190 protein-coding genes, 2 tRNA genes, 3 rRNA genes, 4 pseudogenes and 1 riboswitch (2 of these 200 only partly in view) are annotated in these 230,686 nt (G+C 67.2%); of the genes and pseudogenes, 86 read left to right on the forward strand and 113 right to left on the reverse strand.

The genetic code is table 11. The features are described from left to right. From ACQCSY_RS03245 to ACQCSY_RS03260, 4 genes and pseudogenes are all read left to right on the forward strand, one after another. Positions 1–138, forward strand: partial view of an MFS transporter gene (locus ACQCSY_RS03245; protein ID WP_427133141.1) — the final stretch only. Its footprint begins 1,263 nt before the window's first position; the window shows 138 of its 1,401 coding nt (coding positions 1,264–1,401); its start codon lies off the left edge, out of view; it ends in the stop codon at positions 136–138. 1 nt (position 139) lies between these two features. Next, positions 140–2,378, forward strand: a pseudogene (locus tag ACQCSY_RS03250) (molybdopterin oxidoreductase family protein). Beyond that, on the forward strand, positions 2,375–3,934 hold the full coding sequence (locus ACQCSY_RS03255; protein WP_427133143.1) for an FAD-dependent oxidoreductase: 1,560 nt from the start codon (positions 2,375–2,377) through the stop codon (positions 3,932–3,934). The pseudogene ACQCSY_RS03250 and the gene ACQCSY_RS03255 overlap by 4 nt, the downstream one beginning before the upstream one ends. Positions 3,935–4,130: 196 nt before the next feature. Then, the gene (locus tag ACQCSY_RS03260) at positions 4,131–4,820 is read left to right on the forward strand and encodes a hypothetical protein (protein WP_427133144.1); all 690 of its coding nucleotides are present in this window, start codon (positions 4,131–4,133) and stop codon (positions 4,818–4,820) included. Between the two features lie 193 nt (positions 4,821–5,013). Here the strand turns inward: ACQCSY_RS03260 and ACQCSY_RS03265 are convergent, their stop codons facing one another. Further along, a complete protein-coding gene (locus ACQCSY_RS03265; protein WP_427133146.1) occupies positions 5,014–5,487 on the reverse strand; it encodes a DUF805 domain-containing protein in 474 nt (157 codons plus the stop codon). A 145-nt stretch (positions 5,488–5,632) separates the two neighbouring features. After that, a complete protein-coding gene (locus tag ACQCSY_RS03270; RefSeq protein WP_427135643.1) occupies positions 5,633–7,087 on the reverse strand; it encodes an NAD(P)H-quinone dehydrogenase in 1,455 nt (484 codons plus the stop codon). 78 nt (positions 7,088–7,165) lie between these two features. On the opposite strand from ACQCSY_RS03270, the gene ACQCSY_RS03275 reads away from it, so the two are divergent. Beyond that, on the forward strand, positions 7,166–7,984 hold the full coding sequence (locus ACQCSY_RS03275; RefSeq protein ID WP_427133147.1) for a purine-nucleoside phosphorylase: 819 nt from the start codon (positions 7,166–7,168) through the stop codon (positions 7,982–7,984). A gap of 47 nt (positions 7,985–8,031) precedes the next feature. On the opposite strand, the gene ACQCSY_RS03280 is transcribed toward ACQCSY_RS03275, so the two are convergent. Further along, positions 8,032–8,511 (reverse strand): RrF2 family transcriptional regulator, encoded by a 480-nt coding sequence (locus tag ACQCSY_RS03280; protein ID WP_427133149.1) that lies wholly within the window; start codon positions 8,509–8,511, stop codon positions 8,032–8,034. Between the two features lie 184 nt (positions 8,512–8,695). On the opposite strand from ACQCSY_RS03280, the gene ACQCSY_RS03285 reads away from it, so the two are divergent. After that, on the forward strand, positions 8,696–10,435 hold the full coding sequence (locus ACQCSY_RS03285) for a phospho-sugar mutase (protein ID WP_427133151.1): 1,740 nt from the start codon (positions 8,696–8,698) through the stop codon (positions 10,433–10,435). Between the two features lie 37 nt (positions 10,436–10,472). Here ACQCSY_RS03285 and nirD read toward each other — a convergent pair whose 3' ends face one another. Beyond that, positions 10,473–10,838 (reverse strand): nitrite reductase small subunit NirD, encoded by a 366-nt coding sequence (nirD, locus tag ACQCSY_RS03290; protein WP_427133153.1) that lies wholly within the window; start codon positions 10,836–10,838, stop codon positions 10,473–10,475. 267 nt (positions 10,839–11,105) lie between these two features. Between nirD and nirB the strand changes: the two genes are divergently transcribed. From nirB to ACQCSY_RS03320, 6 genes are all read left to right on the forward strand, one after another. Continuing rightward, positions 11,106–13,820, forward strand: coding sequence for a nitrite reductase large subunit NirB (gene nirB / locus ACQCSY_RS03295; protein ID WP_427133155.1), 2,715 nt, complete (start codon positions 11,106–11,108; stop codon positions 13,818–13,820). A 2-nt stretch (positions 13,821–13,822) separates the two neighbouring features. Next, positions 13,823–14,857, forward strand: a complete 1,035-nt coding sequence (cobA, locus tag ACQCSY_RS03300; RefSeq protein WP_427133156.1) for a uroporphyrinogen-III C-methyltransferase — start codon at positions 13,823–13,825, stop codon at positions 14,855–14,857. Between the two features lie 8 nt (positions 14,858–14,865). Next, the gene (locus tag ACQCSY_RS03305; RefSeq protein WP_427133158.1) at positions 14,866–16,050 is read left to right on the forward strand and encodes a uroporphyrinogen-III synthase; all 1,185 of its coding nucleotides are present in this window, start codon (positions 14,866–14,868) and stop codon (positions 16,048–16,050) included. A 151-nt stretch (positions 16,051–16,201) separates the two neighbouring features. After that, complete coding sequence (locus ACQCSY_RS03310; RefSeq protein ID WP_427133160.1) at positions 16,202–17,089, forward strand: FAD-dependent oxidoreductase; 888 nt, start codon at positions 16,202–16,204, stop codon at positions 17,087–17,089. A gap of 151 nt (positions 17,090–17,240) precedes the next feature. Continuing rightward, positions 17,241–17,981: a deoxyribose-phosphate aldolase gene (gene deoC, locus ACQCSY_RS03315; RefSeq protein ID WP_427133162.1), complete on the forward strand. Its 741-nt coding sequence runs from the start codon at positions 17,241–17,243 to the stop codon at positions 17,979–17,981. A gap of 53 nt (positions 17,982–18,034) precedes the next feature. After that, positions 18,035–18,259 (forward strand): hypothetical protein, encoded by a 225-nt coding sequence (locus tag ACQCSY_RS03320; protein ID WP_427133163.1) that lies wholly within the window; start codon positions 18,035–18,037, stop codon positions 18,257–18,259. Between the two features lie 109 nt (positions 18,260–18,368). On the opposite strand, the gene ACQCSY_RS03325 is transcribed toward ACQCSY_RS03320, so the two are convergent. Continuing rightward, positions 18,369–19,196, reverse strand: coding sequence for a metal-dependent hydrolase (locus tag ACQCSY_RS03325; protein WP_427133165.1), 828 nt, complete (start codon positions 19,194–19,196; stop codon positions 18,369–18,371). Then, a complete protein-coding gene (gene mfd / locus ACQCSY_RS03330; RefSeq protein WP_427133166.1) occupies positions 19,196–22,828 on the reverse strand; it encodes a transcription-repair coupling factor in 3,633 nt (1,210 codons plus the stop codon). The genes ACQCSY_RS03325 and mfd overlap by 1 nt, the downstream gene beginning before the upstream one ends. Positions 22,829–23,060: 232 nt before the next feature. Between mfd and ACQCSY_RS03335 the strand changes: the two genes are divergently transcribed. The 5 genes from ACQCSY_RS03335 (at position 23,061) to ACQCSY_RS03355 (ending at position 27,280) form a co-directional block, all read left to right on the forward strand. Then, positions 23,061–24,572 carry an SDR family oxidoreductase gene (locus tag ACQCSY_RS03335; protein ID WP_427133168.1) on the forward strand — a complete coding sequence of 504 codons (1,512 nt, stop codon included), beginning with the start codon at positions 23,061–23,063 and terminating at the stop codon, positions 24,570–24,572. 48 nt (positions 24,573–24,620) lie between these two features. After that, the gene (locus ACQCSY_RS03340; protein ID WP_427133170.1) at positions 24,621–25,118 is read left to right on the forward strand and encodes a DUF2505 domain-containing protein; all 498 of its coding nucleotides are present in this window, start codon (positions 24,621–24,623) and stop codon (positions 25,116–25,118) included. A 4-nt stretch (positions 25,119–25,122) separates the two neighbouring features. Continuing rightward, positions 25,123–25,344, forward strand: coding sequence for an SCO4848 family membrane protein (locus ACQCSY_RS03345; RefSeq protein ID WP_427133172.1), 222 nt, complete (start codon positions 25,123–25,125; stop codon positions 25,342–25,344). A gap of 149 nt (positions 25,345–25,493) precedes the next feature. Further along, a complete protein-coding gene (locus ACQCSY_RS03350; RefSeq protein WP_427133174.1) occupies positions 25,494–25,937 on the forward strand; it encodes a VanZ family protein in 444 nt (147 codons plus the stop codon). A gap of 29 nt (positions 25,938–25,966) precedes the next feature. Continuing rightward, on the forward strand, positions 25,967–27,280 hold the full coding sequence (locus ACQCSY_RS03355) for a UDP-glucose dehydrogenase family protein (RefSeq protein ID WP_427133176.1): 1,314 nt from the start codon (positions 25,967–25,969) through the stop codon (positions 27,278–27,280). A gap of 44 nt (positions 27,281–27,324) precedes the next feature. Here the strand turns inward: ACQCSY_RS03355 and sufU are convergent, their stop codons facing one another. From sufU to ACQCSY_RS03430, 15 genes and pseudogenes are all read right to left on the reverse strand, one after another. Then, complete coding sequence (gene sufU / locus ACQCSY_RS03360) at positions 27,325–27,780, reverse strand: Fe-S cluster assembly sulfur transfer protein SufU (protein ID WP_427133178.1); 456 nt, start codon at positions 27,778–27,780, stop codon at positions 27,325–27,327. Between the two features lie 12 nt (positions 27,781–27,792). Further along, on the reverse strand, positions 27,793–29,100 hold the full coding sequence (locus tag ACQCSY_RS03365) for a SufS family cysteine desulfurase (protein WP_427133180.1): 1,308 nt from the start codon (positions 29,098–29,100) through the stop codon (positions 27,793–27,795). 94 nt (positions 29,101–29,194) lie between these two features. Further along, the gene (locus ACQCSY_RS03370) at positions 29,195–29,398 is read right to left on the reverse strand and encodes a hypothetical protein (protein ID WP_427133182.1); all 204 of its coding nucleotides are present in this window, start codon (positions 29,396–29,398) and stop codon (positions 29,195–29,197) included. Positions 29,399–29,489: 91 nt separating this feature from the next. Continuing rightward, positions 29,490–29,582, reverse strand: a pseudogene (locus tag ACQCSY_RS03375) (DUF1972 domain-containing protein); the annotation flags it as partial. Then, the gene (locus ACQCSY_RS03380; protein ID WP_427133184.1) at positions 29,579–30,040 is read right to left on the reverse strand and encodes an adenylyltransferase/cytidyltransferase family protein; all 462 of its coding nucleotides are present in this window, start codon (positions 30,038–30,040) and stop codon (positions 29,579–29,581) included. The gene ACQCSY_RS03380 and the pseudogene ACQCSY_RS03375, both read right to left, overlap by 4 nt. A gap of 52 nt (positions 30,041–30,092) precedes the next feature. Further along, the gene (locus tag ACQCSY_RS03385) at positions 30,093–31,661 is read right to left on the reverse strand and encodes a sugar transferase (RefSeq protein ID WP_427133186.1); all 1,569 of its coding nucleotides are present in this window, start codon (positions 31,659–31,661) and stop codon (positions 30,093–30,095) included. Positions 31,662–32,155: 494 nt separating this feature from the next. Further along, positions 32,156–34,795 carry a LuxR C-terminal-related transcriptional regulator gene (locus ACQCSY_RS03390; protein WP_427133188.1) on the reverse strand — a complete coding sequence of 880 codons (2,640 nt, stop codon included), beginning with the start codon at positions 34,793–34,795 and terminating at the stop codon, positions 32,156–32,158. 59 nt (positions 34,796–34,854) lie between these two features. Further along, positions 34,855–37,593 carry a LuxR C-terminal-related transcriptional regulator gene (locus ACQCSY_RS03395; protein WP_427133190.1) on the reverse strand — a complete coding sequence of 913 codons (2,739 nt, stop codon included), beginning with the start codon at positions 37,591–37,593 and terminating at the stop codon, positions 34,855–34,857. A gap of 397 nt (positions 37,594–37,990) precedes the next feature. Then, entirely contained in the window at positions 37,991–40,699 is a 2,709-nt protein-coding gene (locus tag ACQCSY_RS03400) for a LuxR C-terminal-related transcriptional regulator (protein WP_427133192.1), read from the reverse strand. After that, on the reverse strand, positions 40,686–43,430 hold the full coding sequence (locus ACQCSY_RS03405) for a LuxR C-terminal-related transcriptional regulator (protein ID WP_427133194.1): 2,745 nt from the start codon (positions 43,428–43,430) through the stop codon (positions 40,686–40,688). Before ACQCSY_RS03405 ends, ACQCSY_RS03400 begins: the two co-directional genes overlap by 14 nt. A gap of 163 nt (positions 43,431–43,593) precedes the next feature. After that, on the reverse strand, positions 43,594–44,181 hold the full coding sequence (gene pth, locus ACQCSY_RS03410) for an aminoacyl-tRNA hydrolase (protein WP_427133196.1): 588 nt from the start codon (positions 44,179–44,181) through the stop codon (positions 43,594–43,596). Between the two features lie 132 nt (positions 44,182–44,313). Next, positions 44,314–44,901: a 50S ribosomal protein L25/general stress protein Ctc gene (locus ACQCSY_RS03415; RefSeq protein ID WP_427133198.1), complete on the reverse strand. Its 588-nt coding sequence runs from the start codon at positions 44,899–44,901 to the stop codon at positions 44,314–44,316. 267 nt (positions 44,902–45,168) lie between these two features. Beyond that, a complete protein-coding gene (locus tag ACQCSY_RS03420; RefSeq protein WP_427133200.1) occupies positions 45,169–46,149 on the reverse strand; it encodes a ribose-phosphate diphosphokinase in 981 nt (326 codons plus the stop codon). A 5-nt stretch (positions 46,150–46,154) separates the two neighbouring features. After that, entirely contained in the window at positions 46,155–47,654 is a 1,500-nt protein-coding gene (glmU, locus tag ACQCSY_RS03425; RefSeq protein ID WP_427133202.1) for a bifunctional UDP-N-acetylglucosamine diphosphorylase/glucosamine-1-phosphate N-acetyltransferase GlmU, read from the reverse strand. Between the two features lie 220 nt (positions 47,655–47,874). Next, positions 47,875–47,946 (reverse strand) — tRNA-Gln (locus tag ACQCSY_RS03430). 202 nt (positions 47,947–48,148) lie between these two features. Between ACQCSY_RS03430 and ACQCSY_RS03435 the strand changes: the two genes are divergently transcribed. After that, positions 48,149–48,748, forward strand: a complete 600-nt coding sequence (locus ACQCSY_RS03435) for a TetR/AcrR family transcriptional regulator (protein ID WP_427135645.1) — start codon at positions 48,149–48,151, stop codon at positions 48,746–48,748. A 360-nt stretch (positions 48,749–49,108) separates the two neighbouring features. Here ACQCSY_RS03435 and ACQCSY_RS03440 read toward each other — a convergent pair whose 3' ends face one another. The 6 genes from ACQCSY_RS03440 to ACQCSY_RS03465 form a co-directional block, all read right to left on the reverse strand. After that, complete coding sequence (locus ACQCSY_RS03440; protein WP_427133204.1) at positions 49,109–50,938, reverse strand: ABC-F family ATP-binding cassette domain-containing protein; 1,830 nt, start codon at positions 50,936–50,938, stop codon at positions 49,109–49,111. Between the two features lie 68 nt (positions 50,939–51,006). Continuing rightward, positions 51,007–51,969: a 4-(cytidine 5'-diphospho)-2-C-methyl-D-erythritol kinase gene (locus tag ACQCSY_RS03445; RefSeq protein ID WP_427133206.1), complete on the reverse strand. Its 963-nt coding sequence runs from the start codon at positions 51,967–51,969 to the stop codon at positions 51,007–51,009. Positions 51,970–52,048: 79 nt separating this feature from the next. After that, positions 52,049–52,972 (reverse strand): 16S rRNA (adenine(1518)-N(6)/adenine(1519)-N(6))-dimethyltransferase RsmA, encoded by a 924-nt coding sequence (gene rsmA, locus ACQCSY_RS03450; RefSeq protein WP_427133208.1) that lies wholly within the window; start codon positions 52,970–52,972, stop codon positions 52,049–52,051. 58 nt (positions 52,973–53,030) lie between these two features. Then, entirely contained in the window at positions 53,031–54,203 is a 1,173-nt protein-coding gene (locus tag ACQCSY_RS03455; RefSeq protein WP_427133210.1) for a ubiquitin-like domain-containing protein, read from the reverse strand. A gap of 280 nt (positions 54,204–54,483) precedes the next feature. Next, positions 54,484–55,371 (reverse strand): TatD family hydrolase, encoded by an 888-nt coding sequence (locus ACQCSY_RS03460; RefSeq protein ID WP_427133212.1) that lies wholly within the window; start codon positions 55,369–55,371, stop codon positions 54,484–54,486. A gap of 86 nt (positions 55,372–55,457) precedes the next feature. Continuing rightward, positions 55,458–56,301, reverse strand: a protein-coding gene (locus ACQCSY_RS03465) for an IS5 family transposase (RefSeq protein ID WP_427135584.1) whose coding sequence is annotated in 2 segments (ribosomal slippage) — positions 55,458–55,994 and positions 55,996–56,301 — 843 coding nt in all. Because the reading frame shifts where the segments join, the coding sequence is not laid out codon by codon here. Between the two features lie 266 nt (positions 56,302–56,567). Here ACQCSY_RS03465 and ACQCSY_RS03470 point away from each other — a divergent pair. The 3 genes from ACQCSY_RS03470 to ACQCSY_RS03480 are packed head-to-tail and all read left to right on the forward strand — an operon-like array spanning position 56,568 to position 61,686. Next, complete coding sequence (locus tag ACQCSY_RS03470) at positions 56,568–57,656, forward strand: AAA family ATPase (protein ID WP_427135647.1); 1,089 nt, start codon at positions 56,568–56,570, stop codon at positions 57,654–57,656. 14 nt (positions 57,657–57,670) lie between these two features. After that, positions 57,671–59,116 (forward strand): DUF58 domain-containing protein, encoded by a 1,446-nt coding sequence (locus ACQCSY_RS03475; RefSeq protein WP_427133214.1) that lies wholly within the window; start codon positions 57,671–57,673, stop codon positions 59,114–59,116. Further along, entirely contained in the window at positions 59,113–61,686 is a 2,574-nt protein-coding gene (locus ACQCSY_RS03480; RefSeq protein ID WP_427133216.1) for a transglutaminaseTgpA domain-containing protein, read from the forward strand. The genes ACQCSY_RS03475 and ACQCSY_RS03480 overlap by 4 nt, the downstream gene beginning before the upstream one ends. A 9-nt stretch (positions 61,687–61,695) precedes the next feature. Here ACQCSY_RS03480 and ACQCSY_RS03485 read toward each other — a convergent pair whose 3' ends face one another. Together ACQCSY_RS03485 and rsmI are read right to left on the reverse strand one after the other, a co-directional pair. Next, positions 61,696–63,195 carry an NAD-dependent succinate-semialdehyde dehydrogenase gene (locus tag ACQCSY_RS03485; RefSeq protein ID WP_427133218.1) on the reverse strand — a complete coding sequence of 500 codons (1,500 nt, stop codon included), beginning with the start codon at positions 63,193–63,195 and terminating at the stop codon, positions 61,696–61,698. Positions 63,196–63,390: 195 nt separating this feature from the next. Next, complete coding sequence (gene rsmI / locus ACQCSY_RS03490; RefSeq protein ID WP_427135649.1) at positions 63,391–64,248, reverse strand: 16S rRNA (cytidine(1402)-2'-O)-methyltransferase; 858 nt, start codon at positions 64,246–64,248, stop codon at positions 63,391–63,393. A 183-nt stretch (positions 64,249–64,431) separates the two neighbouring features. On the opposite strand from rsmI, the gene ACQCSY_RS03495 reads away from it, so the two are divergent. Then, positions 64,432–66,162, forward strand: a complete 1,731-nt coding sequence (locus tag ACQCSY_RS03495; RefSeq protein ID WP_427133220.1) for a dolichyl-phosphate-mannose--protein mannosyltransferase — start codon at positions 64,432–64,434, stop codon at positions 66,160–66,162. A 57-nt stretch (positions 66,163–66,219) separates the two neighbouring features. Continuing rightward, positions 66,220–68,049 (forward strand): AMP-dependent synthetase/ligase, encoded by a 1,830-nt coding sequence (locus ACQCSY_RS03500; RefSeq protein WP_427133222.1) that lies wholly within the window; start codon positions 66,220–66,222, stop codon positions 68,047–68,049. A 31-nt stretch (positions 68,050–68,080) separates the two neighbouring features. On the opposite strand, the gene ACQCSY_RS03505 is transcribed toward ACQCSY_RS03500, so the two are convergent. The 5 genes from ACQCSY_RS03505 to ACQCSY_RS03525 form a co-directional block, all read right to left on the reverse strand. Then, a complete protein-coding gene (locus ACQCSY_RS03505; RefSeq protein ID WP_427133224.1) occupies positions 68,081–69,385 on the reverse strand; it encodes a TIGR01906 family membrane protein in 1,305 nt (434 codons plus the stop codon). A 111-nt stretch (positions 69,386–69,496) separates the two neighbouring features. Continuing rightward, positions 69,497–70,723: a L,D-transpeptidase gene (locus ACQCSY_RS03510; protein WP_427135651.1), complete on the reverse strand. Its 1,227-nt coding sequence runs from the start codon at positions 70,721–70,723 to the stop codon at positions 69,497–69,499. Positions 70,724–70,893: 170 nt separating this feature from the next. After that, a complete protein-coding gene (gene ahcY, locus ACQCSY_RS03515) occupies positions 70,894–72,381 on the reverse strand; it encodes an adenosylhomocysteinase (protein WP_427133226.1) in 1,488 nt (495 codons plus the stop codon). A gap of 81 nt (positions 72,382–72,462) precedes the next feature. Continuing rightward, the gene (locus tag ACQCSY_RS03520) at positions 72,463–72,696 is read right to left on the reverse strand and encodes a Trm112 family protein (protein ID WP_427133228.1); all 234 of its coding nucleotides are present in this window, start codon (positions 72,694–72,696) and stop codon (positions 72,463–72,465) included. 83 nt (positions 72,697–72,779) lie between these two features. Continuing rightward, on the reverse strand, positions 72,780–73,169 hold the full coding sequence (locus ACQCSY_RS03525; RefSeq protein WP_427133230.1) for a DUF3499 domain-containing protein: 390 nt from the start codon (positions 73,167–73,169) through the stop codon (positions 72,780–72,782). Positions 73,170–73,317: 148 nt separating this feature from the next. Here ACQCSY_RS03525 and ACQCSY_RS03530 point away from each other — a divergent pair, with 148 nt between their 5' ends. Beyond that, positions 73,318–73,869 carry a metallopeptidase family protein gene (locus tag ACQCSY_RS03530; RefSeq protein ID WP_427133232.1) on the forward strand — a complete coding sequence of 184 codons (552 nt, stop codon included), beginning with the start codon at positions 73,318–73,320 and terminating at the stop codon, positions 73,867–73,869. 43 nt (positions 73,870–73,912) lie between these two features. Here the strand turns inward: ACQCSY_RS03530 and ACQCSY_RS03535 are convergent, their stop codons facing one another. The 3 genes from ACQCSY_RS03535 to ACQCSY_RS03545 are packed head-to-tail and all read right to left on the reverse strand — an operon-like array spanning position 73,913 to position 79,564. Continuing rightward, entirely contained in the window at positions 73,913–75,574 is a 1,662-nt protein-coding gene (locus ACQCSY_RS03535; protein WP_427133234.1) for a DUF5719 family protein, read from the reverse strand. After that, the gene (locus tag ACQCSY_RS03540) at positions 75,567–78,995 is read right to left on the reverse strand and encodes a glycosyltransferase family 2 protein (protein ID WP_427133236.1); all 3,429 of its coding nucleotides are present in this window, start codon (positions 78,993–78,995) and stop codon (positions 75,567–75,569) included. Before ACQCSY_RS03540 ends, ACQCSY_RS03535 begins: the two co-directional genes overlap by 8 nt. 29 nt (positions 78,996–79,024) lie before the next feature. Then, a complete protein-coding gene (locus tag ACQCSY_RS03545; protein WP_427133238.1) occupies positions 79,025–79,564 on the reverse strand; it encodes a WhiB family transcriptional regulator in 540 nt (179 codons plus the stop codon). 364 nt (positions 79,565–79,928) lie between these two features. Here ACQCSY_RS03545 and ACQCSY_RS03550 point away from each other — a divergent pair, with 364 nt between their 5' ends. Next, positions 79,929–80,633 carry a TIGR03089 family protein gene (locus ACQCSY_RS03550; protein WP_427133240.1) on the forward strand — a complete coding sequence of 235 codons (705 nt, stop codon included), beginning with the start codon at positions 79,929–79,931 and terminating at the stop codon, positions 80,631–80,633. A 44-nt stretch (positions 80,634–80,677) separates the two neighbouring features. Here the strand turns inward: ACQCSY_RS03550 and ACQCSY_RS03555 are convergent, their stop codons facing one another. Next, entirely contained in the window at positions 80,678–81,241 is a 564-nt protein-coding gene (locus ACQCSY_RS03555; protein WP_427133242.1) for a GtrA family protein, read from the reverse strand. 195 nt (positions 81,242–81,436) lie between these two features. Here ACQCSY_RS03555 and ACQCSY_RS03560 point away from each other — a divergent pair, with 195 nt between their 5' ends. The 5 genes from ACQCSY_RS03560 (at position 81,437) to ACQCSY_RS03580 (ending at position 87,251) form a co-directional block, all read left to right on the forward strand. Continuing rightward, entirely contained in the window at positions 81,437–82,633 is a 1,197-nt protein-coding gene (locus ACQCSY_RS03560) for a 5-(carboxyamino)imidazole ribonucleotide synthase (RefSeq protein WP_427133244.1), read from the forward strand. An 86-nt stretch (positions 82,634–82,719) separates the two neighbouring features. Beyond that, a complete protein-coding gene (gene purE, locus ACQCSY_RS03565; RefSeq protein WP_427135653.1) occupies positions 82,720–83,244 on the forward strand; it encodes a 5-(carboxyamino)imidazole ribonucleotide mutase in 525 nt (174 codons plus the stop codon). Between the two features lie 10 nt (positions 83,245–83,254). Then, positions 83,255–84,907, forward strand: a complete 1,653-nt coding sequence (locus tag ACQCSY_RS03570; protein WP_427133246.1) for an LCP family protein — start codon at positions 83,255–83,257, stop codon at positions 84,905–84,907. A gap of 63 nt (positions 84,908–84,970) precedes the next feature. After that, on the forward strand, positions 84,971–86,278 hold the full coding sequence (manA, locus tag ACQCSY_RS03575; protein WP_427133248.1) for a mannose-6-phosphate isomerase, class I: 1,308 nt from the start codon (positions 84,971–84,973) through the stop codon (positions 86,276–86,278). Positions 86,279–86,282: 4 nt separating this feature from the next. After that, the gene (locus ACQCSY_RS03580; RefSeq protein ID WP_427133250.1) at positions 86,283–87,251 is read left to right on the forward strand and encodes a lipid II:glycine glycyltransferase FemX; all 969 of its coding nucleotides are present in this window, start codon (positions 86,283–86,285) and stop codon (positions 87,249–87,251) included. Between the two features lie 8 nt (positions 87,252–87,259). Here the strand turns inward: ACQCSY_RS03580 and galE are convergent, their stop codons facing one another. Both galE and glpX read right to left on the reverse strand, forming a co-directional pair. Then, positions 87,260–88,234 carry a UDP-glucose 4-epimerase GalE gene (gene galE, locus ACQCSY_RS03585; RefSeq protein WP_427133252.1) on the reverse strand — a complete coding sequence of 325 codons (975 nt, stop codon included), beginning with the start codon at positions 88,232–88,234 and terminating at the stop codon, positions 87,260–87,262. Positions 88,235–88,360: 126 nt separating this feature from the next. Beyond that, positions 88,361–89,383: a class II fructose-bisphosphatase gene (glpX, locus tag ACQCSY_RS03590; RefSeq protein WP_427135655.1), complete on the reverse strand. Its 1,023-nt coding sequence runs from the start codon at positions 89,381–89,383 to the stop codon at positions 88,361–88,363. Positions 89,384–89,615: 232 nt separating this feature from the next. Between glpX and ACQCSY_RS03595 the strand changes: the two genes are divergently transcribed. The 3 genes from ACQCSY_RS03595 to ACQCSY_RS03605 all read left to right on the forward strand — a co-directional run bounded on the left by ACQCSY_RS03595 (position 89,616) and on the right by ACQCSY_RS03605 (position 92,495). Then, entirely contained in the window at positions 89,616–90,308 is a 693-nt protein-coding gene (locus ACQCSY_RS03595) for a DUF4245 domain-containing protein (RefSeq protein WP_427135657.1), read from the forward strand. Positions 90,309–90,317: 9 nt separating this feature from the next. Further along, positions 90,318–90,932: a carbonic anhydrase gene (locus ACQCSY_RS03600; protein ID WP_427133254.1), complete on the forward strand. Its 615-nt coding sequence runs from the start codon at positions 90,318–90,320 to the stop codon at positions 90,930–90,932. A gap of 126 nt (positions 90,933–91,058) precedes the next feature. Next, positions 91,059–92,495: a class II fumarate hydratase gene (locus ACQCSY_RS03605; RefSeq protein WP_427133256.1), complete on the forward strand. Its 1,437-nt coding sequence runs from the start codon at positions 91,059–91,061 to the stop codon at positions 92,493–92,495. Between the two features lie 101 nt (positions 92,496–92,596). Here ACQCSY_RS03605 and ACQCSY_RS03610 read toward each other — a convergent pair whose 3' ends face one another. Further along, positions 92,597–93,265, reverse strand: coding sequence for a VWA domain-containing protein (locus tag ACQCSY_RS03610; RefSeq protein ID WP_427133258.1), 669 nt, complete (start codon positions 93,263–93,265; stop codon positions 92,597–92,599). A 155-nt stretch (positions 93,266–93,420) separates the two neighbouring features. Between ACQCSY_RS03610 and ACQCSY_RS03615 the strand changes: the two genes are divergently transcribed. Together ACQCSY_RS03615 and ACQCSY_RS03620 are read left to right on the forward strand one after the other, a co-directional pair. Beyond that, positions 93,421–94,092, forward strand: a complete 672-nt coding sequence (locus ACQCSY_RS03615; RefSeq protein ID WP_427133260.1) for a TetR/AcrR family transcriptional regulator — start codon at positions 93,421–93,423, stop codon at positions 94,090–94,092. 56 nt (positions 94,093–94,148) lie between these two features. Next, a pseudogene (locus ACQCSY_RS03620) lies at positions 94,149–94,322 on the forward strand (MFS transporter); the annotation flags it as partial. Here ACQCSY_RS03620 and ACQCSY_RS03625 read toward each other — a convergent pair. From ACQCSY_RS03625 to ACQCSY_RS03635, 3 genes and pseudogenes are all read right to left on the reverse strand, one after another. After that, a pseudogene (locus ACQCSY_RS03625) lies at positions 94,317–94,394 on the reverse strand (NUDIX hydrolase); the annotation flags it as partial. The pseudogenes ACQCSY_RS03620 and ACQCSY_RS03625 sit on opposite strands and share 6 nt — an antisense overlap. 17 nt (positions 94,395–94,411) lie before the next feature. Next, a complete protein-coding gene (locus ACQCSY_RS03630; RefSeq protein WP_427133262.1) occupies positions 94,412–94,801 on the reverse strand; it encodes an META domain-containing protein in 390 nt (129 codons plus the stop codon). Between the two features lie 355 nt (positions 94,802–95,156). Then, a complete protein-coding gene (locus tag ACQCSY_RS03635; protein ID WP_427133264.1) occupies positions 95,157–95,711 on the reverse strand; it encodes a prepilin peptidase in 555 nt (184 codons plus the stop codon). A gap of 58 nt (positions 95,712–95,769) precedes the next feature. Between ACQCSY_RS03635 and ACQCSY_RS03640 the strand changes: the two genes are divergently transcribed. Continuing rightward, on the forward strand, positions 95,770–96,588 hold the full coding sequence (locus tag ACQCSY_RS03640) for a hypothetical protein (RefSeq protein ID WP_427133266.1): 819 nt from the start codon (positions 95,770–95,772) through the stop codon (positions 96,586–96,588). Positions 96,589–96,650: 62 nt separating this feature from the next. After that, positions 96,651–97,295, forward strand: coding sequence for a GNAT family N-acetyltransferase (locus ACQCSY_RS03645; RefSeq protein ID WP_427133268.1), 645 nt, complete (start codon positions 96,651–96,653; stop codon positions 97,293–97,295). A gap of 142 nt (positions 97,296–97,437) precedes the next feature. On the opposite strand, the gene ACQCSY_RS03650 is transcribed toward ACQCSY_RS03645, so the two are convergent. After that, positions 97,438–98,880 (reverse strand): PhoH family protein, encoded by a 1,443-nt coding sequence (locus ACQCSY_RS03650; RefSeq protein ID WP_427133270.1) that lies wholly within the window; start codon positions 98,878–98,880, stop codon positions 97,438–97,440. 233 nt (positions 98,881–99,113) lie between these two features. Then, the gene (locus ACQCSY_RS03655) at positions 99,114–99,875 is read right to left on the reverse strand and encodes an isoprenyl transferase (protein WP_427135659.1); all 762 of its coding nucleotides are present in this window, start codon (positions 99,873–99,875) and stop codon (positions 99,114–99,116) included. A gap of 153 nt (positions 99,876–100,028) precedes the next feature. On the opposite strand from ACQCSY_RS03655, the gene trhA reads away from it, so the two are divergent. Then, positions 100,029–100,751 carry a PAQR family membrane homeostasis protein TrhA gene (gene trhA, locus ACQCSY_RS03660; RefSeq protein ID WP_427133272.1) on the forward strand — a complete coding sequence of 241 codons (723 nt, stop codon included), beginning with the start codon at positions 100,029–100,031 and terminating at the stop codon, positions 100,749–100,751. 104 nt (positions 100,752–100,855) lie between these two features. Here the strand turns inward: trhA and ACQCSY_RS03665 are convergent, their stop codons facing one another. The 4 genes from ACQCSY_RS03665 to mca all read right to left on the reverse strand — a co-directional run bounded on the left by ACQCSY_RS03665 (position 100,856) and on the right by mca (position 104,746). Further along, positions 100,856–101,227: an HAD-IA family hydrolase gene (locus tag ACQCSY_RS03665; protein WP_427133274.1), complete on the reverse strand. Its 372-nt coding sequence runs from the start codon at positions 101,225–101,227 to the stop codon at positions 100,856–100,858. Beyond that, positions 101,224–103,434: a thioredoxin domain-containing protein gene (locus ACQCSY_RS03670; protein ID WP_427133276.1), complete on the reverse strand. Its 2,211-nt coding sequence runs from the start codon at positions 103,432–103,434 to the stop codon at positions 101,224–101,226. Before ACQCSY_RS03670 ends, ACQCSY_RS03665 begins: the two co-directional genes overlap by 4 nt. Then, the gene (locus tag ACQCSY_RS03675) at positions 103,412–103,741 is read right to left on the reverse strand and encodes a hypothetical protein (protein ID WP_427133277.1); all 330 of its coding nucleotides are present in this window, start codon (positions 103,739–103,741) and stop codon (positions 103,412–103,414) included. The genes ACQCSY_RS03670 and ACQCSY_RS03675 overlap by 23 nt, the downstream gene beginning before the upstream one ends. Before the next feature lie 99 nt (positions 103,742–103,840). Continuing rightward, a complete protein-coding gene (gene mca, locus ACQCSY_RS03680; RefSeq protein ID WP_427133279.1) occupies positions 103,841–104,746 on the reverse strand; it encodes a mycothiol conjugate amidase Mca in 906 nt (301 codons plus the stop codon). Between the two features lie 105 nt (positions 104,747–104,851). Here mca and ACQCSY_RS03685 point away from each other — a divergent pair, with 105 nt between their 5' ends. Further along, on the forward strand, positions 104,852–105,304 hold the full coding sequence (locus ACQCSY_RS03685; protein ID WP_427133281.1) for a DUF4307 domain-containing protein: 453 nt from the start codon (positions 104,852–104,854) through the stop codon (positions 105,302–105,304). A gap of 201 nt (positions 105,305–105,505) precedes the next feature. Further along, on the forward strand, positions 105,506–106,000 hold the full coding sequence (gene greA, locus ACQCSY_RS03690) for a transcription elongation factor GreA (protein ID WP_427133283.1): 495 nt from the start codon (positions 105,506–105,508) through the stop codon (positions 105,998–106,000). A 99-nt stretch (positions 106,001–106,099) separates the two neighbouring features. Here the strand turns inward: greA and ACQCSY_RS03695 are convergent, their stop codons facing one another. The 4 genes from ACQCSY_RS03695 to ACQCSY_RS03710 all read right to left on the reverse strand — a co-directional run bounded on the left by ACQCSY_RS03695 (position 106,100) and on the right by ACQCSY_RS03710 (position 110,347). Continuing rightward, a complete protein-coding gene (locus ACQCSY_RS03695) occupies positions 106,100–106,726 on the reverse strand; it encodes a rhomboid family intramembrane serine protease (protein WP_427133285.1) in 627 nt (208 codons plus the stop codon). Positions 106,727–106,731: 5 nt separating this feature from the next. Beyond that, the gene (gene ilvA, locus ACQCSY_RS03700) at positions 106,732–107,970 is read right to left on the reverse strand and encodes a threonine ammonia-lyase (protein ID WP_427133287.1); all 1,239 of its coding nucleotides are present in this window, start codon (positions 107,968–107,970) and stop codon (positions 106,732–106,734) included. A 20-nt stretch (positions 107,971–107,990) separates the two neighbouring features. After that, entirely contained in the window at positions 107,991–109,298 is a 1,308-nt protein-coding gene (locus tag ACQCSY_RS03705; protein ID WP_427133289.1) for an AI-2E family transporter, read from the reverse strand. 62 nt (positions 109,299–109,360) lie between these two features. Then, positions 109,361–110,347, reverse strand: a complete 987-nt coding sequence (locus tag ACQCSY_RS03710) for an aldose 1-epimerase family protein (protein ID WP_427133291.1) — start codon at positions 110,345–110,347, stop codon at positions 109,361–109,363. Between the two features lie 76 nt (positions 110,348–110,423). Here ACQCSY_RS03710 and galK point away from each other — a divergent pair, with 76 nt between their 5' ends. Further along, the gene (gene galK, locus ACQCSY_RS03715) at positions 110,424–111,584 is read left to right on the forward strand and encodes a galactokinase (RefSeq protein WP_427133293.1); all 1,161 of its coding nucleotides are present in this window, start codon (positions 110,424–110,426) and stop codon (positions 111,582–111,584) included. Positions 111,585–111,604: 20 nt separating this feature from the next. Continuing rightward, positions 111,605–112,843, forward strand: coding sequence for an acetyl-CoA C-acetyltransferase (locus ACQCSY_RS03720; RefSeq protein ID WP_427133295.1), 1,239 nt, complete (start codon positions 111,605–111,607; stop codon positions 112,841–112,843). 41 nt (positions 112,844–112,884) lie between these two features. Here the strand turns inward: ACQCSY_RS03720 and ACQCSY_RS03725 are convergent, their stop codons facing one another. Both ACQCSY_RS03725 and ACQCSY_RS03730 read right to left on the reverse strand, forming a co-directional pair. After that, positions 112,885–113,826, reverse strand: coding sequence for a Bax inhibitor-1/YccA family membrane protein (locus ACQCSY_RS03725; protein WP_427133297.1), 942 nt, complete (start codon positions 113,824–113,826; stop codon positions 112,885–112,887). Positions 113,827–113,959: 133 nt separating this feature from the next. Further along, on the reverse strand, positions 113,960–114,526 hold the full coding sequence (locus ACQCSY_RS03730; protein ID WP_427133299.1) for a hypothetical protein: 567 nt from the start codon (positions 114,524–114,526) through the stop codon (positions 113,960–113,962). Positions 114,527–115,375: 849 nt separating this feature from the next. Between ACQCSY_RS03730 and ACQCSY_RS03735 the strand changes: the two genes are divergently transcribed. The 4 genes from ACQCSY_RS03735 to ACQCSY_RS03750 are packed head-to-tail and all read left to right on the forward strand — an operon-like array spanning position 115,376 to position 119,504. Beyond that, positions 115,376–116,659, forward strand: coding sequence for a branched-chain amino acid ABC transporter permease (locus ACQCSY_RS03735; protein WP_427133301.1), 1,284 nt, complete (start codon positions 115,376–115,378; stop codon positions 116,657–116,659). Positions 116,660–116,668: 9 nt separating this feature from the next. Next, positions 116,669–117,637 (forward strand): branched-chain amino acid ABC transporter permease, encoded by a 969-nt coding sequence (locus tag ACQCSY_RS03740; RefSeq protein WP_427133303.1) that lies wholly within the window; start codon positions 116,669–116,671, stop codon positions 117,635–117,637. Then, positions 117,634–118,734, forward strand: coding sequence for an ABC transporter ATP-binding protein (locus ACQCSY_RS03745; RefSeq protein WP_427133305.1), 1,101 nt, complete (start codon positions 117,634–117,636; stop codon positions 118,732–118,734). The genes ACQCSY_RS03740 and ACQCSY_RS03745 overlap by 4 nt, the downstream gene beginning before the upstream one ends. After that, entirely contained in the window at positions 118,731–119,504 is a 774-nt protein-coding gene (locus ACQCSY_RS03750) for an ABC transporter ATP-binding protein (protein ID WP_427133307.1), read from the forward strand. Before ACQCSY_RS03745 ends, ACQCSY_RS03750 begins: the two co-directional genes overlap by 4 nt. 355 nt (positions 119,505–119,859) lie before the next feature. Here ACQCSY_RS03750 and ACQCSY_RS03755 read toward each other — a convergent pair whose 3' ends face one another. After that, on the reverse strand, positions 119,860–121,209 hold the full coding sequence (locus ACQCSY_RS03755; protein ID WP_427133309.1) for an ABC transporter substrate-binding protein: 1,350 nt from the start codon (positions 121,207–121,209) through the stop codon (positions 119,860–119,862). A gap of 324 nt (positions 121,210–121,533) precedes the next feature. Between ACQCSY_RS03755 and ACQCSY_RS03760 the strand changes: the two genes are divergently transcribed. Beyond that, complete coding sequence (locus ACQCSY_RS03760; RefSeq protein WP_427133311.1) at positions 121,534–122,142, forward strand: hypothetical protein; 609 nt, start codon at positions 121,534–121,536, stop codon at positions 122,140–122,142. A 150-nt stretch (positions 122,143–122,292) separates the two neighbouring features. After that, positions 122,293–123,030, forward strand: a complete 738-nt coding sequence (locus tag ACQCSY_RS03765; protein WP_427133312.1) for a YcnI family protein — start codon at positions 122,293–122,295, stop codon at positions 123,028–123,030. 220 nt (positions 123,031–123,250) lie between these two features. Here ACQCSY_RS03765 and ACQCSY_RS03770 read toward each other — a convergent pair. The 23 genes from ACQCSY_RS03770 to ACQCSY_RS03880 form a co-directional block, all read right to left on the reverse strand. Continuing rightward, a tRNA-Leu gene (locus tag ACQCSY_RS03770) sits at positions 123,251–123,324 on the reverse strand. A 34-nt stretch (positions 123,325–123,358) separates the two neighbouring features. Continuing rightward, positions 123,359–124,309 (reverse strand): N-acetyltransferase, encoded by a 951-nt coding sequence (locus ACQCSY_RS03775; protein ID WP_427133314.1) that lies wholly within the window; start codon positions 124,307–124,309, stop codon positions 123,359–123,361. Positions 124,310–124,420: 111 nt separating this feature from the next. Next, positions 124,421–125,911, reverse strand: coding sequence for an NAD(P)/FAD-dependent oxidoreductase (locus ACQCSY_RS03780; RefSeq protein WP_427133316.1), 1,491 nt, complete (start codon positions 125,909–125,911; stop codon positions 124,421–124,423). A 38-nt stretch (positions 125,912–125,949) separates the two neighbouring features. Next, entirely contained in the window at positions 125,950–127,350 is a 1,401-nt protein-coding gene (locus ACQCSY_RS03785; protein ID WP_427133318.1) for a S8 family serine peptidase, read from the reverse strand. A 100-nt stretch (positions 127,351–127,450) separates the two neighbouring features. Next, positions 127,451–128,413, reverse strand: coding sequence for an exopolyphosphatase (locus ACQCSY_RS03790; protein WP_427133320.1), 963 nt, complete (start codon positions 128,411–128,413; stop codon positions 127,451–127,453). Continuing rightward, entirely contained in the window at positions 128,410–129,141 is a 732-nt protein-coding gene (locus ACQCSY_RS03795) for a DUF501 domain-containing protein (protein WP_427135661.1), read from the reverse strand. Before ACQCSY_RS03795 ends, ACQCSY_RS03790 begins: the two co-directional genes overlap by 4 nt. 125 nt (positions 129,142–129,266) lie before the next feature. After that, entirely contained in the window at positions 129,267–130,016 is a 750-nt protein-coding gene (locus tag ACQCSY_RS03800; protein ID WP_427133322.1) for an FtsB family cell division protein, read from the reverse strand. A gap of 83 nt (positions 130,017–130,099) precedes the next feature. Continuing rightward, positions 130,100–131,380 carry a phosphopyruvate hydratase gene (eno, locus tag ACQCSY_RS03805; protein ID WP_264356515.1) on the reverse strand — a complete coding sequence of 427 codons (1,281 nt, stop codon included), beginning with the start codon at positions 131,378–131,380 and terminating at the stop codon, positions 130,100–130,102. Positions 131,381–131,550: 170 nt separating this feature from the next. Next, positions 131,551–132,135: a MazG nucleotide pyrophosphohydrolase domain-containing protein gene (locus ACQCSY_RS03810; RefSeq protein WP_427135663.1), complete on the reverse strand. Its 585-nt coding sequence runs from the start codon at positions 132,133–132,135 to the stop codon at positions 131,551–131,553. Positions 132,136–132,298: 163 nt separating this feature from the next. Continuing rightward, positions 132,299–133,498, reverse strand: coding sequence for an adenosine deaminase (locus ACQCSY_RS03815; protein WP_427133324.1), 1,200 nt, complete (start codon positions 133,496–133,498; stop codon positions 132,299–132,301). A 32-nt stretch (positions 133,499–133,530) separates the two neighbouring features. Further along, positions 133,531–134,283: a DedA family protein gene (locus ACQCSY_RS03820; RefSeq protein WP_427133326.1), complete on the reverse strand. Its 753-nt coding sequence runs from the start codon at positions 134,281–134,283 to the stop codon at positions 133,531–133,533. Between the two features lie 143 nt (positions 134,284–134,426). Beyond that, positions 134,427–135,038: a DedA family protein gene (locus tag ACQCSY_RS03825; RefSeq protein ID WP_427133328.1), complete on the reverse strand. Its 612-nt coding sequence runs from the start codon at positions 135,036–135,038 to the stop codon at positions 134,427–134,429. 152 nt (positions 135,039–135,190) lie between these two features. After that, positions 135,191–136,513, reverse strand: a complete 1,323-nt coding sequence (locus ACQCSY_RS03830) for a thymidine phosphorylase (protein ID WP_427133330.1) — start codon at positions 136,511–136,513, stop codon at positions 135,191–135,193. After that, the gene (locus tag ACQCSY_RS03835) at positions 136,494–136,925 is read right to left on the reverse strand and encodes a cytidine deaminase (protein WP_427133332.1); all 432 of its coding nucleotides are present in this window, start codon (positions 136,923–136,925) and stop codon (positions 136,494–136,496) included. Before ACQCSY_RS03835 ends, ACQCSY_RS03830 begins: the two co-directional genes overlap by 20 nt. Positions 136,926–136,942: 17 nt before the next feature. Then, entirely contained in the window at positions 136,943–138,451 is a 1,509-nt protein-coding gene (locus ACQCSY_RS03840; RefSeq protein WP_427133333.1) for an ABC transporter permease, read from the reverse strand. Then, the gene (locus tag ACQCSY_RS03845) at positions 138,448–139,800 is read right to left on the reverse strand and encodes an ABC transporter permease (protein WP_427133335.1); all 1,353 of its coding nucleotides are present in this window, start codon (positions 139,798–139,800) and stop codon (positions 138,448–138,450) included. Before ACQCSY_RS03845 ends, ACQCSY_RS03840 begins: the two co-directional genes overlap by 4 nt. Then, on the reverse strand, positions 139,793–141,388 hold the full coding sequence (locus ACQCSY_RS03850) for an ABC transporter ATP-binding protein (RefSeq protein WP_427133337.1): 1,596 nt from the start codon (positions 141,386–141,388) through the stop codon (positions 139,793–139,795). Before ACQCSY_RS03850 ends, ACQCSY_RS03845 begins: the two co-directional genes overlap by 8 nt. Before the next feature lie 183 nt (positions 141,389–141,571). After that, positions 141,572–142,684: a BMP family lipoprotein gene (locus ACQCSY_RS03855; protein ID WP_427133339.1), complete on the reverse strand. Its 1,113-nt coding sequence runs from the start codon at positions 142,682–142,684 to the stop codon at positions 141,572–141,574. A 301-nt stretch (positions 142,685–142,985) separates the two neighbouring features. Then, complete coding sequence (locus tag ACQCSY_RS03860; RefSeq protein WP_427133341.1) at positions 142,986–144,017, reverse strand: NADP-dependent oxidoreductase; 1,032 nt, start codon at positions 144,015–144,017, stop codon at positions 142,986–142,988. After that, entirely contained in the window at positions 144,014–144,445 is a 432-nt protein-coding gene (locus tag ACQCSY_RS03865; RefSeq protein WP_427133342.1) for an organic hydroperoxide resistance protein, read from the reverse strand. Before ACQCSY_RS03865 ends, ACQCSY_RS03860 begins: the two co-directional genes overlap by 4 nt. A gap of 78 nt (positions 144,446–144,523) precedes the next feature. Continuing rightward, entirely contained in the window at positions 144,524–145,003 is a 480-nt protein-coding gene (locus ACQCSY_RS03870; protein ID WP_427133344.1) for a MarR family winged helix-turn-helix transcriptional regulator, read from the reverse strand. A gap of 163 nt (positions 145,004–145,166) precedes the next feature. After that, on the reverse strand, positions 145,167–146,366 hold the full coding sequence (locus ACQCSY_RS03875) for an amidohydrolase (protein WP_427133346.1): 1,200 nt from the start codon (positions 146,364–146,366) through the stop codon (positions 145,167–145,169). Positions 146,367–146,487: 121 nt separating this feature from the next. Continuing rightward, the gene (locus ACQCSY_RS03880) at positions 146,488–147,621 is read right to left on the reverse strand and encodes a mannose-1-phosphate guanylyltransferase (RefSeq protein WP_427133348.1); all 1,134 of its coding nucleotides are present in this window, start codon (positions 147,619–147,621) and stop codon (positions 146,488–146,490) included. Between the two features lie 255 nt (positions 147,622–147,876). Here ACQCSY_RS03880 and sdhC point away from each other — a divergent pair, with 255 nt between their 5' ends. From sdhC to ACQCSY_RS03905, 5 genes are all read left to right on the forward strand, one after another. Continuing rightward, on the forward strand, positions 147,877–148,257 hold the full coding sequence (gene sdhC / locus ACQCSY_RS03885; protein ID WP_427133350.1) for a succinate dehydrogenase, cytochrome b556 subunit: 381 nt from the start codon (positions 147,877–147,879) through the stop codon (positions 148,255–148,257). Between the two features lie 3 nt (positions 148,258–148,260). Beyond that, positions 148,261–148,755: a succinate dehydrogenase hydrophobic membrane anchor subunit gene (locus ACQCSY_RS03890; protein ID WP_427133352.1), complete on the forward strand. Its 495-nt coding sequence runs from the start codon at positions 148,261–148,263 to the stop codon at positions 148,753–148,755. A 164-nt stretch (positions 148,756–148,919) separates the two neighbouring features. After that, positions 148,920–150,719, forward strand: coding sequence for a succinate dehydrogenase flavoprotein subunit (gene sdhA, locus ACQCSY_RS03895; RefSeq protein ID WP_427133353.1), 1,800 nt, complete (start codon positions 148,920–148,922; stop codon positions 150,717–150,719). A 1-nt stretch (position 150,720) separates the two neighbouring features. Next, entirely contained in the window at positions 150,721–151,503 is a 783-nt protein-coding gene (locus tag ACQCSY_RS03900) for a succinate dehydrogenase iron-sulfur subunit (RefSeq protein ID WP_427133355.1), read from the forward strand. Between the two features lie 82 nt (positions 151,504–151,585). Continuing rightward, positions 151,586–152,350: an alpha/beta hydrolase family protein gene (locus ACQCSY_RS03905; protein WP_427133357.1), complete on the forward strand. Its 765-nt coding sequence runs from the start codon at positions 151,586–151,588 to the stop codon at positions 152,348–152,350. Here ACQCSY_RS03905 and ACQCSY_RS03910 read toward each other — a convergent pair. From ACQCSY_RS03910 to glyA, 13 genes are all read right to left on the reverse strand, one after another. Continuing rightward, positions 152,313–153,317: a YihY/virulence factor BrkB family protein gene (locus ACQCSY_RS03910; RefSeq protein ID WP_427135664.1), complete on the reverse strand. Its 1,005-nt coding sequence runs from the start codon at positions 153,315–153,317 to the stop codon at positions 152,313–152,315. The genes ACQCSY_RS03905 and ACQCSY_RS03910 overlap by 38 nt on opposite strands. A 106-nt stretch (positions 153,318–153,423) precedes the next feature. Continuing rightward, a complete protein-coding gene (locus ACQCSY_RS03915; protein ID WP_427133358.1) occupies positions 153,424–153,969 on the reverse strand; it encodes a 2'-5' RNA ligase family protein in 546 nt (181 codons plus the stop codon). 139 nt (positions 153,970–154,108) lie between these two features. After that, positions 154,109–155,152 (reverse strand): tryptophan--tRNA ligase, encoded by a 1,044-nt coding sequence (trpS, locus tag ACQCSY_RS03920; RefSeq protein WP_427133359.1) that lies wholly within the window; start codon positions 155,150–155,152, stop codon positions 154,109–154,111. A gap of 20 nt (positions 155,153–155,172) precedes the next feature. After that, positions 155,173–156,006 (reverse strand): exodeoxyribonuclease III, encoded by an 834-nt coding sequence (locus ACQCSY_RS03925; RefSeq protein WP_427133360.1) that lies wholly within the window; start codon positions 156,004–156,006, stop codon positions 155,173–155,175. Between the two features lie 10 nt (positions 156,007–156,016). Next, on the reverse strand, positions 156,017–156,580 hold the full coding sequence (locus ACQCSY_RS03930) for a hypothetical protein (protein ID WP_427133362.1): 564 nt from the start codon (positions 156,578–156,580) through the stop codon (positions 156,017–156,019). Positions 156,581–156,675: 95 nt separating this feature from the next. Next, positions 156,676–157,491, reverse strand: coding sequence for an ABC transporter permease (locus ACQCSY_RS03935; protein WP_427133363.1), 816 nt, complete (start codon positions 157,489–157,491; stop codon positions 156,676–156,678). Continuing rightward, the gene (locus tag ACQCSY_RS03940; protein WP_427133365.1) at positions 157,488–158,360 is read right to left on the reverse strand and encodes an ABC transporter permease; all 873 of its coding nucleotides are present in this window, start codon (positions 158,358–158,360) and stop codon (positions 157,488–157,490) included. The genes ACQCSY_RS03935 and ACQCSY_RS03940 overlap by 4 nt, the downstream gene beginning before the upstream one ends. After that, entirely contained in the window at positions 158,353–159,321 is a 969-nt protein-coding gene (locus tag ACQCSY_RS03945; RefSeq protein WP_427135666.1) for an ABC transporter ATP-binding protein, read from the reverse strand. Before ACQCSY_RS03945 ends, ACQCSY_RS03940 begins: the two co-directional genes overlap by 8 nt. A gap of 186 nt (positions 159,322–159,507) precedes the next feature. Next, positions 159,508–159,771, reverse strand: a complete 264-nt coding sequence (locus ACQCSY_RS03950; RefSeq protein WP_427133367.1) for an SHOCT domain-containing protein — start codon at positions 159,769–159,771, stop codon at positions 159,508–159,510. Between the two features lie 140 nt (positions 159,772–159,911). Further along, positions 159,912–160,577, reverse strand: coding sequence for a response regulator (locus ACQCSY_RS03955; protein ID WP_427133369.1), 666 nt, complete (start codon positions 160,575–160,577; stop codon positions 159,912–159,914). Beyond that, a complete protein-coding gene (locus tag ACQCSY_RS03960) occupies positions 160,574–161,746 on the reverse strand; it encodes a sensor histidine kinase (RefSeq protein ID WP_427133370.1) in 1,173 nt (390 codons plus the stop codon). Before ACQCSY_RS03960 ends, ACQCSY_RS03955 begins: the two co-directional genes overlap by 4 nt. A 116-nt stretch (positions 161,747–161,862) precedes the next feature. Further along, positions 161,863–162,765 carry a bifunctional methylenetetrahydrofolate dehydrogenase/methenyltetrahydrofolate cyclohydrolase gene (locus ACQCSY_RS03965; RefSeq protein WP_427133372.1) on the reverse strand — a complete coding sequence of 301 codons (903 nt, stop codon included), beginning with the start codon at positions 162,763–162,765 and terminating at the stop codon, positions 161,863–161,865. Between the two features lie 4 nt (positions 162,766–162,769). Then, a complete protein-coding gene (gene glyA, locus ACQCSY_RS03970) occupies positions 162,770–164,068 on the reverse strand; it encodes a serine hydroxymethyltransferase (RefSeq protein WP_427133374.1) in 1,299 nt (432 codons plus the stop codon). 158 nt (positions 164,069–164,226) lie between these two features. After that, a riboswitch (ZMP/ZTP riboswitch) is annotated at positions 164,227–164,312 on the reverse strand. 42 nt (positions 164,313–164,354) lie between these two features. Between glyA and purU the strand changes: the two genes are divergently transcribed. The 3 genes from purU (at position 164,355) to ACQCSY_RS03985 (ending at position 166,296) form a co-directional block, all read left to right on the forward strand. Continuing rightward, a complete protein-coding gene (purU, locus tag ACQCSY_RS03975; RefSeq protein WP_427133376.1) occupies positions 164,355–165,215 on the forward strand; it encodes a formyltetrahydrofolate deformylase in 861 nt (286 codons plus the stop codon). Positions 165,216–165,253: 38 nt separating this feature from the next. Further along, entirely contained in the window at positions 165,254–165,664 is a 411-nt protein-coding gene (locus tag ACQCSY_RS03980; protein ID WP_427133378.1) for a class I SAM-dependent methyltransferase, read from the forward strand. A 110-nt stretch (positions 165,665–165,774) separates the two neighbouring features. Continuing rightward, positions 165,775–166,296, forward strand: coding sequence for a gamma carbonic anhydrase family protein (locus tag ACQCSY_RS03985; protein WP_427133379.1), 522 nt, complete (start codon positions 165,775–165,777; stop codon positions 166,294–166,296). Between the two features lie 78 nt (positions 166,297–166,374). Here the strand turns inward: ACQCSY_RS03985 and ACQCSY_RS03990 are convergent, their stop codons facing one another. Both ACQCSY_RS03990 and ACQCSY_RS03995 read right to left on the reverse strand, forming a co-directional pair. Then, a complete protein-coding gene (locus ACQCSY_RS03990; RefSeq protein WP_427133381.1) occupies positions 166,375–168,126 on the reverse strand; it encodes an FAD-dependent oxidoreductase in 1,752 nt (583 codons plus the stop codon). Continuing rightward, a complete protein-coding gene (locus ACQCSY_RS03995) occupies positions 168,123–169,664 on the reverse strand; it encodes an amino acid permease (protein WP_427133383.1) in 1,542 nt (513 codons plus the stop codon). The genes ACQCSY_RS03990 and ACQCSY_RS03995 overlap by 4 nt, the downstream gene beginning before the upstream one ends. 111 nt (positions 169,665–169,775) lie before the next feature. Between ACQCSY_RS03995 and ACQCSY_RS04000 the strand changes: the two genes are divergently transcribed. After that, on the forward strand, positions 169,776–171,575 hold the full coding sequence (locus tag ACQCSY_RS04000) for a PucR family transcriptional regulator ligand-binding domain-containing protein (protein ID WP_427133385.1): 1,800 nt from the start codon (positions 169,776–169,778) through the stop codon (positions 171,573–171,575). Here the strand turns inward: ACQCSY_RS04000 and ACQCSY_RS04005 are convergent. Then, complete coding sequence (locus tag ACQCSY_RS04005) at positions 171,554–172,375, reverse strand: nitrilase-related carbon-nitrogen hydrolase (RefSeq protein ID WP_427135668.1); 822 nt, start codon at positions 172,373–172,375, stop codon at positions 171,554–171,556. The two genes, ACQCSY_RS04000 and ACQCSY_RS04005, sit on opposite strands and share 22 nt — an antisense overlap. A gap of 259 nt (positions 172,376–172,634) precedes the next feature. Between ACQCSY_RS04005 and ACQCSY_RS04010 the strand changes: the two genes are divergently transcribed. From ACQCSY_RS04010 to ACQCSY_RS04040, 7 genes are all read left to right on the forward strand, one after another. Next, positions 172,635–173,825 (forward strand): ROK family transcriptional regulator, encoded by a 1,191-nt coding sequence (locus tag ACQCSY_RS04010; protein WP_427133387.1) that lies wholly within the window; start codon positions 172,635–172,637, stop codon positions 173,823–173,825. Between the two features lie 132 nt (positions 173,826–173,957). Beyond that, a complete protein-coding gene (gene mmsA / locus ACQCSY_RS04015) occupies positions 173,958–175,514 on the forward strand; it encodes a multiple monosaccharide ABC transporter ATP-binding protein (protein ID WP_427133389.1) in 1,557 nt (518 codons plus the stop codon). A gap of 45 nt (positions 175,515–175,559) precedes the next feature. Then, positions 175,560–176,828 (forward strand): multiple monosaccharide ABC transporter permease, encoded by a 1,269-nt coding sequence (mmsB, locus tag ACQCSY_RS04020; RefSeq protein WP_427133391.1) that lies wholly within the window; start codon positions 175,560–175,562, stop codon positions 176,826–176,828. A 57-nt stretch (positions 176,829–176,885) separates the two neighbouring features. Further along, entirely contained in the window at positions 176,886–177,986 is a 1,101-nt protein-coding gene (locus tag ACQCSY_RS04025) for a substrate-binding domain-containing protein (RefSeq protein WP_427133393.1), read from the forward strand. A gap of 201 nt (positions 177,987–178,187) precedes the next feature. Then, complete coding sequence (locus ACQCSY_RS04030; protein ID WP_427133395.1) at positions 178,188–179,681, forward strand: ABC transporter permease; 1,494 nt, start codon at positions 178,188–178,190, stop codon at positions 179,679–179,681. A gap of 2 nt (positions 179,682–179,683) precedes the next feature. Continuing rightward, positions 179,684–180,391 carry an ABC transporter ATP-binding protein gene (locus ACQCSY_RS04035; protein ID WP_427133397.1) on the forward strand — a complete coding sequence of 236 codons (708 nt, stop codon included), beginning with the start codon at positions 179,684–179,686 and terminating at the stop codon, positions 180,389–180,391. A 152-nt stretch (positions 180,392–180,543) separates the two neighbouring features. Then, on the forward strand, positions 180,544–181,614 hold the full coding sequence (locus ACQCSY_RS04040) for a Gfo/Idh/MocA family protein (protein ID WP_427133399.1): 1,071 nt from the start codon (positions 180,544–180,546) through the stop codon (positions 181,612–181,614). 59 nt (positions 181,615–181,673) lie between these two features. Here the strand turns inward: ACQCSY_RS04040 and ACQCSY_RS04045 are convergent, their stop codons facing one another. Both ACQCSY_RS04045 and ACQCSY_RS04050 read right to left on the reverse strand, forming a co-directional pair. After that, on the reverse strand, positions 181,674–182,378 hold the full coding sequence (locus tag ACQCSY_RS04045; protein WP_427133401.1) for an integrase catalytic domain-containing protein: 705 nt from the start codon (positions 182,376–182,378) through the stop codon (positions 181,674–181,676). Positions 182,379–182,415: 37 nt separating this feature from the next. Next, positions 182,416–182,925, reverse strand: a complete 510-nt coding sequence (locus ACQCSY_RS04050) for a hypothetical protein (RefSeq protein WP_427133402.1) — start codon at positions 182,923–182,925, stop codon at positions 182,416–182,418. Positions 182,926–183,103: 178 nt separating this feature from the next. On the opposite strand from ACQCSY_RS04050, the gene ACQCSY_RS04055 reads away from it, so the two are divergent. The 3 genes from ACQCSY_RS04055 (at position 183,104) to ACQCSY_RS04065 (ending at position 186,442) form a co-directional block, all read left to right on the forward strand. Continuing rightward, positions 183,104–184,285, forward strand: coding sequence for a hypothetical protein (locus ACQCSY_RS04055; protein WP_427133404.1), 1,182 nt, complete (start codon positions 183,104–183,106; stop codon positions 184,283–184,285). 475 nt (positions 184,286–184,760) lie between these two features. Continuing rightward, entirely contained in the window at positions 184,761–185,978 is a 1,218-nt protein-coding gene (locus ACQCSY_RS04060; RefSeq protein WP_427135670.1) for a serine/threonine-protein kinase, read from the forward strand. Continuing rightward, positions 185,975–186,442 carry a mucin-associated surface protein gene (locus tag ACQCSY_RS04065; protein ID WP_427133406.1) on the forward strand — a complete coding sequence of 156 codons (468 nt, stop codon included), beginning with the start codon at positions 185,975–185,977 and terminating at the stop codon, positions 186,440–186,442. The genes ACQCSY_RS04060 and ACQCSY_RS04065 overlap by 4 nt, the downstream gene beginning before the upstream one ends. Positions 186,443–186,525: 83 nt before the next feature. Here ACQCSY_RS04065 and ACQCSY_RS04070 read toward each other — a convergent pair whose 3' ends face one another. After that, positions 186,526–188,745: an NADP-dependent isocitrate dehydrogenase gene (locus ACQCSY_RS04070; RefSeq protein ID WP_427133407.1), complete on the reverse strand. Its 2,220-nt coding sequence runs from the start codon at positions 188,743–188,745 to the stop codon at positions 186,526–186,528. Between the two features lie 526 nt (positions 188,746–189,271). Beyond that, complete coding sequence (gene purH / locus ACQCSY_RS04075; RefSeq protein ID WP_427133409.1) at positions 189,272–190,915, reverse strand: bifunctional phosphoribosylaminoimidazolecarboxamide formyltransferase/IMP cyclohydrolase; 1,644 nt, start codon at positions 190,913–190,915, stop codon at positions 189,272–189,274. 151 nt (positions 190,916–191,066) lie between these two features. Here purH and ACQCSY_RS04080 point away from each other — a divergent pair, with 151 nt between their 5' ends. Then, positions 191,067–192,419 (forward strand): MFS transporter, encoded by a 1,353-nt coding sequence (locus tag ACQCSY_RS04080; protein WP_427133410.1) that lies wholly within the window; start codon positions 191,067–191,069, stop codon positions 192,417–192,419. A gap of 90 nt (positions 192,420–192,509) precedes the next feature. Here the strand turns inward: ACQCSY_RS04080 and purN are convergent, their stop codons facing one another. After that, positions 192,510–193,088: a phosphoribosylglycinamide formyltransferase gene (gene purN / locus ACQCSY_RS04085; protein WP_427133412.1), complete on the reverse strand. Its 579-nt coding sequence runs from the start codon at positions 193,086–193,088 to the stop codon at positions 192,510–192,512. A gap of 39 nt (positions 193,089–193,127) precedes the next feature. Here purN and ACQCSY_RS04090 point away from each other — a divergent pair, with 39 nt between their 5' ends. Continuing rightward, positions 193,128–193,559 (forward strand): hypothetical protein, encoded by a 432-nt coding sequence (locus ACQCSY_RS04090; RefSeq protein ID WP_427133413.1) that lies wholly within the window; start codon positions 193,128–193,130, stop codon positions 193,557–193,559. A 42-nt stretch (positions 193,560–193,601) separates the two neighbouring features. On the opposite strand, the gene ACQCSY_RS04095 is transcribed toward ACQCSY_RS04090, so the two are convergent. Then, positions 193,602–194,921 carry a DUF6350 family protein gene (locus tag ACQCSY_RS04095; protein ID WP_427133414.1) on the reverse strand — a complete coding sequence of 440 codons (1,320 nt, stop codon included), beginning with the start codon at positions 194,919–194,921 and terminating at the stop codon, positions 193,602–193,604. Between the two features lie 261 nt (positions 194,922–195,182). Between ACQCSY_RS04095 and ACQCSY_RS04100 the strand changes: the two genes are divergently transcribed. Next, positions 195,183–195,587, forward strand: coding sequence for a DUF4383 domain-containing protein (locus ACQCSY_RS04100; RefSeq protein WP_427133416.1), 405 nt, complete (start codon positions 195,183–195,185; stop codon positions 195,585–195,587). A 222-nt stretch (positions 195,588–195,809) separates the two neighbouring features. Continuing rightward, on the forward strand, positions 195,810–197,666 hold the full coding sequence (locus tag ACQCSY_RS04105; protein WP_427133418.1) for a plasmid pRiA4b ORF-3 family protein: 1,857 nt from the start codon (positions 195,810–195,812) through the stop codon (positions 197,664–197,666). A 40-nt stretch (positions 197,667–197,706) separates the two neighbouring features. Here ACQCSY_RS04105 and ACQCSY_RS04110 read toward each other — a convergent pair whose 3' ends face one another. Then, positions 197,707–197,886 (reverse strand): hypothetical protein, encoded by a 180-nt coding sequence (locus ACQCSY_RS04110; protein WP_427133420.1) that lies wholly within the window; start codon positions 197,884–197,886, stop codon positions 197,707–197,709. 113 nt (positions 197,887–197,999) lie between these two features. On the opposite strand from ACQCSY_RS04110, the gene ACQCSY_RS04115 reads away from it, so the two are divergent. Beyond that, positions 198,000–198,887: an HNH endonuclease gene (locus tag ACQCSY_RS04115; RefSeq protein WP_427133421.1), complete on the forward strand. Its 888-nt coding sequence runs from the start codon at positions 198,000–198,002 to the stop codon at positions 198,885–198,887. Positions 198,888–199,018: 131 nt separating this feature from the next. After that, positions 199,019–199,862, forward strand: a protein-coding gene (locus ACQCSY_RS04120) for an IS5 family transposase (protein WP_427135584.1) whose coding sequence is annotated in 2 segments (ribosomal slippage) — positions 199,019–199,324 and positions 199,326–199,862 — 843 coding nt in all. Because the reading frame shifts where the segments join, the coding sequence is not laid out codon by codon here. A gap of 64 nt (positions 199,863–199,926) precedes the next feature. Here ACQCSY_RS04120 and ACQCSY_RS04125 read toward each other — a convergent pair. Beyond that, the gene (locus ACQCSY_RS04125; RefSeq protein WP_427133423.1) at positions 199,927–201,306 is read right to left on the reverse strand and encodes a phenylacetate--CoA ligase family protein; all 1,380 of its coding nucleotides are present in this window, start codon (positions 201,304–201,306) and stop codon (positions 199,927–199,929) included. A 303-nt stretch (positions 201,307–201,609) separates the two neighbouring features. On the opposite strand from ACQCSY_RS04125, the gene ACQCSY_RS04130 reads away from it, so the two are divergent. From ACQCSY_RS04130 to ACQCSY_RS04165, 8 genes are all read left to right on the forward strand, one after another. Further along, a complete protein-coding gene (locus ACQCSY_RS04130; RefSeq protein ID WP_427133424.1) occupies positions 201,610–203,046 on the forward strand; it encodes a flotillin family protein in 1,437 nt (478 codons plus the stop codon). A 23-nt stretch (positions 203,047–203,069) separates the two neighbouring features. Next, a complete protein-coding gene (locus tag ACQCSY_RS04135; protein WP_427135672.1) occupies positions 203,070–203,330 on the forward strand; it encodes a hypothetical protein in 261 nt (86 codons plus the stop codon). 180 nt (positions 203,331–203,510) lie between these two features. After that, on the forward strand, positions 203,511–204,665 hold the full coding sequence (locus ACQCSY_RS04140) for a glycosyltransferase family 4 protein (RefSeq protein WP_427133426.1): 1,155 nt from the start codon (positions 203,511–203,513) through the stop codon (positions 204,663–204,665). 208 nt (positions 204,666–204,873) lie between these two features. Further along, complete coding sequence (locus ACQCSY_RS04145; protein ID WP_427133428.1) at positions 204,874–207,036, forward strand: putative bifunctional diguanylate cyclase/phosphodiesterase; 2,163 nt, start codon at positions 204,874–204,876, stop codon at positions 207,034–207,036. A 192-nt stretch (positions 207,037–207,228) separates the two neighbouring features. After that, positions 207,229–207,684: a PAS domain S-box protein gene (locus tag ACQCSY_RS04150; RefSeq protein ID WP_427133430.1), complete on the forward strand. Its 456-nt coding sequence runs from the start codon at positions 207,229–207,231 to the stop codon at positions 207,682–207,684. Further along, entirely contained in the window at positions 207,669–209,279 is a 1,611-nt protein-coding gene (locus ACQCSY_RS04155; RefSeq protein ID WP_427133432.1) for a putative bifunctional diguanylate cyclase/phosphodiesterase, read from the forward strand. Before ACQCSY_RS04150 ends, ACQCSY_RS04155 begins: the two co-directional genes overlap by 16 nt. 143 nt (positions 209,280–209,422) lie before the next feature. Then, on the forward strand, positions 209,423–209,827 hold the full coding sequence (locus ACQCSY_RS04160) for a YybH family protein (protein WP_427133434.1): 405 nt from the start codon (positions 209,423–209,425) through the stop codon (positions 209,825–209,827). A 158-nt stretch (positions 209,828–209,985) separates the two neighbouring features. Then, on the forward strand, positions 209,986–211,767 hold the full coding sequence (locus tag ACQCSY_RS04165; RefSeq protein WP_427133435.1) for a sensor domain-containing protein: 1,782 nt from the start codon (positions 209,986–209,988) through the stop codon (positions 211,765–211,767). Between the two features lie 42 nt (positions 211,768–211,809). Here ACQCSY_RS04165 and ACQCSY_RS04170 read toward each other — a convergent pair whose 3' ends face one another. The 8 genes from ACQCSY_RS04170 to ACQCSY_RS04205 all read right to left on the reverse strand — a co-directional run bounded on the left by ACQCSY_RS04170 (position 211,810) and on the right by ACQCSY_RS04205 (position 223,067). After that, positions 211,810–212,652, reverse strand: a complete 843-nt coding sequence (locus tag ACQCSY_RS04170; protein ID WP_427133437.1) for an SDR family NAD(P)-dependent oxidoreductase — start codon at positions 212,650–212,652, stop codon at positions 211,810–211,812. 110 nt (positions 212,653–212,762) lie between these two features. Beyond that, on the reverse strand, positions 212,763–214,262 hold the full coding sequence (locus ACQCSY_RS04175; RefSeq protein ID WP_427133439.1) for a DUF7594 domain-containing protein: 1,500 nt from the start codon (positions 214,260–214,262) through the stop codon (positions 212,763–212,765). A 187-nt stretch (positions 214,263–214,449) separates the two neighbouring features. After that, positions 214,450–214,566 (reverse strand): 5S ribosomal RNA (gene rrf / locus ACQCSY_RS04180). A gap of 250 nt (positions 214,567–214,816) precedes the next feature. Then, positions 214,817–217,964, reverse strand: a 23S ribosomal RNA gene (locus ACQCSY_RS04185). Positions 217,965–218,505: 541 nt separating this feature from the next. Continuing rightward, positions 218,506–220,031, reverse strand: a 16S ribosomal RNA gene (locus ACQCSY_RS04190). The 16S, 23S and 5S rRNA genes sit together here, the layout of an rRNA operon. A gap of 585 nt (positions 220,032–220,616) precedes the next feature. Then, positions 220,617–221,894: a plasmid pRiA4b ORF-3 family protein gene (locus ACQCSY_RS04195; protein WP_427133441.1), complete on the reverse strand. Its 1,278-nt coding sequence runs from the start codon at positions 221,892–221,894 to the stop codon at positions 220,617–220,619. A 201-nt stretch (positions 221,895–222,095) separates the two neighbouring features. Continuing rightward, positions 222,096–222,563 (reverse strand): hypothetical protein, encoded by a 468-nt coding sequence (locus tag ACQCSY_RS04200; RefSeq protein WP_427133443.1) that lies wholly within the window; start codon positions 222,561–222,563, stop codon positions 222,096–222,098. A 327-nt stretch (positions 222,564–222,890) separates the two neighbouring features. Further along, positions 222,891–223,067: a hypothetical protein gene (locus tag ACQCSY_RS04205; protein WP_427133444.1), complete on the reverse strand. Its 177-nt coding sequence runs from the start codon at positions 223,065–223,067 to the stop codon at positions 222,891–222,893. 202 nt (positions 223,068–223,269) lie between these two features. Here ACQCSY_RS04205 and ACQCSY_RS04210 point away from each other — a divergent pair, with 202 nt between their 5' ends. Beyond that, positions 223,270–225,081, forward strand: coding sequence for a BTAD domain-containing putative transcriptional regulator (locus tag ACQCSY_RS04210; RefSeq protein ID WP_427133446.1), 1,812 nt, complete (start codon positions 223,270–223,272; stop codon positions 225,079–225,081). Positions 225,082–225,267: 186 nt separating this feature from the next. On the opposite strand, the gene ACQCSY_RS04215 is transcribed toward ACQCSY_RS04210, so the two are convergent. Then, complete coding sequence (locus tag ACQCSY_RS04215) at positions 225,268–225,471, reverse strand: cold-shock protein (RefSeq protein WP_024365339.1); 204 nt, start codon at positions 225,469–225,471, stop codon at positions 225,268–225,270. A 329-nt stretch (positions 225,472–225,800) separates the two neighbouring features. Between ACQCSY_RS04215 and ACQCSY_RS04220 the strand changes: the two genes are divergently transcribed. The 4 genes from ACQCSY_RS04220 to ACQCSY_RS04235 all read left to right on the forward strand — a co-directional run. After that, complete coding sequence (locus ACQCSY_RS04220; protein ID WP_427133448.1) at positions 225,801–226,295, forward strand: universal stress protein; 495 nt, start codon at positions 225,801–225,803, stop codon at positions 226,293–226,295. A 236-nt stretch (positions 226,296–226,531) separates the two neighbouring features. Continuing rightward, positions 226,532–227,974, forward strand: a complete 1,443-nt coding sequence (locus ACQCSY_RS04225) for a DUF3375 domain-containing protein (protein WP_427133450.1) — start codon at positions 226,532–226,534, stop codon at positions 227,972–227,974. Further along, positions 227,971–228,627, forward strand: a complete 657-nt coding sequence (locus ACQCSY_RS04230; protein WP_427133452.1) for a DUF4194 domain-containing protein — start codon at positions 227,971–227,973, stop codon at positions 228,625–228,627. Before ACQCSY_RS04225 ends, ACQCSY_RS04230 begins: the two co-directional genes overlap by 4 nt. Further along, positions 228,624–230,686, forward strand: the 5' portion of a protein-coding gene (locus ACQCSY_RS04235; RefSeq protein WP_427133454.1) for an ATP-binding protein. Its footprint extends 1,363 nt past the window's final position; the window shows 2,063 of its 3,426 coding nt (coding positions 1–2,063); it begins with the start codon at positions 228,624–228,626; its stop codon lies off the right edge, out of view. The genes ACQCSY_RS04230 and ACQCSY_RS04235 overlap by 4 nt, the downstream gene beginning before the upstream one ends.

Raw genomic sequence — 230,686 nt, forward strand, 5'->3', positions numbered from 1 at the left:
CTGAACGCCTCCAACAGCGCCAGCGGCTCGTACACCCCCGCCTTCTACGGATTCGTCGGGGCCTATGTCCTGATGCTGGCCGTGTGCTGGTTCTGCTACATCCGCAACGCCAACCGCAACGCGATGGGACACGTCTAACATGACCAACAGCGCCGACACGCACTGCCCCTACTGCGCCCTGCAGTGCGCCATGACGCTGACCACCCCAGCGGCTCTGACCCCGGCTGTCCAGCCGGGGTCAGACCCCGTGCCGGCGGCGCCGGCCGGAGGCTGCGGCGCCGCCCGCTCCGGGTGCCCCGGTCCTGGACGCGCCACTCGTAAACGTGAGCGGACGCGACTTCCCCACTAACCGCGGCGGCCTGTGCCGCAAGGGCTGGACCTCGGCCTCGCTGCTCAACCACCCCGGCCGCGTCACGGAGCCCCTGCTCAAAGGCTCGGACGGCGTCCACCGCCCGGTCAGCTGGGATGAGGCCCTGGGGCTCATCACCTCCGCCGTGAAGGAAACTCGCGCCCGGTACGGGGCGGACGCCGTCGGCGTCTTCGGCGGGGGCGGGCTCACCAATGAGAAGGCCTACCAGCTCGGCAAGTTCGCCCGGCTGGCCCTGGGCACCTCCCGGATCGACTACAACGGACGGTTCTGCATGTCCTCGGCCGCCGCGGCCGGCATGCGCGCCTTCGGCCTGGACCGGGGACTGCCCTTCCCGCTGGAGGACCTCGACGCCGCCAGCACCATCCTCATGCTCGGCTCCAACGTCGCCGAGACCATGCCGCCGTTCGTGCAGCACCTGGTGGGCGCGCGCGACGCCGGCGGGCTGATCGTGGTGGACCCCCGGCGGTCCGCCACAGCGGCCTTCACCTCCGGCGGCGGCGGCCTGCACCTGCAGCCGCTGCCCGGCACCGACCTCGCCCTGCTCCTGGGCCTGGCCCACGTTGTGATCCACGAAGGCCTCGCCGACTCCGCGTACATCGCGGCCCGCACCACCGGCTACGACGCCCTGGTCCGCAGCGTGAATGCCTTCTGGCCGGAACGCGTGCAGTCCATCACCGGCGTGCCCGCGGCGCTGATCCGTGACACCGCCCGGCGGCTGGCCGACGGCGCCGCGAAGGACGGCAGCTACATCCTGACCGGCCGCGGCGTGGAACAGCACGTGGACGGCACGGACACCGCCACCGCCGCCATCAACCTCGCACTCCTGCTGGGCCTGCCGGGCTCCGCGCGCAGCGGTTATGGCACGCTGACCGGCCAGGGCAACGGCCAGGGCGGCCGCGAACACGGCCAGAAGGCTGACCAGCTGCCCGGCTACCGCAAGATCACCGATCCCGCGGCCCGAGCCCACATGGCCAAAGTCTGGGGCGTCCCGGAAACGCTGATCCCCGGCCCCGGCGTCCCCGCCGTCGAACTGCTGAAGTCGATGGGAAAGCCCGACGGCGTCCGTTGCCTCTTCGTGCACGGCGCCAATGTGGCGGTTTCCGCCCCGGATGCAAACTCCGTGATCGAGGGCCTGCGCAGCCTGGACTTCCTGGTGGTCTGCGACTTCTTCCTGTCCGAGACCGCGGCCGAAGCCGATCTGATCCTGCCGGTCACCCAGTGGGCCGAGGAGGAGGGCACGCTGACCAACCTCGAGGGCCGCGTACTCCGCCGCCGCCGCGCCCTGGCTCCCCCGCCCGGCGTCCGGAGCGAGCTGTGGATCATGACCCGGCTGGCCGAAGCGCTGCACGCGCCCTCCACCTTCAGCGAGGACCCGGAGACCGTCTTTGAGGAACTCCGGCTGGCATCCTCGGGCGGCCTGGCCGACTACTCCGGAATCGACTACGCCATGCTAGACCGCGGCGAGGCAGCCTACTGGCCCTACCCCGCGGGGAGCACGGGCACGCCCCGGCTCTTCCTGGACACCTTCGCCCACGCTGACGGCCGCGCCGTGTTCACCGCGGTCTCGCCGCGGCGCCGCTCTGCCGGTGTTGTGCGGGCTTCCGACGCCGGCACGCCGATGACCCTGATCACGGGCCGCCTCATGGAGCACTACCAGTCCGGTGCACAGACCCGCCGGGTGGCCGCGCTTGCCGCCGCCCAGCCCGAGGCCCGCCTGCAGCTCCACCCCGCGGCGGCCGCCGCCCAGGGCATTGCCGACGGCGACTACGTGTCCGTTTCCAACGAACGCGGCGAGGTCAGCTGCCGTGCCGAGCTGAGCACGGACATCCGCCCCGAGACGGTGTTCCTGCCGTTCCACTTCCCGGAGCTGGAGAGCGCCAACCGCCTCACCGAGGCCGTCACGGACCCCATCTCGGGGATGCCGGAGTTCAAGACCAGCCAGGTGTGGATCCGGCCGGCCGCAGATGTGTTGCTGGCTGCTGATTTCCAGAAAGAGGGTGCCTCATGACTGAGCGGATTGTGGTGGTGGGTTTCGGGCCCGTTGCCGCGAGGCTGATCGACGAACTGCTGCCGGCCGTGCGCAGCGGAGTGACCCATCTGACGGTGATCGGCGAGGAGTCCGAGGCCGCGTACAACCGCGTTCTCGTGGCTGATCTGGGCGTCGGCCGGACCACGGCGGCGGCCCTGGCCCTGTCCGACGCGGCGGCGCTCATTGCCGACGGCGTCGACGTCCGTCTGGGCGTCCGGGTCCGCCGGGTGGACCGTGCCCGCCAGCGGGTGGTCCTCACCGATGGCACCTCCCCCGGCTATGACCGGTTGGTCTTCGCCACCGGGTCCCGCCCGGTGATCCCTAACCTCACGGGGCTGAACCCGGATCCTGCCGCGCCCGTGCTGCCTGCCGGCGTGACTGCCCTCCGGGACCTGCGCGACGCCTCGGTGCTGCAGTCGGCGGTGGCCGGCGGTAAGCGCGTGGTGGTCCTGGGCGGCGGCGTGCTCGGCCTGGAGACCGCCCTGGCCGCGGCCGAGGAAGGCGCCACTGTCACCGTGGTGCACAACGGCCCGCATCCCCTGGGCCGCAACATCGACCGCGGCGGCGGCGCCGTGCTCGCGGCGAGCCTGCGGGACTGCGGTGTGCGGGTGGCCGGCAACGCGCGCTCCGTCGGGGTGGAACACAACGCGCCCGACGGCCGCTTCTCGGCCCTGCTGCTCGATGACGGTTCCGCGATCGACGGGGACCTGCTGGTGCTTTCCTGCGGCGTCCGCCCGCGGACCGAACTGGCGGAAGGCTGTGGGCTCTCGACCGCCGCCGGGATCCTGGTGGACCACAATCTCCGGGCCCACCACGAACCCCACATTTTCGCGATCGGCGACTGCGCCGAGGTCCGCTGCCCCGAGCCGGAGTGCGTCGAGTGCCGGACCGCGCGGGGTCCGTCCGGGCTCGTGGGCCCGGGCTGGCGGCAGGCCGAATGGCTGGCCGAGTACTTGGTGCTGCTGGCGTCCGGGTCTTCTGCGGAGGCGGAGTCGCTGCCGCCGCTTGAGGCCGAAAAGCCGGGCGTGATCGTTCTCAAGGCCCGCGGGATGAACATGGTCGTAGCCGGGGACAACGCCGCCGAACCGTGGGACGAGGAAGCCCTGACGGCCGGCGCCGTGAACGGCCGGCCGCGGCTGCAGATCGCCCAGTGGGCCGATCCCGAGCACGGCCGCTACGTCAAGATGACCACCCGCGCCGGGGTACTCGAAGGTCTGGTGTCCGTGGGCATGCCCCGGACGTCGGCCGAGCTCGTCCAGCTGTTCGAACGCGGCGCGGAACTGCCCGCGGACCGGTCGCTGCTGCTGCGCCTGGACGGGCCGGACCAGCTCGCTGCACCCGGCGCCGCCGACCCCGAGCGCACCGTGTGCCGCTGCGCCGGCGTGAGCGGGACCAAGATCGCCGCCTCGGTGGCCGATGGATGCGGCACGGTGGCCGACGTTTCAGCGGCCACCCGCGCCGGCACCGGCTGCGGAGGGTGCCACGACGACATCAAGGGGATTATCGAGGCGCACTTTCAGGGGGCGGTCGCGTAGCGGCTGCGCTGTTCTCAAACCGGGCAGGCCCAAGTTCAGCGCGATCAGCCTGTGCCCTCTCAGCGTCTCCGACTGTTGGTGGGGTATTTCTCCCGCCGGGTCCCAACGGAGTCCGGGCAGCGGCGCCCAGAATCGGCCCTACACCTCCGCGTAACAGGAATCGGGCGAGGAACAACCGACCGGTAGCATCGGGGCCATGAGCGCCGACGACGACGACATCACCGAAGAACTCCTGGCTGACGCCGAGAAGCTGACCGGGCTGAGCCTGGAGCTCCTGGGTCTCGACCCGCATCCCGATGATATGACCGCCGAGCAGCGGCTCCAGTTTGATCCCGGAGACCTGGACGAAATGACCGCCGTCGCCCCGCGCCAGCGGGAGAAAGCCCAGCGCCAGACCCGCCTGCTGGCCGGTCTCCTGTGGAACTCGTCGAGCATCCTCATCGACCAGCTTTTCCGTGATCTTGGAACCCTGAGCCAACTGGGTGAAGTCACCCCGGCCGACATCGCCGGGACCTCGGTCCTGTCCTCGCTGCCGCCACAGTTCGCCGCCGGCTACGACGCGAAGTTCACCCAGAAGTTCATCGTCGTCGCGGCGGACGTCACGGCATCGTTGGTCCGGGGCTGGACCGCCCCCGGCTGCGTCGCCGCGGAACTCGCCGTCCGCTGCCTGCTCGATCAGGCGGAAATCACCGAGGACATCTACGAACTGGATCTCCGGGAGGACTGGCGGGCCGACGTTGAGGAAGTTCTGCTGGAGGACGCTGACAGCGAAGCGCTGTACTCCGACGACGGCCCGGACGACGCCGACGACGCGACGCTGGGCTTCGAGCGCTGGTTCAAACCCTTCGCCTCAGGCGACACGGTTCCGCCATATTCCCACTCCTGACCCGACGGGCTACGTCCCGCCAGACGGAGGCAGATCAGGGCGTATCCGGAATCTGGATCCGCCCTGATCTGCCCGCATCCGGGAGCCCAGCGGCACCTCGGCCGCTGGAAGCGAAGAACCCCTGCCCGGATTCCCGGGCAGGGGTTCTTCGCCGGCCACTGGCACGCCCAGACGGCGTGCGGGTGAGGTTCCGCTAGTAGCCGGAGGGCTGGTCGAACCGCTGGCCGGCCGGGTTGGACGGCAGGATCGTCATCACCAAGAGCGCCAAGCCGCCGAGGAACGGCACCAGGACCACCAGGATCAGCAAGGCACTCAGGTTCACGTCATGCAGGCGCCGGGCCAGGAGGGCCAGGGACGGAACGATCGTCGCCAGCCCCCAGATGACAGCAAGGATGATCCCGACGACGGCACCGGGTCCCAGCGCGGCGGCTCCTGACGCGGTAGTCGTCATGCCTGCGCTCATGATGATGTTGATAACTATGCCGACTGCGAAGGACACCAGAGCCCACCACCAGTACTCACTGCGGCTGGCCCGGCCGGAGAAGGTGGCGTACTTCTTGAAGAACCGCTGGACGGCCTGCTGGAAGGTGGCCCCGTAGAACGGCGCCCAAAGCGGCGGCTCGCCGGTCGCGGCCGAGAACGCGGGTTGCTGCTGCGGATAGCTCATGTAGTCCCCTTGAATGAGTGCGAATGACGAAACTCATCCTAGGGCCGCCGGCGGCCAAAAATGCCCGTCGGCGGCCAGAATTTACACCGCGTTTATGCGTGCCCGTGGCCGTGCACCGGGCCCTTCGTGTTCGGTCGAAGGAAAGCTACATGTGGACGTGCAGGCGCCTGGCCGCTTCCGAGATGGAACCGCTCAGTGACGGGTACACCGTGAACGTGCTGGCGACGTCGTCGACGTGCAGTTTCTGGGTCACCGCGATCGAGATCGCGAAGATCAGCTCGGACGCGTTCGGGCCCACCACGACGCCGCCGATCACGGTACCGGAGCCCTTGCGGGCGAAGATCTTGACGAAGCCGTCCCGGTGGTTGCGCATCTTGGCGCGGGCGTTGCTGCGCAGCGACAGCTTCACCACGTCGGCCTGGTACTTGCCGGAGTCGATCTCGGCCTCGGACACGCCCACGGAGGCGATCTCGGGCGACGTGAAGATGTTGGACGCGACCTGGTGGAGCTTGATCGGCATGACGGCGTCGCCGAGGAAGTGCGCCACGGCGATCCGGCCCTGCATCGCGGCCACGGAGGCCAGGGCGAGGACGCCGGTGCAGTCGCCGGCGGCGTAGATGTTGGACACCGTGGTGCGCGAGACGCCGTCGACCTTGATGTGGCCGCTCTCGGTGACCGCAACGCCGGCTTCCGCAAGTCCGATCCCGTCCGTGTTGGGGATGGAGCCGACGCAGACCAGGCAGTGGCTGCCGGTGACCTTGGAGCCGTCGCCGAGCGTGACCACCACACCGTCCTCGGTGCGCTCCACGGTCTCGGCGCGTGCGCGGGACAGGACCTTCAGACCGCGGCGTTCGAAAACGCCCTCGAGGACCTCGGCGGCGTCGGTGTCCGAGCCCGGCAGGACGCGGTCACGGCTGGAAATCAGGGTCACCTTGGAGCCCAGGCCGTTGTAGGCCGAGGCGAATTCGGCCCCGGTGACGCCGGAACCCACCACGATGAGTTCCTCGGGGAGCTCGTCCATGTTGTAGATCTGCGCCCAGTTCAGGATGCGGTCGCCGTCCGGCCGCGCGCTGGGCAGCTCCCGTGGATGGGCGCCGACCGCCAGCAGGATCGCGTCGGCTTCGACCGTCTCGGTGCCCTCGGCGGTGAGGACCTCGATGGTGTGGTTGTCCAGCAGCTTGCCGGAACCGATCAGGATCCGGACGTTCTGGTGCTCCAGCCCGGCCCGGATGTCCTCGGACTGCTTCCGCGCCAGGCCGAGCAGACGGTCGTTGATGTGCTTGAGGTCCGCACGCATCACGGGGGTGAAGTCGCCGCCGTCGACGTCGAACTTGACGCCCAGCTCGCCCGCCTCGGCCATGCGGGTCATCAGATCCGCCGTCGCGATCAGGGTTTTGGACGGCACGACGTCGGTCAGCACCGCAGATCCGCCGAGCCCCGCCCGCTCGACGATGGTGACCTGGGCCCCCAACGAGGCGGCGACCATGGCGGCCTCGTAGCCGCCGGGCCCTCCGCCGAGGATTGCGATGCGGGGCGAGCTGAAATCGGGATGCGTAGTCACAATCGTCCATTGTCCCCTATAGTCCGCGGCACTACCAATGAACCGGCACCACTAATAGACCAGCACCACCCGTCCCGGGTGCTGGGCAGCGCGCGCAGGGCACGATAACTTGTACCAGTGAGTACTCCAGAATTCCTGAACACGGACCCCTTCGACGCCGCGCGCGCCGCCGCCGACTACATCGCCGCAGAGACGGGCGTTGATGCCCACGACGTGGCGCTGGTCCTCGGCTCGGGCTGGGGCGACGCCGCTGAACTGATCGGCGAGACCACCGCCACCCTGTCCGCCGCGGAGGTCCCGGGCTTCTCCTCCCCGTCGGTGGTGGGCCACGTCGGCACCATCCGCTCCGTGCTGACCAAGGAAGGCAAGCGGGCCCTGGTCCTGGGCGCGCGCACCCATTACTACGAGGGCAAGGGAGTCCGCGCCGTGGTCCACGGGGTCCGCACCGCGGCTGCTGCCGGCTGCAAGACCCTGGTCCTGACCAACGGCTGCGGCGGCCTGAACGAAAACTGGACGCCCGGCACCCCCGTGCTCATCAGCGACCACATCAACCTCACCGCCACCTCCCCGCTCGAAGGCGCCACCTTCGTGGACCTCACGGACCTGTATTCCTCCCGGATCCGTGGGCTGGCCCGCGAGGTGGACCCCTCGCTGGACGAGGGCATCTACGCGCAGTTCACGGGGCCGCACTACGAGACCCCCGCCGAGGTGCAGTACGCCAAGCGGATCGGCGCCAGCCTGGTCGGCATGTCCACTGCCCTCGAAGCCATCGCGGGCCGCCATGCAGGCATGGAGGTGTTCGGCATCTCGCTTGTGACCAACCTTGCCGCCGGCATCAGCCCGGTGCCGCTCAGCCACGAGGAAGTCCTCGAAGCCGGCCAGTCCGCCGGACCGCGCATCTCCAAGTTGCTCGCGGAGATCATCGCCAAACTCTGAGCGGCTTACTCCACCGGCTACAACACGGCGGGCTACTCGACCGCGGCCTACTCCACGGCCAGGTAGGTGAGGGCCTTCAGCTTGTCCGCCGGGAACCGCCGCTCCATCGAGTCGGCGATCCCGGCGATGGTCTGGCGCGCCAGCGCCTGCCGCCAGGCGAGCTCGGCCTGGCGCATGGTCTGGGAGACGAGGCACGTCCGGGCGAAATTCTCCTGCAGATCCGGCTCCGGGACGTTTCCCAGAATGGCTCCGCACCGGAATGCCGGCTCGGGGCCCTCCAGCGCCAGGACAATGTCCAGGACCGTGATGTTTTCCGGCCGGCGGGCCAGATGGAACCCGCCGCGTGGACCCGAGACGGAGGCCAGCACCCCGGCCCGGACCAGGAACTGGAGCTGCTTGTTGAGGTACGCGGCGGGGAGCTTGTAGTACTCCGCGAGCCGGGCGCTGTTCACAGCCTCGCCGGCCGGCGTCCACGCCATGTTGACGCAACTGTGCACGGCCCACTCCACCCCGCGGCCCATTTTCATATTCCAGACGTTACGTGTCCGGAAAAATGGGTGTCAAGGATCACTTGGCACTCCGGGACCCTCGTGGAGCGCTCGGGGCGCAGCACGGGGGCCGCAGCATAGGGGCCCGGTGTGATGGCACTGGAACATCAACTCTCGCTTGTCGGGGGCGGAATCGCCGGCGATTGGCGATAGTTTGGTTCCTATGACGTCTTCTGATGCCGAACTCGCCCGACTCTTGAGCGATGCCCGTGCCTGGGCTGCCCAGGACCCGGACCCCGCCACCTCCGCCGCCTTGACCGAGCTGATCCAGCTCGCCGACGACGGCGTCGCGGGGGCCCGGCAGGAGCTGGCCGACAGCTTCAGCGGCACCCTTCAGTTCGGCACCGCAGGACTGCGGGCAGCACTCGGCCCCGGCCCGAACCGGATGAACCGCGTGGTCGTGCGCCGCGCCGCCGCCGGCTTCACCGCCTTCCTCACGGACGCCGTCGGGCAGGCCGCCCCGGGTACCCGGCCGCGCGCCGTCGTCGGCTACGACGCCCGGCACAACTCCGACATTTTCGCCGAGGAAACCGCGGCCATCCTCGCCGCGGCCGGCATCGAGACCTTCCTGATGCCGGCCGCGCTCCCCACCCCGCTGCTCGCCTATGCGGTGCGGGCGCTGGAGTGCGACGGCGGCGTGATGGTCACGGCCAGCCACAACCCGCCGCAGGACAACGGCTACAAGGTGTACCTGGGCCGGCACGCCGTCGAGGAGAGCGGACGCGGCGCGCAGATCGTGGCACCGTACGACGCCCGGATCGCTGCGAAGATCGAAGCCGTCGGCAGCCTGGACTCCGTCGCCCTGGCCGCCGACGGCTGGACCGTGCTGGACCGCTCCATCACCGCCGACTATGAGGCCGCCGTCGCCGCACTGGCGGTTGCGGCGCACTTCCCGGCCCGTGGGCTCAGGATCGTCCTGACCCCCATGCACGGCGTGGGCGGCGAAACGGCCGTAGCGGTGCTGAACGCCGCGGGCTTTGCCGACGTCACCCTTGTCACGGAGCAGGCCGAACCGGACCCGGATTTCCCCACCGTGAACTTCCCGAACCCGGAAGAGCCCGGCGCCCTGGACCTGGCCCTGGAGACGGCCGCCCGCGTGGACGCGGACATCGTGATCGCGAACGACCCCGACGCCGACCGCGCCGCGGTGGCCGCGAAGGACCCGGACACCGGGGCCTGGCGCATGCTGCGCGGCGACGAGGTCGGAGCCCTGCTGGGCGCCCACGTCGTGGCGCGGCTGGCCGCCGGTGACGAGGCGCCGGCGGGTGTCTTCGCCAATTCGATCGTGTCCTCACGGCTGCTGTCGCGGATCGCGGCGGCAGCGGGCTACGCCCACGAGGAAACGCTGACCGGCTTCAAATGGATCGCCCGCGTGCCCGGACTGCTCTACGGCTACGAGGAGGCGCTGGGTTACTGCGTCGCGCCCTCACTGGTCCGGGACAAGGACGGGATTTCCGCCGCGGTCCTGATCGCCGAACTCGCGGCAACGGCGAAGGCCGGGGGAAAGACCATCTTCGACACCCTCGATGAGCTGTACCTCGTGCACGGGTTACACGCGAGCGACCAGCTCAGCATCCGGGTGGCGGACCTCGGCCTGCTGGACGCCATGATGAACCGGCTGCGCGTCAGCCCGCCGGAATCGTTCGGCGGCTCCGCTGTCGAGACGGTCACCGACCTGGCCGAGGGCAGCGAGCACCTCCCGCCCACCGACGGCCTGCTGTACCTGACCAAGGACTACAGCCGCGTGATCATCCGCCCCAGCGGGACGGAACCGAAGCTCAAGTGCTACCTGGAGGTCATCCGCAGCGTCGGATCGGCCGCCGAACTGCCCGAGGCACGGCACGAGGCCCGCGCGGCCCTGGACAGCGTCTTGGCCGACGTCCGCGAGGCCCTCGGCCTCTGAGGCGCGGGGTTGAGGCACGGGGTTGAGGCACCCGCTCCTAGAGCTCCACCTCGATGTAGCCGTCCACAATCCGGGTGCCGAACGTGGCGAGCCGGAGTTCCGGGGTGCCCAGGCACTCTCCCGTCCCGAGGTCGTAGACCTCCTTGTGCAGCGGCGAGGCGAGCGTCTGGCGCGCCCCGCGGGAGCCGATGATGCCGCGGGCCATGACATGGGCTCCCGTGGCGGGGTCCTCCTGGGCGACGGCGAAAACCTCACCGGTCGCGGTGCGGAACATGGCCACCTGGCGCCCGGAAATCAGTGCGGCCTCGCCCCAGCCGGGCTCCAGGTCCTCCACGGCGCACACGCGGTGCCAGCCCTCCGCGATTCCGGTGCTCTGTTCCCCAAGTTCAAGTACTGCAGTCATTTCGGCCCCTCTCACATTGCCTGCTTCAATCTAGGCAGAACCGCTGATGCGGCCACATACCCAAGGTAGGGCGGCGGTGTAACAACTGGGTGCAGTCAATGTGTCCGGCGCGTAAAAGAGAACTCACGCGGCCGGAAATGCGTTCGTGATGCAGAAGTTAAGATCACGAAACATAAGGGAAACTGAAGCGAAACTGCGGCTGCTTAGTCTGGATGGACACCGAGAAGGTCGCAGAGCACCGACTGCGGCCCATGCGAAAGGCCCACCGTGACCGAACAGACTTCAGCCCCAGAGACAGAGGGCACAGCGACACCGCGCCCCCAGACCCCGCGGCGGATCGTGGTGGCCGGCGGCGGCCCGGCAGCCCACCGCTTTGCCGATGCCATGCACGCCCGCGGACTCGACGGCTGGCACGTGACTGTTCTCACCGAGGAAGCCCACCTCCCCTACGACCGCGTCGCGTTGAGCAAGGCCCTCACGGACAGCGCCGTCGACCTCACCCTGGGCAGCGCCTCCATGTGGGATCACGAGGCCCTCAGCCTCAGGACCGGCGAGCGCGTCATCCGCATCGACACCGCCGGCAAGAGAGTTGAGACCGCGGCCGGAACCGTCTACCCGTACGACGAGCTCGTCGTCGCCACGGGCTCGGACGCGGCCCGCCTTCCCATCCCGGGCGCCGAACTCACCCATGTCTACCGCACCCTTGAGGACGTCTGGTCCATCAACAAGGCAATCGCGGAGCTGAAGGAGAAGCTTGGCCGCCAGGTCAACGCCGTCACCATCGGCGGCGGCCTCCTTGGCCTCGAATCCGCCGCCGGCACCGAGCAGCTCGGCGCCACCCCGATCGTCATCAACGGCTCGCCGTGGCTCATGAACACGCAGCTGGACGAGGGCGCCGGACAGGCCCTGGGCCGACTGATCGAGGCGAAGGGCTTCACCGTCCACGGCGGCGTGTTCCCCTCCGAGGTCCTCTCCGACGACGACGGCCAGGTCACCGGTGTCCTGATGGCGGACGGCCGCATCGTCGGCGCCGACATCGTGATTGTCGCCATCGGCGTCAAGCCGCGCGATGAACTGTTCCGGGCTGCCAACGCCCCCGCAGACGGCGGCGAGCCGTTGTTCGAACTCGGCCCCCGCGGCGGCGTCGTCATTTCCGACGGCTGTTCCACGCAGGTTCCCGGCATCTGGGCGATCGGCGAGGTCGCCAACTTCGGCGGCATGTGCCTTGGCCTCGTGGCCCCGGCCAACACCATGGCGGAAATCGTGGCGGACCGGCTGCACGGCGGCGACGCGACCTTCCCGGGGTTCGACACCGCCACGAAGCTCAAGCTCTCCGGGGTGGACGTCGCCAGCTTCGGTGACGCCTTCGCCAGGACGGAGCACTCCCTCGAAATCGTCTACGCGGACCCTGCCCGCGGCGTTTACCAGAAGATCGTCACCACCGACGACGCCAAGACCCTGCTGGGCGGCATCTTCGTCGGCGACGCGACCCCCTACACGAGCCTGCGCCCCATGCTGGGCCGCGAACTGGCCGCCGAACCCGGTGCCTACCTCACCGCCGCCGGCGGCGGGGACGCCCCGGAAACGGAACTCCCGGACGACGCCATCCTGTGTTCCTGCAACAACGTGGCCGCCGGCAGCATCCGCGACGCCATCAACGGTTGCGGCTCCTGCGACGGCAACGCCCCTGTCCAAGAACTCGGCGAGCTCAAGGGCTGCACCCGGGCCGGCACCCAGTGCGGCTCCTGCGTCCCGATGCTCAAGAAGCTGCTCGAAGGCGAACTGACCAAGTCCGGCGTCGCCGTCTCCAAGGCACTCTGCGAGCACTTCGAGCTCTCCCGGCAGGAACTCTTCGACGCCATCCGGGTTCTGGAACTGACCTCCTTCGAGGAGATCCTGGCCAGGTACGGCACCGGCGCGGGCTGCGACATCTGCAAGCCGACGGTGGCATCCATCCTGGCCAGCCAGAACAGCGCCTACGTGCTCGACGCCGGCCGCGGCACCCTGCAGGACACCAACGACCGCGCCCTGGCGAACATGCAGAAGGACGGCACCTACTCGGTGGTCCCCCGGATCGCGGGAGGCGAGATCACGCCCAAGAAGCTCGGCGTGATCGCCGCCGTCGCCGAAAAGTACGGCCTCTACACCAAGATCACCGGCGGCCAGCGGATCGACATGTTCGGTGCCCGGCTGGAACAGCTGCCGGAGATCTGGAAGGAACTCGTGGACGCCGGCTTCGAATCCGGCCAGGCGTACGGCAAGAGCCTGCGCACCGTGAAGTCCTGCGTCGGCTCGACCTGGTGCCGCTTCGGCGTCCAGGACGCGGTGGCCATGGCCATCAATCTGGAGCTGCGTTACCGCGGACTCCGCAGCCCGCACAAGCTCAAGATGGGCGTCTCCGGCTGCGCCCGCGAATGCGCCGAGGCCCGCGGCAAGGACGTCGGCGTGATCGCCACTGACAAGGGCTGGAACCTCTATGTGGGCGGCAACGGCGGCTTCCAGCCGGCCCACGCCCAGCTCCTCGCCCAGGACCTCGACGACGAAACCCTGCTCAAGTACATCGACCGCTACCTGATGTACTACATCCGCACCGCGGACCGCCTGCAGCGCACCGCACGCTGGCAGGAAGACCTCGACGGCGGACTGAAGCACGTCGAGGACGTCGTGGTGCATGATTCGCTCGGCATCGCCGAGGACCTGGAGGCGGCCATGGCCAAGCACGTGGACACCTACCAGGACGAATGGGCCGAGACCCTGAAGGACCCGGAGCGCCTCCGCCGGTTCCGTTCCTTCGTCAACGCGCCGGACCAGAAAGACGACTCCATCGCCTTCGTCCCGGAGCGCGGCCAGATCCGTCCGGCCACCGCCGAGGAGAAGGCGCCAGCCGTTCAGCAACCAGTGCTGATCGCCTCCACCATCCCCGTCCGGCCCTCCGACGACAGTGTCACGGCCACGGCCGCCGCCACCGAAAGCAAGGTCTAACCATGCAGCTCAGCATCGATCTCAGCGGCCGCGAAGTCCTCGTCACCGGCTCCGACACCGCCGCCCGCCAGGCCGTCCGCCGCTACGAGGCCGCCGGCGCCGTCGTCTCCCGGCTCAGCACCCCGGCCGGTTCCGGGCACGACGGTCCCCTGCCGGAACGGCCGTTCCTCGTGGCCGCCGTCGACGACGGCCAGCCCGGCTGGGACGCCCTGCTGGAGCGCTGCCGCATCGCTGGCATCCCCGTCTCGGCGGAGCCCGCCGCGGGACCCGCCGGCCACGTCACCCTGGTGGGCGGCGGTCCGGGAACCACCGAGCTGCTGACCGTCGCCGCCGTGGCGGCGCTGCGGGATGCCGACGTCGTCTTCTATGACCGGCTGGCCCCCTACCAGGAGCTGCCATCGCTGACGTCGGCCGAGCTGGTGGATGTGGGCAAGCGCCCCGGCCACCACCCGGTCAGCCAGTCCGGCATCGAGGAGCTCATGGTGCAGGCGGCCCTGACCGGGCGGAACGTGGTGCGGCTCAAGGGCGGCGACCCGTACGTGTTCGGCCGCGGAGGCGAGGAAGTGGCCGCCTGCGTGAAGGCCGGCGTGCCCGTCCGGGTGGTTTCCGGCGTCACGAGCGCTATCTCCGTCCCGGCCGCAGCCGGGATCCCGGTGACGCACCGCGAGGTCAGCCACATGTTCACCGTGGTCTCCGGCCACGCCCCGCTGACGGACAAGGAGCACACGCATCTGGCCGGCCTGGGCGGGACGATCGTGGTCCTGATGGGCATCGGCACCCTGCACCAGCTGGCGGCCGGCCTGCGCCGGGCCGGCATGCGGGCGGACATGCCGATGGCCGTCGTCGAGCGCGGCTACCGCCCCGGCCAGCGCACCACCATCGCCGAGCTGGGCACCATCGTGACCGCCGCCGCAGGCTGCACCAACCCGGCGGTGCTGGTGATCGGCGACGTCGTCCGCGTGGCCGAGGCGAACCGCGGGCACGCCGAGGCCGCCGCGGACCTGGACCGCCTGGCCGCATCCCTGATGGAGGCGTGAAAACGATCATGAGCGCACTGAACGCCATCGCCGCCGCCTCCCCGGAGTCGCCCCAGGGGACGGCTCAGCCGGGGGAGGCCGCGGACGGTCCCGAGAAAGCGGACCTGCCGCTGGAAGGGTTCCGGATCGGCGTCACCTCGCACCGGCGTTCCCAGGACCTGATCGAGGCCCTGGAGCGCCGCGGCGCCGAGGTGCTGCACGCTCCGGCGCTGAAGATCGCCCCGGTCCAGGAGGACATGCGGCTGATCGAGGACACCCGGGCGATCATCGCCGCCCGGCCCGAGCTGTGCCTCGCCACAACCGCCTACGGCATGCGCCGCTGGTGCGAAGCCGCGGACACCTTCGGCATCGGCGATGACCTCTTGGAGACCCTCGCCGCCTGCCGCATGTTCGTCCGCGGCCCCAAGGCCCGCGGCGCGGTCCGCGCGGCCGGGCTGGCCGACGTCGGGATCAGCAGCGACGAAACCACCGCCACGCTGGTGGACATGCTCCTGGCCGAAGGCGTGCGGGGGAAGACCGTGGCCGTCCAGCTGCACGGCTACACCGACGTCCGCCAGCTCGAGCGCCTGCGGATGTCCGGCGCCACCGTCCTGACTGTGACGCCGTACCGCTGGGTCAAGCCTGACGGCGCCGACCGGCTTCCCCGGCTGATCGAGGCCGCCTGCAGCGGCAACCTGGACGTCCTGACCTTCACCAGCGCCCCCGCCGTGGACGCAATGTGGAGCACGGCGCACGAGATGGGCGTCTACAAGCAGCTCGTGGAGAGCCTGAAGACCACCGTGGCCACCGCCGTCGTGGGACCCGTCACCGCCCAGCCGCTGATCGACGCCGGCCTGCGGCCGCTGATCCCGGAACGCTTCCGGATGGGCGCCCTGATCCGGCTGGTCTGCGAGCACCTGGCCCTGAACCACGTCCGCCGCCTGGACACCGTTTCCGGCAGCGTGGAGCTCCGCGGCCGCTCGCTCAGGATCGACGGCGAGGCCGTGGAAATGGCGCCCGCGCCCTTGCTGCTACTGCGCGCACTGCTGGGCGCCGGCGGGGCCGTGCTGTCTCGTGAGGCGCTGTCCGAGCTCCTCGAACTCCGCGGTTCCGTCCACGCCTTGGACATGACCGTCAGCCGGCTGCGGTCCTCCCTGCCGGACGGCAGCCTGGTGGAAACCGTCGTGAAGCGCGGCTACCGGATCCGGGTGTGACGCAGGCCATTACCGGCGGGTAAAAACTGGCGAACAAGCGGCGCTTCGCCGGCAACACCGGGGAAACACGCCCGAAAAATCGGACGCCTACGCTGGGGTCCATCAAGCATTGAGGCCACACCACCGGCCACCCCAGCGAAAGGGCCCGCACATGTCCGCTCAGGCACTGTCCCCCACCTCCGGCGCTTCCCCCGCGACCCCCTCCGCCCCGCCGTCCCGGCCGCGGATCGTCATCGCCGGTGCCGGTCCGGCCGCCCAGGCGCTGGTCCGCCAACTCACCCGGACCCCGTTCGCCGGCGCGATCACGGTCCTCAGCAACCGGGACGAGGCCCCCGCCGAACTCCTGGAGCTCGCCGCCCTCCCACAGGTTTCGGTGCGCTTCGGCCAGCCGGCCAGCTTCATCGATCCCGCCAGCCGCCGCGTGACCACCGCCGACGGCCTCGAATTCAGCTACGACGAGCTCGTCATCGCCACCGGCTCCGCCCCCGCGGAGACCCCGGTCGAGGGCGCCGGCCGCTGCCTCAGCTACTCCACGATCGACGACGCCGGCCGGCTGGGCGACGCCGTGAGGGACGTCACCCGCGTCCTCGGCCGGCGGCCGCTGGGCATCCTGGTCGGCACGGGCTCTGCCGCGGGGCAGGCCGAGGCGGTGCTGCGCGCCCGCGGGGTGCGGCCTGTCCGCACCACCGTCCGGCCCGTCGCCGTCGTTCCCACGCTCGCCGGTTCGGCACTGCCGGCCGCCGGCATCGTGTTCGAGGACGGCTCCAGCATGAGCGGCGACCTCGTGGTCCTGGCCGAGGAGCGCGTTGCCCGTGACGGCCTGGCCGCCAGCGCCGGGCTGAAGACGGCGCCCAGGGGCGGCATCGTGATCGGCCAGGACTTCCGGACCTCCGTGCCGGGCATCTGGGCGATCGGGGACGCCGCGGCGTACGACGGCGTCCGGCTGGGGCTGCTGGTAGCCTCCGGTTCCGCGGCGTCGGTCTGCGCGTCCCAGCTGCTGCAGGCCACCATGGCGGAACCCATGGCAGAGGCCGCCTAGCTCGATCGTCCATGCCCGCCGGGGGGATGCCCTCTTGTGGCAAGATGGTCACCTGGCAGCCGCGAGCCATGCGGCGCCGACAGGCCCACAAGGCCCCCAAAGGGACCCCAGGGGGACGTCAAGCCCCAGGCCCGCAAGGAAAGGGACCACCATGAGCAACGAAGCCACCACTGAAGGCACGGCTGCCGGAAGCGCCAACAGCGTTGGTAATTCCGGCAACGCCGGAAATATTGCCTCCTACATTGACCACACCCTGCTCAAGCCGGAGGCAAGCGAGGCCGAGATCCTTAAGGTCTGCGCCGAGGCGGCCGAGTACCGTTTCAAGTCGGTCTGCGTCAACCCGATCTGGGTCAAGACCGTCAAGACCGCGCTCAAAGGCTCGGGCGTCCTGACCTGTTCCGTGGTCGGCTTCCCGCTGGGCGCCACCCCGAGCGACGTCAAGGCGTTTGAGGCCCGCGGCGCCGTCCTGGACGGCGCGGAAGAGGTCGACATGGTCATCAACATCGCAGCGGCCCGGGCCAACGACAAGGGTGCCCTGGTCGATGACATCGCCGCCGTCGCCGAGGCCGTCCACGACGGCGGGGCCATCCTGAAAGTCATCATCGAAACCGCACTGCTGACCGACGACCAGAAGGTCCTGGCCTGCGAGGCGGCCGTGGAATCCGGGGCGGACTTCGTGAAAACCTCCACGGGCTTCAACGGCGGCGGGGCCACGGCCGAAGACGTCGCCCTGATGCGCCGCACGGTGGGCCCGGACCTGGGTGTCAAGGCCTCCGGCGGCGTGCGTTCCCTCGCCGACGCACAGGCTATGATTGCTGCAGGTGCAACACGTATTGGCGCCAGCTCCGGCATCGCAATCGTCAAGGGTGAACAGGGTTCGTCCGCGTACTGACCCGCGCCGGCAGCGGCCACAGTTTTGAGCCCCCAGGGGCCGAGGAGGAACGAATGTCCAAGATCATCAGCAAGACCCCGCAGAGCGAGAACAGCCTCGCGTCCACCATTGTCATCTTCGTTCTGATGATGGTCCTGTTCGGCGGCGCCCTGTACTCGCTGTCGTTCCTGGCCCTGGGCAACCCGTGGCCGATGGCCGTCTGCCTGGGCCTCTTCGCCGCATCGTTCTGGATCCCGCAGACCCTCCTGGGCCGCTCGGATTCGGCCGGCGAGAACTAAGGTTCCCCCTTCCTTCGATAGTCCTTAAACACCTGAGGCTCCGGATTTCCGGAGCCTCAGGTGTTTAAGTGGTTGCTTCACGTGCAGGGGTTAAAGCCCCGGCACGTGCTCAGCCCGGGAACAGCCCGAACAGGCTGTTGACCAGCGATGTCCCCAGCGCCACGGCGGCCGGAAAGTGCGCCCTGGCCAGGGCCAGGGCCGCGCCGAACATCCCGATCATGGCGTAGGCGCTGACCGGGATCAGGACGAACCATTCCCGCCGCGAACCGGCACGGCCCAGCAGCGGGATGGAGAACGCGCCGTTGGCCTTCCAGACGTCCTTGACCAGCGGCAGCTTCCGCAGGAACTTCGGCGGCTTGATCACGAGCGGCCAGAGCAGCGGCACGCCGCCGGTGGTCACCATATCCCCCACGATGTGCACCAGCACGCCGGTGAGCATCGAGACCGGAAGCCAGGTCCATTGGTGCGGCGCGAACCGGGTCACGAGCCCTGCCATGAGCAGGGCGAAGATCCAGTTGCTGATCCAGCCGTACTTCGGGAACAGCTTGAGGGCCTTCGCCGCGATGTTGATCATGAACATGCACAGCAGCCCGGCGCCCACGGAGAGCAGCCCCCAGTCCGTTTGCAGCTGGAGCTGCCCGGCCATCGTGGCGAGCAGCACGAAGAACGCCGCGCCGAGCACCGAATGGGTGCCCTGCCGGTGGCCGCCGCTGGCGTTTTCGATCCCGACGGCGATCAGGTTGGACAGCGGCGGCAGCGAGTGCGCCACCGTGCTGGAGCGGTGGTCCCAGTCGCAGACCAGCGCCGTCCCCGCCGTCGCCATGGCACCGATCACAATCCCGGTGGCGTCCAGCGGGTACCAGCCCAGTGCGTAGGGCCCGGTCGAGGCAATAGCCACCCACGCCGCGGCTCCCGACGCGGCGTGGTGTCCTCCCATCACGCCTTAGCCGTCAGTTCGACAGCAGCGGCGTCGGAGAAAATGTTACGGATGACGCCGTTGGCCCACTCGAGGATCTCGGCGTCCTGCAGGTCCCGGCCGCCGATCCGCGCCGTCTTGGGCTTGGGAATGAGCACTGCGTCCAGGGCCGGCTTCGCCTGCGCGCCCGGATACATCCGGGTCAGCCGCATGAGCTTCGACTCCGGCAGCTGCGCCGGGGAGAACTTGATGAAGTTGCCCTGCAGGGCGACGTCGGACAGCCCGGCCTCGCGGGCCCCCACCCGGAAACGGGCGACGTCGAGCAGGTTCTTGGCAGGCAGCGGCAGCTCCCCGTAGCGGTCCACGAGTTCGGCCAGGACCTCGCCTATGGCCTCGTTCGTGATGGCTCCGGCCAGCTTCCGGTACGCCTCGAGGCGCAGCCGCTCGCCGGGCACGTAATCGTGCGGCAGGTGCGCGTTGACCGGGAGTTCGATCTTCATTTCCGCGGCCTTCTCCTCGGCCTCGCCCCGGTACTCGGCCACGGCTTCGCCCACGAGCCGGATGTAGAGGTCGAAGCCCACGCCCTGGATGTGGCCGGACTGCTCGCCGCCGAGCAGGTTGCCGGCGCCGCGGATTTCGAGGTCCTTCATGGCCAGCTGCATGCCGGCGCCGAGTTCGTTGTGCGTGGCGACGGCCTTCAGCCGTTCCAGCGCCACCTCGCCCAGCGGCTTTTCCGAGGGGTACAGGAAGTAGGCGTAGGCGCGTTCGCGGCCGCGGCCCACACGCCCGCGCAGCTGGTGCAGCTGGGAGAGGCCGTACTTGTCCGCCCCGTCCACGATCAGGGTGTTGGCGTTGGAGATGTCCAGGCCGGTCTCGATGATGGTGGTGCAGACCAGCACGTCGAACCGCTTTTCCCAGAAGTCCACGATCATCTGCTCCAGCCGGCTCTCGGACATCTTGCCGTGCGCCACTTCTACGCGGGCCTCCGGGACAAGCTCGCGGATCTTCGCGGCGGTCCGGTCAATCGACGAGACCCGGTTGTGGACGAAGAACACCTGCCCTTCGCGCATCAGTTCACGGCGGATCGCCGCGGAGGTCTGCTTGTCCGTGTAGGGGCCCACATAGGTGAGCACAGGGTGGCGTTCCTCGGGCGGGGTTGCCAGGGTGGAGGTCTCCCGGATGCCGGTCAGCGACATCTCGAGGGTCCGCGGAATCGGGGTGGCGCTCATGGCCAGGACGTCCACGTTGGTGCGCATCTTTTTCAGCGCTTCCTTGTGTTCGACGCCGAAGCGCTGCTCCTCGTCCACCACCACGAGGCCGAGGTCCTTGAAGGCGAAGTCCTTGGACAGCAGCCGGTGCGTGCCGATCACCACATCCACGGAGCCGTTCTTGACCCCTTCGGCCGTCTCCTTGGACTCCTTGGCGCCCTGGAAGCGGGACAGCGGCTTGACCAGGAGCGGGAAGCCGGAGAAGCGCTCGGTGAAGGTCTCGTAGTGCTGTTGGGCGAGCAGCGTGGTGGGCACCAGCACGGCGACCTGTTTGCCGTCCTGGACCGCCTTGAAGGCCGCCCGGACGGCGATCTCGGTCTTGCCGTAGCCCACGTCGCCGGAGATGAGGCGGTCCATGGGGATCTCGCGTTCCATGTCGGCCTTGACCTCGTTGATGGTGGTCAGCTGGTCCGGGGTCTCCACGTACGGGAAGGCTTCCTCCAGCTCGCGCTGCCACGGGGTGTCCGGGCCGAACGCGTAGCCACGGGAGGCCATCCGGGCCGAGTACAGGCGGATGAGTTCGCCGGCGATCTCCTTGACGGCCTTGCGAGCCTTGGACTTGGTGCTGGCCCAGTCTGAGCCGCCCATCTTGCTCAGCACCGGCACGTCCCCGCCGACGTAGCGGGTGACCTGGTCAAGCTGGTCGGTCGGCACAAAGAGCCTGTCCCCAGGGGCGCCGCGCTTGGACGGCGCGTACTCCAGGACGAGGTATTCGCGCACCCCGTCTCCCCCGCCCGCCACCTTGCGCTGGATGAGCTCCACGAAGCGGCCGATCCCGTGCTGTTCGTGCACGACGGAGTCCCCGGCGACCAGCTGTAGAGGGTCCACGGCGTTCCGCCGTTTGGACGGCATCCGGCGCATGTCCTTCGTGGAGCCCGCGGACGTCCGCCCCAGCAGGTCCGCTTCGGTCAGCAGGGCCACCTTGAGGGATTCCAGCACAAAGCCGCGGCCGACGGCGGCGGTGGTCACCTCGATGAGGCCGGCCTGGGGCTCGTCGTCGAGCGAGTCCACCCGGGCGCACGGGATATCGGCGTCGTGGAAGAGTTCCGCCAGACGCTGCGCCGGGCCGGGCCCCTCGGTGACCACCACGATCCGCCACTGCTCCCGCACGTGGGAGCCGATGAAGTCCATCATTTCGGCCACGTCGCCCTGGTAACCGCGGGGTTCGCGGGCGTGCAGGTTCAGCACGTCGATGTCCGGCATGAGCTCTTCATCGGTGGCCAGGGAGGTGATGGACCACCAGGAGACACCGTGCGCGAGGGCTGCGGAGCGGGTCTCGGTCAGGGACCGGAAGCTGGCCGAATGCAGTGCCGCCGACGCCTGGGAGCCCAAATCAAGAGGTGCTGTGCCGCCGTCGGAGGCCGTGGACCATGCCGCCTCGAGGAATTCCTCGTTCGTGGCGGCGAGGTCGTGGGCGCGGGCCCGGACCTTTTCCGGCTCGATCACCACGGAGATGGAACCGGGCGGGAGCTGGTCCAGGAACGGGACCATGGCATCCACCAGCACGGGGGCCAGCGATTCCATGCCCTCGACGGCGATGCCGCCGGCGATCTTCTCCAGCATGTCCGCCGCGGCCGGCAGCTGGGACTTCAGGGTTGCGGCGCGGGACATGACGGAGGGCGTGATCAGGATTTCGCGGCACGGCGGGGCGTGGAGTTCGGTGGGGTGGTGCACGCCGGGCGCTGACAGCGAGCGCTGGTCGGCGACGGCGAACCAGCGCATCTGCTCGACTTCATCGCCGAAGAACTCGACCCGGATCGGGTGGTCCTCGGTGGGCGGGAAGACGTCCAGCATGCCGCCGCGCACGGCGAATTCGCCGCGGCGGGTCACCATGTCCACCCGGGCGTAGGCGGCGTCGGCGAGGCTCTTCACTACGTCGCTGAATGGGACTTCCTGGCCGACCTTCAAGGTGACGGGCACCAGTTCGCCGAGGCCCGCCACGATCGGCTGGACGACGGCGCGGACCGGTGCAACGACGACGCGCAGGGCGCCGGCGGCGGATTCGGGGTGGGCGAGCCTCCTGAGCACGGAGAGTCGACGGCCGACCGTGTCCGAGCGCGGGGAGAGCCGTTCGTGCGGGAGGGTCTCCCAGCTGGGGAATTCGGCGATCGTCTCGGCCGGCAGGAACGCGCGCAGGGCCTCGGTCAGGTCCTCGGCCTCGCGGCCGGTGGCGGTGACGGCCAGGACCACCGCTTCAGGGGATGAGGCGAGGCCGTCGGCCATTTCCGCGAGCAGGGTTGCCCGCATGCCGGCCGGGGCACTGATCTGGTAGTCCTCGCTGCGGGCTTCGAAGCCGCGGGAGGCCTCGGCCCGGACGCGGGCGTAGTTCCGGTCCTCGGCTAGGGCACGGCGCAGACCGGTAAGAGAGGGGCCGTTGAGGCTCATAGCTGTTGCTCCTGATGGGATCACGGAAATGCAGGCAACACGAATAGCCGGAATTCGCGAGAATCCCGGGTCTTCCAAGCCTACCGCGGAGGTGGGGACGGTCAGGGCTGCGGGGCTAAGCTGGCAGCACGGACCGGTCCGCTGCGGCGGACGCTCCGAATAGCTTCTATGGGCGATGACAATGAACACCGGCAAATGGTACTGACACATGAGCACTGACAAGGGGCCAACCATGAACGGCACTCCCACGGCAGAGAATCCGAAGACAGTCCTGGTCACGGGCGCCACCGGCTATATCGGCGGCCGGCTGGTCCCCCGGCTGCTCGAGGCCGGCCACACGGTGAAGGTCCTGGTCCGCACGCCGGCCAAGATCGCCGGCGTCCCGTGGCTGGATGACGTGGAGGTGATCCAGAGCAGCCTCGACGACGGCGAGGCGCTGCGCGGGGCGCTGGACGGCGTCGATGTCCTGTACTACCTGGTCCATTCCATGGCCGCGGGCCCGGGCTTCGAGGCCAAAGAAAACGCGATGGCCCGGATCGCCGCCACTGCGGCCGCGGACGCGGGAGTCGGCAGGATCGTCTATCTGGGCGGCCTGCACCCGGCAGATGCCGAGCTCTCGACGCACATGCGGTCCCGGGAGGCGGTCGGCAAGGTCTTCCTCGACAGCCCGGTCGACGCCGTCGTGTTCCAGGCGGGCGTTGTCATCGGCTCCGGCTCGGCATCTTTCGAGATGATCCGGCACCTCACGGAGACGCTTCCAGTGATGCCCGCCCCGAGCTGGGTGAAGAACCGGATCGAGGCCATCGCCGTGCGCGATGTCCTGTATTACCTCGTGGCCGCGGCATCCCTAGGGGGCACGATCAACCGCACCTTCGACATCGGCTGCCGCGAGGTCCTGACCTACGCGGGAATGATGAACGAATACGCCGCCGAGGCCGGCCTGCCGCACCGTCTCGTGCTGGCTCTGCCCGTGCCGGCGCCGAAGCTCGCCGGGATGTGGGTCGCTTTGACGACGCCGATCCCGCTGTCCATGTCCTTGCCCCTCGTGGAATCGCTTCAGCATGACGCCGTTTCCCACGAACACGACATCGATTCCCTCATCCCGGTGCCGGAGGGCGGCCTGACCCCGTACGGCCGCGCGGTGGGCCTCGCCCTGGGCAAGGAACGCGACGGCCAGGTCGAAACGACGTGGGCCAGCGCCGGCGCCGACGCAGATCCCCTCCCCAGCGACCCCGACTGGGCCGGCCACCGGGTCTACCTCGACGAACGGAGCTTTTCCAGCCCCGTGGACCCCAAGTACGTCTGGACAATCATCGAAGGGATCGGCGGCCAAAACGGGTGGTACTCGCTTCCACTGGCCTGGCGCGTACGGGGCTGGCTGGACAAGCTCACGGGCGGAGCGGGACTGCTGCGCGGCCGCCGCCACCCGCACCTGCTGGCGGAGGGCGAGGTGGTGGACTGGTGGCGTGCCGAGCGGATCGACCGCGGCCGGCTGCTGCGGCTGCGGACCGAGATGCGGGCCCCGGGCCGCGCCTGGCTGGAGCTTTCCGTGGAGCCCCAGGGTACCGGCAGCCTGTACCGGCAACGGGCAATCTTCTTCCCCAAGGGCCTGAGCGGACGCCTCTACTGGCTGGCCGTCCTGCCGTTCCACAGCGTCATTTTCCCGGCCATGTCGCGCAACATAACGGCCGCAGCACGGGACCTGCAGGACCTCGAATCGGAACCGGCCGGGCACACCGCGTAGGATGTTGGAGCCCGAAACGTCCGCTTCCACATACCACGGAGGACCCCCATGGCCCTGAGTGCATCCACCACCGTTCCGCACAGCGTTGACCGCGTCACCGCGGTTTTCGTCAATGAAGACTTCCTGCGCCACACCAGCGAACTCGTCGGCGGCACCCTCGAATCGTTCGCCGTCGACGGCGATCCCGCCGGCGCCTTCAGCACCACCACCGTACGGACCGTCCCGACCACCCGGATGCCGGACGTCGCCCGGAAGTTCGTCGGCGCAAGCCTCACGGTGACGCAGCTGGAGACCTGGGACGCCCCCGCCGACGACGGTTCGCGGCAGAGCAACATCTCCCTGAAGATCGCGGGCGCACCCCTGGACGTGAGCGCCGTCCAGCGCCTCGTATCCGACGGCGGCAGCACCCGGATCGAGCTTGAGGGCACTGTGACGTCCTCGGTGCCCTTCCTCGGCGGCAAGATCGCCGAGGCTGCCGAACCGATGGTCGGCAAGGCCCTGAACATCCAGTCCACCCAGGCCCAGGCCTGGCTCGAGAGCCACTAACATCATGGAGCTGCCCGCATTCCTGGCTGTCGTCCTGATCCTCGCGGGCGTCTGGTCCCTCGCTGTCTGGCCGCAGTTCCTGCGCCGGGTGATGAAGGACCCCAGGTCCCGCGACGCCGGCGGCAAAGCCACCCGCTTCCTGACGGTCCATGTCGTCCTCGTCAGCATTTCCATGGTGCTGGGGGCCGCGACGGCGGCAATCGGGATTGCCGGGCTGCTCGGCTAACATCCGGCCGGGCCAAGCGACCCGATCCGCCCGCGGCGGCTGCTGCAGACCGCAGCGGCCGCCGTCGTCGTCTGCAGCCCGGCCTGCCGCATCCCCGGCCCGGGGCTAGAATCGGGGAAACGCCGGTGGACCGCTGAAAGGGGATGCCATTGCAACCCCGTCGCGCCGCCACGTGGGGACTCACCGCCTACGGGCTCATCCTGGGCGTCGTCGCCCTCTGGCCCTCTCCCGTGGACCGGCCCGTGGCCGGGCTCCTGCGGAAGGCGCTGCGGAAACTGCACCTCTGGGGGATCCCCGACTGGGTTGACTACGGCCGCGTAGAGGTGGCCTCGAATGTGCTCCTGTTCGTTCCTTTGGGCGCCCTGGTGGCCTGGATCCTGGGCATGCGCTACTGGTGGGTCGGAACTGCCGCCGGCATCGTGCTCTCGGGCCTGATCGAACTGGCACAGCTGCTTTTCCTGCCGGCCCGCTTTCCTTCCCTCGCCGATGTCGCCGCCAATTCACTCGGCGCCATGCTCGGCGGCCTGCTGGCACTGCTGCTCATGGCGCGCCGCAAAGCTGGGCGAAGGCGGCAACGAGCACGTACGCTGTGAACAAGCCACGGCGGGAGGACATCGGAACTATGCGGATCTCGGTTATCGGTTGCGGTTATCTGGGCGCGGTCCATGCGGCGTGCATGGCGAAACTGGGTCACGATGTGGTCGGCATCGATGTCGACGACATCAAGGTGGCGCAGCTGTCAGCGGGTCATGCCCCTTTTTACGAACCCGTGCTGGACGATCTCCTCTCCGAGCTTGAAGAATCGGGACGGTTGCGGTTCACCACCGACATGTCCGCAGCCCGCGGTTCCGAGGTCCACTTCATCTGCGTGGGCACCCCGCAGAAGCGCGGCGAAAATGGCGCCGATCTCCGTTTCGTCGATGCGGCTGTCGCATCCCTGGCCGCCTACGTGTCCCCGGGCGACGTCATCGCCGGAAAGTCCACGGTGCCGGTGGGCACCGCGGCGCGGCTTGCCGAGGTGGTCGCGGACAGCGAGCCGGGCGCTACCCTGGTGTGGAACCCGGAGTTCCTGCGCGAAGGCCATGCGGTGACGGACACCCTGAATCCGGACAGGTTCGTGTACGGCATGCCGGACGGGAGCGAGGAGAATCCCGCGGTGGCTGTCCTGGACCGGGTGTACGCGACGCCACTAGCGAGCGGGACGCCGCGGCTCGTGACGGACTACCCCACCGCGGAACTGGTGAAGGCGGCCGCCAACTCGTTCCTCGCCACCAAGATTTCGTTCATCAATGCCATGGCCGAGGTCTGCGAGGCCACGGGAGCCGATGTCACCCGGCTGGCCGACGCGATCGGGCTCGATGACAGGATCGGCAGGAAATTCCTCAACGCCGGCATCGGATTCGGCGGCGGCTGCCTGCCCAAGGACATCCGGGCTTTCATGGCCCGCGCCGGCGAGCTGGGAGCGGACCAGGCCCTGACGTTCCTGCGGGAGGTGGACGCCATCAACATGCGGCGCCGGACCCGGGTCGTGGAGCTGACACGCGAACTCTGCGGCGGCTCCCTCATGGGGCAGCGGATCGCCGTGCTGGGTGCCGCCTTCAAACCCGAAAGCGACGATGTGCGGGATTCGCCGGCCCTGAGCGCGGCGGCGCAGCTCCAGCTTCAGGGGGCCGTGGTGACGGTCACCGATCCCCAGGCGCTGGCCAACGCGGCCAAGCGCTTCCCCGAGCTGCCGCTGGAAGCGGATCTGGAGACCACCCTGCACAAGGCCGACGCCGTGCTGCTGCTGACCGAGTGGAACGTGTACCGCGAACTGGATCCGCACGTCACCAAGGCGCTCGTGTCAGCGCCGCGCATCCTTGACGGCCGCAACGTCCTGGACCCCGCCAAGTGGCGCGCCGCCGGCTGGACCTACAAGGGCCTCGGCCGGCCCTGAGCGCCGGCCCGGCGCGGCCAGGCGCCGCGCCCGGTCCGGCGCCGTCAGGCCGCGAGGGCCTGGCCGAGGGCGTCCTCGGCCGCCACCCAGGAGAGCATGGCGCACTTGACCCGGGCAGCGTAGCGGGAAACACCTTCAAACGCGGCAGCGTCCCCCAGGATCTCCGGATCCGCGGCCACCTTGCCGCGGGAGCGCAGCACTTCGCGGAAACTGTCGATCACCGTCCGCAATTCCTCGGCGGTCATGCCCTCCGCGAGGTCTGTCAGCACGGACGCCGACGCCATGGAGATCGAACAGCCGTCTCCGTCCCAGCGCAGCTCGCTGACTTTTCCGCCGGACACGCAGACGCGGACCGTGATCTCGTCGCCGCAGACCGGATTGAGCTGGTGGGACTGGCCGCTGCTTGCACCGTCCGGCGCGGCGGCTCCGCCCAGCCCGCTGCCGTGGCGGGCCTTGGAGTGCTCCAGGATGATCTGCTGGTAAAGCTGGTCGAGACTCATGAATTGCCGTCCTCAGGCTTGGAAGTAGGCTCGGACATCGGCGACCGCGTTGAGGAACGCGTCCACATCATCCGTGGTGTTGTACAGGTAGATGCTGGCGCGCGTGGTCGCCGTCAGCCCGAGCCTGCGGTGCAGGGGCTGGGCGCAGTGGTGACCCACCCGGACGGCGATGCCCCGGCTGTCAAGGAACTGGCCGACGTCGTGGGCGTGCACTCCCGCGACGTCGAACGCCGCCAGGCCGATCCGCTCCTGGCCGGCCTCCGGGCCGAGCACGCGGATCCCGGGGATGGAAACCAGCCCTTCCACCAAGCGCTGCCCGAGTTCCGATTCCCAGGCGTGGATGCGGGAGAGCCCGGTTTCGCTGAGGTAGTTCGCCGCGGCGGCCAGGGCCACGGCCTGCGAGATCCGTTGGGTTCCGGCCTCAAAGCGCTGCGGGCTGGGCAGGAATCCTGCCCGCTCCATCGTGACGGTGGTGATCATGGAGCCGCCGGTCAGGAAGGGGGGCATCGCGTTGAGCAGCTCCGAGCGGCCGTACAGTCCGCCGATTCCGGTCGGGGCCAGCATCTTGTGGCCGGAGAACACGGCGAAGTCCACGTCCAGGGCCTTGACGTCCAGGGGAAGGTGCGGCGCGGACTGGCAGGCGTCGAGCACCACGAGGGCCCCCACGGCCCGGGCCAGGGCCACCAGGGAGGCAACGGGGTTGATGGTTCCCAGCACGTTTGAGGCATGGGTGAAGGCCAGGACGCGGGTCCGGCTGCCGATCATGCGGGCGGCGGCGTCCAGGTCCAGGGCTCCGTTGTCGTCGATGGGGATGAACTTCAGGACGGCCCCGGTCCGTTCGGCCAGTTGCTGCCACGGAATCAGGTTGGCGTGGTGTTCCATCTCGGTGACCACCAGTTCGTCACCCGGAGCCAGCGCAAACCTAGCGGATTCCGGTGCGGCGCCGGGGATGGAGGCGTTGAGGAACGAGTAGCTGAGCAGGTTCAGGCCCTCGGTGGCGTTGGAGGTCCAGATGAGTTCGTCCCGCTCGGCCCCGATGAATGCCGCCACCGTTTCCCTGGCGTCTTCGAAGGCTTCGGTGGCCTCCACGGCGAGGTGGTGGGCCCCGCGGTGGACCGCCGAGTTGCGCTGCTCGTAGAACTCCCGCTCGGCCTCCAGCACGCTAAGGGGGTTCTGCGAGGTGGCACCGGAATCCAGGTAGATGAGCGGCCTGCCGTTGACGTGCCGGTGCAGGATGGGGAAGTCGTTGCGGATCCTCAAGACTTCTTCGTTTCCGAGCGCTGCGGCAGAGCGGCGGAGGTGGGCTGGTGTGGCAACCATGGCGGAGACTCCTGGATCGGCGTTCGCTGCGGCGCACCGTCCGGCCGGCCGTGCGGCCAGGCGGAACCAAATACGTCACACAGATTAAACCTAATTATCCCACGTTCCCGCAGCTGTTCTTTGCCGCCACCGCCCGGACCGGCACTCCGCGGAACTCGAAAGAAGGGCTGGCGTCGTAATTCTTCAGCAGGGACACCCACGCCCCGCCGCAGCGGGTGTCCTCCGACGTGACGGTCCAGACCGACAATTCGCCGCCCAGGCGGCGGACCTCGATGCTCCACGGGCTCACCGAAACCACAACCCTCATCCACTCACCGGTTGCCTGCGCCGGGCTGCCTGCAGCCCTCCGGCCCTGGCTGGAAATTCCAACGGCCCCGGCCACCAACGCGGCGCTGACCGACTTCCTCGATAGCGGTTTCGAAGCCACCGTAGCGGGCCGGAACACCCTGCGTTCCCACCATGGCGATATGGAGCCCGCTCATCTCCGGGCCCCGTGCATGCGGTGAGCCCGCTCCGGCGACTGATTGATCAGTTCCAGGGCTGTGCGCAAGGCCGAACTGGAGGTATGGGCGGTGTACGGAAAGTAGATGACCTCAACGCCAACGGCGCTGAAGGCGCTTGCCAGCCGGTCGCCCTGCGGGGTCCCTTTCCAGTCGTCACCTTTGAAGAAAACGTTGAATCCGAGTTCCTCCCAGACCTGGAGCTTATCCGGGACAAGCTCAGCGAAGACCTTGTCCACGTAGCCGATGCTGCCGACGATCTCCATCCGCTCGGCCAGAGGGACCAGGGGCAGCCTGCCCTTGACCTGCTCCAGAATTTCGTCGGATACGACCCCCGCAATCAGATAGTCGCATTGGCTCTTGGCGTGCTTGAGGATATTGAGATGCCCGATGTGGAATAGATCAAAAGCCCCCGGGGCATATCCAATTTTGAGACCCATTATTTATTACCTTCCCCATTAGGCACCTTAGGCACCGGCCCAGTACCGGCGTTTAGTAAGCCCCCACCGGATGCAGGATGACTCTGAAGGTGCGCCACAGAATCCTGATGTCTCCGGTCAACGACCAGTTCTCCACGTAGTAGAGGTCCCAGCGGACGCTCTCGTCCCAGCCAAGGTTTGATCGTCCGTTGATTTGCCACAGACCCGTGATGCCCGGCTTGATCAGCAGCCGCCGGCTCACGTCGCCTTCATACCCCTCGACTTCAGCCGGCAGTTGAGGGCGTGGCCCCACCAGGCTCATGTCGCCCCGCAGGACATTCCAAAACTGCGGCAGCTCATCCAGCGAGTACTTCCTGAGCCAGCGTCCGCACCTGGAGATCCGCGGATCGTTCTTGAGCTTGAACAGCAGGCCTGCGCCTTCGTTCAGGTCCTTGAGGGCCGCCAGGTCCTTTTCCGCTGACGCGACCATGGAACGGAACTTGACCATCTTGAACCGTTCGCCGTTCCGTCCGACCCGCTCCTGGAAGAAGAAGACCGGCCCCTTGCTGTCCCGGACAATCACCCAGGCCAATGCGCAGAGCAGCGGCGAAAGAATCAGCAGTGCGGCGGCGGATGCCACGATGTCTACGAGGCGTTTAAGCGTGTGCTTGCCGCCGGTGAACTGAGGCAGCTCCACGTGCATCAGGGGCAGGCCCTCCACCGGCCGCCAGTGGATCCTGGGACCTGCGACGTCGGTCAGGCTCGATGCGAGGACGAGGCCAGCATGGGTGCCTTCCAGCGCCCACCCCAGCTCCCGGATGGACCGGGTGCCGCCCTCGAGCCGCCCGGCCACCACGACTGCGTTCGCGCCTGTCTCGGCCACTTTCCCGGCCACTGAATCTACGTCGCACAGCACGGGAACCCTGGTCGCGGAAATCTGGAGATGGCTCTCCGTGTGGCCTGCCGGAAGAGCGGCCCCCACGACTTCGTAGGCAGCGCCGGAGACCTTGCCGAACTGGCGGATCACGTATTCGACGTCCCCGGCTTCGCCCACGACGATCACTTTGGAAAGGTAGTGCCCGAAGTGCCGCTGGCGGTTCAGCCAGGCCCGCCACTGCCAGCGGTTGATCAGGAGCAGCAGGGCGCCGGCCGGCAGCGCCAGGGCAAAGTGGCTGCGGATCACATCGAGGCCCAGGAGAAGAACTAGGATGGCGATGCCGCCGAAGACGCCCAGGGTGGCGTCCAAGACGCGTTTGTATTCCTCGGAGCCGATTCCCAAGACGGTCTCTTCGCGAGTGCGGTGCACTTCGAGCGCAAGGACCCAGACGAGGAAGATGCCCGCACTGACGGCCAGGTATGAGCCGCCTGCCGCCGCCCGGGCCAGGATCGGCTCGCCGTCTTCGAAGTGAAAGGCATAGGCGGCTGTCACCGCGATCGTCACGATGGCGATGTCCGTGACCCGGAGCCAGCGGCGGTAGCGCTTGGCCCAGGATTTCCCCGAGTCCACCCGTGCTGCGGGAAAATCCTGTTCCATGCCCCAAGGCTGGACGAGCGCCCCGGCTGACGATGCCAGGGCCGGGCGGCCCATCCAGCGGCTGCCCCGTGAGCGATATCCCCGGCGGTGCTCATCTACGGCGCTCATGCCGCGTCCACATCTTTCAGTGGTGCAGACCGTTTAAGGGAGCCGGCGGCGGCTGGGGGGAGAGCCTCGGTCTCAGAAGGCTCTGACGCCGCCGGCTCCGACCTTGGCGCACAGCTGCCGGTTTCGGCACCGTGCGATTCCAATGAAGGAGTTCGATCTATGGAGTTTTCGGCACGACCACCTTTAATGGTGGCAGTGGCTGTGTCAGCAAGCAAGCTGTGGTTAGTGGCCACACTTTCCTGCTGGTCATGCCCGCGGTCGATCACCGCCCTGAAGTTACTCATTTTGAGACCTTTGTGAGTTGTTCCTGGGACTGTCTTAAGTGAATCCCGCCAGCCGTATCAGCACACGAGTAGCGTTTACCCGACTTCTTTTGGGGTACCCGGCGTGCCACTACTTAGGGGTACTCCCGCAGCCACTCCCGGCCACCCGTGCTGTACGCAGGACGCCCTGCCGGCGGCGCATGGAACCCGCGGCGGGCCCCGTTACTCGGCCTAGGATCGTGGCGTGGCCCGCTCAAGGAGTTCCACGCGCCGGCTGACTCCGAGCTTGGAAAAAATCCGGGAAAGGTGACCTTCCACGGTCCGCAGAGACACGCAGAGCCCTGTGGCGATTTCGGCGTTCGACGCCCCACCGGATACCAGTTCCAGGATCTCGGTTTCCCGTGCCGTCAGCTCAATGCCATGATCGCTGTGGACAATCTCCATCTGCGGGGACATCCCGGACTCCACCAAGCGGTGGTGCACCCTGCGCTGAACCGCAGAAAGACGCCATCGCTCCGGGTTGTGTTCCAGGAACCGCTCAGCCTGCTGGGCAGCTTCGAGGGCCAGGAGCAGGTGTCCGGCACCCAGCGCATCGTCGCTGATGCCGATGAGGTCGGTTGCATCGGACGCCGCCACGGCACGTGCGTACGACTCCAGCAGGCGCGCCTCCGGGCCTTCGACGGCGCTGCTGCTGGATGCGAGCGCCTCCGCGCTCCCGGTGACCCCGCTTCGGAGCGCGAGCCGTCTGATGTCGGTTTCCACGCTCCTGAGTCCTTGGCGCTGCGCCTCGTCCGCCAGTTGTTCCAGGCCGCCGCCGCCTCGATCGGGCGTTGCCGCGAGGTCGGCCGCGCGGCAATAGGCGTCGGCCAGCAGCCGAAGAGTCTTCGGTTCCCGGTATACGGACAGGCGATAGGCCAGCGAGTGTTCCTGGGCGTCGTGCTGACAGCCGACGGCGGCAGCCGCGTACGCTGCGACGGCGTGCGCGAACGGCAGCAGGTTCAGCGGGTCGGCAATCGTGAGTTCTTCCACACCCAGCAGCAGTTCGGAAACGCTTTCACGCATCCTGCCCTGCCGCAGCCGCGAGAATCCGCGCATGAGGTGGAGCATGCCGCCGCTGTAGAGCAGACGCCCGGGCTGGCCTGCCGCGTAATCATCCAGGACCGCTCCGAGCCCGTCCCAGTCCCCGGCCCGGATCAGGTTCAGGCAGTGGCGCGTGACCAGGTCCTCGTAGACCAGGGGTAGCGCCAGGCTCGCGCTACGGGCGCCATTCCAGGCTTCCCTGTCCAGGCGCAGTCCGGTCAGGAGCCGGCCTTGGGCGGTCAGCAGTTCGGCAAGGAGGGAGACTGCCGGGATGCGGATTTCAGGATTCGTCCCGGCGGCGTCGACGAGTTCCTGCAGCCCGGCCTCGACGGCAAAGAACCGCCCGTCCCAGCTGAGATTCATGATCTCTGCCGCCATGCCTGCGGCGCACGACTGAGTCCACAGCTGCTCGTCGGGGGCAGGCCCCGGGTTGTCGTCGGAGGCCTCCCCGGTTGCGCTGCGCGGCTCCCGGGCCGCCGTCGTCGTTCCAAGTCTTGCGGCCAGGAGAGTTGCCAGATAGGAGAGGCGTCCGTAGCGCAGCGGCTGCGCGGACTGGAGGTAGCCCGCAGCGGCCTCCGGCCTGCCCAGAATGAAGTGTGAATAGGCAAGCTGGATCCGGGCCTCTGGGAGGAACCGCTTGTCCCGGACAGCGCCGGCAGCCCGGGACGCCGTCGCCGCGTCCAGAGCAGCGTTCGCCGAACCAGCGGCCTGCAGCAGCTGTCCGGGCGGGATGTCCACTCCGCAGTCCAGGGACCAGCGAAGCCGGTTCAAGGATGCGCCCGGCAGCGCGGCGCCCGCCGAGGGCAGCGCCAGGACACTGGCCCGCAATTCTGAGCTTCGGGCCGCCGGGACGCGGTGGCGGATGATCTCGCCAACGATCGAGCTTGCGGGCCGCACGATCCGGTCATGCCCGGGAGAGACGCTGATGATTCCGGCCATGTCCAGTGCATCCACGGCTTTGGGGCCGCTGATCCTCAGGACCTGGCCCAAGGAGAGGGGCCCTCCCAGGGCGATGATGGTGGCCGCGGTTTTCTCCTCCGGCGTCATCGAGCCCAACTGCTGGTCAACAACATCGGCGGCCGGCACCTCGGCCATGTCGGGGTTGGACAGGAGGAACCAGACTCCGTGGCGGCGCCCCAAGGCGCCGCTGCTGCGGGAGTGCTGGATCAGGGACATGAGCATCAGTGGGTTGCCCCCAGCCACATCGTGGAACAGCGCACTGACCCATGGCGACACGTCCCCCCGCAGGACCTGTTCGCAGAGTTGGTGCGTCCCGGTCCGGCTGAGCGGAGCAAGGTCAGATTTTGAGATGATCCCGTCGCCCCACAGAGCCAGGAATTCTTCCGGGATCATCGGTCCGGGCCGGCTGGCGGCCAGGATGCCTGCGGCCCCGGTGGCCACGGCCCGCGCGAGGAGCTCAATCGTCCCGTGATCGAGGCATTGGGCGTCGTCGACCACGAAAAGCGGCCGGTTCGGCTCGGACCGCAGGCTTCCCGTCATTGCTTCCAGGACGGCGGCATAGGAGTCGAGTTCATGGGCGGGAAGCCCGGACAGGTAGGGCGCCAAGGGTCCGAAGGGTACGGCGGCCAAGGCACGCGTGGCCGCCAGCCGAATCACCCGGCCGCGTGGCCGCAGCTCGCGGATGACTGCCTTTGCGGCGGCGGTCTTTCCAGTTCCTGCGCTTCCGATGATGAGTGCGCCGGATCTGGTGTCGTCGCGCAGGCAACGCACCAGGTCCTTGACCAGGGCTGACCGTTCGATCAGCGGGGCGGTCTCAGCAAGGCTTTCCATCCCCGGTTCCTCCCGCCGGCCTCGGCTGGTCCCGAGAAGTCCTCGGGGGTCGGCCGGGGTCAGCCGAGTCGCGCGCTGTCCGCCGGCGTGGAGATGACATCTTTGAGTTCCGATCTGCTGGCCACATGCAGCTTCGAATACACCTGGTAGAGGTGGCCCTCCACCGTGCGGACCGAAACATGCATCTGCTCGGCGATCTTGCGGTTGGACGTTCCGGCCGCGGCCCGGACGGCCACTTCGCATTCCCTGGCTGTCAGCGTCGACGTCGTGAGCGAATGCAGGCCGTTCTTGGGGCTACCGAACCTGTCGTCGAGTGACTGCTGCGCGCGCTGGGCGATCCGCAGCGCGATCCGGTTGCCGGCGTCGTTGGCGCAAGTGACGGCTTTGCGGGCCGCGTCCCTTGCGAAGACAGCGTTGCCGGCCGCGTCAGCGTCCTTGGAGGCGCCCAGCAATTGCTCGCTGTCGGATTCCCTCATGCCCTCGGCCAGCCGCGAGCACAGGCCGGAGAACTGTCCGGTCACCCGGCCGGCAAGGCTGCCGAGCTTCTGGCCCACCTGCCGGTCCCCGAGCCTGGCAGCCGCGGACAGGAACAGGAGCCCCGAAGCCAGGGCTGAGGCTTCAGTGTCGCTGTCTGACTCCGCGACGAGGGCACGGATTGACGTCGCCCTCTGGCCGAGCTCGGCGAGTCCCGACAGCTCGAAATACCGTGTCATGCGTTCCACCAGCCAGGCCGCACGGGTCCGCAGTTGTGCCAGCTCGGCCAGCAGGAGGCTGGCCGTTTCCTCGTCGCCCTGAAGGGCAGCCGCATAGGCGCAAGCCGCCGTCGCCAGGCCGGCCAACGCGTCGTAATCCTGCGACCGGAGCTGCCACATGCCCGCCTGAAGCCGTGAAAGGGCATCGTCCAGGTGCCCGGCGTGCAGGTCCATCACCCCCTGCACGATCTCGAACATCCCTCCCAGCCGTGGCTGCGGGTCCCCGCTTGCGTAGGTTTCATCAAGAACGACTGATGCCTCGCGGAACTTCGCCGAGAGGAGCAGGAGGAGCAGGAAGCGGCCCCGGATCTCGCGGATCGCCCGGTCGGTGAGCCGGACGTTTCCTGTCGCGGAGAGTATCTGCTTGCCGAGGGCCAATGCCCGGATGACGTTGCCGGTGACTGCCAGTGCCTCGCAGCGCAGACTCGCGGTCACGATCCTTGATTCACTGCCGAGGTCGCCTGTGTCCACGCCGTCGGTCATGGCCAGGACGTCCGCGTAGCGCCCTTGGAAAACGGCGAGTCCGGCCTCGGCTAGACGCAACTGCTCCCGGGCTGATTCCACCGCGGGCCTGTACTCCGGGGGCTCGGCCGCGAGCCGCTCTGCGATCTCGCGCAGCCTGGCCCTGGCATCGGCCCCCGGGGCGACGCTGCGCCTGTCCAGCTCGGCGCGGAGGAGCTGCAGCGCCGTCCATTCGGCCAGCGGCAGTTCCTTGCAGACGGAGTCGTCCATTGAATTCAGGATCCGGCGCGCGGACTCGTCGTTGTTCACCGAGATGTGGGCGTGGGCCGATTCGACGGCGACTCCGGCGGTCGCTTCGCTTCCTTCAATCTCGTGGATGAACCTCAGTGCCGCCGCGGGGTCCGACGAGTTGTTCGCCGTGCGGGCCGCGGCCAGGGCAACCTCCGGACTTACCTGCTCCCCGCAGTCCAGGGCCCACGCGACGCCGATCGAACCGCCGGCGTCCTCGTGGTCCGAATCCTGGAGCACCGCCGTGAGCCGGCGCCGGAGTTCCGCGCTACGGCCGGGCGGGACAACGGTGGCCACGATTCCGGCCGTCACGGGGTTGGCAATGCTCACCATTGGCGGATGATCGTGGCTGACACGGATCAGGGCCCGTTCCTGCAGGGCATCCATGTCCTGCGGGTTGGCTATGCGCATGAGGGTCTGCAACGGGACTGCGCCGGCCAGTGCCAGCAGTTCAAAGACATCACGCTGGCCTGCGCCAAGCCGGTTCAGGCGCGCCTTCACGACGTCCCTGATCTCGCCGGTCAGCGCGATGGGACCGTTGCCCAGGAACCACACACCGTCCTGGCGGACCACCGTGCCAAGCTTGATCTGTTCCCTGGCCAGGGAATGGAGGAAAAGTGCGTTGCCCCCGCTGGCGCTCCAGAGTGCCCGGGCGGCCGTGAGGGAGAACCGGCCGCCGTATTCGTGGTTGAGCGTGGAAGCGGTCTCCGAGAAATCGAACGGTCCGAGGTCCACCCGCCTGAGCAGGTCGTCCTTCCAGAGGCCCATGATGTCCCCGCCAACATGGGGAAGGTCCACGCACACGGCCAGCAGCGTGACATGGGCCCCGGCGCTGAGCTGGGCGACCATCATGCTGGAGAGTTCGTCGAGGTCGTGGGCGTTGTCCACGAAGAGGACGATGCTTCGGCCCTCGGACTTGTTGTGCAGCAGCTGGGTCAGTCCCCGGAGCACCATCAGCGGGTGCTCCAGGTGGGACGCGTCGAGGTCGTTCAGAAGGACGCTCAGGGCGCCGTAGGGAAGTTTTGAGGAAATGGAGCTGCCCCGGACCTGGACCACCAGGTAGTCCTCGCCGAGCTGCTCCAGTGCCCGCTGGGCGATAAAGGATTTTCCGGCCCCGTGGTCGCCCACGAGGACTATGCCGCAGCCCGAATCCGATGTCAGTGTTTCCACGACCTCGGCGACGATCTGCTGGCGGGTGAAGGGTCTGTCGTACCGGCCGTGGACGTGCCGCTGCGCTGCTGAAATCGCATCTGTCTGGCCGCTGCCCGCGGGCAAGCCGGCATCTTGCTGAAACATAGTGAGACCTTCGCAATCAAAGTGTGACCAGTGATAACTCCAAGGTATGGACTACGGGCAATTTCTGGATGCGTAAGTAGTACTCGATTACTTGGCGAGTATTCGGCCCGCTCTACGTGGCTGTACTCAGATGGCCCCGCGCCGCCGGGGAGCCCAAACCAAGTAGTCGGCAGTCGGCTTCAGGTGTCCCATGCCCGTAGCCTGTCTTGGCGTGGCACCGGTACCGCCCGCCAGCGGGCCCCGGCTACCTCCCGGCGATCGCTACCTCCCGGCGATCGCTACCTCCCGGCGATCGCTACCTCCCGACGATCGCTACCTCCCGACGATCGCTACCTCCCGACGATCGCTACCTCCCGACGATCGCTACCTCCCGACGATCGCTACCTCCCGGCGATCGCTACCTCCCGGCGATGCCGGGGAGTTGCTCGCGACCCTTGACGTTGAGCTTGGCGTAGCTTCGATACAAGTGGCCTTCGACGGTCCGGACAGATACCTGGAGTTCGGCGGCGATCTGCCGGTCGCTGAGGCCTCGGACCGCGAGGGCCACAATGTCGCGTTCGCGGCGGGTCAGGATCCCTAGGAAGTCGTCGGGCTTCGCCGTCTCCTCGCCGGGCATGTCGTCGGCCCGGTCCAGGCACCGTTTCCGCTGGGAATTCGCCATGCGTTCCCTCAAGGTGTCTCCGGCGGCCCGGAAGGCGTGGGCGGCAGCGTCGTAGGCAAGGGCGGCGAATCCCCAGAGTTCCGCGGATTCACAGCTCTTCGCGGCCTCCAGGTGGTCCGCGGCCAGGTCGGTGCTGATGGCTCCGGCATAGGCGCAGATCGCGGCCGCCCTGCGGCCTTCGAGCTCCGGCTGGAGTTCCAGCAGTCTCGACGCCGAGTCCACGTCCCCCAGTGCCAGGCAGAACGCGAGCGCATCGAGTTCAAGGCCCGCGGTGTTCGCGTCGGCATCGGGCCGTCCCAGCTTCTTGAGTTCCGCTATTGCGCCAGGATAGTTGCCGAGGCGGGCTTTGCCGTAGATGACCGCCATCCCGGACAGTGTGCGCATGTACCGGGAGACAGCCGCGGGGCCGGATTCGTAGTCTGCAAGAAAAAGCGCGGCCTTCTCCTTGGCGCCGACTTCGGCAGCGGCGGCGAAGGCCATTGCGGCCGTCAGGCCGAAGAGCTGCTGGGGATCAGTCAAGCGCAGCGCTTCCAGCGCGGCGCTCAGGGTATTCAGGGCCTGGCCGGCCTTCCCCTGGTACAGCAGCGTGATGCCGTGGGCCGCGTGGACTCCCCCGCCGAAGGAGATCAGGCTGGGTCCGGACGCCGCCACAAATCCCGCCAGGAGGGTTTCCGCAGCCTGCCAGTCACCTCCATGGATCGCAGCGGCGGCCGAACGGACCACGAGAAAATCGGTAAGGAAGTAGAGTTCGTCGTGTTCGGCGCCCGCCGCCTCCAAGGCCTCGGACATGACAGTGAAAGCGCTCATCGGTTTGCCCTGGACGAGCAGCCGTTCCGCTTCCAGGGATAGCCGGAACGCCGCCTCAAGGTTGTTGGCAGGCGGGCGCGGGGCGTCAGTCTGCCCGTCCGCAGCCGGGCCGGCCTCCTGGTATTCGCCGGCCAACGCAAGAACCATGCTGTACATGGTGTCCCAGCGCTCCCTCGTGGCCGCCAGAATGCCCTCAGCATCCTCGGGATGGTTCTTCGCCAGCCGCTCGCCCGCACGCAGCAGCACGCCGGCGCGGTCCATGATGTCCGTCGGCGTGTGGCCCAGCGCAGACAGTACAGCTGCCCACAGCAGCGTCCCCGCAAACAGGCTGGCGACGCTGTTGCCCCGGCCGAGATCGGCCTCAAGGATATCCCGGGCCGCTGAATAGTCGGAAGTGTTGTAGTGGGTCCGCGCAATAACCGCCCGGGCCGCCATCTGCAGTTCCGGATCCTTGACCAGCGCCGCGGCCTTGCGGGCCAGCTCGTCTTCAAAGAGCCGGCTGGCCAGGACGGCGGCCCTCAGTAGCTGGCGGTCCTCGATCTCCGCTCCGCATTCCATCGACCAGCTCACGTTCCGCAGCAGTCCTTCGGCCGACGTCGGCTCGCTGTCCATGAGGCGCAGGAGGCTCTGCCGGAGCTGGAGACTCCTCGCGGGGGAGATCAGGTTCCGCAGTGTGTCCCCATAGATGGCATGCCACAGTCGCAGTTCGGGAATGGCGGAGTCCGATACGCGGATCAGCTCGCTGTCGATCAGCGCCCCTACCGCGTCTTCACCCACTACAGCCTCGATCAGTTCCCTGGACACCGGCTCGGCCAGCGCAACGAGGTTCAGGGCTTGCCGCTCTTCCGGCGATCGCCGGAGCAGCTGCCTGCGCACCACATCTGTCAGCCGGTCCCCGTGACTGTTCAGCTGCCGGGTGAACAGCCACACGCCGTTGCGCCGGAGCAGCGTGCCGTCGTTCCGGGCGTCATCAAGGAGGCCGTTGAGCAGCAGCGGGTTGCCGCCGGAGGCATCCCAGAGGATCTCGGCGACATTTGGCAGAACCTGGGACCCGAGTTCGCGCTCCAGCATTTCCGTCGTCTGCAGCAGCGTCAGCGGCCGCAGGTCATGGCGTTCGGCGATGCCTTCAAACCACAGCTGAAGGAGCGGTTCCGGTAGTCCAGGACGGGCGGCTGCGCCCACGAGCAGTTTCACCCAACCCGCCGCAGCGAGTTCCGCCAGGATTCCCGCCGTCGCTTCGTCAAGGTCGTGGGCGTCGTCGACAATCAGCAGCAGGGGCTTCTGGGTTGACCGTTTCTCTTCTTCCAGATGGGACCACAGGGTCCTCAGGACCGCCAGCTGCGAGGTGGCCTCCTGCACCGGCAGGCCGACAATGAAGGGACCGAGCACCCCGTACGGCACGTTCGTCAGCGAGGGACTGCCGTGGATCCGCACAGGCGTCACCTCGGAACCGAGTTCAGCCACGACCGCTTCGATGAGGGTGGATTTTCCGATGCCGCTGTCTCCGAGCAGGAAGACGGCCACGTGGCTGCCTCCCTGGAGGGCCTCCACCGCCGATTTCAGGTCATCCGACCGCCCGGTCAAGGCGCGGGACGCCTCGGTGCCGGGGTCGCCCGCGGGGGCCCTAAATGAGTCCAAGCAGATCACTTCGCGATGAAACGCCGAGCTTCGTGAACACCTGATACAAGTGGCCCTCGACTGTTCTGACGGAAATGCCCACTTCCAGGGCAATGTCCTTGTTTGAGACACCGCTCCCGGCAAGGGTCGCTATTTGCCGCTCCCGTTCCGTCAGGAGCGGACCCTTGTTCCGCGGAATGATCGGCAGCGCCGGAACAGACTCCGAAAGGCTCTCCAGCATGCTGTATGCGACGTTCGCGCTCGCGGTCAGGCCTGCCGTCTTGGCGAAGTCGAATGCCAGCGCGGCGCATCTCGCCTGGACGGCATCGAGTTCGAGTGCGACGGCCTGTTCGGCGGCCTCGAGCATGATTGAGGCGTCCTTCTTCCTGCTGCCGACCGCGATCGTCCGGGAAAGCTCCGCGAGCGGGCCCTGCCGCAGCCCGGCGATTTCCTCCATGAAGTGGAAGTCCTTGGTGGTCCCGTTGACGGTGGCACCGAGCATGCAGATGCCGGCCAGGGTGTAGCGGCCTTGCCTGAAATGCACTTCAGCGGACCGCACCAGCCTTTTTTTCGCCTCGGGGTCGCCCAGCCACCGCGATGCCATGTCCATGCAGAATTCCGTAGAACTGCTGATTGCGAAGCGGGCCGGCCCGTCGGCCGACCGGGCCCGGTCCAGGTAGATCGTTGCCTGCATCGAATTGCCGGTCTGCGCGTAAGCGAAGGCGGTCGCGGCATAGGCCTGCCGCAGCGACTGCAGGCTCGACCGGACCTCGAGCTGGGCGATAGCGGCAAGCAGCGGATCAAGCGCCATGTAGCCACGGCCGGCATAGACGTAGGCGAGTCCGACTGCCAGGTCCGTCGCGGCGCTGCCGGAATGCAGCCCGTGGCCGGCCCGGCCGCTGGCGTCCTTCAGCATATCTATGCTCTGGCGCCAGAGTCCGGACAGGAGCAGGACGTTGAAGGACCGCCATGCGAAGTTCTCGCGGATCCGCGGAACGTTGGACCACTCGCCCAGCTGCCCGCCGATTTCCCGCATGAGCGTGCGAGCCTCGAGCTCCTTGCCCGTCATGCACAGCGCTTCCATCAGGATGATCGACGTCCTGAGCCGGTGCACGGGATCGGCGCCCTGGACGTCGGCCGTGGCCGCAGCAATGAGCCTGTCCATCATGGGCTCGTAATGACCGATGAAGGACAGATAGTTGAACTCGCAGAGATCCAGGCACAGTGCCGCCCGTGAGAGCTCATCAGGGGCGGCGGGAGGTTCGCTCAGGCTGAGTTCTTGGAGCCGGACCCTGGCCTGCCGGACCAATTCGGGGACCTTCTCGGACCGGTCCTCCAACCAGGCCATGCAGTCGGCTTTCGCCGCAACGAATTCAGCAAAGCTTCCGGCGCTGAGGGCGTCGATCTGCCGCTCCGAGACGTCGTCTAACGCCGACATAGCCTGCAGCGGCAGGCCCAGCTGCAGGTACGCCGCCGATTTCTGCAGCTGCCCCTCGCCCCACTCGTCGTCCCCCGGGCTCAGGCTGCTGGCACATTTGAGGGCGAATTTCGGGTCAAAAAGTTTGACGGCGGCGCTGGCCGCCGCCAGCGCATGCGCCGGCGCGAGCTGGGCCTGGCAGTCATGGGTCCACGCCGCGTAGGCTAGCAGGTCTTCCACGGTCAGCTCGCCAAGCTCATGCTGCTGGTGTCCCGGGACCTTGTCCCTCAGCTCGAGTCGACGCTCCACGCTGAGCCAGTTGCGGACGATGTCGCCGAGGTAGCGGTCACCCAGTGTGACGAGGTGCCGCTCAGTGCGGTCGACGACGATCTGGCCCGCATCTTCCATATCGGCTATGACGCCCGGGCTGTACATCCTCGCGAGCCGGGACAGGGGCAGGGTCCGGGCACAGGACAGGACGTCGATGACCTCACGTGCCACGGGCGACTCCCGGGCATACCGGGCCCTGACAATGTCCTCCAGCGCCGTTCGACCGTCGAGCACGACCTCATCGAGCAGGGTCCACACCGATCCGGACAACACAAGGTTTCCCCGTTCAATCTGCTCCGAGACTACGGCCTGCAGCAGGGTGGGACTGCCGCCGACCAGCTGGTGCATCTGGCTCGCCAGGGCACTCGACACCCGGTGGCCCAGCGCGGACTGCAGCACCTCCAGGGTTTCAATCTCGGTCAGGTTCGCGAGCCGGACCTCGGCGAGCTGTCCGGACGTGATGAGCCAGTAGAAGTCGGGAGGGAGGTCCGTGGTGCGCTGGGCCGTGGCAATGAGCCGTGCCGTCTGGGTCTGGAGCAGGTTCAACAGGACACCGGTACTCAGTTCGTCCAGGGCGCCGGCGTTGTCCAGCAGGATGACGCACTTGCGTCCGGCGGCGTCGTCGCGGATCAGCGATGTGATGCCGTGCAGAATGGCGGTCGGTGATCCGAGCGAGCTTTGTGGGAGCCGCGCGAGGGTGAATGCAAGGCAGCCGTACGGTGTGGCGGAACCGGGCCCCGTGCTCCGGAGCTGGAGGGTGTAGACATCCGGGCCGAATCCCGCGAGGGCCGTCCGCCCGACGAGGGTCTTCCCTACGCCGCGGTCACCGGTGATGACGACGCCCATCCGATCCGGCGCGAGCAGTTCGTTCCGGACCCGGTCGGCGTCGGCGTTGCGCGCCAGACCGGACCATCCGTGCCTGTTGACCGGACCGGCAGCATGTTCTTCTTCGGCGGGTGCCAATGTAGTGGAAACATTCCCCCAGCCCAGCGAATCCCTCGACATGTAGTTTCCTTCGTACTGCTTTGCGGACAGTAACCCCAGACTGTCCACTTAGAAGTAGCGTATCCCTATCCCCCGACATGAGAGTAGACAGATCATAGCTGGAATGCCGGATGCTTGGAAAGAAACCCGGCCGTGCGGGTCCGCCCGGGTCTGGCGGGCGCGGCTACGGGGCCTTCGCCGGATGGAACTTTTGTTGGGCAGCGAGCAGGCCTTCCCTGACCAGCGCTTCCACGGCCTCTGCCGCGGAGTCGATGAGGAAGGGCAGTTCCTTCTTCTCCGGGGCGGAAAAATCCCTCAGGACAAAATCCGCGGTGTCCATCCGCCCGGGCGGCCGCCCAATGCCCACCCGCACCCGCAGGTAGTCCTTGGTGGCCAGGGCTTTGGAGATGTCCCGCAGGCCGTTGTGGCCGCCTTCGCCGCCGCCGATTTTGAGTTTCACGCTGTTGAAGGGGATGTCGATCTCATCGTGCACGGCGACGACATGGCCGGGATCGACGTCGTAGAACTTGGCCAAGGCTGAAACCGGGCCGCCGGAGACGTTCATGTAGCACAGGGGCTTGGCGAGCACGATCCGGGGCCCGCCGATGCCGAGGCGTCCTTCGAGGACCTGGGCCCGCGACTTGTGAGACTTGAAGCCGCCGCCGACGCGGGAGGCGAGTTCGTCCAGGACCATCTGTCCGACGTTGTGCCGGTTGTGGCTGTAGTCGGGTCCCGGGTTGCCAAGCCCTACGATCAGCCAGGTGTCGGTCATGGATCAATCCTTCTATGAGCAAGGTCAGGTGGGCCGGGTCAGCCGCTGGCTGCGACGGCGGCGGCGTACGGGCAGCGGAGACGACGGCGGCCGGGCCCCAGAGGGACCCGGCCGCCGGTGAACTCGCCGGAATTACTCGGCTGCAGCCGGGGTGGCGCCTTCTGAGGCCTCTTCCTCGGTGACCTCGGTGGCCTCGGAGATGTTGACAACAAGCGACTCAGCGTCAGCCAGCAGGACTGCGCCCTTCGGCAGAACCAGGTCCGAAGCGTAGATGTGCTCGCCGGCGGAGCGGCCTTCGATGCTGACCTCGACGGCGGTCGGCAGGTGGGTTGCCTCAGCCTCGAGGGAGATGACGGTCATTTCCTGGTTGAACACGTTGCCGGGGGCCAGTTCGCCGGTGAGGTGAACGGGGATGTCAACGGTGACCTTCTCGCCCGTGCGGACGGTCAGGAGGTCGAGGTGTTCGATGATCTGCTTGATCGGATCGCGCTGGATGTCCTTGACCAGGGCCAGGTGCTCTTCACCGTTGATGTCCAGGGACAGCAGGGCGTTGGCAACGCGGACAGCCAGGGTGGTGGACTTGGCCGGGAGCGTGATGTGGATCGGCTCTGCGCCGTGACCGTAGATGACGGCGGGGATCAGGCCGGCCATGCGGGCGCGGCGTGCAAAGCCCTTGCCGAATTCAGTGCGGACTTCTGCTGCGAGCTTCTGCTCAGACATGTGTATCTCCTCGTGGACTAAACGGTGCTCAGCAAGGGCGGAGGTCTGTTTGCGACCTTCAACGCCGGGTGGCCGTACGGCCGCCCTTCCGAAGGGAGATTCAGACCCAGTCGATAACGGAGACCAGCAGTCCGGTTTCCCGGAGGTGCTCTCCCTCGCCAAGGTTTCGGTACAAGGCTACCAGCGGGTGCATGGATTCACGAAAACGGGGCGGACCCGGCGGAGGTATCCGCCGGGTCCGCCCCTTCCTGCTTACGGACGAAGGGCTCAGGCCTGGCCGTCGAACAGGCTGGTCACCGAGCCGTCGTCGAACACTTCGCGGATGGCGCGGGCGATCAGCGGTGCGATGGACAGCACGGTGAGCTGCGGGAAGTACTTGTCCGCGGTGATCGGCAGCGTGTTGGTGACAACAACTTCGCGCGCGCCGGACTCGGACAGCCGCCGGGCCGCCGGATCCGAGAACACGGCGTGGGTCGCGGCGATGATGACATCCTTGGCACCCGCGTTCTTGAGCACCTGGACCGCGCCGGAGATGGTTCCGCCGGTGTCGATCATGTCATCGATCAGGACGCAGGTGCGGCCCTCGATCTGTCCCACCACGGTCTTGGAGACAGCCTGGTTGGGAACGGTGAGGTCGCGGCTCTTGTGCACGAACGCCAGCGGCGCACCGCCGAGCCGCTCGGCCCACTGCTCGGCGACCCGGACCCGGCCGGTGTCCGGGGAGACCACGGTGATCTTGTCGGATCCGACCCGGGTGCGGATGTAGTCCGCCAGGAGCGGGATGGCCATGAGATGGTCCACCGGGCCGTCGAAGAAGCCCTGGATCTGCGAGGTGTGCAGATCAACGCTCATGATGCGGTCCGCGCCGGCGGTCTTGTACAGATCGGCGACGAGGCGTGCCGAGATCGGCTCGCGGCCGCGGCCCTTCTTGTCCTGCCGGGCGTAGGGGTAGAACGGGGATACCACGGTGATGCGCTTGGCGGAGGCCCGCTTGAGCGAATCGATCATGATCAGCTGTTCCATGAGCCAGTTGTTGAGCGGGGCCGGGTGTGCCTGGATGACGAAGGCATCGGTGCCGCGGACGCTCTCGCCGGCCCGGACGTAGATCTCCCCGTTGGCGAAGTCATAGGCGTCCAGTGGCAGCAGCTCGGTTCCCAGCTCCTTGGCGATCTCCTTCGCCAGCTCGGGATGTGCGCGCCCCGCGGCAAGCACCAGCTTCTTCTCGCCGCGTGCCGTAATTTCGCTCATGATTGCTAGCCCTCTTCTGTCGATGCCGGAGTAGTGGAGGATGATGGGTCGGCGTCTGCTGCGCCTGCGACCCGGGCGAGGGCGGCGGAGAGCGTGCCCGGGCGGTTCGCGACGACCCAGCCTTCCGTGTTCCGCTGGCTGGCCAGGGACAGGGCCAGGGCGCCTGCCGGGACGTCGTGGCGAATCACTGCGCCGGCGCCGCTGTAGGCGCCGTCGCCCACCTGGACGGGGGCCACGAAAACGGTGTTGGAGCCGGTGCGCACGCCGGAGCCGATGACCGTCCGGTGCTTCTTCTCGCCGTCGTAGTTGGCAGTGATGTTGCCGCAGCCGATGTTCGTGTCTTCGCCGATCTCCGCGTCGCCGGCGTAGCCGAGATGGGAGAGCTTGGAGCCGCGGCCGATCGTGACGTTCTTGGTCTCGTAAAAGGCGCCGATCTTGCCGGTCTCCCCCAGGACGGTGCCGGGGCGCAAATACGTGAACGGACCGACGCTCGAGTGCGCGCCGATCGTGGAGCCCGAACCGTGGGTGCGGATCACCTTGGCGCCCTCGCCCACCTGGACGTCGGTCAGCGTGGTGTCCGGGCCGACGACGGCGTCCCGCGCCACCGTGGTGGTGCCGTGCAGCTGGGTGTTGGGCAGCAGGCGGACGTCCTCGTCGAGCGTGACGGTGGAGTCGATCCAAGTGGTGGCGGGATCCACGACAGTGACGCCGGCCCGCATCCACGCCTCGACGGTGCGCCGGTTGTGTTCGGCGCCGAGGGCCGCAAGCTGGACGCGGTCGTTGGCGCCTTCCACCTGCCAGCGGTCTTCCGTGACGACGGCGGCGACGCGGCCGCCGGCGGCACGCGCCAGGCCCAGGACGTCAGTGAGGTACTTCTCGCCCTGGGCGTTGTCGGTGGTGACGTGGACCAGCGAGGCGCGCAGCACGGCGGCGTCGAAGGCGTAGATGCCCGAGTTGATCTCCCGGATCCCGCGTTCGGCTTCCGTGGCGTCCTTGTGCTCGCGGATGCCCGTGACTGTGCCGTCCGCGGCCCGGAGGATCCGGCCGTAGCCGGTGGCGTCCGCCAGGACGGCGGTGAGGACTGTGACGGCGTTGCCGTCCGCCTCGTGCGTGGCGACCAGTTCGGCCAGCAACTGGCCGGTGAGCAGTGGGACGTCGCCATAGGTGACGACGACGGTTCCGCTGAGCGAACCATGGGGGTCGAGCGCGTCGAGCGCCTCGAGGGCGGCTTCCACGGCACGGCCCGTGCCGGGGACCTCGTCCTGGTCGACGATCAGGGCGTCCGGATCGTGGGCGGCGATGTGGGAGGCCACGAGGTCGCGTTCGTGCCGGACAACAAGCGCCAGTTCGCGCGGATGGATGGTGCGGGCGGCCTGGAGCGCGTGGCCGACGAGGGACCGGCCGCCGATCTCATGGAGAATCTTGGGGGTACGGGATTTCATCCGGGTACCGGCACCTGCAGCTAGGACAATCACGGCGGCTGGGCCGGTGTTCTCGGGGCTCACGTACGGGCTCTCCTTGCTCAGTGGCCTGCTCTGTGCCGCTGCTGGGTGGATCTGGGTGGCCCGCGGCTGAGGCCCGTGGTGCACCTCGGTTGCCGGATCCGCGCGGCCACCTCCGGACCGGAATCCGGTCACGGAATCAGCTTCATCCTACTTGACTCCGGCCAGGCGCGGGCGGGGCCGCCCCTGCCAGGATCGCAACTGAGGCTTGGACCCGCGACAGTTCCGCCCATAGGACTCGAACCTATACTCCACGGCTCCAAAGGCCGGGGTGCTGCCATTACACCAGGGCGGACCATACCCAGGCGTTGAGCCTGTGGCACGAGAACCAATTCTGCCACGAAGGTTGATAGTCGTGCGACTCAGGGCCCGAGAGCCGCTGCGGAACGGCAGTAAGGCATGATGGACCTGTGAGCAAGAGTGCAGCCGCATCCGGCGGGGTGGACGACCGGAACGGCAGGCCGGCGCGGGCCCCCGGCTACATCCCCAGGGCCCGCATGACAGGCCCGCAGCGCCGCACCCAATTGATCGGAATCGGCCGGGGGCTTTTCGCCCTGCGTGGCCTCGACGGCACCACCATCGAGGAAATCGCCGCGTCCGCGGGCGTCTCCAAGCCGGTGATCTACGAGCACTTCGGATCCAAGGAGGGCCTGTACACGCAGGTGGTCGAGCACGAATTCCGGATCCTGCTCAGCTCCATCAATGACGCCCTGGCCGAGGACGCCAAACCCCGCGTCCTGGTGGAGCGGGCCGCCCTTGCCCTGCTGAGCTACATCGAGGACCGCACCGACGGCTTCCGGATCCTCATGCGAGACGCACCGCCGTCGCAGCCTGAAGGGGCTTTCTCCACCTTGCTCTCGCATGTGACCGCACGCGTGGAGCACATCCTGGAGGATGAACTCGCCCGCCGGGGCTTCAGCACCGCCGACGGCGCGATGTACGCCCAGATGCTGGTCGGGATGGTCGCGATGACGGGCCAGTGGTGGCAGGACAGCCGCCAGCCGGACAAGCGCGAGGTGGCCGCGCACCTGGTGAACCTGGCGTGGAACGGCCTCACCGGGCTGCAAAAGGATCCGGAGCTCAAGAGCGAGGACTGAGCGGACGATGTCCGATGCGTGCTTGCCAGTCCCGGAGGACATGCCCATCCTGGCTTCCAGCGATGGACATAGCACCAATATGTCCATCCCTGGCCCGCACCGAGGGACATCCCGGACAGGTTTCGAGGTGCCAAGGGACATGTCCGGCCATGGCTCCGGGCGCTGGGTATGTCCCGCGCTTACCGTAGGCGACCATCCAGCGGACATGCCCATCCCTGGCTTCCAGCGATGGACATAGCACCAATATGTCCATCCCTGGCCCGCACCGAGGGACATGCCCTGAGGTTCTTCGACGCTCCGAGGAACATGCCCATCCATGCCACGGAAAATTGGACATGTCCCTCGGTCATCGGCAGCAGGTTACTCCCCCAGGACTTCCAGGGCTTCCAGCCATTCGAGTTCGAGGGCTTCGCGTTCTCCGGCGAGGTCCTTGAGCTTCTTGTTGAGGTCTGCCAACTGGCCCGCGGCTGAGGGGTCGGCGGCCGCCGCCGTCATCTGGGAGTGGATTTTGTCTTCCTGCTGCCTTAACTTGCCCAGCTGGCGGTCGATCCGGTTCTTGGCCTTGCGGGCGTCCCGCTTCTCCGCTTCCGAGGGGCCGGACGTTGCCGCTGCCGTCCCTGAGCTTGAGGCTGTGACCGGGTTGCCGCCACCGGTGATGGTGGAGCCGGCCAGCGCCGATTCCCGCAGTTCGAGGTACTGGTCAACGCCGCCCGGCAGTCCGCGGATCTTGCCATCGCCCAGGAGTGCCATCTGGTGGTCCGTGACGCGTTCGAGCAGGTAGCGGTCGTGGCTGACCACCACGAGGGTGCCGGGCCAGCCGTCCAGCACGTCTTCCACGGCAGCGAGGGTGTCGGTGTCGAGGTCGTTGGTCGGTTCGTCAAGCATCAGCACGTTGGGCTCCCCCACCAGCAGGCGCAGGAGCTGGAGGCGGCGGCGTTCGCCACCGGAGAGGTCCTTGACCATGGTCCACTGCTTCTGGTTGGTGAAGCCAAGCTGCTCCACGAGCTGGCCGGCGGTGAATTCCTTGCCGCCCACGTTGAAGGAGCGCTTTTCGCGCTCGATCACTTCGATGACGCGGAGGTCCGCGACGTCGTCGAGCTCCTTGACCTCCTGGGTCAGCACGGCGGTGACGACGGTCTTGCCGCGCTTGACCTTCCCCGCGCTGGGCTGGATCTCGCCATTGAGCAGCTTCAGCAGCGTGGTCTTGCCGGCGCCGTTGACGCCCACGAGCCCCAGCCGCTCGCCCGGCGCGAGGCGCAGCGTGATGTTGTCGAAGAGCTTCTGCCCGGCTTCGCCACCCAGGAAGTCCAGCGAGACGTTCTCCAGGTCCAGCACGTCCTTGCCCAGCCGGGCCGTGGCCATCTTGCTCAGCGCCATCGAGTCGCGGGGCTCGGGGACATCGGCGATCAGCGCGTTCGCCGCCTCGATGCGGAACTTCGGCTTGGCGGTGCGGGCCGGGGCGCCGCGGCGCAGCCAGGCAAGCTCCTTCTTCACGAGCTGCTGGCGCTTGCTTTCCACCACGGATGCCGAGCGGTCGCGCTCGGCGCGGGCCAGCACATAGGCCGCGTAGCCGCCGTCGAAGGGGTCCACGATCCCGTCGTGGACTTCCCAGGTCTGGTTACAGACTTCATCAAGGAACCAGCGGTCGTGGGTGACCACGAGGAAAGCGCCCTGGTTGGCGCGCCAGCGGGTCTTCAGGTGCCGGGACAGCCACGCGACGCCTTCGACATCGAGGTGGTTGGTGGGCTCGTCAAGCATGATGACGTCGTGGTCCTCGATCAGCAGCTTGGCCAGGGCCACGCGCCGCTTCTGCCCGCCGGAGAGGGCGTGGACGTTGGCGTGCCAGTCGACGTCGGACACGAGGCCGCCCATGACTTCGCGGATCTGCGGGTTGCGGGCCCATTCATGGTCCGCTTGGTCGCCGACGATTGCGGCGCCGACGGTGAGGTCGCCGTCGAGCACGTCGCTTTGGTCCAGGTACCCGGTGTTGACGTCGCCGCGTTTGGTCACGCGGCCGGAGTCGGGGGTGGCCCGCATCGACAGGAGGCGCATCAGGGTCGACTTGCCGTCGCCGTTGCGGCCCACCATGCCGATCCGGTCGCCCTCTTCAAGGCCGAGGGTAACGCCGTCGAGGACGGTGCGGGTTGCATACGAGACTGTGAGGTTCTCGCCGCCGAGCAGGTGTGCCACTGGGAACTGCTTTCTTCGGAATCAGGTATCTCGGTGTCGGGTGTTTCGGTTCATATCGTCAAAAGCTATTAAAGGAGCGTATCGGAGATGATGCGCGCCCCGTGCACCGGGCCGTGGACGGCCATGGCATCAAGTCCGTGATGGCGGAGGTCCTCGGCCAGGCCCGCGGCCGCCGCCGGGCTGTGCGCGAGGAACGCGAGGGTGGGTCCGGAGCCGGAGACGATGCCCGCGATGGCGCCGCAGGACTCGCCGAGTCCCAGGGTGTCCCGCAGGCCGGGGGCCAGCTCGATGGAGGCGCGTTGAAGGTCATTGACCAGGACACGGCTCAGCGCGTCTGCGTCCCCGCCGCGCAATGCCTTGAGGATTCCGGGGTCCACGGCCGTGGGTTCCTCGATCGCCACGCCCTCGGCCGCGCGCAGCCGGTCCAGGGTGCGGTAGACCTCCGGGGTGGGCAGGCCGAAGTCGGCCGTGACGAGGACCCAGTCCGTCTGGGCCTTCACGAGGGCCGGCGAGAGGTCATCACCCACGCCGAGTCCGACGGCGGTGCCGCCGAGGAGGGAGAACGGGACGTCGGCGCCGAGTTCGCCAGCCAGATGGGCGAGCTCATCGCGGGAGAGCCCGCTGTTCCACAGCGCGTCGCAGGCCAGCAGGGTGGCGGCGGCGTCGGCGGAGCCGCCGCCCATGCCGCCGGCCACGGGCACCCGCTTGGTGATTTCGAGGTGGACCCCCGTGGAGTGCTCCGAGACGTCGGCCATGATGGCCGCAGCCTTGTACGCCAGGTTGCGTTCATCGAGGGGGATGTCCACGCCGTCCAGGTCCAGCGTGCTCGCCGGGCTCATGCTGACGGTTATTTTGCCGGTGTCCGTGCTGGTGGCGGCGACCTCTTCGTAGAGGGACACGGCCAGATAGACGCTGGCCACTGAATGGTAGCCGTCGGCACGCAACGGTCCGACGTCCAGTGAGACGTTGACCTTGCCTGGAGCCTTGACCCGGACAGTCCTCGCGGCAAAGCGCCCTCTCACTGCGTTCATGGCTCCACGCTATGGCATGGCGTGCTCCGCCTCCAAGCGTGGGACGCAAGCTCCGCGCGCGATGACCGTCCGGACGCGCTCAGGACTCCGGCTGCCTCTGGGCTTCGGCGATCCTGGCAAATGCCGCGATGTCGATCACTTCGCCGCGGGCCGTGGGGTCGATGCCGGCGGCCCGCAGGCAGCGTTCCGCCTCGGCGGCGCTTCCGGCCCAGCCGGCCAGCGCCGCCCGCAGCGTCTTGCGGCGCTGCGCGAAAGCCGCATCGATGACGGCGAAGACCTGTTCCCGGGTGGCGGTGGTGACGGGCGGTTCCCGGCGGGTGAAGGCGACAAGGCCGGAGTGGATCTTGGGAGCGGGCCAGAAGACGTTCATGCCGATCACGCCGGCCTTGCGCATGCTGCTGTACCAGGCAGCCTTGACCGACGGAACGCCGTAGGTCTTCGAGCCTGGTCCGGCCGCGAGCCGGTCGGCGACCTCGTCCTGGACCATGACGAGGCCGTGGCGGAGGCCGGGGAAATGCTGCAGGAGGTGCAGGACCACCGGCACGGCAACGTTGTAGGGAAGATTCGCCACGAGCGCGGTCGGTTCCACCGGAAGCTGCGTCACCTTCATGGCGTCGGCCAGGACCAGGTGGAAGTTCGCGACGGCGTCGGGGCGCCACTCGCTGACCGTGGCCGGGAGCCGGTCCGCGAGGACCGGATCGATTTCGACGGCGACGACGGACCGGGCGGCGTCCAGCAGGCCCAGGGTGAGGGATCCCAGCCCGGGCCCGACCTCGAGCACCGTCTCCTCGGCCTGGATGTCCGCGGCGGCAACGATCCGCCGGATGGTGTTGCCGTCAATGACGAAGTTCTGGCCCAGCGTCTTGGTGGGACGGACTCCGATTTCCTCGGCCAGGCGGCGGATGTCGGAGGCGCCCATGAGCGGTGCGGGCGCGTTTCCGGGGGCTCTGTCTGGCGCGGTGCCGCGCGCGGTGCCGGGCGCGGAGGGGGTCGGTTCAGTCACCTAGGTATCCTATCCCGTCCGCCTGGCACCGCGGCCGCGGCCAGCCGCTGCGGCCTGGCTAGCTGGAGGCGGCCCAGCCGCAGCCCCAGGGACCCAGGCCGGCTTTGGCGTAGTACGCGTTGGCAACTGCGATCTGCTGGGCCTTTGAGGCCTGGCTGGCGTTCGGGGCATAGGCTCCGCCGCCGTTGGCCAGCCATGAGGAAACATCGAACTGCAGGCCGCCGTAGTAGCCGTTGCCGCTGTTGATGGACCAGTTGCCGCCGGACTCACACCGGGCGATCTTGTCCCACATGCCTTCGTTCATCATTGCCGGGGCTGCAGCGCCGGTGTTGCCCGCGGCGGCCTTGGGCTTGTCCTTGGTGCCGACGGTGACCCTTTCGGTGACCGGCTGGGCGCTGACGGACTCTGATACCAGCGTCCGGGACGCTTCGCGGCCGTCGACGAGGACCAGCTTGAAGCTCTTGTTGGTGGTGCCGGCAACGCCTGCCTCGGTGACAGTCTTCTCACCCTTGAACATGTCGGCACTTTCGGTGGTAAGGGTCTCAAACGGGACGGGCTCGGTGGTGTCGGCCGTCTTGCTGGCGTCCACGCGGGAGACCTTGATGACCATGTCATTGACCACCGGGGCGTTCCCCGGCTGGGAGATGCGGTCGCTGGCGCCCAGCGAGAGGCCGGCATGATCGAGCACCTGGGAGACGGTGGCCGCCGTCGTGGTGGCCTTGGTGGCGTTGCCGTCCGCGACGATGCTCACGGTCTTCGGCGTCGAGATGGCCACGAAGGAACCGGAGACGGACAGCTGGGCGTCCTTCGGGACGGACACCTGCGAGGCGCTGGCCACGCCGAGTTCCGTCACGAGTCCTTCGACGGTGGGCGAGGTGGTGTTAATGGTCCGCTCCGCGCCGTCCAGGCTGACCTTGACGGCCTTGGCGAGGTTGACGTTGATGACCGATCCGTCCTGCACATGGGAGTCCACCGAAGGCGACACCCTGTCGGATGGCTGCAGTTCAACCTTGGCACCCTTGACCACCTGGCCGACGGTTCCGCCAAAGGTCTGGACGGAGCTCACTTTCCCGTCAACATTGAGGGTGATCGTCTTGTTGTTGCCGACAAAGGCCACCAGGCCGAGCACGAGTGCCACAAGCACCACGAGCTGCGCGCCGACCTTGACGAAGCTGATCTTGCCGTCCGATGTGAAGAACTTGACCACGATTGCCCGTATCTCTTGGACCATCCGGGCACGGGGAATAGCGCACGGGATCACCCTCCGCGAACACCCCAGGGCAGCTCCGGACGGGGTCCGGCTGTTCGCGGCAGATGCGTGCACTGCCACACTCACAAACGAGAGCGCACATGTGGTTTGTTGGCCACGATGCACGCCCTGCTGAAGTGAAATTATCCGTAGGCCTTCCCCGACCCCGGCTAATAGTTGTCCACTGTAACCGTAGCGTTATAAAGCAGCCAAGATTTTGTGCATACCCGGTATTCCCGGACGGAGTCCGAAAACTACTAATTTAATCCCAGGATCCGTACGCCTCCCCGGTATTTCCGGCGATTTGCGCACACAGTCCGGAGAGCTCCCATCCAGTCAATTCCGCCATGGCCCGCACGGTGTACGGGACCATGTAGCTTGCATTCGGGCGCCCGCGGTGCGGGTGCGGCGTGAGGAAGGGCGCGTCGGTCTCGACAAGGATCCTGCCCGGCTCCGCGATGGCCAGGGCTTCGCGGAGATTCGATGCGTTCTTGAACGTCAGGGTCCCGGCGAAGGACATGTACCAGCCCTCCGTGTTGCAGATCCGGGCCAGCTCCTCGCCGCCCGAGAAACAGTGGAAGACCACACGTTCGGGGGCCCCTTCCTCCCGCAGCACCTGCACGACGTCGTCATGGGCATCCCGGTCGTGGATCTGCAGGGTCAGTCTGAGCCGCTTGGCAATATCGATGTGGCGGCGGAACGAATACCGCTGGTGGGCCAGCCCATTCCCCTCGGTCCGGAAGAAGTCGAGGCCGGTCTCGCCGATGGCCCGGATCCGCGGGTGGGCGGCCAGCGCCTCTATCTCGGCCAGGGCGTCCTCCAGCTCACCGCGGCGGGCGTAGTCCGGGGCGTCATTGGGGTGGATCGCGACGGCACCGAGCAGCCGGGAGTCCAGCTCGACGGCCTCGACCGTGAACCTGGACGATTCGAGGTCGCACCCCACCTGCACGGCACCCTGGACGCCCACCGCCTCGGCGGCGTCGAGGGCGGCCTTGACGCTCACCGTCAACTCAGCGTCGGGAAAGTCCAGATGGGCGTGGTTGTCCATGACCGGAACGGGCAGGGGTTCCGGCGCCGGCGGATACCCGCTGCGTCCGGTGCCGTCGCTGCCGGGCACGCGGAACGGGACGGGGGTGAGGGGATTGAACATCCTTCTACCTTAATCGGCCACGCCGGAGATTACGGGCCGGGCAGCCGAGATTTACCCGGAAGTCTCTGTCAGCTCCGGCAGTTGTGTTAGGGCGTGTCTCCTAATCGTGTGCTCCAGATGACGACGGCGTGCAGAACGGCCGCTGAGCGGTAGGTGAGGGCCAATTTGTCGTAGCGAGTGGCCAGGGAGCGCCATTGCTTGAGGGTGTTGAAACTGCGTTCGACGACATTGCGCCGCTTGTACGCGTCCTTGTCGTAGGTGACGGGCCGTCCTCCGGAGGAGCCCCTGCGTTTCCGGTTGGCTTTCTGGTCGTCCTTTTCGGGGATGACGCATTCAATGCCACGCCCGCGCAGGTAGCTCCTGATCGCTTTGGATGAGTAGGCTTTGTCAGCCATGGCCCGGTCCGGGCGGCTGCGGGGCCGGCCGGGACCTTCCCGTTCGACCTTCAGGGCATCCATGAGGTTTTCAAACATGGGCGAGTCCCCGCCCTGCCCGGGCCCCAGGAGCAGGACCAAGGGGCGCATGTTGCCGTCAACCAGGGCATGGATCTTCGTGGTCAGGCCGCCGCGGGAGCGTCCGACGGCATGATCATCCGGCTCATCAAGCAGATTCCTGTAATTCGAGAGGTCCCCCTGTGTGGCGGGGAAGGTTCGTGCCGTGCTGGTGGGCACGGTTGACCGTGGAGTCCACCGACACCTCCCAGTTGATCAGCCCTTGTGCGTCGGCACGGGTCAACAGCGCAGCCAGCACCCTGTCCCAGGTCCCGCTGGCGCTGTTGCGGCGGTGGTGCTTCCACACGGTCTTCCACGACCCGAAATGGGAAGGGAGATCCCGCCACGGGATACCTGCCCGGTAGCGGTAGATGATGCCCTCTGTCATCAACCGGTGGTCATTGAACGGCCGCCCCGGTTTCCCCGACGAATCAGGCATCAACGGGGCAATGAACTCCCACTGGGCATCGGACAACAAGGCATAACGCGAACTCACCACTCAATTTTGCCAAAAAGCCACCCCCAGCATTAGGAGACACGCCCTAGTACCCTGATAGGAATAGGCGAACACCCAATGAGGGGCCCGGCAGCCATTGCCGATCCGCTCCGGGACGCACCAGGGCTGAAAGGCTGCCGATGGATTATCACCGCACTTCCGTTGACGAAGTCCTCCCCGAAGGACAGCGCCTCCGGGACGGCCCTGCCATGGAGGGAAACGCAGCGGAACGCCGGTCCGCGCCGCACGCCCCGGCGGCCATGGACGCCCAGGCCTTCCACTCGGCCAGCACCCGGATCCTCACGGCCATCAACACCGTGATCGATGGCAAGGCCGAAGCGGCCAAGCTGGCTCTCACCGTGCTCCTGGCCCAGGGCCATCTTCTGCTCGAAGACGTCCCGGGCGTGGGCAAGACGCTGCTCGCCAAGACCTTGGCCCGCAGCATCGACTGTTCCGTGAGCCGGATCCAGTTCACGCCGGACCTGCTGCCCTCCGATGTCACGGGCGTGTCGATCTACAACCAGTCGTCCCGGACCTTCGAGTTCCGGCCCGGCGCGGTCTTCGCCAACATCGTCATCGGCGACGAAATCAACCGTGCCTCGGCCAAGACACAGTCGGCCCTGCTGGAGTGCATGGAGGAGCACCAGGTCACGGTGGACGGCAAGTCCTACAAACTGGATGAGCCGTTCATGGTGGTGGCGACGCAGAATCCGATCGAGATGGAGGGCACCTACCCGCTTCCGGAGGCGCAGCGCGACCGTTTCATGGCGCGGATTTCCATGGGGTATCCGGACAAGGACTCCGAGATGGAGATGCTGGAAACCCACCAGGCGACGTCCCCGCTGACCCGGGTGACCGCCGTCGTCACTGCGGCGGAAGTGGCCGCCATGATTGCCTCGGTGCAGCAGGTCTACGTGTCCCGGTCGATCAAGGAATACACGGTATCCGTGGGACGTGCCACGCGTGAAAGCGGGATGCTCAGGCTCGGCGCCAGCCCCCGGTCCATGCTGCAGCTGCTGCGCGCCGCCAAGGCCACCGCCTCCCTGGAGGGCCGGGACTTTGTCCTGCCGGACGACGTCGTCAGCGTCGCCGAAGCCGTGCTGGCCCACCGGATCATCCTTGACCGCAAAGCCGCCAGCACGGGCGAGACGCCCCAAAGCGTCATCCGTGCCATCCTCGCCAAGATCCCCGTCAGCCCGGAGGTAACCTCCGGCGCTTCCAGCGGGGGCCGTGCCGGTCGCGACAAGGCCTCGGCCCTGGCGGCGGCACCGTCGCCCACGCTGCCTAATCGAAGCTAGGAGCTAGCCCCGCCGTGGCGTTGATGGATCGGTTCCCTAGGCACATGTTCAGCACACGCGGCTGGGGACTGCTGGGTGCGGGCGCCGTCTCGGTGCTGGCTGCGCAGGTGATGGGACGCCGTGACCTGCTGGCGCTGGCGATCCTGCTGCTTGTCCTGCCGTTGCTGTCCCTGGCCGGAACGCGCGTGCTCAAGCCGAGGTTCCAGGTCTACCGGGAGTTCAATCCGTCAACGGTCGAAACGTCGGCGAGGACAACCGTCCGCCTGGCCGTGGCGCGGACCGGGTCGGGAGCCGGCCAGGCCGTCATGGAAGAGCATCTGCCGGCCCGGTTCGGGGAATCCCCCGTCTTCCGTTTCCCGGCACACTCGGCCGTGGGAGGCACCAGCCGCTACGAGTACCATCTGCGCTCGGGCAAGCGCGGCCAGTTCCTCATCGGAGGCGTGACGGCCGAATTCAGCGATCCGTTCGGGCTGTCCCTCCACCGCCACGCCATCGACGACGGCGACATCCTCACCGTGACGCCCGCCGCCGTCGAACTGCCAGTGACGGGGCTGGCCGGTGCCCGCGGGAACGACGGCGTCACGGCCACGCGGATCCGCGCCAATCCAAGCGACGACGACGTGATGACCCGTGAATACCGTCATGGCGATCCGATGCGCCGCGTGCACTGGGCCGCGACCGCACGCCATGGCGCCCTCATGGTGCGCCAGGAGGAATCGGTCACCACCCCGGAGGCCACGGTCATCCTGGATCAGCGGCTCGCGGCCTATCCCCACGGCGTGTTTTCGCACGGCACCGATTCGGGCTTGGCCGGCGGCACTGACCGGAACGGTCATGAGCTGGTCACCTGCGACGCCTTCGAGTGGGCAGTGACGGCGGCGATATCCATCAGCACGCACCTCTCGGAACGCAACTATTCCCTTCGCTTCCTGGACGCCGAGGGCGGGCCTGCGTTCCGTCAATCTCCCTCCGCCCCGGATCCCGAGGCCGAGGAGTACAGCGGGGCGTCCGGGCTGCAGTCCGTCGCGGAGAGCCTGGCCGCCATCCAGCTCGCCGGCCCGCACCACAACCGCCGGGATATGTCGGCTGGCTCCCGGCACGGCGCCCCTGCCGTGGCGGAAACCGGGCCGCAGCCTTTTGGTGACAGGCTGATGGACAAACTCTCCGCCCACCGGCTGCGGGGGCCGATCCTGGCGATCCTGGGAAGCCTCTCCCTGGCCGAAGCCCGGGCGTTGTCCCCGGCAGCAGGCTTCGGCGCGAATGCCTTTGCGATAGTGGTCGCCGACCGGATACAGGATGCCGGCGGGGTCCTCGAAGCGCTGCGGCTCGGCGGCTGGCGGGCCGTGGCGGTGTCTGCCTCGACGGCGTTGCCCGCGGCCTGGGCCGCGTTCGACCAGGACGAGGCCGGAATGCTCTCGGCTGCAGCCGACGTGCGCCGCGGCGCAGGGGGCAGGCGATGACCCTGGCACCGCAGCGCAGCTCCGGCTCCGGTTCTTCCGCGACCGGCAGGGAAGAACCGACCGTCCTCGCCCCCGGCACGCAGCCCCGGAGGGAAGGGGCAGGCGCGCAGCCGTGGGTGATGGGCATCGCGGTGGCGGCCGCCGTCGCCGGTGCCGCGCTCGGCATCAACGGAGTCGTGAGGGGGTGGGCGTGGTATTCCCCGGCGTTCAGCACCGTCATTGCTGTCGCTTTCGCCATGGCGGCGCTCCGGGCCGTCCGGCTCCGCGCAGGGCTGGTGGCTGCCGGCGGCTTCGCCGCACTCATCCTGGTCCTGACGTTCACTTTCTTCCGGAAGCACAGCATCGCAGGCTTCATTCCCGCCGGCGACACCATGACGCAGCTGGGGAAGTACCTGCGCCGGGCCAGTGAAACAGTCCTGGCCGAAAGCTCCCCCGTTGCCCCCAACGCCGGAATTGTCATGCTGATCTGCGCCGTGCTGGGGCTGCTGGTGATTCTGGTGGACACCCTGGCGTTTCCCCTGGCGTTGCCGGCGACGAGCGGGCTGGGGATCGTGGCCATCCTGGTGGTGCCGGCCGTAGTAAAGCCGCAAAGCGTCGGCGTGCTGGGGTTTGTCGGCGCCGCCGTCGGCTACCTGCTGATTCTGGCGTGCAGCCAGTGGTTCAGGCCGGATCCCCGGACCCGTGCAGACACCGCCCGAAACCCCGGACAGCTGCGGCGCGCCGCGGTGACCGGCGCCGCGGCACTGGCCGTCACGCTGCTGCTGCAGCTTGTCATCCCCGGATTCGACCAGGGCACCTTTCCCCAAGGCTCGCGGCTGAACCCCTTCGGGAGGGCCAGTGGCCTGAACCCCATGATCAGCCTGGGCACCAGCCTGCGCAGCCCCTCCGGCGACGGCAGGATCACCTTTGCCACGAACGCGCCGACGACGCCCTACCTCCGCTCCGTGACGGTGGACAACTTCGACGGCGATTTCTGGGCGCCGGATGACCGCGAAGCGAGCCGCCGGATGGGAACGGGCAGGATGGACTCCGGGCTCGACCCGGCCAGGGCGGAGCTCCGGGTGGTCACGGCCGTCAACACCGGTAAGTTCACAAGCCCTTACCTCCCCGCGCCCTATGCACCCGAGGCCGTCAACGGGCTCACGGGACGCTGGAGCTGGGACCCGGCCACGCTCAGCATCAAGGGAGTCGACACCAATTCCCGCGACCAGCAGTACCTGGTCATGTCAGTCGCTCCGCAGCTCACGCCCGAGCTCCTGGCACAGTCCTCGGGTCCCGTCCGGGGGGTCCCCGAGCAGTTCGTCCGGCCGCCGGCCAATGTACCGGAGATCGTGCGCAGGACCGCCGATTCCCTGACGTCCGGCGTCCCCACGCCCTATGCGCGGGCGATGGCCATCCAGAAGTACTTGCGCTCGTCCGAGTTCAGCTATTCCCTGCAGTCGCCCGTGCAGGGCGGCTACGACGGCAACGGGCTCTCCGTGCTGGCGGACTTCCTGACGCAGAAGAGCGGTTACTGCATCCATTTCGCCTCGGCCATGGCCGTGATGGCCAGGCTCGAGGGCATCCCCAGCCGCATCGCCGTGGGCTATGCCCCGGGCCGGGCCACGGGCGCCACCGTGTCCATCCCCGGCCAGGGGCCGCTGCCCGAGTTCGAGGTGGACGCCCGGGACGCCCACGCCTGGCCGGAGCTGTACTTCCAGGGCCTTGGCTGGGTCGCTTTCGAGCCCACCCCTTCCCGGGGTGTGGTCCCGGCCTACGCCTCGGACGTCTCCGGGCCGAGCGGCGCCAGCACCAACGAAAACAATGACGGCCTGATTCCCAGGGACAAGGCCACCCCGGCACCGGCACCCGGCCTCTCCCCCGTCCCGATCCCGGGCGCCGGAGCAGCGGCGGACGCGGACAGGAACCTGGCACCCGCGCTCTACGCCGCCGGGACCCTGATACTGCTTGTGTTGCTGGTGGTGTCGCCCCGGCTGGCGCGCAGCGGCGTCCGGCGGCGCAGGCTGAGGGCGGCCGGCGGTGGCGGCCCCGCGGCCGGATCGGCCCTGCCCGCCTGGGCGGAACTCCGGGACCTCGCGACGGACTACGGCGTGGCGCCCGGGACCAGCGAGACCCCGCGGCATTTCTCCGAGCGGCTGCGTGCCTCGGCGGCGCTAGGGGAATCCGGCGGCATGGATGCGCCGGGGCACCGGGCCGCTGCCTGTCTGACCGAAGAATTTGAACGAGAGCAGTATGGCCGCCCGGCCGCCGGGCCCGGCCCCGCTGCTCCTGAAGGCGCCGCTGCCGACGGCGGGGCTCCCGGCGCCGTTGCTCACGACGGTGGCCGCCCCGGGGGTGGCGAATCCGCCGCGGCCAGGATTGCCCTGGTGCAGGCCTCCCTGCGGGCCAACGCGAAGCCGCTGGTGCGCCTGCGTGCGGCCTGGCTGCCGCCGTCGGTCATGTCCGGCTGGCGGTTGTCCCTCACGGCGCCTTTCCGTGCGGTGTCCCGCACAGCAAAGCGCACCCGGCACGGCCTCGCGGGATCCTGGTTGAGGACCCGCGACGCCGTCCGCCGGGTGCGCCGTGGTTAGCTGCCTTGGTTAGCCGGCGTAGGGGTCGGCGATGCCGATGTACTGGGTGTAAAGGTATTCCTCGATGCCTTCGAGGCCGCCTTCACGTCCCAGGCCGGACTGCTTGACGCCGCCGAACGGTGCGGCGGCGTTGGAGACCACCCCGGCGTTCAGGCCGAGCATGCCAGTCTCGAGGCGTTCGCCCATCCGGATGCCCCGGTTCAGGTCCCTCGTGAAGACGTAGGCCACGAGCCCGTATTCGGTGTTGTTCGCGAGCCGGACGGCCTCGTCCTCGGTGCCGAAGGTGATGATCGGGGCGACGGGGCCGAAGATCTCCTCGGACAGGATCCGGGTTCCCTCCGTGACGCCCTTGAGGATGGTGGGCTGGTAGAAGTAGCCGGGGCCCTCGACGGCGGAGCCGCCGATCACCGCGACCGCACCGGCGGACACCGCGTCCGCGACGAGCTCGTGAACTTTGTCCCGGCTCTTGGCATCGATCAGCGGGCCGACCTTGGAATCCGCTTCGGTGCCGCGGGCGGTGGTCATCTCCGCCATCTTCGCGGCGAACTTCTCGGCGAACTCGTCGGCGACGGACTCGTGGACGATGAAGCGGTTCGCGGCGGTGCAGGCCTCGCCCATGTTCCGCAGCTTCGCGAGCATCGCCCCGGCGACGGCGGCGTCGACGTCGGCGTCCTCGAAGACCACGAACGGGGCGTTGCCGCCGAGCTCCATCGAGGTCCGCAGCACGACCTCGGACGCGTCCGAGAGCAGGCGCCGGCCGACCTCGGTGGAGCCGGTGAAGGAGAGCTTGCGCAAGCGGGAATCCTTGATCAGCGGCCCTGTGGTGGCACCGGCCGTGGAGGTGGGGATGACGTTCAGCACGCCGGCAGGCAGCCCGGCCTCCATCATCACGGCGGCGAACAGCTGCGAGGTCAGCGGTGTCAGGTTAGCCGACTTCAGCACCATGGTGCAGCCGGCGGCCACGGCCGGGGCGATCTTGCGGGTGGCCATCGCGAGCGGGAAGTTCCACGGCGTGATCAGCAGGCACGGGCCCACCGGCTTCTTCGTCACCAGCAGCCGGGACTTCCCGTCCGGCGAGACGGAGTAGCGTCCGAATGCCCGCACGGCTTCCTCGGAGAACCAGCGCAGGAACTCAGCGCCATAGGTGACCTCGCCGCGGGCCTCGGCCAGCGGCTTGCCCATCTCCAGGGTCATCAGCAGCGCGAAATCCTCCGCGCGCTCGGTGACGAGCTCGAACGCGCGGCGCAGGATCTCCCCGCGCTCACGCGCCGGGACCTTCGCCCACGAGTCCTGGGCTGCGGCAGCCGCGTCCAGCGCCGCCATACCGTCCTCGGGCCCCGCGTCGGCGATGCTCAGCAGTACCTTGCCCGTGGCAGGATCCTCCACGTCGAAGGTCTTCCCGGACGCGGCCGGACGCCACTGGCCGTCAATCAGCAGACCGGTCGGAACAGAGGCCAGCAGGGCGCTCTCACGCTCCGCGGTAACAATGGGCTGGGCAGTTACAGTCACGATGACTCCCTCGTCAGCAATTCGGTTTGAACTAGGATCTGGTTTCAGCGCCCAACACATGCGCGCTTGGATTACTGCCACGGTACTGCCGCGTTCTCCGGCAAGTCTATGCATGCGCGCACTACGCCCCAGGGATGCGGCTGTGCAACTGCACAACCGCTCCCGGCGCGCCGCCGGTCTGCGGCGGCCGGTAAATCACCGTGCGGCTAGGACCGCCGAATAGAGTTCGCGCTTACTGACCTTGGCATCTTCCGCAACCGCGGCAACCGCCTCCTTCAGCCGGATTCCCTGCGCAATAAGCCCGTTGACGGCGGCCACGTGGTCCTCCGGCCGGCCGGGCTCCCGCTCCGGTGCGCCGCCCACCACGACGGCGATTTCGCCGCGCACCTCGCTGGTCTCGGCCCATTCGAGCAGTTCGCGCAGGGTGCCGCGGATGACCTCTTCGTAGGTCTTGGTCAGTTCACGGCACACGGCGGCACGACGGTCGGCGCCGAAGCGTTCGCGCAGCGCGCGGAGCATCGGCTCCAGCCGGTGCGGTGCCTCGAAGAACACCATGGTGCGGCGCTCGGCGTCCAGGTCCGCCAGCCGGGAGGACCGTTCGCCGGCCTTGCGGGGCAGGAAGCCTTCGAAGCAGAAGCGGTCTGTCGGCAGGCCGGAGAGGGCCAGGGCTGTCAGGACGGCGGAGGGCCCGGGGGCGGCGGTGACGGTGAGGCCGGCCGCTACGGCGCCTTCGACGAGGCGGAAGCCGGGATCCGAGACGGACGGCATGCCGGCGTCGGTCACCATCACCAGTGTCTTCCCGGAGCGGACCTGGTCCAGGAGCTCTCCGGTCTTGGCTGCCTCGTTGTGCTCGTGATAGCTGATGATCCGACCCGGTACGGTGATGCCGAGGTTCTGGACCAGCCGGTGCAGCCGCCGGGTGTCCTCGGCGGCGACGATGTCCGCCGTCGTGAGCAGCTCGACGAGCCGGGCGGAGGCGTCGCCGACGTTGCCGATCGGGGTCGCCGCCAGGACGATTCTGCCGGGGCGGGCGCCCTGAACGACGGCGGGCAGTGCGTCCGGACCGGTGCCGGCGTCGTCAGCGGTGTCTCCGCCGCCGGCAGTGGGGCCTCCGGCGTCGGCGGGAGGAATCGGGGCGGTGCTGAGTTCATGGTCCACACGACCAGCCTACTGCCGGCCGGGGCGCGGGCCGACGAGCAGGCCGACGAGCACAGCCGCGAAAGGTAGCATGGCAACGTGACGCAGACCCCCACGCGGCCGGTCGAGGCCGGTCCAGCCGCATCGGCGCCCGCAGCCTTCAGCAGAGCCAGCGGCACAGCCAGCACCGGAACCGGCCGCAACCTGGAGGGGCACCGCTGGATCGGCCGGCCCTCGGAGGCCTTCACCCCCGAAGCCCTCAAGGAACGCCTGATCGGCAGCATCCAGGGCTGGCGCGACTATCCGGCGTCGCTCCGGCTGTGGTTCTGGCTCATTCCCAGCCTCACCGCGGCCCTTGGCGGCGTCCTGCGCTTCGTGCGGCTGGAAGCCCCCCGGAACCTGGTCTTCGACGAAACCTACTATGTGAAGGACGCGTACTCGTTCCTGATCAGCGGCTATGAGCGGAGCTGGCCGGACAGGGCCAATGATTCCTTCATTGCCGGCCATCCCGGGGTGCTTCTGGACACGCCCGAGTACGTCGTGCACCCGCCCGTGGGCAAGTGGATGATTGCCGCGGGCATGTGGCTCTTCGGCCCGGACAACCCGTTCGGCTGGAGGTTCGGGGCGGCGCTGACCGGGACGCTGTCCATCTTCCTGCTGGCGCTGATCGCCCAAAAGCTCTTCCGCTCGCTGACCCTCGGGGCCGTGGCCGGTGTGCTGCTCGCGGTGGACGGCCATCACCTCGTGATGTCCCGGACCTCCCTGCTGGACATCTTCCTGATGTTCTGGCTCCTTGCCGCCTTCGGGGCCCTGCTGATGGACCGCGACGACGGCCGGCGCCGGCTGGCGGACAGGCTCGGCCGGCAGGCTGCGGCCTCCGCCGCGGGCCGCCCTTCCCCGCTCCAGCTGACCTCCGGCCCCTGGCTCGGCATCCGCTGGTGGCGGCTGGCGGCCGGCGTCTGCCTGGGACTGGCGGTCGGCACGAAATGGTCCGCCCTCTTCTTCCTCGCCGGCTTCGGACTGCTGACGGTCTTCTGGGACCTGAGCGCACGCCGGATCGCCGGGGTCCACGCGTGGATCAGCGGCGGCATCCTCAAGGACGGCCTGGGGGCCTTCCTCAGCATTGTCCCCGTGGCCGCCCTGGTCTATGCCGCCACCTGGACCGGCTGGTTCCGCTCCAAGGACGCCTATTTCCGGCACTGGGCCGAGGCCAACCCCTCGTCCGAATGGGGCTGGCTGCCGAACGCGGTCAGGTCCCTGGCGCACTACCACCTTGAGGCCTACAAGTTCCACCAGGGACTCAGCGCGGACCACCCCTACGAGGCCAGCGCCTGGAGCTGGCTGGTCATGGGCCGGCCCACCTCCTTCTTCTACGAATCCCCCAAACAGGGCAGCCCCGGCTGCGATCTGAGCAACTGCACCACGGCCATCCTCTCGGTCGGCAACCCGCTGATCTGGTGGAGCGCAGCCATCTGCCTGGGCATCATCCTGTTCTGGTGGGCGGGCCGCCGCGACTGGCGCGCCGGCGCCATCCTCGCGGGCGTCGCCGCCGGCTACCTCCCCTGGTTCATGTATCCGGAACGCACCACATTCTTCTTCTACGCCGTGTCCTTCGAGCCCTTCCTGGTGCTGGGCCTCGTCTACTGCCTGGGACTCGTCCTGGGGCAGCGGACGGACCCGCTCTGGCGCCGGCGTTCCGGGTTCTACCTGGTCACCCTGTTCGTGGTGACGGCCGTGCTGCTTTCCGCTTTCTTCTACCCGGTGTGGACCGCCGAGGTCATCTCCTACCAGGACTGGCGGTTCAGAATGTGGATGCCGTCCTGGATCTAGGGCAGGATTGCAGGGAAGCCCGCCGCACTCCGGGCGGACCGGAATGGAGACTCGGCTGTGAGAGAAGCAAGCACCGGACTGCTCGTGGAGCTGGATCCGGACCTCAACGTGACGGACCTGCTCCTGGAGCAGCACGCCAAGGATCCCGTGCACGCCCTCTATTCCCGCAAGGGCCCCGGGGGCTGGACCGACATCCCCACACAGCAGTTCCTGGAACAGGTCACGGCCCTGGCGAAAGGCGTGATTGCCGGCGGCATCACGCCGGGCGAAACCGTCGCCGTCATGGCCGGCACCCGGTATGAGTGGACCGTCGTTGATTTTGCCATCTGGTTCGCCGGCGGCGTCACTGTCCCGATCTACGAGACCTCCTCCGCCGGCCAGGTCGAGTGGATCCTCCATGACTCCGGCGCCCGGCGGATCTTCGCCCAGGACCGGTCCAAGGCCGACCTCGTCCAGGGCGTACTGGATGCCTCCAGCCTGCTCGGCGACAGGCTCATCGCGGTGGTCCGGATGGACTACGACGGCGGCGCCCCGAACCTGGCAAGCCTCGCCGCAGCCGGCACCGGGGTGACCGATAGTGAACTCGAACGCCACCGGACCGCGGCAGGCCTCGCGGATGTGGCCTCGCTGGTCTACACCTCGGGAACGACCGGCCAGCCGAAGGGCTGCGAGATCACGCACGGCAACTTCGCCCTCGTTGCCAAGAACATCGTCGTGTTCCTGCCGGAGCTCCTCATGCAGCCCCGCTCCCGGACTCTCATGTTCCTGCCGCTGGCCCATGTCCTGGCCCGGGCCGTCCAGGTGGTCTGCCTGAGCGCCGGGACCACGCTGGGCCACACCTCCAGCGCCAAGGAGCTGCTGGAGGACCTGGGCAGCTTCAAACCCACGTTCCTGCTGGTGGTGCCCCGGATCTTCGAAAAAGTCTACGCCGGGGCCGCGCAGAAGGCCGCGCTTGCCGGCAAGCAACGGCTGTTCGAGGCCGCCGCGGCCGCCGCCATCGAATATTCGAAGGCCCTCGACGCGGCCGCCCGGGGCAGCGGTGCCGGCCCCGGCCTGCTCCTGCGTGCCAGGCATGCGCTCTTCGACCGGCTGTTCTATCCCAAGCTGCGGCAGGCGTTCGGCGGCCAGCTGAACTACGCGGTCTCCGGCGCCAGCCCGCTGAGCTCCAACGACGCACATTTCTTCCGCGGTGCAGGCATCCCCGTCCTCGAGGGCTACGGCCTCACCGAAACGACGGCCCCCTGCACGGCGAACACGCCGACGCGGACCAAGGTGGGGACGGTGGGCATCCCCGTGCCGGGAACCACCATCAGGGTGGCCGACGACGGCGAGATCCTGGTCAAGGGCATCGGCGTCTTCAAGGGCTACCACGCCAATGCGGCGGCCAACGCCGAGGCTTTCGTGGAGGGGTTCTTCCGCACCGGCGACCTCGGTTCCCTCGACGGGGACGGCTTCCTGACGATCACCGGGCGGAAGAAGGACGTGCTGGTCACCGCCGGCGGCAAGAACGTCGCTCCGGGCCCGCTCGAGGAGAAGATCCGGGAGCACCAGCTGGTGGGACAGGCCGTGGTGGTCGGTGACGGCCGGCCGTTCGTCTCGGCCCTGGTCAACCTGGACCCCGAGGGGCTGCAGCACTGGTGCACCGCGCGCAAGGTTCCCGTCATGGCCCCCGCCGAAGCGACCACGGACGAATCGGTCCGGGCGGCCATCCAGGGCGCCATCAATGAGGCGAACCTGCTGGTGTCCAAGGCCGAATCCATCCGCAGCTTCGTCATCCTGGACGCCGACTTCACCGTGGAATCAGGACACCTGACGCCGTCGCTCAAACTCAAGCGGGCCGCCGTCGTCCGGGATTTCGAGGAACACATCAACCGGATCTACGGCTGACAGCGCTGGTTAGTCAGACAGCGCTGGTTAGTCAGACGGCGCTGGTGTGGCCCCGTGCCGGCCGGCCGTCGGCTGCCGACGCTTCCTGCTCCGGGTCGGTGGCGTTGCCGGCATCCCGTGCCGGAACCGCCGGTTCCTGGTCCGCCGTCCCGTCCTCGACGTCGGCATCCTTCACCGTGCCCTTCAGCGCGCCCTTCTTCACCGCGCCCTTCTTCACCGCGCCCTTCACGCTGACTTCCTTCACGGTGCCTTCCTTCGTCAGGCCGCGGCGCCTGCGGGTCGGCCAGGTGAGGATCACGGTGACGAGGGCTGTCAGCAGGACGAGGGCCCCGATCACGATCCCCGCGTCCACCCAGAACTGGCCGGGGAACAGCCGGATCAGCGTGTCCTGCAGGGAGAACGTCCACGTGCCGTTGGCGAAGAAGATGCTGTGGAATTCAGTGAAGAACTGTTCCCAGCCGAGCGCTGCGAGCACTCCCAGGCCGCTGACGATCACCAGCGTCACGATCGAACCGGCGAACAGGCCGCGGCGCACGCCGCCGGTGCTGCGCCGCCGGAGGTAGATCACGGCGATAAGGCTCAGCAGGGCCAGCAGGGCGCCGGCGCCGAACGCGGACAGGATGACGAGCTTGACGTCGGCCATGTGGCTGACCTCGCCTTCCTTGAACAGCCTGTCCCCGCTGCGGCTGACGAGCTCGCCGAGGTAGCGCGGGCCGGACCAGTTGCTGAGGTAGTCCACCGCGTACGAGCCATAGGTCAGGCGGTCGTCCGTGTTGAAGCCGTAGCCGTCGCCGGGGAAGCCCGGACGGTTGTACTCCACCCAGAGGAACAGGGGGCTGGTCACGGCGCGGACGGCCAGCACCAGCAGGATGACCGGGTAGAAGACCGCGAGCAGCACCTGCATCACCCGCGGGGCGATGGGTTTGGCGTTGGCGGCGTGCTCGCGTTCGGCGTTCCGGCGTTCCACTTCCTCCTGCGGGGGACGGATCTGCAGGGCCGAGGTCTGCAGCGGTTCGTTGAAGACGGCGCGGTTCCCCGTGCCGGACTGCCCGACGGCGGCTTCCGCCGCTTTGCGGTCGGCGCGGCTTCCCGGCTGGCCCCTGAGGGACGAAACTTCCGTCGAAATTTCCGTGGAATTTTCCGCCGAATTTTCCGTTGACGCAGTCTCCGGCGCCGGTCCTTCCGACGTCGGGTCTTCCGTCACCGGACTTTCACCTTCGGCCCTCTTTCCGGCGGAGGCCGGCTTCATCCAGTCAAAGGCGGGCTCGTCGGCGTCGTCGGCCGGATCCAGCTGCGGATTCTGTCGCTCGGGAGGGGTAGGACTTGTGTCAGTCACTGCAGCTTCGCTTCCGTAGGCTTCCGCGCCGCCTGGCCTGCGCCTGGCAACGCAACTTATCTGTGTCCGAGCCTACCGTCAGAGGATCGGACTCGGCGAGGTGCCACCCCGTCAGTTGGCGTATTGAGCCCACGGGATGTTCCAGTCCCCGAAACCGTCATCGAAGTTGGCGAAGTCCCCCTCGGTGTTGACCACCTGGACGACGTCGCCGCTGGTCATGTTGTTGAAGACCCACGCGGCCCGGTCCGCCGTCATGCCGATGCAGCCGTGGGACACGTTCGTGTTGCCGATATACGGCAGGGCCGAGTCCAGGGCCTGGTGGATGTATTCGCCGCTGGGCGTCAGCCGCGTGGCGTACTCCACGTCCAGCTCGCCGTAGTTGGCCGGGTCCCCTGGTTTCAGGCCGATGCTGGCGGCGACAAAGTGGTCGTGGCGGTGCTTCTCCATCAGGACCAGGTATCCCCGGGCCGACGGGAAGCGCTGATCGCCCATGGTCACCGGCCACGAACCGGCCGGCTGGTCATTGATGCTGATCGAGAAGGTGTGCGCCGCGGCGTCTGCGACCGCCACCTTCTTGTCGCCGATGTGGATGGTCACCGTCTTGTTGAAGTTTCCGAACTGCCCGTTGCCCAGTTCGACGCCGAACAGCTTCATGTCCATCGTGATGGTGCTGTTCGCGGCCCAGAAGGTCTCCGGCCGGTACCTGACCATGTTGTTGCTGAACCAGTGGAAGTCGCCGACCTGGCCCGAGGTCGAGGTGATCTTGATGGCTTTCTCGACGGCGTCCCGGTTCAGCACGGGTTCGCTGAACGTGACCTGCAGGGGCTGCGCCACGCCGACCTTCATCCCGTCCAGCGGGTAGATCGCGGCGTCTGCCTCATTGGCGGTGGACACGGTGCTGAAGGCCCGGGTGCTGTGGGTCTTCCGTCCGGCAGCATCCACCACCGAGTACGTGTAGCTGTAACGGGTGTTGAACTTCAGCGCGCCGGTTGCCGTCCAGCTGGTGCCGTCAGCGCTCAGGGTGCCGTCCACGGCGTCGCCGGAGTCGGTTGTGAGGGCCACCCGGTCAATGCGTCCGTTGACCACCCTTAGGGAAACGGGCGCCGCCGGGTTGACCTGCTTGGCGCCGTCGGCGGGAGACACGGTGAGTTCTGCCAGGGACACGACCGGGGCAGCAAGCCCCGGAGTCGTCCGTGCCGGCGATCCTGCCTCGGAGGAGATGGCGGCATGGGCCAGGTCCGGCGCCACCGCTGCGAAGGCTCCGCCGCCCGCGGCAAGGGCGCAAATCACCCCCAACAGGGCGATCTTTCGGCCGGTACTCCAGGTCCTCGGGGCCATCACAGGTCTCGGGCAATTCCACGCGTCATCCTGCCAGCATAGGCGAACTACCTTGGAAGCCCGGGCAGTTTCCGCCACGATACGGTTACAAAAACGGGGCTCCGGATGGTGGTCCGGAGCCCCTGCGGACTCCGTTGCGGCGGCACGGCCAGGCGGCGGGCCGTGGCGTCCTAGTACCGGTAGTGCTCCGGCTTGTACGGGCCGGCCACGTCGACGTCGAGGTACGCGGCCTGGTCCTTGGACAGCTCGGTCAGCTCCACGCCCAGGGCGTCGAGGTGCAGTCGGGCCACCTTCTCGTCGAGGATCTTCGGCAGCACGTAGACCTGCTTTTCGTACTCGCGCTCACCCTGGGGCTGGTCCCGCTTGGTGAAGAGTTCGATCTGCGCGATCGTCTGGTTGGCGAAGGAGTTGCTCATCACGAACGAGGGGTGACCGGTGGCGTTGCCGAGGTTCAGCAGGCGCCCCTCGGAGAGGACGATGATGGAGCGGCCGCCCTCTGCCGAGGCCGGGTCGGCGTCGAAGACCCACTCGTGCACCTGGGGCTTGATCTCGACCTTCTTGATGCCGGGGATCCGGGCCAGGCCGGCCATGTCGATCTCGTTGTCGAAGTGGCCGATGTTGCCCACGATGGCCTTGTCACGCATGCCGGCCATGTGCTCGGCCATGATGACATCCTTGTTGCCCGTGGTGGTGATGAAAATGTGGCCCTCGCTGAGGACGGTTTCCAGTTTCGCGACCTGGTACCCGTCCATGGCTGCCTGGAGCGCGCAGATGGGGTCGATTTCGGTGACGATCACGCGCGAGCCCTGGCCGCGGAACGCCTCTGCGGCGCCCTTGCCGACGTCGCCGTAGCCGCAGACGACGGCGACCTTGCCGCCCATGAGGACGTCGGTGGCCCGGTTGATGCCGTCCGGCAGGGAGTGGCGGATGCCGTACTTGTTGTCGAACTTGCTCTTGGTGACGGAGTCGTTGACGTTGATGGCCGGGAACAGCAGCCTGCCCTGCTCGGCCAGCTGGTACAGGCGGTGCACGCCGGTGGTGGTCTCCTCGGTGACACCGAGCAGGCGCGAGCCGATGCGGGTCCACTTCTGCGGGTCTTCCTGCAGGGAAGCGCGCAGCACGGCCAGGAAGACGCGGCCTTCATCGGACTCGTCCTCAGCGGCGGACGGCACGGCGCCGAGGGCCTCGAATTCAACACCCTTGTGCACCAGCATGGTGGCGTCGCCGCCGTCGTCCAGGATCATGTTGGGACCCAGGTCCGGGTTGGTGTCCGCACCCGGCCAGGTCAGGATCTGCTGGGCTGTCCACCAGTATTCCTCCAGCGTCTCGCCCTTCCAGGCGAACACGGGGACACCCTCCGGCTCCTCGACGGTGCCGGTGCCGACCACGACGGCGGCGGCGGCTTCATCCTGGGTGGAGAAGATGTTGCAGGAGGCCCAGCGCACTTCGGCGCCGAGCGCGGTGAGGGTCTCGATCAGCACGGCGGTCTGGACCGTCATGTGCAGGGAGCCGGCGATCCGCGCGCCCTTGAGCGGCTGGCTTGCGCCGAATTCCTCGCGCAGGGACATGAGGCCGGGCATTTCGTGCTCGGCGAGGCGGATCTGGTGGCGGCCGGCCTCGGCCAGGGAGATGTCCGCAATCTTGTAGTCGAAAGTCATGTGAATCCTTTGGTGTAGCCGGTGGCGTTGCTTGCCTGTGATGGGCCTGCGGGAGGTTTTGGGGCGGAGCCGGGACCGTGCCTATTCAGCCGCGTGGCGCGGGGCGGCGTCGTGCTGGTTGGACGGTGCCGCGGTGGCGGCCGGGAGGAGTTCCGGCGGCAGCAGCAGGGGGATGCCGTCCTCGATGGCGTAGCGCAGCTTTTCGCCGGACTCACCCGCCGTGGTGGTGAGGAGCTGATCGCCTTCCTGCACCAGCGCGGATCCGGTGACGGGGCATCGCAGGACAGACAACAGTTCGGGACTGAGCTTGGGCATGGTGAACGCTCCCTGGTGGGCGCCGCAGCAGGCGCCGGTGGCTTACGGATTTTGCAGTTCCCAGCCTACCGCCAGTTTGCGGCTCACGAAGGTTCGCGCAGGATGCGCAGATGCCCCCGGCGGGTGCCCTCGGCCGCGGCCGGAGCTTCCAGTGCGGGGTGCAGGCTACGCTGCCCCTTGGCCGGCTCCGCCGTGACCGGGCGGGAGGCCGCTTCACGGACGGCGTTGGCGAGGGCCAGGAGGTCGTCGGGGCCGGGCCCCGCCGGAGTTGCCGGCATCGCCAGCCGCATGACTTCCCAGCCGCGCGGGACGGTCAGGGACCCGGCGTGCTGTTCGCACAAGTCGTAACAGTGGGGCTCGGCGTAGGTTGCCAACGGCCCCAGGACGGCAGTGGAGTCGGCGTAGACGTACGTCAAAGTGGCCACCGCAGAATTGCGGCAGGCTGACCTTGAACAAAGACGAATTGCACCCACGACATCACAGACTACTCCCCCTGCCCGCCGGAACGGCGCAATGAAACGCCGGCGCGGGTTCCCATCCCAACTAGGCCGCGCGGTCTCGGACGGCGGGTCGCGGCGGGACCGTATCGCGTAAATCATCCGCCGGGTTTAGAGTCAAGATATGCAGTCATCGCACCACGATTCGGGTTTTACGGTCCGGTTGGCTGACCCCGACGCCGGGCGCCCAGGCGCCGGTTCCGCTTCTGCCGGCGCGCCAGCTACCGGCGCAACCGGGGCCGCCAAGGGGAAGAGCTTCCCGCAACGCCGTAGGAACAGGCACGGCCGGGGACTTCGCGGCGAGCTCATGCTGCCCACCCTGCCCGGTTACCGGACCCGTTCCGACCGCTTCGACGACCTCGTCCTGGACTCGGCCCAGCGGCTGCATGACATCTGGGGCAAGCCCCTGGACGGCGTCCGCTTTGGCGTGGACGAGATCCCCCCGGGCCTGGAGAGGCTCGTCGCGGACCGAACTCCCGCGCCGATGGGCTCCTACTCGCCCGCCACGGCCGAGGAAGGGCCTGTCATCACCCTGTACCGCCGCGTGGTGGAGCAGTCGTGCGGCAGCCGGGAGGAACTCCAGGACCTGGTGCACGACGTCGTCGTGGAATACACGGCCGAGATGCTCGGCGTGCCTCCCGAATCCCTGGACCCGGTCTACCGCCGCCGGTACTAGGCGTCCGGCAGCCCGGCCGGCGCCCACGGCCAGTACCCGAGTCCTAGTATCCGAGCGTGACCGGGACCTGTTCCTGTCCTGCCGCTTCCGGCGCCACGGCGATGGTGGAAATGTCCGGCGTGCCGTCCTGCTCCAGCAGCACCGCCCCGTAGGCGGGGTCGCCCGCGGCGGAAACCAGATAGCCTACGAGCGGTGAACCGTCCACGTCGCCTGGTACCTTGATGGACGCCGTTGTTCCGCCGGCGATGTCGGCGGTGGCCGCGGTCCGGATCTTGCCGTCGGCAGTGATCGGCGTGTAGGAGATTTTGGCCCGGCCCTCGGGGGCGCCAAACACGAGGTGCCGGTCCCCCGTGCGGGGTACGGGAACCACGTGCTGGCTGCCCAGCCTGGCCGAGGCGGGTGACCAGGCGAGGTCGGCCGCGTCGTCGGACGTGAGTCCCCGGGTGACGCGCGCGGCGGCCGTGAAGGAGACATCCGAGCTCGCGGCGACGGTGTACGGGCCGGCGGGGACCCTGGACAGTGAAACCTCCGTGACCGAGCCTGCCTTCGCCGTGACCACGCCGCCGCCGGGCAGGGCCTTCTGGCCGTCCCGCCCGAAGAGCTTGATTTCGACCACGGCGTCGGCCGAGCCGGGAACGGTGAGTTGCAGGGCCGGGCCGGCGTCGGCGAAGCCGGGCTTTGCGGTGAGCGACGCCAGGGCCGCCGGATCCTGGATGTCGATCCCGGAGACCACCTGGTGGATGGCCGGACCCGTACCCGGGGCGATGAAGTCGACACCGCCGGGTGTGAGGCCGCGGAGCATGCTTTGCTGGATGACGGCGGCCACGGGTCCGCCGGCGCTGCGTACCCTGACGCTCAGCCTTTCCTGCCCCGGCGCGAGCCCTGCCAGGATGATGGAGCGCGTGGTGCCGGGCGCCACGAGGAGGCCGCGGCTTCCCGGGGCCTGGATCGGTCCCTTGGCGCCGAAGAGGTCCAGGCTGACCGTGGCCGGTGTGCTGGAGGCGTTGCTGAGGTTCAGGACCGCCGACCGGCCGAGGGCGGTGTTCGCACCGACCAGCCAGAGATCGTTGGCGGGCTGCTGGCAGGCGGCGGCGGCGGATCCCCGGAGGTCCCCGTCCCCGGCCGAGTAGTTCATGACGGCGCCGGCGGCGGCCTGGCGGTTGTCCCGCGCGTCCGCGCTGAGGACGCTCACATCGTCCACCTCGTGCTGCGAGACGACGCCGGCGAGCAGCACGGGCGCGCCGGCCGCGGCCGAGGGAGTAGCGGGCGCCGATGCCACCGCCCCCTTGGCGAGCTCCACCAGCGGGCTGCCCTTGAGCGGGGCCAGCCGGCTGCCGGGCACGACTCCCGCGCTTGAGCTGAGCACGACGGCGTTGACCGTGGTCTTCGCGGTGGCAGACTCCGGGCTGAACTGCGGATCGGTGCCTACCGGGGTGCCTTCGAGCAGCCGGGCCGGGCCCGGGCAGACGCCGACGCTGCTGCCGGCCGGTACGGCCGCCACGGGGGCCTCGAGCTGCCTGCTGGCCGGGCTTTGGGGCGCCAGCGACGCCGCGGACACGAGGCCGCCGCCTGCGGCGACGAGGAGGAGGGCGGACAGGATTCCTCCCACCGTGCCGCGCCGCGGCAGGCCCTTCAGCCGACGCCGCGTCCGCGTGCCCGGTTCCGGTGTGGTTCCGGTCTCGTTGTCGTTGTCGTCCTTATGCATGCTGATGTTCCTTAGGGACCGTGGAGCGACTCAGGGAGCCTTCGTCCCTGGAGAGTCCGGTGTTGGGCCGCCGGGCAGGCATGGGGATGGCCAGCAGGACGGTCAGACCGATCAGGACGATCTGCGCGATTCCTGCCCAGACGGCCCAGGGTGCCTCGTAGCGGATGCTCAGCTGTCCGCCCTGGGCCGGCAGCGTGAACGCCTGCGCCCACCCCGACGTCGTGGAAGTCAGGCGGCGGCCGTCGAGCCATGCGCTCCAGCCCGGATCGGCGCGCTCGGCGAGGACGACCAGCCGGCCTTCGGGCCCGGCCGGCACGTTGCTCCCGGCCGAGACTGCCTCCGAGGGGAGCAGCCCGATGGCCGCGCCGGCGCCGTCGACAATCCGGACGCGGTGCGCGACGTCGGAGGCTTTGATGGCCGGCAGGTCCAGCGGGCTGATCCGCCAGAGCCAGCCGACGTCGGTCAGTCCGACGGCGACGAGGCCGGGGACGGCGTCCATCCGGCTGGCCGTCAGCTGCGCGGCAGTGTCCGAGGCGCGGAGGACCACGAAGCCGACGCCGAGGCGCTCGAGATCGTCCCGGGGATCCACGCCCTGGCCGGCAACGATTGTGGCAACGACGCTGCGGATGGATCCGGCGGCGGCGTCATCGTCACGGACCGTCTCCTTCCCCGGCTCCCCCATGATGTTGCGGGCCGCGGCGACCGTGGACAGCGCGTCAAGGGTGGTGCCGGCACCCCGCATGAGCGAGGCGTTGTAGCTTCCGTTCTCGCCGCCGGAGATCAGCAGGGTTCTTGCCTGTTCGGGGCCTTCGCCGCGGTCGATCGCCGTGGCCGGGAGCGTGCGGGCCTTGGCCGGCTGCACCAGCCGCGGTGTGCCGAGACCGGCGGTGTCCGCGGGGCCTGCCACGGACGCCGCGGGCTGCAGCAGTTCCTGCGCCGCCCAGACGGTGAGCCCGGCCAGCGGACCCGCAAGCAGCAGGACCATGGCTGTCACCGCGGTGCCGCGGATCAGGATCTTCCGGGCCAGTCCGGCCCCCGCGGCCCTGTCGGCCGAATCCAGCAGTCCTTCAGCCGCAATAAGGGCGGCTCCGAGCAGCGCGAACGCGGCGGCGGAAACGACCGGTCCCGTGAACGGGGTGACCAGGACCTCGCCGCTGACCCCGGTGGCGACGTGTCCGGCAAGCCAGCCGCCGGCCAGCATGAGGACCGCGGCCGCCCAGAGCGAGCGTGCGACCCGGGACGGCCGTCCCAACACCGGCCGGCCCGGCATGAACAGCGAGGCAAGGGCCAGCAGCAGGACGGGCAGCCCGACCAGCAATGCGAGTAGCAGCGCCCAGGGCGCCGGCGAAAGCACAGCGAAGGGCGCAGCGGAATCTACTGCGGAACCGCTGAAAGAACCCAGGCCGGTGAGACCACCGCCGGCCTCGAAGCGTAGCGGCTGGCCCAGCGCCTGCTGCCAGAGCGGGGCGGCGTCAAAGCCCAGCGGCATGCCGGGGTCTGCCAGCAGCGCCCTGGGCCGGTCGATGACCGAGAAAGCGAACGGCAGGAACAACGCCAGGCTGGGCAGCAGCGCCCACCAGACGGTGCGGCCGCGGCGCCCCAGAAGCACGCCGCAGAGCGCCACCACGATGACGGAGGGCACCAGCAGCGACGGCGCCGCCGCGGTGACCACGGCCAGCGCAAGGCCGGCGGCCGCCGCAGCCGTCCAGGAGGGGGTGCCGTTGATTCCGGGCCTGGCGGGAGGCGCCAGCGTGAAGCGACGCTCCCCCGGGGCCGGGATGGCATAGCTGCCGCGGCCCGCGGCCGTGCCGGTGGCCCGCAGCAGCGCCAGCACGAGCACGGGCATCATGACGTGGGCGAGCAGTGCACCCAGCCGTCCCTGGTTGAGCGCCACCTGCAGGGCCGGCGCGCCGGCCCAGACGAGGGCCGCCGCCAGGCGCAGCCGGCGGCGCTGGGTCAGGGCGCCGGCCGCGAACCAGGCGCCGAGCGCGGACAGCGGCATGGCAAGAAGCAGAAGCCAGATGACGGCATCGTTGGCGTCGCCGGCGCCGAGGGCGCCCAGCAGCCACAGGAGGTAGCCGAAAGGGTCGCCGTGGCCGGGCAGGCCCGCGCCCAGGCTGATCCACCAGCCGGAGGCGTGGTTCCAGATCTCGGCCAGCCGGGCGGAGACGGGGATCAGCGCGCCGCCGGAGGCCGCCTGGGCCCGGAACAGGCTGAACAGCCCGATCAGGGAGGCCGCCGCGGTGACGAGCACCGCGAGCAGGGCGCCGTTGCCCACCCAGCCGCGCTCCGAAGTGGACAGGGCGGCGTAGTCGTCGTCGGAGTCGCCGCTGGGCTGCTCGGCCAGGGGGTCACGGCCGGACAGTCCCTCGCTGTGGTCATCCGTTCCGAGCGCTTCCATCAGGGAACGCCGGTGGGACCAGACTTCGCGGCGCGTAGTCTGCAGCCCCCTGATGACGGAGCGCCGGATCCGGCGGGTGCGGGCGGCATTGCGCCGTCCACGGATCACGGCGGCGGGCCGTCCGAGGGCGCCGAACGTGGCGAGCAGCTGGGAGAAACCGTGCCCCGGATCCTTGACGGCAATGCTCAGGACCAGCTTGAAAAGGCTCCCCAGGAGGGCGCCGGCGGCGTGCAGCGGAACCTTCCAGCCGGCGGCATGCTTCAGCCGCAGGTGGACCTGGGCCTTGCGGGCCGCCGTCGCGTTGCCGAGGGCGCTGGGGCGGTGCGACACATGGAACATCTTCGCGCTGGGGACCACCACGACCCGGTGGCCGGCGAGGCGGTTGCGCCAGCAGAAGTCGACGTCGTCGCCGCTGCCCGGAAGGGCGGGGTCGAAGCCCCGGAGGTCCTGCCAGATGTCGCGGCGGATCAGCATGCCGGCGGAGTTGACCGCGAAGGTGTCGCTGCGGCCGTCGTACTGGCCCTGGTCGAGCTCGTCGGCGTCGATCAGCGTCAGGCGCTCGGCCCAGCGGCTCGTGGACAGGCCGACGTCGATCAGCCGGCGTTCGGCGTGCCAGTCCAGCTGTTTGCAGCCTGCCACAGTGACCGACGGCGCCCGCTCCACGGCGTGGAGGAGCTCGGCGAGGGCCTCCGGTGCCGGTGCGGCGTCGTCGTGCAGGAGCCAGATCCAGTCGGAGCCGGGCTGGCCGCCTGGGCTGCTGTCCGTGCTGCTGTCCGCTGAAGCGCCCCCTGCGGGCCACGGCGAAAGGGAGCTGAGGCCGGCCATGACGGCGCCGCCCATGCCGCTTTTGGGCTGCTCGAAGACGGTGACGTTGGCCTTGCCGAATGCCTGTTCGAGTAGGGCTGCCGAGTGGTCGCTGGAGCCGGTGTCAACCCCGATGAAGGCATCCGCAGGCCGGGTCTGGCCCGCCAGCGCCGCGAGGGTCCTGGGGAGAAAATCACCGCCGTCGTGGGAGACCACGACGGCGGTGACTCGTACTTCTTGAAGAATTAGATCGCTCGCTTCCTAAGCCGGCGCCGCTCGCGCTCGGAGAGGCCTCCCCAAATCCCGAAGCGCTCGTCGTTCGACAAGGCGTATTCGAGGCACTGCGAACGCACGTTGCAGGCGCCGCAGACTTTCTTGGCGTCGCGCGTGGAGCCACCCTTTTCAGGGAAGAAGGCCTCCGGGTCCGTCTGGGCACAGAGCGCATCGGTCTGCCATCCCAGCTCGCCTTCATCGTCGAAGTCCTGCCGGGACGGCAGCCCGATCCAGACCGGCTGCGCGATCGTCCCCGTCTGGAGGGCCTGAAGCTCCATCGGCGGATCGAGGGGGCCGTTGTCCTGGTCAGGGCCGGCCAGGAGTTCATCGTGCGCCGCGAGGAAGGCGGTGGCCTGGACCTGCAGGGAATCCTTGGTGTGTTCGTTGTAGCGGTCAGCTGCGTCCGGATCGGCCGGATCTACATACCAGTCACTCGGCACCCCGCGTGAACGGTACTTCGCCGTGGCCTGGCCGGCTACGGCATCTTCATGGATACGCTCTGCTAGCCCCATGGCGTTCCCTCCTGATTTTGCAGCCTTTGCAAGACCCCTGAACACTCGGATGTGTGCCGGTTTATGCGCATTGGCTTTCGATAACTAATTACACGTGTGTAAGTATCCGGGAGTCAAGCCGCGGCGGAGATAATAATCAATCCGGGCGGCAAAGCGGGGGCACGCCACGCCCGGTTATTTTTCGCCGGGGCGCGGAGAAAGCCGCGGAACTATCAGCGTACTGAGCACTTCCGGGGGTTTTTATTGGATTTCCGGGAAATTTCCGATGACTCTCCGCGCCGGTCACGGAGCGTCACCCGCCGACTCCATGACGGATATCACAGGCCGCGGGACCGCAATAAGACGGCCGTGACAAGATGAAGTCATGAGCATCCCGGCAATCCAACTGATGACAGAGCTGCGTTCCGGCCAGTCCACCTCGCCCCGGCTCACCTGGTACGGCCCGGACTCCGAGCGCGTCGAGCTCTCCGGCCGGGTGCTGGACAACTGGGTGGCCAAGACCAGCAACCTGCTGCAGGACGAGCTGGACGCGGAACCCGGCATGCGGCTGCGGCTGGACCTGCCCGCCCATTGGAAGTCGGTGATCCTTGCCCTGGCGGCCTGGCAGCTTGGCATGGAAGTGGTGTTCGACGACGCCGAGGCCGAGCTGCTGGCGACCGCGGATCCCGGGCCCGGCGCGGCGGCGGGCGGATTCGACGCCGTCATGGCCGTGGCGCTGCCTGCGCTGGCCATGCGGTGGCAGGGCGAGCTGCCTTCCGGCGCGATCGACTACGCCGCCGAGGTCCGCTCCCACGGAGACGTCTTCATGCCCCATGTGGACCCGGAGGCCTCACGGCGCGCCGTGCTCACGTCCGCCGGGACGGTACTCACGCACGGTGAACTGCTGGACGGTTTCGCCGCCGCCCACGACGACGGGCTGCGGCTGCTGGTTCCGGCCGGTGACGGTCTCGAAGCGGCCCTCGCACAATCGCTGGGCGCCTGGAAGGGTGACGGCTCAGTGGTCCTGGTGCACCCCGACGTCGTCGTGACGCCGAAGCTGCTCGGCGACGAACGCATCCAAGGGCACTGACCTTTCCGGCGCCTGCCGGCGTCGAGGTCAGGACGGCGTCGAGGTCAGGACGGCGGGCCGGGCAGCTCGGGATCCTTGACGGCCGGTTCCGGAACCCGGACGCCCGGCTGGGTGTGCGGGTGCCGTTCGATGATCTCGTGGTCGTGGGAGAACTCCGGCTCTTCGTCGAGTTCCTTGTTGAACACCAGGAAGCGGTAGGCGAAGAACCGCACCACGGTCGCCACGAGAATGCCGGCGACGCCGGCCAGGAACAGCATGTTCTTGTCCGTGATGCCCATGCTGTACTTCGCGAGGGCCGTGAACCCGGTGGAGATGCCTATCCCGATGCCGTTGATGATGATGAACATCACAAACTCGCGGATCACATTGTCTTGGCGGCGGTGACGGAAGGTCCAGAAGCGGTTCGCGATCCAGGAAAACACCGTGGCCACGCTGGCCCCGAAGAAGCGGGCCTTGGCCTCGCTGTCGGTCATGGGACCGTGCATCAGGTAGTACGTGAGCCCGTTGTCGATGACGAACGCGATGCCGCCGACGGCGCCGAACTTGGCCACTTCGCGCCAAAACAGCGAGGCAAGCCCGCGCATGCGCTCAGTAAGTGTATTAATCATGACCCTCCGAGGCCTCCTGGAACTGTCGGCCATTTGGGCCAAACGCCCATTTTAGCGCCGTTTCCCCGGAGGCCGCCCTGAACGGGCGGGCCATCAGCCCGATCGCCCGCACCAAAAGCCGCCCAAAAGCGTCGGATTCCGGCGCCGGAAGGCGCAAAGCCGGGATATTGCGAGGTTTTCGGTAGGCTGGGACTTGTGACTTTTCCTGTAATCGGTGTTGTTGGCGGCGGCCAGCTAGCCCGCATGATGGCCCCTGCCGCCACCGCCCTCGGCTTCGAACTCCGCGTCCTCGCCGAAGGTGAAGACGTCTCCGCGGTCTCTGCGGTGGCCACGGCCCCGGTCGGTGACTACACGGATCTGGACCACCTGCTCGAGTTCTCCCGCGGCCTGGATGTGCTGACCTTCGACCACGAGCATGTCCCCCCGGCGCACCTGCGCTCCCTGATCGGGGCCGGCGTCAATGTCCACCCCGGCCCGGACGCCCTGGTCAACGCACAGGACAAGCTGGTGATGCGCGCCGCCATCGACACGCTGGAGCTTCCCAATCCCCGCTGGGCCTCCGTGGCCGACGTCGCGGAGCTGGTCGCCTTCGGCGAGGACACTGGCTGGCCCGTGGTCCTGAAGATGCCCCGCGGGGGCTACGACGGCAAGGGTGTGCGGATCGTGTCCTCGGCCGAGGACGCCGCGGACTCCTCGGGCTGGTTCGCCGCCATGTCCCCCCTGCTGGCCGAGGCCAAGGTGGAGTTCAGCCGGGAGCTTTCGGCCCTGGTCGCGCGGACCCCGGACGGCGAATCACGGGCCTGGCCGGTGGTGCACACCATCCAGGTCGACGGCGTCTGCGACGAAGTCATCGCCCCCGCCCTGGACATTCCCGTTGAGGTGGCCGCCGCCGCGGAAGACGCCGCCATCAGGATTGCCAACGAGCTTGGCGTGACCGGTGTCATGGCTGTTGAACTCTTCGAGACACCCGGCATCGGCGCCGGCTTCCTGATCAACGAGCTCGCCATGCGACCGCACAACACGGGGCACTGGACCCAGGACGGCTCGGTCACCAGCCAGTTCGAGCAGCACCTGCGGGCCATCCTGAACCTGCCGCTCGGCGCCACGGACCTCCTTGGCCCCGTCGTCGTGATGAAGAACTTCCTGGGCGGGGACAACCAGGACCTCTTTTCCGCCTACCCCGCAGCCCTCGCCAGCGAACCCGCGGCCAAGGTCCACTGCTATGGCAAGGCCGTCCGGCCCGGCCGGAAGATCGGCCACGTCAACCTCGTCGGGGCGTCCGCGGCCGACGTCGACTCCGTCCGGCAACGGGCCACCACCGTGGCCGACATCATCCGGAACGGCCGGGCCCAGGCCGGCACCGCACCGGGAACTTCCGAGGAGACCGCATGAGCACCGAACCGCAGAACACCGGGAACGCCGCCTCCGGAACCGGCGATGCCGGGAACGACCCGGCCGCCCCGATCGTGGGCCTCGTCATGGGCTCGGACTCGGACTGGCCCGTCATGGAAGCCGCCGCTGAAGCCCTCGCGGAGTTCGGCATACCGTTTGAGGCCGACGTCGTCTCGGCCCACCGCATGCCCACGGAGATGATCCGCTACGGGCAGACCGCCCACGGGCGCGGCCTGCGTGTCATCATCGCCGGGGCGGGCGGCGCCGCCCACCTTCCCGGCATGCTCGCCTCTGTCACGCCGCTGCCGGTGATCGGCGTCCCCGTGCCGCTGAAGACCCTGGACGGCATGGATTCGCTGCTGTCCATCGTGCAGATGCCCGCCGGCGTGCCGGTCGCCACTGTCTCGATCGCCGGCGCACGCAATGCCGGCCTCCTGGCGGTGCGCATGCTGGCCTCCGGAACCGACGACCTCGCGGTCCAGCTCAGGGCCGATCTCCTGGATTTTGCGCAAGAGCTCAACGACGTCGCCACGCGGAAGGGCGCAACCCTGCGGCACAAGGTGAGCGAAGTGTTCGCCGGCGGAAACGTCATCACCCGGGGCAGCCGTTAAGGATCACCACATGACCAACAGCTACGCCCCTTCGCCGCCGGAACGGCAGAACGACCCGCGGCCGAAGCCGCGGTCCAGACAGGCCCAGACCGATCCGGTGCGGTACCCCTCGGGTGCCCCCGCCCCGGTCGTGACCAAGCGGGCGTTTGTCCTGATCCTGATGACGCTGCTGGTTCCCGGCAGCGCCCAGACCGTCGCGGGAAGCCGCCGGCTGGGAAGAATCGCGCTGCGAGTCACCTTCACGGTCTGGGCGCTGGCCCTCCTGGCGATCGGGCTGCTCCTGGTCGACCGTTCAACGCTCATCAACCTCATTGCCAGCCCCGTCGCCTCGCTCCTTCTGGTCATCGGTCTCGCGGCGCTGGCCCTCGGCTGGGCTGCCCTGTTCATCAACACCCTCCGGCTGATCCGCCCCGTGCTGCTTGCCCCCGGGATCCGGCCCGCCGTCGGCATCGCCCTCGTGCTGGCCATGGTCCTGGGCAGCGGCTCCGTTGGCTACGCCGCGTACCTGCTCAACGTCAGCCGCGACGCCATCGGCAGCATCTTCTCCGGCTCCGGCCCCACGCTCGAGCCATCGGATGGCCGGTACAACTTCCTGATGATGGGCGGCGACGCCGGGGCGGACCGCACCGGCCGCCGGCCGGACAGCCTCTCGGTCATCAGCGTCGACGCCAAGACCGGCAAGACCGCCATCATCTCGGTGCCCCGCAACCTCCAGAACGCGCAATTCAGCAAGGGCTCGCCGATGCGCAAGGTGTATCCCGACGGCTACAACTGCGGCGACGAATGCCTCATCAACGCCATCAACACCGAAGTCACCAACGAGCACAAGGACCTGTACCCCGGCGTGGATGACCCGGGAGCCCAGGCCACCCTCGAAGCCGTGTCCGGAACGCTCGGCATCAAGGTCCAGGCCTACGTGCTGGTGGACATGGACGGCTTCTCCAAGCTGATTGATGCCATGGGCGGCATCCGCATCAAGGCCGGCGGCTGGGTTCCCATCAGCGGCGACATGATCGACGAGGCCAACGGCATCCACGGCATGCCCCAGGGCTGGATTCCCGCGGGAGACCAGAAACTCGATGGCTACCACGCCCTCTGGTACGGCCGTTCCCGTGAGTTCGTGGACGACTATGCCCGCATCCAGCGGCAGCAGTGCGTCCAGCAGGCGATGCTGAAGCAGCTGGACCCGGCAACCCTGCTGGCCAAGTTCGAGGACATCGCCAAGGCCGGAACCAAGGTGGTTGAATCCAATATCTCCTCCAGCCAGCTCGGCAGCTTCGTGGATCTGGCCATGAAGGCCAAGGGCAAGGACGTGAGCCGCCTGACCATCGGTCCGCCCGACTTCGATGCGGCCTTCTCCACGTCCCCGGACTTCGACGTCATCCACAAGCGGGTCCGCCAGCTCCTGGCGGCCGGTCCGTCAGCCGGCGCTGCCGACGACACCATCCGGCAGCCCGGGACGGCGGCCGGGGGGCCGCTGGCCGCCGCCGGAACGGAGCCGGGCACGCAGCCCTCACCGCCGCCGTCGGACTTCACCCCGGTGACCACTACCCCGGAGGGCGAGCCCATCACCGAGGAAATGCTCAACCAGTTCAAACGCCTGGGCGACGAACAGTCGATCCGCAACCTGGTCGCCACCAACGGCCAGTGCGCGCCGCTCTAGTGGCCGGGAATCAGTGGCCGGAAATCAGCGACCATCTTTCAGTGACCAGATAGGGACCAGGCAGTGTACGAACTCGAGAACGTTCTCCGGCCCTACGCCTGGGGGTCCACGACGGCCATCGCCGGGCTGCTGGGCAGGCCTGCCTCCGGCGGTCCCGAGGCGGAGCTGTGGATCGGGGCCCATCCGGATTCCCCTTCCGTGGTGCTGGCGCCAGCCGTCGCTAGCGGTTCGGGACGGCACGTGCGGGAGCCGCACTCTCCCGAACGCCGCAAGGGCGGACGGCTGGCCCTGGACGCGTTGATCGCCGAGGACCCGGAGCATCATCTGGGCAGCGGGAGCGTGGCCGAATTCGGTCCCCGCCTCCCGTTCCTGCTCAAGGTCCTGGCCGCGGAAAGCCCCCTCTCCCTGCAGGTGCACCCGACGCTCGACCAGGCGCGGGAGGGCTTCGCCCGTGAGGAGGCGGCCGGCGTCGACCATGCCGCGGCGGGGCGTAACTACAAGGATGACAACCACAAACCGGAAATGATCCTCGCGCTGACGCCCTTCGAGGCGCTCTGCGGTTTCCGGCCGGCCGCGGAATCCCGCGCGGTCTTCCTGCATCTGGCGGCGTGCTTTGACCTGGCGGGCATGGAGATTCCGCCGCTGATCCCCCGGTTGCTGGAAGACCTGGCGCAGCCGGAGGAGCATGCAGCCCTGCGCTCCGCCTTCGAGCGCCTGATCGCCGGCGGCGAGGATGTTTCCCGCGCGACGGCCATGGTCTCCGCTGCGCTGATTTCGGGCGCTCCCATGGCCCCGCACCAGGCGGAGCTGTCCACGGTCGTCAACCTGAACGGCCGGTATCCCGGCGACCCCGGAGTGCTGATCTCGCTGCTGCTGAACCGGATCTCGCTGGCGCCCGGGCAGGCCGTGTACCTGCCGGCCGGCAATGTCCACGCCTACCTGCACGGCCTCGGGATCGAGGTCATGGCGTCGTCGGACAACGTGCTCCGCGGCGGCCTGACACCAAAGTTCGTGGACGTGCCGGAACTGCTGAGGACCGTCGCCTTCGAAGCCGCCGGGGTTCCGACGCTGGCTGCCGAGACCTCGGAACTGGGCCAGGAGCTCTTCCGCCCCCCGTTCCGGGAGTTCCAGCTGCAGCGGGTGGAGCTTGCACCCGGGTCCGGGCCCGTCCCGCTGGCGCAGTCCGGTGCCGCCGTCATCATCGTGATCTCCGGATCCGTCCTCCTCGACTCCCCCAAGGGCGACCTGCAGCTGGGCCGCGGCGCGAGCGCCTTCCTGCCCGCCGCCGAGGCTCCGGTCAACGCGCACGCCGTCTCCGGCGCAACCGGAACCGCCCTGGCTTTTGCCGTCACCACCGCACTGAAAGCCTGACACCGTGGACTATTTCCTGCAGAGCCCCCCGTGGGCCGATTTCCAACGTGCGCTGGGCCGCACGGTCCACGAGCAGTCCGGACCCGGCTGGAGCTTCCTTGCCGTCGAGGAATCCAACCCGGCCGGAAAGCTGCTCTACGCGCCGTACGGCCCGGTGGCCGAATCGCTGGGGGCGTTCGACGCCGCGCTGGCGGCGCTGACGGGGGTGGCGCGAGGGTGCGGGGCCGTGTTTGTCCGGATTGAGCCTGTCAGCTGCGGCTTCGGGGCGTCCGACGCCGACGCCGTGCTCCGCCGCCGCGGCCTGCAGCCGGCACCGGTGAACCAGCAGCCCGAGCTCAGCTGGATCGTGGACCTGGGCCGCGACTTCAAGGACGTCCTGGCGGACATGAAGCCGGTGAACCGCAACCTGTACCGGAATATCCACAAGAAGGGCGTGACGTTCCGCTCCAGCCAGGATCCGGCTGAGATTGCCGTGCTCCTCGACTTCCTTCACATGACCGCCGCGCGCAACGGCTTTAAACCCCAGAGCGATGAGTACCTGAGTCAGGTGGCCCGCTCACTGATGCCCGCTGGTGCCGCGACGCTCTTCATCGCCGAGCTCGACGGCGGCCCCATCGCCGCGGCCCTGGCCTACGATTCCGCGGATACCCGGACCTATGCCCACGCCGCACTGGATGACACGCACCGGAAGCTGAGCGCGGGGATTCCCCTCCTGGTCACGCTGATGGCCGATGCCCAGGAGTTGGGCCTGAAGCAGGTGGACCTCTGGGGCGTGGCGCCGGCGGACCAGCCGGACCACAAGTGGGCCGGCTTCACGGCGTTCAAGAAATCGTTCGGCGGCCGCGAGATCGCGTACCCCGGAACGTGGGACCTGCCGGTAAAGAAGCTGCGCTACGGCGCGTACCAGCTTGCACGGAAGGGCGGCCAGCTCGCCAAGACGCTGCCCTCCAGGCTCCGCCAGCTTCCTGGCTAGCCTTCTGGTTATCTTCCTGCAGAGCGCGCGTACTTTTGCGCCGCGTAGGCGCTTGCGACCATTTCCTCCACGGAGTGCCGCATTTTCCAGTCGAGGTCCCGGGCGGCCAGCTTGCCGTCCGCGACAATCCGGTCCGGATCCCCTGCCCGGCGCGGGCCGATCTCCGGCTCGAAGTCGATACCAGTGACCTGGGCCATCGCCGTCATGATCTGGCGCACCGAGAGCCCGTCTCCCGAACCGAGGTTGTACACCCGCTCCAGCGGCCGGCCCGCGGCGAGGGCCTGCGCGGCCGCCACGTGCGAGGTCGCCAGATCGGCCACGTGCACGTAGTCGCGCACGCACGTACCGTCCGGGGTGTTGTAGTCCGTGCCGTTGATGCGCGGCGTCTGGCCTGCCGTCAGCGCCCGCAGCACAATCGGGAACAGGTTGTGCGGACTCGTGTCGTAGAGCTCGGGCGCACCGGAGCCGACCACGTTGAAGTAGCGCAGGGAGGTGTGGTTCAGGCCCCGGGCCCGGCCCTGGTCCCGGATCAGCCATTCGCCGATCAGTTTGCTCTCCCCGTAGGGCGATTCGGGGTTGGTCGGAGTGTCCTCGGTGACGACGTCGCCGGTGGGCGTTCCGTACGTCGCTGCCGAGGAGGAGAAGACCAGCTTGTCGACGCCGGAGAGCTCCATGGCCTGGAGCAGCTGCGCGGTGCCGGTGACGTTCTGCTCATAGGTCAGCAGCGGCTCCTGCACGGAGACGCCGGCGTACTTGAATCCGGCGAGGTGGATCACCCCGGTCACGGCGTGGTTCTTCAGCGTGTGGGCTACGAGGTCGGCGTCGAGGATGCTGCCGTGGACAAAGGGCACGCCGGCCGGAACGAATTCGCGGTGCCCGCTGGACAGGGAGTCGATCACCACCGGCTGGATCCGGGCCCCGCGCAAAGCGGAAACCACATGCGAACCGATATATCCTGCACCACCAGTCACGAGCCACGTCATGGCTCCACCCTATCGAATCCCAGGACCCGTGCGGCGAATCCCGGAATTAAGACAGCGAATCCCGGGGCGCGGATTGCGGCCCCGGGATTCCGGTGCTGGTTGGGTGCCGGTTGCTGCCGGCAGGTGCTAGCCCTTGCGGGCGTAGCCCTCCCACTTGCTGGCCTGGTGCTCGCCGTCCACGAAGCGGATGGTGCCGGACTTGGACCGCATCACGATGGACTGCGTGAGGACCTTGTCCTTGGAGTAGCGCACGCCCTTGAGGAGGTCGCCGTCGGTGATGCCGGTGGCGGCGAAGTAGCAGTTGTCGCTGGAGACGAGGTCGTTGGTGGAGAGCACACGGTCGAGATCGTGGCCGGCGTCGATCGCCTTCTGCTTCTCGTCGTCGCTCGTGGGCCACAGCCGGCCCTGGATCACGCCGCCGAGGGACTTGATGGCGCAGGCCGCCACAATTCCTTCGGGTGTTCCGCCGATGCCCATGAGGGCGTCGACTCCGGTACCGGCACGCGCGGCGGCGATGGCACCGGCGACGTCGCCGTCCATGATGAACTTCGTGCGGGCACCGGCTTCGCGGATTTCCTCCACGAGCGGGCGGTGGCGGTCGCGGTCCAGGATCATGACGTTGAGCTGGTTGACCTTGACGCCCTTGGCCTTGGCGATGAGGTGCAGGTTCTGCTTGACCGGCAGGCGAAGGTCCACCATGTCGGCCGCTTCCGGGCCTGTGACGAGCTTTTCCATGTAGAACACGGCGGAGGGATCGAACATCGTGCCCCGCTCGGCCACGGCCAGCACTGCCAGGGCATTGTTGATGCCCAGCGCCGCCAGGCGGGTTCCGTCGATGGGGTCGACGGCGACGTCGCACTCGGGACCCGTGCCGTCACCGACACGCTCGCCGTTGAAAAGCATGGGGGCTTCATCCTTCTCGCCCTCACCGATGACGACGACACCGTTGAAGTGCACGGTTTGAAGGAAGGAACGCATGGCGTCGACGGCGGCGCCGTCGGCCTTGTTCTTGTCCCCAAAGCCGACCCAGTGGCCGCCGGCTATGGCCGCGGCTTCGGTGACGCGGACAAGTTCCAGAGCAAGGTTGCGGTCAGGCTCGTCGATCCCGACGGCGAGCGAGGGGGAAAGCGTGGAGTACTTCTGGGACATAGGCGCTGGTGTCACGTGAACCTCTTCTTCGAGTGGCGATCGTTGAACCCGTACGGCCAGTATCGATCCGTCATCGATCCGTCGCGGTGATTCGTCTGGTACTGATCATAGTCGCGGCCGCCTCCCCAGGTCATGGGATGACCGGCACGTGAAACACATCACCCCGCGGCCGGCCTGTCGGGCCGAATGTGAGATCGGCTCAGTTATGGGCGACTATAGAGGGGTGAGTGAATTGCAGGACACGTCCCCGGCAGCCCAAGGCTCCCCCCGCGCCGGAGCCCCCGCGGGAGACCCGGCCGCAGCCGGGCAGCCGCCCGTCAGGCCCGTCATCCCGGCCGCAGCGGCGAAACGCGCGAACGCCTCCGTGATGGGCATGATCCTTGCCCTGGTGGTGAGCATCGCGGCTTTCCTGCCGATCGTCCTCATGAACCCGTCGCCCAAGAGCGACGGGTACCGGCCCGACATCAACGTCGGCGCCGTCGCGCAGAACGCCGCGGGTGTGGCGGGATTCACACCGGTGGCGCCTGCGCCGGGCGACACATTCCGCACCAATTACGCCCGTTGGGATTCCGGAGCGGGCAGCGGCGTTGCCACCTGGGAGGTCGGCTACCTCACCCCCAAGGAGTCCTTCATCGGACTGGTGCAGACGCGGCAGGCCAACCCCACCTGGCTGCTGCAGCAGACGAAGAACGCCCGGGTGACCGGAACCCGGAGCGCCGGCGGACAGGATTGGGAACTCCGCGACACCGGCAAGGGCGAGAAGAGCATGGTGCTTGTCCACGGCGGCACCACTGTCATCCTGACCGGCACGGCGCAACTGGACGAATTCTCGGTGCTGGCAGCCGCCGTCGTGAAGTCACTTGGGAGCGCGCCGGAAGCAACAATTTCACCCTCCGCCATTTCTACCCCCACCTCTACACAGTAAGGTCAGGCCGTGGCCACTTATCTGACTCCTGCCCTTGCCTGGCGCCGCCTCCGGGAAGGCAACGAGCGTTTCATCGCCGGCAAATCTTCCCATCCCAACCAGGACGCCTCGCGCCGTTCGTCCCTTGTAGAGAACCAGCACCCCTTCGCCGTGATCTTCGGCTGCTCGGACTCCCGGCTGGCCGCCGAAATCATCTTTGACCTGGGGCTGGGGGACGCATTCGTCGTCCGCACGGCCGGACAGGTGATCGACGACGCCGTGCTCGGCTCGCTGGAGTACAGCATCAGCGAACTCGGCGTGCCGCTGATCGTGGTCCTGGGCCACGACAGCTGCGGAGCCGTCAGCGCCACCAAGGCGGCCGTCGAAACAGGCCAGATGCCCATCGGTTTCATGCGCAGCCTGGTCGAGCGGATCACCCCGTCCGTCCTGACCGCGCTGCGTAACAATCAGCACGACATCAACGACATGGTGGTCGAGAACGTCAAACAGACCTCGCACCGCCTGGTGGACAGTTCCCGTGTGATTTCCGACGCAATCGAAAGCGGCAGGGCCGCCGTGATCGGGCTCGCATACAGCCTGGCTGAAGGCCGGGCCGACGTCGTTTCCGGAATCGGCGAACTCTAGGACCCTGCCGGCGGTCGGCCGGCGGTCGGCCGCTGGTCCGCCGCTGATCGGCCGGTGATCGGCCGGCACTACACCGGCGCCCTTCACGGTTTTCGATGGAACGCCCACTCCCAATAAGCTAGCCCCATGACTTCCATCGAACAGTTGAACACCGAAGAATTCCGCATAGAACACGACACGATGGGCGAAGTCCGCGTCCCCGTGAACGCCCTGTACCGCGCCCAGACGCAGCGTGCGGTAGAAAACTTCCCCATCTCCGGCAAGACCCTGGAACGCGCCCACATCGAGGCCCTGGCGCGCGTCAAGAAGGCTGCTGCCCAGGCCAACGCTGAACTGGGAGTGCTCGACGGCGAGCTGGCCCAGGCGATCGCCGACGCTGCGGACGAGGTTGCCGCGGGCAAGTACGACGGCGACTTCCCCATCGATGTCTTCCAGACGGGCTCCGGCACGTCCTCGAACATGAACACCAACGAGGTCATCGCCGAGCTCGCCTCCCGCGCCCTCAAGGCCGCCGGGAGCGACAAGGTGGTCCACCCGAACGACCACGTCAACGCCTCGCAGTCCTCCAACGACGTCTTCCCGACTTCGGTCCACGTGGCCGCCACGTCCGCGCTGATCAATGACCTCATTCCGGCCCTCGGTTACCTGGCGGATTCGCTGGAACGCAAGGCTGTCGAGTTCAAGGACGTCGTGAAGTCCGGCCGCACGCACCTCATGGACGCTACCCCCGTGACCCTGGGCCAGGAGTTCGGCGGCTACGCCGCCCAGGTCCGCTACGGCGTCGAACGCATCAATGCCTCCCTCCCCCGCGTCGCCGAGGTCCCGCTCGGCGGCACCGCGGTCGGCACCGGCATCAACACCCCGGCCGGGTTCCCGGAACGCGTGATCGAACTGCTCGCCGCCGACACCGGCCTGCCGCTGACCGAGGCCCGCGACCACTTCGAGGCCCAGGCCAACCGCGACGGCTTGATCGAGGCCTCAAGCCAGCTGCGCAACATCGCGATCTCCTTCATGAAGATCAACAATGACCTCCGCTGGATGGGCTCCGGTCCCAACACCGGCCTCGGCGAAATCGCGATCCCGGACCTGCAGCCGGGCTCCTCGATCATGCCCGGCAAGGTCAACCCCGTCATCTGCGAGGCCTCCATCATGGTGTGCGCCCAGGTCATCGGTAATGACACCGCCATCGCCTGGTCCGGCACCAACGGCGCCTTCGAGCTGAACGTCGGCATCCCGGTGATGGCCGCCAACCTGCTCGAGTCCGTCCGGCTGCTGGCCAACACCAGCCGCGTCATGGCAGACAAGATGATCGACGGCATCACCGCCAACGTCGAGCGCGCCCGCTTCCTCGCCGAGGCCTCGCCGTCCATCGTCACCCCGCTCAACAAGTTCGTCGGCTACGAGAACGCCGCCAAGATCGCCAAGAAGGCCGTGGCCGAGGGCCTGACCATCCGCGAGACCGTGGTCGCCATGGGCTTCCTGGAGCGCGGCGAACTGACCGAAGAGCAGCTGGACACCGCCCTGGACGTCATGTCCATGACGCGTCCGCCACACAAGGCCTAGCCCCGGCGCACGGCGCACAGCCCACAGTACGTACGTCCGGCGGCCGGCACCTTTCCAGCGAAAGGCGCCGGCCGCCGTCGATTGTGGGACGCTGGGTGCCCCTAGACCCGGGGAGCCTCTCCCCCGGCGGCCTCCCGCTCCTCCGGCGTGTAGGTCGCAGCCGCCGATGCCTCCGCCAGGCTGGCACCACCCATGCGCGCCTCCCGCAGCCGGCGCGTCTTTGCGGACTGGACCGAAAAGGCCGCGTCCACGTTGCCGGCGGCGTAGGTCAGGGCGTCCTCGGCGCGGATGCCCAGGCCGCCGGCTGTCAGCACGGCGTCCTGGTTGGCGCCAAGGTACGTGAACTGCCAGCCCCATTGGCTCTGCTGCCGCTCGACCAGGGACTTCACCATGGCGCCGGTGGCCTCGCGCGACGAGTTTTCTTGGCCGTCGGTCAGCACCGCTACGAGCACGGTGCCCGGACGCTGCTCCTCCGGGAGGCCCGCCAGTTCGGCGCCCGCTTCCCCGATCAGCCGGACCATGGCATCGTAAAGGGCCGTGCTGCCTCGGGGCTGCAGATCCAGGGGCGGCACGTCCTGGATGTCCACCGAGGCGTACACGCGCTCGTAGCTGTCATCGAACTGCGACAGGGACAGCCGGCATCGGCCGCCTACAGCCTGCTGTTCCCGGACAAAGGCCGCGAACCCGCCCATGGTGTCGTCGGCGATGGCACTCATGGATCCGGAGCGGTCCAGGAGGACGTATACGTGCGTAAGCGCTGAGTCTGTCATGCTTCCCCATTTCCGGCCCGGGCGCGTCCCGTGCCAACTGATTCCAGCGGAATGGCTGGACACAGTCAGGCTACGACCGGGCACCGACAAAAAGGCAACGGGACCACACACGTTGAATTTTGCACTAAAGAGAATTAAGTGCAAAACTTCACTATGTGAGCAACAGTGCAATTATTGAGGGCGGACTCCGTGAGCGCAAGCGCGCCGCAACGCGGGCGGCGATCACCGCCGTCGCGCGTTCCCTGACAGCCGAGCGCGGGCTCCACGGCTACACCGTGGAGGAGGTCTGCGAGCAGGCCGACATCTCCCGGCGGACTTTCTTCAACTACTTCCCCTCCAAGGAAGACGCCATCATCGGGCCCGTCGACGACGAACTCCCCGCCGAAATCTTCGAAGACTTCATCCGGGCCGGTGCGGATTCCCCGGCCGGCAAAATTTCCGCTTCGCTCCTCTCCGACCTCGTGCAGCTTTGCCTTGATCTGTCCGAACGGATGAGCTCCTCCGAGGAAGAGACCCGCCAGCTGATCGGCGTCGTCCAGAAGGAACCGCAGCTGATGCTGCGGATCATCGGCGCCTCGGAAGAACGCGAAGCCGAATTCTCGCGGATGCTGGCGGCCAGGGAAGGCGTCAGCGCGGACCATCCGGTAGTCCGCATGGCCGTGGTGCTGGCCGGCGGGATCGCCCGCAGGTCCAGCATGGCCTATTTCTCCGAAGGAAATACCCGCCCGCACAAGGAGTTGCTGCTGGAAAACTTCGCAGCCGCCCGCACGCTCTTTTCCCAGCCTTTTGACCTTTCCCAGTCCAACACCTCCGAAGGAGCGCAATGAGCGCCGCCGTCAGCACCAAGCCAGCAGCCGGGCCGCTGCTGCTGACCTAGAAACGCATCTGGATCATTTTCTCCGCCCTCATCGCGGGCATGCTGCTCTCCAGCCTGGACCAGACCATCGTGTCCACGGCCATGCCCACCATCGTCGGCAAGCTCGGCGGGGTGGAACACCAGGCCTGGATCACCACCGCCTACCTGTTGGCCACCACCATCGTGATGCCGATCTACGGCAGTCTCCTCGAGGATTTCCCGCAGCAGGCCCGGCGCGGGCTCCTCGCCGGGTTCGAGGATTCCGGTGATCAGCCCCAAGCGCACGGAAACTACAGCTGGGCATTTGGCCCGGCATCCTCGAATTCCACGGCTTCGTGGCTGTTGCGCAGGACCAGTGAGCGGCCGTCCACCCGCCAGATGACGGGTTGGCTGAAGAGCTCCGTGACCCAGGCCTCGTAGCCGCTTTCCGGACCGAGGCAGCCCATGGCTGTTGCGATCGTCCGGCCGGGGATCATCCGGTCCCCCTGGACCTGGACCTCGACGCCCAGATAGTTGCACGGCGTCTTGACGCCGATTGTCCAGGTTCTGTTGACGAACACGCTCGACACCTCGAGCGGCTGGGTCTTCAGCCAGCTGAGCTCCCCCGTCGCATCCCGGCCGCTGACGGAGCGGTACATCCGGCAGTCGAGCGGCCCACCTGCACATACTGGAACCTGCATCGAGGGCGTGGGTGGCACCGGGCTTGCAGGCGGCCCGGAATCCTGCGGCGAGTCAGGAGCGGGCGGGATGGACGTCGGGCCCGGGATCGACGGCTTAGCCGGTTCCGGCGATTCGGAACCGGGCCGAGGAGTTCCCGGCAGTCCGCCGCAACCACCCAACAGGGCCGCCAGCAGCGGCGCGGCGAGTAACCCGGGCCCCCCGCCTGCGGTTGGTCATGATTCCCCCAATGAAACGAAACGCGGACATGGAACCGCGCGGGCGTTTCACACAAACTACTCCCGGCAACGTTTACAGGGAAGTCCGGCCCGGGTGCGGTTCGTTTCAGTGCACGGGGCTGCGTCGTTGCGGACCGCCTCAGGACACGGGCAGCAGCATGGCGGTGGCGGCACCGGCCAGCATGAAGGGCCCGAAGGGAATGGCCGATTTCAGGGTGCCGCGCCGCACGACGAGCAGGCCAAGGCTCCAGAGCCCGCCGAAGACAAACGCGGCAAAGGTGCCCGCAAAGACATGCGGCCAGCCCAGGAACCCCAGGTACATCCCCAGGACCCCTGCCAGTTTCACGTCGCCGAACCCCATGCCCGGCGGGTAGACCGCGCGCAGGAGGAAATAGAACAGCCACAGCACCGCTCCCCCGGCAAGGACGCGCAGCCCAGGCACGCCGAACAGCCCGGCGTCGGGCGCGGCGGCAGCGTCCTTCGCGCCCAGGAACATGTGGCTTGCGGCGGCGCCAAGCAGGAGGACCCCGGCGACTGCATACGAGGGAAAAACGATCCGGTCCGGCAGCAGGTGGTGCCGGACATCGATGACGGTAAGCCGGACGGCCATGATCGCAAAATACGCGCAGGCGGCCATGACCAGCCAAAAGGCCGGCACGTTGGCTGCGCCGAGTTCGCCGAGTCGTTGGATCACTCTCGGATGCTACTGGATATTCCCCGGGCGTGGCTGGCCCCGCGCGTAAACTGTGGATATGGTCGCATGGGACAGCAGGAACCGGCGTGAGCCGCGCACGCCCGCTGGCCCGGCGGAGCAGGCGGCGGCCTTCAGGAACCTGTGCCGTTCCTCGCCGTGGAAGTGGCAGTCGCTGAGGTTCGAATACGTGGACCGGCCCGTGGCGGCTTCCGCCGCTGCCGCCGTTCCCTCCGGTCTCGTCAGGGCCGATCTCGTCAGGGCCTGGCTGCGGCGCCCCGGAGCCCTGCGGCTGGAGACCGCCGACGGACTGGTCCTCCACAGCACCACCGGCATCAATGATTCCCGGGACGGCTTCTATGTCCGTTCGACGAGGAAGTCGTGGCTCCTGCCGCCGCAACTGGTCACCCCGGTGTACGACGACGGCGGCCTGGTCCGCCGCCGGCCGGAGGCCGCCTACGGTGAGCCAACCTTCGGCAACGGCCGCTTCGCCGCCGCCCTGGACCCCGTGGAGCTCGCAGGGAACTCCCCGGTGCCCCTGGAATTCCCGAACGCCAACGCCGTGGAACTGGGCCCCATCACCGAGGTGGACCACGAGGGCAGGCCCGCCCTGGAAACCACGGTTAGCCCCAACGCCGGCTACCGCCCTGCCGATCCCGGAGCTCCGCTCTGCCGTCCGGGACGCACACTGCTGAGGATCGACGCCGGCACCGGCGTCTGCGTCGCGAGCCGCTGGCTGGAGGACGAGCCCGCGGGCTACGGCCACTGGCTCCGGATCCTGGCCGTGGACGAGTACATGCTGGATGACCTCTTCCTGGCCGAATCCATGAACCTCACGGACGTACGCCGGCACATCAGCTGGGATGTGGCGGCGGAGTGACCGGCCCGGTGAACGCGGGCGTGTGACTGGCAGCCTCGGCTCCGTACCGTTAGGCTTCCCGGATGACTGAGCTCGCCGCGTACTGGCCCCCTTTCGGCCTGACCCTGACCACGCCCCGCCTCGTCCTGCGTCCCATCCGCGACGACGAAATCCCTGCGGCGGTCAGGGCCGCCCTCAGCGGCATCCACGAGCCGGGCCGCAGCCCCTTCAGCAACCCCTGGAGCGAGGCCCCGGCGCACGAACTGGGGACCAACATGGCGCAGTGGTACTGGCGGTGCCGAGCCGGCATGACGTCGGAGGAGTGGACTCTGCTGCTGGGGATCTGGCACGACGGCCAGTTCATCGGCTGCCAGGACGTCGAGGCGAAGAACTTCCCGACGCTGAAGACCGTCACCACGGGCTCCTGGCTCCGGCAGGATGTGCACGGCCGCGGCTTCGGCAAGGAAATGCGGGCCGCCGTCGCGCTGTATGCCTTTGACTGGCTCGGCGCGGAAGTCGCGGAATCCGAGGCTGCCGCCTGGAACCGGCAGTCCCTCGGCGTCTCGCGTTCCCTCGGCTACGAACTCAACGGCGTCACGCGCGCGTCCTGGGGCGGCAATGCACAGGACGTCCAGAAAGTCCGCCTCACCCCCGTCACCTTCAAGCGCCCGGACTGGGACCTAAAGGTGAAAGACCACGAGGCAACGGCCAAGTACCTGGGGATCTGACGACCGGCAACCGACCCCGAGTGGAAGTCCCCTTAACCACCATCGACTGCTCCGTAAGCGCCGTTTAGAGCGTTCGTAACGGCACTTCTGGAGCAGTCGATGGGGTCAACCGGACCACGGCCCAAGGTATGGCCGGGAGGGCCTAGATCTCCGCCCCTTCCAGCAGCTCCGTCACGAGTGCCGCGATCGGCGAGCGCTCGGAGCGGGTGAGGGTGATGTGGCCGAAGAGCGGGTGCCCCTTGAGCGTCTCGACCACGGCGGCCACGCCGTCGTGCCGGCCCACCCGCAGGTTGTCGCGCTGGGCGACGTCGTGGGTCAGGACGATCTTCGAGTTCTGGCCGATCCGGCTCATCACGGTGAGCAGCACGTTCTTCTCCAAGGACTGTGCCTCGTCCACGATCACGAACGCGTCGTGCAGCGAGCGCCCGCGGATGTGCGTCAGCGGCATGACCTCGAGCATGCCCCGGTCCATCACTTCCTCCACGACTTCCTGGCTGACCAGCGCACCCAGGGTGTCGAAGACCGCCTGTGCCCAGGGGTTCATCTTCTCCGCCTCGGATCCGGGCAGGTAGCCGAGTTCCTGGCCACCCACCGCGTAGAGGGGCCGGAAGACGATCACCTTGCGGTGCTCCCTGCGCTCCAGGACAGCCTCGAGGCCGGCACACAGGGCCAGCGCGGACTTGCCGGTGCCGGCGCGTCCGCCGAGGGAGACGATGCCGACGGCCGGGTCCATGAGGAGGTCGATCGCGAGCCGCTGCTCGGCCGAACGCCCGTGCAGCCCGAAGACGTCGCGGTCACCCTTGACGAGGCGGACCTGCTTGTCCGCCCCCACCCGGCCGAGGGCGGATCCGCGGCTGGACAGCAACACCAGCCCGGTGTTCGTCGGCATCTCGGCCGCCGCCGGAATGAAGACCGGCTCGTGGCCGTAGAGGGTGGCAACCTCGTCCTCGCTCGCATCCACCTCGGCGACGCCGGTCCAGCCCGAATCCTTGACGAGTTCGTTGCGGTATTCGTCGGCCATCAGCCCCATGGCCGAGGCCTTGACACGCATGGGCAGGTCCTTGGACACGACGGTCACGTCGCGGCCCTCGTTGGCCAGGTTCTTGGCCACCGCCAGGATCCGGCTGTCGTTGTCCCCGCCGCGGAAGCCGGCGGGAAGCACTTCGGCGGAGATGTGATTCAGCTCCACCATGAGCGTGCCGCCGTCTGGCCCGAGCGGGATGGGCCGGTCCAGGCTTCCGTGCTCGACGCGCAGGTCGTCCAGCAGCCGGAGCGCCTTGCGGGCGAAGTAGCCGAGCTCCGGATCATGCCGCTTGCCTTCGAGCTCGGTGATGACGACGATCGGCAGGATGACCTCGTGCTCGGCGAAACGAAGTATTGCCCGCGGGTCCGAGAGCAGCACTGAGGTGTCAATCACGAAGCTCCGGGCGGTGCCCTGGCTCGCTGTTTCTTCCCCGGAAACAGCAAGACCGGCCGCAGCGTCAGAATTCGCTGCACCGGTCTTTGAGGTGGCTCGCTTGGCGCGAGAGGTAGCTTTCCGTCCCTGGTCGGAAATGACGTCGGGCAGTTGTTCAGAAATAGCCACATCGACTCCAGCCCCGGGGCACATGCCCGGAATTGTTATAGGTGAGGCGGCTCGGCCTGGAGGCCGGAAGCGGCCTCCCATACACCCGGTGCGAAAATCCGCTCCATGTATTGGCCTCCCCGATCGGCTGGCGAATTGCCTGCTGATGGGATTAGCGTAAATCTCCGACCCCGCTTTGCGCGCCTATTTTTCGGCGATTCTTGTTGCCATCGTGTGAACTCGGCGTGAACGGCTCAGGAGCCGAAGCGCCGCTGCCTGCCGGCGTAGTCCCGGAGGGCGCGGAGGAAGTCCACTTTACGGAATGCGGGCCAGAGGGCTTCGCAGAAGTAGAACTCGCTGTACGCGCTTTGCCACATGAGGAACCCGGACAGCCGCTGTTCCCCCGAAGTGCGGATTACAAGGTCCGGATCGGGCTGGCCCCGGGTGTAGAGGAACCGCGAGATGTCGTCCACGGTGAGCTCATCGGCCAGTTTCCCGATGTCCGCGCCCCGGGCGACGGCGTCGTGCAGCAGTTCCCGGACGGCGTCGACGATCTCCCGCCGTCCGCCGTAGCCGACGGCGACATTGACGTGGAGCTTCTCGCGCGCGGGGGTGCGGGCCGTGAGCTTGTTGAGGCGCTCGGCGAGATAGTCCGGCAGCAGCTCCGGTGCCCCCATGGCGTGCACCGAAATGTCGGCGTCGTCATCCAGCCGGTCCAGGGTGTTGGCAATGATCCCCATGAGCAGGTCGAGCTCCTCGCCCGAGCGGTTCATGTTGTCCGTGGAGAGCATGTACAGGGTGACGACCTTGACGCCGAGTTCCTGGCACCAGCCGAGGAATTCATGGATCTTGTCGGCGCCGGCCTGATGCCCCTGGCTCGTGGGTGCGTTGAACTGGCGGGCCCAGCGCCGGTTGCCGTCCACCATGACGCCGATGTGCCGGGGGATGCGTTCGGGGTCAAGCGAACGCTGGATCTTGCGCTCGTAGAAGCCATAGAGGAACCCGGGCATTTCCATCCGGAGATTCACCTGGCTTCCTTGAGGTACGACTGCAGTGCAGATCCTAGGCTACCTGCCGGAGGGCGGAGCCTCGTGCACGGTTGTCACGATTCTAGTGTCGACCATTGTTACTCTCCGGTAACTTACTGATGCGTAGGTTACTATGGCGGAATGCAAAGCAACAGTCCTGAGCCCGGGCCGGAGCGGCATACGGCCCCTGGCAACGGGCCGGTCGACGACGCCGCTGTCCGGATTGCCGAACTCCTGATGATCAAGCCCAGGTGGCGCGGCTGGATCCACACGGTGACGGCGCCGCTGGCGTTCGCCGCCGGCCTCGCCCTGGTGATCCTGGCCCCGACGCCGGAGAAGAAAATCACCTCCGCCATCTATGCACTGACCGGGGTACTGCTCTTCGGAGTGAGCGCCTTCTACCACCGCGGGAACTGGTCGCCGCGCGTGAAGATCGTGCTGAAGCGGCTGGACCATACGAACATCATGCTGGTCATCGCCGGCAGCTACACGCCCCTGGCCTGGTCGCTGCTGGAGCGGCCCAAGGCCGCACTGCTGCTGTGGGTCATCTGGTCCGGAGCCATCCTCGGCGTGCTCTTCCGGGTGCTCTGGACCCACGCGCCGCGCTGGCTCTACGTGCCGATCTACATCGCCCTGGGCAGCGGCGCGCTCTTCTACCTGCCGGACTTCTTCGCCGCCAGCGTGCCGGCCGCCGTGCTGATCTGCGTCGGCGGCGCGCTGTACATCGCCGGCGCCGTCTTCTACGCCCTGAAGAAACCGAACTTCAGCTACGAGCACTTCGGCTTCCACGAGCTGTTCCACGCCTTCACGGTCTTTGCCTTCGCCGCGCACTTCATCGCGATTGCCTTCGCCGTCCTGAGCTGAGCCGGCGCGCCGTCAGGCCGGGCGGCCCGGCGCGATGAGCTCCGGCAGGTCCCGCATGTCATGGAACACCGTGGTGCCGGGGCCAGCCAGCCGCTCCGTCGGGGTCACCCGCCGGCATAGGCGAAGACCTGTATCCCCGCGGCACGTGCCGCCTGAACGCCGTAGGCACTGTCCTCGACGGCGCACCGCTCCGGTCGGGTGCCGAGCCGGCCGGCGGCATACAGGAAGAGATCCGGGGCGGGTTTGCCCTGGGCCACCTCCGTGGCGCTGAAGATCCGGCCCTCGAAGCGGTGCAGCAGGCCTCGGACTTGCCCACGAAGCGCTCCACGATCTCCTCCGGCTGCAGCTCCCAGCCGAGATCGGCCAGCCACCCGCTGGTCGATCTTGACGGCGATCACCTCTGAATCCACCAGGACTCCGTCGCAGTCGAAGACAACGAGCTCAAACGGGGTCCGCGGCAGGCTGGGGAACGTCATTGAGTCATGCCAGCCAAGCGCTCCCGCAGCATCGCAACGGAACCAACAGGGAGCTCGCAGACCATGCCGCGGCAGAGGAAGACCTGCGGCGAGCCGTCCGGGGCAGCCGCGCGGCCCCGGAGCAGTGGCACGGCGGGAGGTGCGGCGCGTGGTGCGGCTCCGGAGCCGGGTGCCGTGTCCTGAACCGCAATCACGAGGCCGGGGCTGGCCGAGAGCAGCAGCTCCCGGTGAAGTGCCGCCCGCTCCGGTGTGTCAGGGCCGGCGACGGCGGCTTCCACCGGGCCGGCGAGTGCGGCCTGCGCGGTCGCGAGCAGCCAGCCGGCCGCCCGCGGTGCCCGCACCGCCAGCGGGGGCAGCACGGAGAAGATGTTGCCGGCCAGGGCCCGGTGCTCGCCGGAGCCGGACAGGGCCGAGTAGCCCAGCAGCGCCCCGGCGAAGGCGGCGGCGCCGCTGGGTGTGGCGTTGTCGAAGGGGTCCAGGGCGGCACGCCGGCCCTGGGCGTTGAACACCTGCCCGGCATCCCCGGCTGTATCCGCCAGCGTGCCGTGGGCCGCGAACCGGGCGCGGGCGGCCTCCAGCACGGCCTCGGCCAGCCCGTACCAGCGTGTGTGCCCGGAGACGGCGTAGAGCGAGAGCAGTCCGTCCGCGCAAAAGGCGTAGTCCTCCAGCAGGCCGCCAATCCCCCGGGCGGTCCCGGCATGGGATACGCGCACCAGCTTGCCGGGTTCCCCGCCGGAGCCCGCCCGCCAGTGCACACGCTCCAGGTACGTTGCGATGCGTTCGGCGGCGGCCAGCAGCCCGGGCCGGTCCAGCACGGCGGCCGCCTCGGCGAGCGCCGCGACGGCCAGCCCGTTCCAGCCGGCCACAACCTTGTCATCCCGGGCCGGCTGCGGCCGCCGGGAGCGCGCCTCGAGGAGCAGCGGCCGCACCCGCCGCCACAGGGCTGCTTCCGCACCGTCGAGCGCCCGGCCCGGGTGCAGCGGGGAGCCGTCGGCGGAGACGGTGCCGCGGGTATGCACATTCATGAGGCGTGCCACGGCGGCGCCGTCCGCAGGCCCCAGCAGTGCCGCGAGCTCCGACGGGCTCCACAGGTAGCTGGCTCCCTCGGAGTTCACGCCGTCCACCACGGTGTCGGCGTCCAGGGACGAGGCCAGGGCATCGGCGCCGGCAGTCGGGTCCGCCGGCAGTCCCAGCGAGGCCAGCAGCCAGTCGGCAGTGCGTCCGGCGACTTCTGACGCCTCCTCCGCCGGGTACTCCGCCGAGCCGCCGAGCCGGACCCAGTGGACGTAGAGGCGCAGCAGCTGGGCGTTGTCGTAGAGCATTTTCTCGAAGTGCGGAACGGACCAGTCCCGGGTCACCGAATAGCGGGCGAAGCCGCCGTCGAGCTGGTCGAACAGCGCCGAGCGGGACATCGCCGCGAGCGTGCGCCCCGCCATGTCCCGGGCCACCGCCGAGGTGGCAGAGCCACGGGTTTCTGCAGGCATGGCGGCGTGCCGGATCAGGAATTCCAGCACCGCCGACGGCGGGAACTTCGGCGCGGTGCCAAAGCCGCCGTCGGCCTGGTCTTCGGAGCTGGCCAGCGCGCCCACGGCCTCCGCGAGCAGTGCCGCGTCAAGGGGTTCCGGTGCTCCGTCCAGCCGCACCGCGACGGCGGACTGGGACGCGGCGATGCCGCGGGCCAGCGTCGAGGCATTCTCTTCGACGGCGCTCCGCCGGTCCACCCAGGCGTCGCGTACGGCCTCGAGGACCTGGCGGAAGGAAGGCCGGCCCGGCATGGGCCTCGGCGGGAAATAGGTGCCGGCGTGGAAGGCCCGGCCGTCGGGCAGGAGGAAGACGGACATCGGCCAGCCGCCCTCGCCACTGATCGCCTGGGTCGCGGCCATGTACACGGCGTCGACGTCGGGGCGCTCTTCCCGGTCCACTTTGACGGCGACAAAGTTTGCGTTCAGGTAGTCCGCGGTGTCCTGGTCCTCAAACGATTCGTGGGCCATGACGTGGCACCAGTGGCAGGCCGCGTAGCCGATCGAGAGGAACACCGGGACGTCGCGGGCAGCGGCGGCGGCGAAGGCTTCGTCCCCGAACGGGCGCCAGTGGACCGGGTTGCCGGCGTGCTGCCGCAGGTAGGCAGAGGGTTCTCCGCCCAGGGCGTTGGAGGCCCCGGGGAAGTCGTCGGAGGAACCGCGCTCAGCGGTTTCCGGGTCCCGCATCGCCGTTCACTTCCGGCCGGGAACCGCCATCGGCCCGGCGCACGGTTCCGTCGGCCTCCGGACCGGCGCCGCCAATCACGGATTCCTCAGCAGTTGCCCGCTCTTCCTCCACCTGCGCCCGGTACCGGACCCGGCGGATTCGCCGCACCATGTCCACGATCAACAGCGCAGTCAGCACCACGATGAAGGCGGTCAGCAGGAAGCCCAGCAGGCCCGGAGTGACCTGGTCCTCGGACAATCCTGGACGCAGCGATGGCGTGGGGGTCGGCGCCGGGGCTGTTGCCAGAGCGATGAGCAAGGAATGCACGGTGGGAACCTTCTGTGGGAACTGATGTCCGCCCCGGCTGCGGGGCTTCTTCTACGGGCTTCTTTGCTTTCTACACGGGATAGAAAAGCCCTCTCACGTCTATCTTAGCCCGGCAAAGAGGTCCCTTTCGGGCAGTTCCGTGGGGATCCGGGACTGGATCAGGGAGTAGTCTTCCCACGGCCAGATCCTGCGCTGCATTGCCGCGGACACCGCGAAGAAGAAACCTTCCGGATCCACCTGGGTCCGGTGCGACCGCAGCGCGTCGTCGCGGGCCTCAAAGAAGTCCCCGCACTCGATCTGGGTGGTGGTGGGGTGCGTCGGCGCCGGCAGGGTATGCCCCTCCGCGTCCGCCTCGAGCCAGGCTGCCAGGCGCTCGGCATACGGTGACTGCAGGCCGGCTTCCTCCAGCGCGAAGTGGAGCGCGCGGAAGCGGTCAGGGCTGAAGGCGCGGTCGTAGTAGAGCTTGCTGGGCTGCCAGGGCTCGCCGGTGCCCGGGTATCGGGCGGGATCGCCCGCAGCCTCGAAGGCCTCGACCGCCACCCGGTGCGCCATGATGTGGTCCGGGTGCGGATAACCGCCGTTCTCGTCGTAGCTCAGGATAACCTGGGGCTTGAAGTCGCGGACAAGCCTGACCAGGGGGGCGGCGGCCCGTTCCAGCGGCTGCAAGGCGAAGCAGCCGGCCGGCAGCGGTGGCCGGGGATCTCCTTCCGGCAGGCCCGAATCCACGAATCCCAGCCAGCGCTGGCGGACGCCGAGCACCTCTGCTGCCCGGTTCATTTCCAGCCGGCGGGAACCGGCCATGTCCCGCTTGGGGTGCGGCTGCCCTTCCATCGCCGGGTTCTGGATGTCTCCGCGGGAGCCGTCGGTGCACGTGGCCACCAGGACGTCAACACCCGCGGCGACATACATGGCCATCGTGGCGGCACCCTTGCTGGATTCGTCGTCGGGATGCGCATGGACAGCCAGCAGTCGAAGCGGCACTGACGGGCTGGGGGACGCTGTCATCGTGGGACGGCTCCTCTTCTGCTGTTCTGCGGATGTTCTGCGGGTGTGAACGGGCGGACCGGCGGCGCGGATAATTCCCGGTCCGATCCACACTAAACTGGACTGGTGACTTCCGAGGATCAGCCTGCCGCGCCGGCACCTACCAGCCTAGCCAATCGTTACGGCGGCCAAAAGCGTGCGTTGACCGGCAAAGCCAAACGCAACGTCCTGCTGGCCGCCCTGGCCGTCGGCATCGCGCTCATGGCCTGGATCTCGACCTCGTCAGCCACTGCCAGCGTCAGCTTCAAGGACATCGGCTACAGCACCCCGGACGCCACGCAGACGGAAGTCGATTTCCAGGTCACCAAAGACCCGGCAGCGGACGCCAAATGCGCGGTCAAGGCAATGGATGCCAAGTTCGCGGTGGTCGGCTGGAAAGTGGTGGATATCGGGCCCAACGCGGCCGACGCCGGCGGGGACGGCGGACGCACCACCGTCCACCGCGCAGTGCTCCACACGGAGTCCCAGGCCGTTTCCGGCGTCGTGGACAACTGCTGGATTCCGGACGCCGCCAAGTAGCCCGCCGGACCGGCCGACATGCAAGGCCGAAACTGGGGCCAACACGTAACACGGTGTGATCCACGCCGCAGGGTTCTTTGGTTTATCCACAGGATTGACTACAATGGATCAATACCTTTCCCCGCTGAGCTGGTTACTGCATCATAAAAGTGGCCACCGTGGCGGGTTCTTTGTTTGTATGACCACCAAAAGGAGAAGTCCGTGTCTACCACCAACAGCGCAACTGCAGCTTGGCTCACCCAGGAAGCTTTTGACCGCCTGAAGGCAGAGCTGGACCACCTTTCCGGCCCCGGCCGGGCGGAAATCGTCCAGAAGATCGAAGCCGCGCGCCAGGAGGGCGACCTCAAGGAGAACGGCGGCTACCACGCTGCCAAGGAGGAGCAGGGCAAGATCGAGGCCCGCATCCGCCAGCTCACGGCGCTGCTCCGGGACGCCCACGTGGGCGAGTCCCCGGCGGACGACGGCATCGTGGAGCCGGGCATGCTCGTGGTGGCCAAAATTGCAGGCGACGAAGAGACGTTCCTGCTCGGATCCCGTGAAATCGCCGGAGATTCGGACCTTGATGTCTTCAGCGAAAAGTCGCCCCTCGGCGCGGCCATCGTTGGCCACAAGGAGGGCGATGCCCTCAGCTACACCGCCCCCAACGGCAAGGTCATCGCGGTCGAGATCATCTCCGCCAAGCCCTACGTCGGCTGACACCAGGACTCAAGCACGAAGCACGGCCGACGACGCCGGCCCTCCCCTGAGCGGGAGGGCCGGCGTCGTTGTTGGCTGCGTCGTTGTTCGTGCCGCCCCTTACCGTGCCGCGGGCCGCGTCCTCGCCCGCCGGGTGCTGAGCAGCAGCGCCGCCAGGACGCCGCCGATCGCCCCGCCGAGATGCGCCTGCCAGGACACGAAGCTTGCCACCGTGGGCAGGATGCCAAAGAGGATGCCGCCGTAGGCCATGAACAGCACCACGGACAGCAGGATCTGCCACCAGTTGCGGTTGAAGAAGCCGCGGACCAGCAGGAAGGCGAAGAGCCCGAAGACCAGCCCGGACGCGCCCACGGTGATGTTGAAGCCGCCGATCAGCCAGACCACGGCCCCGGATCCCAGCCAGCTTGAGGCCAGGGCGGTCACGAACACCCGCAGCCCGGACAGGAACACCAGGAACCCGAAGATCATCAGCGGGAGCGTATTGGAGATCAGGTGGGCCAGGTTGGCGTGCAGCAGCGGGAACGTCAGGATGTCCAGGATCCCGTCCAGGCGGCGCGGACGCAGGCCGAACACGCCGTTCAGGGAATGGAGCATGAGGGTGTTGACGATCTCGATCAGGTAGAGCAGCACCACGAACGAGCCCACCACCAGCAGGCCCCTGCGGGCGCGGGCCGCCGTGGTTTCCCTGGCGCCCGGCCGTTCGCCCGGCGACGCGTCCAGCACCATGGGTGCTAGTGCACCACGATCGGCTGGAAGCCCTCGGCCCGCAGCGCCGCGAGGACCTGCTCGCAGTGCTCGTGGCCCTTGGTTTCCAGGTTGACCGTGATGGAGACGTCGCCCATGCTGATGGAGCCGCCCACCCGTGTGTGGTCCAGGCCGGTGACGTTGGCGTCGTTTTCGGCGATGATGCGGGCGATCGTGGCCAGCGAGCCCGGGCGGTCATCGAGCATCATGCGCACGGTCATGTAGCGTCCCGCGGCGGAGAGGCCGCGCTGGATGACTTTGAGCATCAGCATGGGATCGATATTGCCGCCGGAGAGGACCACCGCAACGGTTCCCGGGTTCTCGATCTTGCCTTCCATCAGGGCAGCGACGCCGACGGCTCCGGCGGGTTCAACCACCATCTTGGCGCGTTCCAGCAGGAAGATCAGCGCTCGGGCGAGGGCGTCCTCGCTGACGGTGACCACGTCGTCGACGAGTTCGCGGATGATGCTGAAGGGCAGCTGTCCCGGCCGGCCCACGGCGATGCCGTCGGCCATGGTGGAGACGCGCTTGAGCGGGACCAGGGCATCCGCGGCGAGCGAGGGCGGGTAGGCGGCCGCATTTTCGGCCTGAACGCCGATGATGCGGATCTCGCGGCCGAGTTCCTTCGCCCGGGCCTTGACGGCCACCGCGACGCCGGCCAGCAGCCCGCCGCCGCCGACGCCCATCAGGATGGTGTCGACGTCGGGGACCTGTTCCAGGATTTCCAGTCCGACGGTGCCCTGGCCGGCCACGACGTCCACGTCGTCGAAGGGGTGGACAAAGACCGCGCCGGTTTCATCGGCGTAGCGCTTCGCCTCGGCGAGCGCCTCGTCGACGTTGTGCCCGTGCAGCACCACCTCGGCGCCGTGGCTGCGGGTGGCAGCAAGCTTGGGCAGTGCAACGCCCAGCGGCATGTAGATGCGCGCCTTGATGCCCAGGCTCTTCGCCGCCACGGCCACGCCCTGGGCGTGGTTTCCGGCCGAGGCCGCAACGACGCCGCGCCTCTTTTCGGCGTCGGAGAGCTTGGCCATGCGCACATAGGCGCCGCGGACCTTGAAGGAGCCGGCGCGCTGCAGGTTTTCGCATTTGAGGAAGACCTCGCCGCCCACCATGCCGCCGAGGGCCCGCGAGGACTCGACGGGCGTATGCGTAATAATCCCGTCGAGCAGCTTCTGCGCCTCCAGGACATCGTCCAGCGTGACGGGCAGGCTCTCAAGGTTATTCACGAACTGTTCTCCTTCGGGGATCAGGCTCCGGTGCCCCGTCCGGCATCGCTGCCCGGGACACCACTTTTGGGTGCGGCGCCCTTGCGGCCGGGGGTTTCGCCCGGCAGGTGGACGTCCTTGAAGGTGGCGTCAGCGCCGGGATCGGGTGCAAGGGTGCCCTGGTGTCCCGCGTTCGCCAGCACCTCATCATGTTCCCACGTTCTGCCGGCAATGTAGCGAATCGACGAGTTTGCTACGGCGAGGAGCGGAACCGAGAAGAGGGCGCCGGGGATGCCCGCAAGGTAAGAGCCCGCCGCGACGGACAGGATGACGGCCACAGGGTGCAGGGCGACGGCCCTGCCCATGACGAGCGGCTGCAGGATGTGGCTTTCCAGCTGCTGGACCGCCAGCACGATTGCCAGCATGATCAGCGCGTTGACCGGTCCGTTGGCCACGAGCGCCAGGAGCACAGCGATCGCGCCGGTCACCAGTGCGCCCACGACGGGGATGAAGGAACCGATGAAGACGAGGACGCCCAGCGGCAGGGCGAGCGGGACACCGATGATCGCGGCGCCGACGCCGATTCCGACGGCGTCCACGAACGCCACGAACATCTGGATGCGGGCGTAGCTGACCATCGAGGTCCACCCGCGGCGTCCGGCGCCGTCGGCCGCCAGACGTGCCTTCCGGGGCAGGAGCCGCACGAGGAAAGCCCAGATCCTGTCGCCTTCGAGCAGGAAGAAGATCAGCACGAACAGCGCCAGGACCAACCCGGCGGCGAAGTGGCCGGCGGTGCTTCCGAAGGTCAGTGCCCCGCTGAGGATGCTGCTGCTGTTGTTCTGCAGGGCGGCGGTGCCGTCCTCGATGTACTTGTCGATCTGGGCGGCCGTGAGGTGCAGCGGGCCCTCGGACAACCAGTCCTGGACCTGCTGGACGCCGGCGAGCGCCTGGGACCAGAGCTCGCCGAAGCCGGAGGCCAGCTGCCGGCCGACGAGCGCCAGCGCGCCCGCAATCACGCCGATGAAGCCAAGGACGGTAACGGCGACGGCGAGCCCGTTGGGCAGCCGGCGCCTCCGCATCCACCGCACCACGGGGCTGAGGAGCCCTGCCAGCAGGGCAGCTACCATGACCGGGATGATGAGGAAGCTGACCCTGCCGAGCAGCCAGATCAGCGCTCCGCCCACCACCAGGATGAGCCCGATCCGCCAGGCCCAGGACGCCGCGATGCGCACGCCGTAGGGAATTTCCTCGTCGAGCTCACTGTCCGTCCGGCCGCTGGCCGGGCCGGGGACACTGGGACGGGCGGCGGGGGGACGGGCGGCGGGTGTGGCGTCCTCAACTGGCGTCATAGCCCCATGATTCCCCAGCGGCGGCCCAATGGGAAACCGGCCCGCCCCGGTTAGGGGACCACTTAGCGGGCCGGGCCGGCCAGGAAAGCGCTGATGCCCCAGTTCATGGCGAACTGCTCCCCAGGCGCCAGCCAGCGGAGGCCGTCGCCGCTGTTGAACGCGTTGGCCGGCCCGGTCATGGGCTCGATCGCCACTGCCTTCGCCCGGCCCGGGAAGTTCGTCGTCACGAAGACGTGGACGTAGCCGCAGCTCTCGTCCTGCCAGAGGCTGACGGTCCGCCCGTCCGCGGACCGCAGCGTGTGGCGGGCCACGCCGCCGTCGAAGTCCAGGTCCGTGTAGGCGCAGTCGATGTCCAGCCCGGCCACCGGCCGGCCGCCGCACAGATCGAAGTCGCCGCTGACCGCTTCGGTGCCCCGCGGGATGAGCCGCCCGTCCGTTACGAGCCGGGTGCGGGCGCCGACTGTCACCGTGAGCTCTTCACTGGGCACGTCCCCCAGCCGCAGGTAGGGATGGGACCCGAGCACGAACGGCGCGGGATCCTGGGAGTCGTTGATCAGGGTCTGCCGCACCGCCAGCCCTAGGTCCTCCGCCAGTTCGTAGCGGACCCGGTGCCGCAGCAGGAAGGGATAGCCATGCTGGGGAAAGACGGCCGCTTCCAGGGTGACCGAGAATTCTGCTTCATCCACGAGTACGTAGGAGGAATTCCGCAGCAGCCCGTGGCTGGCGTTGTTGCGTGAGACTTCGGTGATGTCCAGCTGCTGTTTCTTGCCGTTGAGGTACCAGACGCCGTCCTCCACCCGGTTTGCCCACGGCGCCAGCGTGATCCCGGTGGCACCGGGAGGGATCTCCGCATCGCCATAGCTTTCGGTCAGCTGGGTGCCGCCGCGGCTGTACCGGCGCAGGCCGGCGGCGAGCTCGGTCACGACGGCAAGGGCATCACCGCGCCGCAGTTCGTACTGCCGGCCCGACGCGTACCGCCGCATGTTGCCGTCGGGGCCGGGACCGGGGTCGGGGCCGGGGTCGGGAGAGGGGGAAGCCGTGAGATCCATGGTGACCACCGTACCGACCAGCCCGGCAAGCCGTATAGCTTGGACCCATGACTTGCAGCAGCACAGGCGCACGGCCATGACCCGCCCTCTGGACGCCAAGGAACTTGCGGCCAGGTTTGAGGGCGTCTTCGGCGCCGCTCCCGACGGCGTCTGGCAGGCGCCCGGCCGGGTCAACCTGATCGGGGAGCACACGGATTACAACGAAGGCTTCGTCCTGCCGTTCGCCATCGACAGGACTGCCCGCGTGGCCGTCCGTGTCCGGCCCGATTCGGCCATCCGGATGCTGTCCACCTTCGGAAACCAGGGACTGACGACGGCGGACGCGCGGTCCCTGGACCGTGCAACGGCCAGGGGCTGGACCAAGTATCCCCTCGGCGTCATCTGGGCGCTGCAGCAGCGGGGCCTCAATATCCCCGGCCTGGACCTGCTCCTGGACTCCGATGTGCCCCGGGGCGCCGGCTTGTCCTCCTCCCATGCCATTGAGTGCGCGGTGATTTCGGCGCTGAACGAGCTCACGGCCGCCAGCCTCGGCGCCGAGGACATGGTCCTGGCCACGCAGCGGGCCGAGAACGACTTCGTCGGCGCCCCCACCGGCATCATGGACCAGTCCGCCTCGCTGCGGGCCACGGCGGGCCACGCCGTCTTCCTCGACTGCCGGGACCAGAGTGTCCGCCTGGTGCCGTTCGACGCCGACAGCGCCGGGCTGGTGCTGCTGGTGATCGACACCAGGGTGTCTCATTCCCATGCCGACGGCGGCTACGCTGCGCGGCGGGAATCCTGCGAGCTCGGCGCCGAAGTGCTGGGCGTGAGGGCCCTTCGCGACGTCGGGCTGGAGGACCTCGAGGAGGCCAGCGGGCTCCTGGACGCGGAGACGTTCCGCCGGGTCCGTCACGTCGTCACCGAGAACGACCGTGTGCTGCAGGCGGTGGAACTCCTCGACACCGCCGGACCGGGCGCCATCGGCCCACTGCTCGACGCCTCCCATGCCTCGATGCGGGACGATTTCGAGATCTCCTGCGCCGAACTGGACCTCGCGGTGGAAGCCGCCCGTACCGCCGGCGCCATCGGCGCCCGCATGACCGGGGGCGGCTTCGGCGGCTCCGCGATCGCCCTGACCCCGGCGGGATCGGCGCAGCGGGTCCGCACCGCCGTCGAACGCGCCTTCGCAGAGGCGGGGTACGCAGCGCCGGGCATCTTCAGCGTGCGTCCCGCAGCGGGAGCCAGACGGCTGGCATAGGCGGAGCGTAGGCTGGTCGCATGCCAGAAGCCGTCATAGTTTCCACCGCCAGAAGTCCCATCGGGCGCGCCTTCAAGGGCTCGCTGAAAGATGAGCGGCCGGACGACGTCGCCGCCGCCATGGTCACGGCGGCGCTCGCCAAGATCCCGGCCTTCGACGCCCAAGGCATCACGGGCCGGGGCCTCGATGACCTCTACCTGGGCTGTGCCGAGCCAAGCGGTGAGGCCGGCTCCAACATGGCCCGGGTGGTCACCATCCTGGCCGGGCTGGACAACGTTCCTGCCGCCACGATCAACCGCTTCTGCGCCTCCAGCCTGCAGACCCTCCGGATGGCGTTCCACGCGATCAAGGCCGGCGAAGGGCAGGCATTCGTTGCCGCCGGCGTGGAAGCCGTGTCCCGCTACCGGGACTGGGCCGGCGCCGGGGAGACCGACGCCAGCACGCACAATCCTCTCTTCGACGGCGCCAGGAAGCGCACCGAAGCCCGGACAGCCTCCAATGTGCCCTGGACCGATCCGCGGCTGGGCGGACGGATGCCGGACATCTACATCTCGATGGGCCAGACGGCGGAGAATGTCGCCACGAGCTATGGCATCAGCCGGGCCGAGCAGGATGCCTGGGCCGTGCTGAGCCAGAACCGCACCGAAGCGGCGATCGCCTCCGGGTTTTATGCCCGCGAGATCACGCCGTACATCCGCAAGGACGGCACCGTCATCGACAGGGACGATTCACCGCGGGCCGGCGTGACGCTCGAGGCGGTCAGCAGCCTGCAGCCGGTGTTCCGCCGCGAAGGCACCGTGACGGCCGGGAATGCCTGCCCGCTCAATGACGGGGCGGCCGCCGTCGTCGTCATGAGTGACGTGCGGGCACGCGAACTGGGGCTCGAGCCGCTCGCGCGGATCGTGTCCACCGGCGTCAGCGCCCTGTCCCCCGAGCTGATGGGGATGGGCCCGGTCGAGGCGACCCGCCGGGCGCTCAAGCTCGCCGGGCTGACCATCTCTGACATCGACCTCGTGGAACTCAATGAGGCGTTCGCAGTCCAGGTGGTTGCGAGCGCGCGGGAGCTTGGCATCGACCAGGAGAAGCTCAACGTCCACGGCGGCGCGATCGCCCTGGGGCACCCCTTCGGCATGACCGGCGCCCGTATGAGCACCACCTTGCTGAACGGGCTCCGGGAGCGGGATGCGGGCTTCGGCCTGGCCACGCTGTGCGTCGGCGGCGGCCAGGGTATGGCCGTCATCCTCGAGCGGCTCAGCTGAGGGCCCCGCCATTGGCGGAGCCCTCTTCTCGGGACTGCGTGTCAGTCGTCGCCGCGGAGAATCGCCAGCAGGCGGATGATCTCAACGTAGAGCCACACCAGTGTGACCGTGAGGCCGAAGGCCGCGGTCCAGGAGAAACGCTGCGGGGCGCCGCTGCGGACACCTGCCTCGATGCTGGTGAAGTCCATGATCAGGGAGAACGCGGCCAGGCCGATCGCCAGCAGGCCGATGAAGACGCCCAGCGGAATACCGAAGATCTCCATGCTAGTGCGCAGGCCGAACGGGGAGTTGACGGCACCGGTCCACATCATGACCATGTTGATGAGCGCGAACACGGCGTAGCCGATCATGGCGATCATGAAGAAACGCATGGCCTTGGGCGTGGCCCGGACCTTGCCGCTCTTGAAGAGGACAAGGGTTACGGCGAAGACGGACAGGGTGCCGATGACGGCCTGCAGGCCGACTCCCGGGTACAGTCCGTCCAGGACGCGGGTCAGCCCGCCAAGGAAGAGGCCTTCGAGCCCGGCGTACGCCAGGATCAGCGCCGGTGAGGGCTGCTTCTTGAAGGTGTTGACCAGGGCGAGGACGAAGCCGCCCAGCGCGCCGACGAGCATGAGCATCATGGCTAGGCCCTGCGCCACGACGAGCGTGACGGCGGCGCCGGCAATCAGCACGCCCAGGCAGGCGGCGGTCTTGACGATGACGTCGTCAAACGTCATGCGGCCGGTGTCAGCAGGACCGGCGGCGGGCCGGTTGTACATCTGCTGAAGCTGCTCCTGGGTCATCCCCCGCTGAGCAGCGCCCCAGCCGCCCTGGGCGTCCATGATCTGCCCGGGAGCCCGGCCCGGAGCCTGGCCGAACGGGCCCTGACCGTAGGTGTTCTGGCCGTACCCCTGGCCGTACGGGGCCTGCGGGGCAGGCGGTGCCTGGGTGGCTCCACGGAAGTTCTTTCCGTTGAAGATCGGGTTTCCGCCAAGTGCCATTGCGGGTGTCCTCCAAATAAAGGGGGTGGGTGATGAAAGGGGATAGCGCTCAATATACTCACGCTACCAATTCCCGCGGCCCGCGGCGACGGATGGTTCCCGCGGCCAACCGGCCGCAACCCAACCGTGATCTTCAGGCAGGCGGTCGGGCAGGCCCGACGCCGCTGTTCCCTGCCATCACTGTCGACCGCCCGTCATCACTGAAATCAGTCAGCTGCTTCGGGGGGTCAGCGCTCGCCGGGAGGTCGCCGGGAACCGGGGCTGGAGTCCCGGAGTTGCTGTTGATGATGACGTCGTCGACGTAGACGTCGCCCATTTGCTGATCATGTTCGGACCCGAGCTGCACCGTATCGGCCGTGACCGCGCTGACGTTGACCGTGTTGCTCGCATAGACGGACCGCGTGTCCCACCAGATTTGAACCCTGGTCTCGGAGCCGTTGGGGACGACGTGCATCACCAGGCGGTGCCAGGTGTTGTTCGGAATGTTCGGCTTCAGGGTGGTGTAGACAAACCCTGCAGGTGACGCCGTCCGGAGCACCAGCTCATGGGAGATGTTCTGCCGAAAGACATCCAGGATGCGGACGCCGCCGGAAAAGAAGCGGAAATAGGGAACGTTGTTGCCTGCCGGGCCCTCCGAGGCGATATTGAACCAGCCGTCCGCAAACGCTTCCGTCATGCCGGCCGTCAGGCCAACTGTCATTTTGGCGATGGAGCCGGGTGCAATGGTTGTGTGCAGGAGGGCCGCGCAGTTGGCCGACCGTGACAACCCAGCGGATACCGAGGCCTCCCCTGTCCCCGACGTGGAGACTTTGAACCCTGCCAGCGTGCCCGATTCGAAACTGGAGCCCGCCACGGTCGTCCCGGGATAGGGATCGACCGGCGGCACTGTTCCGGTCCGACAGGCTTGCTCGCCGGCGGTCGCCGGACCGAAACTAAGCGCCGGAACGCCCAGGATCGCCAGTGCAAGCGAGCCAGCGAGGCACAGCTTGAACAACCGGTTCATCGGTCGGCCCTCCAACATCGGCGTCGAGTCAACAAACCTCACGCCTGCCGCTAGTTCTCTTCCCGGACCACCACGGCCGAATGGTCACGACGCCGTCATGGTTTCGGGACTGCCACGCCGCGGCCTCAAGCAGACTGCTCCAGCTGTAGTGTTCGCTATCAGCACCATATCGCCAGGGATCTTGAGGAAACCTTGGGAAGGCGAGCCCTACGCTCGGGCTCACTGTTTAGGAATACTCGGAATCAACAAAAGTTTTCTTTAGCTCAGGTGAAACACGCCCTCTGCGCGGCTACACGGTTGTTACCCGATCGCGACGTTCTCCCTGCTCGCAGCGGCATTCTTTGCCCCGCCCGGGCTGTAATATGGGCCACACAGGGTGACGGACATCACAAGTTATACCGTTCTGCATCGCACCACCCCTCGTCCCCTGACCGTTCGCAGCGGTTGCAATGGCGCAACCCAGACCACCCCCATGTGGAGGTTTTCAATTTGAGAAGCACACCGAGAGGCCTGTCGCAGAGACGGCGCGGCAGACGGCTGAAAGCTGTGGGGGCCGTATTCGCCGCCGTGGCCGCGCTACTGCTCATCGTTGCCCCGGCATCCCAGGCCACGACTCCCTCGCCGACACCATCCCCGTCGGCCACCCAGTTCCAGAACAGCATCAGCGGCTTCCTGCGCGGCGACGACCGCGCTCCGATCGTCGGTGTGACCATCACTGCCGAGAGCGGCGACTTCACCGGAACCGCAAAATCGGCTGCCAACGGCGCATGGACCATCGGCGTCCCCACCCAGGGAACGTACGAGGTCAAGCTCGATGAATCCACGCTTCCGCAGGGCATCAAGCTCGCGGACGGCCAGGAAAACCCCCGCAAGGTCACCTTCAGCCAGACCTCCAACGTGTCGGTGATCTTCGCCTTCGGCAAAGGCATCGTGATCCAGCAGCAGGACTTCGGCCAGAACCTGCTCAACCGGCTCGTGGCCGGCCTGAGCTTCGGGCTGCTGCTCGCCCTCGCCTCCGTGGGGCTCTCGCTGATCTTCGGCACCACCGGCCTGACCAACTTCGCGCACGGCGAGATGGTCACCCTCGGCGCCGTCCTGGTCTTCGTGTTCAACGCCATACACCTCCCCTTCTGGCTGGCCATCATCCTGGCCCTGCTCGGCGGCGGACTGTTCGGCTACGTCCAAGACGCCGGCCTGTGGAAACCGCTGCGGCGGCGCGGCACGGGCCTGGTCCCCATGATGATCGTCAGCATCGGCCTGGCACTGGCCGTCCGCTACGTGATCCAGTTCTACTTCGGCGGCGCGACCCAGCAGCTGCCGTTCGCCCAGAGCTCGGAGATCCAGATCGGCCCGGTCTCCATCTCCCCCAATAACCTCTGGTCGCTTGTCATCAGCGCGGTCGTCATCGCCCTGATCGGCGTCGTCCTGCTCAAGACCCGGCTCGGCAAGGCCACCCGCGCGGTGGCCGACAACCCGGCCCTGGCTGCGGCCTCCGGCATCGACGTCGACTCCGTCATCCGGATCGTCTGGGTCACCGGCGGCATGCTGGCCTCCCTCGGCGGCATCCTCTGGGCCTACTACCGTCCCGGCGTCACCTTCGACATGGGTTCGCAGATCCTGCTGCTCATCTTCGCCGGCGTCACCCTGGGCGGCCTGGGCACGGTCTTCGGTGCCCTGATCGGATCCGTCATCGTCGGCATCTTCGTGGAGCTGACCACCGTGTTCGGCCTCGCTGCCGACCTCAAATATGTGGGAGCACTGTTCATCATGATTGTTGTCCTCTTGTTCCGGCCTCAGGGCATTCTGGGCCGTCGCGAGCGCGTGGGTTAGGAGACAGCCATGGACTTCGGATTCATTCTTTCAAGCGCTGCCGGCGAACTGTTCAGCCCGACGACGGCGGCCTACGCCCTCGCCGCCTTGGGCCTTGCAGTCCACTTCGGCTACTCGGGCCTGCTCAACTTCGGCCAGGCCGGTTTCATGGCGGTGGGAGCCTACGGCTTCGCCGTCTCCACACTGACCTTCAAGGTCCCGTTCTTCCTCGGCCTGCTCATCGCGATCATCTGTTCGGCGATCTTCGCCATGCTCCTGGGCATTCCGACCCTCCGGCTCCGGGCCGACTATCTCGCCATCGTCACGATCGCGGCGGCGGAAATTGTCCGCTACATCGTGACGACGAACCAGCTGACCTCCGTGACCGGTTCGGCCAACGGCCTCGCCGCGTTCGAGGGCGATTTCTACTCCATGAACCCGTTCCCTGCGGGTTCCTATCTGGGCATGAACAACAGGGACTTCTTCATCCGCGTCGTCGGATGGGGACTCGTGATCGTCTGCTGCGCCCTGGTGTGGCTGCTCATGCGCAGCCCCTGGGGCCGCGTCCTGAAGGGCATCCGCGAGGACGAGAACGCCGTCCGCTCGCTCGGCAAGAACGTGTACTCCTACAAGATGCAGGCCCTGATCATCGGCGGCGTCCTCGGCGCCCTGGCGGGCATGATCTTCACCCTCCCCCGCGGCGCGGTCCAGCCGGCGAACTACGGCACCGAGCTGACGTTCTTCCTCTACACGTGCCTGCTGCTGGGCGGCCTCGGCACGGTGCTGGGACCGGTCGTGGGCGCCATGATCTTCTGGGTCGTGCTGTCACTCACGCAAGGCATCCTGTACGGAATGATCGAATCCGGCGCTGTCACCTGGCTGAACACTGTCCAGGCCGGGCAGCTTCGTTACATCCTGGTGGGCGTCGCGCTGATGCTGCTGATGATCTTCAGGCCCCAGGGTGTCTTCGGCAACAAGAAGGAGCTGGCATTCGCATGAGCGAAAAAACAACAGATGAAAACCAGACCATCGATCAAAACATTGATTACATGACGGATACCCGCCCGATTGCCGCCGGCGAGACTGCTCCCGGCTGCAAGAAGCGCGATCCCATCGTGGTGGCGGAAGACGTCACCCGCAGCTTCGGCGGCATCAACGCCGTCGACGTCGAATACCTTGAGATACCCCGGCACAAGATTACGGCGTTGATCGGCCCGAACGGTGCCGGCAAGACCACCCTGTTCAACCTGCTCACGGGCTTCGATACGCCGAACTCGGGCAAGTGGCAGTTCGAGGGCAACAGCTTGGCCGGCGTCTCCTCGTACAAGGTTGCCCGCATGGGCATGGTGCGCACCTTCCAGCTCACCAAGGTGATGGGCAAGCTCACCGTGATGGAAAACATGCGGCTGGGCGCGTCCCAACAGCCGGGCGAGCGGCTGTCCAAGGCCCTGTTTAAGGGCATGTGGGGCGGGCGCGAGAAGGAAATCACGGCCCAGGCCGATGTGCTGCTGGAGAAGTTCAAGCTGGACGCCAAGAAGGACGACTACGCGGCGTCGCTGTCCGGCGGCCAGCGCAAGCTGCTGGAGATGGCCCGTTCCCTCATGGTCCGGCCCAAACTGGTGATGCTCGATGAGCCGATGGCCGGGGTCAACCCGGCGCTGACGCAGTCCCTGCTGGATCACATCAAGAACCTCAAGGCCGAGGGCATGACCGTGCTGTTCGTCGAGCACGACATGAACATGGTCCGCCACATCGCCGACTGGGTCGTGGTCATGGCCGAGGGCAAGATCGTCGCCGAGGGCCCGCCCGCTGAGGTCATGAGGAACCCGGCCGTGATCGACGCCTACCTGGGCGCCCACCACGACGTCGATCTTGGCGACTCGGAGGGCATCAAGGAACTCGCCGCCGAACTGGAAGCGGACGAGGAGTCGATTGTCGGCACCGAGAACGCCGGCCTCATCGCCGTCGACGTCCTTGCGCCTGAGATGCACGGGCAGGGCCCCGCGGCGACCAGCCTGGACACGCCGGGCAGCAACGGGATGCACGGCAAGCACACCCTCGACGAGCCGAGCCGCACAGAGAAGGACACAGAATGAGCGCCACCAGCGCGGCACCCGCCGCCACGCCCGTGCACGATGAGGATTCGGTCGTCAAGGTGACCGATCTGGTGGCCGGTTACCTTCCGGGCGTCAACATCCTCAACGGCTGCAGCATCGAAGCCCGCAAGGGCGAGCTCATCGGCATTATCGGCCCCAACGGCGCCGGCAAGTCCACGCTGCTGAAGGCGATGTTCGGCCTGGTCAAGGTCCACTCCGGCTCGGTTGTGGTCCGCGGCCAGGACATCACCGGGCTCAAGGCCAACAAGCTCGTCAGCAGGGGCGTGGGCTTTGTCCCGCAGAACAACAACGTGTTTGCCGCCTTGACTATCGAGGAAAACCTGCAGATGGGCATGTTCCAGCGGCCCAAGGACTTCTCCGAACGGTTCGACTTCGTCACCGGCCTGTTCCCCGATCTCGGCAAGCGGCGCGCCCAGCGGGCGGGTTCGCTCTCCGGCGGCGAACGCCAGATGGTGGCCATGGGCCGGGCCCTCATGATGGATCCGGCCGTGCTGCTGCTCGATGAGCCCTCCGCAGGCCTCTCCCCCGTCAGACAGGACGAGACCTTCCTGCGCGTTCATGAGATCAACAGGGCCGGCGTTTCCGTGATCATGGTGGAGCAGAACGCACGCCGCTGCCTGCAGATCTGTGACCGCGGCTATGTCCTCGACCAGGGAAAGGATGCCTACACGGGCACCGGCCGGGAGCTCATGAAGGACCCCAAGGTCATCCATCTGTATCTGGGCACTTTGGCTGACGAGGTCGGTTAGCCAGCACGTCCTGGGAGGGCCGTCACCAGCCGGTGGCGGCCCTTCTGCGTGCCCCGGGGGCTTTCCCGGCTCCGGACGCCTCCGCAGCCACTTGTACGGCGCCTGCGCTCGTTCCTCCCCGGCGGCTCCCTCCCCTCGCAAGCTCGGTCAGGGAACCCTGCCGCCGTGGGCCCATCGCAACAACGGCGCTTTCACAAGCGCCTGCCTCCGGCGCCCTCAGCGCTCTTCTCACCTCACGCACGACGACGGCGTCACGCACGGCACGCTCTTGGGCCGCCGGCGGCGGCACATCGGTGACCGCAAAAAGCCCCCGTCCGGCTGGACGGGGGCTTTCCGCAGGCTGGGAGGAAGCGGCTTACAGCTTGCCGAATTCTTCCTTGACGGCCTTGTAGGTGTTGTCATCCTGGAACTCGTAGATGCCGATGTAGGCTTCCGTCGGGTCACCGGCGTCGGAGAACGATACGGGGCCGGACTGGCCGTCGTAGTCGATATCCTTGCCATTGCGGAGCAGCGTGATGCAGGACGGGAAGGTGTTGCACTTCTCTCCACCCTCGGAAACGTCCTTGAGGTGTGCCGCAATATCAACACCCTTCGTGCTCTTGGCGGCCTCGGCTGCCAGCGCGATCAGGTTCGCTGCGTCGTAGGACTCGCCAGCGTAGCTGTAGTCCTTCAGGGCCGGATCAATCGCCAGGAGCTTCTTCTTGAAGTCGTCCTTGGCGAAGGTGCCGGGGATGGTTCCCTGGGCGCCCTTCAGGGTGCCTGGCTGGAAGTCCTTGCTGTAGTCGGACATGTTGCCGTCGACCATGAACAGCTGGGTAGGCTTGACGCCCTTGCCCGTCATGAGCGGAACAATGCTCTTGGCCTGGTCAAAGGTGATCAGGGCAATCGCATCCGGCTTGGCTGCGAGGACCTTGTCCACCTGGCTGCTGAACTGGGAATCGCCTTCGTTGAAGAGTTCCTCGGCAACAACCTTGCCGCCTGCTGCTTCAAAGGCGGACTTCACGTTCTTTGCAAGGCCCGTTCCGTAGGCGTCGTTCAAGACGATCATGCCAACGGTCTGGGCGCCACAGGTGGCCATGTAGTTGCCGAGGACTTTGCCCTGGAGGACATCCGAGGGTGCGGTGCGCCAGTAGAGGCCCTTGTCATCCCAGGCGGTGAAGTCCGGGGAGGTGTTGGCCGGCGAGAACTGGACCACACCGGCGCCCGTGATCTGGTTGATCACGGTCTTGGAGACGCCCGAGGAAGCGGCACCCACAATTGCGCTGACGCCCTGGCCAAGCAGGGCCGTGGTGGACTGGGTGGCGATGTCGGTCTTCGTGTCACCGGAGTCGCGGTGGATCACCTCGACCGGCTTTCCGAGCACGCCGCCGGCATCATTGATTTCCTTGATGCCAAGGTTGACACCCGCGATTTCGGGCGGGCCGAGGAACGCCAGCGACCCCGTGGTCGGCAGGAGCGAGCCAATCTTCAGCGGTGTTTCGGTGGTCGTTGCCGAAGCGGGCACAGAGCCGCCGGCGGTGGCCGCGGTGGTGCCGGCGCCGCTGGCGCTGGGAGCCGGGCATGCAATGCCGGCGGCCGCGGCTGAGCTGGAGCCCGTCGAACTCGGGGTGGACGAGCCACCACAAGCCGTAGCCAGAAGGGCGACGCCGAGGCTAAGCGCTGTCAGCTTAGCGATGCGGGGCGCCACCTGGGGGAGTGAAGTCATGTACAAGCTCCTCGATCTAAAGGTGCGAACGGCCTTTGACGCGAAAGATCAGGTGTTCCTGATTTCACTTCAAGCTAATGCAAATTCGGCGGGAACATAAGTGAGTACGGTCACATCCTTATAACACTCGTTGCATAGAGGAAATCTGCACGGTGCGGGCCGAGGGGCGGCGGGTGGTGCAGCTTGGACGAAACACCAGAAAGTCCCACCTGGATTCCACTAGACTGAGCGCGATTGCGGTGAGTTCATGCGGTGACTACATGAGGATTGCCGCGAAACTGGATGCAGGCCGGCAACACGACGAGCGGAAGGGCGGCGAATGGCATGAGTGCCCCGTTCCGTTTCCCTCGTGCCGTTGCCGTGACCGCCGCCATGTTCTCTCTGGCGGCCGGAGCCCACGTGCTGGCCGGCGGCGCCCTGCCCGGGCCGGCGATCACCGTCGGCCTCCTGGCGCTGGCGCTGGCGCCGGTCATGATCCTGACACAGGTGAAGCTCGCCGCGCCCTTGATGGCCGGGCTGCTTGCGGCCGGTCAGCTGGCCCTGCATCAGGCCTTCGAGGCGCTGTCTGTGTCCGGCGGATTCGTCCCCGCTTCCGGGGACCATCTCCACGTCACCGGATCGGCGGCCCATCCCACGGCCGCCATGACTTCGGCGGCGGCAATGATGCCCGAACCGGCGGCCGTACCGGGGGCCCTGATGCTGGCGCTGCACGCCGCCGCGACCCTGGCCACCGCCCTGGTCCTCGCCCGGGCCGAGGCAGCCCTATGGGCGCTGGCGGCCTGGCTGCGCCCGCTCATCCGCCTCTTGACCGCCGTCGTCGTCCATCCATGGCCCCAGTTGCCGGTGCCGGCCCGTATTGTCATTCCTTCCCGGTGGAGAAATCTCCGGCTGCCCGATCTGCGCGGACCGCCGCGCGCTCCTGCCGCTCCCTGAGCGGCACAGCCACACTGGCCGCCGCCCGGACCGGGTCCTGACCAGAACCAGGACAATCCGGGCCGGCAGGCCCGCCCCCCTCTCCCCCACTTCCGCGCGCCGCCGCACCAGCGGTCCGTCCGCGCGCCCCATTTTTTGGAAGGCATGTCCATGAAAACCTCAATCCGCCGCACCCTCAAAGCCCTCACCGCCGCCACGGCGACGGCGGGGATGATCGCACTGGGCGCCACCGCAGCCTCCGCCCACGTCCAGGTCAACCCTGACGACACCGGCGCCAACGGCTACTCCCACTTGACCTTCAACGTCCCGAACGAATCCCCGACCGCGAAGACCAGCAAATTCGAGGTCAAGCTGCCGGCCGACGCCCCTTTCACGTCCGTCTCGGTCAAGCCGGTCGAGGGCTGGAGTGCCCAGGTCATCACCAGCGACCTGCCCAAGCCGGTCACCATTTCGGGCGCGACCGTCACCAAGGCACCGAGCTCGGTGGTCTGGACCGCTGACGCGGCGCACCAGATCGGACAGAACGAATACCAGGCGTTCTCCCTCTCCGTGGGCAGGCTCCCGGCGGCCAGGACGACCGTAACGCTGCCGGCGACGCAGACCTACACCGACGGGACCGCGGTGATCTGGGACGAACACAGCGCCGAGGGCCAGCCCGAGCCCGAACATCCGGCCCCGTCCTTCACGATCACCGCCGAAGACGGAACGGCCGCCGCGGCATCTGCGTCTGCGTCACCGTTGGCCGCGGCAACGGCAACGCAGACGTCCCAGACTGCCGATAGCGGGGCCTCAGTCTGGGGCATCGTCCTGGGCGCCGCCGGATTCGTCCTCGGGGCGGCGGCGCTGGGCCTGGTCCTGGCCGGGCGCCGCAACCGGGCTGCGCAGTAAGTCACAATGCCGCCGGGGCCGAGCGGGGACAGTCTCCTCGGCACCGGCGGCCCCGCTAGTGAAAGGAACCCTCCATGAGAACGCCCCATCGCGATCATCCTGCTGATCGTCATTGCGGGGCTGGCCATTCTCGCCAAGCGTCAACTGGCCGGCAGTTCCCGAGCAGACCAGTAATCCGTCGACGGGCCTTGTCCGACCGTACGTGCTCTGGCGTCGTTTGTGCCCCAAGTGGGACTCGAACCCACAACACGCGGATTTTAAGTCCGCTGCCTCTGCCAATTGGGCTACTGGGGCGCCCGGTCCATGGTATCCCGTCCCGCCCCGGCTATCAGCCCGTAAACGGCCCCGCGTAACGGAAAGTCCCGCTGACGCCACCGGGCCAGACGGCCAGCGGCAACAGCTGGAAATGCCCGTGCCAGGCAGACTCCGGCGGTTCCACGCCGAGGGTGGTGGACGGCACGAAGCCGAAGCGGGAGTAGTATTCCGGGCTGCCGAGCAGAGCGATCCCCCGCTCCCCCGCGGCATTGGCCCGGGCCATCGTTTCGTTCATGAGGGCGGTACCGATGCCGTGCCGCTGCAGCCGCGGCACCACCCCGATCGGGCCAAGGCCCAGGAGCTCCAGCTCCCCCACCCACCCCCGGGTGCTGATCACATGGCCCACGACCTCGCCGTCGAGCTCGGCGACGACGCTGAACTCCGGCAGGTACTCCTCGCAGTCGAAGAGCCGCCTCAGCAGCCCAACCTCCTCCGGCTCGCCCTCGACGGGCAGCCCCGTCACGGGAGAGACGGCAAAGGCCGCGGCAGTGAGGGCCAGGATGGCCGGGCGGTCCGCGGGCTGTTCGGTGCGCAGCTCGAGCGCCGGCGCCGGGACCGGCCGCTGCTGGCCGCTGTCCTCCGCCAGCTCGTGCAGGACTTCGAGCGCCCGCTCAGCATCCGCCACGGGCACGAGCAGGTGGTCATGGTGGAAACCGGCCAGAACGTTGCAGCTGATTTTCGCTTCCGTCAGGGCCGCGCCGACGGCGGCCGTCAGGCCCACCGCCTCCAGCGAGGAATGCACCTCAAGCGTGATCCACGCCGCGACGAAGTCATACGACAACCCGAGGCCGTCCGCGTCGGCCCGGAGCATCACCACGGTCAGTCCCTCGGCTTCACGGACGGCTGCCGCGATTCCACCCGCCAGCGGCTTTCCGTGCGGCCACAGGACATAGACGAACTCGCCGTCGCGGCGCACGGGATGCATGGTTGCCAGCAGAGTGTGGAGGTCCTTTTCACCGGTCATGCAGCCAGTCTAGGCGCCGTGACACGGCGGTCCCGGCCAACACCAACTGCCAACAACGACGGCGGCCGCTCCCCCGAAAGGGAACAGCCGCCGTCGAAAGGCTACTGCGGACTACTTGGAGTCGGCCGAGACAGACTCTTTGGAGGCTGTCTTGGAGCCTGTCCTGGAGTCGGACTTTGCGGCCTCTGCGGCCGGCTTCCCGGCAGCCGGGGCAGCCGGAGCGGCGGCCGGCTTCGGGGCCGGGGTCGCTGCGGCCACGAACGCGCCGCGGGGTTTATCCAGGTCGATCAGCTGCGTGGTGTCACGGCCCATGAAGAAGGCCAGGATCCAGCCGAAGATGACGCGGACCTTGCGCTCCACGGTGGGCATTGCGAAGCCGTGGTAGCCGCGGTGCGCCAGCCAGGCCAGAGGGCCCTTGAGGCCGATGGTGCCCACGATGTTGATGTTGGCAACACCCTTCCATTCGCCGAAGCCGGCAACGGCGCCCAGATTCTTGTGCTTGTAATCCTTGAGCGGCTTGTCCCAGCGGGAGGCCCACAGGTTCTTTGCGAGCCGCTTGGCCTGGCGCAGGGCGTGCTGGGCGTTGGGCACGCAGAATCCGCCCACGCCGCCGCCGGTGAGGTCCGGCACGGCTGCGACGTCGCCGGCAGCCCAGGCGTTCGGGACGATGCCTTCGTCGCCGGAAATGCGAAGGTCCGGGAGGGCACGGACGCGTCCGCGCTCGTCGAGAGGGAAGTCGGTGGAGCGGACCATCGGGTTGGCCTGCACGCCGGCGGTCCAGACGAGGGTGTCGGTCTCGAACTCCTGCGCCGGGGTCTTGTCCGGGAGGTTGATGAGCTTCAGGGAGCCCTCGGCGTTGTCCAGGGAGGTGTTGAGCAGGACCTCGATGCCGCGGCTGCGGAGGTGCTCGACGACCCATTCGGCCTGCTTTGCGGTGACCTCGGGCATGATGCGGCCCATGGCCTCGACCAGGACGAAGCGGATTTCTTCCTGCTTGACGCGCGGGTTGTTCTTGACCGCGGCGCGGGCGAGGTCTTCCATCTCCGTGATGCACTCGATGCCGGCAAAGCCGCCGCCCACGACGACGAACGTCAGGGCGCGGGCGCGCTCGACGGGGTCCGTCATGAGCGAGCCGGTCTCGATGCGCTCGAGGACGCCGTTGCGCAGGGCTACAGCTTCCTCGATGGTCTTCAGGCCGATGCCCTTCTCTGCTAGTCCCTTGATGGGGAACGTGCGGGTGATCGCGCCTGCGGCCACCACGACGTCGAAGTAGGGGACCTCGAAGTTGTCGCCGCCGTCGGCCGGGGCAACCACGGCCGTGCGGTTGGCGTGGTCGATCGCAGTGACACTGCCCTGGATCAGTTCAGTCTGCTTCAGGTGCTGGCGGTGCGAGACGACGGCGTGGCGGGCCTCGATATTGCCGCCGGCAACTTCCGGCAGGAAGGGCTGGTAGGTCATGTAGGGCAGGGGATCAACGAGGGTGACGATGCCACCGGCATTCGCGATCTTTTTCTGCAGTTTGAGGGCTACGTACAGGCCGACGTACCCGCCGCCGACGACGAGTACCCTGGGACGGTCCTGGAGCTGAGGGGAGGATGCCATGCGTCAAGAATACCGTAGTTTGTGAAAACCTTCACTAACTACGTCTTGCCCCCGGACTCCACCGAATCCCGCACCCCTGTTTCGGGCTCGCCGGGCCTCCCAGGCCGTCCCTTTGGGCCCTTCCGCATGGCACGCCGCAGCTGGAAGACCGCGGCCCCGACGATGCACAGGAACAGTACGCTGAAGCCCAGGACCACCATGGCCGGAACGGCGTCGTCCAGTTGCGACGGCGCTTCCGCGACTGGCACGGTCGCCTCGGGCAGCGTGGGGGCGGCACTGGACGGCGCGGGGGCGGCCGCTGGCGCCGTCGTGGCCAGGTTTCCCCGCCGGTGGACGCGGATCCAGTCCGAAATCGAGCCCAGCGGGTTGACCTTAGTCTCGGGAACATCGGCCTTGAGTGCAGCCTCGGCGTTCAGCACGCCAAACCCGTACAGCGGATCCTTGCCCGGCGCGCCGGCGTCCCTGGCGGTGCTGACGATCCGGTTAATGACCTGGCTGGCCGTCATCTCCGGCCATTTGGAGCGGATCAGGGCCACGACCCCGGCAACGATGGGGGTGGCGCCCGAGGTGCCCGCCCATTCTGCGTATCCGCCGGCGGGCATGCCCCCGACCAGGTTTTCGGCGGGAGCGGCAACACCGATGCTGATGCCCTGGGACGACGAGTCGATGCTGGCGGTCCCCTTGCGGTCCAGCCCGGCCACGGTGAGCACTCCGGGGATGGTGGCGGGGGCACCGACCTGCACGTTGCCGCCCACGCGGTTGCCTGCGGCGGCGACGATCACCACATCCTTCTGTTCGGCGTACAGGAACGCCGCATCCCAGCTCTGCGGCCATTCAGGTGACGTGCTGCCGAGCGAGATATTGATGACGCGGGCGCCGTTGTCAACGGCCCACCGCACTGCCTCGGGGATCTGGTCCTGGTCGCTCTTGCCCCCGGGGTTTGCCGATCCGAGCCAGGTCGATGCGGACAGCAGCTGTGCCTCAGGGGCCACGCCCACGATCCCGTCGGGGGCGACGGGAGGAGTCGGGCTGGGCCCGGGGCTGGCGGTCGCTCCGGCGGGCTGATGGCCGCGCCCGGCGAGCATGGTGGCCACCAGGGTGCCATGCTCGGGTTTGGCGCCGATGCTTCCCTGGCCGTTCGGGCTGCCGGCGCCGGAGATGTCGGTGCCGCCCGCGAGGACGCCTTTCAGATCCGGGTGCTGGCCGTCCACGCCGCTGTCGATCACGGCGACCTTGACGTTGGCCCCCTTGGAGACTTCCCAGGCCTTGGTGATGCCGGACTCGGTGAGCCAGTATTCCTTGTCACGCCAGGAATCCGCATGGGCGGCAGGCGCAGCCGTGAGGGCACCGGTAAGCGCCGCCGTGAACGTGCCGCCGGCAAGGGCCAAGGCCATCAACGCGGAGGCGGTCCGGCGGGGCCGGGCTGTTGCTCTGGTCATTCGGGTCCTATCGGCGGATGCGCCATCCAGCAGAAGCACGGAGTGCTGATGCAAAGGGGTGCTGATGCAAAACAGCTGAGGCAAGGCAGCGGGTGCGAAATCAGCTGATGCTGAGGGCAATTCCGTCAAGAATATCGTGTTCGCTGGTGACGGCCGTCGTGATCCGGCCGTCCGTGACGACTTCCAGCCGCTCCAGGACACGCCGCCAGACGAGCCCGCCCGCGCCGATCACGTCCACCCGCCCGGGGTGCATGTATGGCAGGGCGGCCCTGTCGGCCCGGGTCATTTCGAGGAGCTCGGTGCACGCCTTGCGCGTGGCGTCCAAGCCCATTTCCGTGCCATGGATCGCCGTCGGAGAGTACTCGGGCAGGCGCAGCGCGTGGGCGGTGATGGTGGTGACGGAGCCCGCCACACCGACGACGACGGTGGTACGGTCCAGCGGAACGCTCAGTGCCGCCTCGCTGATGGCAGCGTCGACGTCGGCCTCGGCGGCCTCGATCTGCGCCGCTGTCGGGGGGTCGCTGCGCAGGTGCCGTTCGGTCATCCGGACGCAGCCGACGTCGACGGATCTGGCGGCGATGACGCCGTCGGCGTTGCCGAGCACGAACTCCGTGCTGCCGCCGCCCAGGTCCACCACGAGCACCGGCTCCCCACCCCGTGAGGGCAGGACGCTGCTGGCGCCGGCAAAGGACAACGCGGCTTCCTCGTCCCCCGTGATCACTTCGGGCTCCACGCCGAGGAGCTCGCGGATCCCGTCGACAAAGACCTGCCGGTTGCTGGCATCCCTGGTGGCGGACGTCGCCACGAAGCGCACTTTCCCGGCTCCGTGCTGGCGGATCAGCTCGGCATAGTCCGCGGCTGCCGCAAAGGTTCGGTCCAGGGCTTCCTGGGCGAGTTCGCCGGTGGCGTCCACGCCCTGCCCCAGCCGGACCACGCGCATTTCGCGTACGACGTCGCTCAGCCGCGGCATGGCGCCGTCGGCCGCGACATCGGCTGCATTCACATCTGCGATCAGCAGGCGGATGGAGTTGGTGCCGCAGTCGACGGCGGCGACGCGGGTCACTGGTCTGCCTCCGTGGTTTTGGTGGTTTCGGTGGTTTCTGTGGTTACGGTGCGTGCCTTGCGGACCGGGGCGGGCCGGCCCACGATCTCCGGCAGGCCCTGGGGTCCGTGGCGGCTTAGATCCTGGGAGGGGACCTCGCCCCCGGTGTCCCAGGCGCCGTCGCAATAGCAGCGGTCCGTGGTCCACCATTCGCTGATGGCGGCGATCGCCTCGTCGCCGAGCGGGTTCACTCCCGGCCCGGCGGCCAGGGAGTGGCCCACGAGGACGTGCAGGCACTTGACCCGCGTCGGCATTCCGCCGGCGGAGACGCCGTCGATCTCCGGCACGGCGCCGATGCCGGACCGGGCACCGATCTCGGCCCGGGAGGCCAGATACGCCTCGTGCGCGGCGCGGTAGCCGGCAGCAAGCGCCGCGTCGGCGCCGAGCCGGGCATTCATCTCGTTCATCAGGCCGGCCGCTTCCAGCCGCGACACCGCGGACGTAATGACCGGATGGGTAAGGTAAAAGGTGGTGGGAAACGGCGTACCGTTGCTGAGCCGCGGCGACGTGGCGGCGACGAGGGGGTTTCCGCAGACGCAGCGGGCGGGGATTTCGACGACGTCGCGGACCGGGCGTCCGAGCTGGCGGCTCAGGACGTCGAGGTCGTGCGGCGACGGCCAACGGGATTCCTCCGGCACGCTTGCTGTGTTCCCTGCCGCTGTGTGCCCTGCCGCTGTGTTCCCTGCCACTGTGTTCCCTGCCGCCGGGGTCTTGGCCCGGAGGTTCTCGTCCGCTCGGTTCTCGTCCACTGGCGCGGCACCTTCCTGCCCTGTTCAGGGATGTCCATCGGACAATCCGGCGGCGGGCGCCGCGTCTAGTCTGTTGCCGACCGCCTGATGGATTCCCAGAGGGCGTCCACCCACGGCAGGTTGGCCGGGTGTTGAGCTGATGCTGCACCCGCCGCGCCACCGGACTGCGCGGCAGGAAGATCGCTGCCGAATACCCAGTAGCCCGTCTCTCCGGGCATAACCATGTTAATGCGGTCGCGGGCCTGCTGTTTCACGTAGTTGGGATCCTGCCAGCGCGAGACCTGGCGTTTGAGATCGTTTTGCTGCGACTGCTTGGCCGCGATGTCCGCCTGGAGCCCGGCGATTTCGGCACGCTTGTCGAGGAAGATCTTGACCGTGGGCGCCAGCATGATGGTGATGGCAATCATGACGACGCCGAGGGCCAGCAGCCGGCCCGAGAACGCCTTGGCCGGTACGGGATCCAGGGATTCCTCCGGCTCCCCCGTGCCGGCTTTCCCGGAGGCTGCTTTTCCGGAGGCTGAATTCCCAGAGGCTGCTTTCCCAGTGGACTTCCGGCCCGGGGATGCTGGCCCGCCGCCGGTAGCCACCGTGCCTGTGTCCGGGCCGTGGGCGCCGGTAGCCGCCGTGCCTGTGTCCGGGCCGTGGGCGCCGGTGGCCGGGCCGCCTGGCGCGGGACGTGCAGCTGCCGACGTGCCGGCCGCCGCGCCGCGGGGGCCGCCGAAGTCCGCCTGGATGACGTCGCCGCCGTCGTCCGTGTCCGTGGACTTGGGGGCCGCAGGCGTAGCCCGGGGAACCTTGGGACGGCGGGTAGCCATGTCACTCCTTCAAAGCGGGCCAAAACAGAACCGGTGGCCATGGTCTTTCAACCATAGCCACCGGTCACTGGTTTTTGGGGCTTCTAGCCCTTGAAACGCGGGAAGGCGCTGCGTCCGGCGTAGCGTGCGGCGTCGTCGAGTTCCTCTTCGATGCGCAGCAGCTGGTTGTACTTCGCGACGCGTTCGGAACGGGCCGGGGCACCGGTCTTGATCTGGCCCGCGTTGGTGGCAACGGCGATGTCAGCAATGGTGGTGTCCTCGGTTTCGCCGGAGCGGTGCGAGGTGATGGTGGTGTAACCCGCGCGCTGGGCGAGGGAAACAGCGTCCAGGGTCTCGGTCAGGGAACCAATCTGGTTGACCTTGACCAGCAGCGAGTTGGCGGTGCGTGAGTCGATGCCGGTCTGCAGGCGCTCCGGGTTGGTCACGAACAGGTCGTCGCCGACGATCTGGACCTTGTCGCCGATGGCGTCGGTGAGGGCCTTCCAGCCGTCCCAGTCGTTCTCGTCCAGCGGGTCCTCAATGGAAACCAGCGGGTAGTCGGCAACCAGTTCGGCGTAGTAGGCGCTCATTTCGGCGGAGCTGAGGGCCTTGCCCTCGAACTGGTAGGCACCGTCGGTGAAGAACTCCGAGGAGGCAACGTCCAGGGCCAGGGCGATGTCCTTGCCTGGGGTGTAGCCTGCGTTCTTGATGGCTTCCTGGATCAGGTCCAGGGCTGCGCGGTTGGACGGCAGGTTCGGGGCGAAGCCGCCCTCGTCGCCGAGGCCGGTGGACAGGCCCTTTTCCTGCAGGACGGCCTTGAGCGCGTGGTAGACCTCGACGCCCCAGCGCAGTCCTTCGGAGAAGGTCTCGGCGCCGAGCGGGACAACCATGAATTCCTGGATGTCGACGTCGGAATCGGCGTGGGAGCCGCCGTTGAGGATGTTCATCAGCGGCACGGGCAGGACGTGGGCGTTCGGTCCGCCCAGGTACTTGTAGAGCGGCAGGTCGGCGGAGGCCGCAGCGGCATTGGCGACAGCCAGGGACACGCCCAGGATGGCGTTGGCGCCGAGCTTGCTCTTGTTGGCGGTGCCGTCCAGGTCGATCATGGACTGGTCGATGCTGCGCTGGTCGGTAGCGTCGAAGCCGATCAGGGCCGGGGCGATCTGGTCGATGACGGCGTCGACGGCCTTCTGGACGCCCTTGCCGAGGTAGCGGCCCTTGTCGCCGTCGCGGAGTTCAACGGCCTCGTGCTCGCCGGTGGAGGCTCCGGAGGGAACTGCTGCGCGGCCGATCTGGCCGTCGGAGAGCAGGACTTCAACTTCTACGGTCGGGTTGCCACGGGAATCGAGGATCTCGCGGGCGTGGATGGCATCGATAAGCGCCATGGATAGGCTCCTTTGGGTGAAGCGATCTGCTGGGAATCTGACTGCTGGAATCTAGCTGTACATCAAGCTGAAAAACCGACGTCCTCGTCGCTACTAGCGTAGTCGAGACTGGTGGGGGTTACGGAAACCCATCCAGTCCCCGGACGTCATGATGCGGGCGGCGCCTGGCCCTAGCCGTCCTGGAAGCGGCGCGTGGCTCCGCGAAGGGCGCGTTCGGCGTCGAGCCCGCCCGCCCGGGCGGCCGCCACGATCCTGAACAGCAGCTCCCCGAGGTCCTCCTCGGTGCCGAGGTCCCCGGTGAGGAGCCCCTCCGTCGGACCCGACGGCGGAGCCGCCGGGACGCCGGCCCGTTCGGCGCGGTCCAGGAGCTTCTGCGCCCGGGCCAGGGCAGGAAGCGCGGCGGGTACGCCGTCGAAGACATGGCCGCGTTCCGGCTTTTCCGCCTTCTTAACGGCGTCCCACTTCAGGACGATTTCCTCCACGGTGGCGGGAAACGAATCCTGCAGCGAGCCGTCCGGGCGGAAGACGTGCGGATTGCGGCGGATCATCTTGGCCGTGAGGCCCCGGGCGACGTCGCCGAAGCTGAAGGCGTGGCGTTCTTCGGCGAGCCGGGAGTGGAGGACCACCTGCAGCAGGACGTCACCGAGCTCGCTTTTCAGCTCCTCGTCATCGCCGCCGGCCTCGATGGTTTCCGCGACCTCGTACGCTTCCTCGAGGAGGTACTCCACGAGGGACTCATGGGTGAGGGCACCCATCCATGGGCAGTGCTCGCGCAGGGCTCCGATGGTCCCCAGCAGCTCCCCGGCTGCTGTGGGCCCACCCAGCAGCTCCCCGGCAGCTGTGGGCCCACCCACAAGCTCGACCACCGGGGAAAGCCCGACCACCGGGGACGGCGCGTCTACCGCGTCGGATCCGTCCTTAGCCAAGGTCGGCGTAGGCCTCGTTGATGTATTCGACCAGGGCTTCCTTCTCCTCCAGCGGCAGGAAGGCGGCCTCGGCTGCGTTCAGTGTCAGCTCCAGCAGGTCGTCGAGGTCGTAGTCGAAGGTCTCCACGAGCAGTTCGAACTCGTCGGTGAGGGTCACGCCGCTCATGAGCCGGTTGTCGGTGTTGATGGTGACGTTGAAGCCGAGCTGGTAGAGCATGTCCAGCGGGTGGCTCTCGATGCCCTCACCGAAACCGGCAATCGCGCCGGTCTGCAGATTGGAGGAAGGGCAGATTTCCAGCGCAATGCCGCGGTCGCGGACCCAGCTGGCGAGCTCGCCCAGGGTCACCAGGCCGATGTTGTCGTCAACCTCATCTTCCGAGCCGGCGGCGTCGGCTCCTGCTCCTGCACCACCGTCAAAAGTGTCGTCGGCGTCGTCGGCGTCGTCGAATTCGACGGTGACATCCTCAGCAATCCGGACCCCGTGGCCCAGGCGCAGAGCCCGGCCGTCCACCAGGGCGGACTGGATGCTTTCCAGGCCCGCGGCTTCGCCCGCGTGGACGGTAACAGGGAAGTTGTGCTGCGCCAGGAAAGTGAAGGCGTCCTTGAAGCGGGAGGGCAGGAAGCCGTCCTCGGCCCCGGCGATGTCGAAGCCGACCGCACCCTTGTACCGGTGGCGGACTGCCAGTTCGGCAATCTCCTGGCCGCGGTCGGCATGCCGCATGGCGGTGATGAGCTGGCCCACCTGGATGTCGCGGCCGGTTTCGGCGACGGCGTCGACGCCGGCTTCCAGCCCGGCCTGCACGGCCTCGACCACTTCGTCCAGGCTCAGGCCCTTCTGCAGGTGCTGTTCGGGCGCCCAGCGCACCTCGCCGTACACGACGCCGTCGTCGGCGAGGTCCTCGACGAATTCCTTGGCGACGCGGAACAGGCCTTCCTTGGTCTGCATGACGGCGATGGTGTGGTCGAAGGTCTCGAGGTAGCGGACCAGTGAGCCGGAGTCGGCGGATTCGCGGAACCACTCCCCCAGCGCGACGGGATCGGTCGACGGCAGGGTGTGGCCGACGGCCTCGGCAAGTTCAATGATTGTGGCCGGGCGGAGTCCGCCGTCCAGGTGGTCGTGAAGGGAAACCTTGGGAAGGCCCTTCAGGTCGAAGTCGAGGTCAGGGGCAGCGTCAGGAATAGTCTCAGTCACGTTCCCACCATAGGGTCGGCGGGCGTCGGACGCTACTTTCTGGCGGCCTCGGCGTCTGCGGACGGGCCCGTGAGTGCCGCACCGGACCCCGGGTTGGACGCATGCGACGGCTCGTCATGTGAGGGCTGGTCATGTGAGGGCTCTATGCCGACGGGACCGGCGTGCTGCTGCTCGTCGTTCCGTTCGAGGCGTTTGTGCCACCAGCGCAGGAGGTGATCAATCAGCACACCCAGCACGATCGCAAACACGACCGCAATGCCCGCGCTCAGCAACGGGTTGTGATGCAGCCAGGGGAAGGAGCCGGCCAGGACTCCGATTCCGATGGAATAGACCACCCAGGTGGCACAGGCAAACGCGTCCAGGAAGAAGAACCGCCGGTGCGGAAAGCCCGTGGTGCCAGCAACATAGTTGACGGCAACGCGCCCCCAGGGGATGTACCGGGCGGTGAAGATCAGGACTGCGCCGCGCTTCTCCAGTTCGTACCGTGCCCAGCCGAAGACCTTCTGGACCTTGGGTTTCCGCATCCAGCGGAACCGCTCCAGGCCGATTTTCCGGCCCAGCATGTACGCCATGTTGTCACCGGCGATGGCACCGACAAGCGCTGTCAGGCCCAGGATCCAGAGATTGGGCTGCCCGCTGTGCAGGGAGTACGCGGCGAGGGCAACGATCAGGGTCTCGCTCGGAAGCACCATCGCGAAGCCGTCCACAAAGAAGAAGACCAGCAGGAGGGGGTAGATCCACCACTGGCCAGCTGCATGGAGCACGACCTCATTAATGAACTCCACGCGGGCATTGCTCCTAGACGATGAATGGGGACGAAAATGTGGCGAATCAAATCCGGCAAATTAAATTCCGCGGACTAAATTGAACCGGGGAAGTGACGTAAATCGCTTCTAAGTGTCCCACGGCCAAGGCGCGATTCGCTACGTTATTTCGATTCCTCGGGAATCGTCCCGCGCAGCCTGCTGATCCCGAGGTCCACCGCGATGCCGAGGACGATCGCGCAGATGATGGCGATGACGGCGCCAAGCAGGTGGTTGTCCTCGAACCACTGCCCGAAGAACATGCCGATCGCCACGGAGTAACCCGCCCACAGCATCCCTGACAGCACCGTCAGCCCCACGAACCTGGGCCGCGGGTAGTGGGTGGCGCCGGCGGTCAGGTTCACGGCCACCCGGCCGATCGGGACAAAGCGTGCCACGAGGATCAGCGACGCCGGCCGTTTCCGCAGTTCCCGTCCGGCCCAGAAGAAGGCCTTCTGCATGCGCGGGCCGCGCATCCACGCCCAGCGGCGCGTTCCGGTGCCACGGCCGATCAGGTACGCGGTGTTGTCGCCCAGGAAGGCGCCGGCGGCGGCGGTCGCGATCAGGAACACGGGGTTGGGGACATCGGCAGTGGCAGCGACGGCGGCGAGCCCGACAACCACGGATTCGCTGGGGATGGGCGGGAAGAAGCCGTCAATCACGCAGCAGGCGAAGACAAGGATGAGGACCCAGGGTTGCCCTGCGGCTGCGAGGATGAAGTCGTTGATTGCCTGCACGGTTTCCTAACGCACGGCGGGGCCGGGAGTACTGCTGTGGAGCCAGTGTACTGCCGGCCAGGTCTTTGGTTGCCCTATCACTTGTGGCGGTCAAACCATGGGTTTGGGGACCAAAAGTGATAGGGCAACCGGGCGAACGGCCTCGCTGGTGCTTAGGCGATGCGGTCGATGATGAGCTTCTGCGCCGGCCGGGAGCCCTCCGGCGCAATCACCGCGGCGTGCTCCAGTGCTTCCTTGGCCCGTTCGAACTTCTCCGGCGTGTCCGTCAGGAGGGTCATGAGCGGCTCGCCGGCCTTCACCGTGGCGCCGGGCTTCGCATGCATGCGCACTCCCGCACCCGCCTGGACCACATCTTCCTTGCGGGCGCGTCCGGCCCCGAGGCGCCACGCGGCGACGCCGACGGCCAACGCGTCGAGCCCGACGAGGACGCCGTCGGCGGGGGCGTAGATGACCTCGGATTCCTTGGCCACCGGCAGCTTGGCGCGGGGGTCACCACCCTGCGCCTCGATCATCCGGTTCCAGACGTCCATGGCACGGCCGTCTTTCAGGGCTGCCCGGGGATCGGCGTCGTGGATTCCTGCGCAGGCCAGCATCTCCTCGGCCAGCCGGACGGTGAGTTCGACGACGTCTTCCGGACCTCCCCCGGCGAGCACCTCGACCGATTCCTCGACCTCGATGGCGTTGCCCGCGGTCAGGCCCAGGGGAGTGTTCATATTTGTCAGCAGGGCAACCGTGTTGACGCCGGCGTCCTTGCCCAGGGCCACCATGGTCTCGGCCAGTTCGCGCGCCCGGGCCTCGTCCTTCATGAAAGCGCCGCTGCCCACCTTGACGTCCAGCACCAGCGAACCGGTGCCTTCGGCGATCTTCTTGCTCATGATCGAAGAGGCGATCAGCGGAATGGCCTCCACCGTTCCGGTGACGTCGCGGAGGGCGTAGAGCTTCTTGTCGGCCGGGGCCAGGCCCGCACCGGCCGCGCAGATGACCGCGCCCACGTCCCGGAGCTGGACCAGCATTTCCTCGTTGCTCAGCGCGGCGCGCCAGCCCGGGATCGCTTCCAGCTTGTCCAATGTGCCGCCGGTGTGGCCCAGGCCCCGGCCCGACAGCTGCGGCACGGCAACGCCGAAGACGGCCACGAGGGGCGCCAGCGGAAGGGTGATCTTGTCCCCCACGCCTCCCGTGGAGTGCTTGTCACTCGTGGGCTTCACACTGCCGTCGGGGCGCCGCAGGCTGGAGAAGTCCATCCGCTCGCCGGAGGCGATCATCGCCGCCGTCCAGCGGGAGATCTCGGCCCGGTCCATGCCGTTGAGCAGGATGGCCATGTTCAGGGCGGCCATCTGTTCGTCGGCGATGGCGCCGCGGGTGTAGGCGTCGATGGTCCAGTCGATCTGCGCGGGGCTGAGCACGCCCTTGTCGCGCTTGATGCGGATGATGTCGACGGCGTCGAACGCTTCAGTTCTATTCGTGGTTTGTGTCACCGGGTTCCTCCAGGTGTTGGGGGCCAAATGCATCGGGAAGCACCTGGTCCATAGTCTTGATTCCCTGCGTGGTCATGAGCTCCATCCCCGGAGCCCGGAATTCGTACAGCAACTGCCGGCAGCGGCCGCACGGCATCAGGACGTTCCCGCGGGCGTCGACGCAGTAGAAGGCGCGTAGCAGGCCGCCCCCGGTCATGTGCAGGTTGCCGACCAGGGCGCACTCGGCGCACAGCGTCAGCCCGTAGCTGGCGTTTTCGACATTGCAGCCGCTCACGATCCGGCCGTCCGCGGTGAGGGCTGCTGCCCCCACCGGGAACTTCGAATACGGCGCGTAGGCGTTCTTCATGGCGGCGACTGCCGCGGCCTCGAGGACCGCCCAGTCGACACCGGCGGTCGAGTCTGCAGAGGCCACGTCGTCCTGCATCCCCGTCAGCCCTTGACGTACGGTATGCCGCTGGCCGCCGGCGGCCGGGAACGTCCCACCAGTCCGGCCACCGCGATCACCGTAAGCGCGTACGGCAGCATCGCCATGAACTGGCTCGGAACCGGTGAGCCGATGATGGTGATGATGCTCTGAAGGTTGTCGGCGAAGCCGAAGAGGAGTGCGGCGAGGAAGGCTCCGATGGGATTCCAACGGCCGAAGATCATGGCCGCCAGGGCAATGTAGCCGCGGCCGCCGGACATGTCCTTACTGAAGGCGTCAACTGAGACCAGGGTGAAGAAGGACCCGCCGATGCCGGCGATCGCGCCGCCCATGAGCACGTTGCGGAACCGTGTCCGGTTCACGTTGATGCCCACGGTGTCCGCCGCCTGGGGGTGCTCCCCCACGGCCCGGACTCGCAGACCCCACTTGGTGTGGAACAGTCCGACATAGACGACGATCACGGCCACATACATCAGGTAGCCCACGAGTGACTGGTGGAACAGGATGGGGCCGATGATCGGGATGTCGGCGAGGAACGGGATGTCCACAGCCTGCAGCCGGCCGGGCTTGTTCAGCTGATCCGGGTTGGCGGTCAGCAAAGTCGAGAACAGGAAGCTGGTGAGCCCGCTGATCAGCACATTGAGCACCACGCCCACAATGATCTGGTTCACGAGGTACTTGATGCTCACCACCGCCAGGACGAGGGATACGAGCGCGCCCGCCACCGCTGCCGAGATCAGTCCGAGGTAGACGTTGCCCGTCACTGTGGCCACCACCGCTGCCGAAAACGCGCCCAGCAGCAGCTGGCCTTCGATGGCGATATTGACCACGCCGACACGCTCGCAGAGCACCCCGGAGAGCGAGCCGAACACCAGCGGCACGGCGAGCGTTACCGCTCCGGCCATGAGGCCGCCGAGCGAGATCGACGGCTCGGCGTCCCGGCCTCCGGCAACGATCCAGATCATGAATCCAACCAGGAAGACGACGGCAAAAGCGCCGCCGAGCCAACGCGGCGTCCGGCGATGCTGCAGCGTCAGGAAGCAAGCGTACCCGGCCATTCCCAGGAGGAGGACGGAGCTGATCCAGCCGAACGCCATCGACGGCAGGGCGATTTTTTCCACCCGGGTAACGCCGAGGGCGGCCAGGCCCAGGACGACGACCGCCGCGACGGTGGTTGCCGGGATCCAGCGATCCACAATCGCACCCGTGCGGCGCCGGTTGATCCACAAGTAGCCCAAATAGGCAGCGGCGGCCAGCGCCACCACCAGGGTTACCCAGGCTGCCGCCGAGGAGGCGTTGGGGTCACGAGCCTCGGCGATGCGGAAGCCGGCAGTCTTGGCATTGGCCAGGAAGCCGAACAGGAAAGTGCCCAGCACCGCCAAGAGCCCGAGTCCGACGCCGGCTTTCCAACTCACCAGTTCAGCGGCGCCCGCCTTGGCGCGGTCCGGACCACCGGACGGCGCCGGGCCATCCATGGTCCGCGGGCCCGCGGGAGGTTGTGTGGTGGCGCTCATGCTGCCGCTCCGCTCTTCACGCCGCCGGCTGTTGAACCGGCGGTCCCACCCTTGGTGGACTTCTTCTTACGGGGATTGAGTCCGAATATCGCACGGACCAGCGGCGGCGCTGCGATGAACAGCACAATCAGGGACTGGATGACCAGCACAATATCGATCGGAGTCTGGGTCTGGGCCTGCATGGCAACCCCGCCCGCGCGGAAGGCCCCGAACAGGAGCCCGGCAAAGAAGGTGCCCCACGGCGTGGAGCGTCCGAGCAGTGCGACGGTGATGGCATCGAAGCCGATGGACGCGGCCACACCGCCGGAGAGGTACTTCTCCGTCCCCGACACCTGGGCGATGCCGGCCAGGCCGGCCAGAGCGCCGGCGATCGCCATCACCAGGATTGTGCTGCGGGCGACGTTGATCCCGGCAGTCCTGGCCGCGCTCGGGTTGGCGCCGACGGCGCGGAATTCAAAGCCGATGGTGGACCGGTTCAGCAGCCACCAGACAAATGCCGTGGCCAGGATCGCGACGATGAAACCGGCGTGCAGCCGGAACTGAGGGCCCAGGAGCCCGGGGAACAGGGCGCTGGAATCCAGGAACGGCGAGATCGGGTTGGTTGAGCCTTTGCGCTGGAAGGCGGGCGTGGTCAGCAGGAACAGCAGCAGGAAGTTCGCAATGTAGTTGAGCATGATCGTCACGATCACCTCATGCGCGCCCGTCCTGGCTTTCAGCAGGCCGACGACGCCGCCCCAGACCGCGCCACCGACTAGTCCCGCGAGGATGACGACCAAGAGGTGCAGCCCTACGGGCAGATGCCAGGCGAAACCCGTGTAGGCACCAAACAGGGCGCCAAATATGATTTGGCCCTGCGCGCCGATGTTAAACAGGCCTGCACGAAAGGCCAGTGCCACACCCAGTCCGGCGCAAATCAGTGGAGTGGCAACGGTCAGCGTCTCTGTGATCGGGTACAGCTGCGCGGCCAGGTCGGTCCCGGCCCAGTTGAAGATGGACCCTTGGACCAGGGCCGCGTACGGGCGGAAAACCTCGGTCAGCAGGTCCCCGGGAAGGGCAAAGAAATAGCCTGCCGTGGCTGCGACCTTGGGATTTGTCACCGCCATCAGGATGCCGCCCAGCACGATGGCGAGCAGCACGGACAGCGCCGAAACCATGGCGTTGCCGGCGAAGATCTGGCGCAGCACCGATTCGCCGCCGTCCGGGCTCCGCCTTTGCGTGGCTGCCGGAACAGCCGACGGCGGGATCTGGCCGCCGGCAGTGTCAAGGACGACGTCCGAGGCGACGGCCTCGGCCGGGGACTGCTCGGGCAGCTGGGGCGCGGCCGGCTCCGGGGTCGTCTTCTCAGACATGTGCTTCTCCTTCGTGGCCAGCCGGCTCCGGGACCGCGGCTGGCGTGGGGCCACCATGGGCGTGGGCTGCGGCGCTGGCTTCGGCCTCGATGGCCGGGACTCCGGCCATCATCAGGCCCAGCACGTCGCGGGACGTCGTGGAGGGAACGATGCCCACCAGCCGTCCCCGGTAAAGAACCGCGATCCGGTCCGCCAGCTGCATGACCTCGTCCAGCTCGGTGGAGACGATCATGACGGGCGTTCCGTGGTCCCTTTCAGCAATGACCCGCTTGTGGACGAATTCGATCGATCCCACATCCAGCCCGCGGGTGGGCTGCGAAGCAATGAACAGACGGAGCGGCCGGGACAGTTCGCGGGCGAGCACGACCTTCTGCTGGTTACCTCCGGAGAGAGTGCCCACTGCCGCTGACACTGACGGGGTGCGGACGTCGAACTCCTCGACTTTTTTCGCGGCGTTGTCGGCGATCAGGCCAGGCTTCATGCCGACGCCGCGGGCAAACGGTGCCTTGTCGTAGAGATCCAGGATCATGTTTTCCGAGATCGAGAACGTGCCCACCAGTCCATCGACCGTGCGGTCTTCGGGCACAAAACCGACTCCGGCTCCGAGGATGTGCTTGACGCTTCGGCCCAGCAGTTCCTCGCCGTCCAGGGTGATGGATCCGGAGACGTGCGGCTGTACGCCAAGGATGGCTTCGGTCAGTTCCGTCTGGCCGTTGCCCTGCACGCCGGCGATGGCGAGCACCTCGCCCTTGGCAATATCGAAGGACAACCCGTCGACGACGTGCTGGCCGTTCTGGTCGATCACTGTCAGGTTACGGACCTTGAACGTGACGTCGCCCGTCTTGGCCGGTCTCTTGTCCAATGTCAGGCTCACTGCACGGCCCACCATGGCGGAGGCCAGCTCCGTGGGCGAGGCCGTGGGCTCCGCCTGACCCACAACCTTGCCGCGCCGAATGACCGTAATTGTGTCCGAAATATCCTTGACCTCACGCAGTTTGTGGGAAATGAAGACGATCGATTTCCCGTCACTCTTCAGCTGCCGGATGATGTCAAGCAGTTCATCGGTCTCCTGCGGAGTGAGCACGGCAGTGGGCTCATCCAGAATCAGGACCTCTGCGTCCCGGACCAGGGCCTTGATGATTTCGACGCGTTGCTGGACGCCCACGGGAAGGTTTTCCACCATCGCGTCGGGGTCGACGTCGAACCCGTACTGGTCGGAAATCTGGCGGATCTTCCGCCGGGTGGTTTCGAGGTTGAGAAGTCCGGCAGCCTTGGTGGCCTCGTTGCCCAGCGCCACGTTCTCGGCCACGGTAAAGACAGGAATCAGCATGAAGTGCTGGTGGACCATGCCGATGCCCGCCGCCATCGCCTCTCCGGGGTCCTTGAAGACGACGGGTTTGCCGTCGATCAGGATTTCGCCTTCGGTGGGGTCGTATAGTCCGTAGAGGACGTTCATCAGGGTGGATTTCCCTGCGCCGTTTTCCCCCAGCAGGCAGTGGACCTGCCCGGGTTCTACGACCAAATCAATGTGGTCATTGGCTACCAGAGATCCGAATCGCTTCGTGATCCCTCTCAGTTCGAGTTTCAAAACCCCAACCAATCTGTGTGTGTATGGATCTGCTCCGACGCATTGTCGGCGCCTGGGCAGCGGGTAATCCCAGCCTAGTGTTCGCAGGGGTCCTTGGGCAGGGCGGGCTTGCAAGCAAAACGGGGCCCGCTGCCCTTCGGCCGAGGTAACGGCGGAAGGGCAGCGCGCCCCGCGGTGTAGTGCTTATTTGGCCGGGCTGGACTTCGATTCAACCTTGACGGTTCCGGAAACGATGTCCTTCTTCAGCTGGTCCAGTTCGCTCTTCAGATCTGCCGGCACGGCTGAATCAAGATCGTGGAACGGTGCCAGGGCCACACCGCCGTTTTCCAGGGTGCCGATGTACGGTGCGGCGTCGAACTTGCCGTCCTTGTCGTCCTTGATGACCTTCTCCACAGCGGTGGACATGGTCTTCTGGACCGAGGACAGGATCACGGACTTGTAGTCCGGGGCGGTCAGGTAGCCGTCGGAGTCAACCCAGATCAGCTTGGCGTCCTTGCCCTTGGCCTTGGCCTCCACAATGGCGCTGCCAGCACCGGAACCGACCGGGCCGGCCACCGGAAGAACAATGTCCGCGCCCTGGTCCAGGAAGCCCTGGGTCAGGACCTTGCCCTTGTCGACCTGCTTGAAGTCACCGACGAAGGTGCCGTCCTGCTTGGCCTTGTCCCAGCCAATGAGCTGTACGCTCTTGCCCTTCTTGTCGTTGTAGTACTTCACGCCGTCGGCGAAGCCGTCCATGAAGATCGTGACAGTGGGGATGTTGATACCGCCGAAAGTGGCCACTTTTCCGGTCTTCGACGTTCCCGCGGCAAGGTAGCCCGCCAGGAATGCAGCCTGAGCCGTGTCGTAAACGATCGGCTTCACGTTCTTGGGGAACGTGGGGTCGTTGTAGTCAATGATCGCGAAGTGGCTGTTCGGGTTGGCCTCGGCGATGGACTTCGTGGCGTCGCCGAGCAGGAAGCCGACCGTAACAGTGAGCTTGCAGCCCTGCTGCACCATGGAGCGCAGGTTGGGGTCGTAGTCCGTGTCAGCCTTGGACTGGACGTGCTTCTCCTGGATTCCCAGGTCCTTGACCGACTGCTGCAAACCTTCATAGCCGGACTGGTTGAACGACTTGTCGTCAAATCCACCGGAGTCGGAAACCATGCACGCGGTGTAGTCCGATTTCGTCGCGGAGCCGGAGGAACCGGACGGAGTCGGGGCGGACCCGCAGCCGGTCAGCAGCAGAGCGGCCGCACCCGCGGTGGCGACTCCGGTCATTGAACCGCGCTTGAGGGTTGCACGCAGTGAGTTCTTCAATTTTCCTCCAGGAAGAAAGAGTAGGCGCTACGACGGGGTGTTCAATGAGTGTCCGTTTCGGGTGTTCGGCTGAAACTCTGTTTTCACTGATGGATTCGCAGCATTGCGCCGAGGCGCACTGATGCAAGTCACTTTAGTGTCCTGTGACACGTCCTGATAGCACAGCGCAGCGCGATTCCCCAGATTGTTTAGAACTTGTTACCAAGCGGTAGTTGCCGCCGTTCCCCCGTGCGGCGGCCACTGCGTGCGTGCTGCGTGCCTGCTGGGTGCCTGTCCGGATGCGGACGCTCAGGGCGGAGGCTCAGATACGGACGAGCATCTTCCCGGTGTTCGCCCCGTCGAGCAGGTCCATGAAGGCCTGCGGAGCATTTTCCAGCCCGTCCACCACGGTCTCGTCGTAGCGGACGGTGCCGTCGGCCAGCCACGCCGCCATCTGACCGGCGAATTCCGCCGCATGCTGACGCTGCCCGCTGACCAGGAAGCCGCGCAGCGTCAGCTGCTTGCCGATCGCCTGCATGAGGTTTCGCGGACCCGGGGTCGCCTCGGTGGAGTTGTACTGTGCAATCGCGCCGCACAGGGCCACCCGGCCTCCCACGTTCAGCACCGAGAGGGCTGCCTCCAGGTGCTCGCCGCCGACGTTGTCGAAGTAGACGTCGATGCCCTTATCCCCCGCAGCCTCCTCGAGCAGCTCGCGCACCGGTCCGTCGTGGTAGTTGAACGCGGCGTCGAAGCCGAGCTCCAGCAGCCGGGCGACCTTCTCCGGCGTTCCGGCGCTGCCGATCACCCGGGAGGCCCCCTTGGCCTTGGCGATCTGCCCCACCAGTGAGCCCACGGCGCCTGCGGCTCCGGAGACGAAGACGGCGTCGCCGGGCTTGAACTCGGCAACCTTCAGCAGGCCCGCATAGGCCGTGAGGCCGGTCATGCCCAGGGCGCCCAGGAAAGCCGAGGCGGGGGCCAGATCCGTGCGGGCCGGGGTGGTGGCGGCGGCGTCCACCACGGCATACTCGCGCCAGCCGAGCTGATGGACGACGGCGTCTCCCACCGCGCGCCCTTCGGCCCGGGACGCGATGACCTCGCCGACGGCACCGCCGTCGAGCGCCGCATCCAGCGCAAACGGTGCGGAGTAGGACTTGACGTCATTCATGCGGCCGCGCATGTAGGGGTCCACCGAGATGTAGAGGTTGCGGACCAGTACTTGGCCGTCCTGGAGCTCGGGTAGCCGGGACTCGGCGAGGCGGAAGTTCTCCGGAACGGGGCGGCCGTGCGGCCGTGACGCGAGCTGGATTTCGCGCGTGGTGGCGGGGAGGGTGAAGGTGTCGGTGTTGGCGCTCATGCGGCGACCTCCAGGATCTTGATGTCGACGGTGATGTTGCCACGGGTGGCGTTGGAGTACGGGCAGATCCGGTGGGCCTTGGCCACGAGGGCCTCGGCGGTCTGCCGGTCCACGGCGGGCAGGGCGATCTCGAGCTCGGCGGCCAGGCCGTAGCCGGCGCCGTCCTCGAGGGCGCCGAAGTGGATCTTGGCGGCGACGGCGGAATCCGTCAGGTCCGCGCGCTCCTTGCGTCCCACGAGGCGCAGTGCGGAGTGGAAGCAAGCGGCGTAGCCGGCGGCGAACAGCTGCTCGGGGTTGGTCCCGGCGCCGTCGCCGCCGAGTTCGACGGGGCTGGCCAGGGTGACGTTGAGCTTGCCGTCCTTGGTGCGGGCGCTGCCGTCGCGGCCTTCGCCCGAGGCCAGTGCTTCGGCCGTGTAGAGAGTCTTCATGTGGATTCCGATCAGTTAAGTGAAAAAAGCTGCACGTGAAAAAAGCTGCACGTGAAAAAGGCTGCGTGTGGAAAAGGTCTAGCGGGAGGACTGGAGGGCGGTCGTGAGCCGGCCCAGCGTCTCGCGGAGCTGGTCGAGTTCCGCGGCCGAGAGGCCGGCGGCATCTGCGAGCCGCTGCGGGATGCCGGTGGCTTTGGTGCTCAGCGCGGCTCCGGCGTCGGTCAGGAAGACCTCAACCCGGCGCTCGTCCTCGGTGGACCGGCGGCGTTCCACGTGGCCCAGGGATTCGAGCCGCTTCAGGAGGGGTGAGAGCGTTCCCGAATCGAGTCCCAGTTCTTCCCCCAGTTCGCGGACACTGCGGGGCTCCTCCTCCCACAGCACCAGCATCACGAGGTACTGCGGGTAGGTCAGTCCGAGGTCCTCGAGCATCGGCCGGTACGCCGCGGTGGCAGCACGCGACGCCGAGTACATCGCAAAGCAGAGCTGCCGGTTGAGGCGGGGGGCGTTGAGGCGGAGCGCCTCAGGGCCGGGAGTGTTGGGCCGTGCTGCGTTAGGCATGCACTAACCGTAGCGCACAATTCAATTGTGCACAACTCATATGCGCGTACAACATGGAGTGAACTTGCAGTTAATGTCGTCAACCGTGCGGTTTGACAGCGTTAAGTGACAGCTCACGCTGCTTCCTGGAAGGCCCTGCGCGGCGGAAGCACCGGCTGGCGGCTTAGAGGTCGCGGAGGGTGCGCAGGGCCGCCGCCGTGAGGACCTGGATGCCAAGACCGAGGGCCCGCTCGTCCAGGATGTAGTCGCCGCGGTGGAGGTCGTACTCTTCCCCGCCGGGCGTCTTGGTGCCGAGGCGCATCATGGCCCCGGGCGTGTCCGCGAGGAACCAGGCAAAGTCCTCCCCGCCCATGGACTGGGGGGTCAGGACGACGGAGCTCTCGCCGATTTCGGCCCGGGCCGCGGCCTCGATCAGCGCGGTCTCGTGTTCGGAGTTCACCACAGGCGGCACGCCGCGGGTGTGTTCCAGGTGGACGTCGACGCCGTAGGGCTCCGCGATCTGCCGGACGACGTCGTCGAGGAGCTCGCCGGCGCTGTGCCAGGCGTCGCGGTCCAGGCACCGCATGGTGCCGGCCATGTAGCCGCTGCCCGGAATGGCGTTCGGGGCGGAGCCTGCCGAGATCTGGCCCCACACCACTGAGACGCCGCTTCGCACATCGACCCGGCGGGAGAGCACCGCGGGAACGTTCACCGCGATCTGGGCCAGGGCGAAGACGAGTTCTTCGGTCAGGTGCGGGCGCGAGGTGTGGCCGCCGCGTCCGGAGAGTTCGATCTTGATGGTGTCCGAGGCGGAAGTGATGGCCCCGATCCGGGTGCCGATCTTGCCGACGTCGATCCGCGGGTCGCAGTGCAGGGCCAGGATGCGCGGGACGCCTTCCAGGACGCCCTGCTCGATGCACGCGTGCGCGCCTCCCGGCATGGTTTCCTCCGCGGGCTGGAAAATGATCCGGACCGAGCCCCGCAGCGGAGACTCCTCGTGCATGCGCTGCAGGATCAGGGCGATGCCCAGCATCGTGGTGGTGTGGACGTCGTGTCCGCAGGCGTGGGTGACGCCGTGGTTTTTCGAGGCGAACTCGAGGCCGGTCTCCTCGATGATGGGAAGGGCGTCGATGTCGCCGCGGAGGGCCGTGGCGATCGGGCCTTCACCGATATCCACCGTCAGCCCGGTGCCTTCGAGGCGGCGGGGCTTGAGGCCGGCAGCCTCCAGCCGCTTCGCGAGCCTGTCGGTCGTGCGGAACTCTTTGAAGGACAGCTCGGGGTGCGCATGGAGGTCACGGCGGAAAGCGATCAGCTCCGGCAGGAGGGGCTCCAGCCACGGCCCCACCAGAGTGGTGGGCTCAGCTTCAGTAGTGTAGTTGCGCACAGAATAACTCTAGCGAGCGCACAAAAAATAGCGGCATCGGGTACGGCGCGTTACGGATTACTGAACAACAGGCACTGGCCTGAGCCACTGGACTGATACCGGCCCCGGGCGGGATGAACGCCTACAGGACGTCGGTGTCGCCCTTGGCCTTGAGGGCGTCGACAGCCTGCTTGACCCGCTGGGAATGTTCCTTGGTGGTGACCAGCAGGGCATCGGGGGTGTCCACGATCACGACGTCCTTGATGCCGATCAGCGCGATCACGCGCTTGGTGTCCGACACCACCACACCGCTGGCGTTCTCGGTGAACACCCGGGCGCCTTCGCCGAGGACCGTGACGTCGTCGACCTCCTTGGCGCTGTTGAGCCGGCCCACGGAGGCGAAGTCCCCGACGTCGTCCCAGCGGAACGTGCCGGGCACGACGGCGACGTCTCCCGCCGCGGCGGCGGGCTCGGCAACGGCGTAGTCAATGGCGATCTTGGGCAGCGTGGGCCAGACACGGGCTGTGACTTCGTCCCGCTGCGGGGTGTCCCAGGCCTTGGCGATTTCCTGCAGCCCGGCGAAGAGCTCCGGCTGGTTGGCTTCGAGGTGCTTGAGCATGAGCGAGACGGGTGCCACGAACATGCCGGCATTCCACACGTACTCGCCGCTGTCCACGTACTGCTGGGCGACTTCCTCGCTGGGCTTCTCCACGAACTCCACGACCGACTGCGCACTGGGGGCGTCGGGGATGTTGAGGGTGGCGCCCGAGCGGATGTAGCCGAATCCGGTCGACGGGTGGGTGGGCTTGATGCCGATGGTGACGATCTTCCCCGCGGCCGCGGTGTGGATTGCCTCGCGGACGGCATCCTGGAAGAGTTCGTCCGGGCTGATGACCTGGTCCGCGGCGAAGGAACCCATGATGGTGTCCGGGTCCCGCTCGTGCAGGATGGCCGCGGCGAGGCCGATCGCCGCGCCGGAGTCCTTCGGTTCGCTCTCCAACACGAGGTCGGCATCCTGGACCTCGGGCAGCTGGCGGCAGACCGCTGCGCGGTGGGCCGAGCCCGTAACCACAAGCACGTGCTTGCCTGCGAGGGGCTGGAGGCGGTCATAGGTTGCGCGCAGCAGCGTGCTGCCCGAACCCGTGAGGTCGTGGAGGAACTTCGGGGCTGCGGCCCGCGACAGGGGCCAGAGGCGGGTCCCCACTCCGCCTGCCGGAATCACTGCTATGAAACGGTCCAGCGGTGAATCCTGGCTTGTCACTTTGTCTGTAGTCATCAGGGCTACTTTAGCCGAACCCGGCCAAATCGCCCGTGAATGGCACCTCGGGTTGCTCTGCATCCCCCCGAATGTGGCGTTCGTCTCAAAACGGGCGGAAAACCGCGCCGGAGGCCGTCACCGACGAGTTCCTGAATTGAATAAGCTGTGAGCGAAGCCTAGATTTAGGCTTGAGCTTACGAGTGTTCTCGCAGCAGGCGTTCCCCCCGCGTGGATCCCATGCCAGCGCCGCTGTGTTGCAGGGAGGTTTATTCAGTGCCGACAAAACCAGCTGGCACCTTGTACCGCGGCCGTGAAGGCATGTGGTCCTGGGTTGGACACCGCATTACCGGTGTAGTGATCTTTTTCTTCTTGTTGGTCCATGTGCTGGACACCTCATTGGTGCGTGTGTCCCCCGAGGCCTACACCGCCGTGATCGGTGCCTACAAGAACCCCCTGATGGCCCTGGGTGAAACGGGCCTCGTCGCAGCGATCGTGTTCCACGCCTTCAACGGCCTGCGGATCATCGCCGTCGACTTCTGGAAGAAGGGCGCCAAGTACCAGCGCCAGATGCTCTGGACGGTCCTGGGCCTCTGGGTCGTCGTCATGGTGGGCTTCTCCATCCGCCACCTTTCCCTCGCCTTCGGAGGTCACTAAGCCATGACTGCAACTGAGATCCAGCCCCCACGTAGCGGGAACGGCAGCGGAAAAAGCAGCAGCGGAAAGATCCAGCCGAAGTACCGCCGCAACGGTTCCTCCAAGGGCAACTTCGAGATGCTGGCGTGGCTGTTCATGCGGCTTTCCGGCGTCGTGCTGGTGGTCCTGATCTTCGGACACCTGACCGTCAACCTGCTGGTGGGCGAAGGCATCCACGCCATCGACTTCGGCTTCGTGGCCGGCAAGTGGGCCGACCCGTTCTGGCAGGTCTGGGACCTGGCCATGCTGTGGCTCGCCATGCTGCACGGCACCAACGGCGTCCGCACCATCATCAACGACTACGCCGAGAGGGACTCCACGCGCCTCTGGCTGAAGATCGTCCTCTACGCGGCCACCACCGTCATCATCATCCTGGGCACCCTGGTCATCTTCACGTTCGACCCGTGCCCCGTGGTCAACGGTGTCCAGCTTCCCGGCGGCTTCTGCCCAACGCCTTAGCGGCGCAACCGTCGCGGACCTTGCCCCCTGGGCATGAACTCACCGTCCGTCACGGCAACTGATCCTTGCCTGCCCAGCGCACGTAAGAGATTGCACGAGACTTCACTGAGCGGGCTCCGCCGGCCGGTGTTTTATAGCGAATTTTGAGAGAAAGAGCGTCTGGTATGCAGGTCCATAAGTACGACGTCGTCATCGTCGGTGCCGGTGGCGCCGGGATGCGCGCGGCGATCGAATCAGGTCAGCGCGCCCGAACAGCAGTACTGACCAAGCTCTACCCCACCCGGTCCCACACCGGCGCGGCGCAGGGCGGCATGTGTGCGGCACTGGCGAACGTCGAGGAAGACAACTGGGAGTGGCACACCTTCGACACCATCAAGGGCGGCGACTACCTGGTCGACCAGGACGCCGCCGAGGTCATGGCGAAGGAAGCGATCGACGCCGTCCTGGACCTGGAAAAGATGGGCCTGCCATTCAACCGCACGCCCGAGGGCCGCATTGACCAGCGCCGTTTCGGTGGCCACACCCGCGACCACGGCAAGGCTCCGGTCCGCCGTGCCTGCTACGCCGCCGACCGCACCGGCCACATGATCCTGCAGACGCTGTACCAAAACTGCGTCAAGCACAACGTTGAGTTCTACAACGAGTACTACGTCCTTGACCTGCTGACCGTCGAGGAAGACGCTGTCCGCGAGGACGGCACCCCGTACAAGCAGAAGCGCGTTGCCGGCGTCGTCTCCTACGACCTCGCCTCCGGCGAACTGCACGTCTTCCAGGCCAAGTCCGTGGTGTTCGCCTCCGGCGGCGCCGGTAAGGTCTTCAAGACCACATCCAACGCCCACACCCTCACCGGTGACGGCATGGGAATCGCGTTCCGCCGCGGCATCCCCCTGGAGGACATGGAGTTCTTCCAGTTCCACCCGACAGGCCTCGCCGGCCTGGGCATCCTCCTCTCAGAGGCAGCCCGCGGCGAAGGCGCCATCCTCCGCAACTCCGAGGGTGAGCGCTTCATGGAGCGCTACGCCCCCACCATCAAGGACCTCGCCCCCCGCGACATCGTGGCCCGCTCCATGGCCAACGAAGTCCGTGAGGGACGCGGCTGCGGCCCGAACAAGGACTACGTGCTCCTTGACCTGACCCACCTTGAGCCCGCGCACATCGACGCGAAGCTGCCGGACATCACCGAGTTCGCCCGCACCTACCTGGGCGTCGAGCCGTACACGGAGCCGGTTCCGGTCTTCCCGACGGCGCACTACGCCATGGGCGGCATCCCCACGAACATCAGCGCCGAGGTGCTCCAGGACAACGACACCGTCATCCCGGGCCTCTACGCCGCCGGCGAGGTTGCCTGCGTTTCCGTGCACGGCTCCAACCGCCTCGGCACCAACTCCCTGCTGGACATCAACGTCTTCGGCAAGCGCGCCGGCATTGCCGCCGCGGAATACGCCAAGACCGCCGACTACGTGGAGCTCCCCGCCGACCCGGAGGGCTACACCCTGCAGCTGCTGGACCACGTCCGCACCTCCGACGGCACCGAAAAGGTCGCTGCGATCCGCAAGGAACTGCAGGACACCATGGATGCCAACATGCAGGTGTTCCGCACCGCCGACACGCTGAACCAGGTCCTCACGGACATCGCCTCCTTCGAGGAGCGGTACCAGCGCATCAGCGTCCAGGACAAGGGCAAGCGCTTCAACCTTGACCTGCTCGAGGCCGTGGAACTGGGCTTCCTGCTGGAGCTCGCCAAGGTCATGACCGTGGCGGCCCTGCACCGCGAGGAATCCCGCGGCGGACACTTCCGCGAGGACTTCCCCGAGCGCGACGACGAAAAATTCATGAAGCACTCCATGGCGTACAAGGATGAGCATGCCCCGGCGGACGGTTCCGCCGAGAGCATTGCCGGCATCCGGCTGGGCACCAAACCGGTGGTCTTTACGCGCTACGAGCCGATGGTGAGGAAGTACTAAGATGACCGCTGAACTTGCTGAGCCAGCCTCCAAGATCGAACTGCCCGCGCACGTCGGCGGCGGCGGGGACATTCCGTCCTTCGACGTGACCCTGCGGGTCCGCCGCTACAACCCGGAGGTCTCCGACGAGTCCACCTGGGACGACTTCAAGGTCACCATGTACGGCACCGACCGTGTCCTCGACGCCCTGCACAAGATCAAGTGGGAAATCGACGGCAGCGTCTCCTTCCGCCGGTCCTGCGCCCACGGCGTCTGCGGCTCCGATGCCATGCGCATCAACGGCCGCAACCGCCTCGCCTGCAAGACCCTCCTGAAGGACCTGGACACGTCCAAGCCCATCACGGTCGAGCCCATCAAGGGCCTGCCGGTGGAGAAGGACCTGATCGTGGACATGGAGCCGTTCTTCCAGTCCTTCCGCGAAGTCATGCCGTTCCTGATCAACCGCGGCCACGAGCCCACCAAGGAACGCCTGCAGTCCGCCGAGGACCGCGAACGGTTCGACGACACCACCAAGTGCATCCTCTGCGCCGCGTGCACCTCGTCCTGCCCGGTGTTCTGGACCGACGGGCAGTACTTCGGCCCGGCCGCGATCGTCAACGCGCACCGCTTCATCTTCGATTCCCGCGATGACGCCGGCGACATGCGCCTGGAGATCCTCAACGACAAGGAAGGCGTGTGGCGCTGCCGCACCACCTTCAACTGCACCGAAGCATGCCCCCGCGGCATCCAGGTCACGCAGGCAATCGCGGAGGTCAAGCAGGCCATTCTGTCCCGCAAGATCTAATAACCTCCTGCGGACGACGGCGTCACTCACCTTCCGGTGGGTGGCGCCGTCGTCCGTTCACCACCAGACGAAAGGGGACACGGTGTCCCGCTCCGAAAAAGTATCATTCAAGGGCTCCACCGGCGAGCTGCTGTCCGGCACCGTCGACATCCCGGAAGGCCCGGTGAAGGGCTGGGGTGTTTTCTCGCACGGCTTCACGCTGGGCAAGGACAGCCCTTCGGCGTCGCGCATGTGTAAGGCGCTGGCGGACAACGGGGTGGGTATGCTCCGCTTCGACAATCTGGGTCTCGGCGAGTCCGCCGGGCTGTGGTCGGAGGGCTCCTTCAGCCACAAGGTGGCGGACACCGTGAGGGCCGCCGAATTCATGCGGGAATCCGGCCGCCCGGTCTCCCTGCTGGTCGGTCACTCCTTCGGCGGGGCCGCTGTCCTGGCAGCCGCGCGGGAGATTCCCGAGCTCGACGCCGTAGCCACGGTGGGTGCGCCATTCTCGCCCAAGCATGTGGCCCACGTGTTCGATGCCGCCCTGGACCGGATCCTCAGCGAAGGAAGCGCGGAGGTGGACCTTGGCGGCAAGCGGGTGGAGATCCGCCGGCACTTCGTCGAGGACCTTGAACACGCCGACCTCACGGACTGCATCAAGCGGCTCCACAAGCCGCTTATGGTGCTCCACTCCCCCACGGACAACACCGTGGGGATTGAGAACGCGAGCACGATCTTCCAGACGGCACGGCATCCGCGCAGCTTCGTCTCCCTGGAAGGCAGCGATCACCTGCTGACCGGCAAGGGCCAGGCAGCCCGCGCGGCGAAGATTATTTCGGCGTGGGCCGATCAGTACCTCGACGCCTGAACGCTGCCGCAGCGGAGCGTTTGCGCTCCAGGGGCTCCACCGGCGTCCTGCCCGGCTGCACGTGGCGGGCGCCCCACCCCTTCGTGCCGGCAACGGGCCCGGTTCTCAGATCCTCTTCGCGGATCGCGGACCAGGCGGCGGACACCAGGTACACCTGGCTGATCAGGTTGAACCAGATGAGCAGGCCGATGATGATGGCAAAGGGCGCCAGGATGGGGTTCCGGCCGGCGCTGGCCAGGAGTTCGGCGCTGAAGATCTGCAACACACCGGTACCCGCCGCGGCGAGGATGGTGCCCTCCAGCAGCGCACGCCGGGCCAGCTTCAGGCCTCCGGCGAGCCGGAACATGATCAGGGCCGTGACCCAGCCGAGCAGGAGCGGCACTGCGATCTTGATGGAGGTGGTCAGCGGCCCGGCCACCAGCGGGTCAAGATGGAGCAGCTCAGCCACCCAGCCCGCGGCGGTGCCGAACACCAGTGACACGCCGGCGCTGATCACCAAGGTCACGCCGAGCAGCAGCAGGGTCCCGGCGTCGCGCAGTTTCAGCAGAACCGGGTTCATCTTCAGGGGGCTGAGCTGCATCACACCCCGCAGCCCTTCCCGCAGGCCCGCGATCCAGCCCAGCGACGTCACCACAGTCACCACCGCGGCGATCACGGCCGTCCAGCCCAGGCCGCTGGGATTCAGCAGGTCCTGCGGATCCACAAGGCCTTCGCGGCCGCCGACCTTCAACAGGCCGGGGGCACTTGCGGCGACACTGCTGACCACCCGGTCCAGCAGTGCCGGCTGACCGCGCAGCAGCAGCCCGGCGACGGAGAAGCCGGTGGCCAGCAGGCCGGTAATGGAGAAGAACATGTTGAAACCGATGCCGGCGCTCATGAGCGGGCCGTGCTGGAGGCTGTAGTGCCGGAAGGCCCGCACGGGTAAGAAGGCATTGAGCCGGGCCAGGAGCCACTGGACCATGGCCATCAGCGGCGCCAGTCCCCCGCCGCCGGAGCGGCGGGCCTTGCCCCAGTCGACTTTCTTCCGGATGACTTCCAGTTTCAGCCGGGCCAGCTCAGTGGGAAGGGGCGGCTCAGCGGGCGCCTGCTGCGCCGTCCCGGCTTCTGTCGTCGCGTTCGGTACCAAAGTCAAGCTCTTCCCGTAGCTGCCATATGCCGTTGTCGTCGTGCTCGTAAAGTCCCATGCTAGCCACCGGGAACGTGGCCCGGTAATCCTTCAGCACCGTTTCGGCCTCGTCGAGGCTTTCCGGCGCCACGTCATGGGCGATAGTGACATGCGGGTGGTACGCGAAGGGCAGCTCACGTTCCAGCGGTCCGGTCTGGAGCTGCTGGTGCAGGCTGACGCAGTCACCGAAGCCGTCTTCGACGTTGAGGAAGACTACCGGCGAGACGGGCCGGAATGATCCGGTGCCCGCGATGGTCACGGTGAACGGATCCTGTTTGCGCGCAATCTCGCGCACGTGGCTGCGCGTCGCCTCCCAGTCCTGGGTCATGGTGGTCGTGACCAGCGTGATGTGCGCGGGGATGACGCCCGCCATGGGGTCCCCGAAGGAGGCCCGCCAGCGCTGGAGGTCCTCGGCGATATCCGCCGGGAACCCCAGAATCACACCGATGCTCATGCCTTCGCTGCGTGTCTGCCCGTTTGACTCGGGAACACTGTCCGTCGCTTGAACCCCGTCCGGATAAACGCTCCCCGGGCGGGCGCTGCTGGCACGCGAGGTGTCATTCGCGGTGACTTTACTGACGGAAGACATCGGTCTAGCGGACTCCGGCCAAACTCAGCGACGGAAGGAAGCCCATGCGCTCGTACACCTTGCCGAGCGTGACGGAGGCGATCTCACGGGCGCGCTCGGCGCCCTGTGCCAACAGCCGGTCCAGCTCGGCCGGATCGGCCATGAGCTCGTGGGTGCGGTCCCGGAGCGGCGTGATGAAGTCCACCATCACCTCTGCCAGATCCGCCTTGAGGTGGCCGTACATCTTGCCCTGGTATTCGGTTTCAAGGTCGGTCACGGACTTACCCGTCAGCGTGGAATAAATCGTCAGCAGATTCGAGACTCCGGGCTTGGCCTCGGCATCAAACCGCACCTCCGTACCGGTGTCCGTCACGGCGGATTTGATCCGTTTCGCGGCGATCCTAGGGTCCTCCAGCAGCTGGATGGAACCGTTGGGCGACCCGCCGGTCTTGGACATCTTGGCCGTCGGACTCTGGAGGTCGTAGATCTTGGCGGTGGCCTTGAGGATGGTCGCCTCCGGCACCGTGAAGGTCTCACCGAAGCGGGTATTGAACCGCTGCGCCAGATTGCGGGTCAGTTCCAGGTGCTGCCGCTGGTCCTCGCCGACGGGAACCAGGTCAGTCTGGTACAGCAGGATATCCGCCGCCATCAGCGTGGGGTAGGCAAAAAGCCCGAGCGTTGCCGCATCGGCACCGGACTTCTGCGTCTTGTCCTTGAACTGCGTCATGCGGGACGCTTCGCCGAAGCCGGTGATGCAGTTCAGTGCCCAGGCGAGCTGCGCGTGCTCGGGCACGTGCGACTGCACGAAGAAAATGCTCTTGTCCGGGTCAATGCCGGCGGCGATGTACTGCGCAGCCACCACCCGGGTTCGTTTGGCAAGCTCGGACGGCTCGAAGTCCACGGTGATCGCGTGCAGATCCGGGATGAAGAATACGGCGTCGTATTCGGACTGCATGTCCACCCAATTGCGGACAGCACCGATGTAGTTGCCCAGGTGCAGGGAATCGCCGGTGGGCTTGGCCCCTGAGAGGATGCGCTTCTTGCTGGCAGGAATGGTTGAGCTAGTCATGTTGAGAAAACCTTTGGGGCTTAGAGCCGGTAGTCCACTACCAGCGGGGCGTGGTCGGAGAAGCGTGTGTCCCAGGACGGGGCCCGGTCAACAACGGCTGACAGGGCGGCGGCAGCGAGAGCGGGCGTGGCCATGTGGTAATCGATGCGCCAGCCGGTGTCGGTGTCGAAGGCCTTGCCCCGTTGCGACCACCAGGTGTAGGGGCCGTTGACGTTACCCGCCAGGCCCCGGTGAACGTCCTTCCAGCCGATTTCCTCGCCGAAGAAGCGGTCGAAGTAGGCGCGTTCCTCCGGAAGGAAGCCCGCACGTTTGACGTTGCCCTTCCAGTTCTTGATATCCAGCTCCGTGTGGCCGACGTTTAAGTCGCCCACCACCAGGGCATGGTTGCTGTGCCGCGCCAATTCGGGCAGGCGGTTGATCATGACGTCCAGGAACCGGTACTTGTCGTCCTGCCTCGGGGTGCCGGCCTCGCCGGAGTGCACGTAGGCACTGACCACGGTCAGCTGGGAGTCCTCGCCGTCGCCGTCCTGCACGGCGTAGTCGGCTTCGACCCAGCGGCCGGTAGTGGCGAAGTAGTCCTCGCCGATCCCGACGCGGGTGGCGAGGGGTTCGGCGCGGGAGGCAATGGCGACGCCGGCGCGGCCCTTGGCTTCGGCCTCGGCGTGAAAAATGAACCAGCCCTCGCCGAGCAGCTCATGGACGATCTCGTCAGGCGCGCGGACCTCCTGAAGGCACAGGACGTCCACCTCGCGCGGCTCCAACCATTCCGCCATGCCCTTCTTGTAGGCGGCGCGAAGGCCGTTGACGTTGACTGATGCGATGCGAAGGTGGTCCTTCTTCAATGCCGAGCTCACCCGATCCACTCTAGTCGATGATGGTTCCGCTGACGGGTTCGTCGGTTCCGCCGGAGGACTTGATCATGTCCCGCGCGTTGGTGGCGGTGATCTCGATGGTCTCCAGCGCCCGGCGGATCGTCTCCTGGTCCGAGGCGTCGCCCTTGGCGCGCTCCTGCTCCACGACGTGGACCTGCACCTGGACGATCTTGAAGGAGTGGTCGAGCTTCATGTCGCGGACGCCGTCGGCTTCGCGGCGGTCGCTGACGACGCGCGTGTTGCCATGGTCAACGCTGCCCGACGACGGCGCCCTGCCGGTCGCGGCGTTGAACGCGTTCTGTGCCTCGGCCAGCTTGGCCCCGGCCTTCCTGGCGGCCCTCTGGATGCTGAAGACCACGAACGATGCCAAGGCGAGCCAGAAGGCGGCGATGATCGCCACAACCCAGCCCACGACGTCGTTCTGGTTGGCCGCGAAGATGACCGCGACGACGAACGCGATGATGAACACCGTCATCCCGGGTCCGCTGATGCGCAACATGGAAAACCGGGCCTTGGCCGGGTTGGACGTGGAGTTAGGGTTACCCAGAGATCGCATGGGTCCATTGTCTCAAACGCGGGAGCCGCGCGGTGGCCGCTTCCACCCCGGGCGAACGCACACCCTGTCACCCCCTCCGTGGCGGGCGGGAACGGCTACTTCAGGAACAGCCGGCGAAGGCGACCCGTGGTGAGCAGGACCCCGAGGGCGATCATGACGACGTAGTAGCCGATGTGGAGGGCGGTGGCCGGGGTGAACACGCCCACGCTGATCTGGCGCAGCAGCTCCACCCCGTGCCACAGCGGCATTGCCTGGATCAGCCACTGGATGTACTGCGGATACACGCTGAGCGGGTAAAACGTGGCGCTGAAGAGGAACATCGGCAGCATTACAAAATTGATCCAGTCCATCTGCTGGAACGTCTTCATGAAGCTGGTGATCCCCATGCCGAAGCTCGCGAAGCCGAACGCGATCAGGACCGAGGCCGGAATCATCAGGACGGCCCACGGCGTCGTGATCAGCCCCATCACCCCCATCACGGCCGTGAAGCCGGTGGCGTACAAGAGCCCGCGCAGCAGGGCCAGGAAGATCTCCCCCATGGCGACGTCCAGCGGCCCCAGCGAGGTGTAGAGCATCCCCTGGTAGAGCTTGGCGAAGTTCATCTTGAAGAAGACGTTCCAGGTGGAATCGTAGACGGCACCGTTCATGGCGGAGACAGCCAGCAGCGCCGGCGCAATGTAGGCGGCGTAGGAAATCTCCTGCCCGCCGGGACCATGCACCGAGCCGACGATCGCACCCATGCCCACGCCCATGGAGATCAGGTACAGCACGGGCTCGAAGAAGCCCGAGAGCATCACCATCCAGTTGCTGCTCTTGGTGGCCATCAGCCCGCGGGCGACGACGGCGCGGACATTGCGCGAGTAGATGGGGCCGAAGTGGCGGTTGCGGGCGGCTTCCGTGACGCTGCTCATGCGCCCATCCTCTTCGAGAACTGGCGCTTGGTCAGGACCCAGCCAATAACCGTCAGGCCCAGCAGGAAGGCGAGGTGGACGATGGTGAGCAGCGGGGTCTCCCGGTAGCCGTAGCTAAACACCCGGCCCAGCTCGGTCCCGTGCCAGATCGGCGAAATCCAGCCGATCCAGCGCACGCCCAGGGGCAGCGTGTCCAGTGGAAAAAAGGTGCCGGAGAACAGGAACAACGGCGTGACGATGAACCGCATGACCATGGCGAACTGGCCCTTGTCGTCCTTGATGGACGCCGCATAGGCCATCAGTGGCAGACCAAAGGACAGCCCGGCCAGGGTCGCCACCAGGATCGAAACCCAGCCCCAGCCGCTGGGGGACGCCCCGAACAGGGCCACGACGGCGAAGTAGAGGGCTGACTGCAGCAGGAAGCGGACCGTGACGGCGATGATCTGGCCGCCGGCGATCTGCGCCGGAGTCAGCGGCGAGGCGTGGGGCCCGTAATAGACCCGCCGCCATTTGAAGCCGTCCATCACCGGAAACGTGAACTCGTTGGCCGCCGTCATGACCGCGGCCGAAATCAGCAGGGCCGGCGCGATGAAGGTCAGGTAGCTGACACCGCCGAAGACCCCTGCGCCGTTGGCCTGGACCAGCGTGGCGAGGCCCACGCCCATTGCGAAGAGGTAGGCGACCGGCTGCCCGACGCCGTACATGATGATGGTCCAGCCGTAGCCCTTCATGACCCGGAGGACCTGCTCGGCATAGTAGAGGGCCCCCCACCGGCGCGCGCGGGCCGCCGAGACGGCCGGCGAGTGGGCGCGCAGGGGCGCCGCCGTCGTGCTCCCCGCCGCTCCAGTAAGTGCTGCGCGCTCAGTCAACGAGGCTCCTGCCGGTCAGGCGCAGGAAGACGTCCTCCAGCGAGGACCGGCGCACCAGCGACGTCAGCGGCCGCAGCCCTCGGGCGGAGACCTGCTCCAGGGCGGCTTCGCCGTCGTGGGCGTAGATGAGCACCCGGTCCGGCAGGGTTTCCACGCGTTCGCCGATGCCTTCGAGCTCGGCGCCGACGGTCGCGTTGCGTTCCGAGCCGAACCGCAGCTCGAGGACCTCGCGGGTCGAGTATTCGCGGATCAGGCTGGCGGGGGAACCCTCGGCCATGATCCTGCCCTTGTCCACCACGATCAGGCGGTCGCACAGCTGCTCGGCCTCGTCCATGTAGTGCGTCGTGAGGATGAGGGTGACGCCCTGTTCCTTGAGCCGGAACAGCCGGTCCCAGAGGATGTGCCGGGCCTGCGGGTCAAGCCCGGTGGTCGGCTCGTCCAGCAGCAGGATGCGGGGTTCGTTGATGAGGGAGCGCGCGATCGTGAGGCGGCGCTTCATGCCGCCGGAGAGCGCGTCGACCTTGGACTTGGCCTTGTCCGTGAGCTGGGCGAACTCCAGCAGCTCGTCGGCCTTGGGCCGCAGGTAGCTCATCGGCAGGCCGAAGTAGCGTCCGTAGACCAGCAGGTTGTCCCGGACTCTGAGTTCTTCATCGAGGTTGTCCTGTTGCGGCACCACGCCCAGGTGGGCGCGGACTTCCGGCCCGTGGTCCTCCGGATCCAGTCCCATTATGGTCAGGCTGCCGGAGGTGCGCTGCGAAACCCCGCCGATCATTTTCATGGTGGTGGACTTGCCGGCACCGTTGGGACCCAGCAGCCCGAACGCCTCGCCGGCCGGAACGCTGAAGGAAATGCCGTCGACGGCGGTGATGTCGCCGTAGCGCTTGGTCAGGTTCTTGGCGGTGATGACGTACTGCGGCGAACCGGTTCGGGTCTGCTCTCTGGACTGTTCTTCGTTGGACACAAGTTCAGGCACCCACCCAACGTTAGTACGCACGTTCGAACAAAGAAAGAGTCAGGTCTCAAAAAATCCATTCGATTTCCGAGGTCCAGGTGAGGGGCCGGCGCGGGGCGGGAAAGTGACAAAGTCCAGGAAGCCGGGCCGCGGAAATCCGCCGGGATCTCCGCGTGACCAGGCTCCGGTGCGCGATTACTTTCCGTCGCCGCGCAGGACCTGCAGCCTCTCCCGGTACTCCTTCTCATCGATTTCCCCGCGGGCATAGCGTTCGCGCAGCACGCCTTCGCCGCCCTGCGTGGCGGCCCAGCGGCGGTTGCTCCGCCAGGTGCGCCGGCCGATGAAGATCAACAGGCCGATGACCAGGATCCAGAACAGCGGGAACAGCAGGAACCACGGCGAGAACCCGCCGTCGTGCCAGGGCGCGTAGGTTGCTGCGGCGATCATTGAAGTAAGCATGTCAGTCGTCCAAACTCTCGGTTCAAGCCGTTTTCCGGCTCTGCAATAGAGTCTTCTCCGCCGGCGCTCCCCGCGCGTCCGCCGAGGGGAGTCACTTCAACCCTGCCCCGTACTCCGGCGGGAGACCGGCCGCTGCGCCGCTAGCCTGTCCAGCCCGGGCGGACCAGGCCCGATTCGTAGGCGAGGACCACCAGCTGGGCCCGGTCCCGGACCAGCAACTTGGCCATGATCCGCGACACGTGGGTCTTCGCCGTCAGCGGGGTGATGAAGAGCCGCTCCGCGATTTCGGCATTGTTCAGTCCCTCGCCCACGAGCTGCAGCACTTCCCGTTCACGCCCGGTGATCTGGTCCACCGCCTTGGGCGGGCTGGCCGCCCGGGACTGCACCGCCAGCTGGGCCATGATGCGCCGCGTCACCGACGGCGACAGGAGGGCGTCGCCGTCGTGCACCACGCGCACGGCGCGAAGCAGTTCCTCCGGCTCGGTGTCCTTGACGAGGAATCCGGCGGCACCGGCGCGGACGGCTTCGGCGATGTACTCGTCCAGTTCGAACGTGGTCAGGATGATGACCCGCGTTCCGGGAAGCCCTGGATCGGCGAGGATCCGGCGGGTCGCCTCCAGCCCGTCTCCGTGCGGCATGCGGATGTCCATCAGGACAACGTCTGGTTTGTCCCGCGCCGCGAGCCTCACTGCGTCCTCGCCGGTGCCGCATTCAGCCACCACTTCCATGTCCGGCTCGGCGCCCAGGAGGGCCCGGAACCCGGCGCGGATGAGCGTCTGGTCATCGGCGATCAGGATGCGGATCATCGCGGTTCCTCCCCTGGCACGCCGGGACGCGGCGCCCCCGGACCCGGCACCTCAGGCAGCGGAAGGGCCGCCCGCACCCGCCAGCCCGGGTCCAAGGGCAGGAACTCCACGGTGCCGTCCAGCGCGGCCGCCCGTTCCCGCATGCCGGTCACACCGTTCCCGGCGGGGGCGCCGGCTGCGCCGCGGCCGTCGTCGTCGACCGTTACGGTGAGCCGTCCGGCATCCGGCCCGGCGGAGGGAGCCTCAAGCACGACGTCGGCCCGGCTGCCTCCTGAGTGCCTCACCACGTTGGTCAGCGCCTCCTGCACGATCCGGTAGGCCGTCTCCTGCACCGCTCCGGGGATCGGCCGGCCGATCCTTTGGTCCAGCCGCACGTCGAGCCCGCCGCGGCGCGCGTTGTCCGCGAGTTCAGGCAGTTTCCGGAACCCGGGCGCCGTGGCTGGGCGGAGCGGGGCATCGTCACGCAGCACGCCCAGGAGCTGGCGGACCTCGTCCAGGGATTCCTTGCTGGCCGTCTTGATGGCTTCCAGGGCAGGGCGGAACTGCTCCGGATCCCGGTCCCCCAGATGCAGCGCCACCGAGGCGCGGACGTTGATCATGGAGAGCGAATGGGCCACGACGTCATGGATGTCACGGGCGAGCGCCACCCGGTATTCGTCCCGGGCGGCCTGCTCCCGGGATTCCTGCTGGCGGTGCCTCTCCGCCACGCGTTCGCCGCGCAGCCGGGCTCCTTCCCCCAGCAGCACCAGGATCACCAGCCAGGACGTTCCCGCCACGGCACGGATCAGGGCACCTTCATCGCCGCTGGCCAGGAAGAACGCAACCAGGGCCGCGGCGCAGGCACCCACGACCGTCCACGTCTGCCACCGCCTGCCCGCGGCCGCCGAGAACACGATGGCCACGGCCGGTGAGAGCAGCACCGGTCCCCACGGATATCCGGAGGCCAGGTAGATGATGGTCGCCGCGGCGGCCATGGGAAGCATGGCTGCCGGTGCCCGCCGCCGGAGGGACAGCGCCGCCGGCCCGGCCAGCAGCAGCACGAACGCCAGCACGTCCAGCGGCCGGTGATCAGGCTGCCGTGCCGCGGCGAAAACCGTGCCGACCACCTGGACCACGGCCACCGCAAGCACCACAAAGCTGGGGGGCGGACCCGGGAATCGGCGCTGCATACTCCGAGCCTAGCTGCGGAGCCGCCCGGCGTCGTCTGCCTAACGAGGTAGGGCGCCTACTCCCGCGGGAGTAAGCGCCCTACCTTCCGTGCCGGGACCTCCGGTACCGGGGCCTCTTAGGCGATCCCGGCCTGGCGTTCCGCGGTTTCCACCACGTTGGCCAGCAGCATGGCGCGGGTCATCGGGCCCACGCCGCCTGGGTTCGGGGACAGCCACGCGGCGACACCCGCCGCAGCGGGGTCCACGTCTCCGGTGACCACAGCCTTGCCGTTGCCGTCATCGACACGGCTGACACCGACGTCGAGCACGATTGCCCCGGGCTTGAGGTCTCCCGCCTTGATCATGTGCGGCTGGCCCGCGGCGGCGATCACGACGTCGGCCTGACGCAGTTCCGCGGGCAGGTCCACCGTGCCGGTGTGGGCCAGGATGACCGTGGCGTTGACGTCCTTGCGGGTCAGCAGGAGACCCACCGGCCGGCCGATGGTGACGCCGCGGCCCACGACGAGGACCCGCTTGCCGCTGAGCTTGATCCCGTGCCGGCTCAGCAGCTCCACACAGCCCTTCGGCGTGCAGGGCAGCGGGGACTTCATGGGTCCGCCGACGTTGGCCACGAGCCGGCCCAGGTTCATCGGGTGCAGGCCGTCGGCGTCCTTCTCGGGATCCATGGCCTCCAGGATGACGTCCTGGTCGATGTGCTTGGGCAGCGGCAGCTGGACGATGTAGCCGGTGCATTCCGGGTTCTCGTTGAGCTCCCGGACCACGGCCAGCAGTTCCGCCTGGCTGGCGTCCTCGGGCAGGTCGCGCCGGATGGAGGTGATGCCCACCTCGGCGCAGTCCTTGTGTTTGCCGCCCACGTACCAGGTGCTGCCCGGATCGGAGCCGACCAGGATGGTGCCCAGGCCGGGTATGATGCCCTTGGCTTTGAGGGCGGCGACGCGCTCGGTGAGTTCAGCCTTGATGGTGGCGGCGGTGGCCTTGCCGTCCAGGACCTGTGCCGTACTTGCGGTCTCAGTCTTCATCCGGTCACCACTGCTCGTGCTGCGGGTACAGCGGGAAATCGGCGGCGAGCTTGTCCACTCGGGCCTGCAATGCCTCGACATCCGTGGCCGCGCCGGACTTCAGGGCGGTGGCGATGATGTCGGCAACCTCGGTGAACTCCTCGGCGCCGAAGCCGCGGGTGGCCAGGGCCGGAGTGCCGATGCGCAGGCCGGAGGTGACCATCGGCGGGCGGGGATCGAACGGCACGGCGTTGCGGTTGACTGTGATGCCCACCGAGTGGAGCAGGTCCTCGGCCTGCTGGCCGTCCAGCTGGGAATTGCGCAGGTCAACCAGGACCAGGTGCACGTCGGTGCCGCCGGTCAGGACGGAGACGCCGGCGTCGGCCACATCGGCCTCGCCGAGGCGCTCGGCGATGATCTTGGCGCCTTCCAGGACGCGCTCCTGGCGCTCCTTGAATTCCTCGGTGCCGGCGATCTTGAAGGCCACGGCCTTGGCGGCGATCACGTGCATGAGCGGGCCGCCCTGCTGGCCCGGGAAGACGGCGGAGTTGAGCTTCTTGGCCCACTCCTGCTTGGCCAGGATGACGCCGGACCGGGGGCCGGCGAGGGTCTTGTGCACGGTGGAGGTGACGACGTCGGAGTACGGCACGGGGCTCGGGTGCAGCCCTGCGGCGACGAGGCCGGCGAAGTGCGCCATGTCGGTCCAGAGCAGGGCGCCGACCTCGTCGGCGATCGAGCGGAAGGCGGCGAAGTCGAGGTGGCGGGGGTAGGCGGACCAGCCGGCGATGATCACCTGCGGCTTCTCGGCGATGGCCTGCTCGCGCAGCTTGTCCATGTCGATCCGGAAGTTGTCTTCCTCGACCTGGTAGGCGGCAACCTTGTAGAGCTTGCCGGAGAAGTTGAGCTTCATGCCGTGGGTCAGGTGTCCGCCGTGGGCCAGCGAGAGGCCCAGGATCTTGTCCCCGGGCGTGATCATGGCGGCCAGGGCGGCGGCGTTTGCCTGCGCGCCGGAGTGCGGCTGGACGTTGGCGTACTCGGCGCCGAAAAGGTCCTTGACGCGGTCGATCGCCAGCTGCTCGGCGACGTCCACGTATTCGCAGCCGCCGTAGTAGCGGCGGCCCGGGTAGCCCTCGGCGTATTTGTTGGTCAGGACGGAGCCCTGGGCTTCCATCACTGCGCGCGGGGCGAAGTTCTCGGAGGCGATCATCTCCAGGGTGCCGCGCTGGCGGCCAAGCTCCTGGGCCAGTACGGCGGCGATTTCCGGGTCGAGCTCGGCCAGCGGCTGGTTGCTCACGGCGGTTGAGGTGGCGGTGGTAGTAGTCACGAGGAACTCCTGGCTAGGCAACGGGTTCTGCTAAAGGTCAGGCTACCGGCTCGCCCGTTGCACCGCCCCTTGGTTACAGGCAGGTCCAGCAACGCCTGACGCCTCTGGGACGACAACAACGGGTCAGCAGCAACGATGCTGCCAACCGGTAAGACATGACCCTCGGCCCAGGCGTACGATCCGTGGTCTTCGTGAGTGCCGCTCCCTGATGGTTAGCCATCCAACGCCAGTTGCGACGCGTTAAGACTACCAAAACAGGGCCCCGGGCGCGGGTAGGCTGTTCATCGTGACTGACGAGAAGCTGACTGCCTCCTACATCCTGACTCTTTCCTGCCCGGACCGGCCAGGAATCGTGCATGCCGTCGCCGGCGCCCTCCTCGTGGCGGGCTGCAATATTACGGACTCACAGCAGTACGGCAGCCAGAGCACCGGCACCTTCTTCATGCGGGTCGAGTCCACGACGGCGGCCTCCCTCGCCGAGCTGCACGCCGCCCTTGAGCCCGTGGCCCAGGCCTTCGGGATGCAATGGAGCCTGAACCCGGCGGGCCGCAACGTCCGCACCCTGCTGATGGCCAGTACCTCGGCGCACTGCCTCAATGACCTGCTGTTCCTGCAGCGCTCCGGCACCCTGCCGATCGAGATCCCGGCCATCGTGTCCAACCACCGGGACCTGGCCGGCCTGGCGGAGTTCTACGGCATAGCGTTCCACCACATCCCCGTCACACCGGACACCAAGGTCCAGGCCGAGGATGCCCTCCGCGCGCTCATGGCCGAGCACGACATCGAGCTCACGGTCCTGGCCCGTTATATGCAGATCCTGTCCAACGAGCTGTGCACCGAGCTCACGGGCAAGGCCATCAACATCCACCACTCCTTCCTGCCGTCCTTCAAGGGTGCCAAGCCCTACCACCAGGCGCATGCCCGGGGCGTGAAGCTCATCGGAGCCACGGCGCACTACGTCACGGCGGCCCTGGACGAGGGGCCGATCATCGAGCAGGAAGTCATCCGGGTGGACCACCGGCGCACCGCCGAGCAGTTCGTGCAGATGGGCCGCGACGTGGAGGGGCGTACACTCGCCCAGGCCGTGCAGTGGCATGCCGAACACCGCGTGCTGCTGGACGGCAACCGGACCGTCGTCTTCAACTGACGCTGGTCTTTTGCCCCCGCGGGTTCTTAACTGGAACCATGGCAGCTATGCGGGAGGACCAGCTGGCCGGGTTCGTCTTCCTGCTCAAGTCAGAGGGCCGGCGCTCGGTGCTCGGCCTCGATTGCGGACCCGGCACGGACGGGCTCCTCTTTGTCCAGTCCGGCATCCATTTCACCGGCGTGGATCCATCGGAGGAACACATCCATTCGGCGCGTGCCCGGGGGCTGGAAGCGACGGTGGCGCACGCCGCGGCACTGCCCTTCGCGGACTCCGCGTTCCCCTCCGTGTGGGCGGTGGACGCACTGGCGGGGCTGCCACCGGAGCGGTGGGACGACGTCGTCCGCGAGCTGGGGCGCGTGGCCGAACCCGGCGCCCCGATCGCCGTCGTGCTCCCGGAGCCTGGCGAGGGCTTCGGGGAGGGCTTCACGGTGCTGCGCTCCCCCGAGTGACCCCTGGCTCGTCCCCAACACCCTTGAGCTATCAGTTGTGGTCGTTCTCAGCGCTCAGAACGGCCACAACTGATAGCTCAACACCTGCGGGCGTGTCCTAGGCTTGGGGCATGGCTCCCCTTTACGCTTTCGCCGGTGACACCCCGGCCGTCCACGACTCCGTCTTCATCGCGCCGACGGCGTCGGTGATCGGCAAGGCCACGCTGGCCGAGAACTCGAGCGCCTTCTACGGCGTCTCCGTCCGCGCGGACACCGCCGCCATCACGGTGGGCGCCGGGACCAACCTGCAGGACAACGTGGTGCTGCATGCGGACCCCGGATTCCCCTGCTCCGTCGGCGCCCGGGTCAGCGTCGGCCACAGCGCCGTGGTTCACGGCTGCACGGTCGAGGACGACTGCCTAATCGGCATGAGCGCCACCATCCTCAACGGCGCGGTGATCGGCGCCGGGTCCCTCGTGGCGGCCGGTGCCGTGGTGCTGGAGGGGACCGTGGTGCCGCCCCGCTCGCTCGTCGCCGGGGTTCCGGCCAAGGTCCGGCGGGAACTTAGCGACGAGGAGTTCGCGGGCGTGCAGCACAACGCCGCGCACTACCAGGAGCTGGCGCAGGCACACCGGGAGATGCACGGCTCCTGACCGCCGGGGCAATCACCGCCGGGCAATCACCGCAGGCAACCGCCGCAGGCAGTCACCAGCCCCGGGCAACAGGGAGGCTCAGTCCAGCGGGATCGGACCTATTTCCTCGAGCAGCTCCCCCGGCCCCGGATTCCCGGACGCCGATGAGCCGCCGAGGTGGTTGACCACGCCCCAGACAGCGTTCAGCCCCGTTGTGACGGCACCTTCGGCCCAGCCGGCGGTGAAGGAGACGTCGTCCCCCGCGAGGAAGATCCCGCGCTGTTCCGCCGGCAGCCGGTCCTGCTTGAAGTGCGTGAAGAGGCGCTGCTGGTAGCGGTAGTGCCCGGGCAGGTTCGCCTTGAAGGCCCCCATAAAGTTGGGATCCGCTTCCCAGGAGACGGTGATCGGCTGTCCTACGATGTGGCTGGCGATGTCCACGTCCGGGTAGATCTGCTCGAGCGAGTGCAGCATCAGCTGGACCCTCTCCTCGGCGGAGAGGGCCAGCCACTTCAGCGCGTCGTCGTTCCAAGTGTAGGAGAGCAGGATCACCGCCGGCTTGTCCGGTCCGTTGTCCAGCAGGTACGTGGCGCGGTTGAGCCGGTCCGTCAGCGTCATGGACAGGACCTCGCGGCCGGTCGCGGGGTCGATGTCCTTCCAGAACGGCCGGTCCACCATGACGAAGGTCTTGGAGGACTGCATGTAGTGGGAGCGCTCGATCGCGGTCCACAGCTCCGCGGGAAACAGTGTCTCGTCCGTGTGGATGCGGGTGGACAGGAGCCATGACTGGCACGTAGTGACGACGGCCGGGTACGCCGACTCGCGCCCCCAGCGTTCCCGGATGCGGAAGTCGCCGCTCCCCTCGCGTGCGATCCGGTCCACGGCGCCGCGCGGGGCGCCGGCGTTCAGTGACGCCAGGGATGTCCCGTCCGGCCAGTGGGCCATGCCCGACGGCGCGTGCTGCCACAGTGCCTCGGGGAGCCTTTGCGCACCGCCGGCAATGAGGCGGTGCTGGTCATCGGCGTCGGTGTAGACGACGCGCAGGATTTCCAGGATGGAGTTGGGGAAGTCGGTGTCCCAGCCGCCCGTGCCGAAGCCCACCTGGCCGAAGGCCTCGCGGTGGGCGAAGCCGGCTTCCTTGAACGAGTCGCTGCCGGCGATGAAACCGTAGAACGTCTGTTCGTCCAGCTCCGGAAGCAACGCGTTCCAGAGCTCCTTGATCCGGGCGGTGTCCCGGGCCCGGATGGCATCCTGCATCTGGCTGAACTTGGCGCCGTCGTTGACGGCCGCCTTCCACGCGTCCGCCACCTCCAGGAAGAACGGCGGGAGGTCCGCCGCGGTGGTGGCGTAGTGCTTCTGTCCCGCAAGCTCGATCACCGTGCTGGAGGTCGCCGCCGCCAGCGGGTTCGGGAATTCCTGGGTCTCAAGCCCCAGCAGCTCCACATAGTGGTAGAAAGCCTTGCCGGAGACCGGGAAGCGCATCCCGCCGAGGTCGGCCACCACGCCGGGCGCGGAGGGGAAGCTCGCGGTCCTCAGGCGGCCGCCGATCTGGTCGGCCTCGTAGATGACCGGGCGCAGGCCCAGCTTCATCAGCTCGTAGGCGGTGACAAGCCCGGACAGCCCTGCGCCGACGACGGCGACCTCCGTCCCGTACAGTTCGGGCGGGACGGAGCCCAGTCCGTCCGGATGGGCCAGGAAGTGGTCGTAGCTGAACGGGAAGTCCGGATTCAGCATGGTGATCGGCGCTTCGGCCTGCAATGTGGCAGCAGGGCTGACGCCTGCTGGCCGGGTCTGCGCCGGATCTGAGCCGGTCTGGGCCGGTTCGGGGGCCGGCAGTTCGGTGGCGATGGTCATGAGATGTCTGCCTTCGTCGGTTCCGGGGTGGGTGTTGTGGTGGATGGTTTGCGGCTTGATAGTTCACGGTATTCCTCGTGGCTCAGTGCGGCCACCCTGGAGTGCTTGCGGCCGTAGCCGAAGTAGGCTGCCAGGCCCACGAGCATCCAGCTTCCGAAGACCGCCCACGTCTCGGCGCCGAGGTTGGCCATGAGGTAGGCGCACATGAGGGCGCCGAGGATCGGCGTCAGCGGAAAGAGCGGGACGCGGAAGCTCCGCTGGAGCTCCGGTCGGGTGCGCCGCAGGTAGATGACGGCCACGTTGACCAGGGCGAAGGCGAAGAGGGTGCCGATGCTGGTGGCGTCCGCCAGTGCGCCGAGCGGCACCAGGCCGGCGGTCAGTGCGACGGCGGTGCCGACGATCAGGGTCCCGGCAACCGGGGTGCCGGTCCGGGGCGAGACCCGGCCGAAGATTTTGGGGACGAGTCCGTCCCGGGCCATCGACAGCAGGATCCGGGTCTGCCCGTAGAGGACCGTCAGCACGATGCTGGCGATGGCCAGGACGGCGCCGACGGCGAACAGCACCCCGACCCACGGCTGGCCCGTGGTTTCCTCGAGGATCTTCACGAGTGCCGCTTCGGTGCCGTCGAACCAGCCCCAGGGCCGGGCACCGATGGCTGCGACGGCGACCAGCACATAGATGCTGGTTACGATCAGCATCGAGAGCAGGATCGCCCGCGGCAGGTCGCGCTTCGGGTTCCGGGCCTCCTCGCCGGCCGTGGATGCGGCGTCGAAACCGATGTAGGAGAAGAAGACCCTGGATGCGGCGGCCGAGACGCCGGCGGCGCCCATCGGCATCAGCGGCTCGAAGTGTCCGCCGTTGAAGGCCGTGAAGGCCACGGCGCAGAAGAACAACAGGATGCCGACCTTGATCAGGACGATCACGGTGTTGATCCAGGCGCTTTCCTTGGCGCCACGGACCAGCAGGACCATGGCGAGGACCACAATGACGATCGCGGGTGCGTTGAGCACACCGCCGTCGCCGGGCGGCTGGGAGATGGCGTCCGGCAGGACCTGACCGAAGACCGCCAGGGTTTCATTGACGTACTGCCCCGCTCCGACGGCGACGGCGGCCACGGAGACGGCGTACTCCAGGACCAGGCACCAGCCGCAGATCCAGGCCATCCCCTCGCCCATGGTGGCGTAGGTGTACGAGTAGCTCGAACCGGCGGCAGGCACCAGGCCTGCCATCTCGGCGTAGGAGACGGCGGAGAGCAGGGCGGCGAGTCCGGCGATGGCAAAGGAAATCCAGATGGCCGGGCCGGCGAGCGGCACCGATTCGCCCAGGATGACGAGGATGCCGGTGCCGAGGGTGGCGCCGACGCTGATCATCGTCAGCTGCAGCACGCCGAAGCTGCGGACCAGGCGCGTCCCGCCGTGTCCGGTTTCGGCCTCGCTGACCAGTTGGCCGATCGGCTTGCGGCGGAGCAGCTGAGCCGTCAGGCCGGGACGGCTCGTGGTGGCCGGCGGCCGTTCCTCAATAAGAGTTGGCGCAGTCATCGTTGACGTCCGTTCTTCAGTAGTGGTCGGTTTCCCCTCGTCCAGCCTAGGCGTGTGAGCCACCTCTCATGGTTGTGCAAAATGACCTATAGTCTTCAGTCATGAGACTTAATGCACCGCCGCTCCGGTCCTGTGACGCACGGAGCGCACGGAACGAACGGGACGCACGTGGCAGCCGTGGCTGCTGACGCTGCCGAGCGGCTCGGCTTCGTCACCCTCGCGCAGTTCCTGCGCCAGCTGCCGCCGGAGCTGACGGTCCTGCACGACGGCGGCAACGGCGAAGGACGGCTGCGCTGGGTGGAACCGAGCGAGCTGGAGGACCCGACCCCGTACCTGCTCGACGGCGAGTTCCTGCTCACGGCCGGCCTGCCGTTCCTGGCCGAGGGCGGCCACGAGGAGCCTGTGGACGCCTATGTGCAGCGGCTGGTCCGGGCGCGCGTCGGCGCCCTGGGCTTCGGCCTGGAACCATACTTCGACGCCGTCCCGGACGCCGTGGTCCGGGCCTGCCGGCGGCACAACCTGACCCTCGTGGCGATCCCGCGGAACATCCCGTTCGCCGCGGTCGGCCTGGAGTTCTCCCGGCTGCTCGAATCGGACAATGCCAAGACGTTCCGGCAACTGGCGGACACCAACAGGCAGCTCATGCGCGCGGTCTTGTCCGCACGGCCGGAACACGAGCTCCTGGCGGCGCTGGTGCAGCGGGTTCCGGTCTGGGCCGTGCTGGTGGGGGCCGACGGACGGGTGCGGGCCCGCGGTGCCGGCGGCGCACGTGCCGCCGGCACCGCCACCGCCACGGCCGCGGGCGTGGATCCGGCGACGCTGCAGCCGCTGCTGGCCAGGCTGCTGTCCGGCAGCGGCCCCCGGGTGGAGATGGACTCGTTCGACGCCGCCGGCTCGTCGCTGGTGTTCGGGTATCCCTTGCGCAGCACCCGGGACGCCAACCTGGGCGCCCTGGTCCTGGGCACGGACGCACCGCTGACCCCGGCCCAGAACAGCGTCGTCTCGGCCGCCGTCGGGCTCCTGGAACTGCTGATCCGCCAGCGGACCAGCGGCTCGCTGGCCCCCAGCCAGCTGGCCACCGCCCTGCTGCTGCATCCGGAGAGCCTGACGTCGGGTTCCACCCGGCATGTCAACGGGCTTAGGGACCTGCTGGCGCAAAGCATCTCCTCCACCAGGTCCGGGCAGCTGCGCGTGGTGCAGGGCATCCGCGCGGACGCCGCCGGCACAGGCAGCGGCACAAGCGGCGGCACAGACAGCGGCAGGACCAGTGGCACAAGCGGCACGGGCCGCACGGGCGAGAGCCCCGTCAGGGAGCTGCTCGAATGGCGCAGGCTGTTCGACACCAAACTGGTGGAGATCACCGACTACGGCTTTGCCGCCATTACCCGGCTGAAGGTCGACGACGCCCTGCTCGCCGAGGTTGAACGGCTCGGCTGGCGCCTGGTGATCGGCAGCGTCACCGAATTCGCCGGCCTGGCGGGTGCGTACCAGCGCGCCTCATCCCTGCGCAACCGCGTGCGCACAGCCGGACGCAGCGTCCGGGCGGATGAAGTCACCTGGTCCGTGACGGGGCTACTGGGCAACGAGGCCGGCGCCATGCTGGCGGGCAGGCTGCTGGAACCCGTGCTGGCCCTCGATCCTGTTCGCCGGGACAGCCTGCTCGGCATCCTGCGGGCGTGGCTTGGCGAGAACGGCAGCTGGGACGCAACGGCGAAACTCACGGGACTCCACCGCAACAGCGTCCGCCGCCAGATCGGCATGCTTGCGGAGCTGCTGGGGGCGGACCTCAACCAGGCCCAGGCCCGTGCGGAATTCTGGATCGCGCTTCAGTACACGGGCGACCTCGATCTGCCGGCCGCTGCGGACTCCGGCGGTATTCAGCCGCCTGTTCAGCCGTCCCACGAACGGTAGATCTCCGGGCGACGATCGCGCAGATAGGCCACGGCGTCGCCTGAGGCGTCGCCGGCGGCGTTCTGGCTGGCCCCCGGGCCGGCGTCTGCCAGCTCGGCAAACAGCAGCTCCGTTCCGGCGCCGGCCTCCGCCAGCAAGGAGCCGTCAGGAGCCGCCACGACGCTGCCGCCGAGGAAATCACAGCCCTCTTCCGTGCCGGTGTGGTTGGCGTAGGCCACGGTCAGCTGGTTCTCCAGCGCGCGGGCCCTGATCAGGAGCTGCGGCACGGCGTCGAAGCCTCCGGCGAGCGCCGTCGGGACCAGCAGCAGCTCGGCGCCGCGCACGGCGGCGGCACGGGCGGACTCAGGAAACTCAATGTCGTAGCAAATCACCAGAGAGGTCTTGAGCCCGTGGAAATCCACGACGCCGGGAGCCGCGCCGGCCGCGGCGAAGGCATCGCGTTCCTCGGGCCCGAAGAGATGCACTTTGGCGTAATTGAGCAGTTCCTGCCCGTCTTCGTCAATGAGGGTGGCCGTGATCTGCCACTCCCCCGCCGCGGTCACGGCGGGCAGGCTATAGACCAGCGCAATGCCGTTCCTGCGGGCTATGTCGGCCAGGGCCTGCCGGACGGCAGGCAGCGTGCCGGGGTCAAAGTCCGCCCGAAGCCGGCGGGGCGCATAGCCCACCGGGAAAAGTTCCGGCGTGAGCAGCAGCTGCGCACCGGCAGCGGCAGCCTTCCGCGCGGCCTCCTCCAATGCGTCGCAGTTCGCCTGCACATCCAGCACGGCGGAGTTCGCCTGCATCAGGGCCAGCAGCACCATTACCACCTCAAGAATCTCCAGGGGACCTCCGCAGGAAGGCTGCGGACTCTCTGTTCTCCAGCGTAGCGACGGTCCGTGGCGTTGTCCGAGGTGCATTTCCGCCCGCACCACCGGCCCGCAGGACGGAACGTCCCCGCGGCCGAACACGCGGCGGAAAACACGGCCGAACACACCCTGGACACGGGCCGGAACCCACGGTCGCGGCAACCGTTGCGTTAACTTCTTGACTACAAGCCGCGAATGCGTCACGCTTCATAGCATGCCCTCACCAACGCGCTCAACGAGGAGCCGAAGCAAAAACCCCGGATCGCAGTCGGCACTCCGGCATCTGAACCAGCAGCGGATCATAGAATGCCTCCTGGCCGGTCCCTCCACGCAGGCGGAACTGGCACGGCAGACCGGCCTCTCCACGGCCACGGTCTCCAACATCGTCAAGATCATGCAGGACGCCGGACTGGCCTCCACCGAGCCGATCACCAGCTCCGGGCGGCGTGCCCTGAACGTCCGGCTCAACAGCAACGGAGCCGTCGCCGTCGGGATCGACTTCGGCCGCCGGCACCTGCGGGTGGTCCTCGCCTCGCTCAGCTACCACGTGATCGCCGAGGAATCGGTGCTGTTGCCGTTGGGCCACCACGCCGAGGAGGGCATCTCGGCCGCCGTCGGCGTGCTGGACCGGCTGCTGGCCGAAAGCGGCGTGGAACGCAGCGCGCTGGTAGGTGCCGGCGTCGGCATTCCGGGCCCCATCGACCGCCGCACCGGGACCGTGGCGCAGGGCGCGATCCTGCCGGAATGGGTGGGCATCAACATCCTGCAGCGCCTAGAGGAAGCGCTGGATCTGCCGGTCTTTGTGGACAATGACGCCAACCTCGGCGCTTTGTCCGAGGTCACGTGGGGGCCGCACAGCGGCGTCAGCAACCTGATGTTCCTCAAGATCGGCTCGGGCATCGGTGCCGGGCTGATCCTCAACGGCATCCCGTACTACGGAAACGTCGGCATCACGGGCGAGATCGGCCACGCCACGATCCACGAACACGGGCTGATCTGCCGCTGCGGAAACCGCGGCTGCCTGGAAACCATCGCCTCCACCACCATCATGATCGAACTCCTGAGCCGTGGGGAGGACCGGCCGCTGACGCCGGGGGACATCGTCCGGAAGGCCTCGAAGCGGGACTCCGCGACGCTGCGCGTGGTGGACGACGCCGGCCTCGCCGTCGGCCGCGCCCTGGGCAATGTGGCGAACCTGATCAACCCCGAAGTGATCGTGGTGGGCGGCCCGCTGGCCGGTCTCGGAGAGCTGCTCCTGGACCCGATCCGGCGGGGCCTGGTCCGCCACGCGGTACCCGTCATCGGCGAGACGACCACCCTCACGATGTCGTCGCTGGGCGACCGCGCCGAGGCCCTCGGGGCCACGGCTTTGGTCTTCCAACATGCCGGAATCCGGCGAAACTAGCTTATTCGTTATCGGCCCGTTGCGTTAAAGACTTGACGACAAGGGCTGTGATCCAGTTTACTTTTTCATCAGACGGCCCTGCGGTTTGCAGTGGCGGACAACGAAGTCATGCATTGGAGGCGTAAGGGCAAAATGACGTCCCTCAACACGCACAGCGATCCGATAATCCTCGAGATGCGCTCCATCACCAAAGAGTTCCCCGGCGTTAAAGCATTGGCCGAGGTAAGCCTGCGGGTGAAGGCCGGTGAAATCCACGCCATCTGCGGTGAGAACGGCGCAGGCAAATCCACCCTGATGAAGGTGCTCTCGGGCGTTTACCCCTTCGGCAGCTACACCGGGGACATCGTTTACCAGAGCGAAGTCCAGGAATTCAAGGACATCCGTGCCAGCGAGCACGCCGGAATTGTGATCATCCACCAGGAACTCGCGCTCATCCCGGAACTTTCCATCATGGAGAACATCTTCCTCGGCAATGAACCCACCAAGCGCGGGGTGATCGACTGGGCGCAGGCCCGGATCCGCTCCACCGAACTGCTGGCCAGGGTGGGGCTGCGGGAAGACCCGGACACTCCCGTCAAGGAAATCGGCGTCGGCAAGCAGCAGCTCGTCGAAATCGCCAAGGCCCTGAACAAGTCGGTGAAGCTCCTCATCCTGGACGAGCCCACGGCCGCCCTCAACGAATCCGATTCCCAGCACCTGCTGGACCTCATGCTCGGCCTGAAGGGCCGCGGCATCACCTGCATCATCATTTCCCACAAACTCAACGAGATCGAGCAGATCGCGGATTCCATCACCATCATCCGCGACGGCAAGGCCATCGAAACGCTCGACGTCAAGGCCGACGGCGTCGACGAGGACCGCATCATCAAGGGCATGGTGGGCCGGACCCTGGAATCCCGGTTCCCGGATCACGAGCCCAAGATCGGCGATGTGTTCTTCGAAGTGAAGAACTGGAACGTGGGGCACCCGGCGATCCAGGACCGCCTCGTCTGCAAGAGCTCCAACTTCTTTGTCCGCCGCGGCGAGATCGTCGGCTTCGCCGGCCTCATGGGCGCCGGACGCACCGAGCTCGCCCGGTCGGTGTTCGGCCGCTCCTACGGCCGTTTCATCTCCGGCGAGGTCTACAAGGACGGCAAGGAACTCCACCTCAAGAACGTCCGCCAGGCGATCGACGCCGGACTGGGCTACGTCACCGAGGACCGCAAGTCCCTGGGGCTGAACCTGCTGGACGACATCAAGGCCACCACGGTCTCGGCGAACCTGAGGAAGATCAGCAAGCGCTACGTGGTGGATGCCAACCAGGAATTCATCGTCGCCGAGCAGTACCGCAAGTCGCTGCGGACCAAGGCGCCGTCCGTCGAGGAAGGAGTGGCCAAGCTCTCCGGCGGCAACCAGCAGAAGGTGGTGCTGGCGAAGTGGATGTTCACCGACCCGGACCTGCTGATTCTCGACGAACCCACCCGGGGGATCGACGTCGGCGCCAAGTACGAGATCTACGGCATCATCCAGCAGCTGGCCAACCAGGGCAAGGGCGTCGTCGTCATTTCCTCGGAGCTCCCCGAGCTGCTGGGCCTCTCGGACCGCATCTACACCATCTTCGAGGGCGCCATCACCGGCGTGCTGAACAAGGACGAAGCCAGCCAGGAAAGCCTGATGAAACTCATGACTTCCGCCCGCAAGACCGCCTGACCCTCTGGGACCATCCAGAACATTCCGGACACAAGGACTGAAACAATGAACGCGCTCAAGAAGCTCTTTGGCGGAAACACCCGCCAATTCGGCATGATCTTCGCCCTGGTTGCGCTGATCGTCTTCTTCCAGATTTTCACAGAGGGCCGCACGCTCACCCCGGGCAACGTCATCAACCTCTTCAACGGCAACTCTTACATCCTGATCCTCGCCATCGGCATGGTCCTGGTGATCATCGCCGGCCACATCGACCTCTCCGTCGGCTCAGTCGCAGCCTTTGTCGGCGTCAGCGTGGCGCTCTTCATCCGCGACTGGGGCATCCCCTGGTACGTGGGCGTCCTGCTGGGGCTGCTGCTCGGGGCCGTGATCGGCGCCTGGCAAGGATTCTGGACCGCCTATGTCGGCATCCCCGCGTTCATCGTGACGCTGGCCGGCATGCTCCTCTTCCGCGGCTTCAACCAGTTCGTCGGCAAGTCCAACACCATCCCGGTCCCGGCTGACTTCCAGTACATCGGCTCCGGCTACCTGCCCGAATTCGGGCCGAATACCGGGTACAACAACCTGACCGTGCTCCTGGGCCTGGCGGGCGTGGCCTTTGTGATCTTCAGCGAGATCCGTTCCCGCCGCAACGCCAAGGCTTTGGGTGCCGAGGTTCCCGAAACCTGGGTCACCATCACCAAGCTGGTCCTGGTCTGCGGCGCCATCCTCTACGCGACCTACCTGTTCGCCACCGGCCGGCCGGGCACGTCCTTCCCGATTCCCGGCCTGATCCTCGCGGTCCTGGTCTTGATCTACGGCTTCATCTCCTCCAAGACCATCATCGGCCGCCACATCTACGCCGTCGGCGGCAACCGGCACGCCGCCGAGCTCTCCGGCGTCCAGTCCAAGAAGGTCAACTTCCTGGTCATGATGAACATGTCGATCCTGGCCGGCCTCGCCGGCATGATCTTCGTCGGCCGCTCCACCGCGTCCGGCCCGTTCGACGGCGTCGGCTGGGAACTGGACGCCATCGCGGCCGTGTTCATCGGCGGCGCCGCCGTGACCGGCGGCGTGGGCACCGTGATCGGCTCGATCGTCGGTGGCCTCGTGATGGCCGTCCTGAACAACGGACTGCAGCTGCTCGGCGTCGGCGCCGACCTGACCCAGATCATCAAGGGCCTGGTGCTCCTGATCGCCGTCGCGTTCGACGTCTACAACAAGACCCAGGGCAAGAAGTCGATCATCGGCATGATGATGAAGAACTTCGGCCGCAGCAGCGAGCTCAGGCCCGACGAGACCACGTCCGTGAAAGAGGTCATCTCCAGGGAAGCCTGAGCCTCTGCCCTGATTCCCCAGATTCTCCGCACACCACCTAAAGAAAGTGAACCAACAATGCAAATGATTGGTAAAGCAGGAAAGGCAGCAGCAATCGCTGCTATTGCGGCACTGGCGCTGACAGCCTGCGGCCGTTCCGACACCGGAACCAGCGGCGGCTCCAGCGCGGGCGGCGAGGCGTTCCCCAAGAACTCCTCGATCGGCGTCGCGCTCCCCCAGAAGACCAGTGAAAACTGGGTCCTGGCGGAGAAGCTGTTCAACGACGACCTCAGCGGTGCCGGCTTCAAGGCAGATGTGCAGTTCGCCAACGGCGGCGTTTCGGAGCAGCAGAACCAGATCAGCGCCATGGTCACCAAGGGTGCCAAGGTCATCATCGTCGGTGCCATCGACGGCGCGCAGCTGGGTACCCAGCTCAAGCAGGCCAAGGACGCCGGCGCCACGATCATCGCCTATGACCGCCTGCTGCTGAACACCGATAATGTGGACTACTACGTGGCCTACGACAACTTCAAGGTCGGTGTGCTGCAGGGCCAGGCGCTGCTGGACGGAATGAAGGCCAAGAAGGCCTCCGGCCCGTACAACGTCGAACTGTTCGCAGGCTCCCCCGATGACGCCAACGCGAAGGTCTTCTTCGACGGCGCCATGAGCATCCTCAAACCGAAGATCGACGACGGCACCCTCAAGGTAGTGTCCGGCCAGACGTCCTTCGAGCAGGCCGTTACCCAGGGCTGGAAGGCGGAGAACGCCCAGCGTCGTGCCGACACCCTGCTGACCGGCAGCTACGGCAGCGCGACCCTCGACGGCGTGCTGTCCCCGAACGACACCCTGGCCCGCGCAGTCCTGACCTCGGTCAAGGCCGCCGGCAAGCCGCTGCCGATCATCACCGGCCAGGACTCCGAGGTTGAATCCGTGAAGTCCATCCTCGCCGGTGAGCAGTACTCCACCATCAACAAGGACACCCGCAAGCTCGTTGAGCACGCCATCACCATGGTCAAGGACATCCAGGCAGGCAAGAAGCCCGAGATCAACGATGACAAGTCCTACAACAACAAGGTCAAGGTTGTTCCGGCTTACCTCCTGGCGCCGGTCATCGTGACCAAGGAAAACGTCAAGACGGCCTACGTCGACGATCCGGTACTCGGACCGCTGACCAAGTAATCTGACAAACGCCACATCGGAGCCCCGGCTCTCCCGCAAGGAGAGCCGGGGTTCTTTTGTGCCCCAAACCGGAGCCCTACCGCAGCTCCCGCAAGCTTTCACAGCGGATCCATAGCTTCGCTGTGATCTCCGCACAGCGGTCCGTACCACTGTGGGAGCAGCCGCCGGCTAATCCGACCGGCCTGAGATCCTAGGAGTACCGTGAGCGTCCTTGCCCGGAGTGTAGGCAATGCCTTTCGAAACAAGGTCAGAACGGCTGCCGTCGTGGCCGTCCTGGCCGTGGCCATCGGCCTTGCCTTGTCCATGCTGGTGGCCAACCAGGCCGTCGCCGGCAAGGTCGCCGAACTGAACGCCTCGGTGGGCACCGTCCTGACCGTCACCCCGGCCGGCGGTCAGGGCTTCGAGGGCGGCGGCGAACCGTTGACCGCCGCACAGGCGGCCACGGCGGCGTCGGTGCCCAACGTGAGCAGCGTCGTCGGCACCAAGGCGCTGCGCCTGCGCAACGCCGCTGCGGTGGCCGCGCAGGCCGGACCGGGTGGCCAGGGCGGGCAGGGTGGCCAGGGCGGTCCCGGCGGCCAGTCAGCCACCACAGTGACCACAAGCCTTACGGCCGCCATCGACGCCGGCACGCTCGGCAACCGGAACCAGGCGGCCACCGGGACATCCGGGAGCGGGACTACAGGCAGTACCACGGGCAGTACAACGGGCAGTTCCACGCAGGCGGCCCCGACGTTCTCGCTGCCCATCACCGCAACCGGAATCGGCGCCGAGGTGGACGCCACCGGCAAGGCCCTGCAGCTGACCCAGGGAACGGGCCTGGGCGATTACACCGCCGCGTCCACCGGGGCCCTGTTGGGCACCACCCTCGCGGAGAAGAACGGCCTGGGCGTCGGTTCGACCTTCACGATCAAGGACCAGACCTTCTCCGTCACGGGCCTGTTCGACGCCGGCACTGCCTTCGGCAACAACGCACTGTTCGTGACCCTCCCGTCTGCCCAGACTCTTGCCGCGCTGCCCGATGAACTGTCCGCCATGATCGTGACCGTGAACAGCATGGAAAACGTCGACGCCGCCAAGTCCGCTTTGCAGGCAGCGCTCGGCTCCGACAAGGCCGACGTCAGCCAGGGCCAGCGGAACCTGCAGACAGCCGTCAGCTCGCTGGGCAGCGTCAAGAACATCTCCTTCATCGCCTTTGCCGCCGCCCTGGCCACCGCGGGCCTGATCATCCTGCTGATCATGGTCATGCTGGTCCGCGAGCGCCGCCGGGAAATCGGTGTCCTGAAAGCGATCGGCGCCCCCAACCGCACCATCGGCCTGCAGTTCGTGCTGGAGGCGCTGGTGCTGGTGGCCCTCGGCAGCGTGGTGGGCGCCGCCGTCGCCTCCTTTGCCAGTGGCGGCATAGCCTCCGCGCTCATCAGTTCAAACAGTGCAACTGCCACAACCGGCGCCGCCACCGGCCAGCGCGGTATTCCCGGCGGAGCCGCCGGAGGCTTCGCCGCCGGCGGGGCTGGTTTTCCCGGCGGGGGCCCCTTCGGCGGCGCCAACCAGCTGCTGACCTCCGTGACCGCGAGCGCCTCCCCCGGCGTGATTGCCGCCGGTATCGCCGCGGTGTTCGGCGTCGCCATCGTCGGGGCCCTCGTCCCGGCCCTGCTCACTGCACGCATCCGTCCCATCGAAGTCCTCCGAGGAGAGTAGCCATGATCGAAGTCAAGAACCTGGTCCGTGTATTCAAGTCCGGCGACCGGACCATCAAGCCGGTCAACGACGTAAGCTTCGAGCTCGAACAGGGAACGCTGGCCTCGATCGTGGGCAAGAGCGGCAGCGGCAAGAGCACCCTGCTGTCCCTGCTGGGTGCCCTCGACAAGCCGACCAGCGGCGATGTGCTGGTCAACGGGGTGAGCCTGGCCAGCATGCCGGACGGCAAGCTGACCGAGTACCGCCGTCGGGACATCGGCTTCGTGTTCCAGCAGTTCAACCTGATCCCCAACCTCTCGGCCGTGGACAACGTGATGCTGCCGATGGAGTTTGCCGGGATCCGCAAGACCGCCCGGCTGGAGCGTGCCCGGGAACTGCTGGAACAGGTGCAGCTCGATCCGGACAAGCATGTGCGGCGCATCAACCGGCTCTCCGGCGGCGAGCAGCAGCGGGTGGCCATCGCCCGGGCGCTGGCGAACGAGCCCAAGCTGATCCTGGCCGATGAGCCCACCGGCAACCTGGACGAACAGACCGGCGAGCACATCATCGAGCTGCTCAGCGCGCTCAGCCGGGACCACAACACCACGATCCTCGTGGTCACCCATGACCGGTCCCTGGCCAACAAGACGGAGCGGCGCTTCCGGCTCCAGCAGGGCCGCCTCATGGAGGAAACAGCCCGTAACCGGGCGACGGCAGGCTCGCCCGCCTAAGGTCCGGCCATCGTAGAGTGATGCTGAGGGCGGGTCTTTCGCGGCCCTCCCTCAGCTTCTGCGCCGAAAACCTGCGCCGAAAACCCGGACGCTCCATCACGTTCCGGCGCGAAAACCGGAAACCTCCCGCGCCCGGGTGAGAAGATGGCTCCATGACTGCCCCCATCGCGAAGCCGTGGCTGTTCAGCCAGCCTGACCAGGACCCCCGCACAGCCACCGGCGCCAGGCTGCGCTGGGGCGTCGTCGCCACCGGGGGCATCGCGGCGTCAGTGACCCGCGACCTTTCACTCCTGGCCGACGCCGAACTCCACGCCGTCAGCTCGCGCACCCAGGCGGCCGCGGATGCCTTCGCCGCCGACTACGGCTTTGCCCGTGCCTACGGGGACGACGCCGGGCAGACCGGCTATGAACGGCTGCTCGCTGACGACGCCGTGGACATCGTCTACGTCGCCACACCCCACGCCCACCATCACAAAATCGCCCTGGCTGCCCTGTCCGCTGGAAAGCATGTCCTCTGCGAGAAGGCCCTTACCGTCAACGCCCGGGAAGCCTCCGAGCTTGTGACGCTGGCCCGGGCCAAGGGCCTGTTCCTGATGGAAGCGATGTGGAGCCGCTTCCTGCCAAGCATGCAGCGGGCCTTCGAGATCGCCGCCTCGGGAGAGATCGGCGAGGTGAAGTGGGTCGCCGCCGACCTCGGCTTCCCGGCCCCGTACTCGCCCACCTCGCGGCTCTGGGCCCCGAAGGACGGCGGCGGCGCACTGCTGGACCTGACCGTCTATCCACTGCTGTGGGCGCTGGGCACCCTGGGGTTCCCGCAGACCGTCAGTGCCACCGGCTGGCTCAACGACGACGGCGTGGACGCCCAGAATGCGCTGACGCTCGGATACCACCACGGCGCGCAGGCGCAACTGACCTCTTCGCTGCTGGCCCATGGCCCCCGCACGGCCACTGTGGCCGGGAGCCTGGGCTTCCTCCAGACCACCGGCTCCATCAACAACCCCAAGGAACTCCTGGTCAGGATCGGTTTCGACGAGCCGCGCAGCGAGCACTTCACGGTTGTCGGTAGGGGCTACAGCTACGAACTCCGCGAGGTGACGCGCTGCATCCAGCAGGGCCTCACCGAAAGCCCGGTCATGCCGCTGGAGGACTCCCTGAACACCATGCGGCTGTTTGACGGGGTCCGCGCGCAGCTGGGTGTGAGCTACCCGAACGACGCCCGCTGAGCGCTTTCCGATGGTCTCAGAATCCGCACACTTTCCGGCGCGCTCCGTAGTGCCTCAAGTCAAGATGCTCGCGAAATAGGTTCCGGTGCCTCAGCTATTTCTGCTCGCGAAATGCCGGCGGTGATGGCATTGGTTTTGTCTTTGGCCAAGGCGATGAGTTTGTGTTGGATGGCGGTGATGGCGCGCGTCAGTTCGGCGGGGTTGGTGTCGTTGAAGAGCCGGGCGAACTCGCTGGCGCGCTCCGGTGTCAGGACAGCTGAGTCCATGACGCGCTGGTACGGGGTGCGTGGCCTGTCATAGATCCGGGTCTTCCTTCCGTTCCTGTTCGAACGCCAGCCGATGGCCTTCGTGGTCGCAGTGAACATGTTCAGCCGCACCCTCACGAGCGGATAGAGCTCATTGAGCAGCCTCAGCTCACCGGCAGTGTCGTAGCGGTAGTGGAAGGCGTGACGGCGGACCACATCGCCGTTCTTCTGTTCAACGTGGGCGTTGTCGTTGGATTTATAGGGCCTGGCCCGGGTGAAGAACAAGTCCCGCTCACCGGCCCATTTGATCAGGGCGTGGTTGATGAATTCACCACCGTTATCGGTATCCAGGCCCACGAGCGGGAACGGCAGCCTGGCCTCGATGCCTGTCATAGCCTCGAGGACCCACCGGTGGGCGCCGTTCTTAATCGCAATGTTCTCTGTCCAGCCGGTGAATACATCGGTGACCGTGAGGGAGCGGATGAACTCCCCGGCCAGGGTCGGGCCGCAGTGCAGCACCAGATCCGCCTCGACGAACCCCGGCGCCTGTTCGTGCTCATCCCCGGGCCTTGCGGACCTGGATCGAGTTGCGCAGCAGCGGCCCGGGTTTCGTCCCGGACAGGCCCAGTATCCGCGCACCGTCCTTGGTCGGCTTCAGCATCCTGTCGATCGTTGCCCCGGAAACGGCGAGCAGCTGCGCCCGCGTCTGCTCGTTCAGACGTCTCTGGTCCAGCTCGTGAAACCTCTCCAGCTTGGGCAGCCAGATGGCCATCGTCGCGGCCAGATACTTCCCGGACGGACGCCCGGCAAGGTTCCACACCTGAACCAGCAGCTTCAGCGTGTCATACCCGTACGAACGGGACCGCGGTACGCGTTTGACCGCTTTCACCGGGCCCTTCCGCTGCAGCGCCGTCCGTAACGCCCGTCTCGTATTCGCCCTGGACCAGCCCGTCGTCGCGACCAGCTGATCCAGCATCACCCCCTTGGCCTTCTTCGACGCGCGCCCATACTCGGCCGCATGCTTCTTCGTGATCTCCCGACGCGCACCCATCGACAACTGACCCATCCGCCAAGCACACCGCAGCACTCGGGCGGTCACCGGCATTTCGCGAGCATTAATCAAATGAGGCACGCACCCCATTTCGCGAGCACTATACGTGAGTCTTGTCGCGCTCTGGACTCACCCCTGCGGGCGGACTTACCCTGAAGGCAATCATCGAGTCTTCCGGAACGGGGGTGTGCGCATGGAACCAGCCGCAGCCCCTCCCCGTGCACACCGCCTCCGCCGCCCCTTGCGTCGCGTTCTCCTGGCCGCCATCGCAGGCGTGGCCTGGCTGTCGCTCTCCGCGGCGGCTGCCAACGCCAACGACTCCTCCACTTCCTCAGCATGTCCGGACGAGTCCGGCGAGTCTGTAGCGGCCGTCAGCGCAGACGCTGACGACATGCCGGGTACTGCCCCGGCGACGACGACACCCGGGCTCGCTCCCGAGGGCAGGCTGTGGGCTGCGGTCGCCGTTCCGGAGCTGACGCCGCCCGCGACGGAACCGGCGCCGGCCGCTGATCCGACGCCGCCCGCCCCGGCTCCGGGTCTTCCCGCCGTCGACCCGACGGTGCCGAGCCAGACGCTTCCCGCTCCCGCTCCCACACTGCCCGCCGCCGATCCTGCCATCCCGGTTCCCGGCCCCACGCTCCCTGCCGTTCCGGCCGTTCCGGTCTCTGCCGCTCCGGTCCGTGCGCCGCTTCCGGACCGGACCGTTCCGGCACTGCCCGCCCCGGGTGCCACCGCCCCGGTTCCGGGCCCCGGTGCTGCGCCGGCTGTGAGCCCCGCGGGATCGACTCCCGCTAACGCGACTCCCGCTAGCGCGCTGCCCGGGAACCCGGTAGCGGTGCCTCTTCTTCCTGATGCAGGCAAGGCCGCACCACCGGCGGGACCAGCGGCCGCCGCGCCGGCGACTCCCGAGGCTAAGACGGATGCCGGGATTGCCAAGCCACCCGGAGCTGCTGAGCAGCTAGTGCAGGCACAGCATCTGGTTGAGTTCCCGCCCGGTGATCTTCGCGACGTGTATTATCCGCCGACGGTTTCCGCCATCCTGGTCCCTGACACCCCGCTTGCGCCCAGCGCAGCCGACCCGGCTCCCGCTGCCCCTGCCCCTGCGCCGGGGGCCGGAGGCGCCCAGGCACCGGGCGGCAATCAGCGGCCGAGTCCGTGGCACGGCGGCACGGGGCTGCCGGCGCCTGACGCCCTCCCGCCCGCGCCCGGCTCAGGGTCCGGCAGCGGGCACTCCTCCAGTGGCCCCACGGGTACGGCTGCGTGGATTCCGAGCCTGTACTTCGACCTGCCCACAACAGGGGCCGACCCCATCCGCGGTCCGCTCCAGCACGCGTACGCAGCCGTATCGGCTGATCCCGGTTCTTCTCCTGACTAGTTAGGCCGTCTCTGCCTCCACAGAGCACGGTCCATCGGGCTGCCTTGGGCGCCCGCTAACAGTCATTCAGGAGAATTCCCCATGGACACGACCGTCCGCCGCCGGGCTTCCGGCACCCCACTTGCCAACGGGCTGATCAGTTCAGCGCCGTCACCGTCCTCTTCGCCGCCGTCAGGGCGGGACCCAGCGCAGCTGCGGCCGAGCAATCCGGATCCGTCATCCGGGTGCAGGGAACGCCCGCCGTAATGCAGCCAGCCGCTCCCGTCGAGGTCCTGTGACCGCCGGAGCGAAGTCGTTGGGTCCGCTGGGGGACTCAACGGCATTCATTGGCTCCGGCGGAGGATCCCGTTGTTGTGCGGCTTGACGTGCGGCTTGACGTGCGGCCGAGCTCAGTCCGCACCCGATGGCGGCGGATACCCGTCCCCGTATTATTCTTGACTGGCGCCGCCGTGGCGCACAGGGACGGGACGGGGACATCGTGGACAGTTCACCCAACAGCATCGCGGTGGAGCCCTTGGGGGGCCGCTATCGTTTGGGGGAAGTGATCGGCCGGGGCGGTATGGCCTCGGTCTACACGGCCAAGGACCTGAACCTGGGCCGGGACGTGGCGCTCAAGCTGTTCGCCCCGCAGTCCGCCGATCCTGACGAGTTGAGGCGCCAGGAAGCAGAGATCGAGCTCCTGGCCACTTTGAACCATCCGGGTCTCGTCACGCTTTTCGATGCCGGGACGGACATACGGATCCCCGAAGAACCGCGGCCGTTCCTGACCATGGAGCTCGTGGACGGCCAGGACCTGAGGACCCGGGTCCGGCACAGTCCGGTGCCCCTGGACGAGCTGGCCGTCATCGGGGCGGGTATGGCAGATGCCCTCGCATATGTGCACTCCCTGGGCATCGTCCACCGCGACATCAAACCGGCCAACATCCTGCTGGTGCGGGGCCGGCCCGGGGATCCCCTGCGGCCAAAGCTCACGGACTTCGGCATCGCCAGGGTCGTTGACGGGGCCCGCCTCACCGCCACCGGCACCATGGTGGGAACCGCCGCCTACCTGAGCCCGGAACAGGCCCGGGGCGCCGACATCGGCCCGGCGAGCGACATCTATTCGCTGGGGCTCGTACTGCTTGAGTGCATCAAAGGCGAGGTTGAGTACCCCGGTAGCGCGGTGGAGTCGGCTGTGGCCCGGCTGCACCGCGTCCCTGCAATCCCGGACCGCGTGCCGTCCGAGTGGGCGCAGCTGATCCGGGCCATGACTGCCGTGGACCCGTTGGACCGCCCGTCCGCCGCGGACCTGGAAGTGGCCCTGCGCCAGGCCCTGGTCGCGCCGGCCTCACTCCCGGGCATCCTCGCGGAAGAACGCACCAGAGTGCTGCCCGCCCCGCCGGCCCGGCCCCCGCGGTCACTGAAGTCCGACGCCGGAACACGCCCCCTGCACATTCTGAGCCCGGACGTACGTCCCGGAGATACGCGGACGGGCCGGGACCGTTTTGCGTCCCGCCCAGCGGACCGTTTCCGGAAAGCGGGCCGGCGCACCCGGATCGCGGTCATCCTCGTCTTCGTGGCCCTCCTCGCCGCGGTTGCCGCGGTGGCCGTCGCTGTCGTCGCCCCGAAGGCGCCCGCCGTCGTCCCCTACCCCGCAGTCACCGGCAGCCTGGGTGACCACCTGAGACAACTGCAGACGAGCGTCGAGCCATGAGCCGGAGCATCGCCCTCCCGCTCCACCGGCGTGACCGCCGTCCCGCGCCGCTGCTCGCGGGCTTCCTCCTCACCGCAGGTGTGCTTGCCGCGGCCTTGGCCGGCTGCGGTCCGGCGGCTCCCGAGTTGGGGAGCGACGCCGCCAGGGAGCTCCAGTCGCAGGTGCTCGCGGTCACCGAGGCTGCGGCCTCGGACGACTCCCCCGGGTCCCTGAAACTGCTCGATGAGCTCGTGACCACGCTGGACGACGCCGCCGCCCGCGGTGAGGTGTCGTTCCAACGCCGACAGATCATCAGGACGTCCATCGACGCCGTCCGCGCCGACCTCACGGCCAAGGAGGCCGCAGCCGTCCGGGCCGCGGCTGCCGCTGCCCCGGGCCCGGCGCCCGCCGTCGTCCCTCCGGCTCCAACTCCGGCGCCGGGCAAGGCCGACAAACCCAAGGGCAAGCACGACGGCAACGGCTGAGGCTGACCGACGCCTGAATACAGAACGGCGCACCGGGAACTCCCGGTGCGCCGTTCTGGCATTACAACTGGCTGGTCAGGGCATCAGCCCAGCATGGACAGCACTTCGCTGAACTTCGCCGAGGGACGCATGACGGCCTTGACCTTGGCCTCGTCGGGGCGGTAGTAGCCCCCGATGTCGACGGGGGAGCCCTGCACTGCCAGGAGCTCGCCGACGATGGCGTCCTCGTTCGAGGTCAGCGCAGCGGAGACGGCGGCGAAAGCCGCAGCCAGCTCGGCGTCGTCCGTCTGGCTTGCCAGCTCCTGGGCCCAGAACTTGGCCAGGTAGAAGTGGCTGCCACGGTTGTCGAGCTCGCCGGCCTTGCGCTTCGGGGACTTGTTCTCGAGCAGGAACGTGCCGGTGGCGCGGTCCAGTGTGTCGGCCAGGACCTGCGCACGGGCGTTCCCGGTGCTGGTGGCGAGGTGTTCGAAGCTCACGGCCAGCGCCAGGAATTCGCCCAGGCTGTCCCAGCGCAGGTGGTTTTCCTTGAGCAGCTGCTGGACGTGCTTCGGGGCGGATCCTCCGGCCCCGGTCTCGAACAAGCCGCCGCCGTTGATCAGCGGAACCACGGAGAGCATCTTGGCGCTGGTGCCGAGTTCCAGGATCGGGAACAGGTCCGTGAGGTAGTCGCGCAGCACGTTGCCGGTCACCGAGATGGTGTCCTCGCCCTTGCGGAGTCGTTCCAGCGTGAAAGCCGTGGCCTCGTCCGGGGACATGATGGCGATCTGCAGGCCCTCGGTGTCGTAGTCCTTGAGGTATTCCTCGACCTTGGCGATCATCTGGGCATCGTGGGCGCGGCCCTTGTCCAGCCAGAAGACGGCCGGCATGGCGGAGGCGCGGGCGCGGGTGACGGCAAGCTTGACCCAGTCGCGGATCGGCACGTCCTTGGTCTGGCAGGCGCGCCAGATGTCGCCGGGGGCGACCTGGTGCTCGACCAGCACGGTGCCGGCGTCGTCGACGATCTGGACGGTGCCTGCGGACGGGATCTCAAAGGTCTTGTCGTGGCTGCCGTATTCCTCGGCGGCCTGGGCCATGAGGCCGACGTTCGGCACGGTGCCCATGGTGGTCGGGTCGAAGGCGCCGTGGGCGCGGCAGTCGTCGATGACAACCTGGTAGATCCCGGCGTAGCTGCTGTCCGGGAGGACGGCGAGGGTATCGGCTTCCTGGCCGTCGCGGCCCCACATGTGGCCGGAGCTGCGGATCATGGCGGGCATCGAGGCGTCGACGATGACGTCGCTGGGCGCGTGCAGGTTGGTGATGCCCTTGTCGGAGTCGACCATGGCCAGCTCGGGGCCGTCGTTGAGGCCCTTCTGGATGGCAGCCTGGACGTCGTCGCGGATCTCCTCCGGGAGGTCCTCGAGTCCGTTCAGGATGGAGGCGAGGCCGTTGTTCGGGCTCAGGCCCGCGGCAGCGATCTGCTCGCCGTACGTGGCGAAGAGCTCGGAGAAGTAGGCCTTGACGACGTGGCCGAAGATGACGGGGTCCGAGACCTTCATCATGGTGGCCTTCAGGTGGGCGGAGAACAGCACGCCCTCTTCGTTGGCCCGGGCAACCTGGGCCGCGAGGAACTCATCCAGGGCGGCGGCGCGCATCACCGTGCCGTCGATGACCTCGTCGGCCAGGACGGGGAAGGCACGCTTGAGGACCTTGACCGTGCCGTCTTCCTTGACCAGCTGGATCTTGATGTTGCCGTCGGCCTTTATGAGCACGGACTTCTCGTTGGAGCGGAAGTCACCGGCGTCCATGGTGGCGACGTTGGTCTTCGACTCGGGGCTCCAGGCGCCCATGCTGTGCGGGTTCTGCCGGGCGTAAGCCTTGACCGAAAGCGGCGCACGGCGGTCCGAGTTGCCTTCGCGCAGGACCGGGTTGACGGCGGAGCCCTTGATCTTGTCGTAGCGGGACCGGATGTCCGTTTCCTCGTCCGAGGAGGGGTTGTCCGGGTAGTCCGGCAGCGCAAAGCCGTGGCCCTGGAGTTCCGCGATCGCGGCCTTCAGCTGGGGCACCGAGGCGCTGACGTTGGGCAGCTTGATGATGTTGGCTTCCGGCTTCTTGGCGAGGGCGCCCAGTTCGGCCAGGGCGTCGCTGGCGCGCTGCTCTTCGGTGAGGTAGTCACCGAAAGTGGCGATGATGCGGCCGGCCAGCGAAATGTCGCGGGTCTCCACTTCCACACCGGCCGTGGAGGCGAAGGCCTCAACAATCGGCAAGAACGAATAGGTGGCCAGCATCGGCGCTTCGTCGGTGTGGGTATAGATAATCTTTGCCATTGTTCGGGCGTCTCCCTGAAGGTCTGGGTATTTCCGGAATCTTGTGTTATCTCAACAGCTCTAACTTACCCGAGGTGGCCGCACGGGTGCCTACCGGCGTCGGCCTCCGGCGGGTGCGTGACGCTCCATCACGCTGTGACGGCTGCTCCGTCTTGGCCCCAAGCTCCGGACCTCCAAAGCAACGCTGAGTCACTTTCGGCCGATTCCACCCCGCCGGATGGGCCCGGAATGACCCCGCGTTGGACATGCCCTCCCCTGGATCCCGGGCCTGGACATAGTCCCAATATGCCCGGCCCCGGCCACGAAAAATGGACATGCCCTCCGGTAAGGTTCCCGCCGCGCACCTACGCCGCCACCGGACATGCCCTCCCCTGGAGCCCAGGCCTGGACATAGTCCCAATATGCCCGGCCCCGGCCACGAAAAATGGACATGCCCTCCGGGTAAGGGAGGGCATGTCCATTCGTCGTGGCAGCCAGTGGGCAGCCAGTGGCCCGTGGCCAGTAGCGGCCAGGTGGCCAGAAATCCCTAGTGGAAGAAGTGTCGCGCTCCGGTGAAGTACATCGTGATGCCGGCGGCGTCGGCCGCGGCGATGACCTCTTCATCGCGGACGGATCCGCCGGGCTGGACCACCGCGCGGACGCCGGCGTCGATCAGGATCTGCAGTCCGTCGGCGAACGGGAAGAACGCGTCCGACGCCGCCACGGCACCTCGGGCGCGCTCGTTCGGCACCCCGTCGTCCCCGACGGAAAGGGTGTTGGCCCGCTCCACGGCCAGCTTGCAGGAGTCGAGCCGGTTGACCTGGCCCATGCCGACGCCCACGGCGGCACCGTCAACGGCGAGCAGGATCGCGTTGGACTTGGCGGCGCGGCACGCGGTCCAGGCGAAGGCGAGATCAGCCAGCGTTGCAGCATCCGCGGCAACACCTGCGGCGAGCGTCCAGTTGGCGGGGTTGTCGCCGTCGGCGTCCACCTTGTCCGTGACCTGCACCAGGACGCCGCCGGAGACCTGGCGGATCTCGGAGGGGTAGCGGCCATAGCCCTCGGGGAGGGCGAGGAGGCGGATGTTCTTCTTCTTGGAGAGGATTTCCACGGCCTCGTCCTCGAAGCCCGGCGCGATGACGACCTCGGTGAAGATGTCCGCCACGGTCCTTGCCATGCCGGCGGTGACCGTGCGGTTGGCCGCGATCACGCCGCCGAACGCTGAGACGGGGTCGCAGGCGTGGGCCTTAACGTGGGCGTCGGCGATCGGGTCCGCCGCCGATGCGGAACCTACGGCCACCCCGCACGGGTTGGCGTGCTTGATGATCGCCACAGCCGGCTCGGCGAAGTCGAACGCTGCGCGGAGGGCGGCGTCGGCGTCGACGAAGTTGTTGTAGCTCATGGCCTTGCCGTGCAGCTGGTCGGCCTGGGCGATGCCGGCCGGGGCGGCTTTGTCCACATACAGCGCGGCCTGCTGGTGCGGGTTTTCGCCGTAGCGGAGCACCTCGGAGCGCTCCAGTGCCAGGCCGGCATAGGCGGGCCAGTCGATGACGCCGTCGCCGTCCTCGTCGAGGAACTGGCTCGCCGTCCACGTGGCCACGGCGTTGTCGTACGTGGCGGTGTGCGCGAAGGCCTTGGCGGCGAGCCGGCGTCGGGTCTTCAGGTCAAAGCCGCCCGCGGCGGCCGCTTCCACCACGGAACCGTAGGAGGCGGGGTCCACCACAATGGCGACGGCGGCGTGGTTCTTCGCGGCGGAGCGCACCATGGCGGGGCCGCCGATGTCGATCTGCTCGACGACGTCGTCCTGCGCGGCGCCGGACTTCACGGTCTCCACGAAGGGGTAGAGGTTCACGACGACGAGGTCGAACGGCTCGATCCCCATGTCGGCGAGCGTCTGCATATGGGCCGGGACGCGGCGGTCCGCGAGGATTCCGCCGTGGACGCGCGGGTGGAGGGTCTTGACGCGGCCGTCGAGCATTTCCGGGGAGCCGGTGACTTCCTCGACTTCCTGCACCGGGATGCCGGCGGCGGCGATCTTCTTGGCCGTGGAGCCGGTGGAGACAATCTTGACGCCAGCCGCGTGCAGGCCCTGCGCGAGCTCCTCCAGACCGGTCTTGTCGTAGACCGAAATCAGTGCCCGGCGGATGGGAACTCGGTCGATGGATACACGGTCAAGCTGCGTAAAGCTCACAAAAGTCTCCGTCTTATGTCGCGGCGCGGCCGCGGGTGGTGGGGATGGGGTCAGTTTATCGCGTCACGGCGCCGGCACTTCCCGCGCGCCGGAGTGTGAAGCTCGCCGCGGGGGCAGGCCCGGCGACGTAGAGTTTTCACAGGAGGCTGAAATGAATACTTACACCACTTTTCCCAGCGGCGAACAGGTGGTTCAGGAACTGCCATGGCGGTGGAAAGTCCAGGGCCGGATCTTCCTGATCGGCGGCCTGGGTTTCATGTTTGATGCCTGGGATGTGACGCTCAACGGCATCCTCATTCCGCTGCTGTCCAAGCACTGGTCCCTGGCCGCCGGCGACGCCGCCTGGATCGGCGCCTCGAACCTGATCGGCATGGCCTTGGGCGCCTTCATCTGGGGCACCATCGCGGACACCATCGGGCGCAAGAAGGCCTTCACCGCCACCTTGCTGATCTTCTCCCTCTTCACCGTGCTGGGTGCGTTCTCCCCCGATTTCCTCTGGTTCTGTCTGTTCCGCTTCATGGCAGGCTTCGGCCTGGGCGGCTGCATCCCGGTGGACTATGCGCTGGTGGGCGAATTCACTCCCCGCAAGCAGCGCGGCAAGGTCCTCACCGCGATGGACGGCTGGTGGCCGGTAGGGGCCGCGCTCTGCGGATTCGTGTCCGCCGGCCTCGTGGCGGCGTTCGCGGACTGGCGCCTGACCATGCTGGTGATGGTCCTGCCCGCGCTGCTGGTGTTCTGGATCCGGCGCAGCGTCCCGGAGTCTCCCCTGTTCCTGATCCGGAAGGGCCGCCGCGAAGAGGCCGCCAAGGTCATCGATGACCTGGTCGAGGCCACGGGCGCCGAACCGCGCGCCTACAGCCTGCCCGCTCCCCAGGACGCCCCGCGGCTCTCCGCCGGCAGCGCCTGGACCCAGCTGCGCCTGCTGTGGCAGTTCAACTGGAAGATCACGACGGCGGCGTGGTCCTTGTTCTTCAGCATCCTGCTCGTCTACTACCTGTCGCTGACGTGGATGCCCCGGATCCTGATCGGCGCCGGCTTCGAGGAGTACAAGGCGTTCCTCACGACGGCGTCGATGGCCGCCGTCGGACTCCTGGGCGTGGTGGTGGCCGCCCTGCTCGTGGAACGGGTGGGCCGGAAGTGGATCCTGGCCGTCACCGGCCCGCTGTCCGCGCTGACGCTCGTGATCGTGGCGATCGTGGTGGACATCCCGACGGCGGCCGTGTTCTGGCTGCTGGTGTTCGGCTTTGTGGTGCAGGTGGCCATCCCCGTGCTGTACGCCTACGTCTCCGAGTTGTATCCGACGGAGCTGCGCGGCTCGGGATTCGGCTGGGCCTCGACGTTCTCCCGGCTCGGCGCCGGGTTCGGGCCGTTGTTCTTCGCCGCCGTGTTGTGGCCGGAGCTGGGGCTGGCGACGTCGTTCGCCCTGGCCGGCGGCCTGGTGCTGCTGTCCGTGCTCTGGATGGCGTTCTTCTCCCCCGAGACCAAGCAGCGCCGGCTCGAGTAGGCGTCGGCCATCCCGGATGCGCTATCACTTGTGGTCGCTAGGAGCCCCTCAGAACAACCACAAGTGATAGGGCCTCCGGGGATGCCAAGGCTACTTGGGTGAAGGGGGTGCCGCTGCGAGGGACGCCAGCGTGGACACCAGCAGGCGGCGCTCCACCACCTTGATGCGTTCGTGCAGGGAGTCCTCGGTCTCGCCGTCCTCGATCGCCACGGCCTCCTGGGCGATGATGGGGCCGGTGTCGACTCCGGCGTCGGCCCAGTGCACCGTGCAGCCGGTGACCTTCACGCCGTAGGCCAGGGCGTCGCGGACCCCGTGGGCGCCGGGGAAGGACGGCAGCAGCGCCGGGTGGGTGTTGAGGTATTTGCCGTCGAAGGCGTCGATGAAGCCGGCGCTGACGATCCGCATGAAGCCGGAGGAAACCACAACGTCGGGCTCGTAGGCTGCGACGGCCTCGGTGAGCGCAGCGTTCCACGCCGCCCGGTCCGGGTAGGCCTTGAAGTCCACCACGAACGTCGGGATTCCGGCGGCGGCCGAGCGCTCCACCCCGTAGGTTCCCGGCCGGTCGGTACCCACGGCGGCGATCTCGACGTCGAGCCCGCCGTCCTTCACGGCGTCAATGACGGCCTGGAGGTTGGAGCCGGTGCCGGAGACGAGGACAACTATGCGCATTGTCCTAGCTTATGGGGCCGCTCGCGTAGGCTGGAAAACATGAATTCCCCCACGGACTCCGGCGGCGGTCAGCGGAGCCGACATCCACTCAGCGAGGCGGCCAAAGCTTCCCTGTTGAAGACCCAAAATCTGTTCCGGATGTTCATCGTGGCGGTCCTGGGCTCGTTCTTCGTCTTCCAACTGGACATCAATTACCTGTGGCTGACCCTGATTCTCACGGCGGCCGGGATCGTGCTAGGCATCATGGTGCTGGTCCGGGCAGCGAAGCTCAAGGAATCCAAGCTGGTGCTGATCGGTGCGATTTCCGGACTCGTGGTCGCGGCCGTGATGGCGGTGCTGATCCTCATCTCCGCGCTCTTCTTCAACCCGATCCGCGATTACCAGCAGTGCGTCCGCCACGCCCTCACCCAGCAGGCGGCCTCCGCGTGCCAAACACAGCTGCAAAAGTCGCTGCCCACCCAGCTGCGCTGACTCGAGTGTCCAGCTGCGCTGAGCCCCGGGCAAGACGCCGGGTTAGTTGCTGGCGACCGTTTCGAGGTCCGCTTCGCGCAGTTTCTGCTGGCGTTCCAGCCAGGGCCCGGCCGCGTAGCCGATGACGACGCCGATCCCCACTTCGGCGGCCACGAACAGGGCCATGCGGAGCGGGTCCGGACCGATGTCCGTCAGCCGCCCGATGCCGGCGGAACCGCGGGCCAGCCAGGCCAGTCCCGCCGCGAGCAGCCCGGCAACGCTGCCGATCATGGCGCCGAGTGCCAGCGTGGAGGCTGCGGCGGTGAACCAGCGGGCGCGGATCTTGATGGACAGCCACTCGTCGAAGTGGTTTTCGCCTTCGCGTAGGAACCACCAGCCGGCCAGGGCCCCGGCGAGCGCCGGCACCACCAGCGCCACAAAGCCGTAATCGAGCGGACCGGACGGCAGCGCCGCGAAGACCGGGATGGACGGCAGCGGCCCGACGGCCGTCCCGAGCGGCCCGGCCTGCGAGCCCATCCCCAGGGCGAAGCCCGAGCCTGAGGTCCAGGCGAGGGCGAACACCACGAGGTTGGGCAGGAAGCCAAGCTGCGCAATGGTGAGGACGGCACCGCCCATGGCCCCGGCGTCGAGCCCTTCATAAACAGCGATCACCAGGTTCCAGTGAATGAAGAGGTCGACGGCGAGCAGCACAGCGGTCATCGCCAGGCTCGCCATCAGCGCCACCGATCCTGCCTTGATGGCGGAACCCAGGTAGGAACCGGCCCACCGGGAGTGCTGGCTGGTGCGCGAAATCCAGGCCACGGCGTCGACGCCGATCAGCCGGCTCCACGACCCGGCCTCGCGGCGGGCGCCGACCACCATGCCGAGTGCGAACGGGATGAGCGGCAGGAGGGCGGCCTCCCACAGGCTGATGCCGACGTCGGACATGCGGCAGACAAAGCCCGTGGCCAGCCCGAAGCCGGCATACACCAGCCAGGAGCCGAGGAGTGCCTGCCACAGCTGATCGGTATAGGAGGCGCGGGCCAGCCGCCGGCCCGCGCGCCAGGCGAGCAGGAACGGGATGAGGGTCAGCCCCAGGGGAATGAGCGATAGCGTGCCGGCTACCGGCTGCGCCGCGGACCCGGCACCGCCGGTGGACAGCAGCAGGGGAACGCCGTGGATCAGCAGCCAGGCCTGGCCGGCCAGGCGTGCGAGCACGTCGGCGCCGCTGTTCCGGAATCCGGCCGTGGCCCACACCGCGAGGATCGGGGCGATCACCACCAGGGCGGAGATGACCGCGGCCTGGGCGGACTCGAGGGCTCCCTGCAGCCACAGGGGCATCGGGAGGCCACGGTCTCCGGTCTGATCAGCGCGCAGTTTCATCGTGTTCCATGGTGTCATGTGCAGGACATCCCGCCGGTTTCCGACAGGCTTAACGCCCCGATCCGCGGACTTAACGCCCTGATCCGCGGAAATCGCACCCTGATCCGCGGAATTCGGCCTCCCCTGCCGCCGGAGCTTTTTCCATAGCCCCGCCGTAAAATTGGAATGTCCGCAATCAGTGGTTGGAGGCAGAAAATGACTACCGCAGCTCCTCATGCGCATGGCGTTCACTTCGGACGGACAGATGTTCAGAACGTCGGCATGGGGGTAGGTATCGTCCTTATAGTCGTGGGCGTCTTGGGGTTTATCCCCGGCATCACCACGCAGTACAGCGAACTGAGGTTCTTCGGGCCCGACTCCAGGGCCATGTTCCTGAACCTGTTCCAGGTGTCCATGTTGCTGAATATCGTGCAGCTGGCCATCGGCGCAACGGGTTGGGCCATGTCCCGTGACGGCGGCATGGGCGCCAGGAACTACCTCATGGGCTTCGGCCTGCTGTACATCGTCCTCAGCGTGTATGGGCTCATCGTGGGCGTGGGGTCGGCGGCCAATTTCCTGTCGCTGAACTCCATGGACAGCTGGACCCTCCTCGTGGTGGGCATTGCAATGATTGGCGCCGGCTGGCTGCTTGCGCGGCATCTGGCCGAAGACGCAAAAACCCGGTAAGTGAACACCGGGACTTAGGGAGCCGCGAATGAGTAACGTTTCATAGCAATCTGAAAATTCGTACTACCTGCTGGTGCAGTGGCTTGCGGAAACGCGGCGGCTGCACCAGCTTTCCTTGTGTCCGGCGTGGAGGCGATCCGGGACTTGCCGCCAGCCTCACGGATACCCGGACGGTGTCCGGATTGAAGTTGATCAGGAGGGCCCGGTAGCGTAGATACATCTGTGAAAACCGTCGTGTGGAGGCATAACAGCGTGGGCAAGAAAACTGGGCGTTCCATCAGAGCGGGCAAGACGGACAATGGCGCTGTTTCTGTTAGCGCTCTGCGGGCAGCACGGGCCGTCGACGCGCTCACGCCGGCGTTTGTGCGCTGGTACGACGACGGCACGGAGGCTGCCGCCGTCGTCGCCCTTGCCTTCCTTGAAGTGGTGAAGGATGTCACTGCCCACTATTTTCGGGGCGCAGCGGCTCCGGTCGTAACCAGTTTTGATCCCGACCCCTTCGCTGCGGCCCTCGACGCCGTCCTCGACCAGGCCGATGACGAGGACGGCGAAGAGTTCGTCATCGGATCCGTCCATACATTCATAGATTTCCTCACTGAAACGGAAAACTGGACCGGTACAGAAGCGCAGCTGCACGAGATCCATGAAATTCTTCACGGCGGTGGCGGTGGCGTCCCGAGCATTCAGGTGCCGGTTCTGGACGAAAATGACGAGCTGGAGGCACTCGCCAAGTCTTCCCTTGTTCAGCGGGTCACAGCACTGCTTCACTGGCTTGGCACCGGCAAGCCAGTAACGGCCACAGGCCAGCTGCGACTCAAGGACATTGAGCCGGCAGCCGCGAGCATCGGCATCGCTGCCCGAGGAGCTGCTGGACGGAAGACGACCCAACTGCCGCTGTTTGCGGACGTGGGCGACGACGTGAGCGACGATACTGTACCGACTGTCAGGTCCATGCTGGATGTGCCGCTGTTGCCGGTGGTCTGGGCTGTCCTGGAGTCGGCGGACCTGATCGCCATTTCGTCCACCACGGCCAGGCCCGCCGTGGATGCTGAGGGTTTCCTGCACGGCGGCCCCGCCGAGCGGCTACTGGCCTACAGGCTTCTGGTCACTGAATTCTTCCGCCGCACCATGCTTGATGTTGATCCCAGGGATCCGTGGCAGGCCAGCATTGCAGCATTGCAGATGGCAGTTCTCATCGCCGCGACCACGCCCCAACCGCCGGAGGTTGCCCGCGTTTCCGCTGTAGGAGACCACGCGGCGGATGACGAACGAATGTTCTTTGAAGCTGCAAGCCAAATGTCAATGGACAAGTTCCGGGGGCTCGCTGAACTTGGGCTGATGGAGGTGGACACGCAAATTAGGGTTCCGCCGGCAATTGTCCGCTGTGTGGCGGACGCATTTAACGAGGAACTCCTGCTGGCGGGGTCTCCGGCCGAGGAGATGCCGGCACAAGGCGGGATGGCGGCGAAGGACACGGCTCCGGTGGTGACGATGCGGCGGCCGGTGGCGGGGCCCGTCCTTCAGCTGAAAATCATGTTGAAGGGGTCCAAACCGCCCATCTGGCGGCGCCTTCTGGTGCCATCCGTCATGCCGTTGAGCCAGCTGCACCACGTGCTGCAAACGTCATTCGGATGGCTCGACTACCACTTGCACCACTTTCAGGTGGGCGGGCATCGGGGCACCACGTACGGACCGGCCGACACGGAGGTCATCTTCGGTGATCCGCCAATCGATGAATCCACCGTCTCTATCGGGCAGCTGCTCACAACCGTTGGCAACACCGTGACGTACACCTATGACTTCGGTGACAACTGGGAGCACATGATCTCCCTGGAAAAGATCTTGCCAGAGGACGACGGCGGTGTTCAGGTGCGCTCTACCGGCGGCCGGGGTGCCGGGCCGGCTGAAGACAGCGGCGGCGTATGGGGCTGGGTCAACATTGTGGAGGCTGCCAACGATCCCAGCCATGAGAACCATGGGGAATACCGTGATTGGCTGGGACTGGCACCCGGGGAAACCCTGGATCTGAAGGAATTCGACCAGCACCAGCTCAACGAGGACCTGGCCGACCTCTTCTGAGCACATGCCTGCTCGCAGGGACCGCGGCAGGCGGAGTGCGCTAGAAACGCATCAGGGAGTAGGGAAGGCTGGGGAGATCGCCGGCCTTCCAAGGGCGGTCCGAGCGCTCCAGCGGGATCCGCCCATGGCCATCCCGCCACACCAGAACGACCGTGCCAGCGATCGCCAGCAGTGAAACTGCGGCGAGGACGAACAGCACGACGACGATGGACCCGGACATTTCTCGAACACCTCTTGCATTAATTTTACCGCCGTTCACGGCCCCCGGACCCGGCAACAGCCGGCTCCAGCCGACCCAAGACACCGCGCCAAGGACACTGCGACAATGGGCAGATGACAGCCATCATCCTGGGGTGGAACCCTGACCGCTGGAACGAGTGGGCCTACCCGGCTGTCGTGGAACAGGTAGCCGAAACCGGACGCCATCTCACCACCTGGAGCGTGGGCAGCCATGCGGACATCCCCTCCGGCGCGGACGCGTGGCTCCTGCTGCAGGGGCGCCAAGGCAGCGGGCTGATTGGCCACGGCGTCATCGTCTCGGAACGTCCGCAGCCGGGGGCCGACAGAGGGGCCGACACGTGGGCCGACAACGCGGCCCCTGGCCAGTCTTCGCTGTATGTCCGCGTGGAGTTCGATGCCCTGCTGCCCGCCGGCGACCACATCGCTCCCGGGATCCTCAAAGAGGCTGTGCCCGGAATCGCCTGGGACAAGGTCCACGGCTCCGGGCTGACCATCGATCCGCCCGACGAGCCGCGGCTCCGCGAGCTCTGGCGTGACGTCGGTCCGCTGCCTGTAGCGGACCCCACGCAGCCCGTGTCCGGCACTTTCCCGGAAGGGGCGGTCAGCCGGGTTGAGGTGAACCGCTACGAGCGAAGCCCGGACGCCCGTCGGGCGTGCATCGCCCATCACGGGACGAGCTGTGCCGCGTGCGGGTTCTCCTTCGAAATCGCCTTCGGCGAGATCGGCAAGAACTTCATCCAGGTCCACCACATTGTCCCGGTCTCGCAGCTCAGCAGCGGCTATGAGCTGGATCCCGTCACGGATCTGGTACCGCTCTGCGCCAACTGCCACGCCATGGCGCACCACGGCGTCAGGACACCCCGGACCGTCGCGGAGCTGCGGCGGATCATGGCCGCTGCCGGCTTCCTGTCCGGACATACGTTGAGCCCCGAGGAGCTGGCGGCGCAGCGGGACGCCAGGCGGATCCTGGAACAGCAGTAGCCCCGCCCCGGCGCCGCCCGGCACTTAGGGCGTGTCTCCTAATGCTGGGGGTGGCTTTTTGGCAAAATTGAGTGGTGAGTTCGCGTTATGCCTTGTTGTCCGATGCCCAGTGGGAGTTCATTGCCCCGTTGATGCCTGATTCGTCGGGGAAACCGGGGCGGCCGTTCAATGACCACCGGTTGATGACAGAGGGCATCATCTACCGCTACCGGGCAGGTATCCCGTGGCGGGATCTCCCTTCCCATTTCGGGTCGTGGAAGACCGTGTGGAAGCACCACCGCCGCAACAGCGCCAGCGGGACCTGGGACAGGGTGCTGGCTGCGCTGTTGACCCGTGCCGACGCACAAGGGCTGATCAACTGGGAGGTGTCGGTGGACTCCACGGTCAACCGTGCCCACCAGCACGGCACGAACCTTCCCCGCCACACAGGGGGACCTCTCGAATTACAGGAATCTGCTTGATGAGCCGGATGATCATGCCGTCGGACGCTCCCGCGGCGGCCTGACCACGAAGATCCATGCCCTGGTTGACGGCAACATGCGCCCCTTGGTCCTGCTCCTGGGGCCCGGGCAGGGCGGGGACTCGCCCATGTTTGAAAACCTCATGGATGCCCTGAAGGTCGAACGGGAAGGTCCCGGCCGGCCCCGCAGCCGCCCGGACCGGGCCATGGCTGACAAAGCCTACTCATCCAAAGCGATCAGGAGCTACCTGCGCGGGCGTGGCATTGAATGCGTCATCCCCGAAAAGGACGACCAGAAAGCCAACCGGAAACGCAGGGGCTCCTCCGGAGGACGGCCCGTCACCTACGACAAGGACGCGTACAAGCGGCGCAATGTCGTCGAACGCAGTTTCAACACCCTCAAGCAATGGCGCTCCCTGGCCACTCGCTACGACAAATTGGCCCTCACCTACCGCTCAGCGGCCGTTCTGCACGCCGTCGTCATCTGGAGCACACGATTAGGAGACACGCCCTAGCTGAACTCACGGCGTCGAACGCGACGGAACGTGCCGGATCGCGCCGGATCGCGCCGGATCGCGCTCAAGCGGACCACACCTGCCGGAACTTGCCGCTGGGATCGGGCCGGGGAAGCTCGTCCGAATGTTCCACGGCAACCGCGCCGGCCCCCTGGGCCGCGAAGAATTCGTCCAGTCGCTCCCCCACCGCTCTCCGCACCTCGGCCAAAACGGCACCCGGCCAAACCTCCAGCCGCACGGTCAACGATCCCGGCCCGGTACGGATCGCCTGGAACCGGCGCACTCCGACGGTCTCCTCGATCACCGTGCCCAGCGCCAGCGGCAGCACCGTCACCGCGTGCCCGTCCGGTGCCCGAAAGGACAGCACCTCCCCGGTACGGCCTTCGACTCTCACGGTGGGAAACGCGCTGCCGCAAGGGCAGCGATCCACCGCCAGCTCAACCCGGTCTCCGAGGTCGTAGCGGATGAACGGCTGGACCCGGTTGACAAGATTCGTGACAAGCACCGTGTGGGAGATGACGCCGGCCGGCACCGGACGGTACCTCTCGTCCACCGGCTCGAAGATGTACCAGTCCGCGTTGACATGGAACGCACCATTCCGGCACCGGCTGGTCAGGGCGGGAACCTCCGATGAAAGATAGCGGTCGGTGACGCGGCAGCCGAGCGCCGATTCGATCTCCGCACGTCCGTTGACTGACAAGTTCTCGCCGGAACTGAGTGCCAGGACCGGGCGGATCCTCAACCGTCCCGCCTTCTGCTCCGCGGCCAGCTGGAGCATCGCACTCGGGTATCCGTAGAGCACCGTTGGGTTGAACGCGTTGAGCTCCTCCACGAGTTCCGGAAGCGGCCTGAGCACGGAGAAGACCCGCAATCGCCGGGCGGCGAAGCGGCTGCGCCGCCGCGCGTTTTCCGTCATCACGACGCCGGCGAAGTGGCCGCCGCCCGCGATGAGGGCCGCCGCCCGCAGCCCGTGGCGGAGAAGAGCCCGGACCTCGGCCACCTTGATCAGGGTTCGACGCTCGCGGACGCGGACGACGGCGCTGACCACGGCCCACGAGTTCCGGTCGTGAACCAGGACGGCCGGCTCCCCGGTGCTCCCGGACGTGGTGACCACCAGGTATTGCCCGCGGTAGAGGCTTCCCAGCTGCGAGAGGTCGGAGAGGAAGTCTGATTTCAGCGTCGCCAGGGTGATGTGCGGGTCGGTCACCCATTCGTCGAAGTGCTCCATCAGGTCCCGCTTGCCGACTGGAGGAAGCTGACGCGGATCCGTGACGCTCTCCGGCACGTCCCGATACAGCCGGCGGTAATACGGTGACGCGGACCGCGCAAACTCTACGAGCCCGGCCAGCCGGGCCCGCTGCCGGCGGGCGATCGCGTCCGCGCCGGCGCGTTCAGCCAGCCAGGCGTCCCATGCGATTCCGACCAGTCCCGATCCGACATGCATCGCGAATCACCTCTCCGGGACCGCCGCGCGCCCCCTGCCCATGCCCACGTCCTGCCGCCACCCTTCCACGGCGGCAGGTGCCGCAACAGGGGCTTTGGTCCCCGGCTCGGCACCCCCGGGAGGACACCCAATCCTCCCGGCACCGCCGAATTGCTGGACTTCCCGGCAGGGAGCGCACCAGACTGTCTACAACGGCTGGCTGGGCGGCTCCACAATTCCCACCTCCAGTCCAGCCGCGGACCACCAGCAGCATCGTTGGGGCTTTGCGCAACGCCTTTTCCACCACCGTGAAAGGATCTGGTTATGCCGGACTTGTCAGCCTTCTTCCCGCTGATTGCCACACTGATCGGGGCGATCATCGTCGTCGCCGTCATCTGGCTGGCAACAAAATTGATGTGGAAGGTGGCAGAGCCGAACGAGGCCCTCATCATCTCCGGATTGACCCGCGGCACCCTGGACACCCGGGAGGGGATGGACTTCAAGATCGTCACGGGCAAGGGCGCCCTGGTGCTGCCCGGGCTCCAGACCGTGAGGACGCTGTCCCTCACCCTGAATGAAACCGAGCTCAAAGTGTCCTGCGTGACATCGCAGGGCATCCAAGTGATCGTCGAGGGCGTTGTCATCTACAAGATCGGCGACGCCCCGCCCTTCATCGCCAACGCCGCGCGCCGGTTCCTCGGCCAACAGCCCAAGATGCAGAGCCAGGTCTACAACGTTTTTGAAGGACACCTGCGCTCGATCATCGGTAGCATGACCGTTGAAGAAATCATCCGCGAACGGGACAAGCTGGGTTCCCAGGTCCGCAGCGCCAGCGGTGTCGAAATGGAAAAGCTCGGCCTGGTAGTCGATTCCCTGCAGATCAAGGATCTCCAGGATCCCACGGGCTACATCCAAAACATCGCCAAGCCGCACATTGCGCAGGTCAAGATGGAGGCCCGCATTGCCGAGGCCACCAGAAACCGCGAGGCGGCGGAAAGGGAAGCCGAGGCGGAGGCGTTGATTGCCGACGCACAGAGCGTCTCGGCGATCAGGCAGTCCGTGGCGCTGGCCAATGCCGAAAAGGCCAAGGCTAATGCGGCCCAGGCCGGCCCGCTAGCCGATGCCACGGCACGCCAGCAGGTGGTGGTCCAGGAAACCGAAGTGGCCAAGCTCGAGGCGGACCGCGAAGAGCAGAAACTCCAGACCACCGTCCGCAAGCCCGCCGACGCCAAGGCATACGCCAAGCGCACCGACGCGGAAGGCCAGAAATCCGCTGACATCAGTGCCGCCGAAGCATTGGCGAGGCGCACCGAACTCGAGGCCCAGGCGAACGCCCGGCGCACCGAGCTTCAGGCCCAGGCCAACGCCACCGCGGCAGCCGCAGCGGCCGGAGCCACCCGTGTTACCGGCGAGGCCGAGGCTGCCGCCACGAAGGCACGCGGTGACGCCGCCGCCTCCGCCATCAAGGCCAAGGCGCTGGCGGAGGCGGACGGCATCAAGGCGCGCGCCGAGGCGCTCGGGACCAACCAGGACGCCGTCATTTCCCAGCAGCTCGCCGAGAACATGCCGGCGATCATCGCGGCAGCAGCCGAGCCGTTTGCCCATGTCGGGCAGCTCACCGTCCTGAACGGCGGCGAAGGCATCAACCGCATGATCGGCGGCATTTTGGCACAGGTGGGCGACTACCTCCCGGCCCTCAGATCCGCGCTCAAGAACGGCAAGGAAGCTGCTAACCGGCCCCCGAAGGCCCCGGAAGCGTAGGGCCATCATGCATGGGGAAGCTGATGCACAAGGACGTTGACCGGAGCCTTACCGGCAGGATCGGCCGGGTGACCGGACGCATCGGGCCGGGCACCATCGGCGAAGTGATGCTTCCGTTCCGCGGCGGCACCAGCGCCTTCCATGCCCACCCCTTTGACAAGACCAGTGTTTTCGCAGTCGGCGAGCAGGTCCTCGTCATCTATTTCGAGCCGCCGCAGACGCTCTATGTGGACGAGCTTCCCGAGGTCCTCAGGCACGACGCCGAGGCCTTCGGCCCGCAGTAGGCCTCCATTTGCCGCATGTAGCCGCTAAGCGGGGGTGGCATAGCGGCCAATTCTGGCGAACTGCGCCCTCCTTCCAAGAAACCGCCCTCCCGACTCCAGCGCCCTCCTGTTAACCCACTCTTCCCCTCCCCGTCACGCCTGCTCCCCCGCACCGACAACCGCCGCCCGCACCGTTGAGGGGTGAGGATCGCAATCGTGGCCGAATCATTCCTGCCGCTCATGAACGGGGTAACGCACTCCATCCTTCGCGTGCTGGAGCATCTGCAGGAGCGCGGCGACGAGGTGCTGGTGATCGCGCCGTCCACGCAGGACGCTGATGTACCTGCGGAGGTCTACGGCGCGTACATCCACCGGCTGCCCTCGGTGCCGCTGGCCGGGTATGCGAATGTGCGGGTGGCGTTGGGCGGTGTGTATCGGGTCAAGCGCATCCTTGCCGATTACGCGCCCGACGTCGTCCACCTGGCGTCCCCGTTCGTGCTCGGCTGGCGGGCGGCGCAGGCCGCACACCAGCTGGGGATCCCCACCGTTGCCATCTACCAGACCGAGATCCCCAGCTACGCGGCGCGCTACGGCGTCCCGTTCCTGGAGAACTGGGCCTGGAACCGGGTGGAACAGATCCACCTGCTGGCCTCCCGGACTCTGGTCCCCTCCACTTTCGCGCTCAACCAGCTCCGCGGCCGCGGCATTCCGCGCGTGGACATGTGGCGGCGCGGCGTGGACACCCAGCGGTTCAGCCCGGAAAAGCGCGACGCCGGCTGGCGGGCCTCCGCGGCCCCGGACGGCGAGCGCATCATCGGCTACGTGGGCCGGCTGGCGGCCGAAAAGCAGGTGGAGGATCTGGCGGTGCTGGCGGATGTTCCCGGGACCCGGCTGGTGATCGTCGGCGACGGACCCCAGCGCGCGGCCCTTCAGACGGCCCTGCCGGCTGCGGTCTTCACGGGATTCCTCGGCGGCGAGGAGCTGGCCCGGGCGGTGGCGTCCTTCGATCTCTTCGTGCACCCGGGCGAGTTCGAGACGTTCTGCCAGACCATCCAGGAGGCTATGGCGTCCGGGGTTCCGGTGGTGGCCACGGGCCGCGGCGGGCCGCTGGACCTCGTGGAGAATTCGCGCACCGGCTGGCTGTACGAGCCGGGCGACCTCGCCGGGCTGCGGGCCCGCGTGATGGACCTGACGGGCGACGACGCCAAGCGCCGCGCGTTTGCGGAGGCCGCGCACGCTTCGGTCCAGGGCAGGACGTGGTCCGTCCTGGGCGACGAACTGATCCGGCACTACAAAGCTGTGGCCGGGCACCCGGCGGTTGGCCGGCCCGTGATCGAGCCTGTCGAGATCCGCTGACTCGTCTCGCCCGGTTGCCCTATCACTTTAGGCGGCTAAGCCGGGGCTTTGAGCACCGTAAGTGATAGGGCAACCAGGCGCCAGCTGCTGAAACCACACCGCGCCATCGTGTTGACACAGAAGGCACGCTCCTGACCTCTATGATTTCCTTCAGGGGAGGGCTCTTTATGGAATTTCGTTGGTCTCAAATTCGCATGGTGGTCGCTGCGTGACGGCTACCTCGCACCCGGCACCAAACCCCGGCGCCGTGCTGGAATCCAGCCCGGACCCCCTCCTGGTGGTTGCCGAGGACGGCACCATCAGCATGGTCAATGCCGCCGCGGAACGCATGTTCGGCTACTCCCGGGGCGAGCTCGTCGGCCAGGACCACCGCATGCTCCTGGCTGAGGGCTTCCGCAACGATCTCCAGCGGCTGTTCTTCAGCCTGCGCCGCGACGGCGACGCCGCCGCGACTCAACCGATCGAAGCCTACGGACTGCGGCGGGACGGCTCGGAATTCCAAGGCGAGATCGCCTGCTCCCCGCTCCCCGCCAACCCGAGCGCCCCCGCCAACCCAGGCTCCAAAACCGGCCTGAACATCGTGGTCGCCGTCCGGGATACCTCGCACCGGCAGGAAACCGACGACGGCCTTCGCGAGGCGATGTCCCTGCTGACCGCCACACTGGAATCCACGGCCGACGGCATCCTGGTGGTCAGCAGCGAGGGCCAGATCGCCGGAGTCAACAACCAGTTCGTCACCATGTGGGGCATCCCGCGGGACCTGCTGGCAACCCAGGACGATGAAGCTGTGATGGGCTTCGTGCTGGACCAGCTGGAGGATCCCGCCCAGTTCGTCGAGAAAGTCAGTGCCCTGTACGCCGATCCTGGGGCGGAGAGTCACGACGTCCTGGACTTCCGGGACGGCCGGACGTTTGAACGGTACTCCCGCCCGCAGAAAGTGGCCGATGAAGTGGTGGGGCGCGTCTGGAGCTTCCGCGACGTCACCCCGGCCAGGGTCGCACAGGACCAGATCACCAAGGCCATGGCGGATCTCGCCGAGCAGTCCGCCCAGCTCAAGGCCCTGGCGTTCCAGGATGCGCTGACCGGGCTATCCAACCGCCAGCTTTTCAACGACCAGCTGGCGAGCGCCCTGAGCGGGCCGTGCGGCACCGCCGTCGACGTCCTGCTCCTGGACCTTGACGACTTCAAGGAAGTCAACGACATCCTCGGCCACCACGCCGGCGACCAGATGCTGATCGAGGTGGGGCGGCGCCTGCGCACCTGCGTCCGCCCGGACGACGTCGTGGCCCGGCTGGGCGGGGACGAATTCGTTGTGCTGCTGGTCGGCTCGCTGGATCCCGAGGCCGTCGCCGCGAGGATCGTCGAGTCGTTGAAGGTGCCTGTGTGGATCGACGGCACCATGCTGCGGCCCAGCCTCAGCCTGGGGTTGGCCTCGATCAATGAAGGCGCCGTGGACGCCTCCGAACTGCTGCGGCGGGCCGACGTCGCGATGTACGCCGCGAAGGCTGCCGGCAAGAACAGGTATCTGAGGTTCCGGCCGGAGATGATGAAGGCCCTGGTGGAGCGCACGGATACGGAGGCCGGGCTGCGCCTCGCCGTGGACAACGGCCAGATCAACGTGCACTACCAGCCGATCGTCTCCGCCAGGCGGGGCGTCGTCATCAAGTTCGAGGCTCTGGCCCGCTGGGAGCGCGACGGCGAAATTGTCCCGCCGCAGCAGTTCATCCCGGCCGCGGAGCGGAGCGGGCTGATCGTCGATATCGGCACCGAAGTGCTGCTGCGGGGCTGCACGGAGCTCAGGCCCTGGCTGGTGGAGGACGCCGCGCGGTCCCTCGCCGTCAACGTTTCCGGGGTGCAGCTGAAGCACGGGGACTTCGCCGAGCTGGTGCTCGCCGTGACGGAGTCCTGTGGAGTGGACCCGCGGCAGCTGGTCGTGGAAGTCACCGAGAGTGTCTTCTTCGACGACGACGCCCACGTGATCCAGCAACTCATGAACCTGCGCAGCGCCGGCGTTCGGGTGGCCCTCGACGACTTCGGCACCGGTTACTCCTCGCTCTGCCGGCTCCAGGAGCTCCCCGTGGACACCCTGAAGATCGATCAGTCCTTCGTCTCCATGATCCACACGGGCGCGGAAAAACTGCCGATCCTGACGGCCATGATCGGCATGGCCCACGGGCTGGGGCTGACCGTCACCGCGGAGGGCGTGGAGACCGCGGCACAGGCCGCCTACCTGATGAACCTGGACTGCGATTCCCTGCAGGGATTCCTGTTTTCGGGCCCGGAGCCCCGGGCCGCGCTGGGGAAGGCACTCGGCCAGGCCGGCCGGGCGATCGCCGCGCTGCGGGGCGAACGGGTGTCCGGGAACCGGTGACCCGCAAAGTTCCGGTGCCGGGGTGCTGGATACCCGGCCGCGGAACCCTATGATTCAGTGAAACGCATTGCCCCGCGGCATCGCCTAGGGGACTGTCAACGTAGGTCTGTCAACATCCGTCGCTTTGGGGGCCGGTATCGTCGTAGGAACTGGGTTTGAAGAGACCCTGCTGGAGCAGGGTCCGATGCGTTTTTGCTGCTGACCGCGGACGGCACCATCGCATTCGTGAATTCGGCCGCCGAGCGGTTTTTCGGTTATCCGCGCGAACAGCTGCTGGGGGTCCAGCACGGCGTTTTGCTCTCGGAGGACGAGCACGGAGGCTTCCTCCGGGTCTTCGGCAGGCTGGGCCGGAAGAGCCAGGCCGGCAGCCGGCCCTTCGCCGCCGTCGGGCGCCACCGGGACGGCACTGAACTGGCCCTCGAGATCACGTGCTCGCTGGTGACGGCCGACGCCTTCACTGCCATGGCGGTGGCCGTCCGCGACGGTGGCCACCGGAAGGACACCGATTCCGGCCGGCGCCTGGCCGTCTCCCTCCTCGACGCCACCCTGGAAACCACTGGTGACGGGATTGTGGTGGTCTCCAGCGAGGGGCAGATCACCGGGATCAACGAGCAGTTTTTGAAACTGTGGGCATGCCGCCCGGACTAGTGGCTGCAGAGGACCCTACCGCCCTGGTCCGGTTCATCGCGAAGCAGCTGATCGACCCGGAGCTCTTCCTGGCGAAGGTCACGGCCCTCTACGCGGACCAGGTGCTGCAGAGCCATGACGTGCTGGAGTTCACAGACAGCCGCACCGTGGAGCTGTACTCGCGCCCGCAGAAGGTGGCGGGCACCATAGTGGGGCGGATCTGGAACTTCCGGGACATCACCTCCCGCCAGCGCGCCCTGGACCAGGCCCGCCGTGCCATGGAGGAACTGGCCGCGCAGGCGGACAAGCTCAAGGAGCTGGCCTTCCAGGACCCGCTCACTGGCCTGGCCAACCGGATGCTGTTCAATGAACGGGCCGCCGCGGCGCTGCTGACGCCGGAGCCGGTGCACGTGCTGCTGCTTGACCTGGATGATTTCAAGGAAGTCAACGACGTCCTGGGCCACCACGCCGGCGACGAGATGCTCATGGAGATCTCCCGCCGGCTGCAGGAGTGCGTTGGGCCCCACGGTACCGTGGCGCGGCTGGGCGGGGATGAGTTCGTGGTCCTGCTGGTGGGCTGCCGGGACGCCGACGCCGTGGCACAGCGGGTGGTGGGCACCCTGAACGCCCCCGTATCCATCGAGGGAACCCTCATGCGCCCGGGCCTGAGCCTGGGCGTGGCCTCGCGCGACGGCGGGATGATGACGTCCTCCGAGCTGCTGCGGCGGGCGGACCTGGCGATGTACGCGGCCAAGGAAGCCGGCAAGAACTGCTACGTGCACTTCCGGCCGGAGATGCTCGCCGCACTGCTGGAACGCACTCAGCTGACCGCCGGGTTGCGGCGGGCCGTCGAGCTGGGGCAGATCACGGTCCACTACCAGCCCGTCGTCTCCGCCGACAGGCTCGACGTCGTCCAGTTCGAGGCCCTGGCCCGCTGGGAGGGGGAGGGGCAGCTGATCGCCCCGGACGATTTCATCGAGATGGCGGAGCGCAGCGGCCTGATCCGGGAGATCGGCGCCGAGGTGCTGCGGCGCAGCTGCACCGAGCTGGCACCGTGGCTGGCGGAAGATCCGTTCCGGAGCCTGGCCGTGAATGTGTCCGGCGTGCAGTTGCAGCACCGGGACTTTGCCGAACGGGTCCTGGACGTTGCGGCGTGGAGCGGCGTGGACCCGCGCCAGCTGGTCCTGGAGGTGACCGAGAGCGTCTTTATCGACGCCCACTCCCACGTCATCACCCAGCTCGAGGCCCTGCGCCTGGCCGGGGTCCGGGTGGCACTGGACGACTTCGGCACGGGCTACTCGTCCCTGGGCCGGCTGCAGGACCTGCCGGTCGATGTGGTGAAGATCGACAAGTCGTTCGTGTCCATGCTGCGCACCGGCGCGGAAAAGCTCCCCATCCTGACCTCGATGATCCACATGGCCCGGAGCCTGGGACTGAAAGTCACTGCCGAGGGCATCGAGACACTCGCTCAGGCGCGGTACCTGATGGACCACGGCTGCGATGCCCTGCAGGGCTTCCTCTTCTCCCGCCCGGAACCCGGATCCGGGCGGTTGCTGGCCGTGCGCAACTCCGTTGCGGCCATCGCTGCGCTGGAGGGCGTGCCGCTGGCGGGGTAGCCGCTGGCTCGGGCTGGAATGCACACCAAGACTCTCGAGGCCGGTGACGCGCCGGCGCGACGGCGCTATGATGCGGATATCCCGACGCCCCTGTGATCCAGAAGTCTGGGAGCCGGAACCCTGCGAGCCAGAAGGTGGGAACGATGCGTCTTGACGAGGTCATCCGCCAGTTTCATGCAGCTACAAACCAGTTTGCCCAAGGAGACCCTGAACCCGCCAAGGCGATCTTCTCGCACCGCGGGGACGTGTCCCTTGCCAACCCTTGGGGCCCGCCGGTGGTGGGCTGGGAGCAAGTATCAGCGGCTCTCGATGCGGCTGCAGCACGGTTCAGAGACGGCCGCGTTACTTCCGATGATTCCCTCACCGGGCATGTCACGTCCGACCTCGCCTGCTTCCTGAATCTGGAACACTGGCAGGCCAGGATCAACGGCGGAGAAGAACTGTCGTCTTTGGACCTGCGGGTTACCAGCGTTTATCGCACTGAGGGCGATACCTGGGCTCTTGTGCATCGCCACGCGGACCCGATCACCGTGTCCCAGGGCCGGTAGCCGCAAACGACGGCGGCTCCGACACACTTTGTCGGGGCATGATGCGTATCACGCTCCAGCGGACCGCACAACATATGATTCAGGGAGCGCAGCCCAACTTATTCTCCGCGAGATGGCCTGCATTCCTTAACCGTCGCTTGGGGGGCAGGCAAGAAATCATGGACGCCGGGTTCGCACAATTACTGCTGGAGCACAGCCCGGACGCGCTGCTGCTGCTCGATCCGGACGGGTCCATTTCCTTCCTGAACACGGCCGTGGAACAGCTCTTCGGCTACTCCCGGGCCCAGCTCCTGGGCGCGGACCACAACCTGCTGCTCGCCGAGTCGTCGCGTGAGGATTTCCACGGTGTCCTGGCCGGCCTGGGGACCACCGCAAGCCGCTCCCGCGCGCCGTTCGCAGGATCCGGGCGGCGGGCGGACGGCACCGAACTCCCGGTCGAGATCACCTGCTCGCTGATACCTGCCAACGGGGGCAGCGCTGTTGCGCTCTCAGTCCGCGGTGTCAGTCACCGGGAGGCGCAGCAGCACGACGCCGGCACCCCAGCAAGCGATACCGCTAGCGCCAGCGGCGCCGCGCTCCGCCGTCGTGCTCCTCTTGCCGCGGCATCCGTTCCCGCTGCGTTCGCCGAGCACGATGACCAGCTCAAGGCCGGGGCCCTGCGGGATCCGCTGACCGGGCTGCCCAGCGGGCCCCTGTTCAACGATCGGCTGGCCGCGGCGCTGCGCAGGCCGGACACGGTGGATGTCTTGCTGCTGAACCTGGATGATGTCAAGAACCTCAACGACATGCTGGGACGCTCGGCGGCCGACGAGCTCCTGGTGGAGGTGGCGAGCCGGCTGCGCAACTGCGTCCGGCCGCATGACACCGTGGCGCGGCTCGGCGGCGACGAATTCGTGGTCCTGCTGACCGAATGCCTCAACGCGGACGCGGTGGCCAAGCGGATCGCCGAGTCCCTGTACGAGCCGCTGCGCGTCGGCGGCTCCATGGTGCGGCCCGGCGTGAGCATGGGCCTGGCTTCCAAGACGGCGCAGACGCTGGACGGGGCGGAGCTGCTGCGGCAGGCCGATGTGGCCATGGCCGCGGCGAAGACTGCGGGGAAGAACAAGTGGCTGCGGTTCCGGCCGGAGATGCTGAACATGGCGCCGCACAAGGCCGATGGCGAGACCGGGCTCCGGCGCGCCGTCGAGCTTGGCCAGATCTCGGTCCACTACCAGCCTGTCGTTTCGCCCGGCCTCGGCTCGGTGGTGCAGTTCGAGGCGTTCGCGCGCTGGGAACGGCACGGCCGGCTGATCCCGCCCAACCAGTTCCTGCCGGTGGCGGAGCAGAGCGGCCTCATCCGGGAAATCGGCGACGAAGTCCTGCGCCGCGCCTGCGCTGAGATCCGGCCGTGGCTGGCCGGCGACGCCGCGTACAGCGTCGCGGTGAACGTCTCGGGGCTGCAGTTCCAGCACCGGGACTTCGCCACGGATGTGCTGGGGATCGTGACGTCCACCGGGGTGGATCCGCGCCAGCTGACGCTGGAACTGACGGAAAGCGTATTCTTCGACGCCGCCTCGGACGTGCTGCTCCAGCTGGGCCAGCTGCGGGACGCCGGTGTCGGGATTGCCATGGACGACTTCGGCACCGGGTATTCCACGCTCGGCCGGCTCAAGGAGCTGCCGCTGGACAAGGTCAAGATCGACCGCTCCTTCGTGGCCATGATCAAGACCGGCCAGGAACAGCTGCCGTTCTTCGGCGCCATGATCAACGCCGCGCACGCCGTGGGCCTGAAGGTCACGGCGGAGGGCATCGAGACCCCGGCCCAGGCCAAGTACCTGATGGACCGGGGCTGCGATTCCCTGCAGGGCTACCTGTTCGCCAGGCCGGCCCCGGCCAGCGAACTGGCCGGAACCATGGAAAGTGCGCTCAACGCGATCGACAAGGTCGACGCCGCCCGGTGAGCCCGTCCGGTGGTTGAGCCTTACCGGTGATCGAGCTCAGCCTTACCGGTGATCGAGCTTGTCGAGATCCAGGGCCACCATCGCCTCGCTGCGCTGCCACAGCGCCCGGGCCAGTCCGGCGTCGTAGGCCTGCTTGTTGGCCTTGGAGAGGGTCCGCTTGGCGTAGTAGGCGCCCGAGATCCAGTCGTGCCCGGGCGTGGCGTTGGCGAGCCACACGAGGGTGTCCGCGCCCTGCTCCGGGGTCAGCATGAACCGCTTCAGGAAGGACGTGTAGACGAACCTGAACGGAGTGGTCGATTCGGCAGCGAAGTTGGTGGCCACGCCGCCAGGGTGGAAGGCCGCCGTCGAGATCCCGTCGCTGTTGTAGCGGTTGTGGAGCTCGGATGTGAAGAGGATGTTGGCGAGCTTGGCGTTGCCGTAGGCGCGGTTGGTGGAGTAGCTCTCCGCGGCGTCCAGGTCCTCGGTGTCCAGCTTGCCGAAACCGTTTGCAGCGCTGGAGGTATTGATGACGGTCGCCTTGCTGGCGGTGAGCACGTCCAGTAGCTCCGTGGTGAGCAGGAACGGGGCCAGGTGGTTGACCTGGAAGGTCTTCTCGTGGCCGTCCACGGTGAGTTCACGGGCGCCCATGATCCCGCCGGCGTTGTTGGCTAGGACGTCGATCCGCGGGTACCTTTCCTTCAGCTGCACGGCGAGCCGGCGCACCTGGGATAGATCCGCGAAGTCGCTGACGAAGAAGTCGGCGCCTATCTCCTTCGCGATGCATTCCGTCTTCTCGGTGGAGCGCCCGACGACGACCACCCGCTCCCCCTGTTTGCTGAGGGTCCGTGCGGCGGACGCGCCGATGCCGTCGCTGGCTCCGGTGATAACAATGGTCCGTGCGGTCATGAAGAGTCCTTCGAATGGAGGAAGGTGGCGCTCGTACAACGGCGCCCGGCCGGGATACGTTCCCGGGTCGGGCGCCGTGACTCCGGTATTGACCGGACTTTCTATAGTGACTATAGATTCAGTGGCGGCCGCAGACTCAGCGCCGTGCCAGCGTTGAGCAACCTAAAGCCGACGCCCAGCATCTCTTCGCTTGTGCGGAGCAGCGAGTAGTGGCTGTAGGAGCCCTGGGCAACAGTGCCCGGGACCACGGACGGAGCCACGACGAAGTTGGGTACCGGAGTGTCTTCGTCGAAGACCACGAATATCGCGGTTCGTCCCCCCTGGTAGCTTTGGCTGGCCAGGATGACGGGCAGCCATTGGGAAAGCCAGGCGTCGCCCGTGGCGACGCCGCAGTCGTGCATGTCATTGCAAACATTCGGCACGATTAACGAGAAATTCGGCAGAGTGTTGTTGGCTAGGTCCCTTGCAAGGTTTCCTGAACTCACACTGCCCATGGGCACGTTGTTGGTGGCGCAGGCGGTCCTGTCCCCCGGCCCTTGATAGTAAATTTCGGGGTTGTGCCGCTCCGCGTACAGGCCAGATGCGCTCAGTCGGCAATTCGATGGCATGTCTTCCAGATAGCTTTTCTGCGACTGGCCCGAGGCCCTCACCTGGCGGAAGATGTTGTCGGCCGTAATGGGCGGCAGGCCGCTCGGGTTCGAATCGGACGTGACGCCCTGTGTACTGCCCGAAGTCATGGCCAGATAGCTCGGTAGCGAAGGCAAGCCCAAGCCGGCGTCACTCCAGGTGGACACTGACGCGCACTGCCTCGCGGTTTGCGTCATGTACGGCGCACTGGCGTTCCCAATGACCTGCGAGTATGTCTTGTTCTCGAAGAGCATCCAGATGACGTGGTCGTACCTCGCCGGCGGGGCTGCCGCCTTGCCACAGGGGTTTGGCGGCGGGGGCGGCGGCGGAGGTGGCGGCGGGGGCGGAGGTGGGGGCGGCGTTGCGTTCGTGGTGACGATCAGTTGGGGCCGTTGGGTGGTGATCGAAGCTTCCCTCGAACTGTAGATGACACCATCGGAGGACGTGTTGCTGATGCGGAATGAATACGTGCCATCGCCCTTGATGACGCTGAATAGGTCAAAGTCCACAAAGGTGTTGTCCGCCACTGCGCCCCGTGATGCCACCACCGTCGTTTCGGCGACGGGCGCATTGTTGAAGGTCAACGTGGTTTCGCTCCAGGCGTTGTTCAATACCCTGCGGATCTGGCCACCCAGGTTGGATGGATCAGTCGCGAACAACCTAAGTTTTGCGCCCGTTACGGTGCTGCCGGCGGTGCCGGTGACCGTGAACTTGAGGAAGACCATCTCGACCGGGGAGTTATCGGCCTTCAGGCCTGTTACCTTGCCGTAGTTGGTGGTGGGAGTGTCGCGCTTCACCACGGCATCCGCCGAAGCCGGAAAGGTTAGGGTGGCGGCTTCCGCGGGTGCCCCGATGAGGGAAACTGCGGCCGTGAGAAAAAGCGTTGTTGCCACGGATATCCATCGGCGCCGCCACGACGTGTGGCCGAGCCGATATCTTTTGGTGTTGTTCTTCCCCGAGGCGACGCCAGATTTGAGGCTCATCGTAGGGCTCCTAGGTAGGTCCACGCACCCTACGCCCCGGTGGCCGGTAGGATTCCATACCCTAGCCTGCCAAAACGCACACCACAACGCTCAAACCCAAAGAGATATCCCTCCCTCAGGTTCTGAGCTTGGGTGTTAAATGGCTCAGGCCCCGACATTCCTTGTCGGGGCCTGAGCTCTAATTTATGTCCGGCGGTGACCTACTCTCCCACACCCTCCCGGGTGCAGTACCATCGGCGCTGTGGGTCTTAGCTTCCGGGTTCGGGATGGGACCGGGCGTTTCCCCCACGCTATGACCGCCGTAACCCTTTGTCCCGTCCCGCCGGGTGTGCCCGGGGGTGGGAAATCTGTGGTTACAACAACTGTGGTTCCACCGTTGCCTGACCTGGGCCGGGCGTGGTGGTGTTGTTATTGTGTTGTGGTTTTTGTTCCCTGGAACAACTATACCGGTAAGGGTTTGTTGTCTGGGAACCACATAGTGGACGCAAGCAGTCTTGTTTTCTTTTTTACCGCCGTTGGTGTGAACGTCTTTTGACGCCGTTCACCGGTGGTGTGTGGTGTAAGTTATCGGCCTATTAGTACCGGTCAGCTTCACGAGTCGTTGGTCCTCGCTTCCACATCCGGCCTATCAACCCAGTGGTCTGGCTGGGGGCCTCTCACACACAAGGTGTATGGAAATCTCATCTCGAAGCGAGCTTCCCGCTTAGATGCTTTCAGCGGTTATCCCATCCGAACGTAGCTAATCAGCGGTGCACTTGGCAGTACAACTGACACACCAGAGGTTCGTCCGTCCCGGTCCTCTCGTACTAAGGACAGCCCTTCTCAAATTTCCTGCGCGCGCAGCGGATAGGGACCGAACTGTCTCACGACGTTCTAAACCCAGCTCGCGTACCGCTTTAATGGGCGAACAGCCCAACCCTTGGGACCTACTCCAGCCCCAGGATGCGACGAGCCGACATCGAGGTGCCAAACCATGCCGTCGATATGGACTCTTGGGCAAGATCAGCCTGTTATCCCCGAGGTACCTTTTATCCGTTGAGCGACGGCCATTCCACAATGTACCGCCGGATCACTAGTCCCGACTTTCGTCCCTGCTCGAGATGTCTCTCTCACAGTCAAGCTCCCTTGTGCACTTACACTCGACACCTGATTGCCAACCAGGCTGAGGGAACCTTTGGGCGCCTCCGTTACTTTTTAGGAGGCAACCGCCCCAGTTAAACTACCCATCAGGCACTGTCCCTGACCCGGATTACGGGCCGAAGTTAGATGTCCAAAGTGACCAGAGTGGTATTTCAACGATGACTCCACCCGGACTGGCGTCCGGGCTTCCACGTCTCCCACCTATCCTACACAAGCCACTCCGAACACCAATACCAAACTATAGTAAAGGTCTCGGGGTCTTTCCGTCCTGCTGCGCGTAACGAGCATCTTTACTCGTACTGCAATTTCGCCGAGTTTATGGTTGAGACAGCGGGGAAGTCGTTACTCCATTCGTGCAGGTCGGAACTTACCCGACAAGGAATTTCGCTACCTTAGGATGGTTATAGTTACCACCGCCGTTTACTGGGGCTTGAATTCTCAGCTTCGCCTTGCGGCTAACCGGTCCTCTTAACCTTCCAGCACCGGGCAGGAGTCAGTCCGTATACATCGTCTTGCGACTTCGCACGGACCTGTGTTTTTAGTAAACAGTCGCTTCCCCCTGGTCTCTGCGGCCCCTGCACGCTCCGGACAGCAAAGTGTCCATCACGCTGGGGGCCCCCTTCTCCCGAAGTTACGGGGGCATTTTGCCGAGTTCCTTAACCATAATTCTCTCGATCGCCTTAGTATTCTCTACCTGATCACCTGTGTCGGTTTGGGGTACGGGCGGCTGAAACCTCGCGTCGATGCTTTTCTCGGCAGCATAGGATCACCGAATCCCCCCTCACGGGGGTCCCGTCAGATCTCAGGCATCATGAACGGCGGATTTGCCTACCGTTCGCCCTACATCCTTAGACCGGGACAACCATCGCCCGGCTCGGCTACCTTCCTGCGTCACACCTGTTAATACGCTTGCCTCCCGGGATCAGGTCCCGCGCTCCACCAAAACCCGCACATCCCGAAGGACGATCGGGCAGGTTTCGGGCGGTTAGTGTCCCCCGTTCGGCATGGACGGTTTTTCACCGGTACGGGAATATCAACCCGTTGTCCATCGACTACGCCTGTCGGCCTCGCCTTAGGTCCCGACTTACCCAGGGCAGATTAGCTTGACCCTGGAACCCTTGATCATTCGGCGGACGGGTTTCTCACCCGTCTTTCGCTACTCATGCCTGCATTCTCACTCGTGTGGGCTCCACCGCTGGTTTACACCGCGACTTCACTGCCCACACGACGCTCCCCTACCACTCCGGACGCCTGAACCAACCCACAAGGGGCGGCTTGGCTGTTGTCCGAAATCCACAACTTCGGCGGTGTACTTGAGCCCCGCTACATTGTCGGCGCGGAATCACTTGACCAGTGAGCTATTACGCACTCTTTTAAGGATGGCTGCTTCTAAGCCAACCTCCTGGTTGTCTTCGCAACTCCACATCCTTTCCCACTTAGCACACGCTTAGGGGCCTTAGTTGGTGGTCTGGGCTGTTTCCCTCTCGACTATGAAGCTTATCCCCCACAGTCTCACTGCTGCGCTCTCACTTACCGGCATTCGGAGTTTGGCTGACGTCAGTAACCTTGTAGGGCCCATTAGCCATCCAGTAGCTCTACCTCCGGCAAGAAACACGCAACGCTGCACCTAAATGCATTTCGGGGAGAACCAGCTATCACGAAGTTTGATTGGCCTTTCACCCCTACCCACAGCTCATCCCCTCCATTTTCAACTGAAGTGGGTTCGGTCCTCCACGACGTCTTACCGTCGCTTCAACCTGGCCATGGGTAGATCACTTCGCTTCGGGTCTAGATCACGCCACTGCAACGCCCTGTTCAGACTCGCTTTCGCTACGGCTTCCCCACACGGGTTAACCTCGCGACGTAACACTAACTCGCAGGCTCATTCTTCAAAAGGCACGCCGTCACAGCTACTTGTGATTACTCACGGCTGCTCCGACGGATTGTAAGCACACGGTTTCAGGTACTGTTTCACTCCCCTCCCGGGGTACTTTTCACCTTTCCCTCACGGTACTGGTCCGCTATCGGTCATTAGGGAGTATTTAGGCTTATCAGGTGGTCCTGACAGATTCACACGGGATTTCTCGGGCCCCGTGCTACTTGGGATACCTCCCAGGCGGTGCACAACATTTCGGTTACGGGGCTCACACCCTCTACGGCCGGCCTTTCAAGACCGTTCACCTATGTCCACACTCTCACCTTCCCAGCCCGGCAGAGCTGGTATGGAAAGTCCCACAACCCCGACCATGCAACGCCCGCCGGCTATCACACATGGAACGGTTTAGCCTGATCCGCGTTCGCTCGCCACTACTGACGGAATCACTATTGTTTTCTCTTCCTGCGGGTACTGAGATGTTTCACTTCCCCGCGTTCCCTCCACGCACCCTATGTGTTCAGATGCGGGTCACCACGTCGCCTTGCGACGCGTGGCGGGGTTTCCCCATTCGGACACCCTGGGATCACAGTCCGGTTATCGACTCCCCCAGGCTTATCGCAGATTCCTACGTCCTTCTTCGGCTCCTAATGCCAAGGCATCCACCGTGTGCTCTTAAAAACTTGACCACAAAAGATCAAAAACTACTTCACGAGAGAACCACGGAAACCACACCGCAACCAGCCACACCCGAAGGCACAACCAAGTCCACGGCACAGATCCAGGTTCATATTCTTGGAAATTGCTTCTTATAAAAGATGCTCGCGTCCACTATGTAGTTCTCAAACAACAACCCCGTACCCCACACCCCACACACACCCCCAAGGGGCTCCGTGCATGATCGGCGCGGCCAGGAAACCAGAAACAAACGTCCCGCACCGCACACCCGCCACCGACAAAACGGGAACAGGCATGCGCCGCGGTCCTGTTGCCTCAGGACCCAACAGTGTGCCAAACACTACCCGGCAGCATCAATCCGGTGACGTTCCAGGACCCTCCCCGAAAGGAGTGTCCGTACTTGTTACCGGCCCGTGCCGCCAGGCACCTATTCGTTGATATTCCACCCGTGAGCACCCGCCGCAGAACAATCGTCTGCGCAGCGGGCATATACTCCTGACAGACTCTCGCACCCCGCATACACGGGACAGACAGCCTGTAGGTGCTCCTTAGAAAGGAGGTGATCCAGCCGCACCTTCCGGTACGGCTACCTTGTTACGACTTAGTCCCAATCGCCAGTCCCACCTTCGACAGCTCCCTCCCACAAGGGGTTAGGCCACCGGCTTCGGGTGTTACCAACTTTCGTGACTTGACGGGCGGTGTGTACAAGGCCCGGGAACGTATTCACCGCAGCGTTGCTGATCTGCGATTACTAGCGACTCCGACTTCATGGGGTCGAGTTGCAGACCCCAATCCGAACTGAGACCGGCTTTTTGGGATTAGCTCCACCTCACAGTATCGCAACCCTTTGTACCGGCCATTGTAGCATGCGTGAAGCCCAAGACATAAGGGGCATGATGATTTGACGTCGTCCCCACCTTCCTCCGAGTTGACCCCGGCAGTCTCCCATGAGTCCCCGCCACTACGCGCTGGCAACATGGAACGAGGGTTGCGCTCGTTGCGGGACTTAACCCAACATCTCACGACACGAGCTGACGACAACCATGCACCACCTGTGAACCGGCCGCAAGCGGGGCACCTGTTTCCAGGTGTTTCCGGTCCATGTCAAGCCTTGGTAAGGTTCTTCGCGTTGCATCGAATTAATCCGCATGCTCCGCCGCTTGTGCGGGCCCCCGTCAATTCCTTTGAGTTTTAGCCTTGCGGCCGTACTCCCCAGGCGGGGCACTTAATGCGTTAGCTACGGCGCGGAAAACGTGGAATGTCCCCCACACCTAGTGCCCAACGTTTACGGCATGGACTACCAGGGTATCTAATCCTGTTCGCTCCCCATGCTTTCGCTCCTCAGCGTCAGTTAATGCCCAGAGACCTGCCTTCGCCATCGGTGTTCCTCCTGATATCTGCGCATTTCACCGCTACACCAGGAATTCCAGTCTCCCCTACATCACTCTAGTCTGCCCGTACCCACCGCAGATCCGGAGTTGAGCCCCGGACTTTCACGGCAGACGCGACAAACCGCCTACGAGCTCTTTACGCCCAATAATTCCGGATAACGCTTGCGCCCTACGTATTACCGCGGCTGCTGGCACGTAGTTAGCCGGCGCTTCTTCTGCAGGTACCGTCACTTTCGCTTCTTCCCTACTGAAAGAGGTTTACAACCCGAAGGCCGTCATCCCTCACGCGGCGTCGCTGCATCAGGCTTGCGCCCATTGTGCAATATTCCCCACTGCTGCCTCCCGTAGGAGTCTGGGCCGTGTCTCAGTCCCAGTGTGGCCGGTCACCCTCTCAGGCCGGCTACCCGTCGTCGCCTTGGTGAGCCATTACCTCACCAACAAGCTGATAGGCCGCGAGTCCATCCAAAACCGCCGTAAAGCTTTCCACCCCCCGCCATGCGGCAGGAAGTCATATCCGGTATTAGACCCGGTTTCCCAGGCTTATCCCAGAGTCAAGGGCAGGTTACTCACGTGTTACTCACCCGTTCGCCACTAATCCCCCCAGCAAGCTGGGGATCATCGTTCGACTTGCATGTGTTAAGCACGCCGCCAGCGTTCATCCTGAGCCAGGATCAAACTCTCCGTTGAAGTAAAACAAAAACAGACACAACCAACACCCCCGGGAAAACGGGAGAAGAAGGCTGCACAAAATTTGAAACCAGCCAAAAACACCAGACCACACCACGGGGTGGCACGGTCCGGCAAATTCAACCAATCCATATAAATAAATTGGTATCAACAAACTTGGCACACTATTGAGTTCTCAAACAACAGACACACCCGGCACCCCCACAACCATCTATCGGTCGAGGATCGCTCCGGAGCAACTTTCCAAACTTACCCGGTCCCGTGGAGCTTTGCAAATCAGCGTTTCCGTGATTTCCATTTCCACGAGGTGGGTCCCCGCCCGTATTTAGAGCGCAAATTTGCGTACCATTTTCCAGGCTGTTCATCAGGGGGTCGGTCGCTATCTTTCCGCTTCAGCGGCGGCGACTCGAATGACTTTACACGCCCGGAACACCCGGCGCAAATCCACCCGGTTTGTGCTCGCCCCGCCCCCAAAACTGCCGGATTCCCGGGGAATTCGGAGTCTACCGGCACATCCCAGAAGGCGTTGGTCCCGTGTCGGGCTGCTGTGCAGTGGGTCACATCTGCTGAGTGAGCCCTACAGCCCTACCGGTCTCCCAGCAGCGCCTGCACCTGCAGCAGGAACTTCAGGCCGCCGTCGGACAGGTCTTTCTCCGAACGCAGGAAAGGCACGCCGGTCGCTGTCAGTTGGAGGCACTCAAGGGACCGCCGCACCTTGTGGTCAATTTCCCACGCCCACTCCTCGGGAATCGCGTCTCCGGAGCGGTTGATGAAGCCGCCGGCCTGGAACGCGCTGAGGATGACCTCGGTGCGGCGGGTGAGCGGAGGCGCGAAGCCCTCGAGGTACCAGCGGGCCGCAAGCCGAGTCATGAGCTTCACGGCGTCGTGCTCCGGGCGGCCTATTGTCTCCACCATGAGGTTCCAGAGCTCGTCCGGTTCGCCGAGGCCGAGTTTCCCCTTCGGCCCGAGCACCAGCCTGCCGTTCCGCTTGCGCAGCAGCCTCCAGTCCTGCAGGTGCTGGCGCAGGTTCAGGACATTCCTCGCGTTAATCTCGCGGTTGCCCTTGCCCAGCAGTTCGTCGTGCCAGCCGAGCTCGTCGAGGGTGCGCCGGACCATCGCCGGTTTCAGGTAGCCGTCCTTCGTCAGCTCCAGCCCCTCCCCCGCGGCGTTTTCCAGCAGCCACAGGATGGGGCGGAGCACGGCGTTGCGCTCCTCCGGGGTAACGGGCTGCGGCCACAACTTCAGACTCAACAACGCCAGGCGCCGGCTGGCGGCGTCGAGGTCGAACGCCCCGACGTCGAACGCCGTGGCCCTCTCACCCGTGATGCCGGAGAACCACATTTCGGCGTCGTGGAATTCGGCGTGGTTCCTGTCCGCGAGAATCTCGGCCAGCCGTGCGTAGCCGCCGGGCCCGCCGGAGTCCTCCACCGGTCCCCGGTTGGCGCCATCAACGCAGGCGATCGTCGCCTCGGAGAGCATTGCCGGCCCCATCAGCTCCACAGTGTGCGTCCACGCGTCGCCGAAGTCGTATTCGTACTCCAGAGATGTGGGTCCGGCCTGCTGCGCATCCAGGAGCTCAAAAAGCACGACGCCGGAGGCCGGCTCCGCATCGATGTCCTCAGCCGCCTCGTCCGGGCCGACGATGACGCGGGGCTCGCCGTGGCGGTCGATGCCGCGAATCCCGTAGACGTGCCGGTCATGCCAGCCGAAGGCGCGCTGGATGGCCAGGTGGAACTCCGGGACAGTGATGGTTTCCGGGACAAGGAGGCGCCGCCAGATCTCCGGTTCGGTGCCTTCGATGCTGACGCGCAGATAGTAGGCAGGGACGGGGACGGGGACGGTGACGGTGACGGCAGCTTCCATGCTGGCCATTGTGCCAGAGCCCCGGTTGAGCCTGTCCCCCGGTGATTGAGCTTGTCGAAATCAGACGGGTCGAATCGCCACAGGTAGGGCTCGCCGAAAGCCCTGTCCCGCCGTCGGCCGCTTGACCGCTTGACCGCCGAAATGCTGCAGGGCCCTCCGCAGCCCAAGCGCACTTCGACTACCGGGCTACCTAAACCCCGGTCAGCGGGCCGGAATGGCGTCCACGAATGCAACCTGGGCCGAATATTGCTGATAGAGCTTCACTGCGTCGTCGATGGCAATCTGGCCGAAGCTCAAAGCTACTTGCAGCCCTTCCAGCTGCGCGCTGCAGGTCTCCGCTGCGCTCACCCTGTCCGCCAGCGAATGGGACGTGGCAAAATTCGTGGCCAGCGCCGCGGCGACGGACAGCACCACCGCCAACAGACACAGGACGCGCCACACCACCGAGTCGTCGCTCAGGCCGAAGACTCCCGCGGCCGCTTCGGTGAACCCCGTGCCCCCGACGGCGGGGCCGGCCGTCAGCGCGGCGGCCAGCGCGCTTCCCACAATGCTGATGTTGGCGAGTCGGTTACGTCGCGGTCTTTCCCTGCCGAGATAGGAGCGGATGGCTTGTTGCTTCTCGTCGATGCGGGTGGACAGCCTTTGCCGCGTATCGGATGTGTCGTCCATGATCTGGTCCCAGCTTCCCTCGCCGATCGTGTCAGCACGCTTGGAAGGTGACCCGCCTGCCGGCGGTCCGCCGGCTTCCCGCGGCCAAGGCGGTCGCTCCCGGCCCTGTCGCCGCTCTCCTCCCGAAACGCGCACACGTTTAGGATGCTCCCGCGCCACTGCCGTGTCCAGACAGCCGGCCCAGACAGCCGGCCCAGACAGCCGACGTCGGCGCTGCCCGCCGTAGGCTTCTGGCGGACTCCTGCCGCCCCGCAGACCAAAGACCACCGGGACGACGGGCATGACCCCCGTCTCCGGGTACTGGAGACGGGGGTCATGCCCCGGCGGCTAACGCAGGAACGAACGCTCGGACGCGTACGGTTCGCTGGGAAGGTCACCCGCCGTCCACGGCCGGGTTGACGGCACCGCCTGCGTGTGGCCCCGGCCGTCCCGGCGGACGGCGACGATCGTGGCCGTGACTACGGGAGCCACTACGACTGCGAGCAGGACGATGAGAAACAACATGATGATGCACCTCTGCGGGAAATGGAGTTGATAGTAGGGGCCGGTCCTCCGGGCTGATCCTGTGCAGCTGCGGTCCAGATTCACGGCTCTTGTTGGGTGATTTCACTCTGCCGGGCGTGCGTGTGAGCCAGCGTGTGACCGGCAGATTCTTGCGGCAGATTCGCTCGCGACGCCGCGGTGTGGCGGCGGTAGCATGACTCGTATGGCCGACACTTGGGTCCGGCTCCTCGGTCCACCCAGGATTGAGTCCGCCGGCACCGATTCCCGGCAGCCCCGGGGCCGCAAGGCCTGGGCTGTGTTGGCCTACCTCGCGCTTCAGCCGGATGGCGCCGGCCGGGCGCGGACCGCTTCCGTTCTGTTCCCCGACGCCGAAGATCCCCTCGGTGCATTGCGCTGGAACCTGTCCGAGCTGCGGCGGACCCTCGGCGCTGATTCAATTTCCGGTGATCCTTTGCGCCTCGTGCTGCCGCCGCAGTGGCTTTGCGATGTCCTGGCAGTCCTGGACGCACCCGGCAAAAGCCCCGGCGGTGAATTCGATCCCCGGCGGTTCGATGGCCAGCTCTTGGAGGGGCTCGCCTTCGCAGATTGTCCGGTGTTCGAGTCCTGGCTGGAGGACCAGCGGCATCGGCTCGAGAACTGCGTGCAGACGCTGCTCTATGAAGCGTCGCTGGCCGCGTTGGCGGCAGGCGGGGCGGACGACGCCGTCGACCTCGCCACCCGCGCGCTGCGCACGGATCCGTTCAACGCCGACTGCCACGCCGTGCTGGTCAGGGCGCTGGTGTCCCTGGGCGAGTACCGGCGGGCGCGGGAACAGGCCGATAAGTGCCGGGACCTCTACCGGCGGGAGCTCGGACTCGGGCTGCCTGTGGAAGTCCGGCGGGCCCTGTTCGCCGCGGGCCCCGCTGCCGAACCGGAACTCCCGGCAAGTGTGGCAACGGTGCGCTCGTACCTCGACGCCGCCGCAGCTTCCCTTTCGGCAGGTTCCGTGGACCGGGGGCTGGATCAGTTGCGGCTCGCCGTCGAGCTGGCCCAACGGACGGACGATAGTCACCTTCTCGCCGAATCTTTGGTGACGCTGTCCGGGGCGCTGATCCATCAGGCCGGCGGCCGCGGCGCCGAGGTGGCCGATCTCCTGCACCGTGCGCTGCAATCCGAGGGGCAGCCCGGGATCTCGCGGGTGGCGGCGGCCGCCTACCGGGAACTGGGCTATTTGTCGGTTCAGCGCGGCGTTCCGGACCGTGCGGCCGGCTGGCTGGACCAGGCCGCCAAGGCTGCGGACGGGTTCGCCGATGAACAGTCGAGAATCCTGGCCATCAGGGGCATGGCGGCCTCGGACACCGCAAACTACGAGGAGGCTCTGGCTGCCTTGGCAGAATCCGGGAGGCTGGCCGCCGCGGCCGGCAGCCGACGTCAACTGGCGTTCAGCGAGGCCCTGACCGGTCGCGTGCATCTGCTGCGGGAGGATCTGGACCTGGCTGCGGGAGCCCTGGACCGGTCCCTGGACCTGATCGCGGCTGAACACTGGACGGCGTTCGAGCCGTTCGTCGCGGGACTCCGGGGTGAGACCTACCTCGCCGTCGGGCGGCTGGACGAGGCCGCTGCCTTCATTGACCGCTCCTGGGTCATGGCCGATCTTGCCGGTGACCATTGCTACATGGCCCTGGCCGCGGGTGCCAAAGCCAGCCTCAGTGTGGCGCGGGGAGATCCGGCTGCCACGGAAGCGTGGCTCAAGCGCGGCCTCGCCACCAGCCCGTGGTACCTCTGGTACACGGCTCGGCTGCTGGACACGGCGTCGGAAGTCGCCATTGCAGCCGGCTCGACCCGTGCCGAGGACTATGTCGGCCGCCTGGGTACGATGGCCAGCCGCAGCGGGCTGCGGGAACTCGTTGTCCGGGCGCACTCCCACCGGGCGGTGCTGGGCGATGCGGCGGCCGGCGAGGCCATTCCGTGGCTGGCCAAGGACATCGATAACCCGGCCCTGGACGCGTATCTGGCCCGGAGGGGGCAGCTTTGACGCCTGGTCAAAGTACGACGGCGGTCGCGGGCCGCCGTCGTCGTCGCCCGGTGGTCGAGCCTGTCGAAATCAGCACACCCGGGTTAACAAAAGTCCGGGGTTAACAAAAGCAGGGCCCGTCAAAGACGGACCCTGCTCGAAACCTTGCGGCCCCGGACTCGTGAAGAGTTAGCTAGAAGCTAAGTCTTAGAGAGCCTGGATGTTTACGGCCTGCGGGCCCTTGGGGCCCTGCTCGGTCTCGAAGGAGACTTTCTGGTTCTCTTCGAGTGAGCGGAAGCCGGAAGAGGCGATCGCGGAGTAGTGTGCGAAGACGTCCTGTGAGGAGTCATCGGGGGAAATGAAGCCGAAGCCCTTTTCAGCGTTAAACCATTTGACGGTACCAGTAGCCATTATTTTTTGTCCTTCGTGAAGGTGGAGGAAAAGTCCCGACTTTCGGGTCCTCCGGTGTGGGGTGTTCAAAACCGCTACTTCAGAAGAACAGGGTCTTTCAACCTTGCGTACTGCCTGAACTACCAAAATACAAACACAACAACGGTCTCTACTGTACACGAGATTCTCGCGGCCCGTTCCCACCAGGTGATCACCGCCCCTTCTACGGCGGCATATCGGACGGGAGACGTAGGTCAAAAATCGGCCGCCAGGGATGCCGCGCGGCCCCGTTTTAATCCCTGTTGTAACCGGTCCCGCTCTGCCATTCTTAGAAGGAGTAAAGGAGAACAATGATGGATACGGAAGCACGCCGGATCGTTGTAGGCGTTGACGGATCGGAGTCCTCAGTCGCCGCGTTGCGCCTGGCGGCCCGGCTGGCACCGGCGCTCGAGGCGCAGGTGCACGCAGTGCTGTGCTGGAATTTCCCCCAGATCTACGCAGGTTATGTCCCACCGGATTTCGCTGCCTTCGAGGGCGCCGCGGCCCGACGACTTTCCGAGGTCGTGACGAAGGCCTTCGGGACCGAAGCCGCCCCCGATGTCACTACCAAACTGGTGCGGGGGCCCGCTGCAGAAAAGCTCGTTGAAGAGGGCTCCACGGCCCAGATGATCGTGGTGGGACGCCGCGGCCACGGCGGCTTCAGAGGCCTGCATCTGGGGTCGGTGAGCTCCGCCTGCGTATTGCATGCCGAATGTCCTGTTGTGGTGGTACATGAGGAGGTAACACACGAGTCCCATCGGCGGAAGGAACGCAAGGCCCGGGGCGAACACTCGGCTCAGCACTAATCCTCCACTCATCTGGTGCCCGCCGTAGAGCGCTGGCTTGGATGCAATCGGCTGCTCCGCAAGTGCCGTTTTGGGGGTCCAAAAGGGCAGGTACGGAGCAGTCGATGCAAGGGTAATGGTGGTCGGTGCATGGCAGGCTGGCCTGGCCATGAGCTACTGGCTCAACCGAAAGAAGTCAGCGGCTCGCCTTAGGCTAGTGATGGTACGCACCAACCACCACGCTGCTCAGGAATCAGATGGACTACTACGCAATCGACAAACTGCGTGAGAACCATGCAGGATGGTCCCTGCTCCGCGCCCAGAACGCCCCGCTGGCAGTGTCCTTCTTCATGGCGGCATTCACCGGGCCCAACCAGCGCAACATCGGCCGCCAGCAGCTGATCGATGTCCTGGACGATGTGCTTTTCGGCCTCAACGAGGCCTTCGGCGAGGATAAGTTTCCGCGCGCCGCCGCGGAATACCTGGATGACTGGGCCGCCCCGGAGAAAGCCTGGTTGCGGAAGTACTACGTCCCCGGCCAGGACGAGCCCCGCTACGATCTGACCGCGGCGGCGGAGGATGTGGTCCGCTGGGTGGAGAGCCTGCGCGGCCGGGACTTCGTCGCCACGCAGTCACGGCTCACCAGCATCTTCGCCGTCCTCAAGCAGCTCGTGCAGCAGTCCGAGACGGACCCTGAGGTCCGGCTCGCCGAACTCCAGCACCAGCGAGACGCGATCGACGCCGAGATGCAGCGCATCCGGGACGGCAACATCCGCGTCATGAGCGCCCCGGAAGCCCTGGACCATTTCCAGCAGCTGACCGCCCTGGCCAAGGACCTGCTCTCGGACTTCCGGGAAGTCGAACAGAACTTCCGCAAGCTGGACCGCCAAGTCCGCGAACAGATCGCCACGTGGGACGGGACGCAGGGCGAGCTGCTGGCCTCGATCTTCGCCAACCAGCAGGACATCAGCAGCTCCCTGCAGGGCCGGACGTTCCAGGGCTTCTGGGACTACCTGATGTCCCCGCAGTTGCGCACCGAACTCCAAGACCTGCTGCAGCGCGCCACCCAGATCGAAGCCCTCGCAAAACTGGACAATCTGCACGCCGTGGCAAATCTGCACCAGGACTGGCTGCCCGCCGTCGAGCAGACCCAGGCGACGGTTCGCCAGCTGTCCCAGCAGATGCGCCGGCTCCTCGACGACAAGGTCTTCCTGGAAAACAAGCGCATCATGCAGCTGATCCGGAGTATCGAGTCCGGTGCGCTGGGCACCCGAGAGGCGCCGCCGTCGGGCGTTTTCATGGAAGTCTCCGCACCGTCCGTGGACGTCGCGCTGCCGTTTGAACGCCCCCTTTACGAGCCGAGCCGGAGGATCATGGTGGATGACGACGTCGTTGCCGCCGACGACGCCGACGTGGACGCCGGTGCCCTGTTCAGCCAGTTCCACGTGGACAAGGAGCGGCTCAAGTCCAATGTCGACGCCGTCCTGGCCGAAGCCGAGCAGGCCACCCTGGCGGAGATCACCGCTGCCTACCCGCTGTCCCAGGGCCTGGCCGAAATCGTCGCCTACTACCAGCTGGCCACCGAGTCCGAGTGGGCCGGCATCAACCCCGAGGCAAGCCAGCAGTTGTCCTGGCAGCTGCCGGACGGAAGCATCAGGGAAGCGACCATTGACCAGATCATCTTTGTGAGGCCCGCATGAACCCAGCGAACCCCGCCGAAATCCAGGCAACTAGCGCACAGGATACCCGCACGCCGGAGGAACTCCCCGGCGTCGTCACCCGGCTCTTCAAAGGGGTGGTCTACGCCGAAGCCGACGAAAAGATCTGGCAGTCGCTGCTGGGACTGGCCTCGCATGTCCGCGACTACGTTGCCGTGCTGGGGCTGGACCTGATCCTGGACGAGTCCGAGGGCTACGCGTTCCTGAAATCGCGGGAGGACCCTGACGGAACGCTCCCCCGGCTGGTCCCGCGGCGGCAGCTGACCTTCAACGTGAGCCTGCTGCTGGCCCTGCTGCGCGGCCGGATGCTGGAGTTTGACACCAACAGCAGCGAACTGCGCCTCATCATGACGGAGCAGGACATCGCGGACATGGTCTCCGTCTTCCTGCCCGAATCCAGCAACGAGGCCCGCATCCTGGACCAGCTCGGCGCCAACATCAAGAAAGTGGTGGAGCTCGGTTTCCTGCGGAAACTGCGCGGCCAGGCGGACACCTATGAGGTGGCCCGCATCCTCAAGGCCTATGTGGACGCCCAATGGTTGGAGGAGTTCGACGCGCGGCTGGCGGACTACCGCGCGTCGCTCACCGAAACACCGCTCGCCGGCGCTGAGGTAACGGAGGTGGAAAGCAAATGACCACAGAACTGGCCAACACTGAAATGCAGGACAGCCTTTTCAGTCTCGATGAAAAAGCGGACGACGCCGGTACTCCCCCGGGATTCCGGCTGCACCGTCTGGAGCTGCTCAACTGGGGCACCTTCCACCAGGGGATCCGCACGTTCCGCCTGGACGGCTCCAACAGCCTCCTCACCGGTGACATCGGCTCCGGAAAGTCCACCGTGGTGGACGCCATCACCACCCTGCTGCTGCCCGCCAACCGGATCGAGTACAACAAGGCCGCGGGCGCGCAGAAGAAGGAACGCACCCTGATGTCCTATGTGCGGGGCTTCCACAAGAGCGCCCGGAGCACCGGCGGTGAATACTCCAAACCGGTGGCCCTGCGCGGGACAGGCCAGCTCACGGTGGTGCTCGGCGTGTTCCACAACGCCGTGCTGGGCAAGTCGGTCACCCTGGCCATCACGCTGTGGGCCATGCAGGAGGCGGGCCAGCCCAACCGCTTCTACTCCCTGGCAGAGACCGATCAGTCCATCGCGGAGGACTTTGCGAACTTCGGCCAGGACCCGGCCAAACTGAAGAAGAAACTCCGGGCCGCGGGCGTCGCCGTCCATGATTCCTTCGACCCCTACGCCGCGGCCTTCAAGCGGCAGTTCGGCATCAGCGGGAACCAGGCCATGGACCTGTTCCACCGCACGGTGTCCATGAAGCAGGTGGAGAACATCACCCACTTCGTCCGCACCAATATGCTGGAGGAAGACGACGTCGCCGCCCGGATCGGCAACCTCATCCACCACTTCGATGACCTCAAAAAAGCCCATGACGCGGTGCTGCGGGCCAAGGACCAGATCACGCTGCTGACGCCCATCAAGGACGGCGCGGCCCAGCATGCCCGGCTGAGCCGCGACGACGAGCTCGCCCGCAGGCAGCGCGACCAGCTGCATCCGTGGTTCACGGACCAGCGGCTGAAGCTGAGCCTGGAACACCAGAAGGAACTGCAGAACACCGGAGTCCGGCTGCAGGAGGACAGCAGCAAACTCGCCACCGAAATCACCCAGCTCCGCCATGACCTTTCCGCGGTCAAGGAGGACATCCGCACCAACGGCGGCGGCCGGCTGGCCGCCATCGACGCCGAAGCCACCCGGCTCGGCGAGGAATCAAGGAGCCAGCGGGCACGCTTCGAGAATTACACCGCTGCGGCGGCGGACCTTGGCCTGCGGGTCCCGGAGGACCGGGTGCTCTTCGACGCCAACCGGGCCCGGCTCAGCAAAGTGGAAACGGAGCTCGGCGCCCGCTCGGATGAGCTGCAGGACAGCCGCACCGAGCTGACCATGACGCGCACGGCGCTGACGGAACATGCGGGCGACATCGCTGCCGAGCTGACCAGTCTGCAGTCCCGCCCCAACCTGCTGCCGCGCCCCCAGCTGGAGCTCCGCCGTCGTTTGTGTGACGGGACCGGCATCAAGGAGACCGAGCTGCCGTATGCCGGCGAGCTGCTGCGCGTCCGCGACGGCGAAGGCGCGTGGGAGGGTGCCGCGGAACGCACGCTGCACGGCTTTGCGCTCTCGTTGCTGGTGCCCGCCGAGCACTACGCCGCGGTGAGCAGCTGGGTGGACGGCAACAACCTCCGCGGCCGGCTGGTGTACCTGAAGATCGGCGAATCGTACGCGCCGAAGGCGGCAGAACCGGGGACACTGGCCGCGAAGATCGCCATCAAGCAGGGCACACCGTTCCGCGATTTCCTGCTGGACGAGCTCGGCAGCCGGTACGACTACTTCTGCTGCGAGAATCTCGCGGACTTCCGCCGCTACCCCAAGGCGCTGACCGCCAACGGCCAGCTCAAGGGCGGCCGCGGCCGGCATGAGAAGGACGACCGCCGGGACCTGGCGGACCGGCGCAACTACGTGCTCGGCTGGGACAACCACGACAAAATCAGCCGCTTCCGCGCCGAGCAGGATGAGGTCAAGGGCCAGCTCAGCGTCATTGCCGGCCAGCTCGTCAAGGTCAATGCCTCTCTGGGCGCGCTCGGCCGGCAGAACCAGCAGCTCGGCACCATCCGCTCGGTGGCCGATTTCGCCGA

This window comes from Pseudarthrobacter sp. S9 (assembly GCF_050156545.1).
Lineage (GTDB): Bacteria > Actinomycetota > Actinomycetes > Actinomycetales > Micrococcaceae > Arthrobacter.

Excerpts from the sequence above, each read along its gene's own strand:
- ACQCSY_RS04160 (WP_427133434.1), top strand. The coding sequence starts at position 209,423 with ATGCGTCTTGACGAGGTCATCCGCCAGTTTCATGCAGCTACAAACCAG.
- ACQCSY_RS04090 (WP_427133413.1), top strand. The coding sequence starts at position 193,128 with ATGAATTCCCCCACGGACTCCGGCGGCGGTCAGCGGAGCCGACATCCA.
- ahcY (WP_427133226.1), bottom strand. The coding sequence starts at position 72,381 with ATGACTTTCGACTACAAGATTGCGGACATCTCCCTGGCCGAGGCCGGC.
- ACQCSY_RS03445 (WP_427133206.1), bottom strand. The coding sequence starts at position 51,969 with ATGAACGCAGTGAGAGGGCGCTTTGCCGCGAGGACTGTCCGGGTCAAG.
- ACQCSY_RS04005 (WP_427135668.1), bottom strand. The coding sequence starts at position 172,375 with ATGGTGCTGCTGGCCCTGATGCAGGCGAACTCCGCCGTGCTGGATGTG.
- galE (WP_427133252.1), bottom strand. The coding sequence starts at position 88,234 with ATGACGTGGCTCGTGACTGGTGGTGCAGGATATATCGGTTCGCATGTG.
- ACQCSY_RS03670 (WP_427133276.1), bottom strand. The coding sequence starts at position 103,434 with ATGCGGGACCCGGAAACCGCTGAGCGCGGTTCCTCCGACGACTTCCCC.
- sdhA (WP_427133353.1), top strand. The coding sequence starts at position 148,920 with ATGCAGGTCCATAAGTACGACGTCGTCATCGTCGGTGCCGGTGGCGCC.
- ACQCSY_RS03775 (WP_427133314.1), bottom strand. The coding sequence starts at position 124,309 with ATGACCGGTGAAAAGGACCTCCACACTCTGCTGGCAACCATGCATCCC.
- ACQCSY_RS03415 (WP_427133198.1), bottom strand. The coding sequence starts at position 44,901 with ATGTCTGAGCAGAAGCTCGCAGCAGAAGTCCGCACTGAATTCGGCAAG.
- ACQCSY_RS04095 (WP_427133414.1), bottom strand. The coding sequence starts at position 194,921 with ATGAAACTGCGCGCTGATCAGACCGGAGACCGTGGCCTCCCGATGCCC.
- ACQCSY_RS03985 (WP_427133379.1), top strand. The coding sequence starts at position 165,775 with ATGGCTCCCCTTTACGCTTTCGCCGGTGACACCCCGGCCGTCCACGAC.
- ACQCSY_RS03385 (WP_427133186.1), bottom strand. The coding sequence starts at position 31,661 with ATGAGCGCCGTAGATGAGCACCGCCGGGGATATCGCTCACGGGGCAGC.
- ACQCSY_RS04230 (WP_427133452.1), top strand. The coding sequence starts at position 227,971 with ATGAACCCAGCGAACCCCGCCGAAATCCAGGCAACTAGCGCACAGGAT.
- ACQCSY_RS03950 (WP_427133367.1), bottom strand. The coding sequence starts at position 159,771 with ATGCTTACTTCAATGATCGCCGCAGCAACCTACGCGCCCTGGCACGAC.
- ACQCSY_RS03695 (WP_427133285.1), bottom strand. The coding sequence starts at position 106,726 with ATGGTGCTGGACGCGTCGCCGGGCGAACGGCCGGGCGCCAGGGAAACC.
- purN (WP_427133412.1), bottom strand. The coding sequence starts at position 193,088 with ATGCGCATAGTTGTCCTCGTCTCCGGCACCGGCTCCAACCTCCAGGCC.
- mmsB (WP_427133391.1), top strand. The coding sequence starts at position 175,560 with ATGAACGCGCTCAAGAAGCTCTTTGGCGGAAACACCCGCCAATTCGGC.
- ACQCSY_RS03355 (WP_427133176.1), top strand. The coding sequence starts at position 25,967 with ATGCGGATCTCGGTTATCGGTTGCGGTTATCTGGGCGCGGTCCATGCG.
- sufU (WP_427133178.1), bottom strand. The coding sequence starts at position 27,780 with ATGAGTCTCGACCAGCTTTACCAGCAGATCATCCTGGAGCACTCCAAG.
- ACQCSY_RS04100 (WP_427133416.1), top strand. The coding sequence starts at position 195,183 with ATGGGGGTAGGTATCGTCCTTATAGTCGTGGGCGTCTTGGGGTTTATC.
- ACQCSY_RS03750 (WP_427133307.1), top strand. The coding sequence starts at position 118,731 with ATGAGCGCCACCAGCGCGGCACCCGCCGCCACGCCCGTGCACGATGAG.
- ACQCSY_RS03550 (WP_427133240.1), top strand. The coding sequence starts at position 79,929 with ATGAGCATCCCGGCAATCCAACTGATGACAGAGCTGCGTTCCGGCCAG.
- ACQCSY_RS03780 (WP_427133316.1), bottom strand. The coding sequence starts at position 125,911 with ATGGCATCCTCCCCTCAGCTCCAGGACCGTCCCAGGGTACTCGTCGTC.
- ACQCSY_RS04000 (WP_427133385.1), top strand. The coding sequence starts at position 169,776 with ATGCACCGCCGCTCCGGTCCTGTGACGCACGGAGCGCACGGAACGAAC.
- ACQCSY_RS03395 (WP_427133190.1), bottom strand. The coding sequence starts at position 37,593 with ATGTTTCAGCAAGATGCCGGCTTGCCCGCGGGCAGCGGCCAGACAGAT.
- ACQCSY_RS04035 (WP_427133397.1), top strand. The coding sequence starts at position 179,684 with ATGATCGAAGTCAAGAACCTGGTCCGTGTATTCAAGTCCGGCGACCGG.
- ACQCSY_RS04130 (WP_427133424.1), top strand. The coding sequence starts at position 201,610 with ATGCCGGACTTGTCAGCCTTCTTCCCGCTGATTGCCACACTGATCGGG.
- ACQCSY_RS03890 (WP_427133352.1), top strand. The coding sequence starts at position 148,261 with ATGACTGCAACTGAGATCCAGCCCCCACGTAGCGGGAACGGCAGCGGA.
- ACQCSY_RS03555 (WP_427133242.1), bottom strand. The coding sequence starts at position 81,241 with ATGATTAATACACTTACTGAGCGCATGCGCGGGCTTGCCTCGCTGTTT.
- ACQCSY_RS04025 (WP_427133393.1), top strand. The coding sequence starts at position 176,886 with ATGCAAATGATTGGTAAAGCAGGAAAGGCAGCAGCAATCGCTGCTATT.
- ACQCSY_RS03630 (WP_427133262.1), bottom strand. The coding sequence starts at position 94,801 with ATGCAGGTTCCAGTATGTGCAGGTGGGCCGCTCGACTGCCGGATGTAC.
- ACQCSY_RS03520 (WP_427133228.1), bottom strand. The coding sequence starts at position 72,696 with ATGCCCAAGCTCAGTCCCGAACTGTTGTCTGTCCTGCGATGCCCCGTC.
- ACQCSY_RS03995 (WP_427133383.1), bottom strand. The coding sequence starts at position 169,664 with ATGACTGCGCCAACTCTTATTGAGGAACGGCCGCCGGCCACCACGAGC.
- pth (WP_427133196.1), bottom strand. The coding sequence starts at position 44,181 with ATGACCGACACCTGGCTGATCGTAGGGCTTGGCAACCCGGGACCCGAC.
- ACQCSY_RS03325 (WP_427133165.1), bottom strand. The coding sequence starts at position 19,196 with ATGGGAGGACACCACGCCGCGTCGGGAGCCGCGGCGTGGGTGGCTATT.
- ACQCSY_RS03765 (WP_427133312.1), top strand. The coding sequence starts at position 122,293 with ATGAAAACCTCAATCCGCCGCACCCTCAAAGCCCTCACCGCCGCCACG.
- ACQCSY_RS03705 (WP_427133289.1), bottom strand. The coding sequence starts at position 109,298 with ATGACGCCAGTTGAGGACGCCACACCCGCCGCCCGTCCCCCCGCCGCC.
- glpX (WP_427135655.1), bottom strand. The coding sequence starts at position 89,383 with ATGTCCCAGAAGTACTCCACGCTTTCCCCCTCGCTCGCCGTCGGGATC.
- ACQCSY_RS03740 (WP_427133303.1), top strand. The coding sequence starts at position 116,669 with ATGGACTTCGGATTCATTCTTTCAAGCGCTGCCGGCGAACTGTTCAGC.
- ACQCSY_RS04155 (WP_427133432.1), top strand. The coding sequence starts at position 207,669 with ATGCCGCCCGGACTAGTGGCTGCAGAGGACCCTACCGCCCTGGTCCGG.
- ACQCSY_RS03755 (WP_427133309.1), bottom strand. The coding sequence starts at position 121,209 with ATGACTTCACTCCCCCAGGTGGCGCCCCGCATCGCTAAGCTGACAGCG.
- ACQCSY_RS03345 (WP_427133172.1), top strand. The coding sequence starts at position 25,123 with ATGGAGCTGCCCGCATTCCTGGCTGTCGTCCTGATCCTCGCGGGCGTC.
- deoC (WP_427133162.1), top strand. The coding sequence starts at position 17,241 with ATGAGCAACGAAGCCACCACTGAAGGCACGGCTGCCGGAAGCGCCAAC.
- ACQCSY_RS03480 (WP_427133216.1), top strand. The coding sequence starts at position 59,113 with ATGACCCTGGCACCGCAGCGCAGCTCCGGCTCCGGTTCTTCCGCGACC.
- ACQCSY_RS03665 (WP_427133274.1), bottom strand. The coding sequence starts at position 101,227 with ATGACGTTCCCCAGCCTGCCGCGGACCCCGTTTGAGCTCGTTGTCTTC.
- ACQCSY_RS04220 (WP_427133448.1), top strand. The coding sequence starts at position 225,801 with ATGATGGATACGGAAGCACGCCGGATCGTTGTAGGCGTTGACGGATCG.
- ACQCSY_RS04065 (WP_427133406.1), top strand. The coding sequence starts at position 185,975 with ATGAGCCGGAGCATCGCCCTCCCGCTCCACCGGCGTGACCGCCGTCCC.
- mfd (WP_427133166.1), bottom strand. The coding sequence starts at position 22,828 with ATGAGCCTCAACGGCCCCTCTCTTACCGGTCTGCGCCGTGCCCTAGCC.
- ACQCSY_RS03455 (WP_427133210.1), bottom strand. The coding sequence starts at position 54,203 with ATGGTCCAAGAGATACGGGCAATCGTGGTCAAGTTCTTCACATCGGAC.
- ACQCSY_RS03530 (WP_427133232.1), top strand. The coding sequence starts at position 73,318 with ATGCAGTCATCGCACCACGATTCGGGTTTTACGGTCCGGTTGGCTGAC.
- ACQCSY_RS04170 (WP_427133437.1), bottom strand. The coding sequence starts at position 212,652 with ATGACCGCACGGACCATTGTTATCACCGGAGCCAGCGACGGCATCGGC.
- ACQCSY_RS03545 (WP_427133238.1), bottom strand. The coding sequence starts at position 79,564 with ATGGGGCTAGCAGAGCGTATCCATGAAGATGCCGTAGCCGGCCAGGCC.
- ACQCSY_RS03910 (WP_427135664.1), bottom strand. The coding sequence starts at position 153,317 with ATGGCCATGGTCCAGTGGCTCCTGGCCCGGCTCAATGCCTTCTTACCC.
- ACQCSY_RS03260 (WP_427133144.1), top strand. The coding sequence starts at position 4,131 with ATGAGCGCCGACGACGACGACATCACCGAAGAACTCCTGGCTGACGCC.
- ACQCSY_RS03720 (WP_427133295.1), top strand. The coding sequence starts at position 111,605 with ATGCCAGAAGCCGTCATAGTTTCCACCGCCAGAAGTCCCATCGGGCGC.
- ACQCSY_RS03800 (WP_427133322.1), bottom strand. The coding sequence starts at position 130,016 with ATGGCTACCCGCCGTCCCAAGGTTCCCCGGGCTACGCCTGCGGCCCCC.
- trpS (WP_427133359.1), bottom strand. The coding sequence starts at position 155,152 with ATGACTAGCTCAACCATTCCTGCCAGCAAGAAGCGCATCCTCTCAGGG.
- ACQCSY_RS03880 (WP_427133348.1), bottom strand. The coding sequence starts at position 147,621 with ATGACTACAGACAAAGTGACAAGCCAGGATTCACCGCTGGACCGTTTC.
- ACQCSY_RS03870 (WP_427133344.1), bottom strand. The coding sequence starts at position 145,003 with ATGCCTAACGCAGCACGGCCCAACACTCCCGGCCCTGAGGCGCTCCGC.
- ACQCSY_RS03810 (WP_427135663.1), bottom strand. The coding sequence starts at position 132,135 with ATGGGTGCCCTCACCCATGAGTCCCTCGTGGAGTACCTCCTCGAGGAA.
- ACQCSY_RS03960 (WP_427133370.1), bottom strand. The coding sequence starts at position 161,746 with ATGCAGCGCCGATTCCCGGGTCCGCCCCCCAGCTTTGTGGTGCTTGCG.
- ACQCSY_RS03320 (WP_427133163.1), top strand. The coding sequence starts at position 18,035 with ATGTCCAAGATCATCAGCAAGACCCCGCAGAGCGAGAACAGCCTCGCG.
- ACQCSY_RS04055 (WP_427133404.1), top strand. The coding sequence starts at position 183,104 with ATGGAACCAGCCGCAGCCCCTCCCCGTGCACACCGCCTCCGCCGCCCC.
- ACQCSY_RS03280 (WP_427133149.1), bottom strand. The coding sequence starts at position 8,511 with ATGAAAATGGGCCGCGGGGTGGAGTGGGCCGTGCACAGTTGCGTCAAC.
- nirD (WP_427133153.1), bottom strand. The coding sequence starts at position 10,838 with ATGACTGCAGTACTTGAACTTGGGGAACAGAGCACCGGAATCGCGGAG.
- ACQCSY_RS03380 (WP_427133184.1), bottom strand. The coding sequence starts at position 30,040 with ATGGGTCTCAAAATTGGATATGCCCCGGGGGCTTTTGATCTATTCCAC.
- ACQCSY_RS04010 (WP_427133387.1), top strand. The coding sequence starts at position 172,635 with ATGCCCTCACCAACGCGCTCAACGAGGAGCCGAAGCAAAAACCCCGGA.
- ACQCSY_RS03470 (WP_427135647.1), top strand. The coding sequence starts at position 56,568 with ATGGAGGGAAACGCAGCGGAACGCCGGTCCGCGCCGCACGCCCCGGCG.
- ACQCSY_RS03725 (WP_427133297.1), bottom strand. The coding sequence starts at position 113,826 with ATGGCACTTGGCGGAAACCCGATCTTCAACGGAAAGAACTTCCGTGGA.
- ACQCSY_RS03860 (WP_427133341.1), bottom strand. The coding sequence starts at position 144,017 with ATGAGCGCCAACACCGACACCTTCACCCTCCCCGCCACCACGCGCGAA.
- ACQCSY_RS03935 (WP_427133363.1), bottom strand. The coding sequence starts at position 157,491 with ATGAGCAGCGTCACGGAAGCCGCCCGCAACCGCCACTTCGGCCCCATC.
- ACQCSY_RS03645 (WP_427133268.1), top strand. The coding sequence starts at position 96,651 with ATGACTGAGCTCGCCGCGTACTGGCCCCCTTTCGGCCTGACCCTGACC.
- purE (WP_427135653.1), top strand. The coding sequence starts at position 82,720 with ATGGGCTCGGACTCGGACTGGCCCGTCATGGAAGCCGCCGCTGAAGCC.
- ACQCSY_RS03865 (WP_427133342.1), bottom strand. The coding sequence starts at position 144,445 with ATGAAGACTCTCTACACGGCCGAAGCACTGGCCTCGGGCGAAGGCCGC.
- ACQCSY_RS04080 (WP_427133410.1), top strand. The coding sequence starts at position 191,067 with ATGAATACTTACACCACTTTTCCCAGCGGCGAACAGGTGGTTCAGGAA.
- mca (WP_427133279.1), bottom strand. The coding sequence starts at position 104,746 with ATGACAGCGTCCCCCAGCCCGTCAGTGCCGCTTCGACTGCTGGCTGTC.
- ACQCSY_RS03655 (WP_427135659.1), bottom strand. The coding sequence starts at position 99,875 with ATGGAAATGCCCGGGTTCCTCTATGGCTTCTACGAGCGCAAGATCCAG.
- ACQCSY_RS04225 (WP_427133450.1), top strand. The coding sequence starts at position 226,532 with ATGGACTACTACGCAATCGACAAACTGCGTGAGAACCATGCAGGATGG.
- ACQCSY_RS03980 (WP_427133378.1), top strand. The coding sequence starts at position 165,254 with ATGGCAGCTATGCGGGAGGACCAGCTGGCCGGGTTCGTCTTCCTGCTC.
- ACQCSY_RS03785 (WP_427133318.1), bottom strand. The coding sequence starts at position 127,350 with ATGACCAGAGCAACAGCCCGGCCCCGCCGGACCGCCTCCGCGTTGATG.
- ACQCSY_RS04210 (WP_427133446.1), top strand. The coding sequence starts at position 223,270 with ATGGCCGACACTTGGGTCCGGCTCCTCGGTCCACCCAGGATTGAGTCC.
- ACQCSY_RS03510 (WP_427135651.1), bottom strand. The coding sequence starts at position 70,723 with ATGGCCCCGAGGACCTGGAGTACCGGCCGAAAGATCGCCCTGTTGGGG.
- ACQCSY_RS03955 (WP_427133369.1), bottom strand. The coding sequence starts at position 160,577 with ATGATCCGCATCCTGATCGCCGATGACCAGACGCTCATCCGCGCCGGG.
- ACQCSY_RS04175 (WP_427133439.1), bottom strand. The coding sequence starts at position 214,262 with ATGAGCCTCAAATCTGGCGTCGCCTCGGGGAAGAACAACACCAAAAGA.
- ACQCSY_RS04135 (WP_427135672.1), top strand. The coding sequence starts at position 203,070 with ATGCACAAGGACGTTGACCGGAGCCTTACCGGCAGGATCGGCCGGGTG.
- ACQCSY_RS03730 (WP_427133299.1), bottom strand. The coding sequence starts at position 114,526 with ATGACAGTTGGCCTGACGGCCGGCATGACGGAAGCGTTTGCGGACGGC.
- ACQCSY_RS04215 (WP_024365339.1), bottom strand. The coding sequence starts at position 225,471 with ATGGCTACTGGTACCGTCAAATGGTTTAACGCTGAAAAGGGCTTCGGC.
- mmsA (WP_427133389.1), top strand. The coding sequence starts at position 173,958 with ATGACGTCCCTCAACACGCACAGCGATCCGATAATCCTCGAGATGCGC.
- ACQCSY_RS03365 (WP_427133180.1), bottom strand. The coding sequence starts at position 29,100 with ATGGTTGCCACACCAGCCCACCTCCGCCGCTCTGCCGCAGCGCTCGGA.
- ACQCSY_RS04040 (WP_427133399.1), top strand. The coding sequence starts at position 180,544 with ATGACTGCCCCCATCGCGAAGCCGTGGCTGTTCAGCCAGCCTGACCAG.
- ACQCSY_RS03570 (WP_427133246.1), top strand. The coding sequence starts at position 83,255 with ATGACCAACAGCTACGCCCCTTCGCCGCCGGAACGGCAGAACGACCCG.
- ACQCSY_RS04115 (WP_427133421.1), top strand. The coding sequence starts at position 198,000 with ATGACAGCCATCATCCTGGGGTGGAACCCTGACCGCTGGAACGAGTGG.
- ACQCSY_RS03420 (WP_427133200.1), bottom strand. The coding sequence starts at position 46,149 with ATGAGCGAAATTACGGCACGCGGCGAGAAGAAGCTGGTGCTTGCCGCG.
- ACQCSY_RS03610 (WP_427133258.1), bottom strand. The coding sequence starts at position 93,265 with ATGACAGACTCAGCGCTTACGCACGTATACGTCCTCCTGGACCGCTCC.
- ACQCSY_RS03285 (WP_427133151.1), top strand. The coding sequence starts at position 8,696 with ATGACGTCTTCTGATGCCGAACTCGCCCGACTCTTGAGCGATGCCCGT.
- ACQCSY_RS04110 (WP_427133420.1), bottom strand. The coding sequence starts at position 197,886 with ATGTCCGGGTCCATCGTCGTCGTGCTGTTCGTCCTCGCCGCAGTTTCA.
- ACQCSY_RS03900 (WP_427133355.1), top strand. The coding sequence starts at position 150,721 with ATGACCGCTGAACTTGCTGAGCCAGCCTCCAAGATCGAACTGCCCGCG.
- ACQCSY_RS03390 (WP_427133188.1), bottom strand. The coding sequence starts at position 34,795 with ATGGAAAGCCTTGCTGAGACCGCCCCGCTGATCGAACGGTCAGCCCTG.
- galK (WP_427133293.1), top strand. The coding sequence starts at position 110,424 with ATGACCCGCCCTCTGGACGCCAAGGAACTTGCGGCCAGGTTTGAGGGC.
- ACQCSY_RS03340 (WP_427133170.1), top strand. The coding sequence starts at position 24,621 with ATGGCCCTGAGTGCATCCACCACCGTTCCGCACAGCGTTGACCGCGTC.
- ACQCSY_RS03460 (WP_427133212.1), bottom strand. The coding sequence starts at position 55,371 with ATGTTCAATCCCCTCACCCCCGTCCCGTTCCGCGTGCCCGGCAGCGAC.
- ACQCSY_RS03845 (WP_427133335.1), bottom strand. The coding sequence starts at position 139,800 with ATGTCTGAGAAGACGACCCCGGAGCCGGCCGCGCCCCAGCTGCCCGAG.
- ACQCSY_RS03760 (WP_427133311.1), top strand. The coding sequence starts at position 121,534 with ATGAGTGCCCCGTTCCGTTTCCCTCGTGCCGTTGCCGTGACCGCCGCC.
- trhA (WP_427133272.1), top strand. The coding sequence starts at position 100,029 with ATGCAAAGCAACAGTCCTGAGCCCGGGCCGGAGCGGCATACGGCCCCT.
- ACQCSY_RS03310 (WP_427133160.1), top strand. The coding sequence starts at position 16,202 with ATGTCCGCTCAGGCACTGTCCCCCACCTCCGGCGCTTCCCCCGCGACC.
- ACQCSY_RS03335 (WP_427133168.1), top strand. The coding sequence starts at position 23,061 with ATGAACGGCACTCCCACGGCAGAGAATCCGAAGACAGTCCTGGTCACG.
- ACQCSY_RS03305 (WP_427133158.1), top strand. The coding sequence starts at position 14,866 with ATGAGCGCACTGAACGCCATCGCCGCCGCCTCCCCGGAGTCGCCCCAG.
- ACQCSY_RS03915 (WP_427133358.1), bottom strand. The coding sequence starts at position 153,969 with ATGAGCATCGGTGTGATTCTGGGGTTCCCGGCGGATATCGCCGAGGAC.
- ACQCSY_RS04165 (WP_427133435.1), top strand. The coding sequence starts at position 209,986 with ATGGACGCCGGGTTCGCACAATTACTGCTGGAGCACAGCCCGGACGCG.
- ACQCSY_RS03535 (WP_427133234.1), bottom strand. The coding sequence starts at position 75,574 with ATGCATAAGGACGACAACGACAACGAGACCGGAACCACACCGGAACCG.
- ACQCSY_RS03840 (WP_427133333.1), bottom strand. The coding sequence starts at position 138,451 with ATGAGCGCCACCACACAACCTCCCGCGGGCCCGCGGACCATGGATGGC.
- ACQCSY_RS03435 (WP_427135645.1), top strand. The coding sequence starts at position 48,149 with ATGACAGGCCCGCAGCGCCGCACCCAATTGATCGGAATCGGCCGGGGG.
- ACQCSY_RS03265 (WP_427133146.1), bottom strand. The coding sequence starts at position 5,487 with ATGAGCTATCCGCAGCAGCAACCCGCGTTCTCGGCCGCGACCGGCGAG.
- ACQCSY_RS03965 (WP_427133372.1), bottom strand. The coding sequence starts at position 162,765 with ATGAAGACTGAGACCGCAAGTACGGCACAGGTCCTGGACGGCAAGGCC.
- ACQCSY_RS03640 (WP_427133266.1), top strand. The coding sequence starts at position 95,770 with ATGGTCGCATGGGACAGCAGGAACCGGCGTGAGCCGCGCACGCCCGCT.
- ACQCSY_RS03930 (WP_427133362.1), bottom strand. The coding sequence starts at position 156,580 with ATGCGATCTCTGGGTAACCCTAACTCCACGTCCAACCCGGCCAAGGCC.
- ACQCSY_RS04200 (WP_427133443.1), bottom strand. The coding sequence starts at position 222,563 with ATGGACGACACATCCGATACGCGGCAAAGGCTGTCCACCCGCATCGAC.
- ACQCSY_RS04070 (WP_427133407.1), bottom strand. The coding sequence starts at position 188,745 with ATGGCAAAGATTATCTATACCCACACCGACGAAGCGCCGATGCTGGCC.
- ACQCSY_RS03745 (WP_427133305.1), top strand. The coding sequence starts at position 117,634 with ATGAGCGAAAAAACAACAGATGAAAACCAGACCATCGATCAAAACATT.
- cobA (WP_427133156.1), top strand. The coding sequence starts at position 13,823 with ATGCAGCTCAGCATCGATCTCAGCGGCCGCGAAGTCCTCGTCACCGGC.
- ACQCSY_RS04205 (WP_427133444.1), bottom strand. The coding sequence starts at position 223,067 with ATGTTGTTTCTCATCGTCCTGCTCGCAGTCGTAGTGGCTCCCGTAGTC.
- ACQCSY_RS04195 (WP_427133441.1), bottom strand. The coding sequence starts at position 221,894 with ATGGAAGCTGCCGTCACCGTCACCGTCCCCGTCCCCGTCCCTGCCTAC.
- ACQCSY_RS03990 (WP_427133381.1), bottom strand. The coding sequence starts at position 168,126 with ATGACCATCGCCACCGAACTGCCGGCCCCCGAACCGGCCCAGACCGGC.
- ACQCSY_RS03255 (WP_427133143.1), top strand. The coding sequence starts at position 2,375 with ATGACTGAGCGGATTGTGGTGGTGGGTTTCGGGCCCGTTGCCGCGAGG.
- ACQCSY_RS03405 (WP_427133194.1), bottom strand. The coding sequence starts at position 43,430 with ATGTCGAGGGATTCGCTGGGCTGGGGGAATGTTTCCACTACATTGGCA.
- ACQCSY_RS03710 (WP_427133291.1), bottom strand. The coding sequence starts at position 110,347 with ATGGATCTCACGGCTTCCCCCTCTCCCGACCCCGGCCCCGACCCCGGT.
- ACQCSY_RS04125 (WP_427133423.1), bottom strand. The coding sequence starts at position 201,306 with ATGCATGTCGGATCGGGACTGGTCGGAATCGCATGGGACGCCTGGCTG.
- ACQCSY_RS04050 (WP_427133402.1), bottom strand. The coding sequence starts at position 182,925 with ATGGGTCAGTTGTCGATGGGTGCGCGTCGGGAGATCACGAAGAAGCAT.
- ACQCSY_RS03605 (WP_427133256.1), top strand. The coding sequence starts at position 91,059 with ATGACTTCCATCGAACAGTTGAACACCGAAGAATTCCGCATAGAACAC.
- eno (WP_264356515.1), bottom strand. The coding sequence starts at position 131,380 with ATGGCGCTTATCGATGCCATCCACGCCCGCGAGATCCTCGATTCCCGT.